Source organism: Acidobacteriota bacterium, assembly GCA_040754075.1.
In the GTDB taxonomy this organism is placed as follows: Bacteria; Acidobacteriota; Blastocatellia; order UBA7656; family UBA7656; genus JBFMDH01.
Genome location: JBFMDH010000004.1, coordinates 115,344 through 317,055, shown reverse-complemented (window position 1 = coordinate 317,055; position 201,712 = coordinate 115,344). Strand labels below are relative to the sequence as shown.

Here is a 201,712-nt window from a genome sequence, read left to right as displayed (position 1 = left end):
TGCCTGAGGTAATCGAGACCCAGTTGGCATTGGGCGAAGCCGTCCAGTTGCAAGCGGTTTGAGTGATGACATTGAACGAGCCGCTGCCGCCACCGGAAGTGAAATTCTGACTCCCGTTACTCAAACTGTACGTGCAGGTTGATACTCCCGCTTGATTCACGGTAAAGGTTTGCCCACCGATGGTGATGGTTCCGGCGCGGGCGCTTCCGAGGTTTTGTGCAACCGAAAAATTGACCGTCGTGTTACCCGATCCGCCGCTTGCCGAGGTAACCATAATCCAGGCGGCATTGCTGAATGCCCCCCAGCTACAGGCGGTGGAATTGGTTGTCAGGTTGACGCTGCCACTGCCACCCGCAGCAGCAAAATTTTGACTCGCTTGTGAAAGATTAAATGAACAGGTGGTTTGATTGGTCAAAGCATTAGCGACGTTTAATCTGCCGCCGGATGCTACCAGATTCGTCCAGTTCGCCAACTGGTCTACGCGATTCATCAAGGTCGCCTTCAATGAAGCGACCGAGAGATTGGGATTGGCAGTTAACAATAAAACGGCGGCTCCGGCAACGTGTGGTGTCGCCATCGAAGTGCCGCTGATCGACCCGTACTGATTTCCCGGAAAGGTACTGAGAATGCCTGAACCCGGCGCAGCTATATCAACCGTGGTCAGCCCGAAATTGGAAAAACCTGAACGGTTGTCCGCTGAATCCGAAGATGCCACCGACACGATGCTTGGCGAGTTATAGGTCGCCGGATAAAACGGTGTGCTGTCATTATTGGAGCCGTTATTGCCCGCCGCAAAAACGTTCAACACCCCGGCATTGCCCGCTGCATCAATCGCGTCCTTTAACGCCTGGTCGTAACTTGCGGCTTCAGGCGCACCGCCCCAACTGTTGCTGGTGACCCGTATGTTGATGCCGCGATTTTTCATCATCGTCACATAGTTGAATGCGGCGATGACCACAGCCGAACTCGAATCGCCATTATCGGCGTGAGTTTTCAGCGACATGAGTCGCGTCGTCCAATTGACGCCGACCACCCCGACACCATTATTGCCGACGGCGGCGATGGTGCCGCTTGTGTGTGTGCCATGTCCATGACCATCGAGCGGTGAAGGATCATTGTTATAAAAATCGTATCCCACATCATCATCAATGAAACCGTTTTGATCATCATCGATATTATTGCCGGGAATTTCGCCGGGATTGTGCCACATATTCGCAGCCAAATCCTGATGGTTGTAATCGGTTCCCGTATCGATGTCTGCGACGATAATGGAGGTGCCGCCGGTTGTCGTATCCCAGGCGGTTGGCGCAGAAATTTTCGTCATCCCGTACATCGAACCGAATTGCGGGTCGTTCGGCGTCACGTCAACACGATAAATAAAATTGGGTTGCACCATTTCGACTTCGGGAAATGAACGATAAGTGGCAAGCCCCGCATCTGTCGTCATGCCTTCCGGTAATTTCAGGTGTTGCCATTTGCCGATAACGTGTTCATAAGAGTGCAGGACGGTTGCGCCGACTGTCGCATTGACGTTGCGCGTGGCTTGCGCGGTAGCCGTGTCTTTGAATCTAACCAGCAACTCGCCTTCTATATAATTTTTATTGGATTTTGAATCCGTTGTGCGCTGCCATCCGGCAAAGCTAACCGATTGCATCAAACTGAGCAGTGATAGAATCAACAACAGGCTACAAATTTTTTTCATATTCAGGTCTTTCCTCTCCAAAACTCCGGGCGGAATTTATCATATAAAATGACAACTTCCCACCGGATGTAAAGGCATTCGATGATAGCGATTGATAATCTTTCAATACCCGCGAATTTTTCGCCTGAAATTTTAATAGAATTTCCGGGACGCTGGAAGAAAAACTTACGTCAGGCGATTTGACTCACAGTGGTTTGATTAAGATAATGGGTGCCTGCAATTGCGCATTTTATTTCCGCAAATCCCAACTTGAAGAGAGAGGAATCAATGAATAGAGGAACCCTTAGCTTTGGTATCAAGCATCATTTTCAAGTTATTCTCTTTGCATCAATCATTATGGCAGCGCTCGGGTTAGCCGGTTGTGGCGGCGACTCGGGAACAATCAAACCATCCGGCACCTATGAGGCGGGCAGCAAAACCGAAAAAGATTTACAAGACCTTTTAACTGCCGATGCGCGGGTTGAAAATTTTGACCTGAGCGGCGACAAACTCACGGTCAATGTCAAACCGACGTTTGCCGATGCGCCCATCGGCTTGCAACAACGCGCCCTGTGGAACTGGTACAACACTTTGCAAGCGGCTCGCAACGGCTCGAAAAAGGTCTCCGTTGAAGCGACCTTTGAAGGCAAAACGGTTGCCAGTTGGACAGGAGGCGAAGGTTTCAAACCACCCGCACAAGCGAAAAAAGAGGGCGGCGAGAAGGCGGATTAGTAAGCGGTAGGCAGTAGGCAGTTTTGAGTTTTAAAGTTTTAGCAGTTGCTTTGCAATAATTTCTATAACCATATTTATAAAAGACCTGAGTAGGCTGAAACTGAATCTGCCTACTGCCTACTGTCTACTGCCTACTGCTTCTCAACCATTTCAATTGCCTGCAACATGGCGCGGGCTTTATTGAGGGTTTCGACGTATTCGCTTTCAGGAATGGAATCGGCGACAATGCCCGCGCCGACTTGAATATAAGCCTTGCCGTTTTTGACGAGAATCGTGCGAATCGCAATGCACGAATCGAGATTTCCCGAATAATCAAGATACATCACTGCGCCGCCGTAAATGCCTCGGCGCGTCGGTTCCAATTCATCAATGATTTCCATCGCCCGCACCTTCGGCGCACCGCTCAGAGTTCCCGCCGGAAAACAAGCCGCGAGCGCATCAAAGCGGTCTTTGCCCGAACGCAATCTCGCTTTGATTGCCGAAACCAGATGCATGACATGTGAATAGCGTTCGATGATCATCAAATCGGTGACTTCGACTGAACCGTAATCGGCGACCCGCCCCAAATCATTGCGCCCCAAATCCACCAGCATGACATGCTCTGCGACCTCTTTTTCATCGGCGCGCATCTCTTCGCCAAGCAGTAAATCTTCGGTCTCGGTTGCGCCGCGTTTTCGGGTGCCGGCAATCGGACGATATTCAAGGCGGCGACCTGTGGCGCGAACCAACATCTCCGGTGATGCGCCGAGCACGAATTGGTCATGCATTTTCAGAAAAAACATATAAGGCGACGGATTCACCACCCGCAGCGCGCGATAGATTTCAAACGGATGAACTGAGAGTTGGACATCGAATCGCTGCGACAAGACCACTTGAAAAATATCTCCAGCGGCAATGTATTGCTTGGCGCGCTCGACGGCATCCTCATACTGCTCTTTGGTCATGTTGGAACGCAGTTTCAATCGCTCAGGTTTTTCGCCACGCGGCAACGGTTCAATCGGGTCTTCAAGTCGCGCTTCCATCGCTTCGATTTCCCGCACGGCGTTTTCATAGAGAGTTTTTAAATCTGTGGTTTCGCCATCGGTAAAGACATTGACGATGATGTGAATTTGCTGTCGCACATGGTCAAAAGCGAGAATGCGCGAGAAAAACATCATCACCGCTTCATCAATGTTTAAATCATCGGGATTTTTGTCAGGAATTTTTTCAAACCAGCGCACCGCGTCATAGCCGATGTAACCAACCGCGCCGCAAACAAATGGCGGCATATCTGGGAGTTTGACCGGAATATGTTGTCCCGACAGACGCCTGAGCACAGTGAGCATCGGTTGGTCGGTTTCCTGAGTTTTATTGTCTGATTCAATGGTGACGCGACCCTGGCGGGCGCGAACGATGGTATGCGGGTCAAAGCCGAGAAAAGAATAACGCGCAACCTTTTCGCCGCCTTCGACCGATTCCAATAAAAAAGAGAACGGATTGTAACGTTCGATTTTCAAATAGGCGGCAACCGGCGTCAGCAAATCCGCCATCACGCGCTTCGATACGGGAATCACTGTGCCTTGCGCAGCCAGTTGTAAAAACTCTTCATAAGTCGAGGGGATTAAATTGTTCATCAATCGGTTGCTTTCGTTATTTGCTTTTGCCCGGCGCTTGCGAGGCGCGATTTTTCAATTCCGTATGCACATCGGTTAATTTGATGTCGCGTTCGACCATCAACACCAGCAGGTGATAAAACAGGTCAGAGAGTTCCGAAACGATTTCGCGATGCGAGCGATTTTTGGCAGCGATGATAACTTCGCCGGATTCTTCGGCAATCTTTTTCAAAATTTTGTCAATGCCGCTGTTGAACAGATAAGTGGTATATGAGCCTTCGGGACGTTTCACTTTGCGGTCGGCAATCAAGTTGTAAAGGTCATGCAACGCCAACCCGAATTCCATCGAATCGACATTAACCACAGCGACATCCGAAGGTTTGGGCTTTTGCGCGTCGTTGAAATCTTTGAGCAAGCTTCGCGGTTTGCGTTTTTCCTGAGTCGGGGATTCCTGTTCAATGAAAATCGTCAGCGACCCGCCATCGAGATTGACGCGCACATCCATCAAGCGATGCGTGGCGGGCAAAGCAGGCGTGACATCGCCTCGCGGCACAAAATGGGCTTGTCCGCTTTGCATGGTTTTCAGCAAGCTGGCATTGTCCATAAATCCCAGCAACAGGATTTCGTTGGTGGCGATGTCCTGGACGATTGCCGGAATCAAGCCGCTTTCATCAAATCGGATGCTGTGAATGATTTTATCCGTCATAACTTTGGTGATGAGAAATTGAGGTTAAATTTGACCTCAACCTTTTTTATCACTGATTAGCGGATGAAAGCAAATTTGCAGCGGCAGTTGCCCGACGCTTTCCCGGATAAAAATTCCTAAGCTTGACTGAAGCGCGACAAATCAATATAAAATCTGACGCGCCATCAAAGAGTTTTACGAAGAATCAACAGCGTAACATTATCTATCAACACGATTGCCATTATCAGGCGAATGAAGCCCGTGCCCGAAATTCTCGTTCATTCCGATGCCAATTACATTTCAGGAGATTTTCAGATGAAAGCGTTGATTTCCATACTTCAAGATCGTGATGCGTTCGTAAAAGAGATTGCCGAAGGCAGCGACTTAAAAAGAAAATTGATTGACCTCAATCTGATTGCGGCTGTCTCATTTGGAATTTATGGCGCAATCATCGGCAGTCAGCATAGTTTGCTGCAAGCCCTTTCATCCTGTTTAAAACTGCCGATTTTATTTTTGCTGACGAGCGCCATCTGCATGCCGACATTATTTATTTTCAGTTCATTTTTCGGCTCCAAGCGCTCCGTTTTACAGACCTTTGTGTTGCTGTCTACCGGCAGCGCGATTATCGGGCTGGCACTGGTTGGGTTTGCGCCGATTACCCTCTTTTTCATTGTGACAACGCACAATTATCAATTTTTCAAAATTCTCAATGTTTCCTTTTTCTCGGTTTCAGGTCTGCTGGGCGTGCTGTTTTTCAATCGCATGTACGTTCAACTTTCCGAAGACAATGTCCAAATGATCAAGGCGCGGCGCATGTTTCTGCGATTCTGGTTACTGCTGTTTGCTTTTGTTGGCACGCAATTGGCGTGGACATTGCGCCCGTTTTTTGGCGCACCCGGTTTGCCCTTTGAAATTGTCAGAGAAATCGGCGGTAATTTTTATACAGACATCTTTCGCTCGATGGGTCACCTGTTCGGCAAATTTTAAACCTCAAAGAAAAATTAAAAAGAAATTACGAAGGTTGCGCGGGTGACGCTTGTTCACCCGCCGACGCGCTCGTTTTATTCTTGAATAATTACCGGCAAGGCTGAATAAAAGAAAAAAACTTCTGGTAGAAGCGATTAAAAAGAGTTAGTCTATGTGCCAGGAAATCTAGCACCTCACCTCGAATTTTAATCGAAGTGAACATTTAAACGTACCACATGCGGCGCAGGGTTTTGGGAAAGCGTCTCCTTGAGAAAATAAATAATAAAAAATTTTCCCGGAGCTAAATCACCATGCGTTTGAATGAAGACCTAGTTGACATTTCTGCTCCATCGTCCATTAATAAAGGAGCCAGCCCAGACCACGAAAAAATTTTTCAACAACTTTTTGAATTTGCCCCCGATGGGATTGTCGTTGTTGATAAAAACGGATTGATCAATCAGGTCAATGCTCGGGCTGAACAGATGTTCGGATTCAGTCGCCATGAACTCATCGGACAGCCCGTCGAATGCCTCATCCCCGAACGGTTCAGCAATCGCCATATCAATCAGCGCAATCAATATCTCGGCGCTCCGCATGTTCGTCCAATGGGCGAAGCCCTCGACCTTTATGCGCAGCGTAAAGACGGTTCGGAATTTCCGGTTGACATCTCGCTCAGTCCGATTGAAAGCGAAAACGGCAGAATGATTCTTGCGGCGGTTCGTGATATTACCGAACACAAATTTGTCGAAGCCCAGGCGCGCGAAGCCCAGGAAATTTTTTCCCGCCTGTTTGAATTCGCCCCTGATGCCATCATCGTTATCGGTAAGAATGGCTGCATCACCCGCGCGAATGCCCAAACCGAAGAGATGTTTGGCTTCACCAGAAACGAGTTGATAAACCAGCCGATTGAAATTCTCATTCCCGACCGCTTTACTGCAAAACATATCGGTCATCGCTCAGGCTTTCTCAACGCGCCGCTCACGCGAACGATGGGCGCGGGATTGGAACTTTATGGCAAACGTAAAGACGGCACAGAATTTCCTGTTGATGTCATGCTCAGTCCTGTGCAGATGGAATTCGACCGGGTCGTGCTGGCAGTGGTTCGCGACATCACCGAACGAAAAACGGCTGAACTGAAAGTTCAGGAAGCTATGCGGCGAGAGATGCATCTGAAAGAGGTTCATCAAAAAGAGCTGCATCATCGGATTAAAAATAATTTACAGGTCATTTCATCTCTGCTCTACCTGCAATCGGCTTATGTCAATGATACGGCGACCCTCGAAATTTTGCGCGAGAGTCAAACGCGCGTCAAATCCATTGCCTTGATTCATGAAAAACTCTACCGTTCGGATAATATCGAGAAGCTTGATTTTGCAGGTTATGTTCGCGACCTGCTGGTGGATATTTTTCGCACCTATAGTGGACTGCACGAAGGACTCGCGGTTCATACCGACCTGGAAACCATTCATCTGGGAATCGACACCGCCATTCCGCTTGGACTCATTATTAACGAGTTAATCTCGAATGCCCTCAAACACGCCTTTCCCAATAATCAACCGGGAGAAATCTGGGTTGATTTGCATCCGCTCGGCGATAAGCAATTCAGCCTATCCATTAGTGACAATGGGGTGGGATTGCCTGCCAATCTCGACTGGAAAAAGACCCGCTCTCTGGGACTCAAACTGGTGATGGATTTAACCAAACAACTCGAAGGCAAGATTGAGGTATTCAATCAACCCAAGACTCGATTTCAAATTACCTTCGGTGAGTTGCAGTATAAAGAAAGGGGATAGTTTCGATGATACCTAAAAAAATCTTGATTGTTGATGATGAAATTATTATCGCCAGAGAATTGGAAGCCCGCCTCACGTTGCTCGGTTATGAGGTCACCGGAATTGCCTCATCGGGACGCGAAGCCATTGCGCTTATCGAAGAAACCGAACCCGATCTGGTGCTGATGGATATTGTCATAAAAGGCGATTTGGATGGCATTGAAACCGCCGCGAAAATTCGCCGCCGCTGGTCAATTCCGGTTATCTATTTAACCGCCTATACCGATGACACGACTTTGCAACGCGCCAGAATCACCGAACCTTTTGGCTACATCGTCAAACCCTTTTCCGAACGCGAACTGCGCGCCAATATCGAAATGGCGCTTTATAAACACGAAGCCGAAATTAAACAGCGCAATATTGAAAACTGGTTTGCCGCTTCCATGCGCGGAATTGCCGATGGCGTGATTGCCACTGACAGAGAAACCCTGGTCACCTTCCTCAATCCGGTAGCCGAGTGGGTAACCGGTTGGGGCGCTAGAGAAGCCATCGGCAGACAAGCCAAAGAAGTTTTTCAAATGCTCTCGGCAAATGATTATGAACAACTGATTGACCCGATTAGCACCACCTTGACGAGTGGCATTGTCACCGACATATCGGGGAATGTTTTTCTACTCAACCGCAAAGCCGAAAAAATTCCGATTGATTATTCCGCCGCCTGTCTGCGCGACGAATCCCGCAATCCGACAGGGGTGGTCATCGTCTTTCGCGATTTAAGTGAAAGACAGCGCACCGAAGGTTTGCTGCGCGATACTCAGGAACAATTGATTCAAGCGCAAAAAATGGAGGCGATTGGGAGACTGGCTGGTGGCATCGCTCATGATTTCAACAATCTGCTCACCGCGATCATCGGTTACAGCCAACTGGTGATGGATCAACTCCAGGATAATGACCCGATTTATTTAAAAATTGCCGAAGTTGAAAAAGCCGGGAAACGGGCTGCCGAATTGACCGGGCAACTCCTCGCGTTCAGTCGCAAACAAGTGCTGCAACCCAAAGTCATCAACCTGAATGCGGTCATTGATGATATTGAAAAGATGTTGCGGCGGTTGATTGGTGAAGATATTGATTTTTCAGTTATCCCCGACCCGCAACTCGATTCCGTTAAAGCTGACCCCAGACAAATGGAACAAATCATTATGAATCTGGCAGTCAATGCCCGCGATGCGATGCCGCAAGGTGGCAAATTAACCATTGAAACCGCCAATATCCATTTGGATGAAACCTATGCCAGCGACCATGTGACCATCAAACCCGGTCCCTATGTTCTGCTGGCGGTGAGCGACACCGGCATCGGCATGGATAAAGAAACACAATCCCGTATTTTTGAACCGTTTTATACCACCAAAGAATTTGGCAAAGGCACGGGACTCGGCTTATCCACGGTTTATGGCATTGTCAAACAAAGCGGCGGCAACATCTGGATTTACAGTGAGCTGAATCAGGGCACGACCTTTAAAGTTTATTTGCCAAGCATCAATCAAAAGCTTGAAATAAATGATGCGCAGCAAGCGGCAAGTACCCCGCACGGCGGGTCGGAAACCCTCTTGCTGATTGAAGATGAAGAAGCGGTTCGGACATTGGCGCGTCAAATCCTCGAAATGAATGGCTACACGGTGATCGAAGCCAGCAATGGCATTGAGGCGATTAACCTTTGCCAGATACATCAGGATGCAATTGAGATGGTCATAACCGATGTGGTCTTGCCCGGTCTTAGCGGCAGTGATTTGGTTGAGCAGTTGCGGGCAATGGGATATGACAAAAAAATTCTCTATATGTCAGGTTACACCGACCGGACGATTGTCAGTCATGGCATCCTTGAACCGAATATCGCTTTTCTGGAAAAACCGTTTACGCCCGCGTCACTCAGTAAAAAAGTGAGAGAATTGCTGGATGAAGAAGCCATCGAAGAATAAGCGAACACTTGTTGAAACGGTAGTGAAGCGATAAACACGCGCTACAATTTTTTATCGAACACTTTGTTGAAATCGTCCGGTAAGAGTTGCGGTATTTTTACCGGGTCAAGCGCCGCGCGATGGTTGATGCTGCGATAATAGACCATCACCGTCAACGCCAGCATCACAACGGAAATCAATGACCAACCGAGCGCCCAGAATATCGGTGGAATGAACCCTCCGGTCGCTATAGACATATTTGCCGCATCGGTTGATTCTTTGGTAAAGGCTGACAAATAGAGTAAGGTACGCAAATCATAAAGCGCATTCAGAATCGATTGCACGCCGAGAAAACTCATCACGAAATGGGCGACGCCGGGTTTGCCTTTAAATGCCAAACCAAGCAGAGCGCCGCCTAAAATCATGCCGACTGCCCAGGCTAAAATATTGCCGCCCCAGAGAACCGTGACCATGACCAATAATGCCGCCGTTATCAACGCCAGGGGTTTGGCGTACTTTTGTTTGCGAAGCAAAAGCAATATTCCTGCGCCAAAAAATATCGTGCTCAAATAACCGGCGCTGGAAATCAACAAACGCATGCCGCCCATCGTTTCGGTTACGCCGCTGCCATCCGTATAAAGCTCTATCTGATGAACACTGCCAAGCGAGAGAACCGTGGCGAGCGCATGTCCGGCTTCGTGAATGAAGGTGACGAATAATCTGACGGGATAGGTGATAACTTCGGCAAAAGGAATGAACCATAAAATCAAAGTGAAGACCGAAGCCAGCATCACCAGTTTGAACGATTCTTTGGTTTCGATTTGATTGGTCATAACTGGCTGTACGTTGGCGGCATTAGTGAGGTTCTGAATTCCTTTGCGCCAGTCGTCGCAGTTGAACCTGTAAGATGGTTGCGAAAACGCCCGCAATCAGCGCAACACTTAAACCGACGCGCAGATTGGTAACCCGTGAAGAAACGACGCCGACCAGAAAGGGCAACAGAGAACTTCCGAAACTGGCGCTGGCAAACAGCCAGTTCGATTTTTGCCCTGCCTGTGCGCCGAGAACCTGCGAAAAAATTGCAATGGTGGTTGGAAAAATCGTTGAGAGTCCCAACCCTGAAATAAATATACCCAATAAAATCATGGCGAAGTTAACTGACGCTAGAATCGTCGCCATGCCCAGTGTTGCGATGCTAACGCCCAGCAGCAGCAATTGCATTTCCGAGATGCGCGAAAGGGTTTTTGGCGCAGAGGCTCTGCCGAAAAGCATGGCGACCCAGAAAACCGCCTGATACATTGATGCAAATGAACGTTGCGAGGCATCAAGTCGGGTAACCAAAGAGGCAATCCATCCGCTCAAAGAATTTTCTATGCCAACCACCAGAAAGGCGAAGGCGCAAATGTAGAGCGCAAAGCGAATTTTTGAATCATCGGTTGTCTTTGATGAAGTTGGTTGAATATTTTTTTGCGTTTCGGTTTCAAAGCAACCTGTTAATTGCGAAAGTATCACTCCGATGCCAAACAGCACAAAGGTCAGTCCGCCGAGAGGCAACCAGAGGTTGAGTCGCGCGATCAACAGGCTCAGTGCAGGCGTACCGATAACCGCCCCGATGCACCAGATGAAATTCAAAATATTCAACGCCGCCGCCCGGCGTTCGCGGTTGAGTTCGGCAATTAAAATATTCGATGCAGGAAGGGCAATCCCCAAACCCAGCCCGTATAAGAAAACGGCTGCGATGCCGAAACCGAACTGACTGACATTCAATCCCGCAACTCCGGTTGCCAGTAACCCGAAACCGGCTACCAGAGCCGCTTTGATGCCAAAACGCTTAATGATTTCTCCGACAAAAAGTGTGGTCAGCAAGCCGCCGACATTTTGCGCGGCAAACAGGTAGCCGGCTTGCGCATCATCAATCGACCAACGCTGTGTAAACATCGGCAGAACAGCGCCCATCATCGTCGTCACCACACCTGTCAAAGCAAACCCGACGTGAACAATCAGGTTTAGTTGGTTTTTTTCGCTTTTGGGGTTTTGCGCGGTTTGCAGCATGATGAATCGCTTGCGGAATGCGGATGAGCAGAGTTGAATTAACGACCTCGGGCTCTGATTTTTTTCATCGCTCCATTCGCCGGAGCGGCGGCGGTTGACTGGCGAATAATCAATTTCGGTTCGACGGTTAATATTTCCGGGTAGTGGAAATCTGCGCCTTTGGTGATGCGGTCGAGCAGAGTTTCGGCGGCATACCAACCCATCCGTCTGAGCGGTTGACGAATGGTGGTAAGCGGCGGGTTATGAAACGAAGCGCTGTCTATGTCATCAAAGCCGATAACCGAAATGTCTTCGGGAACCCGAAAACCGGCTTCACGAAAGGCGCTGATTGCGCCGATTGCCGAAATGTCATTGAAGGCGAAAACCGCGCTAAACGGGTTGCCTGCGGCGAGCAATTTTTTTGCCGCCTGATAACCGATTTCCGGCGACGGCGAATCGCCTTCAAGCGATGAAACCAATTGAGGATTGATACGAATATTATGTTGTTTGGCGGCATTGCTGAGGGTGTCCCAACGCACTTGGGTATCGGAACTGAACGCCTGCCCTTTGATCACCGCAAGCTGTTGATGTCCCATACGGACGATGTATTCAATCGCCAGTTCGGCGGCTTTCTGGTGGTCTAAAACAATGTTGGTGACGCCTTTGATGTCTTCGTGTCCTGATACCGAAACCATCGGCAACAGTTGCGGTTTGTGAATCGGCGTATCGACCCCGATGATGCCTTCGACACAACGGTCAAGAAAAAGTTTGGGATAATAATCCAGCAGTTCGGGTTTATGGCGGTGGCTTGCAACAATATAAAAATAGCCTTTTTCAAGAAGGTATTCTTCGATGCCATTCATGACGCCTGCCGTGTAACCGCCGCTGACTTCGGGAACCAGGACACCTATCGTATAACTGCGCTGCGTTCTCAGCGACCGCGCTAAAAAGTTGGGACGATAATTCAATTCTCTGGCGGCATCGAAGATGCGGTCTTTGGTTTCCTGGGGAATGGTGCTCGCAAGCGGCGAATCGTTTAAAACGAAGGAGACGGTTGTCGGTGACAAGCCCACATGAGCAGCCAGTTGTTTCAGGCTGATTGAGCGATGATGTTCAATTCCCCGCTTTTTGCTGGCAGCAATGTCGCTTTTTTTGCGCGGCATAGTGCGGAGTTTCGCATATCGACCTTTTCAAATCAAGCGTTCCCCCGGCAAGCATGGATATTTTATTTTTCACTTGACCAAAATCCGCTTGACTCCATTTTGGGACAGTGCTAGTCTGCGGAACGTATTAACTAAATCGTTTTAGTAAGCTTAAACCATTTCGCTTTGCAACGAAGGCGTACTCACGCAAACCGCCGTTGCAAATCAAATTAATCGTCGGAGGGGCAAGTGATGTATCAATCATGGAAAAAACTATTTTGCTTGACCTTTGGATTTGCCTTGCTTTTCGGGTTTTCATTAACCGCTAAAGCACAATTCAAAGCCAGCATTCAAGGTACAATAACCGATGCGTCGGGCGCAGTCGTTTCGGGCGCAACGATTACTGTTACCAATAAAGAAACTGGAAAAACGCAACAAGTACAAAGCAGCGACGAAGGCTTCTATCGTGTAACCGGACTTGCGCCAGGCGTCTACACGGTGACTGCCGAACTCGACGGCTTTAAAAAGAAAGTTCTGGAAAACTACGTTATTCATGCGGAAGAAACGCAGGGCATCAATATTACCCTTGAAGCAGGGCAGGTTGCCGAATCGGTAACCGTGACCGCCACCAGCGAAGCCCCGCTGCAAACCGAAAATGCCAGTATCAACAAAACACTCTCCAATCTGGAAGTTTTGCGTTTACCGCAAGCCGGACGCGACCCCTTCTCTTTGCTCAGACTGACGCCCGGCGTCTTTGGCGAAGGCGCGCGTTCAGCCAACGGCGGCGCTGCCAATTTGCCAAACACCAGCGGCCCGGGCGGCTCAAGCGTGTCGATCTTTTCAACTGAAAATCAGGTTCCCATCAGCGCCAACGGACAGCGCGTTTCTTCTAATAATTTTCAGATTGACGGCATCAGTGTAAACAGTCAAACCTGGGGTGGGGCTGCGGTAATTACCCCGTCGCAGGAAAGCATTAAAGAGTTGCAAGTAACCTCCACCACCTATTCAGCCGAAGATGGACGCAACAGCGGCGCACAAATCAAAGTGGTTACGCAAAATGGCACCAACAATTTTCACGGCAGCGGTTTTTACAGATATACCAGTCCGGGCTTGAACGCCTTCAATCAATTCTTCGGCATTCCCGGAACCACGCGCCTTTCTGCGCCGCAACGTGTCGAGCAGTTGAACAAATCCTATGGCGGCAGTCTGGGCGGTCCGGTTATTCAAAACCGTTTGTTTTTCTTCTTCTCGTATGAAGGCTTTCGCAGCAACACCAACAACACTCACCAAGCCTTCGTAGAAACGCCGCAACTTCGTCAACTGATTCGCAGCGTGCGACCCAATTCGATTGCGGCAAAAATTTTAACGCAACCGGGCATCGAACCGCGGATTGTCAGCACCTTGTCGCGCACCTGCGCCGATGCCAGTTTCGCTGTGCCTTCCTGCCAACTCGTTGCCGGTGGGTTTGATATTGGTTCGCCGTCCGGCTCGCCGGGACAATATGTGCCGTTCAGCGCGCCGCTCGGTGGAGGTCTTGATGGCATTCCCGACTTGCAATATGTGTTGCTTGTCGACCCGACACGTTTTCGAGGCAACCAGTATTTCACGCGTGTTGACTACACCGTGTCGCAAAAAGATAACGTTGCGTTCACGGCATTTTTCACGCCGGTGACCAATTTCGTCTCCGATTCAGCGGCGCAAAGCCGACCGATGGCAGACATTACCTCCGACAGATTGAACTGGGATGTCGGGGTAATTTACACACGCAATCTCTCAGCAACCATGTTGAACGAAGCCCGCTTCAATATCACGCGCTGGTCGTTTGACGAAATTTCCGCGAACCCGGAGGTCAATTTCGGCATTCCGCGTATTGAAATCGAAGGCTTACTGCCGGGCGGCGACCGTCTGCGTTTTGGCGCCAACCGCTCGGAAAATACCCCCGGCGTTCTCAAAGAAACCCAGTTGGATTTTCGTGATTCATTAACCAAAGTCATAGGTAGCCATGCTTTGAAGGCGGGTGCCGAATATCGTATCGACTTGAACGACGATACCGGTTCCGGCGGGGCGCGTCCGCTCTACTCATTTGTCAGACCCTGGAACTTTGCCAATGACACGCCGATTTTCGAGGCGATTAACGCTGATGCCAGCGGCACACCGCAAGCCAACGATACCGGGTTCAAGAGTGGCGACCTCAGTTTCTTCTTCCAGGATGACTGGAAATTCCGTCCCAATTTAACCTTGAATCTCGGATTGCGCTGGGAATATTTTCAACCGATTACGGCGCGCGGCGGACAATTGGGAAATCTGGTTTTCGGCTCACAAGGTTTGGCAGATGCCAAAGTAGTTACGGTTGATAAGCTCAGCAATTCCGACTACAACAACTTCGGACCGCAAATCGGTTTTGCCTGGAGTCCGAAACTGCTTAACGAAAAAGGCGTGGTGCGCGGTGGTTTCGGAGTTGGTTTCGACCGTTTGCCGAACGCTTTATTGGCAAACGCCCGCGCCAATCCACCCAATGGCGCGCGCTATGGCATCTGCTGTGGCGGCGCTGGAGCCGCAGGCGGCGAAGATTGGGCGAGACCCTTTGTTGACGGGCAGATTCTCTATGCGCTGGGCAGCAGCAATTCACCATTCAGTTACCCGGCAAACTCGGTTCTCGGCGGCGGCATCGACCCGGCGACTGGCGCGCCGAGAGTTGGCGCAATCGAAATTTACGGCACCTTCCCCGATCTGCCGAATTCTTATGTCTATCGTTACTCACTTGAAGGACAATACGAACTGCCTGGCAAATTAACCGCAACCCTCGGCTATCAAGGAACCACCGGTCACAAGTTCGTTCGCATTGTTCCGCAACATCTGGTTCAGCCGGTTCAGAATCCGCATTTCTTCGCGGTGTATTTTGCCGTGCCGGATGTCAACACTAACTACAATGCCTTGCTGGCGCGTTTGCAAAGACGCTTCTCAGGCGGCTTGCAATTTGATTTCAATTACCGTTTCAGCAAGAGCATTGACTCCACATCCTATGAAGCGCCTTGCGGTTGCACCAACCAAACCTATCCGGTTGACAATCGTCAGGAACACGGACCTTCGGATTTCGATGTCCGACATTTCTTTGCCGGTTCGGCGGTGTGGGATTTGCCGTTTTTCAGAAAACAGACGGATTGGACAGGCAAGTTGCTTGGCGGCTGGCAAATCAGCGCCATCATCACCAAGCATACAGGTTTCCCCTGGACGCCTAAAATCGATCAGGGTCTCAGAGGTCCAAACGGCAACTTCTTTGGCCCGATTCGCCCGACCAACTTCCTCGGCAAACAACCGTCGAGCAATTCCAACGACAATTTCCTGCGCCCGAACGGCATCTTCCCGGGCGGCGGCTCCGCCTATTTCAGTACAACGGTGCGAACCGATGCAACCGGAACTCCCACGTTTGATTTGAATCCGCCGGGAATCGGACGCAATGTCTTTCGCGGTCCCAAATACTTTTCTACAGACCTGAGTCTGGCGAAACGTTTCGGGTTGCCGAATTTCGGAGTCCTGGGTGAAAACGTCGGACTCGATTTGCGTTTCAACATTTTCAACACCTTCAACAACCTCAACCTGTCGCCCTTCCAGGCGTTCAGCAATGGGGTGTTCGTCAATCGCCCGACATTTGGTGAACCCGACGGCGCGTTAGCCGGTCGTGTCATCGAGTTCCAGGCGCGGTTCAGTTTCTAAATCTCAGGTGACTTTCCAAATCTGAAAGGAAGGTCACCCTGACTTTTATGAGTAAGATGAAAAAGGATGTTGCATATCAGCGCGAAGAACGGGCAATTGACCTGTTCTTCGCGCCTTTATTTGTTCTTTGATTTTTCCATGAGTTGCTTGTAGATGGCGAGTTCGCGCTCTGCCTCTTCTCTGCGCTTGAGTCTCGATAAGGTGATGAAGAGTTGATAATGGGTGTCGGCATCTTCGTTATTCAACGCGGCGGCGCGTTGCAGGATAAGCAAGGCTTCGTTGTACCGCTGGGTTCTAACCAACAACAGTCCCAGGTCATGATGAGCATTGAAATGTTTGTCATCCAGCCTGACGGCGCGGCGCAACAGTTTTTCGGCTTCGACAGCAGCGCCACGGTCGCTGATGATTGCGCCTAAAAGCGCCAGCGCGTCCGGTTGATCAGGTTGCAGGGCGAGCGATTTGCGCAGCGCCGTTTGCGCCAGTTCGTAATCGGCAATGCCACGCGCCGCGAGCGCAAGAAAATAGTGCATATCGGCGTTTTTCGCAAATCGCTCGGTCGCCTGCTGAAAGACCAGAAGCGCCTGTTCAAAATTTGCCAGCAGGATATAGGTTCCACCCAATCTCGCATAATAAGCCGGCTGCGTGGGGTCTTGTGCTAAAGCGCGTTCGTAAAACTCTTTTGCCGATTTATAAAGTTGATGCTTTTGCAGTAACTCACCGAGTTTGAAATTGGCTTCAGGGTATTGCGGGCGAAGCGCCAGAGATTTCTCCAGATATTCGGAAGCGGTTTCGTCCTCGCCGCGCGCCGCCGCGATCAAACCGAGAAAGTAAAACGGCTCGGCGGCATGATTTGCCAGACTCGATGCGGCGATAAACGTCTTGGCAGCGTCATCAAGCTGTTGCAAATGATAACGCGCAATGCCCAGGTGCAGAAGAATGTCAAACGTATTGGGCTGTAATTCATTGGCTCGCGTCAGCAAATTCGCCGCTCGTTGAAAGTCTTTGCGAGAAGCATACAGCAATCCGAGATTGATGGTTGCCTGCGGGTGGTCGGGAGCCAGTTTTAACACGGCTTCAAAATTCTCGATAGCTTCGCTGTCACGTTTGCCGCGAGCGAGTAAAACGCCCAGATTGGCGCGGGCTGAAATTGAATTGGGGTTGAGGCGCAAGGCAGCGCGATATTCGCGTTCGGATTCGGCAGCCTTACCTTGTTGATCGAGAACGATGCCGAGCAGATTGTGGGCATCGGCATTTTGCGGAGCCAGTTTGAGCGCGCGCCGCAATCGCGATTCAGCCTCGCTCAGGTTTTGCGCTTTGAGAAATGTGACCGCTTCCTGCAACAAGGTTTCAACGGTTGCAGGCGGCGCAGGGTTTTGCAAGGGGTTCGCAAAGAGGTTTGCCGCACAACCATAAAACAGCGCCCCGAACATAACCATCAAGCTAATCGCAAAATGTAACCGGGCGACCGTTGATTTTTTTTTTCGTAACAATTTTTTTATACCATTCATGGTTTGCCAGTTTGTTGAAGTATACGCAGTGGAGATTCAATTCGTAAACCGATTTAGCAGGGACGAATGAGACGTCCAGCAAGGAGTGCCTTGAAGATGAAGGTTTTGAAAGTCAACAGGCTTCTACTTTTACCCGCTTTACTATTTTTAACGCTTCCGTCGATAGCCTTACCGCCGCGCAATGATAGTATCGAAAGTCGCATCAATGCCCTGCTGCGACGCATGACGCTTGAAGAAAAGCTTGGGCAATTGCAGCAACTCGATGGTGAAGCCAACGGGAATTTCCGCCCCGAACATCCTGAGATGATTCGCAAAGGCACGCTGGGTTCCACCTTGAATATACGCGGCGCAAAGCGTGTGAATGAATTGCAACGCATTGCAGTCAATGAGTCGCGTTTAAAAATTCCCATGCTGTTTGCGTTTGATGTGATTCACGGTTATCGAACGATTTTTCCGGTGCCGCTCGGCGAAGCGGCGAGTTGGGATACTGCCGCAGTTGAACGCGCTGCTAGCGTTGCTGCCAGTGAAGCCAGCGCCTCAGGCGTGCGATGGACATTTGCGCCGATGGTCGACATTGCGCGTGATGCCCGTTGGGGGCGCATCGTCGAAGGCGCTGGCGAAGATACCTATTTGGGCATGGCGATGGCGCGCGCCCGTGTTCAGGGGTTTCAAGGCAACGATTACAGCGCCCCGGACAAAGTCGTCGCCTGCGCCAAGCACTGGGTTGCCTATGGCGCAGCCGAAGCCGGGCGCGATTACAACACCACCAATCTCACCGAAAGAGATTTGCGGGAAACCTATTTTCCGCCATTCAAAGCGGCGCTTGATGCCGGCGTTGGCACCTTTATGAGTTCGTTCAATGACATCGATGGGGTGCCGGGTTCGGCAAATCCATTTACCCTCACTCAGGTATTGCGCAACGAATGGAAATTCGATGGCATTATGGTGAGCGATTATGAATCGGTGCGCGAATTGATGAATCACGGCATCGCGCCTACGGGAGCCGATGCGGTGCGCCACGCGCTGAACGCGGGCGTCGATATCGAGATGGTGAGCCGCCTCTACAATCAAAACGGCGCGCAACTCGTCCGCGAAGGCAAACTCAGCATGGCAACCATTGATGAAGCGGTGCGACGAGTTTTGAGAATCAAATTTCGACTGAAGCTCTTTGAAAAACCGTTCGTTGATGAATCGCGCGAGGCTCAAGCGATTTTAAGCAAAGAAAATTTAGCGGCGGCGCGTGAAGTGGCGGCGCGTTCGATGGTATTACTGAAAAATGAACGCGAGACGTTGCCGCTCAGTAAAAACTTAAATTCAATCGCGGTGATTGGCGCATTGGCTGACAGCCAACTCGATATGATTGGTTCGTGGTCGGGCGACGGCAGAAAAGAAGATGCCGTCACCTTGCTTGCAGGAATCAAAGCAAAAGTCGGTTCATCAACTAAAATCATTTATGCGAAAGGCTGCGAGGTCGGCAGCGATTCAACCGCAGGGTTTGATGAAGCGATTCGCGCCGCGCGTGAATCCGATGTCGCCGTTATCACTGTCGGTGAAACCGCCGATATGAGCGGCGAAGCTGCATCACGCAGTTCGCTTGATTTGCCCGGCAAACAACTCGATTTGGTGAAAGCCATCATCGCCACAGGCAAACCGACGGTTGTGGTGTTGATGAACGGCAGACCACTTGCCATCAACTGGGTTGCTGAAAATGCCCCGGCGATTTTGGAAACCTGGTTTGCAGGAACCCAAGCGGGCAACGCGATTGCCGATGTCTTATTTGGCGATGTCAACCCCGGCGGCAAATTGCCTGTGACCTTTCCGCGTTCGGTCGGACAATGCCCGATTTATTACAACCATAAAAATACCGGTCGTCCGCCGGATGCGAATAACAAATATACCTCGAAGTATCTGGATGTCGCGTGGACGCCACTTTATCCGTTCGGATACGGTTTGAGTTACACACAGTTTCGTCTGTCGAATTTGCAACTGAGCGCCAAAAGCATTCAACCGAATGGCAAAATAAAAGTGAGCATCGAGGTTGAAAACATCGGCAAACGCGCCGGTGATGAAGTCGTGCAACTTTATATTCGCGATGTGGCGGGAAGCATTACCCGACCGGTAAAAGAGTTGCGCGGGTTTGAGCGCATCAGTTTGAAGCCCAATGAAAAGCGGCGCGTCGAATTTACCCTCGCGCCTGAGCATTTAGGCTTTTACAATCGCGCCCTGAAATTTACGGTGGAGCCGGGCGAGTTCAAAGTTTTCGTCGGCAACAGTTCGGTTGGCGGTTTGGAATCGAGTTTCGAGGTTGCCGCAAAATAAATTTTCGTAGAATCTTTGACTGTGATAAATCAACATTCGATAGATTCTCAATTAACCGGGCAAAAAATGGTCAGTCACCGCAAAGACGCAGAGAACGCAGAGGCGGCGCAGAGGGATGAGGCTTTCTCTGCGCAACCTCTGCGTCTCTGCGGTGAAAAAACCTTCGTAAACAAGAGCGTCGAATTGTGTCAAAGGCGCTCAACAGGTATTGGCATCGCGGTCTCTGCCGCTTGCCTCAATCAAAAACCCATGCTGCCAATCAAACTTGCGTTCATTCTCACTATTTTTTTTGCGGTAAGCAGTCTCTGTTTTGCCCAACAATCTTTTCCACCCATCGACTATCCTGAGCGCTTCAAAATCTCGAAAGCCGATGATGCCTTTCTCGAAGATTTATCGCGCCGCAGTTTTCAATACTTCATAGACCATGCAAATCCTGAAAATGGTCTGGTGCTTGACCGCGCCCGCAGCGATGGTTCGCCATTGCCCGATTCCCATCCGAGTAAAAACATCGCCAGCACGGCGTCAACCGGTTTCGGATTGACAGGGTTGTGCATCGCCGCTGAGCGCGGCTGGATTAGCGATAAAGAGGCGCGTGAACGAATTCGCAAGACGTTACGGTTTTTCGCCGGTCAGGCATTCAATGAAAAAGGCTGGTTTTATCACTGGCTCGACCCGTCAAGCGGCGAACGGCGCTGGCAAAGCGAAATCTCTTCGATAGACACGACGCTTTTGCTGGGCGGCATATTAACTGCCAGACAGAAATTCAAAACCGATGCGGAAATCGTCAGACTGGCGACCTTGATTTACGAGCGCATTGATTTCGCGTGGATGCAAAACGGCAGGTTGACCTTGACGATGGGCTGGAGACCGGAAAGCGGTTTTCTCGAAAGTCGCTGGGATCAGTTCAGCGAACATTTGATGCTGGATTTACTGGCAATCGGTTCGCCGACGCACCCATCTGATGCGCGTATGTGGTATGCGTGGCGACGCGATTGGCTAACCTTTGCGGGATACACCTACATCACCGGTGCGCCGCTTTTCGTGCAACAATTTTCACACGCCTGGGTCGATTTTCGCGGCAGAAGCGAATCCGCGCCGCCTTATGTTGACTACTTCGCCAACTCAATCGCGGCGACCCGCGCTCATCGGGAATTTTGCATGAGCCTCAATAAACTCGGGTTTACCGGTTACTCGGAAAATCTGTGGGGCATCACGGCATCCGATAGCCAGAAAGGTTACATCTCCTGGGGCGGTCCGCCGCTTGACCCGGCAACCGATGGCACGGTTGTGCCTTACGCGGCGGGCGGTTCATTGATGTTCGCGCCGGATATTTGCCTTGCGGCGCTTAAAGAGATGAAAGCAAAATTCGGCGATAAAATTTATGGCAGATACGGATTCGTCGATGCTTTCAATCCGCAAACCGGCTGGGTGAACTCGGATGTGATTGGTATCGATGTCGGCATCACCTTACTGAGCGCCGAAAATTTACGCAGCGGCAAGGTGTGGAAATGGTTTATGCAAAATCGGGAAATCCATGAAGCGATGCGACAAGTCGGGTTGAAAAAAAATCGTTGATTATTTTTTCACGAAAAAGTTGCCGGGAAATGCCTGGTCACGTTTCAGGCTTGAATGGTCGATGAACATCCCTTCGCCTTTGATGACGGTCAATACGCCGCCGCGATTTAATGATTTGGCGAGCCGTTCGACGGTCTGATGAACGCCTATCGGATGAAAGTGCATCAGCAAATTATTACAAACGATCAAATCAAACTGCTGGCGCAAACTCCGCCAGAAATTCTGATCATAGAGATTGGCGCGACGAAAGGTAACCCACTCTTTCAACTCTCTCACGACATCGAATGATTGCTCGTAACCGAGCAGACTTCCCTGCCCGTTACCCGCAGCCGTTGAAAAATAACGTTCGCGCAGCAGCGGATCAATCAATACCAGAGCCGATGCCGGGTACGCGCCACGCATTGCGGTGAGTATCGCTTTGCCGCGCAGGTCGGTTGCCAGAATATGCACTTGCCATTTTTCATTCGCAGGAATGGCTTCGCAAATCAGCATAGCAATGGTGTACGCCTCTTCGCCGGTTGAACACGCCGCGCTCCAGACATTCAAAATTTTTTCCGGCGCGCGCGCGGCAATCAATTGTGGAATCACTTGCTGGCTGAGCGTATGAATCTGTTCACGTTCGCGGAAAAAACGGGTTTCATTATGCGAGAGCAAATCGGCAAGCACTTCGAGTTCGGCAGTCGTATGCGCGGCTTTCAAACAATACTCGGCTTCATCAACCTGTAACTTTTCGGCTTTGCGTTTGACTTCAAGGGCTAATTTCTCGCGCCACTCATCGGTAATTTTCCAGCCGAAGTGTGAGGCAATCGCCTGTTCGATTTCGTTGAGGTGAGAATGATGTTTACGGCTCACGGCTGAGTTTCTCTCTGATAATCTCCCGAAATACCACCGGTTTTGGATTCCAATCGAATGTCTGAAATCACCATGCTTTTATCAATCGCTTTGCACATATCGTAAAGCGTAAGCGCCGCGACGGCGACCGCCGTCAAGGCTTCCATTTCGACGCCGGTTTTACTGTCGATGCGCGTCGTGGCAGTTATTGCAATGCCCTCATCACCAATTTCCAATTGCACATCGGCATAATTCAACGGCAACGGGTGACAAAGCGGAATGAGTTCGGCAGTGCGTTTGGCAGCCATGATGCCAGCGATGCGCGCCACTTCAAACGGGTCGCCTTTCGGGGTTTGCTGATGGCGAATCGCTTCGATGGTCGCTGCCGACATGCGCACAAAGCCACTGGCAACCGCCGCGCGCGTGGTCACAGGTTTGGCGCTCACATCAACCATGCGCGCCCGACCTTCTTCATCTAAATGGGTAAACGGCATAATTATGATTCACCACCGAGACACAGAGACACAGAGGAAACAAGCAAAAGAGGAACGACAGAAGATGCAGGGCATCCCTCTCTCCCTTTCTCCCTTTCTCCCCCTCTCCCTTTCTTCTGCTCTGTGTTTTTTTCCGACATTAAAATTCATTCAAAGTTAAAACTTCAACCAAACTCCCGGCGGCGATTTCGTGAACCTGTTCGCGCGCGATAATCAAGGCATTGGCATTCATAAACGCGACCAGGTCAGATGACCCGCCCCATTTTAACGATTCAACCAATGCGCGACCATCTTTAACGAATAACCGCGCGGGCAGAAAACTTCGACGACTCGAAGCGTCTTTAATGCCGCTGACAAGTTCCGCGTGAATGGTCGGCAATAGGGGTTCGCTATCGCCTTGCAAAATTCGCAAAGCGGGTCGCGCAAACACATTGAAAGTCACCGAAGTTGATACGGGATTTCCCGGCAATCCGAAAAACCAGGTGTCGTCGCGTCGAGCGAAAACCGTAGGTTTTCCGGGGCGTATGATGACTTTATCGAAATAGATTTCTGCGCCGAGTTCTTTGAGTGTCGCTTTCACCAAATCGTAATCGCCCATCGAAACGCCGCCAGAGGTAATCACCACATCGCGATGCTCAAAGGCTTTGAGCAAGGCTTCGCGGGTGGCTTCAGGCGTATCAATTACCGTCCCTAAATTTTCCACCACACCACCGGCGCGTTCAACATAAGCGGCAATGCTGTAACTGTTCGAGTTGCGAATTTGCGCCTCAACCGGTTTTTGAGAAACCTCGACGAGTTCGCTGCCGGTCGATAAAACGGCGACACGCGGACGGCGAAACACTTTCACTTGCGGGTAACCGAATGAGGCGAGCACCGCCATTTCCGCCGCATCGATGCGACGTCCGGCGCGGGTGATGGTTTCGCCTGCATTGATTTCGCTGGCGCGTGGAGTGATGAATTGCCCCGGTTTTACAGGCTCTTTGATGGTGACGGTGAGGGCGTCGCTTTCGGTGACTTCGACTTTCTGCACAGCGGTTGCGCCTGCGGGAACCGGCGCGCCGGTGAAAATTTTAATCGCTTCACCGGGTTTGATTTCACCATTGAATGATGCGCCCGCCGCGATTTCTCCGATTAGTTTTAAGGTCACGGGAGCCGTCTGCGCGTCTTCGGCGCGTAAAGCATAGCCATCCATTCGCGCTCTGTTGAACGGCGGCAAATCCATATCGGCGATGACCTCTTCGGCAAGGGTGCGCCGATAGACGGCATCGAGCGCAACCGATTCGCTGCCAAGCGGCGCAACGCGATGTAAAATAATTTCGAGAGCCTGATCAACGGTAATCATAAAGCAATGAAAAAAAACGGCTGAAAAATGAATCACGATTGTAACGATAACCTGAGTGAGTTGCTAGTGTGCGCGGGTTGTTTGCGATTATTTCAGGCAAGCGGACACAGATTAGACGGATACGACAAAGCTTCACGGAGGCGATTCGCGCTCATCCATAGCGGAAGAAATTCATGAGCATCCGTAGCATTGAGGTTATTCGCGTTCTATTTTTGCGATGAAATTTCAATACCTTGATGACACGAAAAATCCTTTCAGGCTTTGCCAATCTTTGCGGCTTGGCGTGAGCTTTCACCGGACTCGCGCTAGTAATTGATTGAACCGGGGCTTTATAATCGTCGTAATTTTGGGAGTACCAAAGGAGAATCAACATGTTTTGTCCGAAATGTGGCACCACGCAAGATGATACTTTGAATTTCTGTAAACAATGCGGCGCAGACCTCGCAGCGGTTCGCCAGGCGGTCACCAAACGAGTGCCGAATGAAAAATTCGATATGAGCAAAACCTGGGTAGCTGAAATCCTGATGTCGGATGAAGAGCGCGAACGTCGAGAACTTGAACACCAAGCCCGGCTCTCGCCCGCCGACAAACGCTATAAACAGACGGTCAAACGTTATAACGAAATCAAAGCCGGAGTGATTACTTCAAGCGTCGGCATCAGTGTCATGATTTTCCTTTATATTTTTATGCGCGGCATCACCTTGAGCGGCGAAGTCGGTCAAGGCGAAGCAGAAATTCTCAATCGCATCTGGGTTGCGGGGTTGATTCCCTTCTTCATCGGTCTCGGCTTGATTTTCAACGGTTTGATTGTCAGTAAAAAACTGGTTGAGTTGCACAACTTCGAGCTTCAACAAAAAGACACCGGGCGCATGCTCGAATCCAAAGAGACTTTGACCAACGACGCCTTAACGCCCACCGCCGACTGGTACGAATCAAGTTCCCCTCGCCCAAGCGTCACCGAACACACGACCAGACAGTTGGATAAATCAACGCAGTAATTTAAATAGTAGTTGCTCTGCAAAGTTCAGATACAAAATTACTGTTATTACAATGTCCTGATAGCATTGTGATGAAAAACCCTTTGACTGAGCGCCTTCGGTGTCTCAATCTTTTTTCGGTAAAATCGTTGTTTTGATAATTGAGGAGTTTTTATGGCAGGTAAGAAGAAGCAACATTATGTTCCACAGTTCTACCTCAGTTTCTTTACGGAAGATGGGGATCACCTTTTTGTTTATGACAAATTCAAACGTGAAATTAGACCGGACACAACGTTAAATGTAGGTCACGAGAATTACTTTTACGAACTGCCCTCCAAATTGATCACCGATAAACGGAGAGCAGAAGGAATACATGAAAAGTATATCGAAGATAGGTTCGCAGAGCTTGAAGGAAGATTCAAGCCGATAATAGAGAAGGCAATCAATCTCCTCGAAGATCAGTTTCTGTCCGAGGAACTTGTTCAGGCTTTGGCTGTAGTCCTTACATTTCAAATTCTAAGGACGCGAGATATGCGAAATCAAATTATTGAGGGGGAGAGAGCCTATGGACAAGCACTGATTGATTCGTTGATGAAATTGAATTTCCCAGATTTGCCTAAAGGTACTGCTACACTCAAGGTTACAGAAGGATTTGAGGCATTTATTCATGCCCAGCATATCTTTGATGAAGAAAATATTAGAGAAATGGCAGAATCATTATCCAAGATGATATGGGTAGTTGCAGTAAATAAAACTAACCAGCCTTTTTATACATCAGATAATCCGGTCGTAAAGGATAATCATATTAAAGAAATTGGCAAAAGAGGGTGGCTTTCACCAGGAGTGGAAATTAATTTTCCGCTCAATCCAAACCGACTCCTACTCATTTATGAAAGAACTCACTTCAAAGATTATGAAAAAGCTGATGGTTGTATTGTAACTTTGACTGAAGTAGATGAAGTAAATGAATTTAATAGATACCAAGTCATTAATAGTCATCGTCAAATTTACTCTATTAATAATGACTTTTCTTTAGCTGAAAACGTCTGTGATGAACTATCTGAGATTTGCAAACCGAGAGAAAAAATTGAGGTTCAGGCTTCTGAGTTGATAAAAACTGATGACCCAAACAAAGTTACACAGATAATTAGTCTTCACAGTAAAGATGACATAGAATAACCAATAACACCTCCCATTCAGAGAAGATTCTATCTAGCGGTTTAATTTCATTAAAGACATATTGTTTCAATTATTAAACCAGAGTAACATATCGCCTCATAAAGGAGATATGTTATGAATTTAGATGATTTCAACACGAAGACAACATCTCCTACGCTTGGAGATGTTGAGATTGGTTATATTTCTTGTAATGACCAGCAGCAGATTGAAGATTGGCTATGGTCTATCAAGGATGCTAAGGAATTTACCTTCAAAACTATTGGAAACCAGCTTAAATCTCCAAAATTAGAATTGAATGAGTTAAAAAACCTAGCTGAGATAGAATTTATCCAGATTGCTAAGGACTACGCACGAAATGAATTGAAGCAGTCCCTAGATGATGTTAAGGATGATCAAGTGTTTTTTAGTTTTAAGAATGCTGTTGAATCAAAGTTCAAGAAAGATAGAGAAGAGTTGGACGCGACTTTGAGAAAAATTAGCAACATTGGCACTTCTCACTTTTCATATCTAGCTCAGAGCCTTTCACGAAATTCCGCTCTTGAGGCTCTAAAGGAGATGGGGATGTCAAGGCACAGAGAAATGACAATGGCCATTAGTGGCTTTCAGAACATCATTGAGGCTGCGAGACCTAAGATGCCTGATTTTGTGAATCCCATTTCTGGGTTCGATGTCGTCAAAGCATCTGGCATTGAAAATTTAGTTAGCGGAATGACACCAACAGCCGCTCAAATCGCAGAGAAGTTTTCTAAGGACATCACCGATAACCTGTTGGCGAAGCTTCAACTCCCAACTATGAATTTCTATGATCCTCTTGCGGGAAACTTCAAGAAGATCACGGATTCCCTTCTAGAGGCGATACAGCCAAAAATTAATTTTTACCAAGGCTGGGTTGATGCTCACTCTAGCATCTTTGACGGTTTGTCAAAGTATTGGGAAGATTTTGAAAATATTTATCCCATCGCAGAACAGAAGGCTGCTCGGGTACTGAAGAAATACAACTGGTTTGTTACACCGTCTTTACCAAAAAGTTTTGTTTACGATGCAGTAAAGCTTGGAAGGAAGAGAGGGAACAAGCTCGCTGAGATGAACGCTCTTTTCTGGGAATACTTCTCAGAAAATGATTTTAAAAACCTGTCAAATATGGTAGAAGGTTGGGCGGAAAATCCGCTGTTCAAGCGTAGGATAAAAATCTTCCGAGATTGTGTTGCTACACTTAGGCGAGCAAAGAATAGGGAAAATCCTTCAAATGTAGTGGTGCCCACTTTGATTGCTCAGATTGATGGCGTTTTAACAAGATTCAGAAGACAAAAGGGGCTCGTGTTTAAAACGCATGGGGCAGAAAACCAGCTACAAGAACTTAGAGTTTGGTTTGAAGCTGAAGCGACTAACCAAGATATTCTCAGTGGACATATGCTTGAGCTAGTAAACTATATTCTGTTCAGCATCCTGTTCCAGAATGCGCGATATGGTCAGCCTCTAACCAATCCATTCACACTCAGCCGCCATAAGATAATGCACGGCGAATACCTAACCTATGGCAGGAAAGCAAACACAATCAGGGCATTCCTGATCTTAGACTTCCTGGCGCATTTAGAGTAAATATTAAAATTTAAAGCCCTTCCGTTTTTGAGAGGGCTTCTTTTATGGAATCATACAGTAACAAAGCGTACACTGACTCCTAATTAAATTGATTTTTCTCTTATTGCTTTATCCCATTGATAACATCCGCAACACACAGGACGATTAGATGCCGGTGCTAAAAAGGGATGTGTTTTAGCGATAACTTCCTAGTACATTGGAACCAAAGTAAGTTGATATTTTTCAGAGTTCAGAGTTACGCCTTCAGGCGTGATATACGTTGCTCTCACGCCTGAAGGCGTAACTCTGAACCTCAACAAATTTAGGTTCCAGTGTACTAGCTACTGAAAGTCCTAGTAGTCGCTGTAAGGAAATCCGAAAATAAGCGGACAAGCTCAAAAGCTAAATCGAATTCTTAAAAAACACGAAAGCCGCCCCGAAGGACGGCTTTTTATTTAATGGCGGAGCCGACGGGACTCGAACCCGCGACCTCCGACGTGACAGGCTCATCGTCTTCTCCTAATTTCGGCTAAGTTATCAGCAATAAAACACTTACCAAAACCGAGGCATCTTAGCTCAAGAAAGATGCCTTATTTTTGCGCCTTTTCCCCACGCCTTGTGGGTACGTTTTTGGGTACATTTTATCAACGGCTCTTGATTATATCTTCTTCCGTCTGTTTCATTTTCTCAGTTTCGTTCAACGCCCTCGCTAATGCTTGGAGATTCTTGAATTCTTGATACCAGTTTCTAGGAAGCGGATCTTTATTCAGGAGTTTGTGAAATGTATCAGCTTGTGTCTTTAGTTCCTTTAGCTCTTCTTCGTATTTCCGTCTCAGTGGCGTATCCATAGGTACTCCTCAAAAACGCTATTCTAACACCCCTTGTCAATTAGGTATAATCCCGCCTGCGGGTTACTTATGAAAATAGTAAATTTTTCAGGCTATGAATGGGTTGTCAAGTCAGGCAGCCGCCCGAAAGGACCGGGCAACAACTGGTGGTCAGAGAACCACGTTTGGGTTGATGAAACGGGTCTACACCTAAAAGTGGCAGAGCGACACAATCACTGGAAATGCGCCGAGGTGAAGCTGGCGAAGCCGCTTGGGTATGGCAAGTACCGTTTCTATGTGGATGGCAGGATTGATCAGCTTGATAAGAATGTGGTGCTGGGCCTGTTCCTTTATAAGAATGACAAGAACGAAATAGATATAGAGTTCTCCCGCTGGGGTAAGGAGAAGTCACGAAACGCCCAGTATGTGATGCGGGATATGGAGGTCACAAAAGAGCGGTTTAACATGAAACTTGCCGGAAACTATACGACGCACGTTATTGATTGGAATGATTATGCTGTCGAATACACCAGTATCCACGGACATTACTCCCGACCACCGAAGCAAAATTTGATTTGGGAGGGTTATTTTAGCGAGCAATACGATATGGGCGGTGAACTGATCAGAGGAATTCCAGAGGGGGATTTGAAAGTTCATATAAACTTATGGCTGCATAATGGACAGCCGCCCTCAAATGGGAAGAGTCACGAGATCATTATCAAACGATTTGAGTATGACCCGGCATCAAAAGGAAGACCCGCTGTTCATAAGAACATTATTGATGCTGCTTTTGGAGATTAATGAATGGACCAAAAGCGGCTATCAATTTTACTCTTTGTTGTCGGAATTGGATTAGTTTTTTATGGTATCTATACAGAGCTGCCAAACTGGTTTCCTAGTGGTAGGGACACTGTTTCCAATAAGAACTCGCAACCAGTTTCAAACGCGGTTTCAAGTTTCTACGTTATGTTCGAGCAGGACGACACAGGGAATAAGCGCCGGGATTTCTCTCGAAATGGTGATGTATGGATTGAACGCTTGGCGAACGGCACGACCCACGAGTTTCGATTAGTGGGGAGAAGCTCTGTAGGTAACTGCCCTGGAGTTTTAGCACGAAAACAGGATGGTGCTGAGATTTTCATACCGGATAAAGGTTGCAATGATATGACGCTGCGATATAGGTATCAAACACAGGAGTGGGGGACTATGGGTCAAATGCAGAACGTCCGGTAGTTCCTAGAGGATGACTATGACTTATATAATCATCGGCGTCGTAATAGTTGTTTTGGCGGTTTATATCTTTATCAAGAGTGAAGATAGGCCGATGGTTGATGAAGATGATGATGACCCGCTGGGTATTCTGAGGAAATAAATGAAGACCGTTGATGAGTTAGGGGCATTAGTGAAATCTAAATATTCCCAATATGGGAATATGGATGATGCTGAGGTTGGCCGACTAATACGGGCTAAATATCCTAATAAGTACGTTGAGTATTCATTAGACCCCGACCCTATGTTTGACCAGATTGGCGAGATACTTCAAAAGTATCACCCCGACCGTGGTGTTTTTACGTCCTTCTGGCAGCGGAGGAAATCCGCAGGACGAGGGCGGTTATTAACGGTATTGAATGATGAAATTCATCTGGCAGTTGAAGCAATAAAGCTGCAAGGAGAAGCCACTTTAGTTAAGGTCAGGCATGAGCTTGAAGTTGTATTAAGTCGAAATCACGCGATAGTCACCGAGCTTGCTACCCGTCAAGGGATGACCGTTGAGACATACCAGCAAGCCCTTTTGATGCAGCTTGAGATTGATAAGAAGATTGCCTTGCGCGATCACAAGAGCGACCTACGGATGAAGGAAGCCGAGCGGCTTGCTGATATTGAAGTTAGTAAGCACCAGAGAATGAGAGTGCTTGAAGCCGAGATGAAGGAGCGCGAGGCTGCGCTTGACCGAATGATGCACGAATACAAAACCACCCATAATCTTAGAATGTATCAGCGGCTTCAGTCCGAGCTTTCCAAAACAATGAAGGTCTATTACGAGATGAAGGATAATGCAACGACCCCGTATGACAAGGCAGAGGTAAAGAGATTGAAAAACGAGATGAATACTTATAGCCGAAAGATTAAGGAACTTGGAGAACTGCTTTGACCGACTGGTATAAGAAACTCAGTGGCAATTCAAAGGAGGAAGACTTTCGTTTTCCGAAAGCCGAACAGACTTCCGCCGAAATGTGGAAGCAGGCAAATTCCAAGTACAAGCTACGGCTATTAGGCGAGAATGAATCTACTCAGGTATTGCTCTCCGAAGAAGAACGCGGCGAGCATATGCACATCATTGGCACGACTGGCGAAGGCAAATCCAGATTCTTAGAACACCTAGTACGGGAAGATATAGACCGGGGAAATGGACTGTGTTTTTTAGATTCCTCAGACGGCGGCGATACGGTTTATAAAATCCTCGCCTACTGCGCCAAAGTCGGCCACAAGAAGGTTTTATTGATTGATCCGGCCTCTAGGTATGACTACAACAAAATTGTTCCTATAAACCCGCTACAAGGAAATAAGGAAGCCTCAGTATCGAATGTTCGGGATGCCATTCAAACTACCTTTGGTAATAAAGATCAGTCCGAGACTCCGAGGATTCAGCGTTACCTGACGGCTATTCTGTCTTTACTGTGGAACGCGGGAATGACTATCAGGGAAGCCAAATACTTCTCTGATCCTCTCTACATCAGGGAGCGGAAAACAATACTGGAACAGTCCGATGAAATGGACAGGCATAGACTGGCGCTTGAAGAGGTTTTTAATTCTAGGGCGATGTATCTAAATGAGCTTCAGTCCACGCTCAGGCGATTGGAGGTCTATCAGCACCCGACGCTTGAACTGATGTTTGGAACAAAGGAAGGAATCAAATTCACCGACTTAATATCTCAGGGCTGGGTGGTATTAGTGAATCTGTACTCAGGCGCAGGCTTTGAGCCGATACACGCCAAACTTTTAGGTACGACGATTATCAATGAGATTGTGGATTCGATAGACCGGCTGCGGGATCACGGCTGGAAAGGCCGGTATTATCTCTACATTGACGAGGCTGGGCAGTATGCCACACAGAAGCTGGCAAACCTTTTGGCATATAAACGAAAGAGCGGATTAGCTGTCATTATCGCCCATCAATACTTTGGTCAGTTTGAGGATAAAGCGGTATTGGATGCGGTATTGAATCTTTGTAAGCTGAAAGTCGCTTTTAATATTCCAAACCCTGATGACCGCTTAAAGGTGGTCAAGATGTTCTATGGCGGTGCGCTGGCTGACCGGGACGTTTCCTATGCCCTGTCTCAGATCAGGAAGCAGCACGCCGTTATTAAACTGTCGAAGATGGACCCGGCGCTAATCAAGATACCGAACGTGCCTGATATTGAAGTGGATACCAAGCCTTATTTGGAAGCACTGTATAATGAAAGTACATACCTAGACGTAGACGATTTACTCAATGAACAACGCAAGCGATTTGAAGGACAAGATACTGTTCGCGCTGAGAGAGGAACCAAACCTAACCGCCGAACAGCTAATAAGGTTGACGGAAGCAAAGCCGGATACCGTAAGAAAAGCCCTCAAAGCCCTGTGGGACAGGAAGCTGATAATTCCCAAGCCGATAGCGGTCTTACACCAGAACAAAAAAAGCGGTTCGAGGATTTATTTTTGGAAACGAAGTGACGACAAGCGCAAGGCCGTATCAGAGCAAAGCTGGAAGCACGAAAAGGAGTGTGGCGACCTCTATGTTGCTTTCCGCAAGACTGGACTTTCTTTGATCTGGGAACACCAGTCTGACCAAAAAGACGGCTTTCGTTTTGACCGTGCTCTCCAGATTTTCGGCAAACAATTTTACTTTGAAGTTGAACGAGGCACCCAGGAAGGGATAGACATCAGAGAGAAGGTTCAGCAGTACCTAGCCAAGCCCGGTAGGTTTTATGTTGTCTTTACGGTTCAAGATTACCAGAAGAATCCTTACGAACCCATCACGAAGACTGCCGCTCAGTACGCCAAAGAAATCCTTCCAATCCTTGCCCAAGCTAGGCGCAACAATCAATTTACTGTAGCCCCACATCTTAGGCTTGTCGCCACCCCTTTAGCCGAAGTGTTAATGAGTCCTGTCGTCGAATTTTACTCGCTCGAAACCATTGAGTGACCTTCCAATGGTGTTTCCAATTGACATCCAAAACTATTCCAATAAAGAGGATAGCCGCACAGTAGGAAATCCTTTTATTCATCGGTAAATGCGGGTTTCCCAATCTTCCGACTATTCTTATTTGTTCCTGATTCCGGCTTGCAGCAGTCCCTCTCGCTCCGCTCGGGATAACTTTACGCCCCATTGCTGTTTTGAGCGGTATACTTTAGATAGACGATAGGCATTCGAGTGCCACGCTATGTAAACCGCACGTTAGTCAGCAAGCCCTATATGGGAATGGTCCTCGGAAGAGGGTCATTGGGTGTCGTAGAAAGAAGACCGGGAGGTATTCTGGAAGGCTGTAGATCTGAAACCCACAGAGAAGCAGTCCGTCTATCGTCTGCTAAAAGAGCGGCGAGTTGACACACAGGGGCTTTAAACAATTTGCCCCTGTGGACAACTCTCGCTCTGAGATTTAACCCGGCATAAATTGAAAATCATTGTACTCGACCTATGACACAAGGGAACCCCTGACTGCTTGATAGGGACCAGGAGGGAGAAAGGTTTGAGTATGGAAAAGTGGAAAGTAGTCCTACTGAGGGAGCTTCAGAAAGAGTATTACGGAGGGAAGAAGAAAGATCCCTGGGGAGACTTGAAGTATTTGAGTTGGAGAACAGTAGCGGTGGGAGTCCTGGCAGTGGTAGTTTTGAGTATCTGGGGGTGGTAGCCCCCTTTCTCCCTTGTCCTCGTAGTGTAGCAGTCGAACCCTTGCGTCAAGGTGCTCGTTCTAGGATTTTCAAATTATTCCGCGCCGTAACCCGCAAGCCTCAAATCTCTAGTGTAAAGTTGAAAGCCCCCGGTTAGGAGGTCTTATTTTCGTCTACGGTGATAATGCAGTCACCGCATAGTCTGAGGTCGTTAATGTGTTCTAATCCTGGTGTTGGTTCTTTCATAGGCGTTGTTTACATTTTGAGCAGATTGTTTGATCATAGGATGCGTCGTAGAGTGTTTTAGCCGTGCAGCAAGATGAGAGGTGGCCGTACCAGATGAGGAATCTAGTCCAGAGGGTCATGGGTCTAATTTGAATAGTTGTTTAAGGTGTTGTTTGAGGGCTTGTATGTCAAAAGCATTAAGCCAGCGTCCATCATCCAATGGGACTTTCATTCCGTCTTTTAGCTCCTCGATTACTTCAAGCTGGGCCTCTCTACGGACTTCACGGATGAAGGCTTTAATGTCAGTATCTGTAGCCACGTCATTATAGTTCTCACCATATTTGAGAAGAATATCAAAGCCTGCATCGCTATCTCTCTCAAACACGAACGTTTTATCAAAATCTTCCTCCCAACTTTCTACTTGATTCTCTTGTGCTTGTTTTGATTCTAGGTCTTGGGTTCTGGTCATAGGAGTTTAGTGTTAACGATGCCAGTCATTTTAATAAAGCAGTCATCACAGACGATTGCCATACTTGGGTTAGTTGATGCAGATTCGACGTCCCAGAGGGATTCAGCCTCTTTATTAGCTTTATAATCAGACCAACCTTTTTGATATGTTTGCTGACACATAGAGCAGGTATATTCTTCGTTCATATAATTCGGCTTCTTAGGCCGCAGGAAGTTAGTTGTTCAATGTGATTAAGTCTATCAATCCATCTCGGTAATCTTGCCAATCTTCTGCTACTACAAGACCGAGAATTATTGCTACTGGTAGTACAACGGGTAAGAAAATTAGCTTTACGATTTTAGAGGCTATTTTAAATACAAGGTTCATACGCTTTAGGTGGGTTAATGATTAATTCTGGATTTTCATAAATGTTGCCGATGACTTCGAGTTCTTTATGTATATTCCAGATTCCCCAGTGGTGAGCTTTTTCTGTTTCTGTATGCCAGAATTCATACATTCCTCTGTCTTCATATTTAATGAACATATTTCTTGAAGAACCCCAAGATACAATATCTCCCTCAAATATTTCCGACCCGTTCTTATCTAAGAGTCCGGTGAATTGCATTAGCTCGAACTTGCTTTTTAATGTAAAGCCATACTCATCGGGCTCAACAGGGATATTGTAAGGATCAAAAAGGTCTTCAGGGACTATCATCTTTTTTTCTCTTTTATCCCAAGCTCGAAATTTGATTATTCTATTCATAGTTATTACCGTGCTAATGAAGCACTGTTAGTTGATTAATCTAGATCAAAGATGTGTGTCTTACCTTTTAAGACAATTGTAATTCTCTGCCTAGTCTCGATTGACTTGTGGATATGTTTCTTAAGGTAGTCTGCGTGGATGGTTTCACCTGAACCCATAATATGTTTATTCAGCACCTCAGACTTGGCGATACTTTTCACATGCTGAAGCAGGTTTGGTTTGCCGGTAGTAGTTCGCCAACCAGGGCAATTCTTAACCACGCATTTTACCAGTGGTGCGACAAATGGTTTCTTCATAGTTTACTTGCATATTACTTTCTTATAACGACAGACCGACCACGCCTGAAACCCTTGCCGGTCAAACTTCCCTTTAGCGGCTTGCAGGTTGTATTCGAGGTCATACATCTCAGCAGGACAAATTCGGCCTTGAACATTGACCTGTAAGAATCCGCAGTCTACTGACCACGCCTTGGCTTCATCGCCTTTCTTACAGGCCATAGACTCGCCGTTATAAATACAGTTATAGCCTTTGTTGCCTGAGTTCTGGCCGCTTTCCGCAGAGGCTATTTTCATAAAGGTGTCCGTATGGTTGCCGAAAACATCTCGTACCCTGTCCTCTAGGGTTGGCTCTTTGGCTTCTGCTTCTTTTACCACCGGGTTTGCTATCGGCGTTTCTCTCGGTTCGATTAAGAAGATGTTCTGAATCTTAAAGCTGTACGTTGAGTGCCACTGGGCATAATCTAGGGTTCCTTTAATGAGCAGGAGAAGAATAAAGCCGATGGTCAAGGAGTAGCCGATAAGTTGTATTTTGTTTTTCATATTTGTGTTGGTTAATGATGAGTTGTCCACAGGGTTATCCCCATTGACAGCAATTGCAGATGTGCCATTATGAAGATATAAGGGATATGAATTTTAGCTGAGGCTAAAAATAAGGCTTAGGGCATTGGTACCGCTACCGGAAATGTACCTACGCTTTCCCTTCGTTCTCTTGTTCTTTTTTACGCTTTCTTTTCTCCTCCGCTTCCTCGTGTTCTTTCAAAAACTGATCTAGGTAGTCGCTCATAGTTAGGGCTTTAATGATTCACAGATTGCTTTGTCGGTTGAGGTGACCATACAGTGTTGATACTCGGCTTCGGTTGGTCTGGTAGCCAGATAAACGAAGCCAAAAAACATAATGACTAGCAAAATCAGGTAGAACAGGTCTTTCATACAGGTTGAGATTCTTTAATAATTTTGTAGATGTAGGTCCGAGAGCAGTTATGCTTTCGAGCCAACGCACTGATGAAGCGTTTCCGACCTTTTTTGATAAGCGATTTATAGTCTCGCAGGACTGCTTTTGTATCCACTGCCATATGTTTTGTTTCTGCCGTTAGGCGTTAATTGATTAGATTTCGGTTAATAGCCATTCGTCAAATGTTTTGAATTTTAGCTCTGAACGCTCAGGCATATTCAGTTTAGGAGAGCGATAGAAGTGTTCAAAGTTTCGGCAATACTGGCCGTACTTATTAATAGCGCGAGATAAACCGATATACTCATACTGGTTTGAATCTCCCCCTTCATTTTCACTCACAAGTTTGCTGACAAAGATTTCTTCTAGCTTCATATGATTATTTATTTCCGCTCGAATGAGCTTTAAGGAGTTAGGGGGAGAACGGCTTTTGAATCTCTAGTTGGCTTTCAATTCGTTGTCCGCTCCCCCAGCTATCTGTAATTATATTAACAGTTTACAGTTACAGTGTCAATTGACAAGTATTGTGGATATTCAGCGTAATACAGATTCATCGTGATCATCTCCTTAAATAAGCCAAATAAAATTTCGTGAAGAAACAGACTAAAACAGAACAGCTATTATTGGACTGCTACAACGAACTGAAGAAAGAGACAGGAGACATACCTACCGTCGCAGAGGTACAAGAGAGATATTTAGAGAAGTATGGAAATAAATAGTTTTGATAAATAGATAAAGAAATCAATATGAAGGGCGGTAAGAGAAAAGGAGCGGGACGCAAGAAAGGCTCCCTGAACAAAACAACCCTGGAAAAGAAAGCAGCAGAGGATCAGTTTATCAACAGGGTTATTCAGAATGTGGACAAACTCTTTAACGCCCAAATATCTATCGCTGAAGGATGCTCTTACTTGTATCGAGTTGACCAAATTGGTGAAGGGAGTAAGAAGCGCGAGGAACACGTTTTGGTAACCGATCCAGAAGAGATCAAAGCATACCTAGACGGTAATACCGAAGATACCTACTACTACATTACGACTAAGACCCCAGATAACAAGGCTATTGATTCATTGATGGATAGAGCCTTTGGTAAAGCGGTAACGAAGATAGCCGGTACAGGAGATGACGGAGAAGTAATCGTGAAAATTGTCTCCTATGGAAATAATCCTCCCCCACAAGTTCACACCTAGAGACTACCAGTTACCTCTTTTACAAGCAGTTGATAATGGAATCAAACGCGCCGTCATCCTCTGGCATCGTCGCTGTGGAAAAGATAAAACTCTAGTCAATCTGGTAGCCAAGAAGATGATGGAACGGGTAGGAACCTACTACTACTTTTTCCCGACCTACAAGCAAGGCAAGAAGATCCTCTGGAAAGGAATGGACAAGGACGGCTTCAAGTTTACTGACCACTTTCCGCAAGAACTCAGACAGCGAACGGATAACACTGAAATGCTGATCGAGTTCAAGAATAACTCGGTCTTCCAGATTATCGGCACAGATGATTATGATTCGATTGTAGGTACTAACCCTGTTGGCTGTGTGTTCTCAGAATATGCTCTTCAAAACCCGAAAGTCTGGGATTTCATCAGGCCGATACTGGCAGAAAACGGCGGGTGGGCAATCTTTAATTACACTCCAAGAGGTAAGAATCACGGTTACGACCTATATGAAATGGCTAGGGAGAATCCGAAATGGTTTGTACAGAAGCTCACCGTAGATGACACCGGCATTATAAGCCCAGAGGTTATTCAGGAAGAACGGGAGTCAGGGATGGCCGAAGAAATGATCCAGCAGGAATATTATTGTTCATTCACCGCAGCCATTATGGGAGCCTATTATTGGAAAGAATATGACGAAGCAGAGAAAGCTGGTCGGTTCACTAACGTACCTTATGATCCATCGGTTCTTGTCCACACCGTTTGGGACTTGGGGATCAGAGATTCAATGGCAATTGGATTTTACCAGGCCGTTGGACTCGAACGACGAAAGATTGACTACCTCGAATTCACCGGAAAAGGACTCGCAGAAGCAATCAAGCTCGTAAAGGAAAAACCCTATACCTACGGCAAACATTTTGCCCCGCACGACATTCAGGTACGAGAGCTAGGGACCGGCAAAAGCCGCTGGGAAGTGGCCAAGGAATTAGGTATCGAGTTTGAGATAGTCCCGAATCTACCCGTACAGGATGGTATAGAAGCCGGCAGGAGACTCTTCAGGAAGCTCTGGGTTGATAAGACTAACTGCAAAGACTGGCTCCGATTAATTCCCCAATACACGAAAGAGTACGATGAAGATAAGAAGATTTTTAAGGATAAGCCGCTTCACGACTGGACCAGTCACGGAGCCGATGAACACAGATACACTGCGCTGGTAGAAGACCAGATGGTCAATGAAGATTTTAAGCCTTATGTACAGCCTCAGTGGGAGGCAGACACGCAATACTATGGATAGTGAGAAACAACAAATCGTTAAACAAGCTCGCGCCGAATACGACGCTGGTTTGCAATTCAGGCATCAGCGCGAGGCAGCTTGGAAGCTGGCAGAGGACCAGTATTTCAACAAGCAGACCAAGAGCCTAAAGCAACGCTATAACGTGCCGATCCCGATTGTGCCCGGCTTTGTTGAGACTTTGTTATCCAAGATTGATGATCCACCGTCTTTGAAGTTTGAACAGGCTGAGGAAGCGGATTACAAGGCAGCAAAGAAAGTTCAAGCCTTCTACGAAGCAGAGAGCCAGAACGAAGACCACGATTGGGATATGATTGACCTCGACGCCAAGAAGCAGGCAATTCTGTATGGGCGAGCAATCTTTAAGTTTTGGTCTGAATCAAAGCCTAAATACAGAAGCAATTTGAAGGTGGTTGACGTTTATGATTTCGTTGCTGACCCGATTGGCGGCGGTGATTTCAATAAACATCGCTTCGATTATGAAGATAATCTCTTTAAGAGTAGGGAGGATTTAAAAGAAGGGGTAAAAGAACGTGGATATGACAAAGAAACAGTCCAAAAACTGATTAATGCAACCTCGGCTGATAAGTTGGTCCAGAATGACAATATGTACCAATCCAAGCAAAGCCGAATGATGGCACTTGGGATGGATGGTATTACTCACAACTACGCAGGTCAGGCATTGTATAAGCTGATTGAGGGGTTCACCACTTGGAATGGCGTAAAGCAGTATGTTCTTTTCAACTACGAAACCGGGCTGGGTGTAAAGGTTTGCCCATTAACCGAAGTATTTAAGTCTGACCTATCACCTTATCCTTCCTGGGCTACTCACCGAGACATTTTCAACTTCTGGTCTAAGGCTCCGGTTGATGACATCGTGCCTCTAGCAGAAATGGCTAGAATCCTGGTTAATCAGGAACTGGATAACCGCAATAAGAAGAACTGGGGGATGCGTGGCTATGACACTAACTTGATAGCTGATCCAGCCGAGTTGAATTGGCGACCTGATGGTCTAGTTAAATTCAAGAATGTTGGCGCAAAGCGCATTCAAGACGGTATCTACCAATTTGAAACCCCTGAATTAAACGGCACAATTAACCTAGTCCAATACATTGATAATGTCATTGGCCAGAAGACCGGCGTTACCGCAGACACGCAAGGCCAGAGCAGCGAAGACAAGGTAGGTATTTACTACGGCAATATGCAGCAGGTAGCCGACCGCTTAGGCTTATACAACAAGAGCTATAAGAAAGCCTGGGCTGCTATTGGCCGAAGATACCTTTGGGGATTGTTTGAACACTTACGCGCTCCTATGGCTGTTCGGATCATTGGCGAGAAGGGCGCAGAGTGGGATGAGATCAAGCGCATTGAAGTAAACCCAAACTGGAATATCCGAGTCGAAGGCGGCAATGCTGAGATGCAAGCTGATGAAGTAAAGAAGCAGCGCCTAAAAGAGATTATGGAAGGACTGGCTGAAGATGAATTAGCGATAACTTCTCCGCGCTGGCGGGCTGAAACCAAGTTCCGAGCCGGAGGAGTTGACGAGGATGAAATTCGTATGGCCTTTGATAAAGAGAATGAGGGCAACCGCGAGATATTAGCTGAAGCCTCACAGATGATTCAGGATTGTCTAGCTAGTAAGCCCTACAAGGTCAACCGGGGCGCGAATACTGCTTTTTGCCAGAAGATTCTTGATTACGCCATTGATACCGATCTTCCGATGGACAAATTCAATAAGCTGATGGAAATTGTTGAAGTCCATCTCCCTATTGCTCAGGAGAACGCAGCCAGAAAAGCAGTACAGATGATGGCCCAAAGGGGAGCGATGCCGCAGCCACCGTCAGCTACGGAACAGCTATATGGCTCGCCAGACGCTGAAGATGCCCCGCAGAGCGCACCAAACACCCCAGGCGGTACTTTGAGCCGTTCACAGCAATTAAGCCCTGAAATAGCCCCACAAGTATGAAGGAATATTTAGAACGACAAGTAAGAAGCCCTTGGTATGAAGAAACGGAAGTATTATAAGCTGCTTAAGCTCGGTTTGTTCCCCTACGATATTCTTGTATGTCAGGGGATGGAGTTGGATGAAGTTAGGGTTTACTTAGAAAGAAAGTACCACCTAAGAACTCTGGATCACGAAGCGTGGGAACCTGGAAGAGTGGGGAAAACTCTCCATTTCGGAACAAACCAGACTATTCTATGGCTTAAGAATGCTCCTACTAACCCATCTGGAATCGCTACTCTAGCCCACGAAGCACTACATTCTGTAATCCAGATATATCAGACAATGGGAATTCCATTTAATGCAGATAATGATGAAGTGGTGGCGTATGGAGTCGAATATATTGTTGAGCAAGTATTAAGGGATTTTAGAAAGCAATGATTGAACTCGAACAGCTAAAACAACTGGTTTCTGATCCGAGCTTTCAAGCAGAGGATAGAAAACTCGTAGCACAGTATGAGGAGCGTTTATCAGAACTCTTGATGAAAGAAAAGGCCATCGAGAATCCGGTTATCAAAGAGTTTTACGAGTATATGCAGTTTCAGGTGGAGCATTGCGAACAGCAGCTAAAGACCAACCGAGAGCTAACCGACCGACAAAGAGACGCGCTATTTGCCAAGATAGATATTTGTGACAATTTCACTTCCCTCTTTAACGGTAAAGCCAAAGAAGAATTGAGGCAGGATATTATTAAAGACCTAGATTATGGGCGTTCTCAACAGAATTAAAGCAGCGTTTAGCTCAATCCCTCATATTGGAGTTACCAAGCGAAACTTCCTGATGATCTCAGCAGACATAAAGAAAGGTATGGTCATTGTTTCTTACAAGGGGAAAGTGAAGTATGGAGCGTTCACAGATAGCACCTTGCGAGAGCTTGTGAAGCCCGATAAGTTCGATAAACACGCGGGAGAGTTTCTCGCCGCAGTTGGAAAATTAATTAACCAAGTAATAAACAAATGAGATTTATATTGTTCTTACTCCGAAAGTGGTTCAGGTACTTTGTGCAGCGACACCGCATTGGCTATGTGGTCTACAGCATAGAGAGCATTACCCTTGGTAAAAGCCACGCTTGGCTCAATACGAGCATTGGACGGATTAGAAAGCCATTAGGCACTTTTGAAACAATTAATCAGTAATCAAACCATATGACAGAACAAGAAAAGCAGGCTAAGAAAGAGCTAACCGCTCTTCGTAAAGCCGCAACCAAACTTGGCGTGGAATTCAAAGAAGAAACCACGGCTGAGGAATTAAACGCCTTAGTCGAGGCTGCCAAAGTAAAGGCTGCCGCCGAAAAAGAGCTTGAGAAAGCTCGTAAGGCTGCTGCTAAGGCGGAATTGGCTATTACTGCTGAGATGACAGCGGATGAAATCTACGCTGCGATTGAAGCGGCCAAGGTAGCAAAAGAGGCTAAAACATCCTTTGATGTTTATACCAGAGACGGTGGCTATGTCCGCACCTATTCTTTAGAGGATCACGGCGAAGATGCCGAGAAGTTAGCTAACCAGTTTGCCGGCAAAATCGGCGGATCAGTCAGATAGCTCTTTCCAAACCAACTAAAAACAATCACACCCTTTGGGTATTCAGCGTTGATACCTAATGAGTTTCGTGATTGTTCTCATTAGGTTCAGCTTTGAGTCACCGAAAGGTGGCTCTTTTTGTTAGCCCACAACCCAAAAGGGCAAAGGCTTACTTGGAGCCTTAATCCATTTCTTGCCGAGAGAACGGCAACCCAAACAATTAATCCATAGGAGTACCTATGCCAAATCCAGAACCGTCTGACAACTTCGACCCAGTACCGGGCGTGAAGTATGAGGACGAACCGGCTGAGCAGCCGCAGGACCCAAAAGAACCTGAAAAAGCTCCAGAGCAAACTGAGGCTCCCAAAGAGCCAGAAAAGCCAGTCGAGGCTAAGACTGAGGATAAAGTGGCTGATCCTGCTGAGGCACCCAAAGCCGATGAGGGACAACCGCGCGATCCTGAAGGTAAATTTACCAAAAAGCCAAAGCCCATTGCTGATCTCTTATCCAAGAATCACGACCTCAAGACGGAAAACGACCAGCTTAAAGAGCAAATTAAAAAGCTCTCAGAGCAACCGGCTTCTGTACAGGCGGACGACAAAATCAAGGCACTTGCTGAAAAGTATGGTCTTGATGAGGAAATCCTTGCTGACATCGTGGCAACGGCCCGCGATGGTTTGAATCCTGAGCTTCCCAAAGAAGTCCAGGAGCTACTAGAGGAGCGAAAAGCTGAGAAAGAACAACAGGAAGAGTTGAAAGCGTTTAATGCGCGAGTAGATTCCCTTGCCAAAACTTTCCCGGATGAGCAATTCACTGATCCAAAAGTCAGAGAAAAGCTCTTAGCTCTTGCTTACTCAACTGAGAAAGCACCTGACGGCGAACCGTACTTCCAAAAGGAACTTTCCGAACTCTATTTTGGCTTTATCAAGCCTGAGATAGAGCCGGGGAAATCGAGTGCTGAGTCTTCACAAGGCGGCACTCAGGCCACCGAAGTCATAGACTTTGAGGAAATCTATAACCGCGATGATCCAAAAGACATTGACAACATGGATTCGGCTACCTTTGAGAAGTACAACGCTTGGGTAAGAGAACACAAAGAGGGCAAATCCCCGATTCAAAGAATTAAATAACCCTCACTTAGATGCCCAACTCACTATCTGCGTCATTTCCTACCCGGTGGGGACGCGAAATGCAGGAACGTCTGGAAAAGATGGACGTTTTTCGCAAACAAGCGAACTTCCGGCTGGAAAGCGACCTCAAAGACGGCGACACGGTGAAGCGAGTTTACCGCTCCAACATCGTTCCTGCCGAATACACTCGTGGTAGTGACGTGACCTTCAAGGACATCACCGATACTGCGGAAAGCCTGACGGTTGATAAGACCCCAGTGCTTCCGTTCTACGTTGATGACCTCGATGCGATCCAGTCACACTACGACACCCGCGAGCAGTACACCGCTGATACGGTTAAAGACCTTAACCACATCATTGACGGCTACTACCTCGCTGAAGTAACCAATGCGACCAACACCATTGATGCTGCTGATTTCGGTGGCACTGCTGCTCAGGCCGCAACGATTACTCCTGCAAATATCCAAAAGATGTTTGCCCTTGCTCAGAAGAAGCTCGCCCGCAGGAACGTCAAGATGGGCAATATGTTTGCCAACTTGACCCCTGACGTTTACCAGACCTTGCTTGAATACTTGGCTGGTAAAGAATCTGTCTTAGGTGACAGAACCGGCGAAAACGGTTCTATGGGTAAATACTTTGGGTTCGACTTGTTCGTTTCCAATGCTACCTACTGGACTGGACGTTTGAACTTAGCCACTCAGCCAACCGCTAACGATACGATTGTATTCAACGGTGTAACCATCACCTTTGTTTCTTCCATCGGTTCTACCGCTGGAAACGTATTGATCGGCGCTAACGTTGATGCTACCCGCGTCAACTTGGCTGCGCTGTTCAATGCCCCTGGTACAACCAACTCCACTCAGGTTGCTTTAGCCAACGATGACCAAGTGAAATTCTATGGTTTAACTGCCACTGACGTTCCTGGTTCAGACTGGATGAACATTACCTATCGTGGCGCTGGCGGCGTAGTTGTTTCTGACACGCTCACTGACACTACCGATGGCTGGTCTACAACTCTTTGTATGAACCAGTTGATGTTTGGTGAAAAGGGTGCGGTTGACTTTGTGATCCAGAAGCAGCCGACCGTCCAGATCGAGAAGGCAGAAGCCCGACTCGGTTACAAGGTAATTCCTTACACCCTGTTTGGAAAGAAGACCTTCCAGGATGGAGCTAAGAAGCTCGTCAACGTGAAAGTAAATACCTTCTCTTACACCTAATCTGAGTGATTAGCCCTTTGAGGGTTTGGGTCAAAACCCTCTCTTAATAAATAAGGTAAGAGCCTCTGTTTTGGAGGACTCCTACTAAGGACAATTATGAAAGTATTTAATCGAGGTGTGAAAGTGAACGGCCCTCTCTTCGCTGACACTATCATCACCAGCGGTGGCATGGGTTCTGGTCACATCTATTGGGTGAAGAACCCAAGTGCTAGTGACTATCAGGCGTTCTACGATGAGCATTTTGCCGTCTATGAAAACGCCAAGCCGAACGTTTTCGCCACTATCTCTGATGCAATCGCCAATTGTGTTGCTAACGCAGGTGACATTATCCTGGTGGCTCCTGACTACACCGAAACTCGCACAGCCGCTATCACAGTTAACGTAGCCGGTGTTTCCATTATCGGTTTGGGTTCCGGTACAAAGCGCCCGACCATCACCGGCAACGGAACGATTGACGTATTCAACGTCACTGCTGCTGGTGTCACCATTGAGAATATCCGCTTCGCGGCTCCTGAAACCGACGACCAGACAGCGGACATCAACGTAGCCGCAGCCGGTTGCACCATTCGCAACACTTACCACATTGGTTCCCAGACTTCTAAGAATAAGACTGACATCATCACCGTCGCTTCAGGCGGCGATGATCTGCTTGTCGAAGATGTCGTAGCCTACAACACTGTTGTTGACTGTGTTTCTTGGCTTTCTCTCGAAGCCGCCGTTGCTCGACCCGTAATCCGAAACTGCGTTATCCAAGGCCAGTTTTCAACAGGCGTGTTGATGGATGAAGCCACCGCAACGCTGGCCACCATTCGCAACAACATCTTTAAGAACACCAAGGCCGCTACTGCCGTCGTGACGTTCACAACCGGCAACAGCACTGGTGTCATGAGTCAGAACTTCTGCTCAGGCCGTCACACAACGATTGCCTCAAACATCGTTGCTGGTACAGGTATGGACTTCCACGAGAACTATGTTGTCGAGGAAGCAGCCCTCAATGGCATTCTCGTTCCAGCCGCAGACGCCGATTAATCCCCTTGTGGATTCCCTCTGCTCTCTTTCCGGGAGCAGGGATGAACCCATAATTAATAAAGAAAACTATGATTTATTACGCATTGCAAAATGCAAACTCCAGTGTCATAGCGGTCACCGGCACCGCTACCCTGCTCAAGAGTTTGTTAGATACGGCTGGTTCAGTCACGCACGTCTTCCCGGATAGTCTCAACGGAGTAGATTTATACGTCGAAGACGGAGACATACGGGTATTGTTCGACGACCAGACCCCGACCGCAAGCAAAGGCATCTTGCTAAAGAAAGGTGTGTACTACCACTTCCGCCACGTTGACCTGTTTAAGATGCGCCTGATCCGCACTGGCTCATCTAATGTGGCCGTAGGGGTGCAGATAGGCTTTTCTTCACCAGAAGAAATCACCACTTCGTCAAACGTCGCCTTTGCTAGTGAGCTTCAAGCCGGTGAAGACCTGACGAACGACGTAATCAAGGTCGAGCAACGATTCAGTTATAACTACATCTCAACCGCAACCACGACTCAGGTAAAGAGTGGCGCAGGCTTTTTGCACGCTATTGTGGTTGGTGAAACCGCTGCCGGTTCAATTAAAGTTATTGACAACACAAGTGGCACAACAACCAACTTAGGAGAGTTAAAAGCTTCGATTGTTGAAGGAACGTATGTATTCAACTGTTCCTTTGCTACTGGACTCCGTATCGTCACCGCAGCCGCTTCCAAGATAACCGTAATCTATCGCTAATCATATGGATAAAAAATGCCCTTATTGTGCTCAGGAAGGGAATGATGTGGCCGCAGAGCTTGTCGCTACTAACCCAGCCGAAGGCATGCGCAACCAACCAACTAACTCGTATTTATGTCCCAATGGTCATGAATGGAGAGAATATGTTAATCCCTAAATAAATGCCTCGCCGCCAAACAAATCGTATATTCAACTGGCTTCGGTTCAACGGCTCATCTGATTTGATGACCTTGCCAATTACCCCCTCGACAACTTCGTTTTCGGTCGCCTTTTGGTATAAGCCGGTTTCCGTAGTTGCGAGCGCCCGCGTCATTGACTGGGGCGATGCCGGGCCATCAGGCGGGTTTACCTTAAACCAGGGTTCCCGGCAGCGATTGAGCTTCCAGGTATTTAACGGTGCATCACAAGACGTTGGTTTGGATAAAGAAAATACTCTCTTAGATGTTCCAATCCATGTTGTTGCCACCTATGAACAGAACAGCGCCAAGCTCTATATCAATGGAGTGTTGGTGGGTACTGATACCGCAATCACCATGACCGCACCGACGCAGACTCTAACCATAGGACGCAGGGCTACAGGAGCTACTAACTTCGCCGCCTTCCAGATGGGCGAGCTATTGTTCTATAACAACAAGGTACTAACGCTTGAAGAAGTCGTTGGTCTCTACAGTACCGGCAAGGTTCCCTCAAGTCCTACAGGCAAATACCTGTTCCAAGGTGACGTTACCGACTCTTCGGGAAATGGCAATAATGGCACACTGACCGGAGGAACCTATGAAACTGCTCCGATGAATCGGATTGCTCCGGTCGGCAGTAACAAGGCGCTCAATTTCGCCCTCGATACGACCAAGGTGGTGACTGTCGCTGATACTGCCCTTCTCAGGCCCGAAGCAACCCACACCTTCACTTGGGCCGGATGGATTTATCTCTTTAACACGAATGAAAACGTGCTGCCGCGAATCTGCGGTAAAAACCCGCACTTCTTCTGTTTTATGGGCGATCAGACCAACGGTATGAGAAACCGGCTGGCTTTGGAAGTTGAACGCAGTGCCGGGGGGACTGTTGAGTATTGGGGATCAACACGCTTGCAAGCTCACAGGTGGTATCACGTCGCAGTCACCTTCAATGATGGCACCACTCAGATTTATGTGAATGGTGAAGCCGATATTATGTCCACTATCAATGTCAGTGACCCTTATGCTAACCCTATCAGTTCTACCGTTGGCGCAGATTTCCTGATAGGCAATCGAAATACTGGCAGCCGCAATGTACCAGGGCTTATCAAGGATTTTCGCGCACATAATGTTGTGCTCACTCAGGATGAGATTAAGCAACTTGTCCGTGGAGCCGCTATCACGCGAGGGCTGGTAGGTAAATGGAATATAGATGAGGGAACCGGCTCTACCGCCGCTGATTCATCCGGCAACGGCTATAACGGAACTATTACCGCCGCAACGTGGGAGAGTTTGACCAACACCCGCACGCAAGCAGGCGCTAGAACTGCCGCAGGAGCCAGAACAGCAGTAAGTTAATACTTAAATATTTAATCTATGACCGGCTCACAAATCCTCGAAAAATTCCATAACCTCATTGGCGATGATCTTGGTGCAGATTTTGAGTTGCAGTTGGCAAATGATGCCAAGAACTCCATTGAAACCGAGCTTGAATTGGAGATCACGAAGAAATTGAATTCTTCGCTTTCAACCAGCGCAGGACAGACTTATACCACCTCAAGAGCATTACCAAGTGATTTTCTATCGCCTTTGGTTATCCGTGTAGGGACCCAAAAAGTCTACCCCATTCCCTTTGAAGCACAGATTGATTACCGGGAAATCTCAGGTTACTACTGGATTGACCTAGCAAATGATGTGTTTTACCTCACCGGAACGCAGGGATCAGCCCAGACGATTTATTTCTTCTATCAGAGAGAGACTGACGACCTTACCACCGCCACAAGTCCGATATGGCCCACAAGATTTCACTCGCTCATCCCTTATGAGATGGCCCGAAAATACTTTGCCATTGACGCGGGTGAAAAAGGCAGGTCGTGGAGTCCTGAAATGCAATTGTATTACACCGAACTCAAGAACCAGATGATCCAGTGGGACCATAAACTAAAGCTCAACGGTATGGATAATTCAACCACTCCCTTTGATGCGGCATTAAGTAGCGAAAATAGAGTTCCAATCTAATGCGAATCAAAACCGTCGCAAATTTCCTTAAAGGACTCATAACCTCGATTGAAGACTACTCCATTCCAGACGGAGCGGCTTCGAGCCTGCTCAACTGGCGCTACAAGGGAGACAAGATAGAGCTTCGGAAAGGTTATAAGGTTCTAGGGACCGAGCAAAGCGGATCAGGGAAAGTTACCGGCTTGCACGTCGCCTATAAAGCTGATGGCACTCAGGTCTTATTTAGGAAACGAGGTCGGAAGCTGGAATATTACAGCACCGCTACCAGCGACTGGGTTGAAGTCGGGACCAATATCTTTGCTGCTGCTGATTCCAGCAACTACGCCACGTTTACTAACTACGCATCACTAGCCGGAAACCAGATGCTCATTTGTGCACCGAATTCTGGGCCGTTCAAGATAATGGTTGCTAATCCTGGTGACTACTCAGACCAATACAGTTCTACTAAGAATTTCAAAGGCTACATTAAGATAAAGCAAAACCGTTGCTTTCTATGGCAACGCACCAAATCAGGCTCGACTGAGCAGAACGACTATACCGGAGCCTATGGCTCTTACATTGATAACGCTCAATATACTTCGGTCAGCGGCGAAGCAACAACTTCGCTTTCAGGGACACTCGCATTTAAAGCTGGCGGCTCTAAGCGCACCTGTTTTGCAGTCCAGATAACAATCACAGCAACCGGCGAGGTTTATACGGACGATTACAACGGTGTCCTCACTGGATCACTCGGCGGTACTGGAACTATCAACTACATGACCGGAGCCTACACACTCTCCAATGCGGGCGTGGGAACTGCAAACTACCAGTGGGAAGATTCCACTAACCAGGGCGTGATGGATTTCTCTAAGTCCACCCCAAGAACCGCAGGACAGGGCTTTGTATTCCGGCAAGATGACGGCGGATCTCCGATAATGAACGTAGAGAGCTATGGAGATGTTGAATACTGCCTTCATAAGAAGCTCACCTACGCACTTACCCTCACCGCCACTGACACGAGCGCCACAAACTTGATCTATCGCCAGAATGTCGGTATCCCTAACGAGCTTGCCTCAGTCGCTACGGGCGACGGCATTTACTACGTTGACGACTTCGATCAGACCGATCCGAAATTCAGACTGTTGACCATTAACAATATTTCTACTCAAGTTATTCCCCTGCCTGTTTCTGACGAGCTTAATTTGCAGGATTACCGCTTTGATCAGGCAGTAACCTATGAGTGGGGAGAGTTTGTAGTTTTCGCCTGTCGCCATAAAGATGTCACCAATAACAATACGCTGTTTATGTATAATAAGCGGCTGAAGCTCTGGGAAAAACACGATTATTTTGTGTATTGTTTGGCTGTTTATAACGGCGCTCTTGTAGCCGGTGAATCCATATCTGAAAATGTAGTTGAACTTTTTAGTGGCTTTGATGACAACACCGCCACGATCCCGAATTATTGGGAAGGTAATTTATCCAAGCTCGACCTCGAAAATTTAAAGCGTGTCAAAAAGTTTTGGGTTCAAGGTGAAATTTCCAAGGATCAGGTCTTGAAGATATACGCTTCTTTTGACCGCAGTGCGTATGTCTTACTCGGCACTCAAGAAGGCAATGATGACAATGTAGACTCTGCCCCTCGTACAGTAATCGGCTCTGACGTAATCGGCCAATCTACGCTCGGTGGTCAAACCTCTACTTCTGTCTATAACTACATCAAAGAAATCAGGCTTATTCAAGGCAAGTTCCGCGAAGTCAAAATCAAATTTGAGTGTACTTCTATCGGTTACTGTTCAGTATCCTCTTACACCTTCAATGACATTCTCACCTATGTAAATAAGCTCCCGACTCGTTATCGAGCATAAATAATTAACTCTACTCCAATGGTATTAATCCCCAAAATCTCCGCACTGTTTGAGACTTCGCTTGCCTCGGCAATGACTGCCGCCGCAACATCATTTTCTGTCGTTTCAGGAACAGACCGAGACGGCAACGCCTTATCTGGGCTCTACGGGTTCATTATTGATGAAGGAACCGCAGATGAAGAATTTGTAGTCGGCACAATTTCAGGTACTACCGTAACAATCTCTAAAAGAGGCTGTGATGCTGATGATCCTGAAACAGAGGTGTTGGCCAACAAAAAGGCTCACCGCAGAGGCGCGAGCGTAAAAATTACGGACTATCCAATCTTGGCCTACATTCGCAATATGCTTGCGGTTGTCAGTGGCTATGAGCTTCCAACTCTACTTCGCTATGCCTCTAATGTCGGCAATCCAACTAATGACTATGATATTGCTCATAGGGCGTGGGTATTAACCGTAGTCAATGGCGGCGCAGTATCGCACGATAAATTGATTGTTGCAGGGACCGCAGGTGAGACAGTAGCAGCCGGAAACCTAGTTTATTTTGATGATACTGACAATGAGTGGAAGAAATGCGATGCGGACACCGCAGCCACCGTTGAAAACGTAATCTTAGGTATTGCCCAAGGAGCCGGTGTAGACGGCGGGGCAATCTCTGGTGGTGTCTTGCTCTTCGGCTTAGATGAAAACCAGTCAGGATTGACCGCAGGTGCGCCTTACTACGCTTCCAACACGGCTGGCGAAATCTCTTCGAGTGCCGGAACGAAGGAAGTAACTGTAGGGTTCGCCAAATCAACCACCTCACTTTATTTTTACCCTCGTTTTGACCAGCAGCTTACCGAAGACCAGCAGGATGCTTTGGCGGGAACATCTGGCACGCCTTCTGGCTTAAATAAATATGTAACCGCCAATGATGTATCAGCAAGCGCGGCAGCCGACAAAATCGTGCGCTCTGGTTCAGATAACTTCATTGCTTCAGGTTTCATTGGGACCAGCAAAAAAGTCTCTCTCTCGACTACTGAACTTACTTTCACCGATGGGAATGGTGGGGCAGGAGCGGGAAGCGAGCAGACCCTATTCTCAGCAACCATCCCAGGCGGATTGCTCGGCACTAATAACGGCATCAAGTTCAAAATTTTTATCCGTGATGCGAACATCCTACAAAATGCTGCTTCGTGGGTATTCAAGGTCAAATACGGCGGGGTAACGCAACTGACTTTGAATAGTGTGGCTTCGCTTAATAACTTAGCGGGACTGAGTGGCTTCTTGGAAGGATACATTTTAGCTGATGGCGCGACCAACGCTCAAAAAATGACCGCTGAAGCATTGCTACTTGATACCGCTGCCAGTACCGCTGAGTCTGCGACTGACGCCGCAGTTTCGATGGACAAGTCACATTTCTTTGCTAACGCCGCAGGAGCGATTGATTCTACGGCGAATCAGACTTTAGAAATCACCTTAACCCAAACCAACAACGCAGCGAATGACTGTGTTGTTGAGTGGTGTGTAATTGAGAGCATTAGATAAACCATATGCCAAAAGACATTATAGGAACAAACAACGGCCAGCAATTCTTTGTTGGCCAAGATACCCCGTCAGTAGCTCCACCTCCTGTATCTACTCCCACAACTCCAACTTCTCCGGTAAGAAGGTATACTGCGCCCGCGCCAAGCCCAGCACCATCTTTACCTGTGGCTCCTACTGTGGCTAAACCAAAATTGCAGACGGTAGATGAGAATGCCATCCGCGAAGAAACCCGAAAGCGGATGCAAGGCACGATTGATGCGATAAATGCCAACTACGCCAACCTTATCAGTCAGGAGCAGGTAGCGGGACAAGACCGATCAGGTCAAACAAGGTCCATTGTCTCACGCTCCGGGCTTATGGGTTCTGATTTTGGTCAAGCCCAGCAGGAAAAGACCACTCAATTTAACCAACAGCAGGTCAAGTACCTCGAAGAAGAAAAACAGGCAAAGGTTAATGCCGTACTTTTGAACATCGAAGACCGCGCATCTGAGGCCATCAAAGAAAGGAAGGCAGAAGCCCAAGGACAGTACGAACGGGATATGGATGCGTTTACACAGGCACAAGAACAAGCCAGGGGTGACTTAAAAACCCTTGCTAGTAGCGGCGTGGATTTGAAGCAACTCAATCCGGCTCAAAGAGCAGCCCTCGCCAAACAAGCTGGCTATGAAGACAACGATATGTTCGACCTTGTTTATAACGCAATGAAAAAGAAGTCTGAACAGATTGATTATAAATTTGAAAAGCTTGCAGATGGGAAAGGGCTGTTCTACGGCATTGACCCTATCACAGGAGAGCTTGTAACAAAGAATGTGGAAATGGACATACCCGATGATATGGATTTGACTATCGCTCCTGATGGAACCCCAATTCTATTTAACAGGACTAAAGGGATTGCTCAAATTGCCCCCGGATTCGGTCAGGGAGAATTCTTAAAGCCCGAAGAAACCGACCCAACATACGGCGGACTTACCAAAGAACAGCGCACCGAGCTACAACGAGTCCAGGGTAATGTCAGACAAGACCCAGACATTAAGGACTTTATTATTACCAGAGACGGCTACGAGCGGGTACAGACCGGAGCAAACCAGAATAACGCTCAAGGCGACTTGGCTTTGCTTTTCGGCTTTATGAAGATGCTTGATCCGAATTCCGTTGTTCGTGAAACCGAATTTGCTAACGCCGAGCAAGCACAGGGAACATTGCAACGATGGTTCAATATTCCAGATAAATTCATCAAAGGTACTCGATTGACCGAAGAAGGCAGGCGCTACTTTGCAGATGCCGCTAAGGACCTCTATTCCCGAAAAGAAATGAGCTACCAGAGAGCAGTAGATTTCTACGGAAACCAGCTCGATCAGTTTGGTATCCCTAGAGAAATGGGCCTTCGTGATTTTGGTACTACCTTTGAAGATGAGCCGGTATCACTGACTCCATTAAACGGCAATGACCCACGGCGCTTTACGAATCCGCTTGTAAATAAATATCCATACCTCGAAGTAGCAAGCTTCGTTCAACAATACCCGGACGCGACCGAAGCGGAGATACAAGAGCTAATAGGAAACTCGCCGGGAAATTTTACTAAGGGTGGTAGCACACCTTACCTGAAGACCCTAGGTGCTATCACCGGATTAGATGGAAGTAAGTACTGGAAGTGGGGTCTGGACGTAGATGTGAAGAAAGGCGATCCGGTGAAAGCCCCGGTATCAGGAACAGTTATTTACGCAGGTGCTAACGGCGGCTTCGGCAACCAAGTGAAGATTAGGACTGATGACGGAAAGGAAATTTGGCTATCACACTTCGACGCATTAAAAGTTAAGAAAGGCCAGAGAGTAAACGCAGGACAGGTAATAGCTCTTGGTGGTAACTCTGGAAAGGTATACTCAAACGGCGGTGACGGTTCCCACGTTGATATAACAATGCCTAAAGGAAACGGTTCTTATTACACAGCTAGAGAAGTCAAATCATTCTTAGATAAATCATATGTCTAATCGAGTCGAACAATTTAAAAAGCAGAAAGGTATCCAGACTGCCCCAAGTTCTTCTACTGGCGGATCTTCGCGCGTTCAGCAGTTCAAGCAGCAGTTACAGCAAAAACAGCAGGTCACTATCTCACAACCGACGCAGGAAGAACCGAAAAAAGATGGATTCCTTAAATCACTGGCTAAGGGAATCGTCAACCCCTTTGTACGCACTGGTGCATCCCTTTATGCGGCTGGGGTAGGTTTTAAGAATGCCCTTGAAGCTAACGCAGCTAAACGGCGCGGAGATACAGAAGGTTATAAGCGCAATCTTGAAGAAGGCTATGCCCCTATTCGGAAAGGGGTCAACGTTCCCTTTTTCGGAAACACAAAGGTTATTCAAAAGCCAGGACTTGATGCCGCTGGCGTTGGCGCAGAGGGAGCCACATTCTTTATCCCAGGAGCAAAGGTAGGGTCACAAGCAGTAAAGCAAGGGGCAAGACAAATCATAACGCGAGCCGCAGGAAAAGGAACGGCAATAGGAGCATTAAGCGGGGGAGGCGTCGGACTACAGAAAGAGGACAAGACAGTAGGAAGTGTCGTTAAGGACACTACTATTGGCGCTGGGGCAGGTGCTTTATTCGGAGCCGCTGCCGGAGCATTATCTAAGCCAGCCGCTAGTGGTCTTCGCACATCAGCCGAGAAGTCTTATTCCAAAGGCATTGGAGCTACTACAAAAGAAAACAAGATGCTTTCAGATAAGGTTGTCCCTGAATTGATAGACCGCAAAGTTACTGGCCTGACTAGAAACACTTTATATAACAAAGCACAGAGAAACGTGGAAAAAGCAGGGGAAGCCCTGGAAGAAGGTTATGCCAAACTTCCAAAGAACGCCCAGACTACATGGACTCCCGTATTTAACTCAATTAGACAAGCAAAGGAAGAATTGATTGTCAACGATGTTGTAATGGACGTTGGACGCTACCGAGCACTTCAGGGACTAGAAAAAGACCTTTTCGATATAGTCGGGGGGAGCGCCAAGGAAGCGCGAGAGGCTGTGGTTTCCGTTGAAACAGCACGAAAAGTTCGTCAAATTTTAGACAGGTCTATATCGCAAAAAAGTAAGATATTTGGTCTTACCGGCAAAGAAACTGACAGGCTCGCTGTCCAAAAGCTCGCTGCCAATTCTATTCGTCAGCAACTTGCAGAAGATTTTCCTGATATAGCAAAGCTTAATAAGGAATTCACTTTTTGGAGCAATGTAAGGCAAGTAGTAGGTGACACGATTCAAAGAACCAAATCCCAAAACCCTATTAGCGATCAACTAGCCATAGAGGGCGGAGCTATTGCCGGTGGCGTGATCAAAGGAACCGTAGGCAATGTAATTGTCGGTGCGGCTACTTTGAAGTTCTTAAAGCAGGCTGTTCAGTCAACCGGATGGAGAACCACATCAGCAATAATAAAAACCAGCTTGGCGAATTCGCTGGCTAAGGGTGACTTTAAAAAGGCCAATATCCTGCTACAGAAGATTATTGAATCTAGTCGGAAGAAGGACTAAAGATGAGGTAGCCTATAAAGATTATTGCAAATAAAACAGCTATCATACCGCACAGCGTACACGTTCCACAAAATCTGTCAATTAACTCCTCATAAACAAGCCAATAATTAACCAAGAATTAATGACACAAGAAGACCACGATTTACTCATCGAGCTTCGCACCGAAGTCAAAGGGATGCGCGTTGACATCCGAGATTTAAAGGACGGCACAACCGAGCGACTCACCGACGTTGAGCGTGATGTAGATGAGCTTGAGAAAAATAAGGCAAGCAAGGTTGATCTTGCTCAGACAGACAGAAGACTCGACCGTGTACGGACAACGCAGAATCTTATGATTGGTGGCTTGATTGTCATAAACGTCCTCCTGCCTTTCATCATCAAATATCTATTTGGCTAAGAAGCCCCTCAAACAATTAATCAACAATCATATGAACGAAGACATACAACCATACGGGCTGTTAGTCCGTGATCCCTTACCAGGGCAGGCAGTTTATAACCGAATCTTTGCGGGTGGAATTGGGTCAGGGGAAAGTTTCAACTGGAAACCATTTCTCCCACCAAGAGAACGTCAATACCGAATCCCTTTTTGCGTCGCTTTCAGCCGGACTAACTGCGCTGAGGCCAAAGGCAGGAAAGAAGGCATAGATATTAACCTGTCAGACCGGGAACTAGGCGTCATCTCAGGCACAACCCAGCAGGGTAATTACATGGATACGGTCAGTGAGTTCTTTAGGCAGAAAGGGATTACTCTAGAAAAGGACGTACCCTTTACGGATGCAATGCTTAACCTAAGTACGCCGAACGCTTGGGCAGATATTTTTAACCTCCCTGATACGACAGAAAAGAAGCGATATAAGGGCGGCAATTTCAGTTGGGTATATGGACTGGGCGCGATGATTGACGCGCTTAATTACAGCCCATTGCAGATCGCCGTAGGCATCGGTTCTAATTGGGAGTCAAACGGCCCGATTGGAGCACCGGCTAAAATCACAGCCTATCACGCAGTTACTTTGTACCACATAGATTCTCAAGGTAATAAATACATTCAAGACAGTATTGGAAAAGAGTGGAAAATATTAAAGCCGGACTACCCACTCACCGGCACATTAAGTTTTCGGGACTTACCCGAAGACTGGAAGGATAATATGGCACGTGTAATTCGTGAGCCTAATGGCACAATCCGCATTGAGTTAGGCATCGGAGACAAGAAAGTAAACATAGGGATTAATGAAGCCAACTTTGCCAACAAAATTGCCCAAAGCGGCGAACCAATTATTGATGTTCCTGCGCCAAGCCCAAGCAAGCAGATTGGCGTTATTGAACCCGGTTTGGTTATTGATTCCGAGTAGTCCCTGTGGACAACTCAACCCCTGATTTAAGGGAATGAGAGTATAATTGAATTAAGAATTAATGAAATTTATATGAGTCCCCGATTTACCCTCAATAAACAAGATGCAAAAAAAATCCTCAAAGGCGCAGCAATCGCCGCCGGAGGTGCTATTGCCACTTATCTTTTGCAAGAACTACCGAACGTTAATTTCGGCCAATACACACCGCTTATTGTCGCCCTCGCCTCTGTTCTGCTTAACGCTCTTCTGAAATTCCTTGCTGATCAGAAGCTAGCACGAGACTCAGAAGTAACTATACGACCGCTCAGAGACGATGAAATCGAATAGAGAAGCATTGTCAAAAGCTCGCAGGAAAGCCAAGCGTGAAGCTCAGAGGCGGCATGAAGAGTCCATAGTAGCTCGCCCTTATTGTTCCCGTTGTAACCGCTCGCATTCTCGAAGTCAGCCTCATTCCTTTTAACAACTGAATAGGACGAAAACTCCGCTCCCTGTTATGTGGTACAGGGGGCAGGAGTGGATTCCTCTTCCGGCTAGATATTGGTCTAGTGGGTTACCCAGAGGAGTCCGCTTCTGCAAAGGAGGACAACCAAATAATGAGTGAAGAGTATTCTTTCTTTCCAGACGAAGTAAAAAACTCTCTTCCCAAGCTCTACTCTCAAGAGCAAGTCAAAGACCCTATCGTTTATGCGAAGTGGTTTTGTCCCTGGAATCAGTGGACGTGGTTTGCAACCGAGGGTGAGCAACAGGAAGACCAGTTTATTTGCTTCGGTTATGTCATCGGACATGAACGGGAATGGGGATATTTCTCGATTACCGAGCTTGAATCCATCACAGGACCGTTTGGCCTCAAAATCGAACGGAACATCTACTTCACACCTAGACCGAAATCGAAAGTTTCGGAAATCAAGTAAAAGGAGATACACAGATATGGCAGCACAGGTTTTAAATCTGTATCAGATTGTGAAAGTCGAGGGCCGCAAGAAACCCTTGTGGAATCGCGCGGGCATCGGCTTTGTCAATAGCGATGGTTCAATCAACCTCACGGTTGATTCGCTTCCGGGCTGCCGCTTTCAACTCAGGCTTCCTAACCCGAAGCCAGAAGAGAAGAAAGCGAAGACTCGCAAAAGATAGTTCGCCGCCTATTTCCCACCTCTAATCCACTCATAACGCCTACCGGGAGCTGAAAAATGCTCCCCTCCCTCTAATCCTGCTTCTATATCGACCTCATGCGGTTGGTAGCAACGAGCCAACAAATAGGAGCAGGGTTAGAAGGAGACGACGCTATGAGAATCCAAATCGGAGCCAGTTACACCGCCATCTCGACGCTTTCCAAAGTCGCCTTTCTTACCTTCACCATCCGTGACGAGAAAGACCGGCAACGCTGGGAGCGTATGAAACGAACCAAGAACATCAGCTTGCGGAGGGAAAAGTGAAAACACGCTGGTACACCTCAGCTACTGGTGTCTGCTTACAGGCTGAAAAGCCTTACCGGAGAAATCATGAAGATCACCATTACCAGAACAGGACCGCCACTCAACCATACCTACTGGAAGATAGTTTACCTGCTTTGCATTTTGCTTTCGCTGATGTTTGCGCCGGTAGGTAAAGCCGAGGTTACGAACAAGGTCACTTCGATTCAGCGAGTCGAGTACCACAACCGGATACTGGAGAACTATATCCAGTATCTCAAACTGAGGAGGTTATTGAATGTCTCGGAGAAAGAAACCAGTGCTAGTCGAGTGCAAAGACTATCCCGGCAGATGCCGTCATCACCTAACACCCAAACAGCACGGCGGAGACAGAAGCCCTGAAAACCTACTGTTGCTTTCCCTTGATAAGCATTCTGCTTACCACAGATTGTTTGGGAATCTCAGCATCGAACAGGCAATTCAGCTTCTCGTCCGCATCCACCGAATGAAAGGTCGCTGCCTTTACGGAGCGATGGGACGACCCTGCAACCTTGCCCCCTGCCTTGACCAGAAAGCCAAAACAAACGGCCACAAGAAGAACGGCCACAAGCCGGGACGACAAGTATTCCGAATGCTCAAGTGATTCACTCATTATCTCGCTGCCTTACAAGCGTATTGCAGTAGAGACTAAAAAGACTGCCTAACCTTTCGCGCCCGGTTGTGACAGTCTCTTTTTTTCGATAGAATCCGCGCTATGAAGCGGTTTGGTGACGACAGACATACAATATTTTGGGGTGATGCCTTGAAGGTACTACTCAAGATTCCTAATGCTTCTATTGACCTGATCTTTGCTGATCCTCCATACAACATAGGTAAAAACTTCAATGGCACTAAAGACAAATGGGAATCTGACGACGCATATGTCAAATGGTGTTACAAGTGGATTAGTCTTTGTATCAAGAAGCTCAAGCCCAATGGCAGTTTCTATCTAATGTCTTCGACACAGAATATGCCATACCTTGATATATACGTTCGGAAGCGTCTCACTATTCTCTCACGCCTTGTTTGGTACTATGACAGTTCTGGTGTGCAAGCTAAGAAATACTACGGCTCATTGTACGAGCCGATTTTATTTTGTGTTAAGGATAAAGCTAACTACACATTCAACGCCAATGACATTTTGGTTGAGGCGAAGACCGGAGCAGTCCGAAAACTAATTGACTATCGAAAGCCAGTACCAACCGAGTACAACTCACAGAAAGTTCCAGGCAACGTCTGGGAAATGCCCAGAGTCCGTTATCGAATGGACGAGTATGAAGACCACCCGACACAAAAGCCTATAGCCCTACTCGAAAGAATCATTAAAGCCAGTACCAACGAAAATGACCTTATACTTGACCCGTTTTCTGGAACATTCACCACTTCCTATGTCGCTAAGGAGTTAAGTCGAAGGTCAATCGGCATAGAGACTCAAGAAGAATATGTGAAAATTGGATTGCGTAGATTAGAGATTGCATCTGATTATAAGGGTCAACCTCTTATAAGACCGGCGCGGACATTTGAGCGCAAAGCCCATGCACAAGGGGCTTTGTTTGCCGAGGAGTAATAGTGGATCACGCATTTACCAAAACAATTAAAGAAATTCTGGCTAAGAATCTTGGCGACGATGCAGAAGCTATATTTGATGTCAGTGAGATTCTGAAATATATCAATATCAAAACCAAGTCAGCTACAAGAGGTTCAAAGTCGCGTGGAAGTTTCGCCAATCTTTATGCGATTTACGTTTTAGTTGAAGACTATTTAGCTAATGGATTTGATAAGTCCGACAAGTATTCAGACTATGAAGGCGCAGTGTTCACAGCTCTATTGAAAAGACAACGAGAATTGCCCTTTGGTCAGAAGCTCCAAAATCACGCATTAAACCATCGTCTCAATGAAGAGTTTAAAAAGTATTTCCCCACCAGTGAGACAATACCTATTCTCCGAACAAGTAACAGGTATTGGTTCAACGAAAATATGCTCAAGGTTGAGGCTAACGGCAACGAATATAATCTAGCGCAATCTATCATCGAAATAATTGATGCCTATATAGGGGCTAAAAAGGATGCCTTTGACCAATTCATAGAATTCTGTGAGCAAGCCCAAAAGCTGGATGAGGAAGGCGCAGCCAAGTTCATTACTGATCTACTAAAACCTACCGTTGATGCCCGTATTTTCGAGATAGTCAGCTACAGCATTTTGAAATACTACTATCACAATCAAACTATCTTTTGGGGCTATGACCTAGAGAATATTCAAGAGGATAACCTCAAGCTGTATAAAACAGGCCGAACTAACGCCAATGACGGCGGTATTGATTTTGTAATGAAACCGCTCGGTAGGTTCTTCCAAGTAACCGAGACTGTAGACGTAAAGAAATATTTTTTGGACATTGATAAAATCGAACGGTTCCCCATTACTTTTGTTGTTAAATCCTTAGACTCCGTAGATGACCTCCGCAATGCGATAAAGGAACAGGCTGAAAAGCAATTTTCAATCAAGGCTATTGTTCAAAAGTATATGGACTGTATCGAAGAGATTATAAACGTCCCTGTATTACTTGAAAGATTTAGGGAAGCTGTTGGTAACGGATTTTCAAGGGACATCCTTAACGAGATTATCAAACAAAGCAAAGTCGAGTTTAACTACGATGAGGGCTTTGAAGGAGAGATAGCCGAGGCAGAGGCCGAAGCAGAAGCGGAGGCAGTTATTGCCCCTCCTCTCCCTCTTGAATAAAAAAGCCCCAGCTTTCGCCAGGGCTTTCTTTATATGGCGCAAAAGCAGATTGAACAATTCGGTTTACCCATCTGCCGATACTTCTTAACCGTTGCAATCGGCCACTGGTGGCAGCCGCAGGGAGTAGGCCGAGAGCAACGGCCTAGTCGAAAGGGGTTTCTGGATCATTCTCTATTTCATCTACGCCAAGCGTTTGTTCCACAGCTTTTTCAGAAGTACCACCTGACTGCTTTACTTCTTCAACCTCTTTCAAATAATCTTGAATGGTTCCCTTTGCTTCTAAGGCTTTTAATTCAACCTCAGTAAGCGGGGTATTGGTACGAGCACCGAGTACAGAGTATTTGACTTCTTTGGTCCCAGCGCCTTTTGCCACGACTGTAATATCAAACGGCATTGGCACTTCCTCAAAAGCATAGTCTGGATTAGATTGCAATGCTCCAATACCTTCAAGAACAGTAGCGGGCATAAAATAGGCTTTTACTTGTCCATCCCTGCGATCTAAGACCCAAGCCACGAACTTAGTATTGAACTTGCCTTTAAACTCGCTTTGATACGCTACCGGATCAGACAACAATCTAATTCGATTTTCCCCCTCTTGAATTTTCAGATAATCACTTTTACCCAATAAGCCATCAGCTTCGGCTTTCTTCAGGGTGTCTGCTGCATTAAATTTTCCCATATTAGTGTTCCTTCAAGTCGGGGGCGCTTGCTAACAGTGCGCTAACAAGTGCCACCCGGCACTGTACTTATTAATATTGATTCTTTGCTTCTACTTGATCGGAGTAGAGTCGAGACCTTACTCCGGTCAGCATAATTTCGATGCGCTTTAATTCCCATTTAAGGGCAATCTCTTGTTTACCTAACGGAGTTGTTTCCCACTCCATATCAGTTCGCGTATCGGAATATTCTTTTGGTTGGCCTTGCTTCTTAATGGCTAGCCACCGCTCAGCTTTTTGAAGCTGTACCTTTTTCATCTTGTTTGAGTAGAAGGCGTACCAGCCAGCAAGCTGCATGAGAATGTCACCAAGTTCAGAGGGCGGTATGGATTCACTCTTCAAACGTTCAGTGATTTCATTGATCGAGCCATTGGTTTTGACGAGCGCCATACTAACTCCCTTCTACTTTTTTAAAATCGCTGGTAACAACTTTGCGCGGTTCGTCTTTTTCATTCTTTCGCACAGAGATGAACTCAGTCTCTTTGATAATCATTCCCTCTAGTAATGGTTCCTCGCCTGCGGCTATCTTTTTCTTCGGCTGCTCGAACAAGTCATTCACTCTTTCAGAGATGTAGTCAGTAAGACCGGCTTCCTTTAACTGCTCGACAACCTTTACTTCATCCACTATCACCGCCGTCTTTCGGACGGAAAGAGACACGGTTGCGCCCTCGATCCGGCTACTAAACTCGCCACGGCTTTTGAACAATTCTATAATCTTCGTTTTGATCGCTTCCTTTGCGTCCTTGAATGGCTTGGCTTTCTCCTCAAATTTGCTGACCTTGTTTCCGGCTTCGATATAGGCGTACACCAAGTCTTTTAGAGGGATAGCTATTTCAGTCTGTTTAGGCTTCGCTAGTTCTGTCATAGATTTGGATTTCTATTTAATGATTAGGTAGGAGTATGCCTCGACCCTAGCATACGAAAACCCCGGCAGTGATTGGACCACTGACGGGGGTATATACAAAAGGATGATTTCAGATTGGTCCAATCAATCTAAGGTCAGCATAGCAAACGCACATGAACTGTCAATGAGGGTTTTCCACAGGGGAAAGCTCTCCAATCACAGGAGATTTTCTGCTAACATTTTTGCCATTATGAAACTAACCGATGAGGCTAAAAGCTACTGTGACCTAGCCCTTGGAAAACGGGTTAGAGACATCGAAGCGTGGTTTACACCTGAGATGGATCGAGTACAGGCTGACTTTGTTCGCAGAGGTTTCGGAGAGAGTGGTGTCTTAAATCAAGCCCTCGCTAACACGATCCTTGAACGCTGGCAAAAGATAGTAGATGCCCGCATTGAATGTTTAGTTGAGGCATACGAACAGCATGAATTAAAACTAGAGCTAGATGATGTAAACGATTTTGGTGAGAGGTTGGAGTCGAGTCGTGAAAATATAGTCGTCAGTATCAAGAATCGTATCGGCGGCGATCCTTCCGCGAGTTCATTGCATAAACTTGACCAGATAAACCGTGCAGCACGGCAAACGCTGTTGCTGGAAGTGAAAAAGTCTGAGTTGCGAATGAAGAGTCACAACAAGGATAGAGAGTTTATGCTCAGGGCCATAGAGCTTGCCCGAAACTGCATAAGCGAACCGGGCAAAATCTCCCCGAAAGTCGGAGCCGTGATCGTTCGTGATGGAGCCATTTTAGGAGAGGCGTATCGTGGCGAAATAAGGCCAGGAGACCACGCAGAGTTTACGCTATTTGAAAAGAAGCTGGCCGATCAGGAACTTGTAGGAGCAACACTCTTTACCACTTTAGAACCTTGCACCACTCGTAGCAGCCATAAAGTTCCCTGTGCAAACAGGGTTATTGAGAGAGGTATTAAGACAGTTTTTATCGGGACACTTGATAGAAACCCCGATATTCAAGGCGCTGGACAGCTCTTGTTGCAGGATCATGGTATTCACGTACTAAATTTCGACGGAGATTTAGTCCCAAAGATTAATGAAATAAACCGTGAGTTTAATCGGCAATTTACAGGTGCTACCAGAAAATCTCAGAGTGAGGTTAATAGACCCTATGTGCATATACTTGGATTAGGTGGCCATAGTAACTCATCAGAAATAGCTTTTGAGGTAGCTATCAAGAACAGTGGAGGATTTACAGCAAGGAATATCAAAGTATCTTGGACTGTGTACAGCAATGGGGAAGTTATTCATCAAAGCACGGATGGTTCACCAGTTCTTGAAGATAAGCAAATGCAGAAATTCTCCATCACTTTAAGAGGAGATTATTCCCTCAAGATTCACAACGAGGAAATAAAGGTTGAAGTACTACCACAGATTACCTACGAGAGTATTGGGGGGAAACAATACTATTACCGGCAACGATACTCCATATCAAAGCGAAAAGAATATAGACCGTTTGGCGACGCAGAAAGCAATTAATTATACAAAGCTTTTTCTGATAATATCCACAGCAAGGGGTTGTGGTCGGCCAGTTATTTTTCGCACGGAACATCAGCACACTTGATTGGTATAAGGCTCACGTATGGCTCATAGCGAATCTCCCATTTACCTTTCTTCGAGTCAACATTAACGCGAATAGTGTAATCGTCTCGCCACATCCCCTGATCCTTGCCAGGGGCATTACATGATCTTCCGGCACTAAACGTTACCATTGCCTTTCCGCGCCACTCATACGGCTGCGGATCAACACCGTTTAACTTCTCTGCCTGTGTCAGATTCTTAGACGGATAATACCTACCTTCAACATTAAAATTGGGATCGCCTTTCATTTGATAATAATTTGTATAGACACCTCTCTTCTCTGAGATAAAATAGGAACCCCCGCATTGGATTAGATGCCTCTTCCAATACGCTTCAGCCTGTTTCTTCGCCTGTTCTAAATAATATTCATCCCAGGAAAGAATTGTTTCTTCTTTGGATGATCTTGAGTTGGAATTTTGCGAAGGGGAGGAATTAGTCACTGAGACATTAGCTGGTCTAGAATTCCCAATATTTGAATTTCTGTCAAATTCCGTACCGCACGCCCAAACCGATAGCAACAACAGCGCAGCACTAATTGCTTTAAACATAAAGGGTCCGCCTTTCTAGTTTTATCGGAGTATACCCTGCTTCCATTTTGAGAGCAAACGAATTGAGTTCTATTTTCTATGGATGACAAAATCCGTCTTCACCGAGCGGTATCAAACTCTTATTTCCTTACTGATTAACGCACGGCAGGCCCAAGGGCTTTCCCAGAGAGAACTGGCTTCAAAGCTAAACACGGCTCATTCGTTCGTCGCTAAGTATGAGTTAGGAGAGCGCAGGCTGGATGTTATTGAATTCCTTGATATAGTCAAGGCACTGGAAGCCGATCCTGTAAAGATAATTAAGCAGCTTGTGGAAAAGTGAAAATGATATACTGTGGCAAGGAGGACACTATGCAAATACAGGTTACTAAGTTTAATGGGGAACGCCTTCGGTATGTCACCTTGCCAGACGGAGGGATTCTCTTTAATACCAAAGATGTAAACCAAATCTTGGGAAGGGTAGGTGATCCGAACGAGCAACCGGAACTCGACAAAGCAGGAGCTATACTACTTACTTCGGGAACTGAATTTTCAGAATTCTTAATGCGGGAATTTTCTGGGTATGATGATGAAACCCTGGTCAGACCGAGAGAATTAAACTGGGATTAATCCTTGTGGATAACTGCCATTGACGGATTTCATATATCTGTCATGATGTAGGAAAGCGTTAGTCCTTTTCAAACCACACACGAAATCCTGCTACATTAAGAACCCTTTGTTTAGGGTTGGTCTGTATCCGTAGCAGGTCAGCCAATTCTAAGCCAAGGGTTTTTTGTTTGGAGTGGGTCGCTCCCACAACTTATGTGGACTTCCAGCTTTGGCTGGGATTCACTCCAAGCAAGAAACTAGGGGTGGCGGACAGTGAGCCGCAACACCGTTAAGCAAGAGCTGGTGCACCAGTATGCGGACGAGGCTTATACCTTACTTGCAAGAGGTAGAATACTAAGCCGAGTGTAAGTATCGAGACCATTGCTCTGTAGGTCTAACCCTACCCCCTAGTTTTTTGCTCTCTAACTTTCCACGGTGAGATTAAAAATAGATTCGTTGATGTGGGCGTTTGGTACCAAGAGGTTTTGCAGTTACGCGGATTGTATACAATGAAACGTAGCGGATAAAGCAAAGCCTCCCTACACCAGCGAATCTAAAGAATGTGCCTCGCCGTTGGAAGCTATTGAGAATAAGCCGAGGGTGCAACCTGAATTAACAGGGACCAAAAATAAGACCCGAAAGAATATCGGCGGATCGAATCATAAATTGTATGTTGCTGGTGTGGCTAAACACCGAGTGGGGAAGCGTAATCCCGTAGGCGCAAATCCTACCGCCAGCAGCATAGAGTCTATGACTCTCCCCCGATAAATCCAACTCGACACCGTACCCAAGCGCCTTAAAAACTTAATAACAACTCGACAGGACTATCCTTGACTGGGAATTGACCCGATATTGCCAGGCACCCCATCAGTCCACTAAACAACATTTTTTGGTACCGAAAATGTTGAGATAGAGACTAAGACGTATAAGAAAGGGGACGTATCGCTTAGATAGTCCGAGCGACTTGTTATTAAAAATCGGCGTTTATATTCAAGAATCTTAGGGCTTCTCAGACTTGTCCACAGGACATCCACCGCCAGCACCATTCTTGGGTCGGGAGAGAGGAAAGGAATGAGGGGGAACAGTGACCACAATTCGTGTCCACACTTATGAAGAATAAGGAATACAAAATCAGGCATATTAGGATGGATGATCCTGTCTGGGAAGACCTTAAAGAAAAACGCCGACGATCAAAATTATCTTGGAACCAATTTATCAAGTCATTAATGGAGGGGCAAAAAGGAAACAAAGATGGATAACGAGAAGTTAAATGAGTTCTTTCAACTCACCCCACAGGATTTTAGTATGGTTTTGGAAGGACTCGAAGCTCTAAAGAGCAAGGACTTTGCCGGTGAATTAATGAGTGGTCTTTTTGAGGCAATGCTAGTTGATAAAAAGAAGATGTCCCCTGTTGAGCTTCAGGAATATGAAGAGAAACAGCGTAGAAAGAAAATTGAAGAAGAACGGAAAAAAGTCGAGCAACAAGAATTTAAGAAAAGGATTGATGTATTGAAAGCCAAGATCACTTTGATTATCGAATTGGAAGAAAAGCGCCGTGTGCAAGAGGAACTTAAGAAGCCAGAGAGACAGATTGAAACAAATTAAAACCGCTGCTGGCCTGTTCGTGAAAGCGGCAGAGCTGGCAGCATCTTTGAATACAAAATGAGATGAGAACAGATCATTGTTATTACCAAACAAAATACATGAAATACTGGGTCTATTCAAAACCTAATGGCAATCAAGGCGGCAATGTTTACTTTTTGAAAGGTTTTAATAGAGATACCGGAGAGAAGAGAAAGGTGAAAATCAGTAGAGAGAAAATGATTCTAATTGAGGACCAGTTTGTAAAAGGGATGACCACTATCGCTGATAAGCTACTAAACAACGGAAAGAATCTAAGGAACCCAAGCCATATACCTTTTAGTTTTAAACATAATTAATCGCCGCACTGACGGCGGAGAGTAGCGAATATGAATACAGTCAATATCAATGGTAAGGAGAAAGAATTGGAGTGGGTAGAAAAACAAGGTCATTGGGACGCCCATTATGAAGTTGATGGTATCCCATTTAACGGCCATAGAATCCTTTGGTCATTCTCCTATGAGCCATATACCTATCTTAAAGAGAGCGAATTATCAGGAGAAGAATGGCGTAAGGGCGGAACGATTCACTATTTCCGTAATGGGGAACAGGTATTTGAAGAGTTTTGCAGAGAACCTGATTATGCTTCGCGTCGGATTCTGACTACGTTACCAAAATTGATGGAGTTTGATTGGAACAAGTTAGTTAAGGGAACAAAGATTTACTGGCGGGAAACACCAGCCTTGATTGACTATGTAATGTTAGACCAAGGTGCATTTACTGTAGTGGTTGACGGCGCTGATAGGTTTCCTGACCACGTTTGGGCTAAAGAAGATTGGGAAAAACTAGAAGACCCTACCCGCGTTAAGATAGATATTTTTGATCCTCATATTTGGTGGTGGAGAGATTAAATAACCTCCGCTCGAAGAAAGTAAAGGCTACCCTACGGCTCACTACGTTTGGCCATTGACTTTCTTCTCACTCCGGTTAAGAGGCTGTTTAAGGAGCTAAAGCTCCATTCTGCTACCGCAGAAGTCCCACCAATAATTAAATAGGGTAGCGACCAACGCTAAATAAATGGAACGTGTTTCAAATTACGAAGCTGACCAACATAGAACTTTTCCACCTACGGCTTGGTTGGACGAGGCTTTGCAGAGTATCGAATTGGCGCTACAAGATGCCATTAACGAGCAAACGGTTGAGGGAAAAGATAAAGTTCTTTTAGGGATAATTACTTATATTGGTGGTGTAATGGATGGGAATAGATTCATGAGAGAAAATCCTTATAAAGATAAACCACCACTACCACTAGAGCAATTGCGTAGAATCCACTATTAAAAAACGCCCAGAGCAATTAAACCCCAAGGGAGATAATGGAGTTTGCCTGTGCGCGTTTCCTCCAAGATAAAACAATTAAATGAAATCAAAATGACCGGCCAACGAGAAACCATTAAACAAATACCCCTAACAAGAGGTAGGGTTGCAATAGTTGATGCTGAAGATTATAGCTGGTTAAGTCAGTATAAATGGTTCTACAGCTCTAAGGGGTACGCTAGCACTAAAATAAACTACAAGCATATTTATATGCACCGGATGATTCTTGATGCGCCAAAGGGACTGGAAGTAGATCACATCAACCTGGACACCTTGGATAATCGCAGGCAAAACATCCGACTTGCTACGAAGTCACAGAACCAGGCGAACTGTCCGAAGCATAACGGCACGCAATCTACCTATAAAGGAGTCCATATTGCCAACAATAAACACAAGAAAGCTTGGCAAGCTCAGACCACATTCCAAGGAAGAAAGTATAGCTTTGGCACATTCGAGAACGAGTGCCATGCAGCAATGGTATACGATATTTACGCTAAAGATATGTTCGGAGAATTTGCAAACTTGAATTTTCCAAACGCCATTCACGGAGGCAAGCTATGAGTAATCAACATCAGTTCATTTTAGACTTGCTATCAGACGGGGCTTGGCATTGCTCTAATGAGATTCCTTTTCGTGATTATCGTAGGCGAGTGCAAGACCTTATTGATGGAGTAAACGCAGCGCATAAGAGGTTCCCCATCCAAAAAGAGCTATGTCGGGGGAGATGCGGGAGGAAACATGGTGCGGGCGTTAATTGGCTCAGGTTGGTTTCAACGGAAACACCCAAAGACGATAAAAGAGCCATCCCGAAAGAAAGTCCCCGCCAAGAGGCAAATTTCGCTTCTAGCGCAGTCTGCTGTGATTCCTTTATTTTACTTTCCTTCCATACAAGAGATTGTCCCAGCCTCAAACCCCAGCCCGCTACAACTGGTCAACAAGCTTTGAGTATTTAATTAATCCCTACCCATCTGAAAGAAACCCAGTTAGTAAATCAAATTTTGCATTATCTTCGCTTCAAAGGTCATACCGTCTGGCGCAATAACAGCGGCGCAATGTACACCGGAGAGCGTAAGCAATACCGAGTACAACTTGCCCCGGTTGGATCACCCGATATTATTGGCTGGCAAAAGGGCACTGGCCGCTTCATAGGTATTGAGGCGAAGGTGGGAAAGAATAAGCGCACAACCTATCAAGAACAGTTTGCCAACGATATGTTGAAAGATAATTGTCTGTACATACTCGCCTATGATCTGTCAGACGTGGAGAAGATTCTATGAAAGCCAAACTTGAATATTTATTGTCAGCCATACTTCATTGGCTGGCGGGAGTAATAGGGTTATGAACGAAGTAGAAAAACTAAATGCAATATGCTTCTGGCTAATAAAACAATGTGCTGAAACGGCAGCCGAAACAATGACTATCACTCAAGAACAAGTATATAACGGTGAAAAGCAACTTGGTGACTGGGAGATAATCGTTAGAAAGAAGGTTAAGCATTAACCCGCAATTCTACTATGCCCAAACCAATCATTGTCAAAGAAGGTGAAGTAGTAAAGTTCGGCCAGCTTGATTTCGAGCCAGCGCCGGAGAGCAGGAAGTTATTAGCTTACTACCGAAAGTGGTTGAAGAAGAACTACGGCCCTCGATGCGAAACAAGAGCCGCGTTATGCCCTACCTGTAGGCTATACGTCATCTATGACCTATTGGAAATAAATCTGCCCTAAAGGAGGAACGATGAAAGCAAAACTACCGAAAGGTGTCTATCAACGCAACAAGAGCAGTCCTAATCTATGGATCAGGTATATGGATGGGACCGGCAAGCGCATCAAGGAAAGCGCCCACACCACAGACCCAGCCATAGCAGAGGAGCTTTTGAGACGGAGGCTTATCGAGGTGTCAGAACGCAGGGTGATCCCAACCAGAAAATTTGAGTCAATCACGTTTGGTGAACTCTTAGACTTTTGGTGGGAGAAGCACGCCAAAGACAAACCGAGCAAGTTTCATTATCTGCTGCCGAGGCTGAATAAGTTTCGGAAGCTCAAAGCCCGTAACCTCACGCCAGAGATGGTGCAGGATTTTCTTGACGGTCTTTTGACCAAAGAGAAGCTGTCGCCGTCTTCGGTCAACCACTACCGAACCATCATCAATTCCGCTTTCAATTTTGCAATCAAGTGGAAGAAGTACGATGACAACCCTGTTACCCCGACCAAGCAAGTCCCCGAACGAGAAGCCAGAGACAGGTTCGTAGGAGTCGAGGAACTGGTAAAGCTCATCGAGAAGTGCCGGGAGGAAGAAGATTTTGAGCTTATGGGATTCGTGATCCTCGCTGCCTGTACGGGTATGCGTAAGGGAGAAATCCTGCCAAGAAAATGGTCAGAGGTTGGAGTAGATGAGGAGTATCCATTCATCTACGCTGCCAAGACCAAGAACAAAAGACCGAAGCGCCTTCCACTTCCAGCACTCGCAGTCTGGGCGCTAAGGCAACTCCCCAGCTACGGAAAGCATGAGTACCTATTCCCTGCTAAACCAAACGTCCGGTTTAAGGGGAACTTCTCCAAGCCGTATGTGTGGGATTTGGGAAAGCGGTTCAGACGGATTTGCAGACTTGCGGGTATAACAGACCTCCGAATCCACGACTTGAGACATTTCGCAACTACAATGCTCTTTATGAGCGGTGTTGCTGATGCGGTGATTCGGAAGCTCACAGGTCATAGATCAGAAGAACTAGAGCGGTATAAACACTTCTCACCTACGTTCAGACAACAGACGGTAGAGCTTATTGCTGATGGACTTACCGACATTATGGGTACAAAAATGGGTACACCCGCCGAAAAAGAAGAAGACCGCCCCGAAAGGCGGTCTCTATCCCCCGTTGATACGGGCTTTACTGGCGGAGCCGACGGGACTCGAACCCGCGACCTCCGACGTGACAGGCCGGCGTTCTAACCAACTGAACTACGACTCCGCAAACTTGCAAAGATTTTATCAATTTTCAAATACGCAAATGAGTGCAACCTTGATGGTGGGCGATACTGGACTCGAACCAGTGACCCCCGGTTTGTAAGACCGATGCTCTACCAACTGAGCTAACCGCCCAACGGCGAAAGATGTACTATACGGACTCGCTCTTCGGGCTGTCAAGACAATGAATATTTTTCTTTCACCCGCGCAAAATAGACAGGGTTTATTGCTCGCTCAAATTGATACCAGCACACTCATAAAAGTTGAAATTTATCCTCGGATTGGGCGGATAAAACGGATTTGACGGATGGCATTTAGCCGCCTCTGCCCAATCTGCTGGCTTGATTTTTATTTTCGAGAAATAACCGCTTTCGATTTTGAGAAATGCTCGCGCAATGACTGACCGGTATAAGACATTTGCGCGAATCGCTTTTGGAGGGTTTGTCATTACAAAAAAATGCTCCTGGTATCCCTGGTGAACTTTGCGTGTTTCGGCATCACTCAAAGCTCACCAGGAACACCAGGAGCAAAATCACTATCGAACCTCTTGCTCGGTGTATTGGCTTGGGAGAAAAAATTTTCAAATAAAAAGAGAAGCCTGCAAATAGCCGTCGGTGCGAACCGGGCGCGCGATTTTCAACGAGCGAACTCGTGCCGCTGGTTTCATCGGCGTTACCTACAGGCTACTCTCAATTGGCAATCAAACCTTTTACTACCCCCTCAAGGTCTGATTACCCTCCGAACCATTTATTCGGAGAATCAACCAAGGATTTTGCTAGTTGATGCTATGTACTCTCAATATTTCGTTTCGGCTTCGTGAATCAAAGGCTTCGCCATCAAAGCGCGCAATGATGACCGTGATGTTATCTTCACCGCCCCGGGCATTCGCCATCGCCACCAGTTTGCGGCAGGCAATATCGAGTCGCACGGCAGCTTGAACCACTTCGAGAATTTCCTGCGGCTCGATTTTATTCGATAACCCGTCGCTGCAAATCACCAGATAATCATCACGGCGCAATTCGACATTGGTAATTTCCGGTTCGAGATACGGTGAAATGCCTATTGCCTGCATAATCACATTGTTCGGCTGGCTCGCGGCATCGGTTGGCTCAAGCTGTCCGGTATCAAGCAGCAATTGCAGAAGCGATTGATCTCTGGTGAGCTGGGTGATGTCATCGTCTCTGATTAAATAGGCGCGTGAATCACCGACCTGTGAAATATAAGCATTCGTGCCTTCGACCAAAACGGCGGTCATCGTCGTGCCCATTCCGGCAAGCTCAGGATTTTTTTCCGAGCAATTGCAAACGATGCGATTGGCAATGCGCGTGGCTCTATCCAAACGCTCGCTCGCCTGCAAGGTTTCCGGGAAATTGAGCAAGGAATCCAGAACGATTTGGGTTGCCAGATCGCTTGCTACATCACCGGCGCGGTGTCCGCCCATGCCGTCCGATACAATCATCAAACTGCCACGGTCGCCGACTCTGTGCGAGGTCACGCCGAACCGGAGATTGGAATTTCCTGAATTTAAATCGGCAATCAAGTAAGTATCCTCGTTGGCTTGGCGTTTCATTCCCACATCGGTTTGTGCGAAAACCGAAACAAAAATCTCTTTCGCCGGAATTAAAGATAGACCACCCATAACAGAACTCTCCTGTGTTTCCCTCTCATCTGTGTTCTTTTAAGCTGGCATCCGTAGTTTGGCAAAAGGCGTGCCAGTAATTAATCAATCCGTTCAGGGATTCACCGACTCTATGCAATTCGTTATAAACCGAAGAAATATGCAGTTTTAAGCCGATTTTTCGAGGTTTATTGCGGTTTGCGCGACGGTCGTTTGCTGCCTCATCGGTTTAAGGTAGCTGTGGCTTCTTTGCAGCGCGCGCACAAATGCCACAAAAAATTAGCTCATCTTCAAACCGGTTCATCTTCGTTAGTGGGGTCTTCCTGCACGCGGATATGTTTGACAATCTCTTCGAGAATTTCGAGTTGCTGTTGTTGCATCTCCACCAGTTCAACCCACAGCGAATCGCGCAAATCATTGAACTTTTCATGCAGTTGCAGGATTTCCATTTCCGCCTTCAGATTGACTTCATAATCGTTGCGCGATTGCAGACGGTCTTTATCAGCCTGCCGGTTTTGACTCATCATAATAATCGGCGCAGCATAAGCGGCTTGAAATGAAAGCGCGAGATTGAGCAGGATAAACGGATAGGGGTCCCAGTGATTAATAAAAGCGGTAATATTTAAAATGACCCAGATGGTAAGCAAAATGGTTTGCGCAACGATGAAGCGCCATGACCCCATCACCTCGGCAAAACGATCCGCGAGTTTTTCGCCAAAGGTCAATTGCTCTTCATATTCGGAAGTGACGTTGCGGGCGACCTGCCGGTGATTGACGAAACGTTCGATGATTTCGCGTTCCTGCGGCGTCAGTTTTTTCAATTCATCGCCGATAAATTTTTTGGCAGTCTCAATACGACTGACGTGAGTCGGAGCATGTTCCTGTTCGTGAGCGCGTGTAATATGTTTTGCGAGGGCTTCTTTTTTGGCTTGAATCGCCTGCAGGGCTTTCAATCTCTCTTTTGAACTGTTCATTATCGCGCAGACCTTTCCGAGTTTATTTTATCGCTGCGTCCTGTGTTTAGGCTTTGTTATTTTTCTTGCTGATTGCCAATCATACTACGGCTTGCCGGTTGCTGCCTAACCCATTGGATGCTTAGCTCATTCGGTTGTGAATGAATTATAAATTAAAGTTTACCGCAGGCGTGGCTTTATGGTCAGAGCTTTCAAAATCGTCACGTTTTAAATGCCGTTTTTTTAGCCGTCAAAATTGTTTAAGGCTGAAATTTCAGCACTTAACTGAACGGGTAACTCTGGCACGCAAATTCCAGATAAATGATTAATGGTTTGAACCCCCTCAATAGTTTTTAAAGTGGTTGCGCCATGAAATTTCCCAAGAGGTTCAGTTTTGCCGCCCTCAAATTGCATACGAAAACCACCCTGTTGATTTCGATTGTGTTGATTGTGGTGTTTACGGTTGCCGGTTATTTTTCCAATCTCACGATTAACAACCTCACCGCTGAAGATGAAAAATATCAATCCGAATTGCTTGCGGTTCGGGTTGCCGAAATCATTGAACAAAACGTCATCATCAATAAAAAATCGCAGGATAAACCTCCCGAAAACCGTTTCGCAGATGCCCAGGCTGAAGCATTCGTTCCCGTCTGGACAGAGAGCAAAAAAATTCTCGAACAGAGTTTTTTAAACGCTCACAAAGAGATTGTCGAAGCGCGGGTTTATTATAAAAACGCTACGGGCGAGTGGGTTGAAACCCTGTTAATTCCTGCAACCGTTCAATCCCCCAACGGCTCAAGCAAGGCTTTTAAGCCGATTGGCACGGGCAATCGCGAAATCATTGCGACCAGACATCAGGGCGATCAGACTTTAATCACTGTCGAAGCCAGCATCGATATTTCCGATGATAGAGGCGTCAACCAATTCGGCGTTGTCCAATTGTTGCTGTCGTTTGATGAATCGCAAAGTTTCGGGACGTTGCTGCGCAAAACGCTTCTCCCTTCATTCATCCTGACGATTATTACCATCACCTTATTGGTCTATTTTCTTTTCAAATACCTGATTTATATTCCGCTCGATAATTTACTGGCGGCAATGTCAAAAGCCCAAAGCGGCGATCTGGCGATTGAAGTTCCTATCGCTTCGCAGGATGAATTGGGAATGTTGACCAATCAATTTAATCGCATGGCTGAACAGTTACATCAGGAACACGCGCTGCTGGAAGCCCGCATTCGCGAAGCGACCATCGAAATTTCCGAACGCAGCGAACAACTCGAAGACGCCAACCTGCATTTGTTTGAAATGCAGAAAGAGCTTTCAAAACTTGAAAAGCTCGCAACCGCCGGGCAACTTGCCGCGCAATTCGCGCACGAAGTCGGCACTCCCTTGAATTTAATTTCCGGTCATGTGCAACTGCTTCGCGCCCGCACCACCGATGAACGCATCACCAATCGTCTGGCGGTTATCGAAGCGCAGATTGACCGCGTCACCGAAATCGTTCGCGCCATGCTGGATGCCATCAAACGCCCGCGCCCGAAATATGCAACCGGCGACATCAACAAAATCCTTGAAAATATTCTCTATGCCATGCAACCGACGCTGTCGTCGCGGCAGGTAAAATTGTCAAAAGCTCTGGCTGACAATCTTCCGACAATCTATGCCAATGCAGACCAGTTGCAACAGGTCTTCCTCAATTTGATTAACAACAGTCTCGATGCCATGCCCGAAGGTGGCAATTTGTTAGTGGCGACCAGCCTGGAAGAAGAAAATATTCTCATCAAAATCTCCGACACAGGAAAAGGCATACCCGTCGAAGAGATTGGTTTAATTTTTGAGCCGCTGTTTTCAACCAAGCGTGAACAGGGCGGAACCGGGCTTGGGCTAACCATTGTCAAACAGATTATTCTCGAACATGGCGGCGAGATTCGCGCTGAAAGTGAAACCGGCAAACTCACAAATTTCTTAATTAAATTGCCGAAAGCAGAAAATTTTGTTAATGAATCAGGGGGCATACGCAATGCGACTATAATTTGGTGAGAGAAATCATGAAACAAATTCTGGTTATTGACGACGATTTGGAAACCTGCAATTTTCTTTCCGAAATTTTTTCCGAAGAAGGCTGGCAAGTGACCTCCAGTCAATCTGCCGAAGCCGCCATCGCTGCGGTGAATCGCCAACGCTTCGACTTGATTGTTTCCGATATTAATCTGGGCAGCAAAATCAATGGGGTTGCCCTGCTCAAAGAGTTCAAAACCATCTCACCACAATCCGAGGTCATTTTGATTAGCGGCTTCGGGTCGCTCGAAACCGCCGTCGAAGCGGTTCGCGAAGGGGCTTTCGATTACATCAGCAAACCGTTCAATATTTCGGAAATCATCGCCACCGCCAAACGTGCTCTCACCCAACAGAAGACCGAAGAAACCCAGGCAGTCATTTTGAAAGAGTACAGCGAATCATCGGGGCTTATCGGGCACAGCCCGAAAATGATTGACCTCTATAAACAGATTGCCGTGGTTGCGCCATCGCGCTCGACCGTATTGATTACCGGGGAATCGGGCACCGGCAAAGAACTGGTGGCGCGCGCGATTCACCGCAACAGTTTGCGCCATAACGGCGCGTTCTTAGCCATCAACTGCGGCGCTTTAACCGAAACCCTGCTTGAAGCCGAATTGTTCGGGCATATGAAAGGCAGTTTCACAGGCGCTTATGCAGACAAACGCGGTCTCTTTGAAGACGCTGACGGCGGCACCATTTTTCTTGATGAAATCGGCGAAACCAGTTTGAACATGCAGGTGAAATTGTTGCGCGTCTTGCAGGAGAGCGAAATTCGCAGAGTCGGCGGCACTAAAAATATTCACGTCGATGTGCGAATCCTGGCAGCCACCAATCGCCATCTCGAACAGGAGGTCAAAGAAGGGCGGTTTCGCGAAGACCTGTTTTATCGGTTAAGCGTGGTGACGTTGCGTGTGCCGCCGCTCAGAGAACGGCGTGAAGACATCCAACTGCTTGCGGCTCACGCTCTCAAACGCGCGAAATCAGCAGGAACGGTTGCCACTTCTATCTCTTCAGAGGCGTTGTCATTGCTCGAACAATACGATTGGCCCGGCAATGTTCGTGAACTTGAAAACACCATCGAACACGCCGCTTTGTATGTGCGTGGTTCGGTTATTACGCCGAGTGATTTACAGGAAAAAGTTCGCAATCAGGTGGGCAGCAATCGCGGCGAAAAATTACAGACGCTGTTTGATGATTTACCCTCGCTTGACGAATTGGAACGCCGCTATCTGGTGCATGTGCTGCAACAGGTGGGCGGCAGTCGCACGCGCGCTGCCGAAATTATGAAGATTGACCGGCGCACGCTTTATCGCATGGCTGAACGATTCAATATCAATCTCAAAGATAACGCCGAGTAAGTTATCTTCAGTTAAGCAAGCGCAGCAACCGAGAAACTTTTTCGGCATCAACTCCCTCGTCAAGTTGTTCGCCGAGGCGCGCGCTTCTGCCCACATGGAATTCACGCAGAGTAGATTCCGCACCCAGAGTTTGCAGTTTTTGCGCGTCTAATCCACCGCCAACCAGTATAGCAATTTCCGGTTGTGCAGTTTGTTGAAGCGCTTTAAGAAATTCAATATTTCGCTGCCACTCGCCAGGTCTGCCACTGGTTAAAATCCGATCAATCTGGGTGAAGTTTTTTAATACCGTAATCGCTTTAAAGGGGTCATCCATTTGTTCAAAAGCCCGATGAAAAGTCGCTTTCATTTTCGGCGCGCACCCAAGCACCGCATTCATTGCCTCGACATCAATTTCTCCGTCGCGTAAAAATCCGAGCACCAACCCATCGACGCCAAGTTCAGCAAATCGCTTAGCATCGTTTGCCAGTTTTTTCAGTTCTTTTGCATTGATATTGAAACCGGCGTTCTCTCTGAGCATAACGCGCGCGGGAATTGCAACTGCATTTAAAATTTCACGCACCAATTCAACAGCCGGAGTTAACCCGCCGACTTCAAAGTGGCTGATGATTTCAAGCCGCCCGGCTCCGCCGTTTTCGGCAGCAATGGCATCTTCCACCGTGCAGACAATCACTTCAAGGAGGCGCGGCAACGGTTGCTGATTTGTAACGGTCTGACTCATCGATTCGTATTAAAAAGTGATCCCCCGCATGACGAAAATTCGCTGAAGAAAACCTTTGCTAAAAGCCAGCGAGTATCGGTTATAATAAAAAATCGAACCTGCAATCACCCAACGGCGTTTGCAAAGATTGCTATAACATTAAAAATAAATATGAAAAAGCATTCGTTAAAAATTGTATCGGCATTATTACTTACTTTTTTTATTTCTTCGTTGCCATTATTTGCCTACGCATCTGACCAGGCTCAAAACAATAAACAATTAGAGATTGACGAATTAATCAAAACTGCCGAGAGACATTTTGTAAAGGGGCAGGAAGCCTATACCAACGGGCAATACGAATTAGCCCGCCGCGAATTTGATCAGGCGGTTGATTCCATACTGATTGGCTCAATCGATATTCGCAGCGACGACCAGTTGCGCATCTATTACCGACAACTGATTGAAAAAGTCAATCGGTATCAAATCGCTTCGCTCGAACAAAAAGACGGCGGATTCAGCGAACAACGTTATGAACCGTCGCCGCTCGATAAAATCGCCACACTTTCGGAAGCCGAACTCGATGAAGTCGTAGCCGAAGATAACGAGCCGAAAAACGCCGTTCCCAAATATGTTAATGACACACACCTGCCTTACTCGGTGCGGCAATTCATCAGCTATTTCACCAAAGGCAAGGGACGTGTGACGATGGAAGTCGGATTGAACCGCTCTGTCCGTTATCGCGAAATGGCAACGCGGATTTTCAAAGAAGAAGGTGTGCCGACCGATTTCATCTGGCTTGCGCAAGTGGAATCGAGTTGGAATCCTTATGCCGTTTCGTATGCCGGGGCAAAGGGCATCTGGCAATTTATGCCCGGAACCGGCGCGGACTTTGGACTCACGCAAACCTACTGGCTGGATGAACGCTCGAACCCGGAAAAATCAACCCGCGCGGCGGCAAAATATTTGAAGTATCTATCGAATTATTTCCGTGGTAACTGGACGTTGGCGCTTGCGGCTTATAACACCGGTCCCGGCAATGTCGATTCGGCGATCAATCGCGCGGGCACCAGAGACTTTTGGGCATTGCACGGCGCAGGATACTTAGCGCGTGAAACCCGCAATTATGTTCCGGCAATCATTGCGGTCGTCAACATTGCGAAAAATCCTGAACGTTACGGATTTCAATTGCCGCCTTCATATACGCCGAAATATGAGACCCGAACCATCGCTCAACAAACCGATTTACGCCCGCTGGCGAAAAAGCTGAACGTTTCTTACAGTTCACTGGTTGATTTGAATCCCGAATTGCAGCGCGGCAGCACCCCGCCGGGTAAACATCTTTTGCGCATTCCCGCCGTTATCGTCGTACCCAAAGACAAAATTGATAGTGTCGAAAAAAGCGAAGAAAAATCGGTAAACTCTGCTCAAAATAATTAAATCCCACAGCAATCAAAGAGCGATAACCTTCAACCTTACGGATGACCTGTATGAGGTCTGGTTATCACTCTTTGAAAGCTTCAGCAAATTATCGATTTGACCAACCTATCGCAAAACTTGTGATGCGATATCGGAAAGCGCGTTAAGAACCGGTGGAACGATTCGCCCGGCTCTGGTGCTGCGCGAATTCATCATCCCGTTGGCAAGCAACAGCCCTACACCAACTCCTGCGCCAAACGCAATCAAGGTCATGGTTCCGGGATTTTTTTGTCCATAGGCTTTGATGTTTTCATAACCATGAGTGACCGATTGAGCCGTTTGATTATAAACATCCGTAACTTTCTGTTTTGCCTGTTCTATGATTTCCGTCCCTTGATCCATGAGGGTTTGCTCATCCGTTGATTGACGGTTTGGCGTCGTAGCAGTTACTGGTTGCGATTGTCCGGTAGAAGGCATGTCTTTACGCTCCGGGACAGAAGTTTTTCCGGTTTCTTGTGCTCTTTTTGGTGTACTTTCCATAATTCCTCCCTGATAGTTTAATAAAATGGACATGGCGTCCGTTAAAAATTAAGTACCCATCTCAGAATTCACAGCGGTTCGCGCGCGTTCTTCTTTGGGTGTGGATATATCGGCTTGCTTGATTCGATTATTTGACGATTCGATTTTTGCGGTTAATTTATCCTTCAAATAATCGGCAATTTGTTTGGTGATTATCGCGGTTGCCGCAGCCTTAACGGTTTTGCCCACACCATTTTTTTTCAAAGGCAAATCATCGAAAGTCGAGTACAAACGATCACGCATATCTTCGAGGCTTTCGGCTACCGCATCCATAATGCGCTCGCCAGGCGTCGGCGTTCGTTTGAACATTCCTGAAAATAGAAAACCGACACCGGCAGCCACCCCTATAGCCACAAAAGGATAATCAGCCACATATTGTCGCCAGTCGAGACGTTGTTGTATGTGATCGCCGAGACGTTCGACAGTTCCCGTTAAAGATTCGCGACGGTTGGCAATATCTCGACGAATCTCATCGGCGCTTCGGTCATCTTCACGAGTTTCGGAATTGCTTCGCGAAATCAGCTTATTTCTTTCAACCATTGTTTATCCTCTTCTAAAGTTTTTACGGTCTTTTCAGGTTTTAATTTAATCGCTTTGATTTTTTGAATTCCGGTAAGGGCAATGCTTCCGCCGACGATGGCTAATCCCAAGCCGATCATCAGAGCCGACTGCCATAAGCCCGCATAAGGCGCTAAGACAATTACTGCGGCAGCCGATAAAACCATCAGAGAAAGCAAAGCGAGTATCGACCCGATTGCCGTTACCATGATGCCGCTGTTGAGCGAAGCAATTTTTTCGCTCATTTCCTGTTTGGCAAGCGCCAGTTCATCGCGCACCAAAGCCGCGGAGTTGCTTGCCAGCTCTCTAAGCAGAGTGGTCAGGGATTCTTCGCGAGTATTGGCTTGAAGCGATTTTATGGTTTCCTGTTTCGGTTGCATGTTAATTACCTCCGACGAAGTAATGCGCCAAGTAACAATCCGGCAGCCCCTGCAATCAGCAAGGTGCGCCCTGGATTGGTTCGCACCTGATTTTGCAAATCGGATTTCACTCGTTTGGGATCAAAATCGTGAATGTAATCGGCAGAACGATGAAGCCAATCGGCGGCTTGGTTTCCGTAGTTGGTGATTCCCTCTTTTTGTTGGTTGGCGTTTTGCCTGGTCTTTTGACTCAAGGCATCGGCAGCCGAGTGTAACTTTTCGGCAACCGTGGTTTTTATCTGGTTAAACCCCGATGGTTGTGAAGGTCTATTGAATGTTTCATCAGCACGATTCGCTATATCTGAAGGATTGTTTGAATAAGTCATCGCTAAATCTCCTTTTAATTCGTAACGCAGGTAGCAAAGAGATACTTGAATTTTGTTTTCTGGATTTAGAGTTAATCTTTAAAAGAAATTCAAGCGATCATCGCTGAACGCCTGACCGCTTTAAAATTCAACCAGATTAATTCTATTTTTTTGACAATCTTGTCATTTGCAAAGAGCGAGCCAAACCGCCATTGATGAACAAACAACGTTGCTTACTTAACTTTAAAAAATGTGTTTGAGATAGAGTCAGGCTGAAAACCCTTGAGCAAAGAAACGGTACATCCACATTTTTTATGTACTTGATTGTTACAACAGCCAGGGAGAACGCTTCCGTAGGCAGCGCACCGCAAATTTATGAATTATCAAACATCAACAATTCATTTTTTATCTACTTAGTTGAAACTGGTTTTCAGCGGTAACGCCAATTGTTCGTTCGGTAATCTGGAGATTTTAACCGGTGCAACTTGACCTCTGGTTCTTGCAGGCGAAGCATCTTCAAAATAATATCGCCCCTGAGTTTCCCAGCTTTCGCGTTTGAATTGTCGGCGAGCGCCACAATGTAGACAAACCCGATAGGTTTCGCCTTCAATAGTGAACGGACGGCTCATCTCCTTATGCCAACAACCAAAAATACGATTGATGAAATCTTTCAAGGCAGCAAATATCCCCGATGTTTGATGAACAGGCTGTTCCGATACCAAAAAACCGCTTTCTGCTCTCGTAGACATTTTGAAATCCTCCTCCTTCAAAACTGGTTCGTTCTCAAACCTTCCGACAACCCAAGCGCAAACCATATGCCGAAGGTTAAGTCGCGCTTTCGTTGAATAAATTTACTGATGAGTAAAAAATTCAAGGGAAGTAACCAGCAGTTTTGTAGGAATCCAATACAGGCAGCGTAACAAAAAAGAACGCCATTAAAGCAAAAGCACTTTTCTTCTTGCTGAAAAAATAAATGTCTCGGCGCAGCAATTTCGGGACGGCATAAAGCTTGCAACTCAAATGGGAGAAAACTTAATCAGCGAGGAATGACTTATGGAACTTGTCGGCGTTTTTAAAGCAAATAGAGATGCAAAACGAGCGGTTGATAATCTGCGCGCTCAGGGAATCGATGAAAAAAATATTATTCGCCTTACTCCACAATCATCCGAACAGGAGGTTGCCAATATCCCGACCTCTGAAGGTGAGCAACCGGGAATGGGTTCGGCGATAGGTGGCGTGGTTGGCGGAGCCGTTGGTGCCGGCGCAGGTAGTTTAGGAGCCATTGCCATAAGCGCGTTGATACCGGGAGTCGGTACGATTATCGCTTTCGGCATTGCCGCAGGCGCTTTGCTTGGGGCTTTGGGTGGCGTTGCCGTTGGCGAGAAATTGGAAGATGACCTGAATAAAGGTATCCCGATTGATGAATCCTATGTTTATAAAGATTCGCTCAAACAAGGGCGCTCATTGGTAATTTGTTTATTTGATGATGAAGAACAGGAATCGCAAATCCGCGATATTTTAATGCAAGCCGGAGCAGAAAGTGTGAACGCGGCGCGAGAAGATTGGTGGATTGGATTGCGTGATGCCAGTAAGGAACACTACCACGCTGCGGAGCACCCTTGAGATTGCTACGTGGCTTTAAGATTCATTCATTTGAGATTGCTACGTGGCTTTAAGATTGATTGATAAATTTACTCACCGGACAGAGGCAAGCTCCTGGGCTTGCTTTTGTTACTAACAATAACTGTTGCTACCGAAAATGCTCTGAATTATCATTAAAGAGCGATTAACCGAACAAACTCCTGCTGCCTCCACAAAGCGCCTCTACTGATTAACAGAAGCTGATTTAGAAAGCGCCAGTTTTATGTTAGACACGATTTTATTAACTCTCCTGATTTTAGTTTGGGCGTTTCAAGTGCTTTTCTTTTTTATTCCGCTGGGCAATGAAAATTCCATCGTCAGGCGACTACCGATTATTACCTTCGCCATTCTTGCGCTAAATACCATCATCTATTTCGTCAGTCTTCCGGTTACGGTTAAACAGGATAGCGACCGCGAAAAAGCCTTCAAATATATAAAAGTTTTTATCGATGATAACCGCGATATTCTGGCTGATGAAAATGTCAGAAACCGCCTGAAAGCCACAGGTTTATTCGCCAAGGAACTCACTTCATTCGAGGAGAGATTAAGAAAAGAACCCGACCTGGCTGATGAAGTTCGCAGTTTTACTCGCAGCGCCACCGCCATTCAATTGCGCGCTGAATTGCAACCGCTCATCGAAAAATTAGAAATCGCCGATCAGGAACATCTCTACAATCAATATGGATTGGTACGCGACGGAAAGTACAAAGCCTATCAATTGCTCACCTATTCGTTTTTACATTCCAACAGTCGCATCCTGGGCATCGTTTTTCCGGTTCATCTGTTGTTTAACCTGATTATGTTGTTTGCGGTGGCATTCAGCCTTGAAGACCTTTGGGGACGACCACTTTTTCTGGGCTTCTTTTTATTGGGAGCAGTGGTTTCGGCAATCCCTGATGCGGTAAGCGGCACCGGACTCATCGGCGCATCGGGGGCGGTGTCGGCATTGATGGGTGCATTTCTGGTTCGGCTTCCCAAAACCCGCATGAAAATGGGTTGGGTTTCGATTCCATTGGCGCTGCCGATGATGGCATTCGGAAAAAAATCGTATGGCGTCGCTTTAGTGAAAAGCTATTACTACATGGCATTTTTCTTTTTAAATCAAATTCTGTTGTGGTGGTTTTTCACCTATAAAACGCGCAATTTTGATGGCGTCAGCTATCGTTGTCACATTGCCGGTTTCATTTTCGGTGCCGCCTTTGCTTTTCTAATGAAGGCTTATCGCATCGAAGAAAAGTACATCAATCCAAAAATCGAAGCGAAAATTGCTTATCAACTTTCACCCAAAATTGCCGAAGCCATTCATCTCCTGGACACCGGCGCATTTGAGCAGGCAGAAAGTAAACTGAAAGCTTTGTTAGTAACCCATCCGGGCAAACCTGAACTGCTGATGGCGCTCGCGCAGGTTTATGAAAAGACCCGCGATTATGACAAACTCAATACCATTTACACGCAACTGATTCGCCATCACATCGAAAACAGCGATAAAGAAGCGGCGCTTTACGCCTATGACAATCTCTTGCTGGCATTCCCGGATAATAAAATCGAACCGAACATTCCGGCAGAAGACTGGTTCAAATTGTGTGAATATCTTGAAGAGATTGATATGCGGCACGAAGCCGCGATTGAATATTTTCGCTTCGTCAGATGCTGTCCTGATGATGCGGCTGTACCGCGCGCCTGTGTGCAAGGCGCAGAAGCCGCTTTCGCTTCACAGGACATTCAACTGGCAATCAAATTATTTGAAAAGGTTGACATCAACGATTACCAGAGCGCCTATGCGGCACGCGCCCGCATCGGTTTAGCCGAATGCAAAGCGCGACTCACCCGCGCCACCGGAAAACTGGTTCAACCGACCACGCCTCTCACGCTCCCGCCAAATGCCAAAGCCTTTCCACAACGCGCCTTGAATTTTCAGAGCGCCTCAAAACTCGGCAAACTCGCCTGAATTATTGGCGTTTGAAAAAGACATCCCAAGCCCACCTGCCGACACTTGCGCCCTGTGCATCACGCACCTTGGCGCGGTAGCGAAATAAGTTCCCATGCTGGTCTTGGCGTTTCGAGGTTTTGTAGTCAAGGGCTATGACGTTGATAGAGTTTGAATCATCATACCTGTGTAAAAGGTTAAAAACGGAAAAAGTTGTATACACCTTTTGACTGTAAAACTTGTTGTTTATTCTATCGCTGGACGTGTTTCATAAAATGCCTTCGTCAAAGCGATTTGACCGACGATGTTATCCAAAAAGCTGAACTGCAAAGTTGATGATGATGTCATTTCGTGATGCAGAATCATTGCCTTATAGCTTTTTTCCTTTTTGCCAAATTTTACCTTCACGTCGTAAGCCGTATATTTTTTAACCGGTGGAAGGGTTGTCCCTACCCTTCTTAATACCTCTTCAAAAGTGGTGTGTTGCCAATCCTCTACCAAAGAATTCGATTGATTGATTCCCCATTCCGCTTTATAGGCAATACGCTCCGACCCATTATTTAACCTGACAGTCATTTGCCCGACATTCAAAATATCCCCTTGCGGTTTGGAAACCCGCTCGCCATAAATGTCTTGATAAATATCTTCTATAGCGCCGGTGCGTATGTTTTTAATCTCAAAACTGATTGAGCTTCCGTTGTCCGCTAATTTCTCGGATCTGCCTTGCCGGTTTAATGGTCGCTCTCCGTTGCTTTGCCAGATATACGCAGCTTTGATGTATTTCGCTAGTTTTCCATAGGCAATCGTTATCAGCGAAACATCATCGGATACCGGTTGAGTAATGGTAGTTTGATCAGTGATTGACAAATGATCGCGACTCAACGTTTGTCCGAATGCGCATATCGCTAAGAACATCGAAACACTAAGCGATAGACCGACAGGAAAGGTGAGTTCTTTAAGATAATTCATCATTCTCTTCAATTTTTCAGGCAATTTCACTATCCGTAGCCAACCGTTCAGTGGCTCCCGGAACAGACATTTTCGCGGTTTACTCGCATCCTTCACTTTCCAGACAGAGGCGATAAATCGTTCATGGCTTTTCTTCCTTCACTTAATCGGTTTGGAGTTCAAATAAATCCGTCTGGCATCGCCCAGTGACGATTAAAAATCCACCTTTACATTCAATTGAATGGTGCGTGGGCGTTGGGTACGGCGCGGGACGAGAAAATCTGCGTCGTCGCGATCAACGAATTCCGAACCAAAATTAAAGACCGTGTGATTTAATACATTGAACACATCAATCGCCGGACGCAGGCGAATTTGTTCTGTCAAGTGAAAGGTTCTCGATGCGCGAATATTGAAAGTAAAGGTGCCGGGTCCTCTGCCGTAATTGCGCGGCAAGTTGCCATCCGAACCCAAGGGAGCAAGCGCGAGGGCGCTTTTCACATCCGTTGCCGCATTGGAATTGGGCTTTCGCCAAACCGGTCTCGCAATCTCTGAAATGAAATTGGGGCGGTCGTTTGCAATATCATTCAAATTGCGATCAAAGCCTGCGCCGATATTGAAAGGTCTTGCCGAACCGAGGGAAAAAATCGGCGCGAGAGTGATTTTGATTTTTGGCAGTTGAAAAATGCCGCTCAAGGTGAAGCGATGCCGCTGGTCTTGCAAAGATAAACTTCGCTCAGCCCGTCGGTCACTTAAATTTTGCGGCGAGGCGGTGTTGGTGGTGCCTTCATCAATAAATTTCGATAGCGTATAAACCGTTCGCAACGTCGCCCAATTTGATAGACGATAGCGTAAGGAAAAAATCCCGCCGTGATAAAAGGAATTGCCGGTTGATTCGAGAAGTTCAACTTGGGTAAGCGATGGGTCGGGTCTGAGGTTTCGCAAAATTCTCAACACCGTGCTGAGGTTGCTTGAACGCTGGGTGTTCAATCCGAGAGTTAAAAGGCGTATGCCGTTGATGGATTGAATGGCGCTTGAAGCCGTTGAAGTGTTCGTCCCCAAATCGAAGCGCACAATATCGGCATTGGCGTTGATAATCGGGCGCGCGCCTTGAACCGGACGGTTATCAAAATCGCGACTTAATAAATACTCGGTAAAACTGGCAAACCCTGCGGGCAGGCGCGGCGCATTGATATTGGTTTCGCGCCACAGATGCATGCCGCGTGTGAAAATGTAATCAATAGTGACGACGGCGTTTTTACTTAATTGTCGTTCAATGCCAATGCCGGTTTGCAAGGTGTAAGGAATTTCAAGGTCAGGACTGATGCGTCTAAGAAAGTCTGTTTCAACCACGCCGTAACGTTGAACGAGGGTGTTATCGAGTATCGGATTGGGAAACTGCACGGATGATAAAATATCGGGGGTGATATTTGAATCAACGGTGATGGATGATTTGCCGAGCGAAAAATCATCAATCGTTCTGAGCAAGGCGCGGTTGTAAAAAAGACCAAAGCCCGCGCGGATTAAGGTTTTTCCCGGCGCAAATTTTTTCGACCGCGACAGCGCGCCGCCAAACGGGTCCCAGGCGATTGCCAGGCGCGGGCTGAAATTATTGCGGTCATTCAAAATCGATTCACTGTCCCAACGCGCGCCGTAAGCGAGAGTGAGATTCGGTTTGATGCGCCATTCGTCCTGAACAAATAAACCAATAACATTGTTACGCGCGCGGCTGGTGGTATCGAACCGTTGAATGAATCGCGACGGGCGATTGGCAAGAAAATCATCAACGGTTTCAAAGGTATATTGTCCGCCGGTGGCGAATAAATTATTGAAAGTTGAACGCACCAACTGAACATCGAATCCGGTCTTGATGAAATGCGCGCCGCGAATGAGCGACAGGTTATCTTGAATTTGCCCGCGTCGTTCTTCTCGTGAAAAAGCCGGTGCGGAATCGCTGCCGGTAAACGCTCCGGCAACGACCCGGCTCGGTTCGTTGATGATGACGCCAATGGAATCAATCTCGGCGCTCGAACGCGGCAACAATCGCGAAAACTGCGCGCGCATCTGGCTGATTAGATGATTCGACAATATCCAATTATCCGTGAAGCTCAAGGAGTCGGAATTGCGTCCGGCAATCAGCAGGGTTTCCGCCAGACGGCTGCCCCCTGAAAATCCGCGTTTATTTTCTCCACGCGATAAATCGAATCGCAAAGCCGCAGTATGCGAATTCGACAAATTGAAATCGGCGCGGGCATTCAAAGTGTTATTGGTTTCCGGCGTCGAGATTTCTTCAAACAGCAATCCGACTTGCTCGGTTGAAGAAAATGGCGTGTTGGGTTTTGGCAGAGCAAAAAGCGGATGGCTTTGGGTTGGCACAAAGGTGTTGATTTCGGCAAAATCGCTAACCTCTAATCTTTCAAACCCGACAAAGAAAAAATTTTTTTGGTTGATGAGGTGCCCGGAAAAAACTGCGCCATTACGATATTCCGATTGTGGAATGCGTCCGAGTCCACGGGCGTTGCGAAAATAGGTGTTGGCATTCAAAGATTCATCGCTGAAATAGCTGTAGGCTTCACCGTGAAAAGTTGCGCCGCCGCTGCGCGTGCGCAAATTGATACGTCCGCCCGAAGCGCGTCCGTATTCTGCGGCGTATTGATTGGTGATGATTTGCATTTCGGCGAGGTTTTCGGGTGAAAGTTTGATGCGTTCGCGCGCCGCGCGGTCATCATTATTATCGAATCCATCAATGGTGATGTTGTTGGAAGTCGCCGGCGCACCTGTGAGCGAAAAAATTCCGGCTTCTTCGGGTGAGTTTCTGAGAAATACCCCGCGACCTTCATCTGCAAGCTCAGCCGTCGAGAGCGGCGCTTCGCTTGCGCCCCCTAATAGAAAAATGAGTTGCAGGGGGTCGCGATTGAGAATCGGCAAACTCTCAAGCTCTTTACGGTCAACGGTGTCACCTGCGACGGTGCGCGTCGTATCAATCGACAAACCAGTTGCCGCTTGAACGACCATTTGTTCGGTAATACCTGCGGGTATCAATATAAAATCCGCAACGATTTTGCGACCGGTTACGGTGTCGAATTGTTTAGTGGCTTCCTTGAAACCTTCGGCGCTCACTTTAATCTCATAACGCCCCGGTTCGCTTACCAGAATTTTAAATTGTCCACGAGTATCGGTTTCAACCTGTCGCTCGATATGGGTCGCGAGGTTGCGTACCTGCACCTTCGCTGAAATGATCACCGCCTGCGCGTTATCTTTAACTTCACCGGTAAAAATGAGGTTGTCCAAATCATCCGGGTAAGCGATTTGCCCAAGCAGCAAAACCGAGAGTAACAAGGTCGCAACTACAGGTTTCCATTCAAGGCTTTTCATTTCGGATTCCTCGCCAGGTTAGTGAAATGGGAAGGGTTCAGGCGATAAAAAAACACCACGCGCAGATAACCTTCACCTGCGCGTGGTAGCAAAAATAGCAGACTTCACTTTGTGCTTTTCGTAGGCGCACTCTCGACCGCTATTTCATTTACAACATCTTTGACACATGAAACCCGTTTTGCCTGGCGTGTGGCTAACCCTTTGGTCGCCCCTTTTTGAACTTTTCCGGTAAGCGTCACTTTACCACCCTGAACCGCAACTTCAATGCCGGCATCCTTCAGGGTCTTAGTATTGGCGAATTTCTCTTTCACATCAGCCGCGATTTTTGCATCATCCACTTTTGAGCAGTCAACGCTCTCTTTTGTAGAGGCTTTTTTGGTGGTGGTTTTTCCTTCCTGAACCGCAAATCCGGCAATCGCTAATAGCCAAACGACTAAAAACAGTGAGGTTATTTTTTTCATCGCACTTCTCCTTTGCAATTTCGGTTACTTTTTAAGAATTTTATCAACTCAGGTAATTTCAACTACCCCCGCTAACCAACAGACGTAAATCAAAGTAAAAACAATGCAGAAATCGTAAAATTTTTAAGAACTAAAATTGATAGGAATAAAACTCTCTAAACAGGGTTTTCTCGCTTTAAATTATCTTGACGACGGGATAAACCGGCATTTTCAATCATTCAAGCTAGCTTTTTGACTGACCAACAAACAAAAAACTTGACAATAACACACTCAAATTTTTAAGATAGCTTCGACCTTATAAAAATCGGAGGCTTATAAGAAAATGAGTAAAATAATAGGCATTGACCTGGGTACAACGAATTCTGTAGTTGCTGTAATGGAAGGCGGTGAACCTGTTGTCATCACCAACGCCGAAGGGTCGCGCACCACGCCCTCGGTCGTCGCATTCACCAAAGATGGCAATCGCTTAGTCGGGCAAGTGGCAAAGCGCCAAGCCGTCACCAATCCTGAAAATACGGTCTATTCAATCAAGCGATTTATGGGGCGACGTTATGATGAAGTCAACGAAGAGATGAAGATGATTCCTTACAAAGTCACCCCGGCTGGAAATGATGTTCGTATCGCTGCGGGTGGCAAAGAATGGTCGCCACCGGAAATTTCTGCAATGATTTTGCAAAAATTGAAACAGGCAGCCGAAGACCATCTCGGTCAAAAAGTGACGCAGGCAGTCATCACGGTGCCCGCTTACTTTAATGACTCGCAACGTCAGGCGACCAAAGACGCTGGGCGGATTGCCGGACTGGAAGTCTTGCGCATCGTCAACGAACCGACGGCTGCGGCTCTGGCTTACGGTCTCGATAAGAAGAAAGACGAAACCATTGCGGTTTTCGACTTTGGCGGCGGCACTTTCGATATTTCGATTCTCGAAGTCGGCGAAGGCGTCGTTGAGGTGAAATCGACCAACGGCGACACCCACCTTGGCGGTGATAACATTGATCAACGACTGATTGATTGGATCATTGATGAATTCAAAAAAGATCAGGGCATTGATTTGTCGAAAGACAAGATGGCTTTGCAACGCCTGAAAGAAGCCGCGGAAAAAGCCAAAATTGAACTCTCATCGACGATGGAATCGGAAATCAACCTGCCGTTTATCACCGCCGATGCTTCAGGCCCCAAACACCTGGTTATGAAGTTGACGCGCGCCAGATTCGAGCAACTGGTTGACGACCTGCTGCGTCGCACCATTGAACCTTGTAAAGCGGCATTGAATGATGCGGGATTGAAACCCAATCAGATTGATGAAGTCGTGCTGGTTGGCGGTTCGACGCGCATTCCGAAAGTTCAGCAGATGGTGAAAGAATTCTTCGGCAAAGACCCCCACAAGGGCGTCAACCCTGACGAAGTGGTCGCCGTTGGCGCAGCCATTCAGGCAGGCGTTCTGGGCGGCGAAGTCAAAGATTTATTGTTGCTTGACGTCACTCCGCTTTCACTCGGTATTGAAACGCTTGGCGGAGTGTTCACCAAATTGATTGATCGCAACACCACGATTCCGACCCGCAAATCGGAAGTCTTTTCGACCGCATCAGACAATCAAACCTCGGTTGAAGTTCATGTGTTGCAGGGCGAACGCTCGATGGCTGGACAAAACCGCACGCTCGGCAAATTCCATCTGGTTGGCATTCCGCCCGCGCCGCGTGGTATGCCGCAAATTGAAGTCGCTTTCGACATTGATGCCAATGGCATTGCCAATGTCTCTGCGAAAGATTTGGGCACCGGACGCGAACAGAAAATCACCATCACCGCTTCGTCCGGTCTATCGAAAGAAGAGATTGACCGCATGATGCGCGATGCCGAATCACATGCCGACGAAGACAAGCGCGAGCGCGAACGCATCGAAGCGCGCAACAAACTCGATGGCATGATTTATCAAATCGAGAAGACTATTGCCGATAACCGCGACAAGATTGATGCTTCGACCATCACCGAAGTTGAGGCAGCGATTACTGAAGCCAAAGGCAAACTCGAATCGCAAAGCGCCGATGAAATCAACGCGGCGTTCGAGCAATTGGCGAAATCTTCGCATAAGATTGCCGAAGTGATGTATCAACAGACGGCATCAAGTCAAGCAGGCGGTAGCGCCAGTGGAGCAGCCGCAGGCAGCAACACTGGCGGGGGTGGCGGTGACGATGTCATCGACGCCGATTTTGTTGATGTTGATGACAAGAAATAGTAATGGCGCTGGGTGCTTTGCACTTTGTGTTTAGCCATTCTCAGATTAAACATACAGGCAAAGCACCAAGCACCAGCACAAAGCGTTATGTCCAAGAAAGATTATTATGCCGCGCTTGGTGTTTCACGTAACGCCAAGCCCGAAGAGATAAAGAAAGCCTATCGTAAATTGGCGCGGAAATATCACCCGGACGTCAATCCCGGCGATAAAGTCGCTGAGGAAAAGTTCAAAGATATTTCCGAGGCTTTCGATATTCTCTCGGATGAAAAGAAGCGCGGTATTTACGATAAATTCGGCTATTACTCAGACAACATCACAGCGGAAGCCGCAGCCGGTGGCGGTTTTGATTTTTCGCGTTTTGATGCCGGAAATTTTCAGGATGTCTTTTCGGAAATTTTCTCGAATCTTCGCGGGCGCGCTTCGCAAGCCTACACCCAAGCCGAACGCGGCGCGGATTTGGAATATCCGGTTTCGATTTCTTTTGATGATGCCATGCATGGCACCACGTTGAATGTTGAAATTCCCCGTACCCACGGACGCGAAAAGATTTCCGTTAAAATTCCTGCCGGGGTCGATACCGGTTCACGCATACGGGTAGCAGGAAAAGGCAACAACGGATTGTTTGGCGGCGCGGCGGGCGATTTATTCATTGTCACCAACGTCGGTCAACATCCGTATTTCAAACGCAAAGGCGATAATATCTATTGCACAATTCCGATTACAGTTCCCGAAGCGGCGCTTGGCGCAAAGATTGAAGTGCCAACCATTGGAGGCAAAGCGCGGCTTAAAATCCCGCCGGGAACCCAATCGGGGCAGCGTTTTCGTTTGCGTGAAAAAGGGGTGCCGAGTTTACGCGGCGACGGCATGCGCGGCGATCAGTATGTTGAAGTCAAAATTGTTTTGCCGAAAGTGATCAGCGAAGAGACCAAAGAATTGCTGCACGAGTACGCCAAGAAAAACCCTGAGAATCCGCGCGCAGAAATGGGTTTGGAATAAGACGCAGCGTGAGGGATTCGGTTTTAGCGAGTATAAAATCGCGCTATTGAGGTTTTATGTATGAGTTAATCGCCTGGGTTGTCGTTGCCATTATCTTTGTTCTGATGATCTGGGCGTTAATCAGAGAGGATAACCGACGACGCAATCGCACAGCGCAGGAATTTGAAAACGAATTGGTTGAAAGCAAGCAATCTTTATTGCGAGCCGGAATGTTGGAATTGGATAAATTTGTCGGCGATACGCGCAACAAACGCGCCGCAGTTGAATTTTTGAAAGATCAGGATGAAGGCAGACATGAAACCGGCAGCAAAGGTGATGATGAAGAACGCACGCAAAAGCAGGTTGAACCCTAACCCAAAAACGATGGCAATACCATATTGAACAGAGTAACGGTTATGAGAAACTCTAAGAAATCCAAGAAATTCACCATCAGCGTCGTTGCTGAACAATATGGCGTGCATCAACAAACGCTCAGGCTGTATGAACGCGAAGGCTTGATTAAACCATCGCGTTCGCCCAAAGGAACCCGTTATTACACTGAAGAAGACATCGAACGTCTGGAAATTATTTTAAATCTTACACGCGATATGGGCGTGAATCTGGCAGGCGTGTCGGTTATTTTAAACATGCGCGAACGCATGAATCAGATGCAGCGCGAATTTGAAAATTTCCTCCACTACATCCGCGATAACATCGGCTCGGAAATGTTTCAAGCAAATGAACGGACGCGCCACGCCCTGGTGCCGAGCAAACGTCCAAGCGTGATAGTCAAACATGGTGGACGCGCTGAACGTGTCGAATAGCTCCACCAAACGCCTATAAGAGAAAAGCTATCGCCAATCTCTAAAAGTCATTAACTTCTCAGGCGATTTAACCCGTCATTAATTTTATTACGCAACGCCTCTGTATTCTTGAGCGCCGAGGCTTTTTGCCAGGTGGCAAGAGCATCGGTTTTGCGCCCAACCTTTTCATAAGCGAGACCGAGTTCGTATAAGACTTCGCCATCATCGGGCGCATACTTAGCCGAATTTTCCAATTCAGGAATCGCTTCCTGGAAACGATTTTGACGGCTGTAACACATTGCCAGATTGAAGCGCGAAGATACCGCTTGCGGCTTCAGCGACAGTGAAGATTTAAAATAGCGTTCGGCTGAAACGAAATCGCCGGAATTGAAATAAATCGTGCCGAGATTATTGAGGGCTTCAAAAGTCTCAGGGTCAATATCGAGCGCGCGTTTAAAACTCTCTATCGCCCGCGAGTTTTCACCGAGTCCCATATAAGCCTGCCCGAGTTCATTAAACACCGTCGGCTCTGCGGCAGTAATGTCAGCGGCGCGAAGCAGGGCGTCGCGAGCTTCCGCAAATCGCTTGGCTTTAATGAGTTCAAGTCCGGCATTGTAATGCGTCGCCCAGAAATTCGGGCGCACGCGCGCCGCCGCCGCCCATAGCGAATAACCATCTGCCCACGCTTGATTCTCTCTGGTCGTCACGACAATTGAAAACGTCAACAGGATAATCACCAACGCCGAGCTTAAACCGAGGCGTTCGACAGCCGATGGTGTTTTCATCTGTCGATGAATGCGTTGCTCTTCTTTGTCGGCTAATTTCGCGATGCCCATTGCAATGAGATATCCGAAACCAACCACTGAAAGATAAAGATAACGGTCAGCAATCAGGTATTCGACCGACAGCTGGCGAATATCGAAAACCAACAGCAACGGAACAACCAAAAAAGCGAATGCCTGCCACACCGCTTTGCTGATTCTGGAGTGATAATAAATCAAACTGCCGGTGATGATCAGCAGTGCCAGCGTCGGAAAAATAAAGCTTGCCGACGCGGGCGATTTCACATAATCGGTCGCATAAGCAATGCTCATATTAAACGGAAAAAGCAGATGTAGCAGGTAGGTACAAACGACCCATGGCAATGTCCAGAGTATATGAATACGCGGCCCATGGTACGCGGCTGGGTTATACCAGGTTAAACTTCCAAGCACCAGAAAACGGGCAAGCAAATAGACAACAACTACACCCGCATATGGCAAACTCATCACCACAGCTTTTTTTAGCGAAGCGATGAAATCAAAGGAGCCTTTGGATTTTTTAAGCGATCCGCCTGATGGTGAATCATGATTAAATCCGATGATTTCAAAAACAAAAATCAGGGGCACAAAGGTCAATGCGGTTTCTTTGGAAAACGCCGCCCCGGCAAAAAGCAAAGTGGAATAAATCAACAACCGGGTTTTCTGCTCTTCTTTGTAGCGCAAATAAAAATAAAAAGCCCAGAGAAAGAATGTGCCAAATAAAGGGTCGGTCACCCCGCTAATCCAACTGACGGATTCAACGTGTATGGAATAGACAGCAAAAATCGCTGCGGTGATGACGGCTATCATTCGGTTGCGCGATAACTGCATCAAGACAAAAAAGACACCGATAGAACAAAAGATATGCAGTAAGACACTCACCAGATGCCAGCCCTGTTGCCAAATGCCGAACAGTTGGTATTCAACCGTGAACAAAACCGTAAACAATGGGCGGTAATAAGGCGGCGGAATCGGAATTCTCAACCATTCGGGACGTTCGCGAAATTGCCAGACGTGTGTGGTAAAGGCTTTGCTAAGATTATCCCAACTGCGTATATCGGGGTTTTTGAGAATCTGGTCAATATCATCATGAACGAAATCGCCGCCCAGCGAATTTGCATATGAAATTCCAATGAGTAAACAAAGCAAGAGAATGACTCGCGAAACATCCATTCGGTCAAGTGCTCGCAACAACAGATTGGTTTGCGGCGCATCGACAGGTTGAACTTTTGAGGATTTAGCAATGCCCTTTTCTAAGCGTTTCGCTACGGTATCGGTTTTCGCCATATCGGTATTGATTCTTCAGCGGGGCTAGAATTTGAATTAAACCACGAACTAAAAAGGCTTGAATCAGGAGGGCTGAAATTGAGGGCGGAAAGTTATTGGTTGAGTGGGCAGTTTAAGTCTGAATTTAAACTGCCCACTCAGATTGATTAATTAGAAATCGGCTGACCGTTTTTCGGAATGCGGTCTTGCGGGGTTGCGGTTGGCGGTTGATCGCCTTCTGCCGAATAGACCACATTGGTTTCATTGGAATAAAAGGAACGGTTGCCGGTTCCGAAAGTCCCGGTGGAGCCGGGCTTGGCGGTGGTGTCATACATAGATGGCATTTTTTCTCCCGCCGAAACCGGTTCGGAAGTAAAGATATAACCGCCCTTGATGCCCGAAGCCATATTGGCATCGACATAAGCATTGGCACCGAGTTCTTGCAAAGTGGCGAATTTTCCGTGTCCCTTGGTCACTTGATATTGTAACTGTACAGTGCCCAAAGCCTGAACTTCACGCATGGCTGCGGTTTCGCGTGCAGCCTGTTGAGATTTGAGCAAATTCGGGATGGCTATGGCTGCGATAATGCCGATGATTGCGACGACGATAAGCAACTCGATCAGCGAAAAACCTCTCTGCTTTTTCTTATCCATCATTCTCTCCTCAGTTCTTCTAGAATCTAACTACCCTTTTCAGGGAGCGTTTGGCGCTTTCTTACGCAATCGAACGCGGAGGTTATTTGTTGGTTCCGCGAAATTTTGAACTGATGGAGCGAACTATAACACAAACGGGGAAGCCGTTGAAAGGCTTCCCCGTTTTAATCTTTTGATTAGACTCGAAGGTTATTCGATTGGCGACATACCCGTCGGAGCACGGTTGCCCGGAGGGGTAGCACCATCTACAGCCGTTCCACCGGCAATCTGATAAATCACATAGGTTTCATTTGAACTGAAACTGCGATTGCCTGTACCGAAAGTACCTGTCGATTGCGGCTCAGCCTGGGTGTCAAAATAGGACGGAAGACCACCGGCAACGGCAGCAACACCAACGCAGCTGAAATTGAAGCCGCTTTTTTGGCCAACGCCAAGAGCCGAGTCAACTTGACCATCGGCGTTTAACACGGTCAAACTGACAGCGAAATCTCTGCCTCTGCCTGAGGTCGATTGATATGTGGCTTGCGCTGAACCGATGGTGCGCACACTGCCGATAGCTGATGCTTCGTTAGCGGCCTGTCTCGATTTCAACAAATTCGGAATAGCGATTGCGGCGATGATACCGATAATCGCAACGACGATTAATAACTCAATTAGCGAAAATCCTTTTTCTTTTCTCATTTTATTCTCCTTAAATTTTGGTTGCCTATCATTGCCGCAGGCTTTCACCGTCCTAACGGCTCATCAGTGCTGTGACAGTCGTTCCATTCGCAAAGCTTGTGCCAACTTCTCGCAACCTGCGCCCCGAATGGTGAAATGAAGCATTGATTGGGGATATTCCAGCCATCCGGGATTTCAAAAGACCGGTTCTTGCCCCTTTTTAACAAAAACCGTTATACCAGATTGCCAATTCCTGTCATTAACACGCTTTTTGTCAACGGAGAATTTTCTGATAATTGAGAAGGAGTGGCAGTGATTAAAAAGCAGGGTTGCGGCGCTTGCTTTTCTGAGCCTCACCGAATCCTCTAAGCCTAAGATATAATTAAACTTCCAACGACAAACCGTCGCTGCCGATGATTATCTCCCCGGTAAATATTGCTCCCAGACGTTGTTGTATCTCAGCCTCCGGCAAATTGAAATAGGTATGAGTAATCACCAGTTGATTAACCTCAGAACCCATAGCTAATTTCCCCAAATCCGTAATTGAAAGGTGTTTTTTTCCTGCTTGAGGTTCCAGATAAGCGCACTCTGAAATCAGCAAATCTGTATGATGAAAAAACCGCATCAGGCTTTCACTGAAATCCGTGTCGCCCGTATAACCGAGCGTCTTTCCTTCACTGATTATTTTAATCGCCAGGCTTTCATCGGTATGTGGAGTTTTAGCAAATGTAAGATGACAATCGTCAGCGATTTGCAAAGTATCACCGGCGGCAACAACCCGTTGCTGAAACGGAAATGGCGGATTAAATATTTTTTCACCGAACGCCTGTTTCAGGCATTCAAGAATGCGGTCGATGCCTTGAGGCGCAATCAGCATCAGCGGCTGCTGACGTTCGCGGCTTAAACCATAACGGAGGGCGAAAAATAATGAGGCTAACTCGCCGATGTGATCAACGTGAAAATGGCTGAGAAACAGGTGGGTTAAGGATTGCCATTCAACCCCGAAACGCGCAAGGGCGTGAAGTGTACCGGCTCCACAATCAAGCATAATTCTAGCGTTGGAAGTTTCAACAAAAAAACCTGCGGAATTTTTTTTTCCATTGGGAATTAAGGTGCCTGATCCGAGAATCGTCAACTTCATGCAGTTGATTGTAAAGCACCAAAGCATTGCTGAGAATGGCGATTCTACAACTTCGTGGTTTCGGATTAAGGCGGCGTGAAGCGGTTAATTCAAAGGCACCGAACTGGGCGGGGTGCGATCACCTGGCGGAGGAGAGCCTATCGTAATATCGCTACCATCCTCGCGCACATAAATGATAAAGGTGTCATTTGAGCCAAATGACCGGTTGCCCGTACCAAACTGGCCTCTGGATTGTGGATTTGCGATGGTGTCGAAATAAGCTGGTGACGTTGACGTAGCATCAACTCCTGTACAGGAAAAGTTATATCCGGCTTTGGTGCCAGCAGAGAGCACCGTATCCAGTCGTTGATCAACGCCAAGGGTAGCTAACGAGTTACAGTAATTGTAACCTTGGCCGGTAGTAAATCGATAAGCGATTTGCGCCGACCCGATACTTCTCACGGAACTGATTGCCGAGGCTTCATTAGAAGCGCGACGGGAACTCAACAAATTCGGGATCGCAATTGCCGCCAATACGCCGATGATGGCGACGACGATAAGCAACTCAATCAGTGAGAACCCTCTTTGCGGCTTCATGCTTTCCCTCCTCATTCCGGTTTTTCAGCAATCTATATGCCAGTTCTTCTGCGTTACCGATACGGGGAAGGCATAACCAAAAGTTTGATTTTCCGGGTAAATTTTATGGCGTCTCAAAAATCTGCTCATATGCAAAATGACCATTTATGGTCTATTCAAAACAAGATTGTGTCACACCAACTTCAAAATCGATTTGCTTTTGCCTTCCCACTCGTGACCGTTTAGACTTTTACTTTCCCGGCTAAATCAAAACTTCAGCGAGGGGTATTGGAAGAGACTACAACGGCGCACACTGTACAAACATTACCAAAGGCTTCTTTGGTGATGGCGATTCTCTTTTTACTTTTCTTTTTAGGCACCAGCGATAATCAAATGATTTCACCGCTGTTGCCACTGATTGCCAGAGATTTCGGGCTTGAGGCGGGACAAGTCGGCGGGCAGATGCTGCCGACTTATGCGCTTGCCGCAGCCTTTGCGGCGTTGTTCGTCGGCCCGTTATCGGATAAATTCGGACGGCGCAAGTTTTTACTATTCGCCGCTGTTCTTTTCGGACTGTCGCTGCTTGCCACGATTATCATCAAATCCCCTGTAACGCTGGCACTGGTGCGTTTGCTCACCGGGCTTGCCGCAGGAACCATTTCAACCTGTTCAATTGCCTACGTCGGCGATTTTTTTCCCTATGAACGTCGCGGCGTGGCGATGAGTGTGGTGCAGGCGGGCTATTTCGGCGCGCTTGTTATCGGTGTGCCACTTGCCACGGTCATCGCGCAATCGCAGGGGTGGCGGTTCAGTTTCGCAGTCTTTGGCATCGTCGCTTTTCTGGCATTCATCTCGGTACTGGTCTATCTGCCTGAAGATAAACATTTCATCACTCGGCACGTCGTTGAAGAATCGCGGCGTTTTGCCAATATCAAATTGGCGTTTCATACCCGCGAACGCATTGCCTCAATCCTTGCGGCATTTTGCGTATCGTGCGGTTTCGTAGGGTTCCTGGCATTTCTGGGTTCGTGGCTCGCGAAAAGATTTACCTTGCAGCCACGTCAGGTGGGATTGGTATTCATAGCGGTTGGTATCATCTCGCTCATCGGCGCATTTGTCGCAGGCCCATTTGCCGATAAATTCGGCAAACGCTCCGTCTCGTTGCTCAGCACGTTATTGCTGGCAAGCATGCTGTTTGTCATTCCGCAATTCGATTTGGGAGTTCTTTTATTTGTTACCTTTTCGATTGCGGCGCTCGCTTTCGCTTTTCGTCAAGGACCCTTGCAAGCCCTGGCAACCGAACTCGTCCCCGCTCAGGCGCGCGGCGCGCTCGTCGCCATGCGTAACACGGCTTCACAAATCGGCATTGCGGTTTCAACCAGTGCCAGCGGGCTGCTTTATGACCGCTATGGCTATCACGCTGTCGGCATTTTCTGCGGCGTGGTGACCCTGGCTGCCGCAGTTTTTATTTTGATGATGGGTGAACCGCATCAGAAATCGAACGAATCCGGCAACCCTTAACCCTTGGCGCATCGTTCAATCAACTGACTGAGAACTATTTTTTTTAAACAGGCTCAACATATCAATGGCTCAAGAACTGACGAAAAGAAAACCCGGCAAATGGTGGCGCTATCTTAAACGCGCGCTCATTACACTTTTCATTCTGGCAATCATCCTGGTTTATGGCGTGTTGCCCTACGGATTCGCGCGGCTGGTTACGGGCGCGACGACTCGTCCAATAGATCGGAAGTTGACGGAAACGCCCGCCACCTTCGGCGCAGAATTCAAAGATGTCGAATTTCAAACCTCCGACGGTATCAAAATCAGCGCCTGGCGGTTGCCGAGTCGCGATAAAAAAACCACAATCATTTTTTCGCATGGGCTGTTTCGTTCGCGGCGGGAGCTTTTGGAGCGCGCTGTCGATTTGTGGAAACTCGGTTACGGCGCGTTGCTCTATGATTCACGCAATCACGGCGCAAGTGGCGAAGCCCGCGTTAGTCTCGGCTATCACGAACGCCTCGATGCCGAAGCCGCCGTTAAATTTATTCACGAAGAGATAAGTAGTCAGGACAAAATTGTGCTGTATGGCATTTCGATGGGCGCAGTCACCGCCTTGATGGCGGCTGCCGAAACCCCTGAGATTTCTGCGGTGATTGCCGATAGCGCCTTTCTTTCATTTGAAGATACGCTGGCGCATCACATCAAGGTTTTTTTGCGCCTTCCGGCTTTTCCGCTGGCTAACGAAATCGGATATTTCATTGAACAACGCGCCGCTTTTGACGGCGCGAAACTCAATGCGCTTGGTGCGGTGAAAGCGATGGGCAAAGTCCCTATCTTTTTCATCTCCGGCAAACTCGACAAGCGAATGCCACCGAATATCACAGAGGCTTTGTACAATGCGTCTTCAAGTAATGAAAAAGAGTTGATGATTGTCGAAGGCGACCAAACCGCTATTCATGGGCACGCTTATCAGGCGAATCCGCAAATATACATTGACCGTGTCAACCGGTTTTTAATTTCGGCGTTAACACCCAAACTTTAATCACCTAACGGATTTTCATGGTCGGGTCGCCAAGCAAATTCCAACTCTTGCGACAATCCAAATCTTGAATTGCCGCTTTAGCCTGTTGTGCGGCTTCGCCAAACGTTACTCGCCCCCCGTTAAACAAGGCGCGATAAAACGCCTGATTCATCAATGCCTGACTTTGCGGGGGCGTCATTGCAGAGGATGACCAGACAGCGATGGCTCCGCCATCCGCTTTGATCAAGGCTTCGGCGAGCGATTCAATTAAAGCATCCGAAAAATAACCATTTAAACAGGTCATGTTGACAAACACTGCCGGATGGTCAATCCCCGTCAAAAATGGCACATCATCAGTGGTCAACAAATGTCCGCGCCAGATAGCCGATGAGCCATGACCGCTGTAATTAATCAATTTTTGCCCGCGCTGAATTGCCGCAAGCAGTTCGGCTTTGGCTGTCGCATCACTCATCTGTGAACGAAATATTTCCTGAACCGAAATTTGTCTGGGAATGAACTGACGCAACGCTTGCGATGCCTGTTCAAAATTGAATTGGCTGTCGTGGTCTGCAACCAAAACCATTTCACGCGATGGCGATGCCGTCTCGTATGCGATGAGTTTGCGAACCACTCGCTCAACCTCTTCAACGGTGCGCACCGGCAAACGACCAACCGGGAGATCGGAAATTCCGTCGCCGTTGAAATCGGCAAACCAGTCATCGCTTGCGGTTTCCAAAAATTGTGTGCCGACAATTTTAGTCGGCATCAAATCCTGCTCGCCAAACCCCAGATAATTTCTCTGGTCGTAGCTGGCATCACCGACAAGCATCAATGCGCGAGGTCGCCCGCGCCAGTTGCGATTCGCATAACTTAAAAAATCTTTAATCGCCTGCGGCGATTTATGCCCAAAAGCAAATTCATCAAAAATATCTTCGAGGTCAACGATAAGCGTTCGTAACCCTTGTTGGTTGCGTGTTTCTGCCAAGGTTTTCAAACTGTCAACGAATCTGCCATTGGTAATGATTAAAAAGTCTGCGGCATTTGACGGATGCTGCAATCTGGATGGCACATCGGCTTTCAGATAAACCGCCTGTTCTGCCTGATGGATGACGGTGGCAAACAACCGGCGTTCACCTTTACCGCTTGCTGTAAAGGTCGCCGAATAGCCTGCGCTTCCCTCTTCAATCGCCGCTTCAATTTCCAGAGGATTATCGCCATCGGTAATATCGAAAACCCGAACGGCTTTTGCAGTGAAACCGCTGACGGTAATTTGTTCGCCAGGATTGGCATTGAAATTTAATTCATCATTGTCGGCGTTGAATCGTCTCGGATAAGTCAGGCGGATGTAATTTACCAGGCTGAAATCATTCGTGGTGTTGAGCGATTGCAAGGTAACAATATTTTCACCTTCGCGGAGTAAAGCTTGCGGAAAGCTAAACGTTTGTTTGCCGGCTTGCTGCGCTTCATACTGCATAAACCCCAGTAACGAGCCGTTGAGATTTACACTAACGCGATGGCTTATCGCGGTCACGCCTTGCAAGGCGACTTCAAGAGTGGCGCGAACCGCTTTTGTTTCGCCGAGGTCTTTAAGCGTCAGGCGTTGATTGGTGGGATTATTGAGAACCAATGAACCGAAGAAATTTTCTGCCTCACCGTTTTGCAAAGCCGAGAAATAGATAAAGCGGTCTTGGCGTTCAACCGTACAGGGAAAGCTGCTGTTGAGCGGCAGTCCCTTCACGTTGGCAATTTTATTGAGGCGTTTGCCAAATTGCGGGCTGACAACCAACCAGTAAATGCGTTTATCGGTTGCCGGTGTATCCAATCCCAGTCCGTAAAATTCAAGCCCATCGCCATCATCCAGATGACCGTCCTGCTCGCCTGTCACTATGCAAGGAATCTCCCGTCCATCAACGAATAGTTGTAAACGTCTGGGGTCAAGGCGTTCATCAAGACCTGCGGCAATCAGTTCAGCCTTTGAAATACGAAACCATCCGGGGTGATTGATAGCAATTTTTATGGCTTTGCCGGATGCGAGAATCGGTTGAAGCGAAATCGCTGAACCTTCGCTTGCCGGATATTTGGCGACGGGCATCATCATCTGAGAATGCTTAGTGGGTGATGATGATTCGGCAAGTTTACTAAAGGATTCCGATTGAGCGCGCAGTGACGCGCGTCCACTGAGGTGTTGAATCAGGAAGGGACCGTGCCAGGTGGATTCGCCGCTCAGGTCAACATCTTCCAACCAGTACCGTTGATTTTGACAATCCGCGGTTTTGCAACCCGCAAGCGATGCATCCCATAGGCTGTAGCGTCCGCCCGAAGCGAGCGGCGTGTGTGAGCCAATTTGCAAAGCTGACCCGGCAATCAATTGCGCATTGATTTTCGTAAGTGTGCCGGATGATTCTTTGTGAATGTTAAAACCGAGATTATCGACTTCAAAACCGGTTTGCCATTCGAGCACTGCGCCATCGTCAAAAGCGGTGGCTTGAAACTGAATGAGGGTTATTGCAGTTGGGGCTGCCGGGGTAGCGATTGCCCAGGGTGAAAATGTCGAAATCCCTGTCGCTTCGACATAATTGTTTGCAGTATTCACCGTGCCATTTTTATCTTCCCAGGCGGAACCATTGTATCGCCATAAATGCAAATTGTTCTCATTCAAACTGCCAATTTCGGAATCGAGATAACGCAACCGCAAAGTCGCCGCATATCCTATACCGCCATTTGGTGAAATGGTATAGAGGCGATTGATGACGTTGGTTATACTTGAAGGCATTGATTTGGCTAAATTGATGGTGACATCCGCAGGCGGCGTCCCTGAATTAAAGGTGAGGTTATTATCAACATTGCCAAACGCGATGGTTGAGCCGTTGACGATACCTGTGCGCTTCACATTACCAACCACATCGCCAGCGCCGGTTGAGGTTGCTGAATTGGGCATGATTAAAACGAATGACCCGGTATTGAGATCGGTCGTCAGATTTAGCGCGCCGTTTACTGCAAGATTCGCAGCCAAGGTTACCCCCACTGAATTATTGATGGTTAAATTGGTGAAAGTGCCGTTGCCATTGCCGGCAATGGTTTGTGCGGCGCTGCCTTGAAAGATTGCATTCGGAATCGCTGAGGCGCTGTTATGCTCGAATAGCGAACCATTGAAGATGAGGGTGCCGCTTCCGGCAATTGTCCCTGCAACATTCAAGCTGCCATTTACGGTAAGTGTGCGACCAGCGTTGATGTTGAGGGTGCGACCGGAAGCCACCGTCAAGTTGCGTGCGGTCACGTCCGTTGAGGTAATATCTGTGATTCCGCCGCCGGGAAGATTAATGTCATCAGTTGCCGACGGCACTTGCCCGCCGCCCCAATTAGAAGCGGTATGCCAATCGGTGCTTGAACTGCTGACAAACGACGTAGCAATTTGATATTTGGCAAAGTACGTCGAGGGAACGATACCGGCAATTAAAAAACTGCCGCCGACAAAAGCGTCGCTGTTCGTCAACTTGATCGCTTTAACCTCGCCGCTCATGCCGCTACCTAGCGTTGTCCAATTCGCACCGTCCCAACGGGCGATGTGACTAGCGCCGGAGCCGCCCGCCGTTGTAAAAAATCCGCCGACATAGACATCCGCGCCGTTCACCCCTATCGCGTTGACGATACCGTTGACGCCGCTTCCCAAAGCCACCCAACTCGTGCCGTTCCAACGCGCGACGCCGCCAGTGAAGTCGCCGCCAACATAAAGGTCGGCGCTGTTCACGGCAATAGCTCTGACCGTGTTGCCGATGCCGCTACCCATCGCCGACCAACTCGTGCCATTCCATTTGGCAATACGAATGGCACTACCCCCGCCCGCCGTCGTAAATTGTCCACCTACATAAATGTCCGTGCCGCTTGCGGCAATGGCGTTGACGATGCTATCAACGCCATTGGTCGGACTGCCAAGCGCCGACCAACTCGTACCGCTCCACCTGGCGATTCGATTGACGCTGGCTCCCCCTGCCGCAGTAAAAGCCCCCCCGACATAAACCTCGCCGCTGCTGTTTACGGCGATGGCTTTGACTTCGTTGTTGACGCCGTTGGTCGGACTGCCGAGCGCCGACCAACTCGTGCCGTTCCATTTGGCAATGTTATTGGCGCTCACGCCTCCGGCGGTCGAAAAGAATCCGCCGACATAAACATCCGTACCGTTTACGGCAATGGCGTTGGCAATGCCCAGACCGGCAATGCCAACGAGACCCGTCCCCATCGCTGACCAGGTTGTGCCGTTCCATTTGGCTATACCGTTGGCGGGAATGCCGCCAACTCCCGTGAAGCGTCCGCCAACATAGACATCCGTACCGTTCACGGCAATGGCGTTGACAGCCCCCAGCCCATTACTGCCGATACCGTTGCCGCTAATAATCGCCGACCAACTGCTGCCGTTCCATCTTGCAAGGCAATTTCCCGCGCCGTTCCCAGCATTGCTAAAAAAACCGCCGACATAAACAAAACCCCCGCTCGCCGCAAAAGCATTGACGGTCGCGCTTTCGCCAATCACACCGTTATTGCTCAATGTTCCCAGCGCCGACCAACTGCTGCCGTCGAACCTGGCAACACGATTAACGCTGCCGCCGCCTGCCAGCGTGATGTTGCCACCGACATAAATATCCGAGCCGTTGACGCCGAGAGCGAAGACCGTGCCGCTAACGCCGCCGCCAACCGTTGACCAGGTATTCGTCGTCAGGTTGAAACGCGCAATGCCACTCGTGCCGCTAACCCCTGTGACGCTGGTGAAACTGCCGCCGACATAAAGAAAGCCGCCACTAATGGCAAGCGCATTGACGCTGTTGTTGAGCGAATTGGTGGCGATGTTGCCAAGCGCCGACCAAGTCCCTGTGGTGGTGGCATATTTAGCGACGCGGCTAACAGCGACGCCGTGGATATTGGTGACGCCGCCGCCGATATACAAATCGGTTCCATTGACGGCAAGCGAGTTGAGTCCGAGATTAGCGCCTGTGCCCGTGCCAACTGCCGACCAACTGCTGCCGTTCCACTTGGCAATGCGACTTGTGCCACTCACGCCGCTCATACTCGAGAAAAGACCGGCAGCGTAAAGGTCTGAACCGACGAAGGCGAGGGCGTTGACTGCGTTATCAGCGCCCGTGCCAAGCGCCGACCAAGTGCTCGTCGTGGTGTTCCATTTGGCAATCTTCGGGGTTCCGCTAACCCCGATAACGGTTGTAAAATCGCCGCCGACATAGATGTCCGCACCGCTAATGGCAATCGCATAGACCGAGTGACTAACACCGTTGCCAAACGCCGACCAGGTATTTGTAGTGGTGTTCCACCTGGCGATACGGTTGGCGGCGATATTGCCGATGGCTGTGAAGCCGCCGCCGAAATAAATATCCGAACCGTTAATGGTGATGACATTGACCGTGCTATTAGCACCGGGATTGTTGAATTGCGTATCCCATTTCTCGTCGCCCGCTGCCTGTGGCGACTGTTGAATAAAGCGCGGCTCTCCCGACTCGGTGGTTTCCATACGCCAACCGCTCGCATTCAAGCTGCCACTAAAACCGGTCTTCAAATTGAGCGTTCCGTCTGCATTGAGCATACTGGCAAGGGGTGAGGTTGGGCTGTCCTTCGCTGGCGATTTAAAGCCGGGTGCTGACGGCAAAATGGACGCGCTCGAAAAGATTGCCGGCAAGTTGGCAACTAAAATGAAAACCATACAAAGCGCGAATTTCTTGCGTTGAGTCATACCCATTCCTCCTTGCATTGGTGAATTATTGAGGTTTCGTTCCTGTTTGGCGCACGAAGACCGGTTGGAGCGCAACGACTCTGACGGTCTGTTTAAACTTGAACAGATACAACGGTCGTAGAACTCCTGAAGTTAGCTATCCTATTCAAAGTGATTCCTGGTTAATCTGCTCTATAGACCCGACTGGCTTTCCCAGCCCTGTTCATCTTTATGGCAATTCATTTGGGTCTAACCTGAACTTAGGACATTGACGGTTAGAGTTCGTCAGGAGCAGGTGAATTTGTACAAATGAGTAAGCTGCCATTGACAATTTGCATGGCGTGCGCCTGTCCTGTCTCAATCAACCTGACCAGTCTTTGAAGTTCATCATCTGATATCTTTGCCATATACCTGGTGGTCATCATTTCGACCTCACATTGGCAAACCGGACAATGACGGCGTAAAACTTCCACAGGCAAACTGAACGTTTTATGACGGCGGATGGTGATAATTTTCATCTTCGTGTTGCGTTTGATCATCGTTATTTTGCCTTGCAGTTGTGGTATAATCCGCGCCGTTATCCGGCGATTTGCTGCACCAGACCTCAAATCAGGTCATCACCACTTATGGCAAAATCGCCCGGTAAAGTAACGAAAAAGTCACGAGATTTTTCCGAAATCACCGAAATACAGGGTTTCAAACATGATGAATGAAGTGGGGCAGCGGGTATATTTTGCGGCAGGGGTCGAAATTCTCCTGGCGCAAGGCTGCATTCGCCGCGACGGCGAAACCTTCTTCCTGCGCCCAAAATCCCTGGCGGTGCTCACCTATCTGCTGGAACAACGCCAACGGCTGGTTACCAAAGACGAGTTAATTCAGGAGGTCTGGCAAGGCATCGCGGTAACGGATGACGCGCTGGTGCAGGCGATTGTCGAAATCCGCAAAGCCCTTGGCGACAATTCCAGACAGCCACGCTTCATCAAGACATTTGCCAAAACCGGCTATCGCTTTATCGGTAACCTTGATGAAATTCGCACCGGCAGTTTGATTTTTGAAGAGACCGAAGAAATCACCTCAGTTGAATATGAGATTCAAGAAGAAATTCAAAACCTGCCCGCCAACCGTGAAGCCTTATTCTCACCCACGCCTCCCCGGAAACCTTTTTTAAAGACTCGATGGGTGCAGGGGGTCGTCATGATTGCCGGATGCTTAATCATCGGATTGAGTCTGTATGCCGGAGTGAAATTATTGGCTGCCGGTCGTTCGACAGCCGAAGTCACTTTATCGAAAGCGCCGGGGAAAAAATCTGTGGCTGTGTTATTTTTTGAAAATCAATCCGCCACTGCGGAACTGGATTGGTTACGCGAAGGTCTGGCGGATATGATGATCACCAACCTGTCGCGTTCCAATCGTCTGTCGGTACTCAGCCGCCAGCAACTCCACCTTTTGTTTGAACGCACAGGACACCAGCGCGCCGCCACGGTTCGCCTGGATGAAGCTTTAGACCTTGCGCAAAAAACTCAAGCCGAAGTCATCATTCTTGGAAGTTTCGCTAAACTTGGCGATCAGGTTCGCATCGACGCGCAGATTCACGACACGCGCACCGGTAATCTCATCGCCGCCGAAGGGATGACAGCCGATACACCCGACCAGATTCTGGCAGGCGTTGATGCGTTATCACACAAACTCACGGCGCATCTCGGCGTAACCAGCGTAGAGAAAGAGCAGCCTTTCGCCGCCGTAATGACCGACAACATCAATGCCTATCGTTACTATTCGCTCGCGCTTGAGCAAACGCAGATGTTTCAATTCCCTGAAGCTCTCGAATTACTTGAAAAAGCCATAGCACTCGATAGCGAATTTGCGATGGCTTATGCGCGCATCGGTTATGTCTATGCAGTGCGCCTGGGGCAGGGCGACAAAGCCAAACCCTATTTTGCCAAAGCCCTCGAACTGGGCGAGCGGTTAAGCGATAAAGAACGATTGTTCATTGCCGCCTGGTCTGCCAACGCCAACTATGATACCGAGCAGGCAATCAAAACCTATCAGGAGCTTTTGGAAAAATATCCGCTGGAGGTTGAAGCCTATCAACGACTCAGTTGGTTGTTGCTGGCGCAGGAAAATTATGAAGAAACTCTGGCGGTTCTCAAACAAGGCGTGATTATTGACCCCGAGGCTAAAGACCTTTACAACGCGATGGGAGAAACCTATCAGATGCAGGGCAAAAATGACGAAGCCCAAGCGGCTTTTGAACGCTACATTCAACTCGCGCCGCAAGACCCCAATGCCTATGACAGTCTGGCAGCTTTTTATCAGTGGCTCGGTCGTTATGATGAAGCCATCGCAACATACAATCACGCTTTAACCATCAACCCGGAATCCGGCGTCAACATTATCCATCTCGGTCATACATACTTTCAGCAAGGTCGCTACCGTGCCGCGCTTGAACAGTACGAACGACTTGCGCAAATTGCTGCAAACGACCGCCAGCGCGCCCGCGCTCGTGAATGTCAGGCGTTTGTCTATTTGCAAAAAGGCGATCTCAAACGCGCCACCAATTTGGCAAAGCAAGTCATGCGACTGAATACGTTAAATAATATGAGCCTTCTGTATACGTTTTTGGCGCGAGGGGATCGCCAGGCGGTAGAGAATTTAAAACCTGAAGTCCTGGCGACCATTCCCTTCACACAGTATAAACATCGCGGTTTCTTGCGACTTTTCTACAGTCTGCAAGGCACGCTTGCTTTACAGGAAGGAAAATCCATTGAAGCTATCGAACATTTCAAAGAAACGCTGCGCCATCGCCCGCTCTCCTGGAATATTTATTCGTATGAAGATTGTCTCGCCAAAGCTTATCTACAACTCGGTCAGTTTGATGAGGCTATTGATGAATTTCAACGCATCTTGAAAATCAATCCCCATTATCCGCTGGCACATTTTTATCTGGCAGAGGCTTATGCGAGAAAAGGCGACGGCGAACAATCGCTCCGCTATTACCGGGAATTTCTGCAAACCTGGAAAGCGGCAGACGCAGATATTCCCGAAATCATCACCGCTAAAAAACGGCTCGCCGGTTTGAATTGAAAAAATGAAGTAAGACCCCTCGAAGTAGCGGTGTTTAACCGCGTCTTTGCAGGAAACCAAAAATGTCGTCAGCCCCCGACAGGCAACCAACTTTTCAGAGTTATTGTCCGCTTCGCCTTTTCGCCAGTTCGCTTAACACCTGTTTCAATTGATCAAGCTTCTCGCCGGCATCGCGATGTTTGCCTTCGGCAGACAGGCGTTCATAATCGGTAATGAGTTGTTGAGCCTGCTTCGCCAACCGCTCAATTTCCGATGGTTGCCCGGTTGACGGTTTATCAGTTGACGGTTTATCGGTTGACGGTGTGGGTGAGGGTTGCGCGACTTGACCACTAACCGGCGTTTGGGCTGCCAGTCCGGGCATCAACGCATTCAAGGCTTCTTCAAAAGTCTTTCCCGACACCAGCCGGTCTTGCGTGGCAATTGCCACCTGACGCAGTTCCGGCAACGGGCTGTTTTCGGCTTGCAGATAAAACGGCTCGACATACATCAAGGCATCGGCAAGCGGAATGACCAGCATACTGCCGCGAATCAGCCTTGAACCCTTTTGATTCCACAGGGTCATTTGCTGCGACAGGTAGGCATCCTGATTGACCCGGGCGCGAATCTGCGTGGGTCCATTAATCGTCACATTTTTAGGAAAACTATAAACCAGGGTGCGCCCATATTTTTCGCCATCGCTGCGCGCCGCCAGCCAGCCAATCATGTTGTTGCGCCCTTCACCGGCAGGCGTAAACGGTAAAATATTGGCAAATTCCAAACGCCCTTCGGTTCCCGGCAACTGCAACAACACATGGTAAGGGCGCATGTAATTGACCTCCTTATTTTGCGCATTCAGTCCTTCTTCGGTGGCAATCGCCCAGAGGTCTTCGTGATTATAAAAAGTCTGCGAGTTTTGAATGTGATAGAGGGTGTAAACAAATGCCTGCAAACTGACGAGCAAACTCGGATAGCGGACGTGTTCGCGCAAATCCTCCGGCATTTCGCTTGCCGGTTTGAAAAGCTGCGGGAAAATGTTTTGATACGATTTGATGATCGCGTCATCCGGTTCAAAGACATAAAACTTCGCCGTGCCTTCATAGGCATCGACCACCACTTTTACCGAGTTGCGAATGTAATTCACATTTTGACCGGCGGCTCGATAAGCCGTCGAATAAGGGTAACGGTCTGAATAGGTGAAGGCATCAATCATCCAGTAAAGTTTTCCGTCCTTGCCGATGACGATGTAGGGGTCATCGTCATACATTAAAAACGGCGCAATGGTTTTAATGCGCTGTTCAATATCGCGGCGCATCAAAACCCGCGAGTCCGCGGTTACATAATCGGAAAACAGCAGATTGGTTCCGTCGCCCAGATAAACCGAGAGCGCCAGTTTGCGGAACAATCCGCCAACCGCGATTCCCGATTGCCCTTCATATACATTGTAAGAATCGTTGTCGCCTTCTGCCGGATAGTTAAATTCAGGGAGGGTTCCGCCCTGGGGTTTGGTTTTCACATAGACATGGGAATCGGTCGATTCACCAAAATAAATTTCCGGGCGGGTGATTTTCAAATCCGGCGAAGCGCTTTCAACCGGCATATTTTTCAGTAAAAGATTGGGTTGCCCTTCGCTCGAAAATTCATTGACGGTTGACACGGTTACGCCGTACCCGTGCGTATAAACGATATGTTGATTGATCCAATTGCGCGATTGTTCGGGCAATTGCTCAACATCCATCTCGCGCGGCGCAAGCAGCACCTGCCGGAGTTTGCCATTGACGGTATAACGGTCAACATCGGGCGTTTCAAATTTGTAATAAGTACGAATCGCTTGAATTTGACCGAGCACTTTTTGCAGGGTGTCGCGATCCCAGAGCCGGAGATTATTCAAGGTGTCGCGATTGTTTTGAATGTGCGCGGGCGTCACGCTTGGCGTCGGTTGCAGGGGACGCTCTTCAAACCGGTCAACCCCGAAAGCCGTTCTGGTGGCGATGATGTTATGTTGAATGTAGGGCGATTCTTTCGCCAGTTCATTGGGCTTGACGGAAAACGAATAGGTCGATGACGGCAAAATGCCAATCGCAATCACCCACGTCGCCACGATAATAATGGCGCTCCAGACGATGATGCGCACACGTTTCATCACCAGGGCATTGGCAAGCAAAGCAACCAGGGCAAGCAGCAAAACCACAATAACGACGGTTAGACCGGGCAGACTCACATTGACATCGGTATAGTTTGCGCCGGAAAACAGGTCGTGTCGTTTACTGAGATATTCAAAGCGATTCAAATAGGTATTCAAGGCAAAACCAAGCGCAAGCAGCGCACTGGCAATGCTGATTGCCGCAACCGTTTGTTTATTGGTTTTCACCGTATCGCCGCCGCGCATGCGTTCGATGTAACTCACATATAGCGCCAGCAAACTTGTCGCAATAAACAGCACGAAACAGATGGCGAGAAACCAGTTGGCAAGCAAATCCCAGACCGGCAGTTTAAAGAGATAGAAACTGATATCGCGGTTGAAAATCGCATCCGTCACGCCGGTGTTTGCGGCGTTCAGGTAGAGCGCAAAATCCGCCCATTCGCTGCTCAGGTTCATTGCCGAAAAAAACGCCACGACCGCCGATAAAATCCACACTCCCGGACGATAAATCACCGGCAGCAAATTAATATCCCGAAGGTCTTGAACCGACGCGAATTTGACACGCGGACGTTCAGTGAGCGCCGGTAAAGCGCGATTCAATAAATAAAAGGGTAAACGAATCAGTAAAAAGGTGACGACAAAAAAGATGAGAAACAACCAGCCGCCAAGTTTGAATTTATACCAGTAGACATCCGAATAGCCTTCCGAAGAAAACCACAACGCATCGATGTAAATGGAAAGCAACGAGGAGCCGAACAAAAATAGTAAAACGACAATGGCAATCAGCCACCGAAGCCAGGGGCGGCGTTTGCGCGGCGTGATGTCAACTACGTCATCATCAATAAAAGATCCGTTTTCCATGCCGCAATCATAATTCAAGCCCGCACGCTCAGCAAATCAACATTGCGGCTCACTATTGCGGGTGCCATCGGGTTATTGAGTAGCGAACGCCACTTTTTATCAACTGCATATCGCGCGCGAAACAAACGGAATGATTTTGGATTCGCCTTTCCATCTGTTCCGCGCGCTTTTGCCGGTCTCTTAATCGAAAAATCCTGAGAATGAATGTTGACTGCCAAAACCAACCCTGCTTAACTGACCGGATAGATTTTCACATTGACCAGGCTTTTCACCTCATTACGCCAGACGGTCGCGACACCGTATTTGTTGATTTTCAAAATCACATAAGCAATCCGCGACAAACCAACGGCGGGTGTGGATTCTACGCCCATATACCAAAGGTGTTTGTCATTTAAATACTCTTTAGGAATTGGCGGATAGACCGATTGTTTGCGCGCGCTATTGACTGCTTCAGTAATCATAATATGCCCGACGCCGCCATTAGGGGCATACTGGTCAATGACCGTTCCGCTGCCGTCAACCAGCCCTAAAACGTACATGCGAGGGGTGAGCATATCATCGACATTGGTTACCGGTCTTGTGCCAAAAGATTCGACGATGGTTCTTATTCCGGTTTCACTCAGATTTCTTTTGGGACCTTCTATACTCCATTTGACCGTGTCGTTTCGATAAGTGAGGTAATTGCCCACAAAACCATTGCAATCCAAACCGAGCCTTGCATATTGGTCAACCGTTTCATCGCAATAGCGTTGCAATCCATTATTGGCGAGTCCACAGCGCGCCACCAGTTGTAAAGTGAGTTGCACATCTTCGGGCGAACCTTTGCCGGAAAATGCCTGCACTGCCCGCACCTGAATTTTTTTTCTGAATGTATCCATAGTCGAGACGATGATTTCGTTTTTACCGCCCCAGATATTTTTAACCACCAATCTGACGGGTTTCTCTTTTGAGATTAAGCGATAGGCATAAGCGGTTGTTGCCTGTAAAAACTCCGCGTGTCCCGGAGGCGCGATATTATCCTTCCACCCCTGGTGGAGCCGGTATTTTTTAAAGTTAATTTTTTCAATTTTAGTAATCTCATTATCGTCGTTAATCATCGGCACTTCCATATTCCAATATTTCGATGCATATTCACGTGGTCCTATACTAGCCATAATCAAATCGCTCCTTCCTTCAACTATTTATTATTTTCAGCTCAATAAAAAATTCTGAAAGCCGATGGACAAATGGCGTTGCTCTCTCAAACCACGAAAGGGTTTCCAGCAAACGCCATTTGCCTATGGTTCTATTGACGCGGCGACTGCGCGGCTGCCTCGCGGCGCTTTTTGGCTTCAAGCAGACGCTCAGGATAGCGCACCATCATCACGCTCTTCTCTTCAGGTTGAGTGAACACTTCCGGGTGCAGATAAAGCCCGCGTTCGTTGTCGGATTTCATTTCTTCAACCGGAATGCGGTGGGAATTTGCCCAGTTGTCGTGACGAATGCCCGTGACCTGCCAACTGACTTCAATGTTCGGCGCATTGGTTTGAATAACGAAGTGATTACCTTTGACTTTTTCGGCGACGATGGCTTGCGCGAATTGCCCGACAACCGTGAGTTGATAGCGAAAATCCTTATTCAACGCCTCGAACCATTCCGGCAGTTCAACCACCGCCCGACCATTCACATCGGTGGTGATGTTGCCGTTATAAATGTTCATCATGTCGGGCGATTCGACGAAGGAATGTGACAGGTACTTGTTTTCGGGGTCTAAGGGATGGTCAATCTTGAACGAACCGCCGCCCTTTGAGAGAGTGCCGGTGATATGAACATTACCGATGACCTGAACATTGCCGAGGAAATTTCCCGCCAATCCATCGGCTCCGCCATTGACGCCGAACCCTTTGACTACTTCAAGCCCGGTGCCGCCGCGTGTGCCAGCGCCACCGCTGGAACCGCCCAGCGCGCGGAGACCTTTGCCGCCGTTGCCGTTGATGCCGCGAGCGCCTTGCCCGGACACGCCCGTGCCGCCATCACCGCCGGTACTTTCACCGCCATCGCCAATCAGTCCAGCGCCACCTTGCCCGTTTTCGGCATGACCACCAACGCCAGCCACACCTGTGCCGCCAGGGGTAAAGCCGCCAGTCGTTGCCCCACCCTGACCAACCACGCCGGGTCCACCTAAAAAGTCGTCATTGCCGCCTTGACCGCGCACCCCTGCGCCGCCTGCCCCGCCGCTGGCTGTAACACCGGTGCTGACTTCGTGGGTGTTGGAAACCACTAGCACGCTGCCAAAGGTGACGTCACCCGTCAGATTGAGCGGAACCGCCACACCTGATGGCGATGCCTGTGTGCCGTTGCCTTTAAGTGTATTGTCGCGAAAAACCGATGCTAATCCTGCGGTGGTCTGCATCGTGCCATCGGGGAATTTGTAACCGCCAAGAGTGGTTTCAATCATGCCCTGCACGGTCAATGGTGAGGTTGGCGTTGCTGTGCCGATGCCAATTTTGCCATCGCTTTCGGTGATGTTGGAATCACCGACATTTTTGTTGTCCGTAAACTTGGCAATTCGACCCGGGGTATTGCCGCTTTTTTCCATAGCGCCTGATTGAGCTTTAGCTACGGGGGCATTCTGTCGACTTTGCGCCAGAGTTGAGGTCACCAGCATTGCTAATATCAAAATTAATGAACTGCTCTTAAACATTCGTTTCATATGTTGCTCTCCTAAATCATCGATTGTCTGATTCAAGTTTGGGGTTTCGCTCTTGGTGAAAAGTAAGTTGCGAAAATCTTCAACCTGCCAGACCTTGGCTTGAGTGAATAATTTTGAAAATTCAAGGTGGGCGGCAATGAATCGTTTGCCGCCCTTCAGGTTTAACAAAAGATTGGCGCGACCACTGACGTACCGGTTAAGCGCGCCTGGCAACGACTTCGAGATATTCGGCAACGATGCGGGTTGTGCCATCCGTCGCGCGGTTATGCTCTGTCCAAAGCGTCACGAGGTCGCGGCGCAATGCCGACTGCCCGGCTTCGCTCAAGGCTGCGAAGGCGCGAAGCGTAGGTCCGTACCAGGTGCGGAAAAACTCGACGGCTTCGGCTGGCGTCATGGAAAAATCCATGATGAGTTCGCGCCGGTTAAGTTGCAGGTCGGTAAAGCCTGTGCGCAAACGTTCCTGCACTCTCTCTTCATCGCCCCACAACAAAGGTGAAGGCATCGGCGGCGGTGGAACGTGTTGGCTGGTGATTTTAAATAGTTGACCGATAAAGCCAGCGGGCGTCCAGTTCGCCATTGCCAATCGTCCGCCCAAACGGCAGACGCGCGTCAGTTCCCAGGCGACGACCTGCGGTTGCGGGGCGAACATTGCGCCGAACATGGTCACGACTTCATCAAACCTACCATTGGCATAAGGCAGGGCTTCGGCATCGCCTTCATCAAATTGGATTTTGATTTCTTCGGCTTGCGCGCGCGCCCGCGCGGTGGTCAACAGATTCGGCGCAATATCCACGCCGGTCACGATGGCACCGGCGCGCGCCGCCGGAAGCGACAGATTGCCGGTGCCACAAGCGACATCTAACACCTGGGTTCCGGGCTTTATTTGCAAGCGGGCAATAAATTCTTCGCCGCCCGCTTCAATGATTTGAGCAATCTTATCGAAATCGCCCGACATCCAGGTGGTTTTCAATTTGGACTTCAAACTTTCCAACTCCGAAACGGAAGCAGTTATGCTATTCATGATTTCACTCCTTTGAAATTAATTATGGGAAATAAACGTTGAACCGGTGACAGACGGGCGAGCAGCGGCGACTCTCCGATTTAGTGATGCCATCGCGACTACTCACCGGTCTGCCTGGCGTGAATGAATTAATCTTCACCGCGGTAGAAGTAATACTCCGCCGTGTAGGGCACTTTCCTTTCTTCGCCAATGCTTGAACCCTGCGTGGCAGGCGCTAACCCACCGGTGGTGTTCACCCGTTGTATGAAGGTCACTTTGCTGAAAATGCCCGCGCCATCAGTCGATACCGCTTGCAACAGTAACCAGGGGATAGCCGTCGAATCCGGTGTGCAACCTGCAAGACGTCTGGCGACGACATTGCCGCCGCTGTTGCTCTCCCAGGTGGGTCCTGCGTAATGAATGCCGACCTTTCCGCGATAGTTTGAGTCGGCATATAAAGTCGCTGCCGGTGCGACAAAATCCCAACCGATGCCGTTCCATCTGTAGATTTGCACGCCAAGCGCATAGGCACGAAAGACCAGATTTTGACCCTCCGGGACTTCCAAACTGTCACAGACACCGGGAGGTAATTTCAGCAAATGGTGATTGTCGTCTGCTCTCGTAACCGGAATGGCGAGCACGACTCCGACAAAAAGAATGAACAAACCGATAAGATGTTTGATTTTTCTGTTGTACATTAATGTTCTCCTAAAATTGGTAGTTTTCAGTTTTTATACAAATGAGATAAACCGCAGACCGTAAGAGCGATGGCTCTCCTGATTTCCTCAGCATTTCTATCAACCAATCTGATAATCAAGTGAGCAAGCAATTAAATTTTCAGCGGTTGCATTCGCGTGGTTGCATAGAATTCTTAAAAATATAGTTGGCAACATTGCGCTCGATAGATTGACCGGCGAGGTTGTCAAAATTGAAATAGATGCTGCCCTGCGCGCCGCTTCGGCAGTCAGGACCGCAAAGCTTGAGGTATGTTGAAGACGAATATCATCGCATCTGAAAAGTTGCGCGAGAATGGTCGCTTGCGCAGTCGAAAGCGCCATCATATTTTCCGTCTGAATCGGATATGGCGGCGTAGGAATCCGCGATGACCGGCTGGCATCGGATGTGATGTCCGGATTGCCAGATTGATCAGCACGACGAATCGCCGTAACCGGTTGCCACTTGCCAGATTCCGATTTGCCGGCAACCGACGTTTGTAACGCAGTGTACATTTGAGCAATCAGGACAAGCGTCAATATTAAAAGTCCGTTGAGCAGTTGTTTGTGGTTCATTTCCTTCTGTTCCTTTCTTTTTTTTTGCAGCCTGTTGAAAGCAGCGAGTTAATGATTTTCGCGCTCTGTTGAAGAACAAGGTTCTTGAAGCGGTCGAGTCGGGGTATCGCGTTCTTCGATTTCAATGCCCGATTCGCCTGGCGAGGATTGATAGCTGAGAAGCGATTCGAGACAAACCAGAAGCAATCCTTCAGCAGTCTCGGTGAAGTGAACGCCGCCGACTTCGACGCGATGGTAGACCTCGCGTGAAGTGAGTCCGCTGATGAGCGCCGCCTGTCCCGGTGTGAACATCTGCACCTCTTTGCCGCACGGTTCACAAAAAGTCGTGAGTGACCGGCTTGATTTAATCGAAATGGTGCGCTCGGTCTTTAATTTGATTTCTACGTGTCGCTCTTTCTTCACATTGCCTCCGACTACTGATTTCCATTACAATGAGCGCGGCTTTAACTTTCCCGCAGGGTGTCAATCCACTGCTTCATCGCGTCAGAGAACTTAGTTCATCAAAGGCAAGGAAATACTTAGGAAACCGATAAATTCTTCTCAAAAATCTTCTCAAGGGGTTTCTCAAGAAATTTCTCAAGACAGTTATGTATCAGCAAAAAAAGAACTTTTATGAATTTGGCGAGTTTCGCATGGATGTTGGCAAGCGCAGGCTACTACGCAGCGGCGAGATTGTGCCGCTCGCCCCAAAGGTGTTTGATTTATTGCTGGCGCTCACCGAACGCAGCGGCAAGACGATTGAAAAAGATGAGTTGATGCAGAAGATTTGGCCTGATACGGCGGTTGAAGAAAACAACCTGACACAAAATATCTATACCTTGAGAAAAATTTTCGGTGAGAGTCGCAATGACAATCGCTTCATCGCTACGGTTCCGGGTCTCGGCTATCGTTTCGTAGCCCAGGTCAAGCAGGTGCCCTTCACTGACGAAGAGGTAACGATTATCGAAAACCGGGAAGCGCACGTCACTATTGCCGAAACCTTTGAAGCGGATGAAGCGGAAGTTGCGAACCACCTGCCACCCACATCAACGATAACCACCGGCAGCTTCCCCAAGGTCAAGGAGCCATATCGAATTTATAAAAGAAGAATGGTTGCGCTTTTGACGGTATCACTGATCCTGCTTTCGGCGATCACCTATGCGTTCATACGCTATTGGCGGGCGACTCATTCAACGCCTTTTCAAGAATTGACGGTCAATCAACTGACGCTCACCGGCACGACCCCGCGCGCCACCATTTCGCCCGATGGCAGGCATGTGGTTTATTCAGTCAAGCAGGGCAACCGCGATAGTTTATGGTTGCGTCAACTGGCGACCGGCAGCGCCCAGCAGATTGTGCCGCCGGAAGCTGCGACCTACAACAGCCTGACCTTTTCGCACGATGGCAATTACCTCTATCTGGTGAAGCGGAAAGTGGGCGACCACGAGAATGTGCTTTATAAAATGCCCGCGCTTGGCGGCATATCGACTAAACTCGCTGAGGGAATCGAAGCGGTTATTGCGCTTTCGCCCGATGACCGGCAGATGGTGTTTATACGCAATTCGGAAAGCGAAAGCGCGCTGATGATTGCCAATGCCGATGGCAGCGAAGAACGCCAGCTTGCCACTCGCCCGATTACCGATTATTTCAAAGTTCCGGCGTGGTCGCCTGATGGCAAAATGATTGCCTGTACGATTGGCTGCGGCGAAACCTTTAACCTGCAAAACGGTTTGATTGGTATCAGTCTCGCAGATGGCAAGCAAATCCCGCTCACCAACAAAAAATGGTTTTGGACACGCTGGGTGGAATGGCTCGCCGATGGCAGCGGATTGTTGATAACCGCTAAAGAGATTGATTCACAACCCGGACAGGTCTGGTATGTCTCTTACCCGAAAGGTGAAGTCCATCGGGTTACCAACGACTCAAAAGAATATTTCAGCCTGAATTCGGCAGCCGATTCCAGAAAAATTGCCGCGATTCAAACTCAACTGCTTTCGGAACTCTGGGTAGCGCCGCTGAACGAGAATAGCCCGGCGAAAAAACTCACCTTCGGAACCGGCTATTATTCCGATGTGTGCTTTGCTGCTGATGGGCGAATCGTTTATTCATCACTCGAAAATGGTAATTGGGACATCTGGCGCATGAATGCCGATGGCACAGGAAGTCAGCGACTGACTTCCGAAAGCAGCGTTGATACACACCAAACGGCTTCGCGCGATGGGCGCTATATCGTCTTTGCGTCCAATCGCGCTGATGCCTTCAATATCTGGCGAATGGAAAGCGATGGCAGCAATCCCATACCCTTGACTTCAGGCGGTGGAGAAAAATTTCCTCAATGTTCGCCCGACAGCAAGTGGGTGATGTATTACTCTGTGGCTCCGGGCGATAAAGCCTACTCGTTGTGGAAAGTTCCGATAGATGGCGGGCAGCCGGTTTTTCTCGCCAGGCAAGCCAACCGTGCATCAATTTCGCCTGATGGCAAACACGTCGCCTTTTTTGCCCGCGACCCGAAAACGACCCATCGCCATAAAATTCTCGTCATCTCATTTGACAACGGACAACTCGAAAAAAGCTTTGACTTGTCGCCGGATATTCCTTTGGTGCCTGAGACTCGTTGGACAGCCGATGGGCGGGCGCTGTTGTATGCAGTTGACCAGGAGGGCTTTTCAAACATCTGGATGCAGCCGCTCGACGGCAGCCCTGCCAAACGCATTACCGATTTGAAGCTTGAGGGACGGTTGATATTTGACCTGTCGGCGGATGGCAAAAATCTGGTCATCACCAGGCGACTGTGGACGTTTGATCTTTTGTTGCTTTCTAATTTTCAATAGGCAGGCATTAAGAATAACGCGGCTTGCTACTGAGGTTGAGCAAACGGTCTTTGACCGCGTCTGAAAAACCTCAAGTAAAATCAATTGCCAGCGGCTCCGTTTAGCGAAGTATGCCTATCGCCAGGCGACACGCGGTCGAATTATTTGTCGCGGACTTCGACCTTTTCTTTCGCGGTTGCCATCAACTGTCCGCCGGGTTGTTCGATGTAATAAACCCAACCACGGCTTGGATGTCTGCCTTCGCTGCGAATGATGCCGAGGTAATCGCCCGTGCCTTTGGCATAAGCGAACCTGCCGGCATCGGGACTGGTTTTATCTTCCGATTTTTTTTCAAAAAAACGGTCGAACATGGTGCCGCCGTATTGAAAGTAGGTGAAAGTGTTGACGATGACCAGTCCTAAAACGACAGCCAGCAGCGAACCGATAATAATCGTCTTTATGCGTTGCCGGAATAGAGATTTTTCAACCTCTTGTTCGCTTTCAGATGAATTGAACATTGCTATTTGCCCAGATATTTGATTGATAAACTGGCAATACCAAGATAGCCGAATAACGCCAACACGTCGGTAAGCGTCACCACAAACACCGAAGACGCCAGCGCCGGGTCGAAGTGAAAGCGTTTAAGCACCACGGGAATCAATGTACCGATGAGTCCCGCAAGTAAAATACTCGGAATCATGGTCACCCCGATGATTGCCCCAAGTTGCAAATCAAACCACAACCAAATGACCCCAAAAACCAACAGCGCAATTGCCACGCCGGTCACAAAACCAACCAGTAATTCTTTAGCCATTACGCGCCAACTGTTCTCCCAATCGATTTCGCCAAGTTGCAACCCGCGAACGACTACCGTCATGGTTTGCGTTGCAGCATAACTTCCCATCGTCACGACTACCGGAATCAACGCCGCAAGCCAGGTATTCGTTTGAATCGTCCCGATAAAAAATTGCACCACTGCTACACCTAAAAGCGCCGTACCGAGCGTCAATGCCAGCCACGGTAGTCGCAATTTCATTGAGGTCATCCAATCACCAAAGGCGCGTTCATCAGCATTCACACCCGCCAGCGCATAAATATCTTCGGTGGCTTCTTCGCGAATAACGTCAATGATGTCGTCAACCGTGATAATGCCGACGAGCTTATTTTCGCTGTCAACCACGGGAATCGCCAGCAGGTTATAGGTCGCAACGACGCGCGCGACCTCTTCCTGATCGGTGTCGGTTGTCACTTTAATCACGTCGCCCATCATGATTTTTTTGAGCGGCGTGGATGGCGGATTGAGTAACAACTGCCGGAGACTGACGACGCCCAGCAAATGATTGCGCGAATCGATGACATATAAATAAAATGCCATCTCGAAATCTTCCGAACGGCGCTGCAAAGCGGTGATGGCTTCGGAAATGGTTAAATCTTCATCCAGCGCAAAAAAATCGGGCGTCATGATGCGACCGGCGGTTTCATCGGCAAAGCCGAGCAACTCCTGCACATCGGTCGAGAGTTCCAATTTCATGGCTTCAAGCAACTCTTCGCGCGATTCTTCGGGCATTTCGGCAACCAGCACCGCCGCGTCGTCCGATGGCAATTCCTGCAATAAACGGGTCGCGTCTTCGCGGTTGAGTCCAGCCAATAATTCAACGGCGTCTTCGGTCTCAATTTCCGAAAGGGCTTCGGCGGCTTTGGTTAAATCGTTATCGAGGAAACTTTTGAAAAGAATTTCGCGGTCGTGAGTTTGCAGTTGCCCGAGGATTTGGGCGATGTCAACCGGGCGGAGTTTAGTGAGCAGGTTTACGGCATTCGACATAGCGCCACGGCGCGCAAGTCGAACGATTGAATCGAGCATCAGTTTGAGGCGGTCGTCTCGCATCAGCTACTTTCCTTAAATTGTTACTATCTGTATCCATACAAATGCACCAAGATTTTAACGGCTGATTTGAAAATTGCAAATTTTATCTTAGGTTTTATGACGAAATCAGGCTTTTTAATTGGCAGGGCTAAATAAAAAAGTGGGGTGCATAAAACTACCCGCACCCCGAAGGAGAACCCGAGATGTTTACCCAATTAAGCAGACCCTTGAGCAAACAAAAAAATACCTCTTGTGAAAATTTTTTTTGAGAATGTGAACTGACTGGCAATCAGGCAAGGGGGAGAATACGGAACAAACAGAAATAACGGAATAAACGGAAACCAGAAATTAATTCAATGATTGGTCGCTCTTTGCGGACTCATCAAGGCAAACGACAGGCGGAAAAGGCTGGCGATTATTTCAGAATCAATATCGTTTCCGTTTGTTCCGTTATTTCCGTTTGTTCCGTTCTCTGTTGGTTTTTAATCACTGAAGTCAAGGTTTCTGATTATCCGGTTTATTCGGCGGCTTCTCTTCCGCTTTAGGTTTGCGTTCTTCGCGCCCATCCTTTGCCGCTTCCTTCATAATTTTTTTCATTTTATCTATCGGGTCAGCGGGTTCTTCGGGTTGAGGTTCGGTTTCGGGTTTGAGCGGCGCGTCGCCTTCCTGCGCGGGTTTTGAACTACAGGTCATCTGCGGTTCGGTGCCGCCGACAAAATACTCTGTGCGATGGTTGGGACAGGTATCATCGGATAAAAGCCCGGTTGCCGGGTCAATCTCTGCGCTGGTAAGCGTATCGGGCTTGGTAAATTCATTGCCGCCGAGGTCAGGTCTTAGAGCCAGCGCCTGTTTCATAAACGCTGTCCAGATAGGCAGCGCCGATTTCGAGCCTTCGAGTCCGAGTTCGGAATTGTCATCAAAGCCGACCCACACAACACAAACCAGATTGGGCGTGTATCCGGCAAACCAACCATCACGCGAGGTGCCGGTCTTGCCTGCGGCTGTCGCCGTAAAGCCCATCTGTCGGGCGCGCGCCGCTGTGCCACGCGCCAACACGTCTTGCATGATTGATGTCATCAACCAGGAAATTTCCGGGCGCAAGACCTGTTGCTTTTGATTCTTGGCTTCGATGATTGAGCCGCCATCGGAATTGGTGATCTGTTTAATCACCTGGGCTTCGGAGAGTTTGCCGCCATTGGCGAATGCCGTGTACGCCGAGGCGACTTGCAAAGGTGTGGCTTCGGCTGCGCCGAGCGCCGTCGAAGGTAAATTTTGCGGGCGCGGCAATCCCAGTTTTTCCGCCATCCGTGAGACCCGATTGTAACCGACACGCTCGGCAATGCGCACCGTGACGACATTCAATGAATGCACCAAGGCATCGCGCACCGTCACATCTTTATTGGAATAGACATCGCCGAAATTTCCCGGCTGATAAGTTTTGCCGCCGCCATAAAGAAAAGTTTCCGGCGCATCAAGAAAAACCGTTGCCGGAGTGATGACATTTTCCTGTGCGTCTTCAAAAGCGGTGTTGAGCGCCGCGGCATAGACGATGGGCTTGAAGACCGAACCCGGTTGGCGATTGGCTTCAACGGCGCGATTGAGTTGCGAGGCGCTGTAATCGCGTCCGCCGCTCATGGCGACAATTTCGCCGGTCTTGGCATTCATCGCGACGAGCGCCGCTTGCAGAGTTCCCGGCGGCACCGGATTTTTTTTGCGTTTGGAAAATATCGGGTCGAGCGCCGCCAGTCCATCGCTTACTGCCTTATCGGCGGCGCGTTGCAAATCCATATCAATGGTTGTAAAGACGCGATAAGAATCGTGATTGAAATCGCGACTGGCGAATTCTTCGTTCAATTGTTTCTGTAAATAATCAACAAAAAACGGCGCGTCGGAATTTAAAACTTTGCGCTTGGGTTCGATTTTGAGTTCCGTAGCTTTGGCTTTGTCGGCTTGTTCGCGGGTAATGAAATTAGCTTCGACCATCGAATCGAGAACCTGATTGCGACGGGCTTTGGCTTTCTCAGGATTGCTGTATGGGGAATAGAGACTTGGTCCGCGAATGATGCCCGCTAAAAAGGCGCACTCCTGCAAATTCAAATTCAACACATCTTTATTGAAATAGACTTCGGCGGCTTCGCCTACGCCGTTAATCGAATAACTGCCGTTTTGCCCCATGAAAATTTCATTGGCATAGAGTTGAAATATCTCTTCTTTCGACAGTTTGGTTTCAAGGGTGATGGCAATCATCATCTCTTGCAGTTTGCGTTTGACGGTGCGCTCTGATGACAGAAAAAAGTTTTTCACCAGTTGTTGAGTAATCGAAGAGCCGCCTTGCTGCACCTGCCCTTCGTCAACGTTGCGCCACAAGGCGCGCGCAATGCCGCGAACATTGATGCCGCTGTGCTCGAAAAACTGGCGGTCTTCAATGGCAACCACCGCGTTGATGTAATCTTTTGGCAGGTCTTTGTAAGAGACAATTTTTTGTCGTTGATTCTGTTTATCGTTGGATATGGCGGTTAAGAGTTCGGGTTCAAGCAGTGTCGAATCGAGATTTTTTTTGTTATCGAGACCGGTAATTTTCGCGACCCCTTTGCCGCTACTAGCGAAGGTCACGGCAATGTTGGGAAACTGGCGCACGCTATTGATAATTGCCGAGTTGCTGGTTTGAATCTCGATGGTGTTGCCTTTGATTTCATAGCGCCCGCGTTTGACATCAGCCTGTTTGCCGTTTTCGACATAGCCGATGCTGTCGAGATAGGTTTTAAGCGACGTGAGTGACCAGCTTTGTTGCCCTGTGCGAATGGTACGCGGCGCGGCATAAAGACCCGTCGTGCGAATGGTGATGTCGCCGCGCAGTCGCGCATCAATCATCTGCGAATAGGTGTGATAAAAATAAGCGAAAATGCCGAGACCGATGGCAATCAAGACACCGAGAATGGAAAGCGTGACGGGCGAAAAGATGCGTCGCCAGAGGCTTTTTTTTGCGGGCGCTTTTTTAATCACTTTAGGATTTGCTCTTCGGGTTACTGTTGCCAATTTGTTCAACCTTTTTGGAAACTGATTTCGGGGCTGTTTGATTCCGACTCTTTAAAATAGGTTTGTTCACTTGTCGCAGTTATATTCATTGAGAGCAAATTAACTCTACCATCGGCGCGTTAAGGAAAACAAGAAAGTAAGCCGCCACAAACCGCCACAGGTTCAAACAGGTCAATTAAAATTAGCAACAATGAAAATCGGATAACAAATTTGCCTTTATTCTCTAACAATAATATATTGGCACACATCATTATCCAAATTTAGCGAAGCAACTCATTTATTATATCGCCTTCTGATTAGAGGAATTCAATGAGTATGCAAGGAACCTGTAGAACTTATTTAATCCCCGATGATCCCGCAGACAATAATATCTTTCCTGCTGTTGAAAGAATTGCTGATGCTATTGCAGAAATCATTCGCCACGAAGAAAAGGGCGGAAAAGCTATTGGACTTGAAGGTAACTGGGGGTCAGGTAAAACTACGATAGTGAATCAAATCTGCTCCAAGTTTGTAGGCGAATCCAATTATACATTCTTCCTTTTTGATGCTTGGGCGCATGAAGGTGATCCATTAAGAAGAACCTTTATCGAAGAGTTAATTGATCACTTAATTCAAAATAATTGGATCGATTCTAACTATTGGAGCGAACAAAAAGAAATCATTGCCCAAAGAAAAGAGATAAAAAAAACAAAAAACAAGCCTCATGTGACAATGTTTGGGATGATTGTTATTGTTCTCTTCTTCTTGGTTCCCATTGGGGTAGCTTTTTTAAATGCTGCACTGAAAGACAATTTGACGATAGATTTATCCTCATCACTCTCGGGAAAATTTTTAATAGGTTTGACACTTACACTCAGCCCCTTATTTGCCGTTTTTATAGGTGCAATATGTCAATTTATAGGTGCGATATATCAAAAACTTTGCAAGAAAAACGCTCAATCATTAGAAATCCGCTCGTTAATCTGGACGATGTTAATTAACAAAGCCATTTCCAAAGAACAAACCAAAACAAATAAAACCACGAACCCAACATCAGTTGAATTTGAAAAAATATTTGGGGAAATAATGAAAGCAGCACTCACCAAGGACGATAGGAAAATCGTCCTAGTGCTGGACAATCTTGATCGCATTGCTCCTTCAGAAGCTTTGAAGATTTGGGCGACCTTACAGACTTTCCTTCGTCCCCGAACTCATACTAATAATGAATGGTTGAAACGATTATGGATAATTATGCCGTATGACCTTGATGGTATCTCAAGCTTATGGAATAAACCCAAAACTGGAAGCGAAAATAAAAAGGAAATTACGAAACCTCAAAATGCTCAGGAAAATGTTAATTCACCAGTAAATAAAGATGATGCTAGGGCAATAAAAAAAGCCGAAGCGAATGAAAACATTTTGGCTTTATCATTTTTGGATAAATGTTTTCAAATCCGATTTGAAGTTCCTCCGCCTGTACTATCAAACTGGCAAGATTACCTATTCAAACTTTGCCAGAAGGCTTTTCCGAATCATCAAGAATCAGAATTTCACATTATTTATAAGCTGTACGTTTGGTTTTTATATAAACAGGACATTTTGCCCAATCCAAGGCAACTGATCTTATATGTTAATCAAATCGGTTCCTTACATATGCAGTGGTGTAACAAAATCCCATTATCGCACTTGGCATATTATGCCTTACTTCGTCGCCTCAATATCAATGTTGTAGAAGAGTTATTGAAGGGAGATTTACCTCACCAAGTCGTTGAAGGGTTCCTTGATGATAAGCCTAAAGATAACCTTGCGGCACTCGCCTTTAATGTTGATGCGGAAACTGCAAAACAAATCGTTTTAATGAATCCGCTTAAAGAGGCTTTTGAAATTGGCAGCGTTGAAAAAGTACAGGATTTATATCGCAGCCACTATGACAATGGTTTTTGGCAAGCTTTAGACAATCACTTAGATTGGAAATTGTTAGATAATAAAACCTTGGCAACTGCTGCGTACTGTCTTTATGAAAGCGGGATATTTAATCCAGAGAAAAGAGCAGCATTGTCACCTTCTGATAGAGTCCAACATAGAATTCCCACAGAGATAGACTTCATAAAAAATGCGATAAAAACTACTGCATTAAAAATCCCAACTTGGCAACCACTAAATAATGAAATGTCTCAAGGGCTTATAGGACTTTTTAGTCTGCTTTCTAGCGAAGAGTTCACAATTAAAATTCTAGGCAATATCTCATCAAATTTTGCCAAACAAATTGACGGGCACCCTTACCCCATCCAGAATGTCGAGGCTGCTATTGCAGCTTTGAAACAAATCCGAGAATCATTAAAGCAAGCCCATATAAATGTTTTCTCACAAGGCATTATTGAACCGATGGCTACAAGACTACGTTCACCCAATCCTTTACCTTACCTTGAACTCAACCCTTTGTTAGGATGCATGGTTGAATTAAGTGTAGAAGATGAACTTTCCCGTAAGGTGCTCCAACAAGTAGCTTCAGATAAAAACTTCGTCGCACAAATAAAAGCATTATTTGAAAAAGGCGACCTGAAATCTTTAGCAATATCGCAAGAATATTATCAAACTATAGGGCTAGGTCTTTTTATTTTGCTTCGTGATAATCCAAAATCAATTACGCCCGATTTTTTAGCGCCTTCACAATTATTTAAGGATTGGATGAAAGAGCTTGGGCAAAACTCCATTAATGCATATAGTGTATTCTCAGAAAAACTTGCAGAAATTCTTATAAACTATGGTGAAACCCAGTTAATTATTAACCTGTTTGATGGCGACCCAACCAAAGGGGCATTAGCAATTGAGTGTCTGAAAATCATTACCTCCCAGGAAACCTCCTCAATGTTCTTTACTTTAACTACCATTGATCAAAACTGGGATTTGTTTAAAGCCTTAATCCCAGATAGTAAGTTAAAAGGGTTTCAAAAGAGTTTGAGATTTGAAACTTCCTTGGAAGAACTTTCTTTAAGTAAATTGATCAATCAATTAGTCAACAACCCCGAAAGTTTTATAGAAGTGACTAAACTCTCATTTAACTCGGATAAAGTCTTATTTTATGTACTCATACTTTATCATGATGGTTTTTCAAATAATGAGTTCATAAACTGGGTTTCAAGCGGTTTAAAATCTATAAGCAAAGAGCAATGGTTATCCGACCTTCAAACTGATGGCAAGCTTTTTACACTTATCGCCAGTTTATCAATTAACGATCAACTTATTTCTTTACCCAATTTTCAAGATGCAATACTTGGTCAGTCCGCATTAATATTAAATTCTCAACTCCCTGAATCTGGCTCATTTTTGGCTCGATTACAGGAATCCGAAGAAAACCTCTTAATCAAATACTCATCACCGTCTTTTGCCGAACGCAATATACTTTGTAAAAAAATATATAATCTTACATTGGAGAGGAACGGAGAGTTTCCATATCTATTTCTAAAATTATTTGGTAGAGAGATTACCCGTCCCGAAATTATTCAAGGAGACGAACGAGTCCTTTCTGATTTATTTGTACCTATTTTGAATCAGAACACAGATGTTGGCTTAGCTTGGTTAGAACAGGCATTAAAGCAAAATCTTGATTCACTAAAAATACATTCAAAATCATTCACTAAGTTTAGAGATACCGTGCGTGACATTCTCTACAAAAATACTTTCGGGGATAAAGTTAAAATTAAACGCCTTAAAAGTATTGCACCTGTACTAAGCGTTGCAGTCAGACGGGGAGAGGTATCCGACGGGTGGGCTGCAAGCCCCTCTCAAAAAGAATTTGAGGTTGATTGGGCAACAGCAGAAGCAGCCTTTGTTAGCCAAGCTTTTGTCATATCGAACTTCCATATGGAAGGCGGTGAAAATGATTTTACAATAAAAAACCCTAAAGAAATTGTGAACATTGCGAAGGTGCTTGAGATTCCACCACTGAACGAACCTTTACTCAAAATCCTCGAAGAGGAATTTACTTTTTAAAGATTACAAACAAACCAACCTCAGCTTGAAGGATAGAAATCGGTAGGCTATACTGAGGCTTCATTTTTTGGAGGGGTGGCCGAGTGGCTGAAGGCGGCGGTTTGCTAAACCGTTGTAGGGGCTAACACTCTTACCGAGGGTTCGAATCCCTCCTCCTCCGCCAGTTTTTACGGGGCTTATTAATAAGCCCCGTTTTATTTTTGAAGGAAGTTTACCGCGATACCTTTGCGGTGTCCGAATTTTCTTTCACCTGTCACGGTTCAATTGCACAGTGGAATCTGCGCTTTGCTTACCGTTCGTTAAGACTTTCCTGCTAACAACCGAATCGCCAACAGATAAACAACTTTTAACGAATCAACGAGGGCGCGGCACGGTCATTGCTCTACTCAAAATCAAATTTCATTTGCCCCAGCGATTTGTAAAACATTTTAGGAGTAAAGGTTTATGTATCGAGTCATTTTATTTTTCATTTTCCTCACTTTTTCATCTACGGTTTTGGCGCAGGATTACACGCCAAAAGGCGAAGTATTCGGCAGCATCGGCGGCGGCAAAGCTTATGATGATGAAGGCGGCATTGGCAGCGGGCTTGATTTCGGCGGCGGCGTTGGCTACCGCATCACACCCAAACTACAAATCGAAGGCGCAATCAATACCATCAGACATGAACGCAATTTCGGAAGCGGCGTGGTCTTTAAAGGAACCGGCACCTTTGTTTCGGCAAATCTGCTTTATCACTTTTCCACCAAACAGGTTCAGCCTTATGTGATTGGCGGCGCAGGGTTCGTCAATCATCAAAATCGGTCGCGGTTCCCCGAAGACCCGTTTACACCCGAAGTCAGTTCAAGCGGCGGAGCATTCAATTTCGGCGCGGGACTGAGAGTTTTTCTGAACAAACATATCTCCATTCGCCCGGAATTCAGAGTCTTCGTCGGCTACCCTGACAGCAGCCGCTTGCGCTCAGTCGAAGCGCCTTTCAGCGTTTTGCGGGGTTCGGTCTCGGTGAGCTATCACTGGTAAGTGTTGAGGAATTTTGTGTCGTGGGTGATGTTTGTGAGAACCATTTTTGATAATGAGAAGATTAGGATTTAAGGTGATCTTCTCAAATTCATTTCTTCTCATTGCCAATAATATTTCTCACAAACATCACCAATAACACCGTCACACAAAAATAATTTGTGAATCGACGGCTGCGGTCACTTTTGAGCGACTGACCGGTTACTGTTATTGCCGGTTCATTCAACAATAACCACAACCGGAGTGTGATCGGATGGGCGTTCCCATTTGCGCGGCTCTTTATCAATGAAGACCTCTTTGCATCGCGCTGCGAGCGGTTCAGTCACCCAGATGTGGTCAATGCGCAGCCCCATATTGCGGCGAAAAGCCATCGCCCGATAATCCCACCACGAATATTCCTGCACTTCCTGATTGAAGCTACGAAAGATGTCAATGAAGCCCCAGTCCGTCACTTCCTTGAGCGCCTCGCGTTCCTGCGGACTCACCAACACCTGCCCTTCCCAAGCCTTCGGGTCGTGAACATCTATGTCTTCGGGCGCGACATTGAAATCGCCGCACATCAACACCGGTGAATTTTTATCGCAGGTCGTATCCAGAAATCTTCTGAGGCGTTTCAACCAGTCAAGTTTATAACCGTATTTGTCCGTGCCGATAGCCTGCCCGTTCGGCACATAAACGTTAATGATGCGAATGCCCGAAACGATGGCGGCAATCATCCGCGCCTGTGCCGTGTCATCATCTTGCGGAAAACCGCGCCGCACATCTTCGCTTTCGGTCTTCGATAAAATCGCTACGCCGTTGTAGGTTTTCTGCCCGTGGGTTTCAACCGTGTAGCCGCGCATCATAAACTCTTCACGCGGAAATTTTTCATCGAGGCATTTGATTTCCTGTAGGCATAAAACATCCGGCGCAGCGGATTCAATCCACTGCAAGACAACCGGCAATCGCGCCGCTATCGAATTCACATTCCAGGTCGCTATTTTCATTTTTAATTCCTGTTCATCATTTTTTGTAAATCTCTTTCCGATCACCAATTTTAACAACCAGAACGATTAATTTGTCATCTTGGATTTGATAAATAATTCGGTAGTCACCGACACGGACACGGTAGAGGTCTTCTTCACCCTCCAATTTTTTAACACCAGAAGGGCGAGGATTTTTAGCCAGCGAATCTATTTTCGGTTTGAGTCTGGTTTGAACAGATTTTTCCAGGTTTTTGAAATCTCGTTCGGCTTTGCGCGAAAATTCAATTTTGTAAACCTGATTGGTTAGAGGTCTAGTTCCGCTTTTAGTTTTTCCCATGGAATTGTGCCTTTTTTCTTTGTCTCGGCTAACACGGCACGAGCCTCTTCAAGGTCAATACGATCCTCTATTTGTTCGAGAAGATCATAATCTTCAATGGGCACAACAGCTGCCACAGCCTTGCCGTGTCGCGTTAAGATGATACGTTCTTTAGCAAAAGCAGCCCGACTGATTAAGTCAGAGAGTTGCTCTCTTGCTTCTTTGGTTGAAATATTCATCCTTTGTTTCAATTCCACGATGGTTCACTATTTACAACTCAAAGTGTACACTTTGGCACTTATGTTATCAACGTAATATTTGTTACTTCGGGAAATTGGGATTGGCTTTGATTTCGACAATCTGTTTGTTATGACGCAGGCTGTGCATAGGGATATACAACAACCATTGATAGGCATTCAGGGTTCCGAAAATCGGGAACGGATGATCAAGCGTGTGCGACTTCATATTGGCGTCGGTTTCCCGCGCAAATTTCAAACTCTTGGCGCGATTCTCTTTCAAGAGTTTCATTATCTCCGGGCGCGACATATTGCGCTTCATCGGTTGAATCGGTTCCGGCGCTTGCGCTCTGCCCTGACGTTTGGCAAGCGGTCCTTCAATGATTTGCATTTTATTTGCCGTTTTAGTTTCCCAATCGGCATTTTCCGGCGCGGCAAGGGCGCGTTCAACCTGAGCGAATAATAAGCCTTCGGCAAGCGCGATGTGTTCGGCGGTTTCACCAACCGTCCATTTGAATGGCGCAGGTCGGAAATTCCATTGCGCGTCGGTCAATTTTTCAATCGCAGCAAGGGTCTCCTGGTCTGCATCAAGCAAAGCCTTGATGACATACGCGCGTTCTTCCTTGGTCATCTTCGGGTCAGACATTGATTTGGGAGATTCTCCCATTGCAAAGCCTGAAAGCAGAACTACGAATATCAATATCGCGGATAATTTCTTCATTGGTTCTTCTCTCCGAGTTTTGGTTGGTCTGGAATTAAACCCGCCGCTAACCTAGGCGGTACTGACAAAGTTTGCGCGGTCAGAGACCGCTTACTCAACGTCTATCGTTTTCCAACGATTCCAAACCGTGAACTTTTTTAACTACTCAACGATAAGTTTATGATAACGCCCCATCCAGTACGGCAGCAAAAAGAATGCGCCATCATCTTCGCCGCGTCCATCGGTTTTGCTGTCGGGCTGAAACGGATTGCTGTTCCAACGCATCACCCGCCGTTCATCGGGCGCTAAGAGTTGCAGAATCTCTTGTTCATTATGGCGGTCGAGTTCTTTGGCAAACGTCACATCGCGACGATGCATATTCCTGACACTCCATTTCGTCAAATCCATCGGAATGCGATAAAGCGTGCGCGCGGCGTCGGCAAGCGGCGAATTTTTTTGCGGATGACTCGCCGCATAAATGAAAGTCCACAATGGGTTCGCTTCGCGTTTGATGTTCACCCACCAATCTGCCATGCCTTCGCGATAGAATTTCAATAACCTCGCATCTTTTTCGTATTGCATCAACGGATAAAACGACAGCATCGCCAACTCTTCATCCGAATAATTCAACTCCTTCACACGTTCCAGGTATTCGGTGACAATCCGGTGATAGCCGAGTTCATCAATCAACTTGCGATACTCACGCCCAAACCGCGCTTCGCCGGTGATGTGATGCGCCACCTTGCAAAACGATAAGAGTTCCAGCGCATTCAATGGGCTGTCTTCATGCCCGTCGGGGTCAGCAAAATATTCTGGACTCCAGCGCCCCCAGCGCGTCGGCTTGCCGGTGACATCAATCAAGTAATATTGGTTCTCGATGATGTGATCGGTGATGCGCTGAACGATGCCTTGAATTTTCTTTTTAAGTTCAACGTCCGGCAACAAATCATAAGCGATGGCATAAGCGAAAAAATGCCCGACCAGTTCATCCGAACTGGTATCACTTTTCCATTCCCATTCTTTATCCGGCGTGAAATACCAGAAACCGTCTTTGTGACGCGGCTCATCTTTGTGGCGAAACGAACGTGCAGGATAACCCGAACGCCCGGTGATCGATTCCAGCCTGAGCATGGCTTCAAGCGATTGTTTAGCCGATGACAAGGCTTCACGGTCTGTGGTCACCGCATAACGGAAACATTCAGCCGCCGCATAAATCGCCGTCCATAATCCATCATTATCATTCGGGTATTGATGCGAAGTAGCCGTGTTGCCGGATTCAAGAAATTGAGAATCCGCCACCAATCCATGTCGTTTGTGACGTTTTTCGATGCGTTCTTCAAAGTACGCGGCTTTTTGAGCGAGCGTCATCGGGCGCATTTCGATATGGCTGATGCCCGCAGAAGTTCGCGCCCAGATGGAGCCAGCTTCACCGGCAACCAAGGCGATGACTTCGTCGGATGGCAAGTAGCGTTTGCCGGCAAAATATTGCCACCTATCCCACGGATGCAGAGCTTTCTGATAACGCACCAGTCCTTCATTGCCGCCAGCCCACACCGCGCCGTCCGTGGTGATGGCGATGGTTTTGAGATTCCCGATGGGCAAACCTTCTTTGAATGAAAGCCGGAGTTTGGTTGGCGATTCACGGACGAAGGCATCGTCTTCTACGCGCCAGTTGCCGTTGTTTGATTGGGCATTAGATTTGGGCATTGCCAGCCCTTGGCGAATCGTTGCGGGAATTTGTGAGTCATCAGCGTTGTAAAACGCGCGGGATTTCTGCGGCGTCGGTTTTAATTTAATATTTTTTGGCGCAGCAAAAAATGGATGCGCGAGAGTGAATAACAGAATGATTGAAAGCAAAATTTTGTTATTCATAACTTCAATCATTCTGTTATTCATCAAAAATTTTCTCCAAAGCATAGGGTTTTCAGATGGTTTATTAACGTCTACGATTTTTCAGCAATTAAACTCCCGCATCAATCGCTTTGTATTTTCCCCTCTTTCACAAGCCGCACTATAATATGCATTGCCCTGATGATTCTCAAACGCCGGGGAAAATTTAATCATTAATGTCAGGAAGAATTTTTTTATTGGGTTAATCCATGAGCCGAGAAGAAATCACCATTAGCGAAATGGCGCGCAGCAAAATCGAAAGCCACGCTTTACAATGTGCGCCAAATGAGTGTTGCGGATTGCTTGGCGGCAGGGGCGATAAAATCGCTTCAACCTATCCGCTCGCCAATGTTGCGGAAAAACCCTGTACGCGATATTTCGCCGCGCCCGAAGCGTTATTCAAAGCCATGCGGCAAATTCGTGAAGCGGGCGAAGAGATGCTCGGCATCTATCATTCGCATCCGCGCAGCCCGGCTTTCCCTTCGCGCGTAGATGTCGAGATGGCTTTTTACCCGGATGCGATTTACTTTATCATTTCACTTTTAAACCCGATGGAATTGCGAGCGTTTACAATCGAAGACGAAGTGTTTAACGAAATCGAAATTTCAATCATCAATAATTTATGAGCGATACCATTACGATCACCGTTTTATTATTCGGGCAGGCGCGTGAGTTTGCAGGTAAACAACAAATCGAACTCAGCGTAATTCAACCGGCAACCGTCGAAAGCGCGTTTGCGATGCTTAAATCCGAGTTTCCACGTCTTGCGGCAATGCAGCGCAGCCTGATGTTTGCGGTCAACGAAGAGTACGCTTCATTGAATCAATCACTATCCAATAACGACCAACTCGCCATCTTGCCGCCGGTAAGCGGCGGCGAAGACGAACACGCAGATATTTTTGAAATCACCAGAGCGCCGATAAACATTGCGGATTTTCGCGCCCGCCTGCTTGAAGGCGACTCAGGCGCGGTAGTGATTTTCGATGGCGTGGTGCGCAACAACACCAAAGGTCGCCCGACCCTTTATCTCGAATATGAAGGCTATGAATCGATGGCTTTGAAAACTCTGGCGCAAATCGGGCGCGAAGTTCACGAGCAATGGGCGATTAACCGATTCGGCATCATTCATCGTTTGGGGCGAATGGAAATCAGCCAGTCGAGCGTCGTCATTATCGTTACTTCGGCGCATCGCCGCATCGCTTTCGAGGCGTGTCATTATGCGATTGACCGCTTGAAAAAAATTGTGCCGATTTGGAAGAAAGAATTTTTCGAGGACGGCGAAATCTGGGTCGAAGGCGAGCCGCCAGAGGCGGAGGGCAAAAGTTAAAAGGCAAAAGGCAAAAAGCAAAAATGAAAACCGTAAATGAGATTTCGAGGTAATAACAAGCGTAGAAAATTTTAGTCCAAAGTATTTTGACTTTTGCCTTTTAACTTTTGCCTTTTGCCTTTTTTCTTCTTACTGTTCGCCGCTGCCTTGTGGTCCGGCTTTTTGAACCGCTTCACGCGCCTGCGAGGCTTCGCGCTTACGACCTTCAAGTTCACTGATGCGTTTGTTGATGTAGGCTTGTTCGGCGGGTAGTTCAATCGAACGCAAGGTTTTCACGGCATTTTCAATTTCAAACAGCTCCGCATAACAATCGGCAACGCCGTAAGTGGCGCGCAGTTTCACTTTCTCATCGGCGCTTTCTGTAGCGAGTCTCTGATAGACCGGCAAGGCGAGTTTGGGTTGACTGCGGGTTAAATGATAAATCGACGCTTCACGCAAGAGCGCCTGTTCGGTCATCAAATCATAATCGGCACGACTCACGACCTTTTCATATTCGGTGAGTGCCTGACTGTAGTTTTTATGGTCGTAATACAAATCGGCGATGCGCAGGCGAATGCGGCGACGCTCATCGGGGTCAGGCAGATTGAGATTTTCATATTCGGCAATCGCTTCATAGGAGCGCCCCAACTCACTGAGCACTTCCGCAAGTCTCTCACGGGCGGCAAAAACATTGGGATGCGAAGGCGATTGATTGATGAATTCGACATAGTGGGCGCGCGCCTGTTCGTATCGCTTCAAATGAAAATAATAAATATTGGCGAGTTGAAACCGGGCATCCTGCGCGGGTTCACCGGTGGGATAAGCCGCCAGGTAGCGTTCATATTCTTCGACCGCCGTTTCATAATCTTCCGCATCCCAGGCTTTATTGGCGCGTTTCAACGACTCTTCGATGCCGCGTTTGCACGAAGTTAAAAATAGGGATGATGAAAAGATCAAGGTAAGAAGAAGCGTGATAACCAAGAGGGTCTTTTTACTTTTTAACAAATCGCGAATTTTTATTTCCTGAATCTCTATTTGCTGCAAATCCATTTTTACGGCTCTAAACCAATCAAATATAAAGTAGAGGCAGGTCTCATACCTGCCCGGATTTTGCGATACCGGCGTGCAATGACAGGCGCTCAAGCTGCTGGCGGCTGTGCCGCTTTGCTGTGCGACGCGGGCTTTGCCCCGCCGAGACCCTTTGCCAACGGTTCGGGGCTACGCTCCAAATTGGCGGCACAGCCGCAAGCGTTGAGTGGCAAGGCGGCGCGGAAAGTCAGAGACTTTCCGCACATCAAAGCGGCACAGCCGCAAAACAATGATTACTAAATACTGCGCGCCACTAACGCAAAATAAATTTCATCGGTTGTCACCGATTCGGGCTTTGGACAGTAAGTGTACTCACTTGCCCCTACAGTTACGCTGTCTTTATAAATATCAACTCACGCCATTGGTTTCGGTCACCTCGACCTGTTGTTCAATGAGCGACGCCGCAGAAACTTTGTCACCGTCAGAGGTGTCAATCAATTTCACCCCCTGAGTTGAACGACCCGACACGCGAATGCCTTTGGCTTCGACGCGAATCAGTTTGCCTTGCTCGGTGATAATCAACACCTGACTCTCATCGTTTACCGGCATCGAAGCGACTACCATGCCGTTGCGTTCCGAAGTCTTCATGTTGATGACGCCTTTGCCGCCGCGCGATTGGAAACGGTATTCATCAATTGCTGTACGTTTGCCGAAACCGTTTTCTGAAATCGAAAGAATTTCCACGCCTTCACTGACCGCCGCAACGTTGATGACATAATCGCCTTTGCCAAGCGTAATGCCGCGCACCCCGTAAGCCGGTCTGCCCATCGAACGCACATCGGTTTCTTCAAAACAGATTGCCATGCCTTCGCGCGTGGCAATGAAAATTTTCTTGGTGCCGTCAGTGAGTTCAACCGCCAGGAGTTCATCATCATCATCGACGCCCATCGCAATAATGCCTGAGCCGCGAATGTTGGCAAATTCGGAAAGCTCGGTCTTTTTAATCGTGCCTTTGCGCGTCACCATCACCACAAACTGACCTTCTTCAAAATCACGGACTGCTAAAATCCCGGCGAATTTCTCTTCTTTGGGAATGTTGACGAGATTGACAATCGCTTTGCCGCGCCCGGCTGCCGCCGCATCAGGAATTTCATGGACTTTCAGGCGATGCACTTTGCCTTTGTTGGTGAATATCATGACGTAGCTGTGCGCAGAGGCGACAAAGATGTGATCAACCACATCTTCGGTTTTAAGCGACGCGCCGCGTCTGCCGGTTCCACCGCGACGTTGGGCGCGATACACAGATACCGGCGTGCGTTTGATGTAACCGGAATGCGTCACCGTGATTGCCATATCTTCATCGGCAATCAAATCTTCGATGGTGAGTTCCGCGCCCGCTTCGATAATTTCGGTGCGGCGTTGATCACCATAGGCGTGTTGCACTTCGCGCAATTCTTTGACAATCACATTGCGCAGCACCGATTCGTTGGAAATGATTTCCTGCAATTCGGCGATGCGTTGAATGACCTCTTTGTATTCATCCTCAAGCTTCTGGCGTTCAAGCCCTGTGAGTCTTTGCAACTGCATTTCGAGAATGGCTTTTGCCTGAATCTCAGAAAATTGAAATTTCGCCATCAAGCCTTCGCGAGCTTCAACACTGGTCTTCGATTTGCGAATCAGCGAAATCACGGCGTCGAGATGGTCTAAGGCTTTCTTTAAGCCTTCGAGGATATGGGCGCGCGCTTCAGCTTTGCGCAGTTCATAACGGGTGCGTCGCAACACCACATCGCGACGGTGTTCAATGAAAATGTTGAGCGTGTCAACCAGGTTCAACTCACGCGGCTGACCGTTGACGATGGCGAGATTGATCATGCCAAACGACTGTTGCATGGGCGTGAGTTTGTAAAGATTGTTCAACACAATGTCGGGGATAGCATCACGTTTGAGTTCCATCACGATGCGCATGCCTTCGCGGTCGGATTCATCGCGCAAATCGGCGATGCCTTCGATGCGCTTTTCGTTGATGAGTTCGGCAATGCGTTCGATGAGTTTCGATTTATTGACCTGATAAGGAATCGCGGTGACGACGATGGCGATGCGTTCGCCCGACCGCCCCCCACGGTCAATAGCGACTTTAGCGCGCATGACGATTGAACCGCGTCCGGTTTCGTAGGCATTCTTGATGCCTTCGCGACCATAGATAAATCCGCCGGTCGGAAAATCCGGCCCCGGCACATAATTCATCAAGGTCGAAAGTCGCGCATTGGGATTTTGAATCAGGTAGATCGTCGCCTCGATGATTTCACTCAAATTGTGTGGCGGAATGTTGGTCGCCATCCCGACAGCGATGCCGCCCGAACCATTGACTAAAAGATTGGGGTAACGCGCCGGCAGCACCGTCGGTTCTTCTCGCGATTCATCATAATTGGGGACGAAATCGACCGTGTCTTTATCAATGTCGGCAAGCAGTTCCGTAGCGATGCGTGTCAGTCGCGCTTCGGTGTAACGATAAGCCGCCGCATTGTCGCCATCCACAGAATTATGAACAATGCAACCGTTGGCAAGCATGAAGTTGTGATGTTCGTTTACGGTAATGTCATAAACATCAACTTTTTCATCCAGCCAACGCATACTCACAACGCGGTGATTATGTGTTGATGCAACCGTAATCAATTCCTCAAAACTCTGAAAGTAACTCAAAACCTTATTGCTGTTCGGAATCCATTGTGCGTTTCGATGGGCATCATAACACTCAGGTGTCAATTGTGATTTTCCAAATTCTGCAATCAATCGTGAGGCATAGCCTACGATTTTTGTTCGCATGACTTTTTTCTTGTAGTTTTCATCTTTCCACTTTTGAGTAAGCGCGATTTTAGCTCTCTCTGTAAGCTGAGCCATGCACTGTGGGTTTTCTTTTATTCTTCGAGCAAAATATTTTTTGCGTCCTTTTAGGTGTGCGGCTTTGAAATTTGGGTCTTGCCATTGTCGTAATATTTTTTCACGATGCAAGGGTCGAGTTTCGGGTTTAGCCCACAAAGCCATTGCCATCTTTTTGTGATGGTCTTGTGCGTATTTGGCACGATATGAGGGGTCTTGCCATAAACGACGACTATGCTCACTCAATTTCTTTCGCACTTTAGGATCGCTTAATGACTTAATAATGGACTGAGTTATGAATTTGCGCATTCCTTCATCATTCCACATTAAGCGACTCTTTTCTGAAATAATTTTGCTAATCTTTCTTTTCTGCACACTTGTTAGGGGACGCTTTTCAATGCCTTTCAAAGCCTTACTCATCTTGGCGCGATAATCTGCATCTTGCCACAGTTGACGCAGATACTCGCCTCGTCGTTTGGCGATTTCAGGATTCAATTTATGCTTTTCGCGTAGAGTTTTAGAAACCCGCTTGCCATTTTCCTCTCGAAACTTTTCACTCTTATTTTGAGCAATCATTCTTTGGCGACGGATTTCTCTGACTTCCGGATGTTTCGCATAATAATCTTGAACACCTTTCTTTTGTGCCTCTCTGAATTCTTGCGTTTCCCAGAGCATGCGAATTTGCTTAGCGTGCAAATGTAAATGTTCAAGCCAAGTCATACGCTCAATATTGGATGGGCGGTTATCAAAGCGTTTGCCGTTTTTATGATGACGCACAAACGCACTGTTAAACTTTTCGGTCAATCCTTTTTTCCGGTTGTATTCATCAGCCAACCTATGAATGAATACAAATTCACCTGTAGTCGGTTGCTTAACTCGCAAATAGTCATTCGTTTCCTGATTGACTGGTGCAGTGTCAAAATAACCAACCATCAAACTGTCCTCTATGGTAAGGTGTTGCGCTTGTTTCCAAGTGCCGTCACGCAACATAAAACGATGATCAGGGGTGCAGCGCACCGTTGAGCCATCATCAAAAGTCAATTCCACCAACTCAGCGTTACGGCGGGTAATTCGGGAATGTTTGCCTTCACCAACGACTATGCGTTTCGCAGAATCTACGGAGTATACATAGAAAATCTCATCAGGTGGTAATTGTGACAACTCTTCAAAAGTGCGCTCGGTTCCGTCAAGCAATTTGATTTTGGTATCACCGGTGAAGCAACCAAAGTTGCCTTGTCCGTCAACCAGCATATAGCGCAGGGAAAAATCCTGTGCCATTCTGACCATTGCATCATAGACCGCGCTATCGCCGTGCGGGTGATATTTACCGAGCACATCGCCGACGACCGTCGCCGATTTTTTGTAAGCCTTGCCGGGTCCGAGTCCCTGCTCGTGCATTGAATAAAGAATGCGCCGATGTACGGGCTTTAACCCGTCGCGGGCATCGGGCAAGGCGCGACCGATGATGACGCTCATGGCGTAGTCCAGATAGCTACGCTTCATCTCTTCTTCAATATTTACGGGAATCCTCTGAATTACTTCAGTCATTCGTTCTCCTCTTCTTTATAAAAGCTTCTGCTGTGGTTTTGCGCCTTCACACAAAACCCGGAACAAGGGTACAAATTGTGGGGTAAATATGAGTTTTTTTCTTCATCCTCGACGAAAAAATTCGGGTATTGTTTCGGGATGTTTCTTCGTTTTTTAAGCAAAAATAATTCTACCTGACGGGAGCTTTTTTGACAAAGTAAAGTGCATAAAATCATCAATAAAAATCGGCATTTTTTGCATTTTCTCGCCGCTACGATTCGCTCTATTTGGTGAGCGTGTATAATGCTTTTTGACGCGCCTCAAAGAGGCGGATTTTATGATTCAATTACTGAGCGTCAAGCTAAAAACCAAACCGCGAAATTCGCCGGTTTATCCGCTCAATTTGCCGCTGGTGAAAAACTTCACGGAACTGTCGTTTGATTCACCTGTCACCTTTTTTGTCGGCGAAAACGGCTCCGGCAAATCGACGTTGATGGAAGCGATTGCCGCCGGCGTCAACGCGGTCACGGTCGGCGCAGAAGATGTCGGGCGCGACAAAACCTTATCGGGAGCCAGACGACTCGGCAAAGAGTTGAAGTTCGCCTGGCGCACGCGCAATCATCGCGGCTTCTTTTTGCGCGCCGAAGATTTTTTCGGCTTTGCCAAACGGGTGTCCCATCTGATGGAAGAGATGGACGAACTCGCCGAAGCGTATAAGCAGAAATTCACCGGCTATGCGCTTGGATTGGCGAAAGGTTCGGCGCTCAGTCAAAAACGCGCCTTGATAGAAAAGTACGGCGAAAACCTCGATGCCAATTCACACGGCGAATCATTTCTAAAATTGTTTCAGGCGCGATTCGTTGCCGGTGGACTCTATTTGCTGGATGAACCCGAAGCCCCGCTTTCACCGCTCAGACAACTCTCATTCTTAGCGATGCTCAAAGAGATGGTCGCCGAAGATGCGCAATTTATTATCGCTACCCACTCGCCAATTCTGATGGCATACCCACAGGCGACGATTTACAGTTTCGATCATCAACCGATAAAAGCAGTGGCTTACGATGACCTCGAACACGTCACTCTGACGCGGGCATTTTTAAATAATCCCGAATCTTTTCTGAGACGCCTGTAAATCATTTGCATTTTCCGCTTTTCGTTTTTATGCTTCGCGCCTGCACATACCGAAATCAGGAGCGAAAACATTGGCAACCGAAACATCTGGCAAACCTGTATCAACTGACCACTCAACCGGCATCGAAGCGCAATCCGGTCTCGACCCCTGGAAAAAAGCCGAACTCCCCGCACCACCGAACACTGCCGGTATAAAAATCCTCGGCGTCATCGGGCCTGGCGCAATTATTCTCGGCGCGTCCATCGGCAGCGGCGAATGGCTGTTGGGACCTGCGGCGTTCGTCAAGTACGGACTGACGCTGTTGTGGGTCACAGGGGTTGCCATCGTTTTACAAACCATCTTCAACACCGAAGTCATGCGCTATGCGCTCTACACCGGCGAGCCGGTGATTACAGGGTTTATGCGCACCCGCCCGAGTTCAACCTTCTGGGCGTGGTTTTATGCGGTGCTGTCGTTTTTTCAGGTCGGCTGGCCCGCCTGGGCGGGGTCTGCAGCGGGCGCAATCTTTTTTCTGTTTGCCGGGCGCATGGCAGAAGCCTCGGATTCAAATACCGTCTACCTGATTAGCGTGGCTACATTTTTAGTCTGCGTCGCCATTCTGGTTTTCAGTGGCAAACGCATTGAACGAACTTTGGAAATTCTCAACTGGACATTGATTGTCTGCATACTGGGAACGCTCATCGTGCTTTGCGTTTTATACGGCAGTTCGAGCAAATGGCTGGGCGCAGCGGCGGGATTTTTCGCTTTCGATTTAGAGAGCAAAAGTTTTTCTCTCTTTCCCGCGGGGGCTGACTGGTTTTTGATTGGCGCATTTGCAGCCTATTCGGGAATGGGGGGTGTCGGCAATTTGATGCTCTCGAATTATGCGCGCGATAAAGGTTACGGAATGGGCAAAGTCGTAGGTTTTATTCCAGCGGCAGTCGGCGGACAGCAAGTCAAACTCGCGCACACTGGTTCGGTGTTCGACATCAACCAAGAGAGTTTAAGCAAATGGCGCGGCTGGTGGCGCATCATCAGCATCGACCAGTGGAGCGTCTTTTTTATCGGCGCGATTTTAGGCATGGGACTTCCGGCGATTTTGTACACCTCGGCGATTCAACCCGGAAAAGAGATTCGCGGACTGGCGGTTGCTGCCGAACTCGCCTATGCCATGTCGGCGCGAGGGGGCGCGGCATTAACGATTATCTTAGCGATCATGAGCGTCTGGGTGTTATTTAAAACGCAGCTTGATTTAATCGAAGGCATGGCGCGGTCTGTGACAGACATTTTATGGAGCGGCAACGAACGTATACGCAACTGGCGCGGCGGCGATGTGCGCGTGGTTTATTACACGGTTTTAACCGTTGTGGTGATTTGGGGATTGCTTGCGTTAAGGATTACCCAGCCGATTATTCTTTTACAACTGGGCGCGAACATGGCGGGGTTGGTTTTTGTTTTCAGCGCCATTCATCTGGTTTACCTCAACACCAAATTTTTGCCGCAAGCCTTGCGTCCACCCATGTGGCGTCGGGCGGCGCTAATTTTTATGTCGGTGTTTTACGGCTTTTTTGTCTACCTGTGGTTGATGGGCGGCATCGTGCCGGATAAAGAGAAAGGCTTTTTGTTTACCTTCACGAAATATTGGTAAATCAAATCTCGACATCATCCTTTGCTCATGAAGTGGAAATCGTTCTGTGGCTATTCGCCTCCAAACCCCAGCCAGGGTCTTTTGGAGAAGATTTAAATGAAGACCAGAAAAATTAAGTCGCCGCAAAAGGCGGACAATGGTATTCCTGTGCAGGGCGTTGAATCTCCCGCCACTCCTCAACCACTTTTGAAAAATACCCGAATGGTGACGGCGCTTTGGTATCTGGCAGCGGGGATTACATTCTGGTCATTCGGTTATACGATGATGCGTGGATCAGACCTCTGGTGGCACATCGCCACCGGTCGTTTGATTTATGAAAGCCGCTCATTGCCCCTGGTTGATTCGTGGTCATTTACACGGCAGGGGCAACCGTGGTTACAGCATGAATGGCTTGCAGATTTTATCTATCAAATCTGGGGGAATTTATTTGGTGTCTCATCGCTGGTTTACTGGAAATGGCTGATGGTCATTTCTACGTTTGGACTGCTGTTATACACGATTCGGCGATGGGTAAAAGACCCGCTGTCAAGTTACCTGGCGGTTTTATTTGGCATTGCCACAGCCACTCCGTTTTTAGACATCCGACCACATTTATATTCGCTGCTCGGCTTTGCGCTACTCCTGTTTTTCGGATTGCCGAAAAATTTTCCGCGATTTCTGCCGCTTCTTTTTCTGGTTTGGGTTAATTTGCATGGCGGCTTTTTTTTCGGGCTTTTAGTGCTTGTAATAATTTTAGGCGTTGAGATTTATAAAACCGGCTTGGTGAATAATCGAAAGCCCATTTTGATTTTCGCAAGCTGTGTGATTGCCTGTTTCCTGAACCCGAACGGACTGCGCGCTTTCACCTATCCGCTGAAGTATGCTTTTGATAAAAACTCGCCTTTTGCCATTGCGATTGACGAATGGCAATCTCCTTTTCAAGCCGGGGGCATTCATTCTCTGCTTTATCCTTATATGATTGGGGTTTTCATTTTAAGCGGATTTTTTATCCTGGTCTCCAAAACTTATCGTAAAGAAAAGGGGCTGCCGGTTGCTGAATTGCTGCTCGGTTTATTGACCCTGATGATGTCGCTTACCAGTCGTCGGTTTATTCCGCTATTGGCGATGGCTCAAAGTTTAGTAGTAGCGCCGGTGATGGCTTATCTGTTTGCGACCCAATGGCAGAAGGTGCCGCAATTCATTTTTCCGACGATTGCCACCCTCATCGGTTTCCTGTGGCTGGCTCCTTATCCGCATACGGCGCGAGCTTTTCATTACCTGGTTGCCGAAGATAATTTCCCTGTCGAAACCTGTAATTTTATCGAAACCAATCAACTGGAAGGCAAGGTTTTTGCCTATTTCAACTGGGGCGGATATCTGCACTATCGCACCAAAGGGCGCATGAAAGTTTTCATCGATGGGCGTGCCGACACGGTTTTCGATGATCAAACCCTGATTCGCTATTCAATGGTTCAAGGGTTTCGCCAAGGGTGGGAAGACATCATCGAATCTTCCGGCGCACAATATATTCTGTTTCCAAGAAATCAGGAGGGTAAACCGCTGGCGCAACTGATCAGTTCGGGACGTTGGCGATTGCTCTACGATGATGCAGTCTCGGTTTTATTGGTACGCGCCACCGAAGCCCCGCTTCCGCAAATCCAAGCGACTGGCGATTCTGCTTATAAACGCTTAGCCTCCGGCATTCGCAATCTCGAACGACAAGCTTATGCGGAGGCTGAGAAGGATTTGCAAAGCGCACTGGAGTTGCAAGCCGATCTTCGGCTCGCCGGTTATTCGCTGGTTCAAACTCAACTATCCGCCGGAGAAAAAGAGAAGGCTCGCGCATCGTTAAACCACTGTCAAAAATTATTCCCTGATTCACAAATGCTGAGAGCTTACGAAAAACTGCTACCGTAGAACTCCTTACAAACCAAGTTACTGCGGTTAAGGGAGCAATCTCTGACGGCGCTTCAACATAGTCGCAAATAGCTACGAGCGTTAAATCATTCGCTGCCAAGCGCGATTTTTAATGCGTCGAGGGCGCGGTTTAACTCTCTGTATAAATAGGCATTCGTTCTTTGCGCCATCGGCAAATAATATTTTTCCGTGGTGTCGGCGTAACGATATTTCTTTTCGAGTTTCGGCGAATGCGAAATGAAGCGCAAATTATCCAACCGGTCGCAGAGTTTGACAATCGGCGCGCCCGTATGATGCGCGGCTTCGATTTCTTCGAGGTAAACGGCGAGGCTGACGTCTTCAAACTTGGTCAGCAGCCAGACAATCTCGGCAATCTCTTCGCCAAAACCAGCGGCGATTTCTGCGCGCGTTGTCGGGCTGTCTTCAATCACATCGTGCAACAGCGCCGAGCAAATCAGTTTCGGCGAGTACATATCGAGTTCATCAACAAGGGTTACGGCAACGCGCACGGGATGAACGATGTAGGCGGTGCCTTCATCGCGCCGTTGCCCGGTGTGGGCTTTTTCCGCGACTTCGTAGGCGCGTTGCACGTTGTACAATTCATCATCGCTTAAATGCGTAATTAATTTTTCTTCGAGATAAGCAAAATCTCTTGTGTAAACCATAAGCTTTCACTCAATCAATCAGGCTTTCGCCTTTTTCTTTTTATCGGTTTGCGGTTTGGGAAGGATTGCCGGTTTAACTAAATCAGCCAGCGGTCTGCCTTCGGCTTTTTCAAATGAAAGTCCGAGACAGGCAGCCGCCGTCGGCGCAATATCAATCATTTTTGCAAGCGCAAGTTTTGCGCCAACGCGCACATTCGCGCCATAGATAATCAATGAAGCATACATTTCCGGGCGCGAAGGCAAATAGCCATGCGTGCCCTTGTAGGTTGCGCCTGAACTTTGCACTTCATCGCCGGTTAAGGCTTCATCAAATGAAAAGCCCGGTGCCGCCTCTAAAATTACTGTGGCTTGCGGCACAGCGCCCAGTCGTTTGGCGTCCGCAACAGAAACCAGGCGGCTGAGGGGACTATGCGTGCGAGTCAGATATTTGCTGAACAATTCTTGAACTTTTTTTGCGCTCTCCTGGTCATTCGTATCCCGGAGAACAATCGGGCATGCGCCCCCGGCAGGCCAGGCAGCGGCTTGCCAATCTGCCACTTTTCCGTTGCTATCGACGGTAATCAGTTTCGCTTTAGCCAGGACAACGTTCGGGAAAAACTTCTGATTAATCTTCGCGAAACCGTGATCGGAAACAATAAAAAATGTGGTTTTCTCAAACACCCCCGCCTGTTTGGTGGCTTCGATGATGCGCCCCACATATCCGTCAAGGCGTTCGATAGTGGCAAGAGCTTCAGGTGAACGCGGCCCGTGTTTATGTTGCGCATCATCGGATTCAACCAGATGCACCAGTAATAAATCAGGCTGGTAATTTTTAATGATGTATTCGCTGACCGCCGTGCGGCGTCCGTCGGTCGTCATCTCTTTGCCGGCGACCAGAGCATTTTGCAATAAACCCGGCGTTGCATATTGCAAGGTGCGTTTTCCGGTTGGCGGGTTTTCTTTGGGGTCAAATATTTCCGGCACATTGTAATCAATTTCGGCATTGACCGTGACGGGCCAGCCGATGGCGGCAGTTTTGAGTCCGGCTTTTTTTGCCATCGACCAGAGGGTTTCGGTTTTTACCGCGTTGGCGAACCAGTACCACTCTTTGGTTTGCGGGGCATCGGGCGCTTCAAAGATACGATTTTGTACGATGCCGTGGGTTGCCGGTTTGACACCAGTAATCAATGTCGTGTGCGCCGGATAAGTCACCGATGGATAAACCCCTTCGACGCCTTCGGCATATGCGCCGTTCAATTTCATTTGCGTTAAGGTCGGAAGCTTTATGCCGATTTGCGTGGAGTTGAGATAATAATCCGGCATCAATCCATCTATGGAAATCACCACGACATGCGCGCTAGCAATCGCTGATTGAGCATTGGCAGAATAGTTTGTAGCTATCGACAACAGGTTGAAAATGATTAGCGCCAATAATAATAAACTTAAAAGCCTGCATTTTGCCGATTGCAAACGTCGTCTATTCATCAATGACTCCACCTGATTTGAATTTTTTGAAGCGAACTCGGATGAACGGTTGATGCTTTCAATTCAAGCCTATCATTGTTTCAAGGCAAGTCAAAGTTTGAGATAGCTTTTGAGGGTGGTTCGGTTGAGGAAGAAGCCTTTTCGAGTCAGCGCAAAAAAACGGTTCACCAAAATATTTAAACCTATATTTCGGTGAACCGTTTTCCAAATCTCGCCACTCAAAATGCCAATTTATGTCACTTTAATCGCTATCGGGGTATCGGTGGGCTGGAGGCATTCGCCGGTGCGCCCCTGTTTGAACGAATCACGCCGGTTTCATCCATGAAGTAAAAGTCGCCTTCAGCGGAAAACGATTGCGGGTTGGCGTTGATGGTAAAAGTCTTCCCGGTTGGACCAACGGTTAGCGTAAAGTTGTATTCGCTTTTTGTGCCGGTAGCAACAATCGGGTCGATAATATTTTCACTGTAAAGTTGCGCCAAGGTGCCATAACCCGCGTATTTTCTTTCATATAAAATTTGTCCGCTGCCAAACACTTTCAGCGTTTGAATTGCCGATGCGCCCTGAGCCAGATGTCTTGAGCGACGCAAGGCGGGAACGGCAATAGCAGCCAGAACGCCCATAATCGTTACGACCAGCAGCAATTCTATCAGCGAAAATCCACGCTCATGTTTTGGCTTTACCATCATTTTTCTCCTGAATTCCTGTTAAATTTCAGAGCCTACTCAAACTTCAGACATCAAACATTGGCAAGGCGTGTGCCATAACTTTTTATCCATCAGGTTGGTCAACCCAGCCATTCTCGTTGACTCCCCGAACCGGGAAGCGATGAGTGAATTTTAATTTTTCACCTTGAATTTGAATTTTCAGGAAGGGTAGAAAAACTTGCCTGAACCTTTTAGAATCGCTAAGACCTAAGAGAACGTTACTGAATTCATTTAAATTGACATGACAAAGTCTTCCGGAAATCAGCTTTTACTCTATGATGGGGTTTGTGGTTTTTGTAACCAAAGCATACGAACTATCCTGAGTCACGACAAACAAGGCACTCTGAAATTTGCGCCGCTGCAAAGTGAATTGGGGAAAAAAATTTTAGCCCGCCATCATCTGGAAAATATTGATTCCCTGATTTTTGTTGAGAACTACGAATCCGCTGAACGCTTATATGTGCGGTCAAGCGGCGCACTGAAAGTCGCCAACTACCTGGGCGGTTGGTGGAAATTCTTTCTAATTTTTTATATTATCCCGCGACCGATTCGCGATTTTTTTTATGACCTGTTTGCCAGGTATCGCTACCGGTTGTTTGGCAAATATGACCATTGTCTGTTGCCTGCACCGGAAGTTCGCGCGCGCTTTCTTGATATGGCATGAAATCAATTGCTGAATCAGTGAATTCATTATAATGAGCGCAAACCAAGCTAAAGTTTTTCTTACCGCCGAATGGAAATATTTAACGATGCTCAATTTTGAGATTGAGCCAGACATCTTGCGCCCCTACGTTCCGGCGGGAACCGAACTCGACACCTGGAACGGCAAAACCTTCGTGAGCGTCGTCGGTTTTCTCTTTTTAAATACCAAAGTTTTGGGTTTAGCGATTCCCTTTCATCGAAATTTTGAAGAGTTGAATCTGCGTTTTTATGTTCGCCACCAAGCCAGTGAAGGTTGGCGGCGCGGCGTAGTCTTCATCAAAGAAATCGTTCCGCGTTTTGCCATCGCCACGGTGGCGCGCGTGGTGTACAACGAAAATTATGTCGCGATGCCCATGCGCCATCAGCTTGAAATAGAAAACCATAACTTAAAAAATAACAGTCAGGTTGAATACGGCTGGCGTCATCGAGGCGATTGGAATTTTCTTAGGGTGCGAATTGCCGGTGAATCAAAACCCCTGGTTTCGGGCGAAGAAGCCGAATTCATCACCGAGCATTACTGGGGCTATGCTGCGCAAAAGGATGGCGGCGCGGTTGAATATCAGGTTGACCATCCGCCCTGGCAGGTCTGGCAGGTAAGCAGTGCCCAGTTACATTGCGATGCCAAAGCAATTTACGGCGAAAAATTTGTTGACGCCTTATCGGCAAAACCGAGTTCGGCATTTGTCGCCGAAGGTTCGGCAATTATCGTCAGACGCGGCGTCAGGCTTTAACCCTTAACCGTTCGGCAAAATTTCAACCAACCCCATTCGCTTTTTAATGGATAATTCTTCTATGCCGGTACTGAATCGGCGTTTTCCTCATAACTCAACGCAAGGTCGCCCTCTTGCACATCAACCTTGAGTTTGCCGCCCATTTGCAATTTGCCGAATAAAATTTCTTCGGCGAGCGGCTCTTTGATTTTCGATTGAATCAACCGTCCCATCGGACGCGCGCCCATCAATTTGTCATAGCCATGTTCTGCCAACCAGTTGCGCGCCGCGTCTGTCAGTTCAATACTGACCTGCTTTTCAAAAACCTGCGCCTGCACCTCTTTGATGAATTTATCAACGACGTGTTTGATGTCATCAAACGCCAGGGAATTAAACGCCACCCAGGCATCCAGGCGATTGCGAAATTCGGGGCTGAAGGTGCGTTCAATGACGCCTTTACCACGGCTTCCGGTCGCGCCTTTGTGAAAGCCAATCGCATCGTTGCTGATTTCGCGCCCGCCCGCATTGGTCGTCATAATTAACACCACGTTGCGGAAATCAGCTTTTTTGCCGTTGTTATCGGTAAGCGTCGCGTGATCCATCACCTGCAATAAAATATTGAAAACATCGGGGTGGGCTTTTTCGATTTCATCAAGCACCAGCACCGAATAGGGGGTGCGATTGATGGCATCGGTGAGCAAGCCGCCCTGATCGAATCCCACATACCCCGGCGGTGCGCCAATCAAACGCGACACCGTGTGTTTTTCCATGTACTCGCTCATATCAAAGCGTAAAAATTCGATGCCAAGGGTTTTGGCAATCTGTTTGGCGAGTTCGGTTTTGCCGACGCCCGTGGGTCCCGAAAATAAAAAAGAACCTATCGGCTTTTCCGGTTGCCCCAAACCTGAACGCGAAATTTTGATGGTGCGGACAATCTGTTCAATGGCATGGTCTTGCCCGAAAATTACCCTCTTTAAATCGCCTTCCAGATTTTTCAAACGGTCTTTATCGGAAACCGAAACCGTTTTCGGCGGAATCTTCGCCATGCGCGCCACCACCAATTCAATGTCTGCCGGGTAGAGGGTTTTTGGGCGTTTGCGACGCGGCAATAATTTCACTGCCGCGCCCGCTTCATCAATCACATCAATCGCTTTATCGGGCAAAAAACGGTCATTGATATATTTTGCTGAAAGTTCAACCGCCGCTTCCAGGGCTTCATTGCTGTAGCGGACGGCGTGATGATCTTCGTAATATTTCTTCAAGCCTTTGAGAATTTTCACCGTGTCATCAACCGTGGTTTCACTGATTTCAATTTTCTGAAAACGTCTTGCCAGCGCCCGGTCGCGTTCAAACGAGGCTTTGTATTCAGGATAAGTTGTCGAGCCGATGCAACGGAGTTCGCCGGTGGCAAGCGCCGGTTTTAAAATATTCGAAGCATCCATCGAACCGCCGCTGACTGCGCCTGCGCCGACGATGGTGTGAATTTCGTCAATGAACAGAATTGCGCCTTTGCGTTTTTTGAGTTCGGCGATAACCGCTTTGAGCCGCTGTTCAAATTCGCCGCGATATTTGGTTCCGGCAAGCATGCCGCCTAAATCAAGCGCATAGACATCAACGCCTTTTAATACTTCGGGCACTTCTCCGCGTTGAATTTTTAACGCCAGACCTTCGGCAATCGCGGTTTTGCCGACGCCCGGGTCGCCGACATAAATGGGATTGTTTTTGCGACGACGACAGAGGACTTGAATGGTGCGTTCGACTTCTCTGGTGCGACCGATGAGCGGGTCGATGCCGCCTTTAGCGGCGCGTTCAATCAAATTGGAAGTGAATGCCGCCAGCGGGTCGCGAATCGGCTCTTCTTCCATCTCTTCATTATCCATGCCGTCGCCGGGCGAAGGATTGTTATCCGAAGCGATTTTGGAAATGCCATGCGAAACAAAATTGAGTACATCGAGGCGCGTGATGCCCTGTTTTTCCAGAAAGAATTTTGCCATCGAACGCGATTCCAGCAAGAGCGACGCCAGAATATCACCGCCGTTAATCTGTTTTTGTCCTGCCGATTGCGCGTGCGACAAAGCGCGTTGCAAAACCCGCTGAAAGGCTTGCGTCTGTTCAGGGATGTATTCGCCATCAATGCTGAAGGGTTCAAAATTTTCATTCAGGTATTTTTCAACGTCGCGTTTGAGTTCTTCGACGTTGCCGCCACAGTTGCGCACAACGTTGGTTCCGGTTTTCTCATGCATCAGGGCATACAACAAATGTTCAAGAGTAATATATTCGTGTCGCCGGTTAATGGCTTCATCAATGGCGCGATTCAAAGTGGTCTGTAATTCTTTGGTAATCATAAGCGAACCCAAAATAATTTATTCCTCTTCGACGGTACATAATAGAGGATACTCATTTTGTCTGGCGAGAGCCATCACCTTTTCGGCTTTGGTCTCGGCAATTTCATATGAATAAACCCCGGCTACCCCTATGCCTTCCTGATGAACCTTGAGCATGATAACAAACGCCTCGGTTTCCGATTTTTTGAATACGCTGATTAAAATGAAGACCACGAATTCCATCGTGGTGTAGTCATCGTTATGCAGAAGCACTTTGTAAAGCGGCGGTTTTTGAAGTTTCTCCTTGCTCTTTGGAATCGTCAGTTCTTCAGGTTGTAAATTCGGCTTAGGCATAGGTGATTATTTTGCATTGACTGAATGGAGATTTCCACGCTAATTGTAAAAAGATTTATTTGCGCGATGAACTATTTTGACTAAGGAACCTAAATGATTATCGGCATACTCGGCGGCGGGCAACTGGGCAGGATGTTAGCGATGGCGGGTTATCCGCTGGGACTCAGATTTCGCGCGCTCGACCCCTCATCATCCGCGCCCGCAGGTCATCTCACCGAACATCAGGTTGATGATTTCACAGACCTCGAAGCGCTGTCGCGTTTTGCCGACGGACTCGATATTGTCACTTATGAATTTGAAAATGTGCCCGTCGAATCGGCGCGGTTTTTAAGTCGCCGCGTGCCGGTGTATCCGCCACCCGTTGCTTTGGAAAAAGCTCAAGACCGACTGGTTGAAAAAAGCTTTTTTCAGGAACTGGGAATTCCGACGCCACCTTTCGTCCGCGTCGAAACTTGGGAAGATTTGGAAGCGGCGATTAAAAACATCGGATTGCCGGCACTATTGAAAACCCGGCGATTCGGTTATGACGGCAAAGGTCAATACACCCTTCATAAAGAAGAAGACGCTGTGCTCGCCTGGCAGACGCTTGGCGGGGTGCCGCTCATATTTGAAACCTTGATTGAATTTGAGCGCGAGGTTTCGATTCTCGCCGTCAGAAGCACCCACGGCGAAACCAAATTTTATCCGCTGGTTGAAAATCATCATCGACAGGGAATGCTCAGACTGTCGCTTGCGCCCGCGCCAAATCTGACGAATGAGTTGCAAGCCCTAGCCGAAGACTATGCGACACGCGTGTTGCAGGCGCTCGATTATGTTGGGGTTCTGGCGATTGAATTTTTTCAACTGGATGGCAAGTTATACGCCAATGAAATGGCGCCGCGGGTGCATAATTCCGGGCATTGGACGATTGAAGGAGCCGAAACCAGTCAGTTTGAAAATCATCTGCGAGCGATTATCGGAATGCCTTTGGGGTCAACGGCAACCATCGGATTTTCTGCAATGGTCAATATCATCGGTGCCATTCCAGACCGTCGCGCTGTCCTGAGCGTTCCCGATGCGCATTTGCATCTGTACGGCAAAGCGGCGCGACCCAATCGTAAACTCGGGCATATCACCTTGCGTTGTGATAGCAAAGAAGCGCTGCAACGACAACTCAACCAATTGCTCGAACGAATTGGCGAAATCGCTTAGACTTCCAGGAATGGCGAATAAGGAATGGTGGGTTCTTCCGTCCTTTTTTTAATTCCATCATCGCCGTTTTCATAAATTTCCAGAGCGTCATCAAATGCCTGTTTGATAATTTCAGGGTAAATCCGCGCGTCTTTCGTCAAACTCTTATCCAGTTTCAACTCTTCAATCATGATTTGCGCGCACCATTCGCCCAGTTTTCTGTAGCTTTCAAATTGCGCTTCGTCATACCACAAATCGCTGGTGCTTTGTTGAGGAAAATCCTTGTTCTGCCGCATGTATTGGCGTAAATCAACGCTCTCTTTTTCAACCAGCGAAGGTTTGATGACGATAATCACCCCTTGATTACCGGTCTTGATACTGGTTTCACTCCAGCCCAATTCACGTAAATGGTCAGGGTCATAAGTGATGCTTCCGGCAATAAAGTTGCGCTCCGAAAAAAAATCGCCGCTCACATCATCCTCTTTGGCAAACAGCGGCGTCACATCCAGATCAATCTCTGTGCGAAAATCAATCCGGCATCGGCGTATGGCTTCGCCTAAATCCTCGAAGCGATTGTTCGGGTCTGCGCCGTTATCGGAAACCACGATGTACAAACAGCCGCGCTCAACCAGTGAATAAAGTCCGGTGTTGTCGAAATGCCCGCCATCCGTGAGGTAGCAATAGCTCGACAGGTCATTGGTTTGCGAGAGAAATTCTTTGAGGATATAAAACGGCCAGAGTCCGGCTTGCGAAGAGCGCCACAACCGGCGATTGGGCGTCGGCGCCCAATATCCCAAACGCACATTCAAAAGCGTCAACAACATGGCGACCGCCGAAGTCTGCGTCTTCGCGCCCATATTCGGACTCACCGCAGCCCCCGATACGGCAATCGCAGTGCCGAGCGTCATCTGCCCTTGCATATACTGTTCGGGCAAATTTTTCCGGTAGCCGGTTCGCGAAGACCCGGAATATAACTTGGATAACACAAAATAATCGGATGAACGTTGCGCGGTTGCGAGGTCTTTGCCGCCAACCAGATTCAAGGTCGTATTGATGAGATGAAAGGGCGCGCCCCTTTGACAATTATTTAAATCTTTCAACAAGATGTCGTCGCCGGTTGCCGATTCGGTAATCTCCTGTGACCGACGATTGGGATTTGACGCGCCGAGATAGGCGCGCATCAATCGCGATTTATAAAACATATGCATCGACAGCATATTGGGGTCTGACATCCAGCCAAGCGCCACCGACAACGAGTAGGCAATAAACAGCAAGCCCAGCGTTAAATAGCCCATCAACATGCTGGCGTGATGCTGCTTATCGGAAAAAAAGGTGAAAAATAAAAAACCCGCTAAAACCACATAGGTAAACGCAAGCAAAGAGATTGAGCGTTTAGTATTGCCATCCCAGCGGTAAATTTCCCACATTGCCACCACCCCACAGCCAATCAACCCAATGATAAAAATACTGCTCTGGGCGACCGAAACCGGAACCGAGCTTTCCTTGAAAACCGAAAAGAAAATCGAATTGGCAAATGAGGTTTTATTGGCTAATAAACTGAAAATCAGAAAGAACAGAACCACAACCGAACCTAAAAATATTTTCCGACCGCGCATCGAATTGGGTATGCGATAAACAATCAGTAATCCAATGCCTGCGCCCAGCGTTCCAATGATGTAACAGTACGGCATCCAGCAAGCAGATTCCGAGTTAAATTCCGGCTGCGCTCCGAGAAACCATTTAATCGCCCACCAACCGACGATTGCGGTGACCAGCAAAGACAGGAGGCTGATTAAAAATGCGCCGATTTTTTTCCAGGCGCGAATTTCGTAGATTGCCAGAAACAGATAGAGCACGATACAGACCGCAATCGGAATCTGCATTTTTTCGACGAACCCGGCTTGGTCAGCTTTAAAGCGAATCAACATCCAGCGCGATAGCCAGGCAAATGCCACCGCCAGGCAGACCAAAACCAGTGGCGGGGTGAGCGCGATAATCAATCTTGCGGTCATCGAAGGCTCGCTGACTTTATGTTTGTCTTCCCCGCCGGTCGGTGAATTTTTGATGGCGGTGAAGATGGAACCGGCAATCGAAGCAATCAACGCAATCCAGCCGCCGGCTTTGGCAACATAATCGGTGATTGTCTGCTTTGAGGTTGGATTGCGAAAAATATATTCGGCAATTTCGTATCCGTAACCGGAAAGCGCCAGCACCAGAATCACTCCAACCAGTGAAACCGTCAAAGTCGTTTGCAAGCGGACGATGCGGTTTCCGTGAACCAACTTGCGCCACTCCCATTCATCCTCTTTGCGCGGCAAACTGTAAAACCATAGACAGCCGGAAATCAGAATGATTGCCGAAAACAGCCAGAAAAATTTTGGCGGAACGCCGTTTTCATAAACGATGACCAATCGTTGCAAAGCCACCAGCGCCAGCATCACCATAAAGGTTAAACCGAGCGTCAGAATCAAACTCAGCAAATTGCCTTTGGCGTATCGGCTCATTACCCGTTCGCGTTTATTCTGAGCAAAGGGCAGAGATTGCCACCATAAAATCCCGGAGACCACCAACCAGATAAGCAGTAAAACACCGATGACCCAGGGCGGCAGTTGCAGAAAAAGTTTTAACGGATTATAAGCCGAAAGAGAAAAATTGCCGCTCGTGAAATTCACGCTTAAATAAACCACGCCGACAATCAACATCCAAAAAATCACACTGGGAATGGCGTGCGCGATTTTGTCAATAAATTGCGGGGTGATATTCACGCGCAACCAGAAGGCTGTGGTCACCAGTAGCCAGATAAGTATTGGAATAATCAGGTAAGCGGCAAGCGCCAGACGATTCATCAACGCCGCTTGATAATTGGTTTTCAGTTGGCGTTGTTTTTCTGTGAATAATTCGGTCTGTTCCCTTTCTGCATCATTAATCGCGGCTAAATCATTTTTTTGCTGTCTCTCAATCTCCTCTTTATTTTTTTCAAATTCACCCTTGGGCAAATTCCGGTTTTCGAGTTCAAGCAGTTGTTCATCCGCAAGGCGGTTCACTTCCTCTTTTTCCGGCGCATATTGTGATGGCAAGGCTGCAAGTGCCTGCTGGGTCTGGGCAATCTCTTGTTCAAAGGGAATCAGAAACTCGGACGATGAATTATTCTGTAAAACAAAATAGAACTGCCCGACCAGCACAAATGAAAACAGCAACGGCAGCAACACCACCCAGGTGAGAATGAGGTTTCTCATTAACATCGATACCGCCTGCCAGGTATCGCCGCTCAGCAGACCTTTTCGCGGAGTTAAATAATTGCTGAACAGTCTGAGGTGATGAATCGGGTCTTGCGATGCGCTCAGCGAACCCTCTTTTATCTTTTCGTAACCTTTCAGGTATTTGGAAATCCTTGCCGGTTCGATGCGTTCAGGTTGCGGAAACAACGGGCTGACGCCATCCTGCGGCGCGCGAACTGCCTGTCGCTCATCTTCGTGGAAACCGACTTTCGTTTCACTTCGCGAAAGCCAGGCGCTCCACCAACCGCCGACGTATCCACCACCGGAAACCGTCGAAAGATAATCAAAAATTCGCAGCAAATTGTACTCTTGAAATTTCTGTAATAATCCGAGAGAAAAGGTCGCGCTGCGAATGCCGCCGCCAGATAAAGCAAGCCCCACAAGATTTTTCGGCGGATAATTTTTTTCTGCCTCTTGCGACATCTGATGCTGGCGGCGACGCTCTTGAATTTCCCGCCACTCGGCGCGAAAGACATCAGCAAAGGCGCTGGCTTTCGTCGCCCAATCAATCGCCCCTTCAAACAGCAACCAGCCGCCCTCTTTTGCATTGCGGGCAATTTCCGCGCTGAACATAATGCCGACTCGTCTGGCTGGAGCAATGGTGCCGCCATGCATTTTGCTTCCGGTGCGATAGCCGAAAAGAAAGGCTTTATTGCCGCCATTGTTAATCGAAGCGACGACCACATCGGCGCGATACAAATTGATGACCGCGTCCTTGATGGGTTCGCGACTGACCGATACGATGCCGCTCAATCCCCGCGCCATCATATTGGACGGGTCAAGAATTTTGACCGAATTTGAGCCGTGGGAATCAAACACCAAATCGGTTGTCGCGCACATCTTCATACCGGCAAGCAGATGTTCGCCCATAACGATAATCGGCAGCGGCAGGTCTATCAGTTTTGCAGTTAATTCGGTGGCTTTTGGCAGGTCGGTTTTGGCAATGGCGGTTGAGGAAACAAAAATCAATTCGGTTTTGAGCAGTTTATCCGCGTCTGTGAGATAAGCCGGCAACGATTGCTCGTTGGCAAGCTCGACATCAAAACCGATTTTCTTTAATCGTTCGCTGATTGCCTGGTCGCCTTCATGATTTGGCAAGAATTGCTCTTCTGTGACTTCCAGGTATTCATTGACAATGAACAAAACTTTTCCAGGCATGGCGCGTGACCTCCCAGTGAATTCTCGAATACCGGCTGAGGATAGGAGTATTCGAGCACCTTACGATTAGGCATGACGGAAAGGGCGCGTCAAACGATGCATGATTTAGCGTTTTGTATTGGCGCTGGCTGGCATCCATTGACAATCAGACTGTCAATGAGCAAGGGAATTGAAAACGATTAATGAATTGAGTGACCGAAAACCGAATGATTATTTCGGAACGATGACGTCGGTACGCAGGAATTGGTCGAGGATTTCCGCATAACGGGCGCTGCGTTCAACGATTTCGTTTTCGGTATCGCGCATCTCCTGACGCGATTGATAAAGTTCGTCGGCGATTTGCAATGCCGCAAGAATCGCCACTCGCAGTGAATCGACGGTCATGGTCTGGCTGGCAATTTCATTCATGCGGCGGTTGACGTGGGCTGCCAGTTCATTGATGTATTCCGGTTCATGCTGACTGCGTAGATTATAGGTCTGGTTGTAGATGACGACTTTATGTGAATAGGTTAGATTTTCTTCCATAATGACAATCTTTATTGTTTGATGTTGGGAAGCTAAATCCTGCGTACAACTTTGGATTAATGCGATAACTCTTTTTTGAGGGTTTCCGCCGTATCCAAATCCAGCATCGCAATCGCGTCGAGCATGGCTTCGATTTTGAGCTTAATGGTATCGCGTTCATTGAGCAATCGCTCAACCTGCAATTCGAGCCGTTCCTTTTCTTCGCCAAGTTGTTTGGTTTCTTGTCTGAGGGTGAGAACTTCGCGTTCGAGGGATTCGCGCAACTGGCGTTCACGTTTGAACTGCTCTATCGTGCGGTAAATTTTGTCTTCGAGATTGGCGAACTTTTCGAGTCCGTAGATGCCGCTACTCACTGAATGCCCCCTTCGGATTGCGGATGGTGAATTGCGGATTGCGAATTGAAAAAACGATTTTCTCAAATCCGCATTCCGCAATCTGCAATCCGCAATTCTGTTATCGTAGTTGTGCGCTGAAACCCTGCTCCATCAAATCCCGTATGCGTTGATGCATCTGCGATACTTCCTCATCGGTCAACGTCCGCTCGTCACTGCGATAGACGACGCGGAACGCCAGTGACCGCGTGCCTTCCTGCATCTCTTTGCCTTTGTACATATCAAAGACCGCAACCGATTCAATTTCACCTATGCCAAGTTCTTTGATTGCCCTGTCGATTTCGCCCCAAGAAACCGTATCCGGCAACAACGCTGAAATATCACGAGAAATACCAGGGAATTTCGGCAACGGCTTATAGCGCACTTCATCGTCGGCAAATTCCATTAACTTTCCGAATTCAATTTCGCCGACGTAAACAGGCTGGCGGAATTTATACAGCGCAGCGACTTTGGGATGCAGGCGACCGAATCGCGCAATCACCATCCCGTCTTTGTTCAACTCCGCAGACTGTCCAGGATGCAGGTATTCTACACTTGAACGCTCAATTGTAAAGCCTGAGACGCGCAAACTTCCTAAAACCGATTCCATCACCCCTTTCAAATCATAAAAATCAATCTGGCGATTGCTGCGCCAGGCGTCTGGTATGAACGCGCCACTCATCACCAGTCCCAATATTTCACGCTCATCGGGACGTTCGCCTTCGCTCTTCGAGTTGAACACCCGACCGAGTTCAAAGAGTTTCACATCTCTGCGTCCGTGAAAAAAATTCCGTTGCAAAGCGCCGAGCAATCCGGTCATCAACGAAGCGCGCATCTCAGCTTCGTTCACATCAATGGGATTTTCGAGTTTCGGGGTGGTCTCTTTTTCGACGCGAAAAATCGCATCGCTTTCACCGTTTACGAAACTGAAAGAAATCGCTTCATTAAAGCCCGCATCAATCATCGTATTGCGCGCCGCGCGACGGCGTTGTTCACTGTCGAGATATTTGCCCGCTTCTACGGAATCCGGCAACGTCGTCGCAATGTGTTCATAACCGAAATGGCGCGCCACCTCTTCAACCAAATCCTCTTCACGCGCAATATCTATGCGAAAACTCGGTGCCACCGCCAGCAATTCGCGCTTATCGGCAAACGCCGCGACCGTGAATTGCAAGCCGTTTAAAATCTGTTCGGCGCGTTCCAAATCGACGCGCAAACCCGTGAGTTTCTCGATGCGCGCTTCGCGCAATAAAACCGGGTCGCGTTCAATGCGTTTGGGATAAACATCAATCACGCCTTTTAAAATTTCGCCGCCGGCAATTTCCGCGATGAGTTGCGCGACACGGTCGGCAACCGCGACTTGCGAATCAAAGTCCATGCCGCGCTCATAACGATAAGACGCTTCGGTTCCCATGCCTAAGGCTTTCGCCGTGGCGCGAATCGAAGCCGGATTGAAATAGGCGCTTTCGATTAAAACGTCGGTTGTCTGGGCGCTGATTTCGGTCTCTTCGCCGCCCATCACGCCGCCAATCGCCACGGCTCTCGCGGCATCCGCAATGACGCACATTTCGGTTGTGAGTTCGCGTTCAATGCCATCAAGCGTCTGAATTTTTTCGCCGGCGCGCGCGCGACGCACAATGATTTTTCTATCGTGCAGGGTATTCAAATCAAAAGCGTGATTGGGTTGCCCCATTTCAAACATCACATAGTTGGAAATGTCTGCGATGTTATTGACCGAACGCTGTCCGACGGCTTCAAGCTTTTTCACCAACCACGCGGGCGACTGTCCGACTTTGACGCCGCGCACAATGCGTGCCGCATATCGCGGACAGAGGTCTTCCGAGTGAATTTCAATCGCCGCGAAATCTTCGACGGCTTCATCGCTCTCTTTGAGTTCAAGGTTAATCGGTTTCAGTGCGGTGCCGCATACCAGCGCCGTTTCGCGCGCGATACCTAAATGACAAAGCGCGTCGGGGCGATTCGAGGTTAAATCGATTTCCAGAATGTGGTCGTCGCCGTGCGCTTCGACGGCATCAACCGCGAAACCAATCATGGTCAATTTTTCAGCGAGTTCTCTGGGAGATAAATTAATTTCGACAAGTTCGCTGAGCCAGTTGTAACTAATCTTCATGCCTATTTAATCCTGTAGCCCTTTTCTTCGTTATTAAAAATCCAGCCGACCACTTCGCCGATGCGAATCTCTTCGCTGCGATAGGCTTCCATAGTGATGCCTGCGGAACCTTGCAGGTGAATGGTCATCGCCGATTTCAACATCTTCTTGAAACGCTCCTGCCAGCGTTTGATATTTTTGGCGCGCAAATCAACCCATCCGGCATCCGCCCACGTATCAATGTTGCCGCTTTTAATTTCAATGCTTGCTTCACCGGCGTATTCGGGGATTTTGATATAGGGACCGCGAATCAGTTGGTCGCCTGCGGGCAAAAGAATCGGAATGCCAATCGAAATGATGGTATTGCGCAAATCATCATTCCATTCCAAGTATTTGTTCAACTTTTCCGATAACTCTTTGGCATCGTGACTGATGATGGATTGCAAGGAGCCGGGTTGCGCGTTTTCAATGTCCTGCGAAATTTTATACAGCAGATAGGCTTCATAAAGCTGCTTGGAAAGTTTCGCGGGTCCGAGTTCGCCTGTGGCAATCGATGGCGAATTTTTTTGCCGTTCGAGTTGTTTCATGGCTTCGATTGCCGAAGCCCGCAAATAACCGGCGCGATAACTCGGTTTCATTACTGCGCTGTCGATTGCGGCAATCACATCAAGCCCGGTGTTGCTGCCTTTGATTTCCAAGACAACCGCGTGAGCAATCTCTTCGGGAGTGACGAATTCCATTTGATTGATGGAGGTGACCGCTTCAAATTCGCCGCGCGCGAAAAAGCCGTTTTCACCGGTATCGACGCCGACCATTTCAAGTTTGCCGAGGTTTTTGAATTCCTCTTTGGGCAAATGCAAGTCGAGTCTTTCGCTGAGTGAAAAACTTTTCGGCACATATTTCATATGACGGCGAAGCGGTTGACTGACGACTTTTTTATAGCCAATCATCGCGCCGGGTTTGATTTCTTTAACGATGGGTCCGTCGGGTGTGCGCGCCATCAAAAACATCAACCCGGTTTGCGCAAAACCGACAGAGGATTTCGACATCAATTGCGCAGAGGGTTTATCTTCGCCGTGAGTGTAGGGAATGTTTAATCCCATGCCGCCGGTTCCGGTGGTTCCGACTTTTACATAAAGCCGGGTTTTGTATTCGACCATAGCGCGATGAAAGATGCGAATATGGCGAATGAGTTGCGGGATGGCTTGCGAAACCAGTAAGCCCTCAATATCGCGTTCAATTTCTCGGTACTCTTCACCGAATGATTCAAAATCTTTGCGGTTTAATTTGTCATGCAGCGCGTCAATATCTTTGCGTACCTCTTTGGCGCTGGTATCAACATCCTGGTAACTGATGCCGGTCGCGGTGTTGACGCAATCGATAATGACATCGGGTTTATAGGATTTGATGAGGCGAACGAGTTCGGAATTTTTATAGGTTTCCGAAAACGCGCCGAATAAATCGTCGTAAAGTTTGCGACGATTTCCGGCATTGCGCATGAGTTCAGGGCGCGCGCTTTTGGCAAGTTCCGAACGCACGAAGATATTTCCGTATTCGCCTTTAAAGGTGATTTCAGGAAATTCGCTTTTAATCTCTTTGACGAAATCGACAATCTCTTTTTCAAGTAAGGCTGACACCACAATTTTTGCGGGATGCAGTTCGTGGGCAACATGTCGTGTAACCTGTGCGCCGACGAGTCCCGGCGCACCCAGAATCAAAATCGTTTTATCCAATGAACCGTTCGGTTTGACAGCCATTTTCCCTCTCTTTCCAAAGACTAATTGAGTATTACAAGGTGATATCTTCCGATTCGACTCAATAACGCCAAGTCAGCCTGCCCCGTCAACCAAAGCAATGCACATTGTAGGTGTTGGGATTGTCTCTTACGCGACATGTTGCGCGGGGTCCTTTAGTTTTTTTGCTTGAAGGATGTATGCCTGTTTTACTTCTAATCCAAACAGATTCGTATCTTGAAGCACAACCAAGCCATTCTCAACCTGAACCGTTTTTAAAATAGCCTGTAGATGCGGGTCATCGTGATTCAATGTCACAATTTTCGATAAAGCCAAGACATCTTTTTGACCAACAATTGAAGACATTTTCTCAACAAATTCACTTAGCGCTTTTAATTTCCCCTTTTCCAGCCAAGGGGATGAGATGACCAAATCCAATTTGTCTTGAGGTTCTTCACTCAGAAAAAAACCAAAGAGAAGAAAATCGCCTTTTTCAGCGGCGACCTGATTCATGACTTTACGAAACTTTTCTAATTGAATCATAGAGCAACCACAATCGTTTTGGCTGATTTTAACATATCCATCGCATCCTGGGCAGTCGCGCTACCAATCGGGCGATAGCGCATATCAGATTTCCAGGTAGCTACTACTGACCATTCAGCGAAATATTTGGTTTTAATATTAGACTCGGCTCCTGATAGATGAAGAAGAATATCCAGATCATGAGTACGAAAACTCTGATAACCTTCAAACTCCTTGCGTGTCGATGGATAGCCCGTCCACTTCAAAATCCGACAGATACGCGCTTTCAAAGCAATTTCTACAGCATAACCACACAGGTAAATCGCGCCATCATATCGACCGGATTGGAATAGCGCATCAGCATCCAGCAATCGACCCTTGGCAATTTTCTTGAGATCGCCTACCGGTATCATCAATCGTCAACCTTTCAAGCGAATTGCTCAAGGAAGCGCACATCATTTTCATAGAGTAGGCGTATGTCATCAATGTCATACATACGCGCTGCCATGCGGTCTATACCCAAACCGAAGGCGAATCCCGAATACTCTTCGGGGTCAATATCAACAGCTCTCAACACATTGGGATGCACCATGCCGCTGCCGCCGAGTTCAATCCAGCCCGAACCTTTGCACAAACGACAGCCGTTGCCACCGCATCCGTAACAACGAAAATCGACTTCGGCTGAAGGTTCGGTGAACGGAAAGTATGACGGGCGAAAGCGCGTCACAATATCCGCGCCAAACATGGCGCGCACGAATTGTTCAAGCGTGCCTTTCAAATCGGCCATCGTGATGTTGCGGTCAACCGTCAAGCCTTCGAGTTGAAAGAACATCGGATTGTGCGTCGGGTCAGGCGTATCTCTTCGGAATACGCGACCGGGCGCAATCACCCGAACCGGCGGTTTGCGCTTTTGCATCGCGTGAATCTGAATGGTCGATGTTTGAGAGCGCAGAGCCAAATCGCCCGACACATAAAAGGTATCGGCAGAATCGCGCGCCGGATGTCCCGGCGCAATATTCAGAGCATCGAAATTATAAAAACTGGTTTCGATTTCCGGGCCGTCTTCAACCGTGTAGCCCATCGACACGAAGATATCTTCGATACGTTGCCGAAGCAGCGTAATCGGATGCAGATGCCCGCGTTGAACTTTTGCGCCGGGCAAGGTGACATCAATCTTTTCGCGTTCAAGCGCCGCGGCTTCGGCAGCGGCGGCAAATTTTTCGGTTAATTCCGTGATCTTCGCTTCAACTTCGTTGCTGACCTCGTTGACCTCTGCGCCAAACTGAGCGCGCGCCTCGGCGGCAATGCTGCCAATGCGTTTGCGCTCGGCGGTGATGAGTCCCGATTTGCGACCGAGATATTTATCGCGCAACGCGGTTAAGGCGTCGGGGGTGGTAACAGCTTCGGCATCGGTTAAGAATTGTTCGCGAATTTGTGAGAGTTTTTCATCCATAGTTGTCTTCGCTGATTAAAAAACAAAAAGGCAAGAGGCAAAAGTTTAAGAGGATTCGGTAGTCGCCGATTTCCGTCTTGATTGGTGCTTTCGCCTTTGCCTTTTCAGTTTTCTTATTGCTTCTGCGCTAAGCCGTCGGGGCGGCGGCGCGATTGGATTCAATTGCCTGCTTGGCTTTGCCTGCGACTTCGGTAAATGCCGCCGGTTCATTGACCGCCAAATCGGCGAGCACTTTACGGTCAAGGTTAATTTCAGCAAGTTTCAAGCCGTGCATCAACTGGCTGTAATTCAAGCCGTTGGCGCGCGCCGCTGCGCCGATGCGAACGATCCACAATGAACGAAAATCGCGTTTTTTAAGTTTGCGACCGGTAAAAGCAAAATTTAATGAACGCTCGACCTGTTCTTTGGCGTGACGATAGAGTTTGCTCTTCGTCCCGCGATAGCCGCGAGCTAAATCTAAAATCCCTTTTCTTTTAAGTAATCTTTTATTACCACGTTTTGCGCGAGGCATAATTCCCTCCTTTAATTGCGGATTGCGGATTGCAAATTGCGGATTAAAGCCAGTGCTTGGTCAGTCACTGCTTTAATTCAGCATCGGCAATCTCAACCCACGCGAATCGAATAAAATTGCAAATAACCATATTAACCACGTCCGTATGGAAGCATCTTCTTTACCAACTGCTCATCGGCAGAGGCAACTAAAACATCAATATCGAGAACGCGTTTCCGTTTAGCGGTTTTCTTGGTCAAGATGTGACGCGCGTGCGAATGACCGCGTTTCACTTTTCCCGTAGCGGTCAGGCGAAAGCGCTTCGCCGCTCCTTTATGGGTTTTCAGTTTCGGCATTATTTCCTCCTAAAAAGTTGCAGAAGTCAGGAGACAGAATTAAATAGGAGCAATTCCCATTCTGGCTGCTGAATTCTCAAAAATCATTTTTTCTTGGGCGCGAACATGATGAACATATTCATGCCTTCAAGTTTCGGTTTGACCTCAGCAGTTCCATACGGCTCAAGGTCTTTTTCGAGGCGTTCGAGTAACGCGATACCCAGATTTTTATGAGTGATTTCGCGCCCGCGAAAATGCACCGTGCCTTTTACCTTGTCGCCCTCTTGCAGCATTTTGATAGCATTGTTCTTTTTGAATTGGTAGTCATGCTCATCGGTGCCGGGACGGAATTTGACCTCTTTAACGACGATGTAGGTCTGTTTGGCTTTGGCTTCTTTCTGCTTCTTCTTCTGCTCGTACTGCCATTTGCCAAAGTTGATAATTTTGCAAACCGGCGGTTGAGCCTGCGGCGCAATTTCGACCAGGTCAAGCCCTTTTTCCTGAGCGATGCGAAGAGCGTCCTGTGGGCTTTTAATCCCCAATTGATTGCCCTCTTCATCAATGACGCGAATCTCCCGCGCTCTGATGCGTTCGTTGATGCGCACGGACGGCTCAGGGCGTCTGTCTCGAAAACCTCTGCGTTGAAAGCTACTAATAACCTATCCTCCCGAACCTTACCGGTTCTCTGGAAATCAAACTGCCAAGGCGTCGGTTGTCCCAAGTAACCGATGCCGGGATCAAAAAATAAATTGATAATTGCAACGCACTAAATTATCTTCGCAGCCCCGCAAGAGAGGAGTTATGCGAAAATCATCTTATTTTTATAATGGCAGTGCGCCAAAATTTACCCGGTCAGATTTCACGTCAGCGCCTTTGGCTTATCGAACCCGTGCGCTTGGGAGGGCATCGGTTGATAAAACCGCCTCAGGACTTAGGGAGCTGATGCGAAATTCGTGATAGGCTCGAGCGGATTTGAACCGCTGACCCCTACCGTGTCAAGGTAGTGCTCTACCCCTGAGCTACGAGCCTAAAATTTCAAAGTTTGAACTTACCAAACGCCGATAAAAGGTGTCAAACCTTTAATGCAAAAGGCGGCGAAGCGTTTTTAATTTTCGCTTCGCCGCTTGCGGGTTAAACGCTTTGACCAACTCAGACCTACGCTATTAAGGAGCCATCACATTGCCGTCGAGAAAGGCACGCAGTCTTCGCGAACGGGTCGGATGGCGCAACTTCGCCAGGGCTTTCGCTTCAATCTGGCGAATGCGTTCGCGGGTGACGTTGAAATGTTTGCCGACTTCTTCGAGGGTGCGCTCTTCGCCCGATTGGTCTAAGCCGAAACGCATCTTGATAATCTCTTTTTCGCGAGGCGTCAGCGTTGATAGCACATCTTCGGTGAGTTCGCGCAAATTATTGGTGATTGCCGTATCCGCGGGGTTCGCCGAACGCCGGTCTTCAATGAAACTGGCAATCGTGGTTTCGCCATCATCACCGATTGGCGTTTCCAGCGAAATCGGTTGCTGGGCAATCTTTAACGCCTTGCGAACTTTCCATGCCGGCATGTCTACACGCCGCGCCAACTCGTCGTGTGTCGGTTCGCGTCCGAGTTCCTGAACCATCAATCGCTGGGTGCGCAAAATCTTGTTGATAACTTCGACCATGTGAACCGGCACGCGAATCGTGCGCCCCTGGTCGGCAATGGCGCGCGTCACCGCCTGGCGAATCCACCACGTCGCATAGGTCGAAAATTTATAACCGCGTCGCCAGTCGAATTTTTCAACCGCGCGCATCAAGCCGATGTTGCCTTCCTGAATCAAATCCAAAAAGTGCAATCCGCGATTGATATAATTTTTGGCAATCGAAATCACCAAACGTAAATTGGCTTCAATCATTTCGCGTTTCGCCTGTTCGACTTCGGCTTCGGCGATGACCATGGTTTGCAAGGTGCGTTTAATCTCAACCGTCGATTTGGCATAATGCTTCTCGATGTCGCGCAAAATTTTGCGCGCTGCCCGTTTGATTCGGTCAAGGTCTTTTAATTCTTCCTGAGTTTTGGCGTCACGTTTGCGACGTTTCGAGTCAATTGCCTGCTCAATCTTTTGAATTTTGTTCTCAGCTTTATTGATTTGATTTTCCGAATCGCGAATCTGTTTGACCACCGCTTCAATGGATTCCGTGAACCGACGTTTGGCTTCCATGCTGAAACTGAAGACCCGGACACGTCGCGAAACCTCAATCAATTCATGGGCATATTGCCGACGCATCTTTTTGAGTTTCTTTGAAGATTTCGGTTCGGCTTCAATCTTGGCATAGAGTTTCAGCAGCTTTTCGTGAATCTTGAGAATCTCGCCAAACTCTTCCAACACTTTCAGGCGAATCTCTTCCTTTTGCTCTTCCAAAGCCTCTTCGGCTTCGGGGTCGGTGGCAATATCGACAACATCGCCCGGATTGATTTCACCTTCAAGCAGCAGGTCATGCAGGCGCTTCAATTCTTCTAAAGTAATAAACGACCGCGACAGAGCTTTATAGATGCGTTTGTTGCCGCGCTCTATCCTTTTGGCGATACGAATTTCATCTTCACGTGTAAGCAACGGAACCGAACTCATCTCGCGTAAATAGAGGCGCATGGGGTCAAGGGATTCGTCCTTGCCGGGTTCCAAATCAACATCTATCTCATCAGAGGGTTCTTCCGTAGGTTCAGAAACCTCTTCCTCTTCACCGCCGACAGCTTCCCAGAGCGCTTCGCTGTTCTCCTCATCAATCTCTGCAACGATGCGCTCAATATCTCCGGTGGGAGCAAAATCCTCGTTGCTATCGTCAGATGTACTTAGCATTAAATCCTTATCTACTCTAACTTTCATTATTCCTCTCGTGTGGATAAGACCTTCTCAAATGACTGTGTTAAATTAAACAGTAGCATAATCTTCCAGTGGTGCTGGTTGACAGCCTATGATGCTTCAAATAATATGAGCGTCAATCACACATCATACAATATATTGTGTGAAGTAGCTAGATGCAAATCCTGACGATTAAGATGTTTTCTAGCAATAATTCGCAACCCTTCAGAGCTTTGGTTAATTTTTATTAGCGATTTTTAGAGGTGGGTAGAAAAAGGACACAATCTTGAAAATATACGAAATCAACACCCGCGTTCACTGCTCACACTTCGAGCAAATAACTGATTCAGAATTAACTTACCTAAAAGAACTGGGCTTTGAAGCCATCTGGTTAATGGGGGTTTGGAAAATCAGCAAAGCCGCTATCGCCATCTCGAAAATTTATGCTGATGATTTTGAAGGGTCTCCTTACGCATTACCGGATTACAAAATTAACCCGAAGCTTGGTGGCAAAAAAGCTTTTATGGAGTTAGTAAGTCGCGCCCATGCTGTCGGGTTAAAGGTGCTGGTTGATTTTGTATCGAATCACATGGCGATTGATTGTGCCTGGATTAAATCGCACCCCGAATTTTTCCTGCGCAGCAATCCCAAGGTGCGCAAACAAAATACCGGCGATTTTTTCTATCACAAATCCGGTGAAGTTTTCGCCTTCGGACGCGACCCCTATTTCCCGCCCTGGCACGACACCGCGCAACTTGATTACACCAATCCGAAATTGCGCGCCTATTTGATTAAAACCCTAAAGCGCATCTCGCGCATGGCAGATGGCATCCGTTGCGATATGGCAATGCTCGTGCTTCGCGACTATTTTCGCCAGCAATGGTATCCGCTGGCTTCCGATGACTGGTTTGAAGCGCGTTTTCCGCAAGAGTTCTGGGGCGAAGCGATTCACGCCGTAAAGTCCGAGAACCCCGAATTCATCTTTATTGCCGAAAGCTATTGGGATAAAGAGCCTGCCCTTCTTGAATTGGGATTTGATGTCGCATATGAAAAGAAATTGTATGACGCGCTCGTTGACCGCAACGCCGCGCTGGTGACGACGCGACTGGTGCGCGATATTGACGCGCTGCATAAATCGGTCTACTTCATTGAAAATCATGATGAAGAACGCGCCGCAGGACTTTTCGACCATCATTATAACCTTGCTGTCGCAGCATTGATTCTTGCGCTTCCCGGTTCGGCACTCATTCACGAAGGGCAAATGGAAGGACGCCGCGAGCGCCTCCCCGTTCAACGATTGCGCCCGCTTACTGACGAAACCGACGACTTTGCCTTAAAGTCCGCTTATCACCAAATACTCAGAGCCACTTGCCATGAAGCCTTCGCCAAAGGTGACTTTCAATTATTCAACAGCGATATTTACGGCGTCGTTTCATTTTCCAGAACTCTGGAAGACCGAACCGTCATTTATCTCGGACAAATTTCCGATGCCTGGCATCAGTTGAATTCCGTACCCTTGAATCTCACAGCCGCAGCCAAACTGCACCACCCGCAAAATGAAATCAAGGTTACCAACCTGCTCAATTCACATTCAAAATATCTGCAACCACACAACGGGCATTTTCATGTGTTGCTTAGCGAACTCGCCGTAGAAGATGGGACGCGGTTCGCTTTACTGGAAATCGCTGATGTCGATACATCACCTGTTGAAAGCAGTGAGAATGTGCAAGAGGGGATAAAGATTGAAGAAGCAGATTTCATACATCACCTGTTGAAAGCGGTAAGAATGCGCCATATCAGTCGTTTAGCCATCATTTGACAACCTCGTGGGGCAATCTTATAGTCAGCATTTATGCAGCAGAATCATTTAAATCCTGAACCCACAAATAAAATTCGCAGCACAACCATTCTATCGGTTCGCAAAGATGGCAAAGTTGCGGTTGCAGGCGACGGACAAGTCTCTTTGCAAAATACCGTCATGAAAGGCAAAGCGCGTAAAGTTCGCCGCCTTTACAACGATAAAGTCATTGCCGGTTTTGCCGGCTCGACCGCCGATGCCTTCACCCTGTTTGCGCGCTTTGAAGCCAAGCTCGAACAATATCACGGACAACTGCAACGCGCTGCCGTTGAACTTGGCAAAGAATGGCGCACCGATAAATACCTGCGCAATCTCGAAGCCATGTTGATTGTCGCTGATGCCAATACTTCGCTATTGATTTCTGGCGGCGGCGATGTCATCGAACCCGACGACGGCATTTTAGCCATCGGTTCCGGCGGACCCTTTGCGCTTTCTGCGGCGCGCGCCTTACTGCGTAAAACCAATTTGTCAGCCAGAGAGATTGCCGAAGAATCAATGAAAATCGCCGGGGAAGTTTGTATCTATACGAATAACAATATTACGATTGAAGAGATTTAAGAATTGGTACTTTGTGCTTGGCGCTTGGCGCTTGGCGCTGTGATTGAAAGAGTAAATGCAATCACTTGAGCAAAGCACAAAGTACAAAGCACAAAGCACAAAAATTTTATGGTTATTTATTTATCAGGAGATGTAGAAGCGCAACCCCGACTCGATGAGATGACGCCGCGAGAAATCGTCAACGAGTTGAACAAATATGTTGTCGGGCAACACGCCGCCAAACGCGCCGTTGCCATCGCTTTGCGTAATCGTGTGCGCCGTAAAAAACTACCGGCGGATATGGCGCAAGACGTCATGCCCAAAAATATCATCATGATTGGTTCAACCGGCATCGGAAAAACCGAAATTGCCCGACGCCTCGCCAAATTATCGAATTCGCCATTCTATAAAGTTGAAGCGTCAAAATTCACAGAGGTCGGCTATGTCGGGCGCGATGTCGAATCGATCATTCGCGACCTGTTGGATATGGGCATCGACCTGGTACGCGAAGAAAAGATTAAAGAGGTCGAAGAGAAAGCCAGGCACAATGCCGAAGAGCGTCTACTTGATTTGTTGTTGCCGCGCAATCGTTCCACTGAAGACTCGCCCGACATCGGCTTTCCCACGGCATCCGAACAAACCGACCATCTTGAACGCACTCGCGAGAAATTCCGTCAGCAACTCCGCGAAGGCCGTCTCAATTCGCGCATGGTTGAAATCGAAGTGCAGGAGCGCAACAACCCCGGTCATTTTGAAATCTACACCCCACAGGGCATCGAAGAGATGGACATCAATTTGCGCGATATGTTCCCGAATATGTTCGGCTCGCGCCCCAAGAAAAAAAGCCTCAATGTCGAAGAAGCCCTACAGTATTTAACCGAAGAAGAACAGCAGAAATTGATTGACCTCGATCAAGTTGCGCGGCTGGCGATTGAGCGCGTCGAATCTTCAGGCATCGTCTTTCTTGATGAAATCGATAAGGTCGCGGGGCGCGAAGGCGGGCAAGGACCCGATGTTTCGCGTGAAGGGGTGCAGCGCGATCTGCTCCCCATCGTTGAAGGCACCACCGTCAACACCCGTTACGGCATGGTGAAAACCGACCACATCCTGTTCATCGCGGCTGGCGCATTTCACGTTTCCAAACCTTCGGATTTGATTCCTGAACTACAGGGACGTTTCCCGATTCGCGTCGAACTGCAACCCTTAACCATCGACGATTTCAAACGCATTCTGGTGGAGCCGAAAAATTCACTGGTCAGTCAATACAAAGCGTTGCTCGGCACCGAAGAGATTGATTTAAGCTTCACAGACGACGCCATCGATGCCATCGCGCGTTTCGCGTTTTCCGTAAACGAACAGACCGAAGACATCGGCGCGCGACGTTTGCACACGATTATGGAACACTTGCTTGATGAATATTCTTTTGAAGGTCCCGACCTCAAAGACAAAGACGTGGTCATCAACGCCGAATACGTCACCAAACAACTCGCTGAAATCGTCAAAAACGAAGACCTCAGTCGCTACATTCTGTAAGGCAAAAGGCAAAAGGCAAAGTGCAAAAGGCAAAAGTGGGCTGCAAACAATTGCTTCAGGTAATTGAACAATCATTTGCAACAGAATTTTTACAAACGTTCCCTGAAAATTATCAGCAAGAGGAAAGACCAACCAATAATTCCAACTTAATGGGTGGTTTTGACCTTAGCCTTTCGCGGAATTCAAAATTTATTTTTCGTTCAACACAAATGTTGCAACTCCGCCCTTTTGCCTTTTGCCTTTTGCCTTTTGCCTTTTGCCTTTTCTTTTCGGCTTGCGGCAAGCCCGGAAATCCCATTCCGCCCGCGCGCCTTACGGAACGCGCCACAGACCTTGCGGCTATTCAACGCGGCGCGAAAATTTTACTGACCTGGTCGTTGCCGCCGCTCAACAAAAAAGAGACAGACGCCAACCACATCGCCCGCGTTGATGTTTATCGTTTAACCGAACGACCTGATGAAGCGCCCGTGCTTGACGCCGTCGAATATGAAACCGACGCGGAAATCATCGGCGTTTTAGACCGCGCCACCATCGAAGCGCAGGCGCAAACTGTCGGCAATCTGCAATTCACCGATTCCATCAATCCCAATCAAGCGCGCGCCAACCTGCGGTTGCGTTACGCCGTGCGCTATGTCAATAAACGCGGGCAACAGGCAGCATTTTCCAACACCGTGGCGCTCGAACTTGTCGCGGTGGTTGCCGCGCCGCCAGGCAATTTGCAGGCGACCAACAAAGGTCAAGGCGAAGTGTTGATCGAATGGGCACCTTCGGCAACCAATGTCGATGGTTCAACCCCTTCGGCAGTGGCTGGCTATAACCTTTATCGCGTCAAAGCCAATCGCAAACTCGACCGCGGCAAACCGCTCAATGACGAACCGCTAACCGACTCGCGGTTTATTGACCGAACATTCCAATATAAAACCGAATATGCCTATGTCGTTCGCGCTTTATCACAGGGTCGCAATGGACTCATTGAAAGCGCCGATAGCGAGGTGGTGAACTTCACCCCCATCGATAGCTTTGCGCCGTCAACCCCTGAACCGGTATCCATCGCTTCGGCAAACGGCACCATCAGCCTGTTCTGGCCCTCGTCAACGGAATCGGATGTTGTCGGTTATTTCATTTATCGAGCCGAATCGGAAGCTGCGGATGAAATGAGTTGGGTAAAATTAAACGCCCAACCGGTGAAGGAAACCACCTTTCAAGATATGCGGGTCACGATTGATAAAAAATATTTCTACCGTGTCAGCGCCGTCGATACCTTTCAAAATCAAAGCCCGCCTTCAATCATCGTCAGTGAAACCGCGCATCCTTGATTTATTCGCTGGCTTGCCGGGTAAAAACCGGTTCCGGCTCGGCGATAACTGGATTTTCCTTGGTGATAGAGGCGTCTGTCACCTTCGCCTTCCGCCATTCGCGCCACACCAGAACGGTCAGCAGCAATGCCGTCAGTAAGGAAATCGCCGCACCATAAAAAAGCGGCGTCGGACGATAGGTAAAACGAATGGTATGTTCGCCCTGAGCAAATCGCACAGCTCTGTATAAGCCGTTAGCGCGCAACAGCGGGGCGCTTGCGCCATCCACTTCAACCTGCCAGTTCGGGTCGTAAGAATCGCGCAACAATAAATATGCACCACCTTCCGGGGCGCTCGCCCGAATACTCAAATGCGAATTTCCATCTTCGATAATCGTTGCCGAGGCGGCGTTAGCCTCGTTCGCTATGCCAACCGCAGCCGGTGGGGTTTTATCAAGCAGAACGGTTTTTGCGGCATCGAAATCGGCGGTAAAGAGTTTATCAAATTGCGCCGTCAGGTTCGGTTCAATTTCGGCTTCCTGAACCACTGAGACACGCGCAAGCGCATTGGGACATTCGTAGAGCGCCATTTTATCCGTCGCAAAAATTGGCACCGGTTGAATGAGCCTAAACTGACCGGCTGGCGGTTCGGGTTGCAAAAAATAGCGCACCCCGGTTCGTTGCAAAAAGCGGGTTCGCGATTCGCCATCCTTGGCGCGAAACAGCTTGATCAATTGCGTATATTCCGCCGCCCGCAGTTTCGTAACATCCACGATCACCGCGTCACGCAAACCATATTTTATAGCGTTATAGGGAATCTCTTTGTGATAGAGCGCATCTGCCATCGATAAAGACATATCCGGCGGCAGGTAAAAATTGAATTGCGCGGATACCGGCGCAGGAGAAATACCGGATTGATCATCAACAAAAATTCTGGCGGTCGGATGTTGCCGAACGGCTGCGACCCAATCGGGTTCGCGAATCTGCGACAGTTCAATAGTCGGATTGATTGACGCATTGGTAATCAGCAAATCAAAAACAATGACGGCGAAGAGCGCAACTCGCGCAAGCGTTGCGCGGCTCTTTTGTGATACACCAATCAGCAAAAGCAAGACCGAACAGCTTGCTAATCCCAAGAGACGGGGAGCTGCTTGTTTCAACTCAGCAACCATATCGCTCAAGGCTCCGGTCGTCTGATTCAATCCCAAGCGAGTCGCGACAACATTCAGTAATTGCCCGGTGATGTCCGGAAAGCCTATGCTCAGTACGGTCAAGGTCGCGGCGAAAACCGTAATGATTGCCGCAAACCCTACGGGCACACGCCAAATCTTGATTCCGGTTGCCAGGCGTTCGGTTAATACCTTGATTGCGTCAAAACCAAGCGCGGCAAGCATAGCAACGGCAAATGCCATGAATATGGTCAACTTTGCCGGGTAACGAAAGAAATTCAAAAGCGGGAAGATGACACGCAAGCCGCTATAAACCGGCGTAAAATTGCCCAGCGCCAAAAACCCAGCCACCAGAAAGGCGAATGCCCAGAACTTCGTCCAGCGTCGCGGCTCGCCGCGTGCCACGCCAACCAGCGCCACAATCAAAGTAGTAATGCCCAGATAGATGGACATCAGGTAGGGTTCGCGTCCGCTGTTGAGTTGATAAAGCCAGGGGTGTAGATGCGATGACGGAATGAGCGGGCTGCTGAAAATGCCCGGCATCATCATTTCAAAGAGATTCAACGGATGAATAGACCAGCCATCAAGCATCGCGCCCGAGGCTCTGTGTGAACGTCGCATCACATCAAGCAGCGGAAGAATTTGAACCGCCGATAATAATAATCCTAAACCGCCACTGCCAATGACCAGTCCTTCGCGTTTAAGCAGCGCCCGCCAATCCTTCAAATTACCTGCCTGCGAAAATGCGGCGTAAAACAAAACCAGCAGCACTTCCCAAATCAGTATATCCGGCTGACCGGCAAAAACCCCCAAGGCAAACAGTCCACCAAGGGCGCACAGTTTTAACCGCGAATAACTTTCAATTAATTTATCTGTCGCCAACAGCAACCACGGAATCAATGCTGCGGTGGTCGAAGGGTTGAGGCTATTGGCGGAAGAGAGCAATGGCCCGGAAATCGAAAAGACGATACTGCCAAGGGCTGCCGATTGCAAAGAAACCCGACGCTTCAAAAAAACAAAGGTGCCGATTGCCGCGCACACGAATGGGAAAACCACCATAAAATTAAAGCCGACCGATTCCGGCAATAAAAACCGAAAAGGCAGCGTCGGCAAAAAGAATAATTGCAAGGAAGGGTCAGCAACTGTTGCATACCCGGAACCTGAATCCGGATTCCACAAAGGCAGTTCCCCAGCCAGCACGGCACGTCGTATCCATAAGTGATGCGGGTAAAAATAGCTGCCCAAATCCCGGACAAAAAAGACGCTGGATAGGCTGAAAACGCCCTTCAAAGCGTACAACGCCGGAACCATAGCCACCATCAACCAGATAAATTGCCTCTGATGGCGCTTAAACATTGCGACAAAATCGGTTTTTTTTATGTGCATGCAAATCGGATTTTCGTTGGGTTGTTGAGGGCTTTAATAAGGGGGAATTTGAAGCTTTCAGAGTGCGATGGCAAAACCACACGGCGATAGTGCGTTAATTGACCGGGGGTGTCAATAGAATAATCCCGTCTACCCTTTGTGATAAATCATCAAGAAGAGGATTTCAGGGTTCGATAATTGACCAGGAGAACGGTGGCGCTATTTTACCATTTCCGGAATATCCACCGGTTGCTCATCGCCTTTCCGGTTTACGATTTTTCCCTGTGCCCACTGTTGTTTATATCCCCAACCCACCAGCAGCAAAGCAACGGCAACCGCACACCCATTGACAAGTTTACCCGTCCATCTCACTTTTGTATCCAGAAATCTCAACTCGATTTGATGTGAACCCGCAGGTATATTGACCACAATTGCGCCAAAGTCTTTCATTTTTGAAAGGCTTGCCGGCTGGTTATCGAGTGTGGTTGTCCAACCTGGAAAATCGAATGTGCGAATCACCAGTTGATTGCTTTCCGGCACATTCACTTTTAATTTGCGATAGTGTGGCTCCCAGGTCTCTATGGCGATTTCACCCGAAGGTTTAATCAATTCTGCAGGGTTAATGACCGGCAACTGACGCGGCAGTATCGGCACATCTTTCGGTAACATAATCCGGTTGAGATGCTCTTTTCTCGATACGAAATATTGAAAATCCCGCATCGGCAATATAACCCGCACCAGACTGAACCCCGCGCTACTTAGCATGCAAGCTGCCAGGAATCCATAAATCAATAAGCGTCGCTGTTTGTCTATTGAACGATGTTGAACCGCCATCTGCGCGATAACCCCGACAACCAATGCGGCAACCAGCGTTGAAATTGAAAGCATTCGCCAGGAAAAGACACCTATATCAAATTTAGGAATCGCTTTCCTGATAAAATCCGAAACCGACAGCATCAGAAAGCTTGCCAGCAGCCCTGCGCTCAACCACACCCATACTTGAAATTTAATTGCCTGCGAAACGCCCGTCACCTGGCGATAAGCAAAAAATATGGTGATTGCAATAAGAATAATGGCAAGGTTGAAAAACCAGGTATGGTTCAGCAACTCGGAAAAGCGGCTGAAATTTTCAAACCCGTTTCCAGTTTGAGAAAAAAGATAGGTTGTTTCGTAAGGGATATCGCCATTCAACAAATCCGAGCGGATTAAATGTTGTTCCGTTACAGCCGGATAGAGATAAGCCGCAGCCAGTCCGACGCCTAAAAATATGGCTGCGCCAATCCATATTAATCCTCTCCAATCGCGTCTCAGCCAGGCAAGCAATGGCGTCATCACCCCCAGCGCCAGTGAGAATTGAAAAGTTGTCGGCACGTGCGACCACAACATCGCTCCGTAGCTCGCCGCAAGCCCTACGAGGGCAAACAGCCTGAATGACGAAAACGTTTTGGATGTATGGGATGTTGATGGTTCCGGCTCAGTAGATTGTTCTTCAAGCAATCGGTCTATGAAATAGAGAATCAGTGGCATCCAGATAAAGCTCATTAACTCTGCTATCGCGCCGCGCTGGTATTGGTCTATCAGGTGATACGGCGCTATCACATAAATGATGGTTGCCATTGCCGAAGCCACCGGTGAAAGCGTTCGCCGCGCATAAAGATATAGAGCGCCCGCCGATGCCAACATAATCAACAGCACAACGCATATTAAGGTCGTGCGCCAATCGCCTGTGAGCTTATAAAAGAATGAAGTCAGGTAATAAATGGCGGGAGAATAGTAGGTCATCGTCGGCGCGCCAAATCCGCGATTGGTATCCTCTTCCCACCGGGGATAGGCAACTCCGGACGCTAACCCCACATAAAAGGAGCGCATCTGATCGAAATGCACAGCCATATCATGGGTTTCCGGCATGCCTATTTGTACAGGCGCTGGCACATCATCGCGCTCCTGAACCGGCGGCGCGCCCTCATACCAGCGTCGCCCGTCACTGGATTTGCCCATCCAGAAAAATGGCAAGACCACGACTGCCGATAGCGCAATCACACACAAAATGAATATCGCCGGTGTTGATTGCAGATTGCCAATAAATTGCTGCTCTTCTGTCACCGAATGATTTGATTGCTCAGACACACTCACTCCAAACCTATTTCCAAAGCATCGCGATTTGCTGTTAATCAAGCCCTGAGGGGTGCCAGGATAAGGGCAAAAATATGCGAGCGACGATGGCGCTAACCTATCACACGCTGAAAAACGCAGCAATAGAAATCATTCCACCTCAAGCGGCGGTTTGCCAAATCTGGCGCGCAGTTTATTGATTGACGAAAGCACCGCCGGACGGCGCACGATGCGGGTTTCCATCGGGCGTTTGCCGGGAATATCAATCATTACCAAGCCAAGCAAAATGGTTAAAATGCCCTGCCCCGGCACTCCCGGCAAAGAGAGGATGATGCCGATGGCGACCAGCAACACGCCCGCAATATTTTTCAAAATCAACCCGCCCCAACGCACCAGCCAGGGCTTGCCGACCATGAATTCGCGATTGTGCGTCGGATGAAAATAGGTCGGCGGGATTTTCACCAATACAAAAGAGACCATCGCCAGGCTCAACGTAAAAGTGGCAAGAAACAAAGCGAACCCGATTAAAACTTTGCTCCACGTAAGTGAATTATAAAAATCCGTCAGGTAATTCAACATGAATTTATTCCGAAAAAGGTCTTCTCAATTTGAAGCTTTATTAAATTCAGTTCAAGCCGCGCCGCTACTGAGCCGATGCAAACGAGCAATGCGCTCTTAAAAAAATCCAAGCCGCGCGCAAAAATCGCCGCATTCAATCGAGCGCCTTGGGAATTAAAAACCACTTGAGTTTCCCCTGCCCATCTTCAACATCTTCCCATCTGTCAATGTCAAACGTCACACAACCAAGCGCCGCCGTCGGCATCACCCGCGATTCGCCAATCAACCGCGACAGCAAGGTTTCAAATCCGGGATTATGCCCGACCATCAGCACACACTGACGTTCATTTGGCAGATGGCGCACCAGTTTAATCAGTTCCGCCGAAGCGGCTTCATAAATATTTTGCTCAAATTGAATTTCCGCATCGATGCCCGCCGCTTGCGTAAAGCGTTCCAGGGTTTGTCGCGCCCGCATTGCCGGAGAACAATAAACGAAATCCGGTTTAATGCCCTTCTCTTTTAATGCCTTGCCCATTCGCGGCGCATCACGCTCCCCGCGTTTGGCGAGCGGTCGTTCAATATCGCGCAATCTCGGATCGTCCCAATCCGATTTCGCATGGCGCAGCAGTAATAAAGTTTTCATAAATCTCCCAAAGGATACAGGATTCAGGAGTCAGGAAAAGGAAAGTATGAAGTAGGAACGATGAACGATGAACAAAAAGAATTTCACCTTGTTCATCGTTCATCGTTCCGCCTTCATCGTTATCCTAACTCCTGAATCCTGTATCCTGTATCCTCTCTCAACAATCAGTAGCGCATCACTCACGGCGCGTTCGCCCGTGGCGTCCGAAGGTTTGTTGACCACTTTGCCTTCGACCACCATCGTCGTCGAACCGCCGCCATCCAAGTTTATCGCTTCGATTGCGCCAAATTCCAACAGGATTTCCGCCAGTTGTCTGAGCCCCATTCCGGCGCTGTAACCCGGTTGTCTGCCATCCACCGTCATCAGCAACAAGCGCCCGTCTTTTAATTTGGCAATCGCGGTGCGCGGATGCCTGTCGGTAACGAAATTGGCGCGAATGTTTTCCTGCTCATGAGTAATTTCAATGCGCCCGTCTTTGATGAGTTGCGGCACCCCACCAACCACAAATTCAGCGCGCCGCCATTTTTCACTTTGAGCTTTTTCAACCGCGACGAGTTCTGTGCGTATGCGAAGCCGCTCTCCGACGCGCAAATTCCGTAAAGCCCAATCGCGCGCCGCGCCGCTTGCCGAAAGCACATAGCCATCGGCAGGGATAATCGAACTGCCCTGCCGGTCTTTGATTTGCGCAATGCGATTTCGGCGAACGATGATTTCCACGCCCTCAGGGGTCGTCAGGGTAGTGCGATGAAATTCCGGCGTGAAGAGCATCAGTTCATTTGCGCCGCGTTGACGATTGATGCCGTTCAGTTGATGTTTGCCGCGTAAAGTTTCAACGCTGCCATCAAACTGCAAATGCCCGAAGATGATTTCGGTGGTGTGACGTTCATTCACGAAACCAACCGCAACCCGATTCAGCGCCGGTTCGCTTAGCAGTTTGCCATTGACTTTCAAAACCCCTGCGGCATCGCCTCTGTAGGTTCCGCTGGTCGTAAAAAATCCCGCGTTGATAGCGGCAACCGCTCCGTAACGCGCCGCCATCGACGAAGTGGTTTCAAGCCCTACGGCTTCATCCATCGCGTGCTGCAATCTGATGTCGGCTTTTCGTAAATCAACCCTGAGCAAATTAATCACCCAGGGACCGGTCGCGCCATCGGCAGATTTGACGCCGCGAGTGATTTGCCCATGCTCGATGCCCTGGCGCACGATGCGAAATTCCTGCGCGTGGACAAATGACGCGAGCCAAAAAATGAACAGGCACCGCGTCAAGGTGGTTAAGCGTCTTTTCATAAGCAATAAAAAATCTGCGGTGAATCTAGCACAATAAGGTTGATGAACCAAAGTTGTGCTGCCGGAATTTTTACTGCCCCCGGCAAAATTCTCAAAAATTAAAAGAAACCATTTGCCAAATCAAAGCCAACGGGTATAGATTAGGCGGCACAAATTTGAATTTTGAGAATTTTGGGCTAACCCCCATGTATTGAAAAAAGGGGGGGGATTAGCCCAAACCACTTAAAGCCTTGGTTATTTGATAATTACATAGGTTTTCAAGCGATTTCACTTTAATAAATTTTTAACGATTTTCGACAGATTTTCGGGGGTTAGCCCAAACGGGGGTTTAAACCTTTGAAAATAAAGGCTCCAAAAGGGGGGCTGTGAAAATCGAAGAGGCGATTGTTAGCCGATTGAAACCTAATTTTCTCCCTTACTATCAAGCTGTTTGCTTCGAGTGAAAATCGAAGAGGCGATTGTTAGCCGATTGAAACAAAAGGTTTGACTGAGAAGTACCCCCCTCTGTCATAACGTGAAAATCGAAGAGGCGATTGTTAGCCGATTGAAACAAGATTTCAGCATCCGTTAACTCTAAGGATCGCCGCAGGGTGAAAATCGAAGAGGCGATTGTTAGCCGATTGAAACAGGAATACTCCTTGAGCACTTTGACCAAGCGAGCATCGTGTGAAAATCGAAGAGGCGATTGTTAGCCGATTGAAACTTGGTCTTCGGATGCGACAAGCGAAGCGCATCCCAGTTTGTGAAAATCGAAGAGGCGATTGTTAGCCGATTGAAACATATAAAAGCTTGCATCTGGGCAATAACCGAAAGTTTGCCAGTGAAAATCGAAGAGGCGATTGTTAGCCGATTGAAACACTACTTGTAACTGACTGTATTGGAGTCTGTGAAGATGTGTGAAAATCGAAGAGGCGATTGTTAGCCGATTGAAACCAAATAAGCGATGATCAGGCCTCTGATTACCAGTATTGTGAAAATCGAAGAGGCGATTGTTAGCCGATTGAAACACCAAAATCGCGGCCCTTTTAAGATTTGTTACTTTTTGTGAAAATCGAAGAGGCGATTGTTAGCCGATTGAAACCAGCAAGAAACATATTATTCTCCTTTTAGTTTTCTTATGTGAAAATCGAAGAGGCGATTGTTAGCCGATTGAAACATAGACATGCATCAAACCTTGTCATCAGGTCATCAGAGTGAAAATCGAAGAGGCGATTGTTAGCCGATTGAAACCGGGTTGTTTGATGTATTCCAGCGTACATCCTTCGGGTGAAAATCGAAGAGGCGATTGTTAGCCGATTGAAACTGTCACTATATCTGAACGAACAGATGATGACATCGGGGTGAAAATCGAAGAGGCGATTGTTAGCCGATTGAAACGCGAATGGATTGCCATTAGTGAGCAATGGTGTTGATGTTGTGAAAATCGAAGAGGCGATTGTTAGCCGATTGAAACGCGAATGCGGCGCCATCTCACCACAATCCAGTCATAGGTGAAAATCGAAGAGGCGATTGTTAGCCGATTGAAACGCCATCTTTGAGCTCGCGAGCGTCACCGAGGAACTCCGTGAAAATCGAAGAGGCGATTGTTAGCCGATTGAAACCCTCTTCGATTTTCACTCAAGCATTCGCTGTGCCATCTGTGAAAATCGAAGAGGCGATTGTTAGCCGATTGAAACCTCGCAGATCTGCTCGTTTTCAACCGACGTTATTCCACGTGAAAATCGAAGAGGCGATTGTTAGCCGATTGAAACGTAACGGCAGTTGCAGTCTCCTTGATGGAAAACTTGTGAAAATCGAAGAGGCGATTGTTAGCCGATTGAAACAATATTAATTGTCCTTCATGAAGGACGGAAGCCCGTTCGTGAAAATCGAAGAGGCGATTGTTAGCCGATTGAAACCGGTGAGTGGTGGAGTGTAGGTAGGTTGAATCGATGGGTGAAAATCGAAGAGGCGATTGTTAGCCGATTGAAACGGGTTTGGTTTCCGGGCAGAACAAACTTCTGCCTGTCGTGAAAATCGAAGAGGCGATTGTTAGCCGATTGAAACCTGGTCCTATCTGCGAATGGGTAAGAAAATTTTTGTGAAAATCGAAGAGGCGATTGTTAGCCGATTGAAACTGGCAGTGTCACTGCCGGCTTCGGCAATCAGTCTCGTGTGAAAATCGAAGAGGCGATTGTTAGCCGATTGAAACTAAATATTACACCCTCTTTAGTGTAAAATTCCTGTCGTGAAAATCGAAGAGGCGATTGTTAGCCGATTGAAACTCGGATTCATTCAATGAAGGGCGGGAATAAAAACTCGTGAAAATCGAAGAGGCGATTGTTAGCCGATTGAAACCTCGCAGATCTGCTCGTTTTCAACCGACGTTATTCCACGTGAAAATCGAAGAGGCGATTGTTAGCCGATTGAAACTGTTGCGCAGTTCGACGTGTTGGCGGTCGCGTTCAAACCGTGAAAATCGAAGAGGCGATTGTTAGCCGATTGAAACCCGCCGTAATTCTGGCAGATGGCGGCAAAAACCAGTTGTGAAAATCGAAGAGGCGATTGTTAGCCGATTGAAACAGACAGTATTCTAGAACTTCTTTTGTCGGCAGTATTTCGTGAAAATCGAAGAGGCGATTGTTAGCCGATTGAAACCGTAACCTGGTTTGCGTTCACTTATATTCGCTTCGTTGTGAAAATCGAAGAGGCGATTGTTAGCCGATTGAAACCCAGATAAAACTCTAGTATTGTCAAATATAGAATGTCGGGTGAAAATCGAAGAGGCGATTGTTAGCCGATTGAAACATGATCCCGACGCCACCACCGGCAACAAAGCCGACAGGTGAAAATCGAAGAGGCGATTGTTAGCCGATTGAAACCCTCTTCGACGCCCGCGATAGCCAGAATGCGACTCAGGTGAAAATCGAAGAGGCGATTGTTAGCCGATTGAAACCCGAGGTGCATGGTGACGAGAAAGCTTATTTGCTGGTGAAAATCGAAGAGGCGATTGTTAGCCGATTGAAACACCGTAAGCCCTTTGCGTTGCAGGAACTCTAGCCCGTGTGAAAATCGAAGAGGCGATTGTTAGCCGATTGAGTTAACCGCTGGAAAGCAATTTCATTTGTGCGATTTTGCCAAATGTTGATTGCTGCCAGCGGTTTGTTTTTTGTGCTCGCAGCTTTTGGCGTGTTACGATTCGGCTTATGGATTTGCAAGGAAATCTGTTCTTTGATGGTCCCGCCGGGCGCATCGAAGCATTGCTCAAAGCGCCGCACACTGAGGTCACTCGCGCCGCCGTCATCGCGCATCCGCATCCGCTGTTTGGCGGCACTATGCACAACAAAGTCGTCTATCGCATCGCCAAAGCTTTTCAGGACGCCGGCTTTGCCGCTTTGCGCTTCAACTTTCGCGGCGCCGGTCGAAGCGCCGGAACCCACGACAACGGGCGCGGCGAACAGGATGATTTGCGCGCCGCCATTGGCTATATCGAACAAACTTACCCGGATGCCGAACTCTGGCTTGCAGGCTTTTCCTTCGGGGCGCTGGCGACCTGGCGCGTCGGTTGCGCCGATGCGCGGGCGCGGGCGCTGGCGCTTGCCGGACTTCCGGTTTCAAAGTACGGCATTGAATCTCTGCCCGCTGCCTGCCCGAAACCCAAACTCATTGTCCAAGGCGCACAGGATGAATTCGGCGCAACTGCCGATCTGGAAAATTTCTTCGCCACCCTCGAAGGCGAAAAACAGTTACGCATCATCGAATCGGCTGACCATTTTTTTGAAGGCAGACTCGATGAACTCTACAAAGCCGTGAGCGCGTTTATTCATTCGCTATCATCAGTCCCAAAATGATGAATCTTAAAATTGAATTATGCATTTCTTTCTGCTAACCGATTGACATTGAGCGAAACCGTCAAAATAATCGGTTAAACTGCTACTAAACCTGGCGAAAGGGTAGATTGTTTTTAAGGCTTGCTGGATTTGTTTCTTTTGTTTCCAGGTATTTGATTGCAAGGAGATTGTAAAACGAATGTGTAGATATTCATTAGTATGTTTACTTTGTCTGTGCATTGCCTTTCTCTCATGCCAAACCAAAATAACACCCAAATATGTAAGTAGTAATGATCTTGAAAAAATCATTAATGAAAAGGCTCCATTAGGGACATCGGTATCGGACGTAAGAAAATTCATAGATAGCTGGGAAGTAAATTCAATTAAGGCAACTTTGCTTCGTTATACAGAAGGCAATCCGAATCAGTTAATAACTCCCGATGACTCAAATTTAATTGTAAGCAGTTATATGGAAGTAAGCTTTCCTCAAATTTACCGGGAAGAACACTTCCTTTATGCAACCAGTTTTTCCCTTTATATATTATTTTATTTCGATAAAAGTGGTCATTTAATTGACCATAAAATCAATATGATCGGAGTTGAGATTTAAACTCGTTAATTTTCTAACTGAATCAGTAATCAATGATGACGGACGATTACCCTGCTTGCGCTTAGCTTTCATCATCCTTTAGAGTTTTGATTCGTCAATTTTTGCAACACACAAACACTATGTATTCATCAATCAAAAGAGCCAAACTGCTTGCTTTGATTTTTATGTTGGCGATGGCTGTCGCATTATCGCTCAACCTGAAAACCGGAATCGCGCAACAAAAGACCGAAATCGTCGGCGTCGGCACTACGCTTGACCAGAGACTTGGCGCAGATGATAAACCGTCACTGGTGATTCATTTCACCGGCGAGTTGCACGGCAACCTCGAACCCTGTGGCTGAAAAGAGCCGAGACAGGGCGGGCTGGCGCGGAGCGTCAGTTATATCAAAGCATTCCATCAGAAATTCACAGGAGTTCCGACGCTGCTTGTCGATACCGGCAACACTTTTGCCGGTGACCGCGTCACCCACGGCGGCGGGCGCGTTGATGCGCTTGCGAAAAACGACTGGGTTTTGAGCCTCTATTCAAAAAACGGCTACGACGCCATGAATCTGGCAGCCGCAGAATTAAATTCCATCTCCGCGTGGCTGAATAAAAATCAATTTGCGATGCAAAGCGAAAAATTCGGGGTGTTGAAAAATCTGCTTGCCGCAAACACCGTTTTTGCAAATCCCGCCATCACGCCGCCGCAACCTTACCTCATTCGCGAAATGAAACTGGCTGACGGTTCAACGGTGCGCGTGGCGCTCATCGGTTTAACCGAAGCGACGGACATTTCATCAACCATAAAAATCACCGACCCGATTGCGGCAGCTAAACGCCTCGTTCCCGAACTCAAAAACCGAGCCGAGATTATCGTTGCGCTGGCGCGTTTGCCGATTGCGGATGTTGTGCGACTCGCAAAAGAGGTTCCGGCAATCAACGTTATTTTGACCGGCACCGGCGATATGTATCTGCCGCCTGTGCGACTCGGCGAAACCCTGATTGCGATTACGCCTTATGAAACCCGACTCATCGGTGAACTGCGCTTTTATAAAACGACGACGGGCAAATTTACCGTCCGCGAACGCTATGCGGCGATGGATTTCATGGTCGGCGAAGATGCTGAGACTTTGAAAGGCGTTGCCGATGCCAAAGACGCGACGCTTGCGGCATACAAAGCGGCGCAACAAACCTTGAGCGAGTTCAATCTGCAAGCGCAAAGGCGGTTGCTGTTTTCCAAACCCGATAAGAGCGAATCGGGCACGGCGACTTTTGTCTCTTCGCAGACCTGCGCAAGCTGTCACGCCGAACCGTATCTGAAATGGACGAACAGCAAACACGCCCGCTCAATGGATGCGGTGGTCACCAAAAAAGATGAATTCCTGACCGGCTGTCTGCAATGCCATGCGTCAGGAGATCAGGGAGAGAATCAGTTGCCGCGTTTTGCCAGCGTCGAATGCGAAGCCTGTCACGGTCCCGGCAGTTTGCACGCCGCCAAACCCGCTAAAGGTTACGGGCGTGTCAATTTGAAAACCGCCTGCGCCGCCTGTCACACAACCGCAATCAATGCCGCGTTCAATGCCGCCACCGCCTGGCTCAAAATTAAACATTGATTGAACATTCCTTACAAAAATAAAAAAGGACACAGGCAAATCCAGTGTGTCCTTTTTTATTTTATGGCATCAAGGCGGTCTGTTCGCCTGCGTCAATCACCGCCTGAAGGCGGAACTCCAAACTTCTTTTTCTTGACCTCTATAGTTGAACGGTCAGTCGCTAATTGACATCAGGAGTAATCAACGACGCTTGCTCAATCGCAATTCATCGTTTGACAACCCGCTGCCCATCATATCAACCATCATTCTTCACATCTTGTCATCAACTGATTGGCGGGCAGTGATGGGTTCAAAACCTTTGCCGCGCTTTCATCACCGACCACAGGCAATTTTGCCGCATCCAGCAAACCGAGTTGCACCAGAACAGATGCCTGATCCCAATAAATATGTTCGTGCGCCAGTTTGCCGTCGCGAAAATGGACGATGGCAACCAGCGGCACACGAACGTGTTTATTCGTAGGCTGAACGCCCGGCAACATCCAATCCATTTTAATCGTGTGGGTAAATTCAAAAATCATTTCATCAACCACGCGGTCGGTGCCGACGGTACGCGATACAGGCGTCATACGGGTATCGGGCGGCATCTGCGGAATGAATCGCTTTGCATAAAATTCGCGCAGTTCATCACGGCCTACGCCGCCCGTGAGCACCGGAATATGATTGACATAGGCGTCTGAAACCATCGTCGCCAGGGTGTCTTCGGTGTTGCGCGTGGCGAATTCGTATTTGACATGTTCTTCCCACAAATCCGAAAGCGCCTGCGCCGAAAGCGTAGTGTGCGCGCCAATCAAATGACGAACAAAAAATTCGACGCTGCGCAAGTTGGCAAGTTCCGCCGCATCGGGGTTGTAATGTTTGCCGCCGATGCGGGCAAAAGCGTGATCCTGCGCTGCATAATCGTGAATCGTAATCAGCGGGTTATCATCAAGCGCCGCATGAATTTTTGCCTGCGCTTCAGCGGAACAGAACTGGTCTTTTTCGGCGATGTGCAACATCAACGGCTGTTTGATATTCACCGCTTCATCAAGCGCCCGTTCAATGCCGACGCCGTAATACCCAACCGAGGCGTCAGCGTCTGAGCGCGTCGCCATCAGATAAGCGAGTTTGCCGCCGAGACAAAAACCGACACTGCCGACTTTGCCTGTGCAAGCCGGATGCGCGCGTAAAAAATGCAAAGCGGCTTTGGCGTCTTCAATGGCTTTGGCTTCGTCCAAGCCTTGATAAAGTTCAAAGGCACGCGCCCATTCAGCTTCGGTTTTATCGGTGAGTTGAATGCCGGGTTCCTGTCGCCAGAATAAATCCGGGCAGATGACCGCAAAGCCGCGCCCTGCGTACCAGTCGGCAAGCGAGCGCATCACTTCGTTGACACCAAAAATTTCTTGTAGCAGCACGATGCCGGGAGCCGGTTGGCTTTTTGGCAGAGCTAAGTAAGCGGAAAATTCCTGTCCATCAAAAGATTGAATTGTTACCATGCGATTCCTTTCGGTTAATGAGAAAAATTTTTACCACAGCACACTGAGAAGGGGAGAAGGGGAGAAAGGGAGAAAGGGAGAAGGGGTGAAGAGGTGAAACGCGCAAACTTTTCCCTTTCTCCCCTTCTCCCCTTCTCCCTTTCTTCTTCATCTCAGTGTCTCTATGGTTTTTTAAATATTATTCACATGCATTTCACGCAGTTTGAATTTTTGAATCTTGCCCGACGCGGTCATCGGGAACGATTCAACGAAGCGAATCTCGCGCGGGATTTTGAATTTGGCAATGCGCCCGTTGCAAAACGCTTTGATCTCTTCGGGCGTTGCCGATTCGCCGGCTTTCAAACGAATGGCGGCGGCAACCTCTTCGCCCAATCGTTCATCGGGAATGCCATAGACATACACATCAGCGATTTTTTCATGAAGCCTGAGCAAATCTTCAATCTCTTTGGGCGCGATGTTTTCGCCGCCGCGAATGATGATGTCTTTGATGCGCCCGGTGATGCGCACATAACCCGCATCATCCATCGTCGCCTGGTCGCCGGTTCTCAGCCACCCTTCGGCAGTAATCGCTTCGGCAGTCGCTTTTGGGTTGTTGTAGTAGCCTTTCATGACGTTGTAGCCGCGCGCCCACAATTCTCCCGGTTCGTTCGGCGGGCATTCTTCGAGGGTCGCCGGATTGACGATTTTCACTTCGACTTCCGGTAACACTCGTCCGACGGTTTGGGTGCGCAGTTCAACGCTATCGAAACGCGGCGTCATAGTGATGCCCGGCGAAGCTTCCGTCAGTCCATAAGCGATCATCAGTTCCGTGAGGTTCATCTTTTCAATGGCTTTGCGCATGAGCGGTTCGGGGCAAAGCGAACCCGCCATCACCCCGGTTCGCAAACTCGACATATCAAAGTGGTGATAATCAAGTTGTTCAAGTTCGGCTAAAAACATGGTCGGCACGCCATAAATAGAAGTGCAGCGTTCTTTTTCGATGTACTCTAAAACCTTCAAGGCATCGAACCATTCAAGCGGCACAAGCGCAACCGCGTGCGTGTATGCGCCAAGCACCCCGATGACACAGCCGAAACAATGAAACAATGGAACCGGCAAGCAGAGCCGATCACGAGGCGTGTAGCCCAGGGCTTCGCCCATCCAGTAACCGTTATTCAAAATGTTTCTGTGAGTGAGCATCACGCCTTTGGGGAAGCCTGTCGTCCCGGAGGTGTATTGCATATTGATGACATCTTCGAGGTCTTGTTGGTCGATGAGTTCATCAAGTTCGGCGTCACTGACGTTTTTGGAACGCTCAAGCAAGGTGTCGTAGCGCATCATGCCTGCGGGGTGTTCTTCGCCAATGAAAATCACTCGACGCAGGAAGGGAAAGTTTGCAGATTGCAGATGATTTTCCTCTGCGCTCTGGAGTTCGGGAATAATTTCGTCGAGGGTTTCGATGTAATTGACGCTGCTGAATCCTGCGACGGTAATCAGCGTAGAGGTTTCCGATTGTTTGAGCAGGTATTCGATTTCAGCGGCGCGCAAACTGGTGTTGACGGTGACCAGGATTGCGCCGATTTTCGCAAGCGCAAATTGCAAAACCACCCATTCGGGAACATTCATTGCCCAGAGCGCGACGCGGTCACCGCGTTTGACACCGACATCAATTAACCCTTTAGCGATTTGTCGCGCCAGCCATTCGAGTTCGCTGAACGTCAGGCGCAATTCGCGATTGGGATAAACCAATGCCTCGTGTTGCGGATAATCTTTGGCGAGTCGCGCCAGCATCTCGCCCAGTGTGACATCGTGATAGGTAATCGCTTGTTGTGCAGTCATGGCTTTTCCTCAAATTAGTCATCCGCATTCTCGATACTTCGATTGGTGACGGCTTTAAAGGTCTCGGCTATCGCGGTTTTGCGAACTTCATCTCTCTCTTTTTGATATTCATCTATCAGATTGCCTGAATCAACGTACCAGTAAAACCGATTGAGACGTGTTAAAGCTACGGCTCTGGCTTCGTTATTGGCATCTTTTGAAATCGCAACCTGCAAAGCAGAAGAGGCTATCCGAGACAAAGAGAAATCTGCGGCGAGCGGCAGACACGCCGCCAGTAAAAAACCTAAAAAAACCGGCAGTTCTTGCGATTCTTTAAAGGTGATGTGTTTGGAATGCTCTAAGGCTTTTTTCAGATTTCGCCAGTAAACCGTCGCCGTCACAAACGGGACAAAGCCCAATACACCGATACCAAAAAGTAATCCGATAAACGAAAGCGGCAATATCGCAACTCCGATTGAAAATGAACATAAAAATCCGGCAAGAAATATCCCCGCTACGATTGCTGAATATTTTTTCAACATACCGGCAAGCCAAAACAAAAGCGTGATGATGGCAATCACACTGATTGCATAAACCAGAAATTTGAAACGCGGCATAAATCCGAAAAAGTTTACGCTGTAAAAACTGCGAAAAACTATCGGGTCAAAATAGAAACAAAGAACCGGCGCGAGGATGCCGAATAGAGCGTCAAAAATTATCTGCGGGCGGGTGGGATTGTTTTGAAATTGTCGCGCCCAGAAGCCTTTGCGTCGCGAGAAGTAGCCGTCTTGATTCGGGAAGAGTTTCTCTTCAAGTCTTGCATATTCCTTTGGCTGCATTTCCTTGCTCCTTTTCAATCTTCGTCTTCGGGCAATCTGCCGAAGTATCTGAGCCAGGCGTTCACATCATCAATTTCATCATCTTCGCCGTCTTGCTTTTTTGGCGCATTCAAAAAAGCCGCTTCCATCTGTTTGCGAAATTCGCCTGAACGCATCACCGACGCGCCGCGCGCCCGAACTCTGAATATGAGTTGATTATCCGAAGTCACTACCGTGAGTCCGCGTTTATCTTTTGCCGACTCAACCAGTTTTTGAATGCGGGTGTCGGCGTCCGAACCGCGCTCGGCAAATAATACTTTGACGCCACGAAAACCCGCGCCGTCGGGCAATTCCCTATCGGGACTGCCATCAAACACCACTGTGATACGGGCTTTTTTGATGCGGGCATACTCGGCAAGTTGTTGTAAAAGATTTCGGCGCGCTGCGGGCTTGTCGCGATGCCAGCCAACTGTCTGCCCCATCACATTATTGCCATCCACGATTATCGCCATGATTTATCGCTCACCGATTGCCATCCGATTTTACGCCTTTTTGAACGGCATTGAAAACCGTGCCAACAAATCAAAAAGGCGTTCAAGTCTAAACTCGAACGCCTTGGCGATACAGCTTGCTGATGAGCCTTAACGATTAATTATCATTGGGCGAACCTTTGCGGGTGCTGTCGGTGATGCGACCGCGACCGGCTCCGCTCATGGGACCACCGTTCATGCCACCGCTTGAACTGCCACCCGGTCGGTTTGCGCCGCTGCCGGTATTGCCGGAAGTGGTGCCGCTGCCTCCGGTATTGCCGCCGCCGTTCCAGCCGCCGTTATTGCCATTGTTATTACCATTGTAAGCCCAGGGGTTGTAATAGGGATTATAGAACGAATAGCTTCCGCCATAAGGCGAATTGAAACCGTTCCAACCGGGCAGGAAGGTATAGCTGCGAAAGAACGGGTCATAAACCCACAGTCCATTAAAATGCGCGCTTCTCAAGGATGAGCGCATGCGGTCTTTTGAAAGTTTGCGGTTTGCGGCAATGATAGTCCTGGCGCGGTCTTTGCTCCAGGTATCGAAAGTGTCTTCGACCTTTTTATCGAATTTTTGAATTGTCGGTGGCGCATTATCGATGGAAACGATTTTCCCGGATTTAACCTCCGCGCCGGCGACTTTGATTTTGCCTTTGCGAACCAGCATTTCGGATTTGCCGTTCGGGTCAACATTGAAACGATAGATACCGCTTTGGGCAATCGTAAACACATATTGCGGAGTCTTCATTCTGAGCGAGACATCGATGAGTCCGGCTTCCAGAATCGCCGAACCTTTCAGCAAGTTCACCTGCAAACGGAAATTGCTGAGGTCTGGAAATACCACCTCGCTGTTTTCGCCAATTCGCAGATAGGTTCCGGGATTGAGCAGAATTTCTGCGCGACCGGTCGCCCCGGTTTTTATCATATCGTTGGGTTTGAGGTCATCGCCTTCAATCAAGGTTTGCCAATCACTGGCGTCACGTTTAAAGGTCACATCGCCGCTGATGATGCTGACGATTCCGGCTTTTGCCGAAACCGTGTATAACCCTTCATCCGGAATGCTTTTCTTTTTATCGTCTGCCAAAACAACCAGCGCGGCGCTGAAAATAATCAGTAATGACAGCGTCAGTCTGCCTATTCTCATGTGAGAATTCCTCCCTCAAAGGATTGATGAAAGCGAAAGCGTTTATCGCACGGAAATCGAAAAGAGGTTTTGCCGTCGCTTCATAGAAATTATCTGCTTCGTCCGTGCTTTGATTATACGCTTTGCTGTTGGTGATTCAACTCAAAAGGCAAATAAAAACTAAAAAGAGTCAAACGAACGCCATCTTGAATAAAGTTAAGCGACGCTATATCCGCGCCGCTTATCTAAGGCAATCTTCGCCGAAGCCCCCTGAAATTTCGAGGACGGACTTTTCCAAATCGGCGCAGACTCGACCGCCTGCTCTACATCCTTAACTTCATGCCCTTGCCCTTTCAGGGCTTTTCAAACAGCCGCTGAACTTTAGCGGCGCAGATTACCAAACACGGCGCGATAAAATTGCCAGTTGGATTCGCCCAGCGCCTCGAAAACCGCCGGGGCAGTGTGCGGCACGCCCGCCAGCACGGTAAAGGTGTGCGGGATTTTCAGCCGCGTCAAACGTTCGTCAAATATGCGGTTGTTAGCCAGCGTGGCGTCACGGTCGCCGATTATCTGGCGGATGAGCAGCTTTTTTCGCGCCGCATCAACCTGCTGTTCAGCCAACACCCAGGGGCTTTGCGCTTTGAAATATTCCTGGTCATTTCCGTAAACCGTTTCAAAGAGCCTGCGGGCTTCGCCGGGATTGGCGCGCGGCGTGTCATTGACGTTGAACTCCTGTTGCAAAGGACCGCCGCCGAGGATGGAAATCGCGCTGAACAGATTGGGGTATTTGAAACCCAGACGCGCCGCGCCATAGCCGCCCATGCTGAACCCTTCAATCAATCGCCCCTCGCGTGAAGCAATCGTGCGAAAGTCAGCGTCTATGCGCGGCAACAATTCTTTCACGACCACAGTCTCCATTGGCACACGTCCGTCTTTCGAGTTGCACCACATACTATCCGCGAGTCCGTTGGCGAAGACGACCAACATAGGCGGTATTTTGCCTTCACGAATGGCAGTGTCGAAATGCATTACCAGTCGCGCTACGCCGTTCAGTCCGCCGCCCGAACCGTGCAGCCAGTAGAGCACCGGAAAGCGTTGTTTCGTTTCCTTGTCGTAAATTTCCGGCGTGTAAATGTGATAGCTGACCTTTGCTTTCACCGCCGCGCTGTCAAAGACGCGATGTTGAAGATGCGGCGCGCTGACCGCAGGGGTGACCCACTGTGGCGCAGATTTGCCTGGTGAAGCAGTCTGTTGAGCGATTGCCGAATAACCGCACAGAAGAATGATGACGATGGTCATGCGCCTGTTTAAATGCATGGTTGCCTCCTGTTTTGCGATGTCCGGATATGAGCGATGTTGCTGCCCCATCTCTTATTGATGGCGCGCCTTCAGAGCGAAGGGCAAAAGCGCATAAACGCTTGCTATAAATCACGCCAGCCTCTAGCATATTCGCTTTGCAAACAAACCGGAAGAGCCGACCGTCATGTCAGAAAAAGAACAAACCATTGAGACCTTAATCGAAGCCGTCCGCAAAATCAGCCTTTCACTCGACCTTGAAGAGGTCTTGGAAACCATTTTTGATTCGTTGCAGGAATTGCTCGGTTATTCCGCTGCGGTCATCTGTGTCGTGGATGCGCGCACCGGCATCGTGCAAGACCTCAAAGCCCGTGGCTATCCGAAAGACGCCATTGGCGAAGATTTTCTGGAATCGGGCAAAGGCATCATCGGCTGGGTGCTGGAAAACGGACGCGAACAAATCATCAATGATGTCATCAATGATGCGCGCTATGTCAAAGCCCGCCCGGAGACGCGGTCGGAAATCGCCGCCCCGATTATTCGTTCCGACAATAAAGTCATCGGCGTTATCAATCTCGAAGCCGACCATGTCAACGGTTATGATGAAAACGATTTAAAAATGCTCACCATGTTTGCGTCGCTTGCGGCTTCAGCGATTGATTACACCCTGCTCTATCGCAAAGTGATGACCCAACGTCGCGCCGAAAGCGAGTTGGAACTGGCGCGCAAAGTGGTTGAGACCTTGTTGCCGCGCCAATATCCCAAAGCCGAAGGGTTCGAGTTTTACGGCATGACCATTCCCGTGCGCGAAGTCGGCGGCGATTATTTCGATTTCATTGATTCGGTCACCGACCGCATCGCTTTTCTGGTTGCCGATGTTTCCGGCAAAGGCTTGGCGGCAGCTTTGATTATGGTGACCTTTCGCGCCTACATTCACGCAACCTTGGTTAATGAACTGGCGATGCGCGCGGTGATGGCGCGGGTCGGGCGCTTGATTCATCAGACAACCTACGGCGAGCGGTTCATCACCACATTTTACGGACTCATTGACCCGGAACATCGGCGTCTGCTTTATATTAATGCCGGGCATAATCCGCCGCTGCTGTTGAGAGCCGACGGCAGCAGTCAATTGCTTGAAACCAGTGGCTTGCCGCTTGGCATCTTTGAAGATTCGCGATATTCGGAATCGGTGGTGAATTTCAAATCGGGCGATATTTTGATTGTCTATACGGATGGCGTTACCGAAGCCTGTAGCGAATGCGAAGAACCATTCGGGGTTAATCGTCTGGAAAAACTGGTGCGCGAAAATGAATCCTTGAGCGCGCAAGCGATTGCCGAAACGATTGCCGATGCGGTTCACTCATACGCTTCGGGCATCGGCGGACCCGAAGACGATTTAACCATCGCGGTGATCAAAGTGAAATAAAAATGCGGAACCCGACTTTCTCATCGGATTCCGCCACAAGAGAGTGAATCATCAAATCTCAATCGGATAACTCACCCGTCACAAGAAAATTCACATCAGCAAATTCATCGTCGTTGAAAGGCGGCTAAGACCTCTCAAAATTTACACATTGTTGAGGTGAAGGGCTGAGACCCTCACCTCAACGATTCTCATATTTTTAGAACGCTAGCCGCACGCCGAATTGGAAAGCGCGTGGCCCGCCTGAACCGAACGTCTGTCCGACACGTTGATTCGGTTTTCCGAATGACGCCGGGCTGAGCAGGTTGAAATTGAAGTTCGTCAGGTTGCTCACGTTAAACAGATTGAAAACTTCGCCAATCAATCTCAAACCAACCCGTTCACCGAACTTGATATTTTTCGTCACTCGCAAATCCTGCGAACTGAATAAATCGCCAAGCGCAAAATTGTTCGGCAAAGTGATGAAGGGATACTTCTGATTGGGCACGACACCGGCTTTTCCGGCAGGAGTCAATTGCCCGGAATATTTGAGATTATATTCGCTCACCAATGCATGCAGTTCATTCTTGCTGATAAACCCGCTGTACTCTTTGCCAAGCAGGTACGTAAGTGAACTGTAACCGCTGCTGGTCACATCGGTTCCCGCATCATTGAAACCCGGTATGGTCAACGCCACCGGCGGATGGCTTGAAAAAGCCGAGAGCAACGACACCTGAATGTCCCAGGGCACACTGACAATCCCTGAAATATTCAAATTATGCCTGGGCAAATCCGCCCCATAGGTCGCAAAGAAATTGTTGAGGTTCTGTGTGACATCCAAAACGCTCTTGCTGTTTTGGAAGGCATATGACGCGGTGAATTGATAGCGACTCGAGAACCGCTTATCGACTTTCAATAACAACGCGGTGTATTTCGAGGTTGCGCCGGGCCACCAGAAATTGATCGGGCCTGCGGAACATTGCGCCGTCGGGTCATTCGCCTGTGCGGTTGAAGCGCAACGCGGAATGATGGGTCCACCGATTGAATTGAATTTATTGTAATCAACGCTGGCTCCGAAAAATCCGCCCGGCGTTCCGTGAATCATGTGCCGATGCACGATGTCTGCCTGCACCACCAGATTATCGAACATTTCATGTTGAATGCCTAAATTGAAATGTTGCGCCTGTGTGGTCGGAAAATCTTGCGGGTATAGCGCGCCGAGCGCATTCGCCTGTTTCGATAGCAGAATCTGCGGTTGGTCGCCGGTTCCGGGGTACTTGGCATCCTGTTGGGCGCGCAACGCCGGAAGTTGTGCGAGGAAAGTTCCGTAGTTGTAGGTCAAGGTATTCAGGTACGAAGAAGTGAAATTGCCGGTGCCGGTGATGCGGGCAACCGCATTGTTGCCGATGAACTGGCGACCTGAGCCGCCAATCACGGCGCGCTCGCCAAGCCGCCACCAACCGAGTTGCGTATCATAAAAAACGCCGACGCCACCGCGAATCACGGTTCTATCGTTTTTACCGAGTGACCAGGCAAAGCCCAGAGCCGGAGAGAAATTCTTGTACTGCTTTTCGGTCGGGTTCAAATCCGGCCCGTAAATCGGCGCGATGTATGCCGGTTTCGGCAAATCGTGATTCAAGACATTGGTTTCATGTTCCCAGCCGACGCCATAGTTGAATGTAAATTTCGGCGTCACTTTCCAGGTGTCCTGCGCATAGAAATGGAAACGGTCATTGACCTTGGCATTCTCCAATTTGTAAGACGGTTGGGCGCGGTCGCCGATGCCTAAGAGGAAAGCGACCACCGGAAGTTTTTTGAGGTCATTGAAATTGTGAATTTTGCCGTCCGGTAATCCGAATAAGGTCGGAAGAATCGGATTGATGGCAGCTAAGAATTCCGGCGACAGCAGGTAAACGCGCGCCGGGTCGAAAAATCCCCAGTATCCGGTGCCGGTGAAATGCTCCCATTCGCCGCCAAACTTGATGCGATGCGCGCCTTTTTGCCAGCTCACATTATCCGAAAGCGGGAAACGGCGAAGGTCGCGTCCTTGCGGCGAGTTGAAGTTATTGCCGAGCGCAAAATTTACTGAGTTGAGATAAAAAACTTCAGGCCCACCCGCGCCTAAACAATTGCGGTTGATGTCGCCATCACACGGCGCGGGGATGTTGCGGTTCTGCCAGTAGAAATAGGAGAAGCGAAAATCGTTGACCACATTCGGACCTAAAAGACTGGTCACACCGAGCAAACTCTGGTCAACGAAATTTTTGTTCGAGACGAAATTTGACGGCGGCACAGGGATACCGAAGGGTCCGGCGTTGGTGTTGCCATCATGCGAATAGCGCAGAAAAGCCGAATGGCTGGGATTGATGGTGTAATCGAGGCGCACGCTGGTCTGTTTGCCGCGATAGGGCGCGGTGGCGATGGTTCCGAATTCGGCAACCGAAGGCAAGTCAGGTTGCACAATATAAACCCCCGATTGATTGGTGTTTTCAAAGTTGAAAAAGAATTGCAGCTTATCTTTTTTGATCGGCCCGCCAATCCAGAATCCGCCTTGCCGACGCGCGAAAAACGGTTCGGCAGTAAATGAGTTGCGCGCCAGGCTGGGATAAGCCGCCATGTTGTGATCGCGGAAATAGAAATAGCCTGCGCCGTGATAATCGTTGCCGCCCTGTCGGGTCACGACATTGATGGCGCCGAAAGCGGTGATGCCGGTCGAGAGATCAAAATTGGTGCTCGAAAGCTGAAATTCCTGCACCACTTCCTGAGAAAAATTCTGCCCGGTGCCGCCTTCAATGGGATTGCGAATGTTGCCGCCATCAACGGTAATCGAGGTGTGCGAGGCGGGACCGCCAAGCACCGAAACGTTGAATTGCGCGTTGAATTGCGCGGGGTTGCCTGCGGCTACGGTGACGCCCGGTTCGAGTTGCGCGAGGTTTAAAAAGCTGCGCCCATTGAGCGGCAGATTTTCAATCTTGGTGCGGGTAATGACGCCTTGAATGGTGTTCGATTCGAGATTGATATTGGCAGCCGCCCCTTGAATATCGATGCGTTCGGATTTGCCACCGACCTGCAAAGGAACATTGAGCGTGGTGGTTGCGCCGACTGATATTTCGGCAGTGGTATTGACTGTCGAAAAGCCTGCGGCTTCGATGGTCACATCATAGGTGCCTGCGGGCAATGAAGCGGCAGAATAGATGCCATCATTTCCGGTGTTGACGATGCGGGTCTGTTTGGTGGTTCGATTGGTAAGGGTAACGGTCGCATTGACCACCACAGCTCCTGCCTGATCGGTGACGGTGCCCGCCAGGGTTCCGGTTGATGCCTGCGCAAACAACGGAGCGGGTAACGTCAAAATGAGCAAGAATGTTAGAACTTTTTTTAACATATAGCCTCCCAAGGGATAACTCTCCCTGACGTCAGCGGTGCAGGTTGTTCGCACGGCAGCAACCTGTCACCTGTAGAAAAATCGTGTTCGATTGTTTTTTTGACTGATAACTATCAAGCTTACTTTCCCCACCAAGAAACGCCGCTCAGGGGAATCCCTTTTGAGTTGGCGGCGTTTTTGTTCAGGGGGGAAAACTCTATTCCTCTGAAAAAATCCTGTCAAGGTAAAATTACCGACCGGTAGGTAGGTTTTTTAAAAAGCGGGGTTGCTTGCGGTTTTGCGTTCATCGAAAACCGGGAAAGAATGCCAAAGATGGCGAATAAAGTAATCGACCTCAACCCCCAGGAGGCGAAAGTTGCAGATTGAATAGGGTCACTCAATTTAATGCGCTTACTCAAACCTGATATACCGCCGTGCAGTTATAAATGCTTGGCGACACAGCCGCCAAAAGTTTGATAGCCAATCACTGTAGTCCACTAAATCAAGTCTTCATAATTTCATCTTTAACACCCTGACGGGTTGCAGTTTTTCCAGGCTGGCAAATTTTCCGTGGTCATCAATCAAATCCCATTGGCTGTTGGCGATGAAATAGAACGCATCTTTGACCACCACGCCAAGCGTCGGCTCGGCGAACTGCGGATTGTTGGCTTCGACAAGGTCAACTTTGGTAATCGCGTTTAACTTATCATTTAATTTCAGGCGAATCAGGCGATGCGGATTCACACCGTTTTGCACGGCAAGCAAATCGCCTTGATAAAAATATAAGCCGTCAATACCGAGCAGCGTTGCATTCACCGGCGGCGCAAGTTTGATGGCGCGTTTCGCTGTCACCTCAATCTCAAAGATGCCCTTCGCATAATCGGCAACGAAAAGATGTTTTTCGTCGCTTGAAAACGCCAACCCCTGCGGTGAAACGAACGGCTCGCCTTCGATCACCGGTTCGATTTCACGCTGATGCGGGCGAATCCGGTAAAGCGCCGGTGCGAGGCTGTCGGTTGCAAACACTTCGCCGCGCGAGTTGATTGCCACATCGCCGAGCCAGTGTTTTTTCGCGCGGTCGCGAATTTCAAAGCGTTTCAATAATTTTCCGGTTCGCAAATCGAATTGCAAAACGCCCGACCGCCCTTCATCTTCGCGATTGAGATTGACCATCTGCCCGACCGCCGCTGTCGCTGCCCATAAAATTTTTCGTTTCGCGTCAACCTTCATGCCTGCGACTGCCCATAGCCCTTGTGATTCTTCGGCAAAAACTCGCGCTTCGCCTTGGCGGTTGATAGCGAAAATTTTTCGTTGATGAATGCTGCTCAGATAAAAAGTTTGGCTTGTCGGGTCATAAGCAAGCCCTTCGGGAATCAACCCCTTTTCCTCAACGCCAAATGCCCATTCACTTTTCACGAGCGGCGCGCGATTACCGGCAAAGCGTTTGATGATGGCTTGGAAGGCTTCGCTATTTTTGAGCGCATCAAAATCGGCGTTTTTTTCTGCCGGATAAATGAGTCCCATGTCGGCGACGGTCGCGAGGGTTTGCAAAGCCGCTTGCGGTCTATTCAACAAAGCATAAGCGATGGCGAGGTTATAAAGCAGAGTCGGATGGTCAGGAGTAAATTGCAACGCCTTTTCCAGATTTTCGGCAAACGCCGCATAGTTTTTCGCTTTGTATGCCGCCATTGCCTGTTGGCGATAGAAGCGCGCGTCTTTAGTGGGACCATCCGATTGGACAACTGAAAATGGAAGGGTGATAAAAAAAGCGAGTAGACAAAGCAACCCTCTCCAAAAATTTTTGCTCATCGGTTTTTCACTTTCTATTTTTGCTTTAAAGGTTGCCAGCCATTCATACGGTTTGCAAAACAGCGATTGCTTGGCAAGTTGAAATCAAAACCAACGATGGATTAGCGGCGATAGGGCTATCGTTTGTGCCGGCTGCGCTCAGGCGACCAAACCTTCGCCCCGACGAAACGTTTATTCATTATTGTTGATTGGGAGTGGCCAGCCACCCCCAACCGGTTATTGATGATGGCATCCGCCAATCGCCCTAATGTCGCACCGGCGCTTGAATATTATAGCGTTTGATTTTTTCGTTGAGCGTCGTCGCCCGCAAGCCCAGAAGTTCGGCAGCGCGCGCCTGATTACCGCTGGTATGCCAGAGCGCCCGCTGAATCAAATACTTTTCATAGTCGCGCATTTCATCCTGAATATTGATGCCGGAATTCACATCAATAATTTTAACGTTGCCCAAGGCTTCGACTTCGGCAACCACACTCATCGCCATTTTCCTCAGATTCTCGATTTTTTCTCTCAGTATTTGAAGCTCTTGTGGCTCATTCAATTCTGTTTCTGACGCTTGATTTACTTCCTTCAAGTTCATTATCAGTCATCATCCTCTTC

Annotated in this window: 166 protein-coding genes, 4 tRNA genes, 1 pseudogene and 1 CRISPR repeat array; of the genes and pseudogenes, 82 read left to right on the top strand and 89 right to left on the bottom strand. The window is 48.1% G+C overall.

Features of this window, described 5'->3' with window-relative positions:
- Window positions 1-1,702 (bottom strand): S8 family serine peptidase (locus AB1757_06995; GenBank protein MEW6126768.1); only part of this gene is annotated, 1,702 nt, incomplete at its 3' end.
- A 267-nt stretch (window positions 1,703-1,969) separates the two neighbouring features.
- Here AB1757_06995 and AB1757_06990 point away from each other — a divergent pair.
- Window positions 1,970-2,413, top strand: coding sequence for a hypothetical protein (locus AB1757_06990; protein MEW6126767.1), 444 nt, complete (start codon window positions 1,970-1,972; stop codon window positions 2,411-2,413).
- 131 nt (window positions 2,414-2,544) lie between these two features.
- On the opposite strand, the gene trpE is transcribed toward AB1757_06990, so the two are convergent.
- Both trpE and hisE read right to left on the bottom strand, forming a co-directional pair.
- On the bottom strand, window positions 2,545-4,026 hold the full coding sequence (gene trpE, locus AB1757_06985; protein MEW6126766.1) for an anthranilate synthase component I: 1,482 nt from the start codon (window positions 4,024-4,026) through the stop codon (window positions 2,545-2,547).
- A 16-nt stretch (window positions 4,027-4,042) separates the two neighbouring features.
- On the bottom strand, window positions 4,043-4,711 hold the full coding sequence (hisE, locus tag AB1757_06980) for a phosphoribosyl-ATP diphosphatase (protein ID MEW6126765.1): 669 nt from the start codon (window positions 4,709-4,711) through the stop codon (window positions 4,043-4,045).
- Between the two features lie 294 nt (window positions 4,712-5,005).
- Here hisE and AB1757_06975 point away from each other — a divergent pair, with 294 nt between their 5' ends.
- The 3 genes from AB1757_06975 (at window position 5,006) to AB1757_06965 (ending at window position 9,404) form a co-directional block, all read left to right on the top strand.
- Window positions 5,006-5,677 (top strand): actin-binding WH2 domain-containing protein, encoded by a 672-nt coding sequence (locus AB1757_06975; protein MEW6126764.1) that lies wholly within the window; start codon window positions 5,006-5,008, stop codon window positions 5,675-5,677.
- Window positions 5,678-5,967: 290 nt separating this feature from the next.
- A complete protein-coding gene (locus AB1757_06970) occupies window positions 5,968-7,449 on the top strand; it encodes a PAS domain S-box protein (GenBank protein MEW6126763.1) in 1,482 nt (493 codons plus the stop codon).
- 5 nt (window positions 7,450-7,454) lie between these two features.
- Window positions 7,455-9,404 (top strand): response regulator, encoded by a 1,950-nt coding sequence (locus tag AB1757_06965; GenBank protein MEW6126762.1) that lies wholly within the window; start codon window positions 7,455-7,457, stop codon window positions 9,402-9,404.
- A 41-nt stretch (window positions 9,405-9,445) separates the two neighbouring features.
- On the opposite strand, the gene AB1757_06960 is transcribed toward AB1757_06965, so the two are convergent.
- The 3 genes from AB1757_06960 to AB1757_06950 are packed head-to-tail and all read right to left on the bottom strand — an operon-like array spanning window position 9,446 to window position 12,577.
- Entirely contained in the window at window positions 9,446-10,216 is a 771-nt protein-coding gene (locus tag AB1757_06960) for a M50 family metallopeptidase (GenBank protein ID MEW6126761.1), read from the bottom strand.
- 22 nt (window positions 10,217-10,238) lie between these two features.
- Window positions 10,239-11,435 (bottom strand): MFS transporter, encoded by a 1,197-nt coding sequence (locus AB1757_06955; GenBank protein MEW6126760.1) that lies wholly within the window; start codon window positions 11,433-11,435, stop codon window positions 10,239-10,241.
- 38 nt (window positions 11,436-11,473) lie between these two features.
- A complete protein-coding gene (locus AB1757_06950; protein MEW6126759.1) occupies window positions 11,474-12,577 on the bottom strand; it encodes a LacI family DNA-binding transcriptional regulator in 1,104 nt (367 codons plus the stop codon).
- A gap of 231 nt (window positions 12,578-12,808) precedes the next feature.
- Here AB1757_06950 and AB1757_06945 point away from each other — a divergent pair, with 231 nt between their 5' ends.
- A complete protein-coding gene (locus AB1757_06945) occupies window positions 12,809-16,270 on the top strand; it encodes a TonB-dependent receptor (GenBank protein MEW6126758.1) in 3,462 nt (1,153 codons plus the stop codon).
- Between the two features lie 116 nt (window positions 16,271-16,386).
- Here the strand turns inward: AB1757_06945 and AB1757_06940 are convergent, their stop codons facing one another.
- Window positions 16,387-17,760, bottom strand: coding sequence for a tetratricopeptide repeat protein (locus tag AB1757_06940; GenBank protein ID MEW6126757.1), 1,374 nt, complete (start codon window positions 17,758-17,760; stop codon window positions 16,387-16,389).
- Window positions 17,761-17,874: 114 nt separating this feature from the next.
- On the opposite strand from AB1757_06940, the gene bglX reads away from it, so the two are divergent.
- Window positions 17,875-20,097: a beta-glucosidase BglX gene (gene bglX, locus AB1757_06935; GenBank protein ID MEW6126756.1), complete on the top strand. Its 2,223-nt coding sequence runs from the start codon at window positions 17,875-17,877 to the stop codon at window positions 20,095-20,097.
- A gap of 249 nt (window positions 20,098-20,346) precedes the next feature.
- A complete protein-coding gene (locus AB1757_06930) occupies window positions 20,347-21,672 on the top strand; it encodes a glucoamylase family protein (protein ID MEW6126755.1) in 1,326 nt (441 codons plus the stop codon).
- Here the strand turns inward: AB1757_06930 and AB1757_06925 are convergent, their stop codons facing one another.
- From AB1757_06925 to glp, 3 genes are all read right to left on the bottom strand, one after another.
- On the bottom strand, window positions 21,673-22,524 hold the full coding sequence (locus AB1757_06925) for a CheR family methyltransferase (protein ID MEW6126754.1): 852 nt from the start codon (window positions 22,522-22,524) through the stop codon (window positions 21,673-21,675).
- Window positions 22,521-22,997 carry a cyclic pyranopterin monophosphate synthase MoaC gene (gene moaC / locus AB1757_06920; GenBank protein ID MEW6126753.1) on the bottom strand — a complete coding sequence of 159 codons (477 nt, stop codon included), beginning with the start codon at window positions 22,995-22,997 and terminating at the stop codon, window positions 22,521-22,523. Before moaC ends, AB1757_06925 begins: the two co-directional genes overlap by 4 nt.
- Window positions 22,998-23,136: 139 nt before the next feature.
- Entirely contained in the window at window positions 23,137-24,339 is a 1,203-nt protein-coding gene (gene glp / locus AB1757_06915) for a gephyrin-like molybdotransferase Glp (GenBank protein MEW6126752.1), read from the bottom strand.
- A 371-nt stretch (window positions 24,340-24,710) separates the two neighbouring features.
- Between glp and AB1757_06910 the strand changes: the two genes are divergently transcribed.
- The 3 genes from AB1757_06910 (at window position 24,711) to AB1757_06900 (ending at window position 28,094) form a co-directional block, all read left to right on the top strand.
- Window positions 24,711-25,337, top strand: coding sequence for a hypothetical protein (locus AB1757_06910; GenBank protein ID MEW6126751.1), 627 nt, complete (start codon window positions 24,711-24,713; stop codon window positions 25,335-25,337).
- Window positions 25,338-25,490: 153 nt separating this feature from the next.
- The gene (locus tag AB1757_06905; protein MEW6126750.1) at window positions 25,491-26,495 is read left to right on the top strand and encodes a DUF4238 domain-containing protein; all 1,005 of its coding nucleotides are present in this window, start codon (window positions 25,491-25,493) and stop codon (window positions 26,493-26,495) included.
- Between the two features lie 114 nt (window positions 26,496-26,609).
- Window positions 26,610-28,094 (top strand): hypothetical protein, encoded by a 1,485-nt coding sequence (locus AB1757_06900; GenBank protein MEW6126749.1) that lies wholly within the window; start codon window positions 26,610-26,612, stop codon window positions 28,092-28,094.
- A 623-nt stretch (window positions 28,095-28,717) separates the two neighbouring features.
- Here AB1757_06900 and AB1757_06895 read toward each other — a convergent pair.
- Window positions 28,718-28,921 (bottom strand): hypothetical protein, encoded by a 204-nt coding sequence (locus AB1757_06895; protein ID MEW6126748.1) that lies wholly within the window; start codon window positions 28,919-28,921, stop codon window positions 28,718-28,720.
- A gap of 69 nt (window positions 28,922-28,990) precedes the next feature.
- Here AB1757_06895 and AB1757_06890 point away from each other — a divergent pair, with 69 nt between their 5' ends.
- From AB1757_06890 to AB1757_06875, 4 genes are all read left to right on the top strand, one after another.
- Window positions 28,991-29,701 (top strand): hypothetical protein, encoded by a 711-nt coding sequence (locus AB1757_06890; GenBank protein ID MEW6126747.1) that lies wholly within the window; start codon window positions 28,991-28,993, stop codon window positions 29,699-29,701.
- 571 nt (window positions 29,702-30,272) lie between these two features.
- Window positions 30,273-31,052 carry a hypothetical protein gene (locus AB1757_06885; GenBank protein ID MEW6126746.1) on the top strand — a complete coding sequence of 260 codons (780 nt, stop codon included), beginning with the start codon at window positions 30,273-30,275 and terminating at the stop codon, window positions 31,050-31,052.
- On the top strand, window positions 31,049-32,617 hold the full coding sequence (locus AB1757_06880) for a hypothetical protein (protein MEW6126745.1): 1,569 nt from the start codon (window positions 31,049-31,051) through the stop codon (window positions 32,615-32,617). The genes AB1757_06885 and AB1757_06880 overlap by 4 nt, the downstream gene beginning before the upstream one ends.
- A gap of 91 nt (window positions 32,618-32,708) precedes the next feature.
- Entirely contained in the window at window positions 32,709-33,089 is a 381-nt protein-coding gene (locus tag AB1757_06875; GenBank protein MEW6126744.1) for a hypothetical protein, read from the top strand.
- Window positions 33,090-34,136: 1,047 nt separating this feature from the next.
- Here AB1757_06875 and AB1757_06870 read toward each other — a convergent pair.
- From AB1757_06870 to AB1757_06855, 4 genes are all read right to left on the bottom strand, one after another.
- The gene (locus AB1757_06870; protein MEW6126743.1) at window positions 34,137-34,469 is read right to left on the bottom strand and encodes a hypothetical protein; all 333 of its coding nucleotides are present in this window, start codon (window positions 34,467-34,469) and stop codon (window positions 34,137-34,139) included.
- A 349-nt stretch (window positions 34,470-34,818) separates the two neighbouring features.
- Window positions 34,819-35,211, bottom strand: a complete 393-nt coding sequence (locus AB1757_06865) for a YopX family protein (protein ID MEW6126742.1) — start codon at window positions 35,209-35,211, stop codon at window positions 34,819-34,821.
- 299 nt (window positions 35,212-35,510) lie between these two features.
- Entirely contained in the window at window positions 35,511-36,059 is a 549-nt protein-coding gene (locus AB1757_06860; GenBank protein ID MEW6126741.1) for a hypothetical protein, read from the bottom strand.
- A 535-nt stretch (window positions 36,060-36,594) separates the two neighbouring features.
- Window positions 36,595-36,813, bottom strand: coding sequence for a hypothetical protein (locus tag AB1757_06855; GenBank protein ID MEW6126740.1), 219 nt, complete (start codon window positions 36,811-36,813; stop codon window positions 36,595-36,597).
- 371 nt (window positions 36,814-37,184) lie between these two features.
- Between AB1757_06855 and AB1757_06850 the strand changes: the two genes are divergently transcribed.
- The 23 genes from AB1757_06850 to AB1757_06740 all read left to right on the top strand — a co-directional run bounded on the left by AB1757_06850 (window position 37,185) and on the right by AB1757_06740 (window position 58,754).
- A complete protein-coding gene (locus AB1757_06850) occupies window positions 37,185-37,625 on the top strand; it encodes a hypothetical protein (protein MEW6126739.1) in 441 nt (146 codons plus the stop codon).
- A complete protein-coding gene (locus AB1757_06845) occupies window positions 37,591-38,889 on the top strand; it encodes a hypothetical protein (protein MEW6126738.1) in 1,299 nt (432 codons plus the stop codon). Before AB1757_06850 ends, AB1757_06845 begins: the two co-directional genes overlap by 35 nt.
- A complete protein-coding gene (locus AB1757_06840; protein MEW6126737.1) occupies window positions 38,882-40,852 on the top strand; it encodes a hypothetical protein in 1,971 nt (656 codons plus the stop codon). The genes AB1757_06845 and AB1757_06840 overlap by 8 nt, the downstream gene beginning before the upstream one ends.
- A 36-nt stretch (window positions 40,853-40,888) precedes the next feature.
- Window positions 40,889-41,269 (top strand): hypothetical protein, encoded by a 381-nt coding sequence (locus AB1757_06835; protein ID MEW6126736.1) that lies wholly within the window; start codon window positions 40,889-40,891, stop codon window positions 41,267-41,269.
- The gene (locus AB1757_06830; protein MEW6126735.1) at window positions 41,266-41,616 is read left to right on the top strand and encodes a hypothetical protein; all 351 of its coding nucleotides are present in this window, start codon (window positions 41,266-41,268) and stop codon (window positions 41,614-41,616) included. The genes AB1757_06835 and AB1757_06830 overlap by 4 nt, the downstream gene beginning before the upstream one ends.
- Window positions 41,617-42,033: 417 nt before the next feature.
- Window positions 42,034-42,426 (top strand): hypothetical protein, encoded by a 393-nt coding sequence (locus AB1757_06825; protein MEW6126734.1) that lies wholly within the window; start codon window positions 42,034-42,036, stop codon window positions 42,424-42,426.
- Between the two features lie 218 nt (window positions 42,427-42,644).
- Window positions 42,645-43,535, top strand: a complete 891-nt coding sequence (locus AB1757_06820) for a hypothetical protein (protein MEW6126733.1) — start codon at window positions 42,645-42,647, stop codon at window positions 43,533-43,535.
- A 59-nt stretch (window positions 43,536-43,594) separates the two neighbouring features.
- Window positions 43,595-44,752, top strand: coding sequence for a hypothetical protein (locus AB1757_06815; GenBank protein MEW6126732.1), 1,158 nt, complete (start codon window positions 43,595-43,597; stop codon window positions 44,750-44,752).
- Window positions 44,753-44,848: 96 nt separating this feature from the next.
- Window positions 44,849-45,781 (top strand): hypothetical protein, encoded by a 933-nt coding sequence (locus AB1757_06810; protein ID MEW6126731.1) that lies wholly within the window; start codon window positions 44,849-44,851, stop codon window positions 45,779-45,781.
- 68 nt (window positions 45,782-45,849) lie between these two features.
- Window positions 45,850-46,518 carry a hypothetical protein gene (locus AB1757_06805; GenBank protein ID MEW6126730.1) on the top strand — a complete coding sequence of 223 codons (669 nt, stop codon included), beginning with the start codon at window positions 45,850-45,852 and terminating at the stop codon, window positions 46,516-46,518.
- Window positions 46,519-46,739: 221 nt separating this feature from the next.
- Window positions 46,740-48,050, top strand: a complete 1,311-nt coding sequence (locus tag AB1757_06800) for a LamG domain-containing protein (GenBank protein MEW6126729.1) — start codon at window positions 46,740-46,742, stop codon at window positions 48,048-48,050.
- Window positions 48,051-48,068: 18 nt separating this feature from the next.
- Entirely contained in the window at window positions 48,069-48,710 is a 642-nt protein-coding gene (locus tag AB1757_06795; GenBank protein ID MEW6126728.1) for a hypothetical protein, read from the top strand.
- Entirely contained in the window at window positions 48,710-50,554 is a 1,845-nt protein-coding gene (locus tag AB1757_06790) for a hypothetical protein (protein ID MEW6126727.1), read from the top strand. The genes AB1757_06795 and AB1757_06790 overlap by 1 nt, the downstream gene beginning before the upstream one ends.
- Before the next feature lie 72 nt (window positions 50,555-50,626).
- Complete coding sequence (locus tag AB1757_06785; protein MEW6126726.1) at window positions 50,627-52,078, top strand: hypothetical protein; 1,452 nt, start codon at window positions 50,627-50,629, stop codon at window positions 52,076-52,078.
- Window positions 52,079-52,083: 5 nt separating this feature from the next.
- Window positions 52,084-54,066 (top strand): peptidoglycan DD-metalloendopeptidase family protein, encoded by a 1,983-nt coding sequence (locus tag AB1757_06780; GenBank protein MEW6126725.1) that lies wholly within the window; start codon window positions 52,084-52,086, stop codon window positions 54,064-54,066.
- On the top strand, window positions 54,059-55,594 hold the full coding sequence (locus AB1757_06775; GenBank protein ID MEW6126724.1) for a hypothetical protein: 1,536 nt from the start codon (window positions 54,059-54,061) through the stop codon (window positions 55,592-55,594). Before AB1757_06780 ends, AB1757_06775 begins: the two co-directional genes overlap by 8 nt.
- 121 nt (window positions 55,595-55,715) lie before the next feature.
- Window positions 55,716-55,991, top strand: coding sequence for a hypothetical protein (locus AB1757_06770; protein ID MEW6126723.1), 276 nt, complete (start codon window positions 55,716-55,718; stop codon window positions 55,989-55,991).
- Window positions 55,984-56,943, top strand: coding sequence for a hypothetical protein (locus tag AB1757_06765; protein MEW6126722.1), 960 nt, complete (start codon window positions 55,984-55,986; stop codon window positions 56,941-56,943). The genes AB1757_06770 and AB1757_06765 overlap by 8 nt, the downstream gene beginning before the upstream one ends.
- Before the next feature lie 72 nt (window positions 56,944-57,015).
- Window positions 57,016-57,270, top strand: a complete 255-nt coding sequence (locus tag AB1757_06760; GenBank protein MEW6126721.1) for a hypothetical protein — start codon at window positions 57,016-57,018, stop codon at window positions 57,268-57,270.
- 266 nt (window positions 57,271-57,536) lie between these two features.
- The gene (locus AB1757_06755) at window positions 57,537-57,854 is read left to right on the top strand and encodes a DUF2958 domain-containing protein (GenBank protein MEW6126720.1); all 318 of its coding nucleotides are present in this window, start codon (window positions 57,537-57,539) and stop codon (window positions 57,852-57,854) included.
- Between the two features lie 16 nt (window positions 57,855-57,870).
- Window positions 57,871-58,074 carry a hypothetical protein gene (locus tag AB1757_06750; GenBank protein MEW6126719.1) on the top strand — a complete coding sequence of 68 codons (204 nt, stop codon included), beginning with the start codon at window positions 57,871-57,873 and terminating at the stop codon, window positions 58,072-58,074.
- 152 nt (window positions 58,075-58,226) lie between these two features.
- Entirely contained in the window at window positions 58,227-58,376 is a 150-nt protein-coding gene (locus AB1757_06745; protein MEW6126718.1) for a hypothetical protein, read from the top strand.
- A 66-nt stretch (window positions 58,377-58,442) separates the two neighbouring features.
- Complete coding sequence (locus AB1757_06740) at window positions 58,443-58,754, top strand: hypothetical protein (protein MEW6126717.1); 312 nt, start codon at window positions 58,443-58,445, stop codon at window positions 58,752-58,754.
- Between the two features lie 4 nt (window positions 58,755-58,758).
- On the opposite strand, the gene AB1757_06735 is transcribed toward AB1757_06740, so the two are convergent.
- Window positions 58,759-59,004 carry a hypothetical protein gene (locus AB1757_06735; protein ID MEW6126716.1) on the bottom strand — a complete coding sequence of 82 codons (246 nt, stop codon included), beginning with the start codon at window positions 59,002-59,004 and terminating at the stop codon, window positions 58,759-58,761.
- Window positions 59,005-59,106: 102 nt separating this feature from the next.
- Here AB1757_06735 and yhdJ point away from each other — a divergent pair, with 102 nt between their 5' ends.
- Window positions 59,107-59,958, top strand: coding sequence for an adenine-specific DNA-methyltransferase (gene yhdJ, locus AB1757_06730; GenBank protein ID MEW6126715.1), 852 nt, complete (start codon window positions 59,107-59,109; stop codon window positions 59,956-59,958).
- Between the two features lie 2 nt (window positions 59,959-59,960).
- Window positions 59,961-61,127, top strand: coding sequence for a restriction endonuclease (locus tag AB1757_06725; GenBank protein ID MEW6126714.1), 1,167 nt, complete (start codon window positions 59,961-59,963; stop codon window positions 61,125-61,127).
- Between the two features lie 142 nt (window positions 61,128-61,269).
- Here AB1757_06725 and AB1757_06720 read toward each other — a convergent pair whose 3' ends face one another.
- The 3 genes from AB1757_06720 to AB1757_06710 form a co-directional block, all read right to left on the bottom strand.
- Window positions 61,270-61,806, bottom strand: coding sequence for a hypothetical protein (locus AB1757_06720; GenBank protein ID MEW6126713.1), 537 nt, complete (start codon window positions 61,804-61,806; stop codon window positions 61,270-61,272).
- 70 nt (window positions 61,807-61,876) lie between these two features.
- Window positions 61,877-62,233 carry a hypothetical protein gene (locus AB1757_06715; GenBank protein MEW6126712.1) on the bottom strand — a complete coding sequence of 119 codons (357 nt, stop codon included), beginning with the start codon at window positions 62,231-62,233 and terminating at the stop codon, window positions 61,877-61,879.
- 1 nt (window position 62,234) lies between these two features.
- Window positions 62,235-62,708, bottom strand: a complete 474-nt coding sequence (locus AB1757_06710) for a hypothetical protein (GenBank protein ID MEW6126711.1) — start codon at window positions 62,706-62,708, stop codon at window positions 62,235-62,237.
- A 103-nt stretch (window positions 62,709-62,811) separates the two neighbouring features.
- Between AB1757_06710 and AB1757_06705 the strand changes: the two genes are divergently transcribed.
- Complete coding sequence (locus AB1757_06705) at window positions 62,812-64,233, top strand: deaminase (protein MEW6126710.1); 1,422 nt, start codon at window positions 62,812-62,814, stop codon at window positions 64,231-64,233.
- A gap of 53 nt (window positions 64,234-64,286) precedes the next feature.
- Here AB1757_06705 and AB1757_06700 read toward each other — a convergent pair whose 3' ends face one another.
- The gene (locus tag AB1757_06700; protein MEW6126709.1) at window positions 64,287-64,883 is read right to left on the bottom strand and encodes a hypothetical protein; all 597 of its coding nucleotides are present in this window, start codon (window positions 64,881-64,883) and stop codon (window positions 64,287-64,289) included.
- Between the two features lie 82 nt (window positions 64,884-64,965).
- Here AB1757_06700 and AB1757_06695 point away from each other — a divergent pair, with 82 nt between their 5' ends.
- From AB1757_06695 to AB1757_06660, 8 genes and pseudogenes are all read left to right on the top strand, one after another.
- A complete protein-coding gene (locus AB1757_06695; protein MEW6126708.1) occupies window positions 64,966-65,202 on the top strand; it encodes a helix-turn-helix transcriptional regulator in 237 nt (78 codons plus the stop codon).
- Between the two features lie 29 nt (window positions 65,203-65,231).
- Window positions 65,232-65,489 (top strand): hypothetical protein, encoded by a 258-nt coding sequence (locus AB1757_06690; protein MEW6126707.1) that lies wholly within the window; start codon window positions 65,232-65,234, stop codon window positions 65,487-65,489.
- A gap of 1,230 nt (window positions 65,490-66,719) precedes the next feature.
- The gene (locus tag AB1757_06685) at window positions 66,720-67,073 is read left to right on the top strand and encodes a hypothetical protein (protein MEW6126706.1); all 354 of its coding nucleotides are present in this window, start codon (window positions 66,720-66,722) and stop codon (window positions 67,071-67,073) included.
- Window positions 67,074-67,438: 365 nt separating this feature from the next.
- Complete coding sequence (locus AB1757_06680; GenBank protein ID MEW6126705.1) at window positions 67,439-67,960, top strand: hypothetical protein; 522 nt, start codon at window positions 67,439-67,441, stop codon at window positions 67,958-67,960.
- A 166-nt stretch (window positions 67,961-68,126) separates the two neighbouring features.
- Complete coding sequence (locus AB1757_06675; protein ID MEW6126704.1) at window positions 68,127-68,387, top strand: hypothetical protein; 261 nt, start codon at window positions 68,127-68,129, stop codon at window positions 68,385-68,387.
- 48 nt (window positions 68,388-68,435) lie between these two features.
- Window positions 68,436-68,984, top strand: a complete 549-nt coding sequence (locus AB1757_06670) for an HNH endonuclease (GenBank protein MEW6126703.1) — start codon at window positions 68,436-68,438, stop codon at window positions 68,982-68,984.
- A 777-nt stretch (window positions 68,985-69,761) separates the two neighbouring features.
- Complete coding sequence (locus tag AB1757_06665; GenBank protein ID MEW6126702.1) at window positions 69,762-69,923, top strand: hypothetical protein; 162 nt, start codon at window positions 69,762-69,764, stop codon at window positions 69,921-69,923.
- Between the two features lie 234 nt (window positions 69,924-70,157).
- A pseudogene (locus tag AB1757_06660) lies at window positions 70,158-71,153 on the top strand (tyrosine-type recombinase/integrase).
- A gap of 158 nt (window positions 71,154-71,311) precedes the next feature.
- On the opposite strand, the gene AB1757_06655 reads toward AB1757_06660, so the two are convergent.
- The 4 genes from AB1757_06655 to AB1757_06640 form a co-directional block, all read right to left on the bottom strand.
- Window positions 71,312-71,388 (bottom strand) — tRNA-Asp (locus AB1757_06655).
- Between the two features lie 55 nt (window positions 71,389-71,443).
- Window positions 71,444-71,519 (bottom strand) — tRNA-Val (locus tag AB1757_06650).
- Between the two features lie 640 nt (window positions 71,520-72,159).
- Window positions 72,160-73,023 (bottom strand): Stp1/IreP family PP2C-type Ser/Thr phosphatase, encoded by an 864-nt coding sequence (locus AB1757_06645; GenBank protein MEW6126701.1) that lies wholly within the window; start codon window positions 73,021-73,023, stop codon window positions 72,160-72,162.
- Window positions 73,024-73,292: 269 nt separating this feature from the next.
- Entirely contained in the window at window positions 73,293-73,976 is a 684-nt protein-coding gene (locus tag AB1757_06640; protein ID MEW6126700.1) for a DUF1003 domain-containing protein, read from the bottom strand.
- Between the two features lie 348 nt (window positions 73,977-74,324).
- Between AB1757_06640 and AB1757_06635 the strand changes: the two genes are divergently transcribed.
- Both AB1757_06635 and AB1757_06630 read left to right on the top strand, forming a co-directional pair.
- On the top strand, window positions 74,325-75,992 hold the full coding sequence (locus AB1757_06635; protein MEW6126699.1) for an ATP-binding protein: 1,668 nt from the start codon (window positions 74,325-74,327) through the stop codon (window positions 75,990-75,992).
- 8 nt (window positions 75,993-76,000) lie between these two features.
- Complete coding sequence (locus AB1757_06630) at window positions 76,001-77,368, top strand: sigma-54 dependent transcriptional regulator (GenBank protein MEW6126698.1); 1,368 nt, start codon at window positions 76,001-76,003, stop codon at window positions 77,366-77,368.
- A 7-nt stretch (window positions 77,369-77,375) separates the two neighbouring features.
- Here AB1757_06630 and AB1757_06625 read toward each other — a convergent pair whose 3' ends face one another.
- Window positions 77,376-78,086 (bottom strand): copper homeostasis protein CutC, encoded by a 711-nt coding sequence (locus tag AB1757_06625; protein MEW6126697.1) that lies wholly within the window; start codon window positions 78,084-78,086, stop codon window positions 77,376-77,378.
- Between the two features lie 150 nt (window positions 78,087-78,236).
- Here AB1757_06625 and AB1757_06620 point away from each other — a divergent pair, with 150 nt between their 5' ends.
- Window positions 78,237-79,502, top strand: a complete 1,266-nt coding sequence (locus tag AB1757_06620) for a lytic transglycosylase domain-containing protein (protein ID MEW6126696.1) — start codon at window positions 78,237-78,239, stop codon at window positions 79,500-79,502.
- Window positions 79,503-79,607: 105 nt separating this feature from the next.
- On the opposite strand, the gene AB1757_06615 is transcribed toward AB1757_06620, so the two are convergent.
- The 5 genes from AB1757_06615 to AB1757_06595 all read right to left on the bottom strand — a co-directional run bounded on the left by AB1757_06615 (window position 79,608) and on the right by AB1757_06595 (window position 82,091).
- Window positions 79,608-80,021 carry a hypothetical protein gene (locus AB1757_06615; GenBank protein MEW6126695.1) on the bottom strand — a complete coding sequence of 138 codons (414 nt, stop codon included), beginning with the start codon at window positions 80,019-80,021 and terminating at the stop codon, window positions 79,608-79,610.
- A gap of 48 nt (window positions 80,022-80,069) precedes the next feature.
- On the bottom strand, window positions 80,070-80,600 hold the full coding sequence (locus AB1757_06610; GenBank protein ID MEW6126694.1) for a DUF883 C-terminal domain-containing protein: 531 nt from the start codon (window positions 80,598-80,600) through the stop codon (window positions 80,070-80,072).
- Complete coding sequence (locus tag AB1757_06605; GenBank protein ID MEW6126693.1) at window positions 80,579-80,998, bottom strand: phage holin family protein; 420 nt, start codon at window positions 80,996-80,998, stop codon at window positions 80,579-80,581. The genes AB1757_06610 and AB1757_06605 overlap by 22 nt, the downstream gene beginning before the upstream one ends.
- Window positions 80,999-81,003: 5 nt before the next feature.
- The gene (locus AB1757_06600; protein MEW6126692.1) at window positions 81,004-81,363 is read right to left on the bottom strand and encodes a hypothetical protein; all 360 of its coding nucleotides are present in this window, start codon (window positions 81,361-81,363) and stop codon (window positions 81,004-81,006) included.
- 392 nt (window positions 81,364-81,755) lie between these two features.
- Window positions 81,756-82,091 (bottom strand): hypothetical protein, encoded by a 336-nt coding sequence (locus AB1757_06595; protein MEW6126691.1) that lies wholly within the window; start codon window positions 82,089-82,091, stop codon window positions 81,756-81,758.
- Window positions 82,092-82,395: 304 nt separating this feature from the next.
- On the opposite strand from AB1757_06595, the gene AB1757_06590 reads away from it, so the two are divergent.
- Entirely contained in the window at window positions 82,396-82,965 is a 570-nt protein-coding gene (locus AB1757_06590) for a hypothetical protein (protein MEW6126690.1), read from the top strand.
- A 241-nt stretch (window positions 82,966-83,206) separates the two neighbouring features.
- The gene (locus tag AB1757_06585) at window positions 83,207-84,931 is read left to right on the top strand and encodes a rhomboid family intramembrane serine protease (protein ID MEW6126689.1); all 1,725 of its coding nucleotides are present in this window, start codon (window positions 83,207-83,209) and stop codon (window positions 84,929-84,931) included.
- A gap of 225 nt (window positions 84,932-85,156) precedes the next feature.
- On the opposite strand, the gene AB1757_06580 is transcribed toward AB1757_06585, so the two are convergent.
- The 3 genes from AB1757_06580 to AB1757_06570 all read right to left on the bottom strand — a co-directional run bounded on the left by AB1757_06580 (window position 85,157) and on the right by AB1757_06570 (window position 89,691).
- Complete coding sequence (locus tag AB1757_06580; protein ID MEW6126688.1) at window positions 85,157-85,903, bottom strand: hypothetical protein; 747 nt, start codon at window positions 85,901-85,903, stop codon at window positions 85,157-85,159.
- 168 nt (window positions 85,904-86,071) lie between these two features.
- On the bottom strand, window positions 86,072-89,230 hold the full coding sequence (locus AB1757_06575; GenBank protein MEW6126687.1) for a TonB-dependent receptor: 3,159 nt from the start codon (window positions 89,228-89,230) through the stop codon (window positions 86,072-86,074).
- A 104-nt stretch (window positions 89,231-89,334) separates the two neighbouring features.
- Complete coding sequence (locus tag AB1757_06570) at window positions 89,335-89,691, bottom strand: BON domain-containing protein (GenBank protein ID MEW6126686.1); 357 nt, start codon at window positions 89,689-89,691, stop codon at window positions 89,335-89,337.
- Between the two features lie 322 nt (window positions 89,692-90,013).
- Between AB1757_06570 and dnaK the strand changes: the two genes are divergently transcribed.
- The 4 genes from dnaK to AB1757_06550 all read left to right on the top strand — a co-directional run bounded on the left by dnaK (window position 90,014) and on the right by AB1757_06550 (window position 93,723).
- Window positions 90,014-91,924 (top strand): molecular chaperone DnaK, encoded by a 1,911-nt coding sequence (gene dnaK / locus AB1757_06565; protein MEW6126685.1) that lies wholly within the window; start codon window positions 90,014-90,016, stop codon window positions 91,922-91,924.
- 87 nt (window positions 91,925-92,011) lie between these two features.
- Entirely contained in the window at window positions 92,012-92,920 is a 909-nt protein-coding gene (locus AB1757_06560; protein MEW6126684.1) for a DnaJ C-terminal domain-containing protein, read from the top strand.
- Window positions 92,921-92,976: 56 nt separating this feature from the next.
- The gene (locus AB1757_06555) at window positions 92,977-93,273 is read left to right on the top strand and encodes a hypothetical protein (protein MEW6126683.1); all 297 of its coding nucleotides are present in this window, start codon (window positions 92,977-92,979) and stop codon (window positions 93,271-93,273) included.
- 42 nt (window positions 93,274-93,315) lie between these two features.
- Window positions 93,316-93,723, top strand: coding sequence for a helix-turn-helix transcriptional regulator (locus AB1757_06550; protein ID MEW6126682.1), 408 nt, complete (start codon window positions 93,316-93,318; stop codon window positions 93,721-93,723).
- A gap of 50 nt (window positions 93,724-93,773) precedes the next feature.
- Here the strand turns inward: AB1757_06550 and AB1757_06545 are convergent, their stop codons facing one another.
- The 5 genes from AB1757_06545 to AB1757_06525 all read right to left on the bottom strand — a co-directional run bounded on the left by AB1757_06545 (window position 93,774) and on the right by AB1757_06525 (window position 98,798).
- Window positions 93,774-95,789, bottom strand: coding sequence for a tetratricopeptide repeat protein (locus tag AB1757_06545; GenBank protein ID MEW6126681.1), 2,016 nt, complete (start codon window positions 95,787-95,789; stop codon window positions 93,774-93,776).
- A 146-nt stretch (window positions 95,790-95,935) separates the two neighbouring features.
- Window positions 95,936-96,424 carry a type II secretion system protein gene (locus AB1757_06540; GenBank protein ID MEW6126680.1) on the bottom strand — a complete coding sequence of 163 codons (489 nt, stop codon included), beginning with the start codon at window positions 96,422-96,424 and terminating at the stop codon, window positions 95,936-95,938.
- Window positions 96,425-96,610: 186 nt separating this feature from the next.
- The gene (locus AB1757_06535; GenBank protein ID MEW6126679.1) at window positions 96,611-97,102 is read right to left on the bottom strand and encodes a prepilin-type N-terminal cleavage/methylation domain-containing protein; all 492 of its coding nucleotides are present in this window, start codon (window positions 97,100-97,102) and stop codon (window positions 96,611-96,613) included.
- 361 nt (window positions 97,103-97,463) lie between these two features.
- Window positions 97,464-98,222 carry a ribonuclease Z gene (locus AB1757_06530; GenBank protein ID MEW6126678.1) on the bottom strand — a complete coding sequence of 253 codons (759 nt, stop codon included), beginning with the start codon at window positions 98,220-98,222 and terminating at the stop codon, window positions 97,464-97,466.
- Window positions 98,223-98,306: 84 nt separating this feature from the next.
- Window positions 98,307-98,798 carry a type II secretion system protein gene (locus AB1757_06525; protein ID MEW6126677.1) on the bottom strand — a complete coding sequence of 164 codons (492 nt, stop codon included), beginning with the start codon at window positions 98,796-98,798 and terminating at the stop codon, window positions 98,307-98,309.
- Window positions 98,799-99,065: 267 nt separating this feature from the next.
- On the opposite strand from AB1757_06525, the gene AB1757_06520 reads away from it, so the two are divergent.
- Both AB1757_06520 and AB1757_06515 read left to right on the top strand, forming a co-directional pair.
- Window positions 99,066-100,298, top strand: coding sequence for an MFS transporter (locus AB1757_06520; protein ID MEW6126676.1), 1,233 nt, complete (start codon window positions 99,066-99,068; stop codon window positions 100,296-100,298).
- Window positions 100,299-100,362: 64 nt separating this feature from the next.
- Entirely contained in the window at window positions 100,363-101,319 is a 957-nt protein-coding gene (locus AB1757_06515) for an alpha/beta fold hydrolase (GenBank protein MEW6126675.1), read from the top strand.
- Window positions 101,320-101,323: 4 nt separating this feature from the next.
- On the opposite strand, the gene AB1757_06510 is transcribed toward AB1757_06515, so the two are convergent.
- Together AB1757_06510 and AB1757_06505 are read right to left on the bottom strand one after the other, a co-directional pair.
- Window positions 101,324-107,032: a C25 family cysteine peptidase gene (locus AB1757_06510; GenBank protein MEW6126674.1), complete on the bottom strand. Its 5,709-nt coding sequence runs from the start codon at window positions 107,030-107,032 to the stop codon at window positions 101,324-101,326.
- A 254-nt stretch (window positions 107,033-107,286) separates the two neighbouring features.
- Window positions 107,287-107,529, bottom strand: a complete 243-nt coding sequence (locus tag AB1757_06505) for a hypothetical protein (GenBank protein MEW6126673.1) — start codon at window positions 107,527-107,529, stop codon at window positions 107,287-107,289.
- A gap of 184 nt (window positions 107,530-107,713) precedes the next feature.
- On the opposite strand from AB1757_06505, the gene AB1757_06500 reads away from it, so the two are divergent.
- Entirely contained in the window at window positions 107,714-110,095 is a 2,382-nt protein-coding gene (locus AB1757_06500) for a tetratricopeptide repeat protein (protein MEW6126672.1), read from the top strand.
- Window positions 110,096-110,195: 100 nt separating this feature from the next.
- Here AB1757_06500 and AB1757_06495 read toward each other — a convergent pair whose 3' ends face one another.
- The 7 genes from AB1757_06495 to AB1757_06465 all read right to left on the bottom strand — a co-directional run bounded on the left by AB1757_06495 (window position 110,196) and on the right by AB1757_06465 (window position 118,458).
- On the bottom strand, window positions 110,196-113,075 hold the full coding sequence (locus AB1757_06495; protein MEW6126671.1) for a UPF0182 family protein: 2,880 nt from the start codon (window positions 113,073-113,075) through the stop codon (window positions 110,196-110,198).
- Between the two features lie 230 nt (window positions 113,076-113,305).
- Entirely contained in the window at window positions 113,306-114,229 is a 924-nt protein-coding gene (locus AB1757_06490; GenBank protein ID MEW6126670.1) for a hypothetical protein, read from the bottom strand.
- A gap of 131 nt (window positions 114,230-114,360) precedes the next feature.
- Complete coding sequence (locus tag AB1757_06485; protein MEW6126669.1) at window positions 114,361-116,019, bottom strand: hypothetical protein; 1,659 nt, start codon at window positions 116,017-116,019, stop codon at window positions 114,361-114,363.
- Entirely contained in the window at window positions 115,964-116,788 is an 825-nt protein-coding gene (locus AB1757_06480) for a class I SAM-dependent methyltransferase (protein MEW6126668.1), read from the bottom strand. Before AB1757_06480 ends, AB1757_06485 begins: the two co-directional genes overlap by 56 nt.
- A 128-nt stretch (window positions 116,789-116,916) precedes the next feature.
- Complete coding sequence (locus tag AB1757_06475; GenBank protein ID MEW6126667.1) at window positions 116,917-117,465, bottom strand: DUF3455 domain-containing protein; 549 nt, start codon at window positions 117,463-117,465, stop codon at window positions 116,917-116,919.
- A gap of 99 nt (window positions 117,466-117,564) precedes the next feature.
- A complete protein-coding gene (locus AB1757_06470) occupies window positions 117,565-118,056 on the bottom strand; it encodes a hypothetical protein (protein ID MEW6126666.1) in 492 nt (163 codons plus the stop codon).
- A gap of 48 nt (window positions 118,057-118,104) precedes the next feature.
- Window positions 118,105-118,458 carry a hypothetical protein gene (locus AB1757_06465; GenBank protein ID MEW6126665.1) on the bottom strand — a complete coding sequence of 118 codons (354 nt, stop codon included), beginning with the start codon at window positions 118,456-118,458 and terminating at the stop codon, window positions 118,105-118,107.
- 185 nt (window positions 118,459-118,643) lie between these two features.
- Here AB1757_06465 and AB1757_06460 point away from each other — a divergent pair, with 185 nt between their 5' ends.
- Entirely contained in the window at window positions 118,644-120,866 is a 2,223-nt protein-coding gene (locus AB1757_06460) for a winged helix-turn-helix domain-containing protein (protein ID MEW6126664.1), read from the top strand.
- 140 nt (window positions 120,867-121,006) lie between these two features.
- Here the strand turns inward: AB1757_06460 and AB1757_06455 are convergent, their stop codons facing one another.
- From AB1757_06455 to AB1757_06445, 3 genes are all read right to left on the bottom strand, one after another.
- Window positions 121,007-121,363 (bottom strand): hypothetical protein, encoded by a 357-nt coding sequence (locus AB1757_06455; protein ID MEW6126663.1) that lies wholly within the window; start codon window positions 121,361-121,363, stop codon window positions 121,007-121,009.
- Between the two features lie 2 nt (window positions 121,364-121,365).
- A complete protein-coding gene (gene mgtE, locus AB1757_06450) occupies window positions 121,366-122,730 on the bottom strand; it encodes a magnesium transporter (protein ID MEW6126662.1) in 1,365 nt (454 codons plus the stop codon).
- A gap of 474 nt (window positions 122,731-123,204) precedes the next feature.
- The gene (locus tag AB1757_06445) at window positions 123,205-125,712 is read right to left on the bottom strand and encodes a PBP1A family penicillin-binding protein (protein ID MEW6126661.1); all 2,508 of its coding nucleotides are present in this window, start codon (window positions 125,710-125,712) and stop codon (window positions 123,205-123,207) included.
- Window positions 125,713-126,054: 342 nt separating this feature from the next.
- On the opposite strand from AB1757_06445, the gene AB1757_06440 reads away from it, so the two are divergent.
- The 3 genes from AB1757_06440 (at window position 126,055) to AB1757_06430 (ending at window position 130,734) form a co-directional block, all read left to right on the top strand.
- Complete coding sequence (locus AB1757_06440) at window positions 126,055-129,717, top strand: P-loop NTPase fold protein (protein MEW6126660.1); 3,663 nt, start codon at window positions 126,055-126,057, stop codon at window positions 129,715-129,717.
- Between the two features lie 69 nt (window positions 129,718-129,786).
- Window positions 129,787-129,880: transfer RNA gene (locus tag AB1757_06435), tRNA-Ser, on the top strand.
- Between the two features lie 281 nt (window positions 129,881-130,161).
- Window positions 130,162-130,734, top strand: a complete 573-nt coding sequence (locus AB1757_06430) for a porin family protein (protein ID MEW6126659.1) — start codon at window positions 130,162-130,164, stop codon at window positions 130,732-130,734.
- A 215-nt stretch (window positions 130,735-130,949) separates the two neighbouring features.
- Here AB1757_06430 and xth read toward each other — a convergent pair whose 3' ends face one another.
- From xth to AB1757_06405, 5 genes are all read right to left on the bottom strand, one after another.
- Window positions 130,950-131,717 carry an exodeoxyribonuclease III gene (gene xth / locus AB1757_06425; GenBank protein ID MEW6126658.1) on the bottom strand — a complete coding sequence of 256 codons (768 nt, stop codon included), beginning with the start codon at window positions 131,715-131,717 and terminating at the stop codon, window positions 130,950-130,952.
- Window positions 131,718-131,733: 16 nt separating this feature from the next.
- Window positions 131,734-132,033, bottom strand: coding sequence for a type II toxin-antitoxin system RelE/ParE family toxin (locus tag AB1757_06420; GenBank protein MEW6126657.1), 300 nt, complete (start codon window positions 132,031-132,033; stop codon window positions 131,734-131,736).
- Complete coding sequence (locus tag AB1757_06415) at window positions 132,000-132,251, bottom strand: type II toxin-antitoxin system Phd/YefM family antitoxin (protein MEW6126656.1); 252 nt, start codon at window positions 132,249-132,251, stop codon at window positions 132,000-132,002. Before AB1757_06415 ends, AB1757_06420 begins: the two co-directional genes overlap by 34 nt.
- A gap of 82 nt (window positions 132,252-132,333) precedes the next feature.
- Window positions 132,334-132,969, bottom strand: a complete 636-nt coding sequence (locus AB1757_06410) for a DinB family protein (GenBank protein MEW6126655.1) — start codon at window positions 132,967-132,969, stop codon at window positions 132,334-132,336.
- Window positions 132,970-133,110: 141 nt separating this feature from the next.
- Complete coding sequence (locus tag AB1757_06405) at window positions 133,111-134,844, bottom strand: hypothetical protein (protein MEW6126654.1); 1,734 nt, start codon at window positions 134,842-134,844, stop codon at window positions 133,111-133,113.
- Window positions 134,845-135,047: 203 nt separating this feature from the next.
- On the opposite strand from AB1757_06405, the gene AB1757_06400 reads away from it, so the two are divergent.
- Entirely contained in the window at window positions 135,048-135,464 is a 417-nt protein-coding gene (locus AB1757_06400; GenBank protein MEW6126653.1) for a M67 family metallopeptidase, read from the top strand.
- Window positions 135,461-136,165, top strand: coding sequence for a molybdenum cofactor biosynthesis protein MoaE (locus AB1757_06395; protein ID MEW6126652.1), 705 nt, complete (start codon window positions 135,461-135,463; stop codon window positions 136,163-136,165). Before AB1757_06400 ends, AB1757_06395 begins: the two co-directional genes overlap by 4 nt.
- Before the next feature lie 129 nt (window positions 136,166-136,294).
- On the opposite strand, the gene AB1757_06390 is transcribed toward AB1757_06395, so the two are convergent.
- Window positions 136,295-137,194 (bottom strand): tetratricopeptide repeat protein, encoded by a 900-nt coding sequence (locus AB1757_06390; GenBank protein ID MEW6126651.1) that lies wholly within the window; start codon window positions 137,192-137,194, stop codon window positions 136,295-136,297.
- A 78-nt stretch (window positions 137,195-137,272) separates the two neighbouring features.
- Between AB1757_06390 and AB1757_06385 the strand changes: the two genes are divergently transcribed.
- The gene (locus tag AB1757_06385; protein ID MEW6126650.1) at window positions 137,273-137,473 is read left to right on the top strand and encodes a hypothetical protein; all 201 of its coding nucleotides are present in this window, start codon (window positions 137,273-137,275) and stop codon (window positions 137,471-137,473) included.
- Between the two features lie 108 nt (window positions 137,474-137,581).
- Here AB1757_06385 and gyrA read toward each other — a convergent pair whose 3' ends face one another.
- Window positions 137,582-141,598 (bottom strand): DNA gyrase subunit A, encoded by a 4,017-nt coding sequence (gyrA, locus tag AB1757_06380; protein MEW6126649.1) that lies wholly within the window; start codon window positions 141,596-141,598, stop codon window positions 137,582-137,584.
- 316 nt (window positions 141,599-141,914) lie between these two features.
- Between gyrA and AB1757_06375 the strand changes: the two genes are divergently transcribed.
- From AB1757_06375 to AB1757_06365, 3 genes are all read left to right on the top strand, one after another.
- Complete coding sequence (locus AB1757_06375; GenBank protein MEW6126648.1) at window positions 141,915-142,709, top strand: AAA family ATPase; 795 nt, start codon at window positions 141,915-141,917, stop codon at window positions 142,707-142,709.
- A gap of 70 nt (window positions 142,710-142,779) precedes the next feature.
- Complete coding sequence (locus tag AB1757_06370; GenBank protein MEW6126647.1) at window positions 142,780-144,336, top strand: Nramp family divalent metal transporter; 1,557 nt, start codon at window positions 142,780-142,782, stop codon at window positions 144,334-144,336.
- A 96-nt stretch (window positions 144,337-144,432) separates the two neighbouring features.
- On the top strand, window positions 144,433-146,232 hold the full coding sequence (locus tag AB1757_06365; GenBank protein MEW6126646.1) for a hypothetical protein: 1,800 nt from the start codon (window positions 144,433-144,435) through the stop codon (window positions 146,230-146,232).
- Window positions 146,233-146,318: 86 nt separating this feature from the next.
- Here the strand turns inward: AB1757_06365 and AB1757_06360 are convergent, their stop codons facing one another.
- The 3 genes from AB1757_06360 to AB1757_06350 all read right to left on the bottom strand — a co-directional run bounded on the left by AB1757_06360 (window position 146,319) and on the right by AB1757_06350 (window position 149,047).
- Window positions 146,319-146,897, bottom strand: a complete 579-nt coding sequence (locus AB1757_06360) for an HD domain-containing protein (GenBank protein ID MEW6126645.1) — start codon at window positions 146,895-146,897, stop codon at window positions 146,319-146,321.
- Between the two features lie 18 nt (window positions 146,898-146,915).
- On the bottom strand, window positions 146,916-148,361 hold the full coding sequence (locus tag AB1757_06355) for an ectonucleotide pyrophosphatase/phosphodiesterase (GenBank protein MEW6126644.1): 1,446 nt from the start codon (window positions 148,359-148,361) through the stop codon (window positions 146,916-146,918).
- Between the two features lie 248 nt (window positions 148,362-148,609).
- Window positions 148,610-149,047, bottom strand: a complete 438-nt coding sequence (locus AB1757_06350; GenBank protein MEW6126643.1) for a prepilin-type N-terminal cleavage/methylation domain-containing protein — start codon at window positions 149,045-149,047, stop codon at window positions 148,610-148,612.
- 259 nt (window positions 149,048-149,306) lie between these two features.
- Here AB1757_06350 and AB1757_06345 point away from each other — a divergent pair, with 259 nt between their 5' ends.
- Window positions 149,307-149,729, top strand: coding sequence for a DCC1-like thiol-disulfide oxidoreductase family protein (locus AB1757_06345; protein MEW6126642.1), 423 nt, complete (start codon window positions 149,307-149,309; stop codon window positions 149,727-149,729).
- A 31-nt stretch (window positions 149,730-149,760) separates the two neighbouring features.
- A complete protein-coding gene (locus AB1757_06340; protein ID MEW6126641.1) occupies window positions 149,761-150,498 on the top strand; it encodes a DUF2071 domain-containing protein in 738 nt (245 codons plus the stop codon).
- Between the two features lie 59 nt (window positions 150,499-150,557).
- Here AB1757_06340 and clpA read toward each other — a convergent pair whose 3' ends face one another.
- Window positions 150,558-152,822, bottom strand: coding sequence for an ATP-dependent Clp protease ATP-binding subunit ClpA (gene clpA / locus AB1757_06335; protein ID MEW6126640.1), 2,265 nt, complete (start codon window positions 152,820-152,822; stop codon window positions 150,558-150,560).
- Between the two features lie 18 nt (window positions 152,823-152,840).
- Window positions 152,841-153,155: an ATP-dependent Clp protease adaptor ClpS gene (locus AB1757_06330; GenBank protein MEW6126639.1), complete on the bottom strand. Its 315-nt coding sequence runs from the start codon at window positions 153,153-153,155 to the stop codon at window positions 152,841-152,843.
- 93 nt (window positions 153,156-153,248) lie between these two features.
- Here AB1757_06330 and AB1757_06325 point away from each other — a divergent pair, with 93 nt between their 5' ends.
- Window positions 153,249-154,346 (top strand): 5-(carboxyamino)imidazole ribonucleotide synthase, encoded by a 1,098-nt coding sequence (locus tag AB1757_06325; GenBank protein ID MEW6126638.1) that lies wholly within the window; start codon window positions 153,249-153,251, stop codon window positions 154,344-154,346.
- On the opposite strand, the gene AB1757_06320 is transcribed toward AB1757_06325, so the two are convergent.
- The 13 genes from AB1757_06320 to rpoD form a co-directional block, all read right to left on the bottom strand.
- Window positions 154,343-158,761, bottom strand: coding sequence for a hypothetical protein (locus AB1757_06320; GenBank protein ID MEW6126637.1), 4,419 nt, complete (start codon window positions 158,759-158,761; stop codon window positions 154,343-154,345). The genes AB1757_06325 and AB1757_06320 overlap by 4 nt on opposite strands.
- A gap of 210 nt (window positions 158,762-158,971) precedes the next feature.
- Entirely contained in the window at window positions 158,972-159,286 is a 315-nt protein-coding gene (locus AB1757_06315) for a cell division protein ZapA (protein ID MEW6126636.1), read from the bottom strand.
- A gap of 56 nt (window positions 159,287-159,342) precedes the next feature.
- Window positions 159,343-159,639: a hypothetical protein gene (locus AB1757_06310; GenBank protein ID MEW6126635.1), complete on the bottom strand. Its 297-nt coding sequence runs from the start codon at window positions 159,637-159,639 to the stop codon at window positions 159,343-159,345.
- A gap of 100 nt (window positions 159,640-159,739) precedes the next feature.
- A complete protein-coding gene (gene pheT / locus AB1757_06305) occupies window positions 159,740-161,788 on the bottom strand; it encodes a phenylalanine--tRNA ligase subunit beta (protein ID MEW6126634.1) in 2,049 nt (682 codons plus the stop codon).
- Window positions 161,789-161,790: 2 nt separating this feature from the next.
- On the bottom strand, window positions 161,791-163,524 hold the full coding sequence (locus AB1757_06300; GenBank protein ID MEW6126633.1) for a hypothetical protein: 1,734 nt from the start codon (window positions 163,522-163,524) through the stop codon (window positions 161,791-161,793).
- A 126-nt stretch (window positions 163,525-163,650) separates the two neighbouring features.
- Window positions 163,651-164,043: a hypothetical protein gene (locus AB1757_06295; protein ID MEW6126632.1), complete on the bottom strand. Its 393-nt coding sequence runs from the start codon at window positions 164,041-164,043 to the stop codon at window positions 163,651-163,653.
- The gene (locus AB1757_06290) at window positions 164,040-164,435 is read right to left on the bottom strand and encodes a HEPN domain-containing protein (protein MEW6126631.1); all 396 of its coding nucleotides are present in this window, start codon (window positions 164,433-164,435) and stop codon (window positions 164,040-164,042) included. Before AB1757_06290 ends, AB1757_06295 begins: the two co-directional genes overlap by 4 nt.
- 14 nt (window positions 164,436-164,449) lie before the next feature.
- Entirely contained in the window at window positions 164,450-165,475 is a 1,026-nt protein-coding gene (pheS, locus tag AB1757_06285) for a phenylalanine--tRNA ligase subunit alpha (GenBank protein ID MEW6126630.1), read from the bottom strand.
- A gap of 127 nt (window positions 165,476-165,602) precedes the next feature.
- Window positions 165,603-165,986: a 50S ribosomal protein L20 gene (gene rplT, locus AB1757_06280; GenBank protein MEW6126629.1), complete on the bottom strand. Its 384-nt coding sequence runs from the start codon at window positions 165,984-165,986 to the stop codon at window positions 165,603-165,605.
- Between the two features lie 131 nt (window positions 165,987-166,117).
- Window positions 166,118-166,321 (bottom strand): 50S ribosomal protein L35, encoded by a 204-nt coding sequence (gene rpmI / locus AB1757_06275; GenBank protein MEW6126628.1) that lies wholly within the window; start codon window positions 166,319-166,321, stop codon window positions 166,118-166,120.
- Between the two features lie 83 nt (window positions 166,322-166,404).
- The gene (gene infC, locus AB1757_06270) at window positions 166,405-166,905 is read right to left on the bottom strand and encodes a translation initiation factor IF-3 (protein ID MEW6126627.1); all 501 of its coding nucleotides are present in this window, start codon (window positions 166,903-166,905) and stop codon (window positions 166,405-166,407) included.
- Window positions 166,906-167,257: 352 nt separating this feature from the next.
- Window positions 167,258-167,329 (bottom strand) — tRNA-Val (locus AB1757_06265).
- A 134-nt stretch (window positions 167,330-167,463) separates the two neighbouring features.
- The gene (gene rpoD / locus AB1757_06260) at window positions 167,464-169,158 is read right to left on the bottom strand and encodes an RNA polymerase sigma factor RpoD (GenBank protein ID MEW6126626.1); all 1,695 of its coding nucleotides are present in this window, start codon (window positions 169,156-169,158) and stop codon (window positions 167,464-167,466) included.
- Between the two features lie 262 nt (window positions 169,159-169,420).
- On the opposite strand from rpoD, the gene AB1757_06255 reads away from it, so the two are divergent.
- From AB1757_06255 to AB1757_06240, 4 genes are all read left to right on the top strand, one after another.
- Window positions 169,421-170,953 (top strand): alpha-amylase family glycosyl hydrolase, encoded by a 1,533-nt coding sequence (locus tag AB1757_06255; protein ID MEW6126625.1) that lies wholly within the window; start codon window positions 169,421-169,423, stop codon window positions 170,951-170,953.
- Between the two features lie 33 nt (window positions 170,954-170,986).
- Window positions 170,987-171,550, top strand: coding sequence for an ATP-dependent protease subunit HslV (gene hslV / locus AB1757_06250; GenBank protein ID MEW6126624.1), 564 nt, complete (start codon window positions 170,987-170,989; stop codon window positions 171,548-171,550).
- Window positions 171,551-171,658: 108 nt separating this feature from the next.
- Window positions 171,659-173,062, top strand: a complete 1,404-nt coding sequence (gene hslU, locus AB1757_06245) for an ATP-dependent protease ATPase subunit HslU (protein ID MEW6126623.1) — start codon at window positions 171,659-171,661, stop codon at window positions 173,060-173,062.
- A 242-nt stretch (window positions 173,063-173,304) separates the two neighbouring features.
- Window positions 173,305-174,378, top strand: a complete 1,074-nt coding sequence (locus tag AB1757_06240; GenBank protein MEW6126622.1) for a fibronectin type III domain-containing protein — start codon at window positions 173,305-173,307, stop codon at window positions 174,376-174,378.
- A gap of 1 nt (window position 174,379) precedes the next feature.
- On the opposite strand, the gene AB1757_06235 is transcribed toward AB1757_06240, so the two are convergent.
- The 5 genes from AB1757_06235 to AB1757_06215 all read right to left on the bottom strand — a co-directional run bounded on the left by AB1757_06235 (window position 174,380) and on the right by AB1757_06215 (window position 181,490).
- The gene (locus AB1757_06235) at window positions 174,380-176,911 is read right to left on the bottom strand and encodes a YfhO family protein (protein ID MEW6126621.1); all 2,532 of its coding nucleotides are present in this window, start codon (window positions 176,909-176,911) and stop codon (window positions 174,380-174,382) included.
- 198 nt (window positions 176,912-177,109) lie between these two features.
- On the bottom strand, window positions 177,110-179,017 hold the full coding sequence (locus AB1757_06230; GenBank protein MEW6126620.1) for a glycosyltransferase family 39 protein: 1,908 nt from the start codon (window positions 179,015-179,017) through the stop codon (window positions 177,110-177,112).
- Window positions 179,018-179,152: 135 nt separating this feature from the next.
- A complete protein-coding gene (locus tag AB1757_06225) occupies window positions 179,153-179,581 on the bottom strand; it encodes a hypothetical protein (GenBank protein MEW6126619.1) in 429 nt (142 codons plus the stop codon).
- Window positions 179,582-179,714: 133 nt separating this feature from the next.
- Window positions 179,715-180,203, bottom strand: coding sequence for a histidine phosphatase family protein (locus AB1757_06220; protein ID MEW6126618.1), 489 nt, complete (start codon window positions 180,201-180,203; stop codon window positions 179,715-179,717).
- A gap of 99 nt (window positions 180,204-180,302) precedes the next feature.
- Window positions 180,303-181,490, bottom strand: coding sequence for a phosphodiester glycosidase family protein (locus tag AB1757_06215; GenBank protein MEW6126617.1), 1,188 nt, complete (start codon window positions 181,488-181,490; stop codon window positions 180,303-180,305).
- Between the two features lie 365 nt (window positions 181,491-181,855).
- Window positions 181,856-184,571: direct repeats of the CRISPR family, unit length 37 nt; unit sequence GTGAAAATCGAAGAGGCGATTGTTAGCCGATTGAAAC.
- A gap of 104 nt (window positions 184,572-184,675) precedes the next feature.
- Between AB1757_06215 and AB1757_06210 the strand changes: the two genes are divergently transcribed.
- The 4 genes from AB1757_06210 to AB1757_06195 all read left to right on the top strand — a co-directional run bounded on the left by AB1757_06210 (window position 184,676) and on the right by AB1757_06195 (window position 187,504).
- Entirely contained in the window at window positions 184,676-185,320 is a 645-nt protein-coding gene (locus AB1757_06210) for an alpha/beta fold hydrolase (protein ID MEW6126616.1), read from the top strand.
- 178 nt (window positions 185,321-185,498) lie between these two features.
- Entirely contained in the window at window positions 185,499-185,909 is a 411-nt protein-coding gene (locus tag AB1757_06205; GenBank protein ID MEW6126615.1) for a hypothetical protein, read from the top strand.
- Between the two features lie 119 nt (window positions 185,910-186,028).
- Entirely contained in the window at window positions 186,029-186,250 is a 222-nt protein-coding gene (locus tag AB1757_06200) for a hypothetical protein (protein MEW6126614.1), read from the top strand.
- A gap of 171 nt (window positions 186,251-186,421) precedes the next feature.
- Complete coding sequence (locus tag AB1757_06195; GenBank protein ID MEW6126613.1) at window positions 186,422-187,504, top strand: multiheme c-type cytochrome; 1,083 nt, start codon at window positions 186,422-186,424, stop codon at window positions 187,502-187,504.
- A gap of 242 nt (window positions 187,505-187,746) precedes the next feature.
- Here AB1757_06195 and AB1757_06190 read toward each other — a convergent pair whose 3' ends face one another.
- From AB1757_06190 to AB1757_06165, 6 genes are all read right to left on the bottom strand, one after another.
- A complete protein-coding gene (locus AB1757_06190) occupies window positions 187,747-188,976 on the bottom strand; it encodes a dienelactone hydrolase family protein (GenBank protein ID MEW6126612.1) in 1,230 nt (409 codons plus the stop codon).
- Between the two features lie 171 nt (window positions 188,977-189,147).
- On the bottom strand, window positions 189,148-190,794 hold the full coding sequence (locus tag AB1757_06185; GenBank protein MEW6126611.1) for an AMP-binding protein: 1,647 nt from the start codon (window positions 190,792-190,794) through the stop codon (window positions 189,148-189,150).
- A gap of 14 nt (window positions 190,795-190,808) precedes the next feature.
- Complete coding sequence (locus tag AB1757_06180) at window positions 190,809-191,612, bottom strand: hypothetical protein (GenBank protein ID MEW6126610.1); 804 nt, start codon at window positions 191,610-191,612, stop codon at window positions 190,809-190,811.
- A gap of 14 nt (window positions 191,613-191,626) precedes the next feature.
- On the bottom strand, window positions 191,627-192,103 hold the full coding sequence (locus tag AB1757_06175; GenBank protein MEW6126609.1) for an NYN domain-containing protein: 477 nt from the start codon (window positions 192,101-192,103) through the stop codon (window positions 191,627-191,629).
- 136 nt (window positions 192,104-192,239) lie between these two features.
- Window positions 192,240-193,265, bottom strand: a complete 1,026-nt coding sequence (locus tag AB1757_06170) for a FecR domain-containing protein (protein ID MEW6126608.1) — start codon at window positions 193,263-193,265, stop codon at window positions 192,240-192,242.
- Between the two features lie 360 nt (window positions 193,266-193,625).
- Window positions 193,626-194,561, bottom strand: coding sequence for an alpha/beta hydrolase-fold protein (locus AB1757_06165; protein ID MEW6126607.1), 936 nt, complete (start codon window positions 194,559-194,561; stop codon window positions 193,626-193,628).
- Window positions 194,562-194,727: 166 nt separating this feature from the next.
- Between AB1757_06165 and AB1757_06160 the strand changes: the two genes are divergently transcribed.
- Window positions 194,728-195,966, top strand: coding sequence for a GAF domain-containing SpoIIE family protein phosphatase (locus AB1757_06160; GenBank protein ID MEW6126606.1), 1,239 nt, complete (start codon window positions 194,728-194,730; stop codon window positions 195,964-195,966).
- A gap of 196 nt (window positions 195,967-196,162) precedes the next feature.
- On the opposite strand, the gene AB1757_06155 is transcribed toward AB1757_06160, so the two are convergent.
- The 3 genes from AB1757_06155 to AB1757_06145 all read right to left on the bottom strand — a co-directional run bounded on the left by AB1757_06155 (window position 196,163) and on the right by AB1757_06145 (window position 201,596).
- Window positions 196,163-199,327 (bottom strand): carboxypeptidase regulatory-like domain-containing protein, encoded by a 3,165-nt coding sequence (locus AB1757_06155; GenBank protein ID MEW6126605.1) that lies wholly within the window; start codon window positions 199,325-199,327, stop codon window positions 196,163-196,165.
- Window positions 199,328-199,816: 489 nt separating this feature from the next.
- Window positions 199,817-201,115 (bottom strand): hypothetical protein, encoded by a 1,299-nt coding sequence (locus AB1757_06150; protein MEW6126604.1) that lies wholly within the window; start codon window positions 201,113-201,115, stop codon window positions 199,817-199,819.
- Window positions 201,116-201,359: 244 nt separating this feature from the next.
- Window positions 201,360-201,596 (bottom strand): helix-turn-helix domain-containing protein, encoded by a 237-nt coding sequence (locus AB1757_06145; GenBank protein MEW6126603.1) that lies wholly within the window; start codon window positions 201,594-201,596, stop codon window positions 201,360-201,362.
- Between the last annotated feature and the right edge of the window lie 116 nt (window positions 201,597-201,712).

Bases quoted from the DNA above. Each gene is read 5' to 3' on its own strand.
- AB1757_06355 (MEW6126644.1), bottom strand. From the start codon at position 148,361: ATGAATAGACGACGTTTGCAATCGGCAAAATGCAGGCTTTTAAGTTTA.
- AB1757_06900 (MEW6126749.1), top strand. From the start codon at position 26,610: ATGAATTTAGATGATTTCAACACGAAGACAACATCTCCTACGCTTGGA.
- AB1757_06585 (MEW6126689.1), top strand. From the start codon at position 83,207: ATGTTAGACACGATTTTATTAACTCTCCTGATTTTAGTTTGGGCGTTT.
- AB1757_06830 (MEW6126735.1), top strand. From the start codon at position 41,266: ATGATTGAACTCGAACAGCTAAAACAACTGGTTTCTGATCCGAGCTTT.
- AB1757_06155 (MEW6126605.1), bottom strand. From the start codon at position 199,327: ATGTTAAAAAAAGTTCTAACATTCTTGCTCATTTTGACGTTACCCGCT.
- AB1757_06945 (MEW6126758.1), top strand. From the start codon at position 12,809: ATGTATCAATCATGGAAAAAACTATTTTGCTTGACCTTTGGATTTGCC.
- AB1757_06870 (MEW6126743.1), bottom strand. From the start codon at position 34,469: ATGACCAGAACCCAAGACCTAGAATCAAAACAAGCACAAGAGAATCAA.
- hisE (MEW6126765.1), bottom strand. From the start codon at position 4,711: ATGACGGATAAAATCATTCACAGCATCCGATTTGATGAAAGCGGCTTG.
- pheT (MEW6126634.1), bottom strand. From the start codon at position 161,788: ATGAAGATTAGTTACAACTGGCTCAGCGAACTTGTCGAAATTAATTTA.
- AB1757_06750 (MEW6126719.1), top strand. From the start codon at position 57,871: ATGGCAGCACAGGTTTTAAATCTGTATCAGATTGTGAAAGTCGAGGGC.
- AB1757_06220 (MEW6126618.1), bottom strand. From the start codon at position 180,203: ATGAAAACTTTATTACTGCTGCGCCATGCGAAATCGGATTGGGACGAT.
- AB1757_06340 (MEW6126641.1), top strand. From the start codon at position 149,761: ATGAGCGCAAACCAAGCTAAAGTTTTTCTTACCGCCGAATGGAAATAT.
- AB1757_06145 (MEW6126603.1), bottom strand. From the start codon at position 201,596: ATGGCGATGAGTGTGGTTGCCGAAGTCGAAGCCTTGGGCAACGTTAAA.
- AB1757_06545 (MEW6126681.1), bottom strand. From the start codon at position 95,789: ATGGCGAAAACCGATACCGTAGCGAAACGCTTAGAAAAGGGCATTGCT.
- AB1757_06810 (MEW6126731.1), top strand. From the start codon at position 44,849: ATGAAAGTATTTAATCGAGGTGTGAAAGTGAACGGCCCTCTCTTCGCT.
- pheS (MEW6126630.1), bottom strand. From the start codon at position 165,475: ATGGATGAAAAACTCTCACAAATTCGCGAACAATTCTTAACCGATGCC.
- AB1757_06535 (MEW6126679.1), bottom strand. From the start codon at position 97,102: ATGAGAAAAGAAAAAGGATTTTCGCTAATTGAGTTATTAATCGTCGTT.
- AB1757_06150 (MEW6126604.1), bottom strand. From the start codon at position 201,115: ATGAGCAAAAATTTTTGGAGAGGGTTGCTTTGTCTACTCGCTTTTTTT.
- AB1757_06825 (MEW6126734.1), top strand. From the start codon at position 42,034: ATGACAGAACAAGAAAAGCAGGCTAAGAAAGAGCTAACCGCTCTTCGT.
- AB1757_06990 (MEW6126767.1), top strand. From the start codon at position 1,970: ATGAATAGAGGAACCCTTAGCTTTGGTATCAAGCATCATTTTCAAGTT.
- AB1757_06365 (MEW6126646.1), top strand. From the start codon at position 144,433: ATGAAGACCAGAAAAATTAAGTCGCCGCAAAAGGCGGACAATGGTATT.
- dnaK (MEW6126685.1), top strand. From the start codon at position 90,014: ATGAGTAAAATAATAGGCATTGACCTGGGTACAACGAATTCTGTAGTT.
- AB1757_06975 (MEW6126764.1), top strand. From the start codon at position 5,006: ATGAAAGCGTTGATTTCCATACTTCAAGATCGTGATGCGTTCGTAAAA.
- AB1757_06395 (MEW6126652.1), top strand. From the start codon at position 135,461: ATGAGCGATACCATTACGATCACCGTTTTATTATTCGGGCAGGCGCGT.
- rpoD (MEW6126626.1), bottom strand. From the start codon at position 169,158: ATGAAAGTTAGAGTAGATAAGGATTTAATGCTAAGTACATCTGACGAT.
- AB1757_06740 (MEW6126717.1), top strand. From the start codon at position 58,443: ATGAAGATCACCATTACCAGAACAGGACCGCCACTCAACCATACCTAC.
- AB1757_06855 (MEW6126740.1), bottom strand. From the start codon at position 36,813: ATGAAGCTAGAAGAAATCTTTGTCAGCAAACTTGTGAGTGAAAATGAA.
- AB1757_06490 (MEW6126670.1), bottom strand. From the start codon at position 114,229: ATGGCTAGTATAGGACCACGTGAATATGCATCGAAATATTGGAATATG.
- AB1757_06560 (MEW6126684.1), top strand. From the start codon at position 92,012: ATGTCCAAGAAAGATTATTATGCCGCGCTTGGTGTTTCACGTAACGCC.
- hslU (MEW6126623.1), top strand. From the start codon at position 171,659: ATGGTTATTTATTTATCAGGAGATGTAGAAGCGCAACCCCGACTCGAT.
- AB1757_06615 (MEW6126695.1), bottom strand. From the start codon at position 80,021: ATGGAAAGTACACCAAAAAGAGCACAAGAAACCGGAAAAACTTCTGTC.
- AB1757_06635 (MEW6126699.1), top strand. From the start codon at position 74,325: ATGAAATTTCCCAAGAGGTTCAGTTTTGCCGCCCTCAAATTGCATACG.
- AB1757_06690 (MEW6126707.1), top strand. From the start codon at position 65,232: ATGCAAATACAGGTTACTAAGTTTAATGGGGAACGCCTTCGGTATGTC.
- AB1757_06510 (MEW6126674.1), bottom strand. From the start codon at position 107,032: ATGACTCAACGCAAGAAATTCGCGCTTTGTATGGTTTTCATTTTAGTT.
- AB1757_06950 (MEW6126759.1), bottom strand. From the start codon at position 12,577: ATGCCGCGCAAAAAAAGCGACATTGCTGCCAGCAAAAAGCGGGGAATT.
- AB1757_06600 (MEW6126692.1), bottom strand. From the start codon at position 81,363: ATGACTTATTCAAACAATCCTTCAGATATAGCGAATCGTGCTGATGAA.
- AB1757_06790 (MEW6126727.1), top strand. From the start codon at position 48,710: ATGCGAATCAAAACCGTCGCAAATTTCCTTAAAGGACTCATAACCTCG.
- AB1757_06685 (MEW6126706.1), top strand. From the start codon at position 66,720: ATGGATAACGAGAAGTTAAATGAGTTCTTTCAACTCACCCCACAGGAT.
- AB1757_06405 (MEW6126654.1), bottom strand. From the start codon at position 134,844: ATGAATAACAGAATGATTGAAGTTATGAATAACAAAATTTTGCTTTCA.
- AB1757_06175 (MEW6126609.1), bottom strand. From the start codon at position 192,103: ATGGCGATAATCGTGGATGGCAATAATGTGATGGGGCAGACAGTTGGC.
- gyrA (MEW6126649.1), bottom strand. From the start codon at position 141,598: ATGACTGAAGTAATTCAGAGGATTCCCGTAAATATTGAAGAAGAGATG.
- yhdJ (MEW6126715.1), top strand. From the start codon at position 59,107: ATGAAGCGGTTTGGTGACGACAGACATACAATATTTTGGGGTGATGCC.
- AB1757_06460 (MEW6126664.1), top strand. From the start codon at position 118,644: ATGTATCAGCAAAAAAAGAACTTTTATGAATTTGGCGAGTTTCGCATG.
- AB1757_06325 (MEW6126638.1), top strand. From the start codon at position 153,249: ATGATTATCGGCATACTCGGCGGCGGGCAACTGGGCAGGATGTTAGCG.
- AB1757_06835 (MEW6126736.1), top strand. From the start codon at position 40,889: ATGAAGAAACGGAAGTATTATAAGCTGCTTAAGCTCGGTTTGTTCCCC.
- AB1757_06485 (MEW6126669.1), bottom strand. From the start codon at position 116,019: ATGGCACAACCCGCATCGTTGCCGAATATCTCGAAGTCGTTGCCAGGC.
- rpmI (MEW6126628.1), bottom strand. From the start codon at position 166,321: ATGCCGAAACTGAAAACCCATAAAGGAGCGGCGAAGCGCTTTCGCCTG.
- AB1757_06760 (MEW6126721.1), top strand. From the start codon at position 57,016: ATGAGTCCCCGATTTACCCTCAATAAACAAGATGCAAAAAAAATCCTC.
- AB1757_06645 (MEW6126701.1), bottom strand. From the start codon at position 73,023: ATGGGTGGTCTATCTTTAATTCCGGCGAAAGAGATTTTTGTTTCGGTT.
- moaC (MEW6126753.1), bottom strand. From the start codon at position 22,997: ATGCCGTTTACCCATTTAGATGAAGAAGGTCGGGCGCGCATGGTTGAT.
- AB1757_06165 (MEW6126607.1), bottom strand. From the start codon at position 194,561: ATGCATTTAAACAGGCGCATGACCATCGTCATCATTCTTCTGTGCGGT.
- AB1757_06455 (MEW6126663.1), bottom strand. From the start codon at position 121,363: ATGTTCAATTCATCTGAAAGCGAACAAGAGGTTGAAAAATCTCTATTC.
- AB1757_06225 (MEW6126619.1), bottom strand. From the start codon at position 179,581: ATGTTGAATTACCTGACGGATTTTTATAATTCACTTACGTGGAGCAAA.
- bglX (MEW6126756.1), top strand. From the start codon at position 17,875: ATGAAGGTTTTGAAAGTCAACAGGCTTCTACTTTTACCCGCTTTACTA.
- AB1757_06210 (MEW6126616.1), top strand. From the start codon at position 184,676: ATGGATTTGCAAGGAAATCTGTTCTTTGATGGTCCCGCCGGGCGCATC.
- rplT (MEW6126629.1), bottom strand. From the start codon at position 165,986: ATGCCTCGCGCAAAACGTGGTAATAAAAGATTACTTAAAAGAAAAGGG.
- AB1757_06820 (MEW6126733.1), top strand. From the start codon at position 42,645: ATGCCAAATCCAGAACCGTCTGACAACTTCGACCCAGTACCGGGCGTG.
- AB1757_06595 (MEW6126691.1), bottom strand. From the start codon at position 82,091: ATGTCTACGAGAGCAGAAAGCGGTTTTTTGGTATCGGAACAGCCTGTT.
- AB1757_06610 (MEW6126694.1), bottom strand. From the start codon at position 80,600: ATGGTTGAAAGAAATAAGCTGATTTCGCGAAGCAATTCCGAAACTCGT.
- AB1757_06695 (MEW6126708.1), top strand. From the start codon at position 64,966: ATGACAAAATCCGTCTTCACCGAGCGGTATCAAACTCTTATTTCCTTA.
- AB1757_06500 (MEW6126672.1), top strand. From the start codon at position 107,714: ATGATGAATGAAGTGGGGCAGCGGGTATATTTTGCGGCAGGGGTCGAA.
- AB1757_06780 (MEW6126725.1), top strand. From the start codon at position 52,084: ATGCCAAAAGACATTATAGGAACAAACAACGGCCAGCAATTCTTTGTT.
- AB1757_06400 (MEW6126653.1), top strand. From the start codon at position 135,048: ATGAGCCGAGAAGAAATCACCATTAGCGAAATGGCGCGCAGCAAAATC.
- AB1757_06715 (MEW6126712.1), bottom strand. From the start codon at position 62,233: ATGGCGCTCGTCAAAACCAATGGCTCGATCAATGAAATCACTGAACGT.
- AB1757_06410 (MEW6126655.1), bottom strand. From the start codon at position 132,969: ATGAAGAAATTATCCGCGATATTGATATTCGTAGTTCTGCTTTCAGGC.
- AB1757_06570 (MEW6126686.1), bottom strand. From the start codon at position 89,691: ATGAAAAAAATAACCTCACTGTTTTTAGTCGTTTGGCTATTAGCGATT.
- AB1757_06905 (MEW6126750.1), top strand. From the start codon at position 25,491: ATGGCAGGTAAGAAGAAGCAACATTATGTTCCACAGTTCTACCTCAGT.
- AB1757_06215 (MEW6126617.1), bottom strand. From the start codon at position 181,490: ATGAAAAGACGCTTAACCACCTTGACGCGGTGCCTGTTCATTTTTTGG.
- AB1757_06315 (MEW6126636.1), bottom strand. From the start codon at position 159,286: ATGGAAGAAAATCTAACCTATTCACATAAAGTCGTCATCTACAACCAG.
- AB1757_06235 (MEW6126621.1), bottom strand. From the start codon at position 176,911: ATGCACATAAAAAAAACCGATTTTGTCGCAATGTTTAAGCGCCATCAG.
- AB1757_06720 (MEW6126713.1), bottom strand. From the start codon at position 61,806: ATGGGAAAATTTAATGCAGCAGACACCCTGAAGAAAGCCGAAGCTGAT.
- mgtE (MEW6126662.1), bottom strand. From the start codon at position 122,730: ATGCGAGACGACCGCCTCAAACTGATGCTCGATTCAATCGTTCGACTT.
- AB1757_06540 (MEW6126680.1), bottom strand. From the start codon at position 96,424: ATGATGGATAAGAAAAAGCAGAGAGGTTTTTCGCTGATCGAGTTGCTT.
- AB1757_06495 (MEW6126671.1), bottom strand. From the start codon at position 113,075: ATGGAAAACGGATCTTTTATTGATGATGACGTAGTTGACATCACGCCG.
- AB1757_06550 (MEW6126682.1), top strand. From the start codon at position 93,316: ATGAGAAACTCTAAGAAATCCAAGAAATTCACCATCAGCGTCGTTGCT.
- AB1757_06575 (MEW6126687.1), bottom strand. From the start codon at position 89,230: ATGAAAAGCCTTGAATGGAAACCTGTAGTTGCGACCTTGTTACTCTCG.
- AB1757_06625 (MEW6126697.1), bottom strand. From the start codon at position 78,086: ATGAGTCAGACCGTTACAAATCAGCAACCGTTGCCGCGCCTCCTTGAA.
- AB1757_06190 (MEW6126612.1), bottom strand. From the start codon at position 188,976: ATGGTAACAATTCAATCTTTTGATGGACAGGAATTTTCCGCTTACTTA.
- AB1757_06630 (MEW6126698.1), top strand. From the start codon at position 76,001: ATGAAACAAATTCTGGTTATTGACGACGATTTGGAAACCTGCAATTTT.
- AB1757_06620 (MEW6126696.1), top strand. From the start codon at position 78,237: ATGAAAAAGCATTCGTTAAAAATTGTATCGGCATTATTACTTACTTTT.
- AB1757_06360 (MEW6126645.1), bottom strand. From the start codon at position 146,897: ATGGTTTACACAAGAGATTTTGCTTATCTCGAAGAAAAATTAATTACG.
- hslV (MEW6126624.1), top strand. From the start codon at position 170,987: ATGCAGCAGAATCATTTAAATCCTGAACCCACAAATAAAATTCGCAGC.
- AB1757_06475 (MEW6126667.1), bottom strand. From the start codon at position 117,465: ATGTACAACAGAAAAATCAAACATCTTATCGGTTTGTTCATTCTTTTT.
- AB1757_06665 (MEW6126702.1), top strand. From the start codon at position 69,762: ATGAACGAAGTAGAAAAACTAAATGCAATATGCTTCTGGCTAATAAAA.
- AB1757_06530 (MEW6126678.1), bottom strand. From the start codon at position 98,222: ATGAAGTTGACGATTCTCGGATCAGGCACCTTAATTCCCAATGGAAAA.
- AB1757_06350 (MEW6126643.1), bottom strand. From the start codon at position 149,047: ATGATGGTAAAGCCAAAACATGAGCGTGGATTTTCGCTGATAGAATTG.
- AB1757_06390 (MEW6126651.1), bottom strand. From the start codon at position 137,194: ATGGATTTGCAGCAAATAGAGATTCAGGAAATAAAAATTCGCGATTTG.
- AB1757_06525 (MEW6126677.1), bottom strand. From the start codon at position 98,798: ATGAAGCCGCAAAGAGGGTTCTCACTGATTGAGTTGCTTATCGTCGTC.
- AB1757_06640 (MEW6126700.1), bottom strand. From the start codon at position 73,976: ATGAACAGTTCAAAAGAGAGATTGAAAGCCCTGCAGGCGATTCAAGCC.
- AB1757_06845 (MEW6126738.1), top strand. From the start codon at position 37,591: ATGGAAATAATCCTCCCCCACAAGTTCACACCTAGAGACTACCAGTTA.
- AB1757_06705 (MEW6126710.1), top strand. From the start codon at position 62,812: ATGATTTCAGATTGGTCCAATCAATCTAAGGTCAGCATAGCAAACGCA.
- AB1757_06890 (MEW6126747.1), top strand. From the start codon at position 28,991: ATGAAAATAGTAAATTTTTCAGGCTATGAATGGGTTGTCAAGTCAGGC.
- AB1757_06505 (MEW6126673.1), bottom strand. From the start codon at position 107,529: ATGAAAATTATCACCATCCGCCGTCATAAAACGTTCAGTTTGCCTGTG.
- AB1757_06910 (MEW6126751.1), top strand. From the start codon at position 24,711: ATGTTTTGTCCGAAATGTGGCACCACGCAAGATGATACTTTGAATTTC.
- AB1757_06295 (MEW6126632.1), bottom strand. From the start codon at position 164,043: ATGATTCAATTAGAAAAGTTTCGTAAAGTCATGAATCAGGTCGCCGCT.
- AB1757_06320 (MEW6126637.1), bottom strand. From the start codon at position 158,761: ATGCCTGGAAAAGTTTTGTTCATTGTCAATGAATACCTGGAAGTCACA.
- AB1757_06815 (MEW6126732.1), top strand. From the start codon at position 43,595: ATGCAGGAACGTCTGGAAAAGATGGACGTTTTTCGCAAACAAGCGAAC.
- AB1757_06300 (MEW6126633.1), bottom strand. From the start codon at position 163,524: ATGGCTGTCAAACCGAACGGTTCATTGGATAAAACGATTTTGATTCTG.
- AB1757_06840 (MEW6126737.1), top strand. From the start codon at position 38,882: ATGGATAGTGAGAAACAACAAATCGTTAAACAAGCTCGCGCCGAATAC.
- AB1757_06330 (MEW6126639.1), bottom strand. From the start codon at position 153,155: ATGCCTAAGCCGAATTTACAACCTGAAGAACTGACGATTCCAAAGAGC.
- AB1757_06755 (MEW6126720.1), top strand. From the start codon at position 57,537: ATGAGTGAAGAGTATTCTTTCTTTCCAGACGAAGTAAAAAACTCTCTT.
- AB1757_06745 (MEW6126718.1), top strand. From the start codon at position 58,227: ATGAGAATCCAAATCGGAGCCAGTTACACCGCCATCTCGACGCTTTCC.
- AB1757_06965 (MEW6126762.1), top strand. From the start codon at position 7,455: ATGATACCTAAAAAAATCTTGATTGTTGATGATGAAATTATTATCGCC.
- AB1757_06385 (MEW6126650.1), top strand. From the start codon at position 137,273: ATGACAGGCGCTCAAGCTGCTGGCGGCTGTGCCGCTTTGCTGTGCGAC.
- AB1757_06805 (MEW6126730.1), top strand. From the start codon at position 45,850: ATGATTTATTACGCATTGCAAAATGCAAACTCCAGTGTCATAGCGGTC.
- AB1757_06770 (MEW6126723.1), top strand. From the start codon at position 55,716: ATGACACAAGAAGACCACGATTTACTCATCGAGCTTCGCACCGAAGTC.
- xth (MEW6126658.1), bottom strand. From the start codon at position 131,717: ATGAAAATAGCGACCTGGAATGTGAATTCGATAGCGGCGCGATTGCCG.
- AB1757_06605 (MEW6126693.1), bottom strand. From the start codon at position 80,998: ATGCAACCGAAACAGGAAACCATAAAATCGCTTCAAGCCAATACTCGC.
- AB1757_06680 (MEW6126705.1), top strand. From the start codon at position 67,439: ATGAATACAGTCAATATCAATGGTAAGGAGAAAGAATTGGAGTGGGTA.
- AB1757_06785 (MEW6126726.1), top strand. From the start codon at position 50,627: ATGACTGCCGCCGCAACATCATTTTCTGTCGTTTCAGGAACAGACCGA.
- AB1757_06865 (MEW6126742.1), bottom strand. From the start codon at position 35,211: ATGAATAGAATAATCAAATTTCGAGCTTGGGATAAAAGAGAAAAAAAG.
- AB1757_06200 (MEW6126614.1), top strand. From the start codon at position 186,029: ATGTATTCATCAATCAAAAGAGCCAAACTGCTTGCTTTGATTTTTATG.
- AB1757_06375 (MEW6126648.1), top strand. From the start codon at position 141,915: ATGATTCAATTACTGAGCGTCAAGCTAAAAACCAAACCGCGAAATTCG.
- AB1757_06170 (MEW6126608.1), bottom strand. From the start codon at position 193,265: ATGAGAATAGGCAGACTGACGCTGTCATTACTGATTATTTTCAGCGCC.
- AB1757_06290 (MEW6126631.1), bottom strand. From the start codon at position 164,435: ATGATACCGGTAGGCGATCTCAAGAAAATTGCCAAGGGTCGATTGCTG.
- AB1757_06710 (MEW6126711.1), bottom strand. From the start codon at position 62,708: ATGACAGAACTAGCGAAGCCTAAACAGACTGAAATAGCTATCCCTCTA.
- AB1757_06430 (MEW6126659.1), top strand. From the start codon at position 130,162: ATGTATCGAGTCATTTTATTTTTCATTTTCCTCACTTTTTCATCTACG.
- AB1757_06420 (MEW6126657.1), bottom strand. From the start codon at position 132,033: ATGGGAAAAACTAAAAGCGGAACTAGACCTCTAACCAATCAGGTTTAC.
- AB1757_06590 (MEW6126690.1), top strand. From the start codon at position 82,396: ATGGAACTTGTCGGCGTTTTTAAAGCAAATAGAGATGCAAAACGAGCG.
- AB1757_06895 (MEW6126748.1), bottom strand. From the start codon at position 28,921: ATGGATACGCCACTGAGACGGAAATACGAAGAAGAGCTAAAGGAACTA.
- AB1757_06345 (MEW6126642.1), top strand. From the start codon at position 149,307: ATGACAAAGTCTTCCGGAAATCAGCTTTTACTCTATGATGGGGTTTGT.
- AB1757_06885 (MEW6126746.1), top strand. From the start codon at position 30,273: ATGAAGACCGTTGATGAGTTAGGGGCATTAGTGAAATCTAAATATTCC.
- AB1757_06185 (MEW6126611.1), bottom strand. From the start codon at position 190,794: ATGACTGCACAACAAGCGATTACCTATCACGATGTCACACTGGGCGAG.
- AB1757_06415 (MEW6126656.1), bottom strand. From the start codon at position 132,251: ATGAATATTTCAACCAAAGAAGCAAGAGAGCAACTCTCTGACTTAATC.
- AB1757_06735 (MEW6126716.1), bottom strand. From the start codon at position 59,004: ATGAGTGAATCACTTGAGCATTCGGAATACTTGTCGTCCCGGCTTGTG.
- AB1757_06555 (MEW6126683.1), top strand. From the start codon at position 92,977: ATGTATGAGTTAATCGCCTGGGTTGTCGTTGCCATTATCTTTGTTCTG.
- AB1757_06515 (MEW6126675.1), top strand. From the start codon at position 100,363: ATGGCTCAAGAACTGACGAAAAGAAAACCCGGCAAATGGTGGCGCTAT.
- AB1757_06960 (MEW6126761.1), bottom strand. From the start codon at position 10,216: ATGACCAATCAAATCGAAACCAAAGAATCGTTCAAACTGGTGATGCTG.
- AB1757_06205 (MEW6126615.1), top strand. From the start codon at position 185,499: ATGTGTAGATATTCATTAGTATGTTTACTTTGTCTGTGCATTGCCTTT.
- AB1757_06955 (MEW6126760.1), bottom strand. From the start codon at position 11,435: ATGCTGCAAACCGCGCAAAACCCCAAAAGCGAAAAAAACCAACTAAAC.
- AB1757_06480 (MEW6126668.1), bottom strand. From the start codon at position 116,788: ATGAATAGCATAACTGCTTCCGTTTCGGAGTTGGAAAGTTTGAAGTCC.
- glp (MEW6126752.1), bottom strand. From the start codon at position 24,339: ATGATTACCGTTGATCAGGCTCTCGAAATTATTTTACATCGCGTTGCG.
- AB1757_06160 (MEW6126606.1), top strand. From the start codon at position 194,728: ATGTCAGAAAAAGAACAAACCATTGAGACCTTAATCGAAGCCGTCCGC.
- clpA (MEW6126640.1), bottom strand. From the start codon at position 152,822: ATGATTACCAAAGAATTACAGACCACTTTGAATCGCGCCATTGATGAA.
- AB1757_06440 (MEW6126660.1), top strand. From the start codon at position 126,055: ATGAGTATGCAAGGAACCTGTAGAACTTATTTAATCCCCGATGATCCC.
- AB1757_06930 (MEW6126755.1), top strand. From the start codon at position 20,347: ATGCTGCCAATCAAACTTGCGTTCATTCTCACTATTTTTTTTGCGGTA.
- AB1757_06970 (MEW6126763.1), top strand. From the start codon at position 5,968: ATGCGTTTGAATGAAGACCTAGTTGACATTTCTGCTCCATCGTCCATT.
- AB1757_06775 (MEW6126724.1), top strand. From the start codon at position 54,059: ATGTCTAATCGAGTCGAACAATTTAAAAAGCAGAAAGGTATCCAGACT.
- AB1757_06180 (MEW6126610.1), bottom strand. From the start codon at position 191,612: ATGCAGCCAAAGGAATATGCAAGACTTGAAGAGAAACTCTTCCCGAAT.
- AB1757_06700 (MEW6126709.1), bottom strand. From the start codon at position 64,883: ATGTTTAAAGCAATTAGTGCTGCGCTGTTGTTGCTATCGGTTTGGGCG.
- AB1757_06850 (MEW6126739.1), top strand. From the start codon at position 37,185: ATGAAGGGCGGTAAGAGAAAAGGAGCGGGACGCAAGAAAGGCTCCCTG.
- AB1757_06470 (MEW6126666.1), bottom strand. From the start codon at position 118,056: ATGAACCACAAACAACTGCTCAACGGACTTTTAATATTGACGCTTGTC.
- trpE (MEW6126766.1), bottom strand. From the start codon at position 4,026: ATGAACAATTTAATCCCCTCGACTTATGAAGAGTTTTTACAACTGGCT.
- AB1757_06795 (MEW6126728.1), top strand. From the start codon at position 48,069: ATGACCGGCTCACAAATCCTCGAAAAATTCCATAACCTCATTGGCGAT.
- AB1757_06675 (MEW6126704.1), top strand. From the start codon at position 68,127: ATGGAACGTGTTTCAAATTACGAAGCTGACCAACATAGAACTTTTCCA.